The organism is Janibacter sp. HTCC2649 (assembly GCF_000152705.1).
GTDB lineage: Bacteria > Actinomycetota > Actinomycetes > Actinomycetales > Dermatophilaceae > Knoellia.
Genome location: NZ_CH672413.1, coordinates 1 through 230,686 on the forward strand (window position 1 = coordinate 1; position 230,686 = coordinate 230,686).

Below are 230,686 nucleotides of genomic sequence, written 5' to 3' on the forward strand. Positions count from 1 at the left end.
CTGGTTGGTAATCAGGTTTCGAGTGTAAGTGCACAAGGGAGCTTGACTGCGAGACCGGCAGGTCGAGCAGGGACGAAAGTCGGAACTAGTGACCCGGCGCTGGCTTGTGGAAGCGGCGTCGCTCAACGGATAAAAGGTACCCCGGGGATAACAGGCTGATCTTGCCCAAGAGTCCATATCGACGGCATGGTTTGGCACCTCGATGTCGGCTCGTCGCATCCTGGGGGTGGAGTCTCTCCCAAGGGTTGGGCTGTTCGCCCATTAAAGCGGTACGCGAGCTGGGTTTAGAACGTCGTGAGACAGTTCGGTCCCTATCCGCTGTGCGCGTAGGAAATTTGAGAAGGGCTGTCCCTAGTACGAGAGGACCGGGATGGACGAACCTCTGGTGTGTCAGTTGTTCTGCCAAGAGCACCGCTGATTAGCTACGTTCGGAAGTGATAACCGCTGAAAGCATCTAAGCGGGAAGCACGCTTCAAGATGAGATTTCCATGGACTTTAATGTCCGAGAGGCTCCCAGCTAGACTACTGGGTTGATAGGCCAGACGTGGAAGTGCAGTAATGCATGTAGCTGACTGGTACTAATAAGCCGATAACTTGATACACACTAAAAAAGTTGCGTTCGCGTCCACTGTGCAGTTCCCGAGATACGGTCGGGAAACCCCCAACACACCACAACCCGACGGGTTGATGCGTGTGAACGAGGGAAGTACAACCACATCTCCATAGAGTTTCGGCTGTCATAGCGAAGGGGAAACGCCCAGCTCCATTCCGAACCTGGAAGCTAAGCCCTTCAGCGCCGATGGTACTGCACTGGTGACGGTGTGGGAGAGTAGGACGCAGCCGGACAATCATTCAGAAATGGCCCTCACTTTGGTGGGGGCCATTTCGCATTTGGGGCCATCTGGACGGCTGCGATACCCTGTGCTCATGGCCAGGCTGCAGCAGCTTCTTCCGCAGCCGCGCTGACGCTCCACTTGGACGTCACCGCGGCGAACCCCTCCTGTGTGAGGGGCTTTTTTGTGGGCAGCCACCCGAGCAGGCAGGAATGACATGAGCGAGACGGCGCACCGTTACACGGCCGAACTGGCCGACCAGATCGAGTTGGCCTGGCAGGACCGCTGGGAGGCCAGCGGCACCTTCAATGCGCCCAACCCGGACGGTCCCTTCGCGGACCCCACCGAGGTCTCAAAGCGCGAAGGTGGACACCTGCTCGTCCTCGACATGTTCCCGTACCCCAGTGGAGCCGGCCTGCACGTCGGTCACCCCTTGGGCTACATCGCGACGGACGTGTTCTCTCGCTATCACCGCATGCTCGGCAAGAATGTCCTGCACTGCCTGGGTTATGACGCCTTCGGGCTCCCCGCAGAGCAGTACGCGGTGCAGACCGGTCAGCACCCGCGGGTCACCACTGAGGCGAACATCGTCATCATGGCCCGCCAGCTGCGCCGGCTCGGACTCGGACTGGACCAGCGCCGGTCGATCCAGACGATGGACCCGGACTACTACCGCTGGACACAGTGGATCTTCCTGCAGATCTTCAACTCCTGGTACGACCGTGATGCTGAGCGGCCTGAGGGCAGCCTCGGCCGTGCCCGCCCCATTGCCGAACTCGTCGCCGAGTTCGAGGCGGGCACCCGTGGGCTGCCCGAGGGACAAGTGTGGGCCGACCTCGAGCCAGCCCAGCGTGAAGCAGTGCTCAGCGAGTACCGCCTGGCCTACGCCTCCGAAGCCCCCGTCAACTGGTGCCCGGGCCTGGGCACGGTGCTCTCCAACGAGGAAGTCACCAACGACGGCCGCTCCGAGCGTGGAAACTTCCCCGTCTTCAAGCGCAACCTGCGCCAGTGGATGATGCGCATCACCGACTACTCCGACCGCCTGGCCGATGACCTCGACCGTGTGCAGTGGCCCGACAAGGTCAAGGCCATGCAGCGGAACTGGATCGGCCGGAGTCACGGCGCCCGCGTCGCCTTCTCTGTCGTGGGCGCTCCTGCCGACAGCCAGCCGATCGAGGTCTTCACGACCCGACCCGACACCCTGTTCGGCGCGACCTTCATGGTCCTGGCGCCCGAGCACCCGCTCGTCGACACCTTGGTCGCACAGGGGGAGTGGGCAGCGGGCACCAACCCGGCGTGGACCGGTGGTGAGTCGACTCCGGAAGCTGCGGTCACGGCATACCGGCGTGCGGCTTCTCGCAAGAGCGAGGTCGAGCGTCAGATCGAAGGCAAGGACAAGACCGGTGTCTTCACCGGTGCCTACGCGGTCAATCCAGCGACCGGCACGGAGCTGCCGATCTTCATTGCCGACTACGTCCTCATGGGCTACGGCACCGGCGCGATCATGGCCGTGCCCGGTCAGGACGAGCGTGACTGGCACTTCGCCGACGTCTTCGACCTGCCCAGGATCCGCACGGTGCAGCCGACCGAGGGCCACCCTGAGGACGAGGCGTTCACTGGTGAGGGGCCGGCGATCAACTCGGCCAACGACACCATCGACCTCAACGGCCAACCGATCACCGAGGCGAAGGCCGCGATGATCGAGTGGCTCGTTGAGCAGGGTCATGGTGAGTCGACGGTCAGCTACAAGTTGCGTGACTGGCTGTTCAGCCGTCAGCGCTACTGGGGCGAGCCGTTCCCCATCGTCTTCGACGCCGACGGCACGGCTCATGGTGTGCCCGAGTCGATGCTGCCCGTCGAGCTGCCGGACGTCCCCGACTACAGCCCGCGCACGTTCGACGCCGAGGACGCGCAGAGCTCCCCGGAGCCGCCGTTGGGACGCGTGGCCGAGTGGGTCAATATCGAGCTGGACCTCGGCGACGGACGTGGCGTCCAGCCCTACCGTCGCGAGACCAACACGATGCCCAACTGGGCGGGTTCGTGCTGGTACTACCTGCGCTACCTCGACCCCGAGAACCGCGAGGAGCTCGTCTCCGCCGCGACCGAGGAGTACTGGATCGGCCCTCGCGACACCGCCGTTGACGGCGCGCCGGCGGGCACCCGCGACCCCGGTGGCGTGGACCTCTACATCGGTGGCGTCGAGCACGCCGTCCTGCACCTGCTCTATGCACGCTTCTGGCACAAGGTGCTCTTCGACCTCGGGCACGTCTCGAGTGAGGAGCCGTTCCGGACCTACTTCGCTCAGGGCTACATCCAGGCTGCGGCGTTCCGTGACGACCGCGGCCAGCCGGTCGAGGCGACCGAGGTCAAGGAAGTCCAGGGACCTGACGGCGACGTCACCTGGGTCTGGCAGGGCCAGCCGGTGACGCGTGAGTTCGGCAAGATCGGCAAGTCGCTCAAGAACATGGTGTCCCCGGACGACATGTATGCCGCGTACGGCGCCGACACCCTGCGGCTCTACGAGATGGGTCTGGGCCCGCTCGACCAGAGCAAGCCCTGGGACACGCGGGCCATCGTCGGATCCCAGCGCTTCCTGCAGCGTCTGTGGCGCAACGTTGTCGACGAGGAGACCGGTGAGGTGCGGGTCAGCGACGCACCGATGGACGACGCGACGGCGCGGGTGCTGCACCGGACGATCGACGCGGTGAAGCGTGACTACGACGAGCTCGGCTTCAACACGGCGATCGCGCGGCTCATCGAGCTCAACAACGCGTTGACCAAGCTCGACGCCGTCCCGCGCGACGCTGCCGAGCAGATCGTGCTCATGGTCGCGCCACTCGCTCCGCACATCGCGGAGGAGCTGTGGTCGCGCCTGGGTCACCCGGAGTCGCTGACGCACGAGGACTTCCCCGTGGCGGACCCCGCCAAGCTCGTCGAGGACTCGGTCACCTGCGTCATCCAGATCAAGGGCAAGGTGCGCGACCGCATCGAGGTCGCGGCCGACATCAGTGAGGACGAGCTGCGCGAGAAGGCGCTCGCCCTGCCCAAGGTCCTCGAGGCGACGGCCGGGGGAGTTCGCACGGTCATCGTGCGGGCCCCCAAGCTCGTCAACGTCGTCCCCCTCTGACAGCCACCCTCTTTCGCTTGCGTCCGCGCGGATGGTCAGGGTCTCGACCATCCGCGCGGACGCAGGGCATCGTTGGGGTATGAGCCCTCAGGTGTGGATCCTCGCGGCGACAGCGCTGGCCGCTGCGGTGTTCGGCGGGGCGATGTTCTCGTTCTCGACGTTCGTCATGCCAGCCCTGCGGGAGCTCGCGCCGCGCGACGGCATCCTTGCGATGCAGTCGATCAACCGGTGGGCGCCCAAGAGCCTGCTCCTGCTCCCGATGGGTGTCCTTGCCCTCGGCGGTGTCGTCGTGATCGGCATGGGGCTACTCGAAGGGGGCGACGACCGAGCCCTGAAGATCGTGGGCGCGCTCCTCGCAATCGCGTCCCTCGTCATCACCGGAGCCGCCAACGTCCCGATCAACAACAAGGTCGACGCGCTCACCGCAGGGTCGGAAGCGGAAGGCGAGTGGGCGGCATACGCCGCGGTGTGGTGCCGATGGAACCACCTCCGCACCGTGACGAGTCTCGCCTCAGCCGTGCTCCTCGCGGTGGCCGCCGCGCGGACCTGACCGTCTCGGGTGGTGGACGGGGGGTCCCCTGCACGTGCGACCGAGCCATAGACTCCACAACCAAGGTCACGAGTACCAGTGTTCAGCCCCGGCTTGCTGGTCGGCAACCCTCCTCCGCGGTGGGGTGCTCCGGGTGACGACCTGGTCGGCTGCAGCAACGCAGTTGGCAAGCGCGGACTCCCGAGCACCTTCGAGGGTCCAACGACTCTCCAGGGAGCACCGGATGTCCATCGCCAGCTCGATTCCTCACACCTTCACCCGTGAACGTCGCCAGCCGTGGCTGCGCTCCGTCCCCGCACCGGCCGGGCCCGCCACCCCGAGCGCGCCCAGCGACGACAACGTCTCGCATGCGGACGGCATACCCACCGACGTTGTGGACACCAAGGTGCCGGCGGTCGTTGCCGCACCCAAGGTCCCGACGTGTCACGGCACCTTCGTCGAGTACGCGAACCTCGACCACGGCGCCTCGACCCCGGCACTGGCCAGCGTGGTCGCGGCCGTTGACAAGGCGACCCAGACCTACTCGAGCGTCCACCGCGGCCAGGGGTGGACGAGTCAGGTGTCGAGTCACTACTACGAGGCCGCGCGTGACGAGGTCGCCCGCTTCGTCGGGGCGCGTGAGGGCGACGAGGTCGTCTTCACCCGCAACACGACCGACTCGTTCAACCTTCTCGCCCGCTCACTGCCGCGTCGCACCCAGGTCATCGTCTTCGCCACCGAGCACCACGCGACGCTGCTGCCGTGGGAGGCCCGCAAGACTACTCGCCTCCCCGTGCCGCTGACGCACAAGGATGCCGAGGCCCTGCTCACCGACGCCCTCAAGCGCGCCACCTCCTCGAGCGTCCTCGTCGTCCTCAGCGGCGCCTCGAACGTGACGGGCGAGTACTGGCCGATCGAGCGCCTCGCCGCCATCGCCCGCAAGCGCGGCGCCCGCGTCGCCCTCGATGCCGCCCAGCTCGCCGGTCACCGTCGGATCGACCTCGACACGCTCGGCGTCGACTACGTCGCGTTCAGCGGTCACAAGATCTACGCGCCCTACGGCGCCGGCGTGCTCGTCGGTCGCGCCGACTGGCTCGACGCGGCCCCGCCCTACCTCGCCGGTGGCGGCGCCACCGCCGTCGTCGGCCCGCTCAGCACGACCTGGCAGACCGGTCCGGCTCGTCACGAGGGCGGCAGCCCCAACGTCCTTGGTGCCGTCGCGGTTGCCGCCGCCTGTGCCGCCATCCGCGAGAACCGTGGCGCCGTCGAGGCCCACGAGTCCCGCTTGGTGGCGCGCCTCGTCGAGGGGCTGCGCGCCATCGACGGGGTCGAGACCTTCAGCATCTTCGGAGACGACGCGGACCGCGCTCCGGTCGTGGCGTTCACCGTCGAGGACGTCGAGTCCTCGCTGGTCTCAGCCGCGCTGTCGGCCGAGTACGGCATCGGCGTGCGCGACGGGAAGTTCTGCGCGCACCTTCTCGTCGACGCCCTGCTCGCCGACGAGAACGCCGACGTCACCACCGCGGTGCGTGTGAGCGCCGGGTTGGCCACGACCACCGAGCACGTCGACCGGCTCCTCGCAGCTGTGGCATCGCTCGCCTCGCAGGGGCCCGGCGTCGAGTACCAGCAGGTCGAGGGCCGCGGTTGGGTTCCCGTCGACGACCAGCGCGAAACTCTCGTCGACCTGCCCTGGTGACCACGCGGCATACCCTGCGCTTCACCACATCCGTCGGGATCAGTGCGCGGGTGCTGACCACGGCGACGCGGTCTGAGCACTAGCCTCAGACCGTGGCCACCGCTCTCGTCACCGACTCCACGGCATACCTGTCTGCAGACCTCATCGAGGCGCACGGCATCGGCGTCGTGCCCCTCCACGTCGTCGTCGGCGGGCAGGAACGGCGTGAAGGCGTCGATGTCGCGGCCGGTGAGGTGGCCGACGCACTGCGCCACTTCCGGCCCGTGTCGACCTCACGCCCGGCGCCGCAGGCCTTCCTGGACCTCTATCGCGAGCTCGCGGACAAGGGCGCCGACTCGATCGTCTCGGTTCACATCTCCTCCGACCTGTCGAGCACGCTCGGCTCGGCGCAACTCGCTGCGCAGCAGTCGCCGGTCCCCGTGACCGTCATCGACAGTCGCTCGATGGGCATGGCGATGGGGTATGCCGTCCTTGCCGGTGCCGCTCTCGCCGAACATGGCGTGACGGCCGAGGAAGTCGCGGACCACGTGCGTGCCCGCTGCAGCAACGCGACCGTCGTGTTCTACGTCGACACTCTCGAGCACCTGCGCCGCGGTGGCCGGATCGGCAAGGCGAACGCCCTTGTGGGTTCGGCGCTGGCGATCAAGCCCATCCTTGGCCTGCAGGACGGGGCGATCGTGCCGCTCGAACGGGTGCGCACGTCCTCGCGCGCCATCGCCCGACTTGAGGAGCTCGCGGTCGAGGCGGCTGGGTCGCAGCGCGTCGACGTCGCCGTCCACCACCTCGACTCGGCCGAGCGGGCCGAGAAGCTCGCCGAGCGGCTGCAGTCCCGGATCGAAGGGATCGAGGACTTCCAGCTTCTCGAACTCGGCGCGGTCGTGGGTGCGCACGTGGGGCCGGGCACCCTGGCCATCGCGATCAGCCCGCGGATCTGACTCAAGGTCTCGCCGTGAACTTCTCGACCACTGGCACGGTTCTCGTGGCATTGGTGGTCGCGACCGTCTGCTACGCGATCGGTGGCATCAACCCGGCCACGATCATCGGTCGGGCCCGCGGGGTCGACGTGTCACAGGTGGGCTCCGGGAACCCCGGCGCGACGAACATCGGTCGCGCGGTCGGCAGGAAATGGGGGATTGTCGTCGGGCTCCTCGACGTGCTCAAGGGGTTCGTGCCGACGTTCGTCGTGCTGCGGACGATGGGTACGTGGGTCGCGCTGGCCGCCGGGGTGGCGTGCGTGCTCGGCCACATCTACAGCCCCTACCTCGGCGGGCGTGGAGGCAAGGGAGTGGCGACGTCACTGGGGGCGATGTTGGCGCTCGTGCCGTGGGTGGCGCTTGCTGCGTTGGTCGTGTTCGCGGTCTGCCTCCCGTTCGTCAGACGACTCGGCAATGCGTCGGTGATCGCGTGCACGTTCCTTCTGGGGGCAGGGGTCTGGCTCGTGGTGCGTGCCGACACGACGGTGGACCGGGGCATCGCGGTCTGGCTCGTGGTCGTCTCGCTCATCGTGCTCGCCCGACACCACCGCAACATCGCGACCTGGATGGGGCGCCTGAGCGGCTGAGCTTGTCCACAGGGCGCCGTGGGTCGGCTGCTCGTCCACAGATGGGCGTTCTGGGGTTGGGTGTCGCGTCCGTCGTTCCTAACGTCGGCGTATGCCGTTCCGCCGCGAACCCGACACCGTGTCACCTCGCGCCCTGGCCAGGGTGCGAGAGGGCGGTGGTCCGGGTGATCGTGGCGGACTGGGTGATCGTGGTGGTCCGGGTGATCGGGTCGATCGCGGGGACGTCGAGGAGCGTGGGCGGCACCGACCCCTCGAGGTGCCGCGCGGTCCGGTCTTCGAGCTGCCGCTGAGCCTGCGCGGTGCACGGTGGGTGCCGAGTCGGTCCGCCGTGGTCGGGGTGCTGGCCGTCGTGGCGGTGGTTGCCGTCGTCTTCGGTGTGCGCATCTGGTTGGCGGGCCGCGGGGAGGGCGGAGCCCTCGGACCGCGAGCGGCGGCGGGCGCCGAACCGAGTGGGGTGAGCCGAGGGACCTCCACACTGTCTCGGGCGTCGCCCAGCGGGTCGCCCACGACTGAGAAGTCCACTGCGGGTCCAAGCCCCGGAGCAGCCACAGGTGGTCCGGTGGTCGTGCACGTCGTGGGTCAGGTCGTGAAGCCCGGTGTCTACCGGATGGCTGCGGGCGCGCGCGTCGGCGATGCCGTCACCGCTGCGGGTGGGGCGACTCGCACTGCTGACCTCGGTGCGGTCAACCTCGCCCGGGTCCTCGTCGACGGTGAGCAGATCATCGTTCCGAAGCCGGGCGAGGTCGTGACGCCACCCGGAGCGGCGGGGCCGGGCGCGGGTGCTGGGTCTGCCACCGGAAGTGGACGTGCCGGAGGCAGTTCGGGGGCCGGATCGGCCGGCGGCACGGTCTCACTGAATTCGGCTGACCTGTCTGCCCTGGACACCCTTCCAGGAGTGGGACCCGTTCTCGCACAGCGGATTCTCGACTGGCGTACCGAGCACGGACGCTTCACGAGCGTCGAGGAACTCGGTGAGGTGAGCGGCATCGGCGAGAAGCTCCTGGCTCAATTGACTCCCAAGGTGACGCTGTGACGGTTGCCGAGTCGGCCGAACTGCGTGCTCGCCGGGACGAGTGGACGCGTGAGGTGGTGCGCTTCACCGACATCCGGCTGCTCGTGCCCTCGCTCGTGGCGTGGGCCCTGCTCGCCCTGACCCTGACCTGGTCGGCGGGGCCGCGATGGGTCGTCACGGGGGTGCTGGTCGCCGTGCTCCTGGGCGCGCGGCTCCTGCGACGGAGCGCCCGTCGCCTGACGCTCGTCGTCGGGGTCGCGCTGCTCGTCCAGGTGGCTGGCAACGGCCAGCACGCCCTGCGCGGTGTCGGCGATCTCGACGACCTCACCTCGGCCCGGGCCGTGGTCACGCTCGAGGCGACGGTGACCTCCGATCCGGTGACCCTCGCGGCGCGGGGCAGCGGGGAGCCGGTCGTCATGGCCAAGGCCACGGCGCACCGGGTCGACGGGCGCGGACGGAGCACACCGGCATACGCGCCGATTTCGCTGCGCGGAGACGAGTCGCTGCTCAAGGTGAAGTGGCACGACGAGGTGAGGCTGCGAGGACGGTTGGCTCCGCCGTTGCCGGGCTATCCGGAGCTGGCCGTGCTGCGGGTCTCGAGTCACGAGGTCACGAAGCCGGCGGGTGCGATCGCGCGGGTTGCCGAGCACCTGCGGTCCGGGTTGCGAAGGGCGGTGGACCCCACCCCGGCCGACGCGCGCGGACTGCTGCCCGGGCTCGTCATCGGTGACACGAGTCGGACTCCGCCCGATCTCACAGAGGCGATGCAGGCGACGGGGATGACGCACCTGACGGCCGTCAGCGGTTCGAACATCGCGGTAGTCGGTGGGATGGTGCTCGGGCTGTGCGTTCTCGTCGGGGTTCCTCGACGCTGGCGACCGTACGTCGTGGCGCTCGCCATCCTCGGGTTCGTCGTGCTTGCCCGACCCGAGCCGAGTGTCGTGCGGGCGGCGGCCATGGGACTGATCGGCCTCATCGGGATGAGTCGCTCGCGCCGCGCGGCCGGCTTGCCCGTCCTCGCTGGAGCGATTGTCGTCGTGCTCGTGGTCGACCCGTGGATGTCGCGATCGTTCGGCTTCGCCCTGTCGGCTCTGGCCACGCTCGGCCTGCTGCTCTTCACCCGACCGTGGGGTGATGCGATTGCGCAGCGCTTGCCACCGAGGTTGGCATTCATGGGGCCGGCGATCGCCATTCCCGTTGCGGCACAGGCGATGTGTGCCCCGCTCATCGTCGTGCTCCAGGGCTCGGTGAGCATTGTCGGCATCGCCGCCAACCTCGTTGCGGCCCCGCTGGTGGCGCCCGCCACGATCGCGGGGGTGGTGGCCGCACTGGTGTCGGTGGTGGCCGATGCGCCGGCCCGACTCGTGGGTTGGCTGGGCGCAGTTCCCACGTTGGGCATCGCGCGGACCGCACGCGTGATGGCGGATGTCCCGGGTGGGACGCTGCCGTGGCCCGATGGGGCGCCGGGTGCCGTGTTGCTTGCGGGGCTCACCGTCCTGCTGCTGCTCATGGGGCGATGGCTCGGACGGTTCGCCCTGGTCAAGCCGCTCGTCGCCGTGCTCATCGTGGCGCTGACCGCAGCGATGACGATCCCGACGAGGGTGGTGACCTGGCCACCGGAGGGCTGGCGGATCGCCTTCTGCGACGTCGGCCAGGGTGATGCCGCAGTCGTGCGCACGGGACCGGGGCGGGCGCTCGTCGTCGATGCCGGGCCCGAGCCGTCGGCCGTGGACGGGTGCCTTGATTCCCTCGGTGTCGAGGTGGTCGACGCGGTGGTGTTGACGCACTTCCACGCCGACCACGTCGAGGGTCTGCCCGGAGTCATCGGCGGGCGCGAGGTCGCTCAGGTGCTCGTGTCACCGATCGCCGAGCCGGGCTACCAGGTCGGTGAGGTGACCCGATGGGCGAGAGCACACGGCATACCCGTCTCTGCGGTCGCGGCGGGTGACCGGCTCGCGTTCGGGGACGTCACCGCAGAGGTGTGGGCGCCGGTGCGGCGCATCGCGGCCGGGTCGGTGCCCAACAACGCAAGCATCGTGCTGGCCGTCCATGTGGGCGAGGTCGACGCCCTGCTGCTGGGAGACGTCGAGCGGGAGGCGGCCCACGACCTCGTCCTGAGGATGCGACGAGATCCCCAGATGTCCTCTGCTGCAGCGGAATTCGATGTGGTCAAGACGCCTCACCACGGCAGTGCGAACCTTGACCCGGCCCTGATGGCCGCCGTGCGTGCACCCGTCGCGGTGATCAGCGTGGGGAAGGACAACGACTACGGGCACCCGACGGCCGCGCACCTGGCCATGCTCCGGAGCAACGGGTATGCCGCCTATCGCACTGACCAGCGTGGGCACATCGCCGTCGTCGAGCGCGACGGTCGGCTTGAGGTCGTCACGGCGAAGTGACGCCACGTGGGTCGATCAGTGGGCAAGGGCCTTCTTGCGGGTCTTGGCCTGCGACGCCTTGGCGCTCTCGACGAGGGCGTCGAGGGTGGCCTTGACGGCGGGAACGCGCTGGAGGTCGGGCGTCGTGACGGCGACGATGTGGCGGCGAGAGGCCGGGGTCATCGGGAGGGCGGCGACGTCCTCGTGGTGGACCGTCTTGAGGATGAGGTCGGGGATGACCGCGACACCGAGGCCCTCGGCGATGAGGCCCATGACCGCGACGTAGTCCTCGGTCTCGTAGGCGATGTTGGGGACGTAGCCAGCGGTGCTCGCGAGCTGGAGGAGGTGGCCGCGACAGCGCGGGCAACCGGCGATCCAGGTCTCGTCCTTGAGCGCGGCCATGTCGACGTTCTTGGCGTGGGCCAGCTCGTGAGTGAGGGGAACGGCGAGCAGGACCTCGTCGTCGAGGAGGGGAGTGGTGACGAAGGCTTCGAGGTCCTCTTCGCCGCGGCCGAGGTCGGTGCCCTCGTAGACAAACGCGACCGCGAGATCGCACTCCCCGGCGCGCAGGGCGGCGAGCGACTCGCGCGGCTCGGCCTCGCTGAAGGTGATCGTGACGCCGGGGTGGTCGGCCTTGACCTTGGCCAGGGCCTTGGGGACGAGGGTCGCCGAGGCGCTGGGGAAGGCCATGAGGCGGACGCGGCCAGAGCGCAGACCGGCGATGGCGGCGACTTCTTCCTCGGCGGCGTCGAGCGCGGACAGGACCGGGCCCGCGTGGCGGGCGAGCACTGCTCCGGCCTCGGTGAGGCGGACGCTGCGGCCGATGCGCTCGACGAGCGTCGTGCCCGTGCGCGTCTCGAGGCGGCGCACCATCTGCGAGATGGCGGGCTGGGAGTAGCCCAGTGAGAGCGCCGCCGCGGTGAAGCTGCCCTCATCGGCAATGGCGCGCATGACCCGGAGGCCGGCTGCATCAATCATGGATGCATTCTATAACGCTCAGTTATCAAACTTCCAGTCCTTCGCACAGGGTGTGATGCAGCGTCCCGTGGTGGCGCGGTATGGGTGCGGTGTATCTGCAGGGAGAGCGTCGCCTCCTTCCCTACATGAAGACCACGTTCCGCCGGCGGACAGCCCGCCGCAGCCACCACCCGGACGTCAGCTGTGACGCCCTCGGGCGCTGGCACTGGAAGTGCCAGTGCGGCGCCGGAGCCCACGCGGGTGGGTCGGCCACGGACTGGCGCTGGATGGTGACGGGGGCACTGGTCCACCAGAACGCCTGCCCCGGCGAGTGACAGCCCCGGCTTCACCCCTGGCGTCTGCGTCAAGGGTCGCTGGAGCCGCCACATCCGCAGACGCAGAGGGGGCGGTGTGGCGGAAAGGTTGCGGAGGATGTCTTTGATGCCACTAGGCCGACGGGGGTTCCGCGGGGTGAGGTGGTGAGATGACCTCCGCGCCCGCACCTGTTCTCGCCCTTGCTGACAACGCAGCCCTGGTGTTGATCGACATCCAGAGCGGGTTCGACGATGCAGTCTGGGGACGTCCCAGTCCTGACGCGGAAGCGGCTCAGGGGCGTATGTCCGCGCTCGCGGTGAGGTGGTCCGAGACCGGCCGACCCATCGTCGTCGTGCGGCACGACAGCGTGGGAGCGGAGTCGCCGTTGCGTCCGGGCCAGCCGGGCAACAACCTCGTGGGCTGGGTCGCCGAGCTGGAGGCAGCGGTCCTCGTCACCAAGACCGTCAATTCGGCCTTCATTGGTGAGCCGGACCTGAACATGTGGCTGCGCGAGCGTGGCATCGGACAGATCGTCGTGACGGGCATCCAGGCCAACATGTGTGTGGAGACCACGGCACGGATGGGAGGCAACCTCGGCTACGACGTCATCGTGCCGATCGACGCCACGAGCACCTTCGACCTGGCCGGACCCGAGGGCGCAGTGATGTCGGCCGAGGACCTCACCCGGGCCACGGCGACCAACCTTCACGGAGGTGGATTCGCGACCGTCACTTCTGCCGCGGCCCTCCTGGCCTGCGCGTGATGCACTGGGGCGCATGACTGCATCTCAGGATCCGACTGTCGCCGAGAGCCAGACTGTCCCCGCTGATGGGGCCGTCCCCGTCGATTCGCTCTCTGCTCGTCGCTTCATCCCCGCTCTGCCGGCCGAGATCTTCGCTGTCCTGGCCGATCCGCTCGGCCACGTCGACATTGATGCCAGCGGCATGCTGCAGGACGCTGAGGGCGACACGGTCACGAGCATCGGGGATCGCTTCGTCGTGCACATGGATCGCGAGGCGCTGGGCGATGTCCCCATGGGCCGCTACGACGTCACGGTGGTCATCGATCGCTTCGAGAGGGATCGCGAGATCGCGTGGTGGATCGACGGCACCATTCAGCCTCCGATCGGGCACCGCTACGGGTATGCCCTCGACGCCGGCGAACACGACGGTGTCCAGGGAACGTGGGTGACCTCGAGCTACGACTGGTCGCAGGTGTCCGACAAGTGGCGCAGGATCTTCCCCGTCCTCACCGAGGCGAACCTGCGGGCGACGCTGGGCATCCTCGAGCGGGTCACGCGGCGGCGCTGACGCCCTCATCAGGGGGACCTGCCAGTGTTCTCCAGCCGACCTACGATGGCGGGGTGAGTCGTGAGGTGTCGGTCGCGGAGGTGTCGGAGTTGCTGGGCCAGCGCGGCCCCGCTCTCGTGCTGACTGGCGCCGGGATCTCCACGGAGAGCGGGATCCCGGACTACCGCGGCCCCGACGGCAACCGACGGGTCACGCCGATGTCGCAGCAGGAGTTCGTTGCGACGAGTGGTGCGCGACAGCGCTATTGGGCACGCAGCTTCATCGGCTGGCAGCGCTTCACGGTCGCCGAACCCAACGCGGGGCATCGCGCCGTCACCGGGCTCCAGCGTGCCGGGGCGTTCGGCACGGTCATCACCCAGAACGTCGACGGCCTCCACCAGGACGCCGGCACCCGCGATGTCATCGAGCTCCACGGGAGCCTTGCCGAGGTCGAATGCCTCACCTGCGGGGAGCGCGTCGACCGCGACCTCGTGCAGGCCTTCATGGACGACGCCAACCCCGGATTCGCCTCTCTCGCACTGGGACTCGTCGGTGACGGCTCACAGATCAGCAGCCAGATCCGACCCGACGGCGACATCGTCCTTGCCGATTCGGCCGTCGAGACCTTCATCGCTCCGCGCTGTCTCGTATGCCGTGCCGACACCCTCAAACCCGACGTCGTCTTCTTCGGTGGTTCCGTCCCGAAGCAGCGAGTCGAGCAGTGCTTCGCGCTCACCGAGGCGGCGCCGGCCCTCGTGGTGCTCGGGTCGTCGCTCAAGGTGATGAGCGGATACCGGTTCGTCCGACGGGCGGCCGCACACGGCATACCCGTGGTCGTCGTCACGAAAGGCCCCACGCGCGCAGACGCCGAGACAACGCATCGTATTGATGCGCCGCTCGGCGTCACGTTGTCCGCGTTGGCGGACGAGTTCGCGGTGCGGGTGAACTGAGTTCGGGAAGGCTCAGATCCGGCGGAGGACGGCGGTGACCTTGCCCAGGATCGTGGCGTGGTCGCCGTCGATCGGGTCGAAGGCCGGGTTGTGCGGCATGAGCCAGACCTTGCCGTCCTTGCGCTTGAACGTCTTGACCGTCGCCTCGTTGTCGAGCATCGCGGCCACGATGTCGCCGTTGTCAGCGGTGGGCTGCTGGCGCACGACCACCCAGTCACCGTCGCAGATCGCGGCATCGATCATCGAGTCACCCACGACCTTGAGCAGGAAGAGCGTGCCCTCACCGACGATCTGCTTGGGCAGCGGGAAGACCTCGTCGACGGACTCCTCGGCCATGATCGGCACACCGGCGGCGATCCGACCCAGCACGGGGACGTAGGTCGCCTCGGGCCGCGCGTCACCCGAACCGGTCGGATCCAGGTCGGCGTCGATGTCGTCGGGCGCTGCGCCACCGCGATATCCGCGGATGTCGCTCGGCGTGTCGGGGGAGATGACCTCGAGGGCGCGGGGGCGGTTGGGGTCGCGCCGCAGGTAGCCCTTCTTCTCCAGCGCGTGCAGCTGGTGCGACACGGAGCTGGGGGAGGTGAGGCCGACGGCCTGGCCGATCTCACGCATGCTCGGCGGGTAGCCGCGCCGGTCCACGGAGTTGCGGATGACGTCGAGGACCTTGCGCTGACGCACCGTGAGCGTGCCGTCGCCGGGATCGCGGTCGGGCAGCTGCTGCACAACACTGTCATCGGCGTCGTGGCGAGGCTTGTCGCTCATGGGTGTCGTCTCCTCAGAGGGGCGTTGTCAGTGGTGCCTGATTGGCTTCCTGACATGAGCACAGACTACGGAGTTCGAGCACATGTTTCAAACATCTGTTCGACGCGTGTCTTGAACTCCTCGAACATCCGTGCTACAAATCGTACAAGCGTTCGTTCGAACACCGTTTCGATCGTGACATCGACCCAGGAGGACACCATGAGTGCAGTTGCTGTTCTGGACGGCACCACCAATGGGTATGCCGTGCCCCTTCCCGTTCCGCGTCGCTCGCCGCAGCCGCGGCTCGTGTCCGTTCCCACGGGCGAGTCGGTGCGCGAGGTCGCGCAGCCCGCGCTGCGGCTGACCCGGGCCGGTCGTCTCGTGCTCACGAGCGCCGTCGTGCTCGTTGCCCTGCTCGTAGCGTTCGTCGCCCTCACCGGTGGGGCTGCCGCGTCGGCGCCCGCCGAGACGGTGACCGTCCAGCAGGGTCAGACGCTTTCCGAGATCGCCGCCGAGCACCTGACCGGAGTGTCCATCGCCACTGGTGTCTCGATGCTGCAGGACGCCAACGACCTGGCGAGCGCGCAGGTCCAGGCCGGCCAGACAATCGTCATCCCACTGGCTGACTGATGGAGCGCTGGTTGCACCGCTGACGCACCACCACGAACTCCGAGCCGCTTCGACCCCGGTTCGGTCCTGAGTCCTTGGTTGAGCTTCGACCCCTCACCGACTCAGCACGGAGGGCGCCCCGCCACTGTTGGCGCGGGGCGCCCTTTGCTGTGTCCGCTCGTGCAATAAGACGAGGTGGCTTGGGCTTGGACCTCTCATGGCGAACGAGAAGATCACGAAGGTCAGGCAGCTGAGGGTCGTTGTCGAGGCCCAGGACTACGACGAGGCCGTTCGGTTCTATCGTGACGTGTTGGGCATGGACGAGATCGCAGCGTTCTCCGAGGGCGGCGACGACCGCGTCGCCATCCTCGAGGCCGGGCGGGCAACGTTCGAGATTGCGAGCCCGGCCCACAAGGTCGAGATCGATCGCGTCGAGGCGGGCGGGGCTCCGAGCCCGAAGATCCGGATCGCCTTCGAGGTGGACGACGCCGAGGCGGCAACGCGCGACGCGGAGGAGGTCGGGGCGACGGTCGTGGCCGAGCCGGTCCTCACCCCGTGGATGTCGCTCAACTCGAGGCTCGAGGCACCCGCCGGCCTGACGATCACGTTCTTCCAGGAGACCGAGGACTCGCACGAACGCGCCGAACGTGAAGGCTTCGGCACCAACGAGACCTGACCTCTGGCTCAGTGGATCCGGACGGTGAGTGGGCAAGGCCCCACTGGACGTGGTCGCTGAACTCCTCGTGGTCGGGACTGGGGACCTCGACGAGGTCCGTCGTTGGCTCATCCGCGACAGTGCATCCTGTTGGTCTTCCGGCGGAAGTGGCTTGCTTCGGTGGCTACGCGACCGAGTTGGCGCGGAGCAGTTTTGGGTTCGCGACTCGTGCCACGCCGAGCTGGGATGGATCGACGGCTGCACCTCCGAACCTTCTCTGGGAAGAGTGGGACGGCACACGCGCCCCCTGACCGGCACTGTGATGTCCGTGCGGGGCACGAAGTCGTGTCCGTGCGGGGCACGAAGTCGGATGCGGCTGGGAAGTGGGGTTAGGCGAACACGAGGTTGAGGGGCGGACCGTGGAAGGCGGCAAGGAACTCGGCGGCCTCCACGACACCGCCGCGCTCGGCTGAGGTGAGGTCGTCGTCGGGCCGGATCGTCACCGTGGTCTGCTTCGCTTCGGCCTTGCGCTTGAACGTCCCGATGTCGTGGCCGTCGACCACGACGATCCCACCGCCCGCCTCGGAGACGAGTCGGGTCCGGTTGGCGTCGTGGTTGCGTCGGGAGAAGCCGGTGCTCGGATAGGTCAGCGCGGCTTCGTCGAACGTCGACAGCAGGTATGCCGTGTGCGCGCGTGAAGTGCGTGCCGTCACCGACGGGTCGAACCAGAGCGTCTCGCCCTGGCACTCGACGGACTCCAGTGGGTGAGTCGACTGGAGTGTGGTGGACGTCGTGAGTTCGGCTGTGGCAGAACGGATCTCGGTGAGCGTGAGTCCACTCCAACGCTGGAGGTCGCGCTCGGAAGCTGGCCCGTGCCCGGCGTAGAACCGATGGGTGAGTTCGACGAGTGATCGCTCACGCGACCAGGTGTCCGACTCAGCAGCCGGGATCACGTCGTCGACCAGGACGTAGGTGTGCTCGGTTCCGCGCGGTGGCCCCGAGCAGATGACGGCGCGCACCTCCGCGACGATCAGCTGGTGGGCCATCGGCTCTCCCGGCCCGGGCAGACCCGCGGCGGCGAACTCCGGGCCGATCTCCTTGCGCGTCATGGCCTTGCCGCCAGCCAGCAGCTCACGCAACAGCTCGGGCCCTCGCTCCTTGAACTCGGGCGTGATGCCGAGCATCTGGTGTCGTGCGGGCATGGCGCCCTCGACCTTGGGGCCCGTGAGGCCCTGGATCCAGCGCAGATCCTCGGGTGCGACGTGGTGCCAGGTGGGTCGCAGGATGTGGGTGCGCACCCAACCGCCGGCCGACTGCTCGGCCAGCACACCGGCATACCCAATGTTTCGTGTCCGCATCGCGAGGGAGTGCGCCGCAAGCGGTGCGTCCTGGGACTGGACGCAGGTGAGCAGGCGCACCGCATCGGCGGCGTGGGGGAGTGGCGCGGAGGACAGGCGTTGGGTGGCAAGGCGTCGGCGGATGACCCAGTCGCGGGTGACGGTTCGCGTCATGCCGGCATCATCTCGCGCGATGATGGAGACATGGAGCAGCACGTCACCGTGGACATCGCCGCGACGCCTGAGCGGGTCTGGGAAGTCATGACCGACGTCGAGCGCTGGCCCGAGTGGACCGACACGGTGACGTCGGTGACGCGCCTCGATGAGGGGCCGCTCGCGGTCGGGTCGAAGGCGCGCGTGGAGCAGCCGAAGCTGCCGCCGACGGAGTACACCGTGACGGAGGTCGAACCGGGGCGCTCATTCACCTGGGTGGCCAAGGGTCCGGGAGTGTTGACGATGGCGCGGCACAGTGTCGAGGCCCAGTCAGGTGGTGGGACCCGGGCGCTGCTCTCCGTCGAGCAAACCGGACTGCTCGGCGTCGTCATGGGGCGGCTGTTCTTCAAGGGCCTCACCGACCGCTACCTCGCCCTTGAGGCCGCGGGCCTGAAGGCTCGGAGTGAGGGTTCCCGCTAGGGCCAGCTCCCCGGCCTGCGCCTTGGCGTGGGCCCCGGCCTTCGCCCGAGAGCGCGCCCGACGCCGTCCCAGTCCACGCAGAGCGAAGAAGAGACCGGCCAGCAGCGCCGGGAAGCCGAAGAGCATCCCGGCCCCCACGGGGGTGGCCAGACTGGCTGCCGAGTCGGCTCCCTCGAGCGCCTTGCCGGCTGCCGTGGTGTCGCCCGTGGCCAGTGCCGTCTGCGCCTGATCGAGGTCGGCAGTGGGCCGCAGGACGAGGGCACCGAGGGCGGCCAGTGGGTTGGCATCCTCCACGTCGGTGCGCAGCTCGCCATAGGTCTTGGCCTGCGCCGTGAAGGCGCGCAGCTGGGCCGCCACCGTGTCGTAGCCAGACGTGTCCTTTGCCTGCTCGTATGCCGCCCGCACACCCTTGGTGTCCACGCTGGCCTTCGTGCCGGCTGACTGGGCCGCGGCCGCCTGCGTTGACAGGGCGGCAGTCTGGGTGAGCCCGGCCCTGGCCACGGGAAAGTTCCAGCTGGCCATGGCCTGGCGCACGCCGCGAGGCAGGGCCCAGTCGCCGTCGAGCCTGTCGTTTGCGGCATACGCCTTGCGGGTGGCGTCGCGCGCGGTGAACTGGGCGGTGGCCCCGGAGCCGGTGACCCACGCGGTCATGATCGCGCGGGTCTGCGCATTGCCGCCGGTGACCTCGAACAGGTCGTAGGCCTGCTGCCACCCCGTGCCCTGGGCGGCGAGGGTGCCATCGCCGGGGGCGTCATAGATGGTGCGCTTGGTCGTGAGCGCGCGGAAGAGTTGGGGTTTGGCGGCCGGGGTGCTGCCGGCGACGAGGGCGTGGACGGCGTTCCAGGATGCGGGGTAGGCGTAGTCCTCGGCCGCGCCGGCGGTGTCGGACTCGTCGGTCCACTCGGCGAGCGGGAAGGCGCCCTTCTGGGTGGGCCTGACCTTGTCGTGCTCATCGTCCTTGCCCTGGGTCGCGGCCATGACCTGGGTGGCCAGTTCCTGCGCTAGGCCTTCGGTGAGCCAACGCTGGTCGAGGTTGTCGTAGTTCGACCAGGCGTGCGCCAGTTCGTGGGCGAGGAGGGCGGGGTCCAGGGCTTCGGAGATGTTGATGCTGCCGAGCTTGTAGGTGCCGTCCCAGCCGTAGACCTGGCGGCTGAAGTCCTCCGAGATGCTCGTGGTGGGTGTCGGCCACTTCTGCCCGGTGAGCTTCTCGAGCTCCTGCAGCGTGGGCGGGAGGTTCTTGGTGATGTGAGCGACCCAGGCGGTGTCACCGGGGAAGGCCGCAAGGTTGAAGGTCCGGTTGCCGACCTTGAGCTCCTTCTTCAGGGTCTGGGAGGAGTCGCGCAGTGACAGGAGGGACCAGAGTCCGTCGGCGCCACCGCCGCTCAGGGTGGAGACCCGGTTGTCGCCGCTGTTGGTCTCGGAGTACTTCTCCGAGAGGTCGATGGTCATCGCGCGCGGCGCCACGATCTCGATGGTGGCCTCGCCTGCATCTCCTGGGGAGAAGACGTCGATCGCAGCGAATCCCTTGCCCACGCGTCCCGGACTGGCTGATCGCGGTGGAGCGCCGGGAAGGCTGTAGGTCACCGTGAACGTTCGGGTTTGGCCGTATTGCAACCGCTTCGGGAACGTGACGTCGGCGTACTTCTGGCCATCGATGGTCGTCAGCTTCACCGGGATGGCTGAGCCGCCGGAGGTCGCCTTGAGGTTGGTGCCGCCGTTGGGCAGCCACAGCGGGTAGCCGGCCCAGAAGAAGTACTTCGTGGCCGTCGACGGGCTCTGGTTGGTGATCGTCATGGTCTGGGTGACCGTGATGGGTTTGCCGTCACCGGGAACGACGAAGGTCGCCTTGCCCTTCTCGGCGAGCCCGCCCTCAGCGTTCGCGACATCGGCCGTGGCCACCAGCCCCACGGCGGCGACGGCGACGGCGGCGAGTGCGGCCCCGGCCGCACGAATCGATAGCCCCCAGGTCATGGAGAAAGTATGACTTCTCAGGCCGACAGCGTCCGACGCATCGTCAAGCGCGGCAGTTGGCTCGCCGTGGCCGAGGTGGTGCCGACGACCTCGAAGCCGGACCGCTCGAACATCGCCTTTGTGCCGACGAAAGCCATGGTGAGATCCATGCGTCCGGGCGGGTCGACGGGGTGCGCCTCGACGGCAGGTGCTCCGTTGGCTGCCGCGTAGTCCACGGCCCCATCGATGAGGTGCTGGGTCACGCCGCGTTTGCGAAAGCCGCTGCGCACGACGACACAGACGATGCTCCACACCGGCACGTCATCGGTGGGCAGCATCAGCTTGGAACGGTTGAGACGGGTGATCTCCGAGCGGGGCCCGATGTTGCACCAGCCGACCGGTTCGCCGTCGAGATACGTGACGACACCTGGCGGGCGCTCGCGCTCGCAGAGGGTGCGCATGGCCTGCTCGCGCTGATCCTTCCCCGAGCCGCCAAGTTCGGTGACCTCTGCAGCGGTGAGTCGGTGGGACACGCACCAGCAGTGGGTCTGTCGCCGGTTCTTGTTGACGACGTCGGCGAAGTCCTCGAACCGGTCTGGCGTGACTGGATGTGTCTGCCAACTGTGCTCGCTGGTCGTGGCGGTCATGGGTCCATCCTGTCGCGCGCGGCCGACACTGCCGCGGACCTCGCCGGAGTGGGCACTGGCGATCCGCCGATCGGACCGGGCAGGATGGCACTTGCCCCCTCGCTTGAGGGGGTCCGTCCGTGTCACGGACGGCTGACCCTCACAACGGAGTGAGCATGACTCGTTTCAGTCCGCGCCGGCGGATGACCTTCGCCGTCGCAGCGACGGCGGCAGCAGCCGTCGCCCTGCTCGGCGGTGCCCCCACAGTGGCGTCCGCTTCCACCACCGAAACCTCGACCCCCGTGCCGATTGCAGCCCCTGACGGCACGACCATGAGCTACATCCTCAACGCGAAGGTCGCGAACCCGGGCCAGACCCGCCTCGTTGAGAAGGCCGTCGCCGCGGCGGGCGGCGTCGTCGTCCAGAGCTGGCCCCAGATTGGTGTTGTCGTGGCCCACTCCCAGAGGTCGGCCTTCCGCGCTGACGTCCGGGCAGCCGGTGGCAACGCACTCGACTCGGTCGGTGCGAGCCGCACCGCCGAGGTCCTCGAGGGCACCCCGGCGGACGCACAGGCGCCGTGGGGTCCCGGTGCGAGTGGCTACAAGCAGGGCGCCAAGAAGTCCGCGAACGGCGATGTCGAGGCGCCCACCACGCCGGCCGAGACCATCGACGCCCGCGAGGGTGAGCAGTGGGACATGCAGATGATCAAGGCTGACAAGGCCCACGAGATCACTGACGGTTCCCGCAACGTGCTCGTCGGCGTCCTCGACAGTGGGATCGACCCCGACCACCCGGACCTCCAGGCCAACATCGACGTGGCCGACTCAGTGAACTGCACTGACGCGGGTCGCCCGGACACGTCCGCCACGGGTTGGTACCCCACCACGAGTGACCACGGCACCCACGTCGCGGGCACCATCGCTGCTGCTCGCAACGGAGTCGGCATCGTCGGTGTGGCGCCGAACGTGCGGATGGCTGCGGTCAAGGTCGTCAGCGACGAGGGGTTCATCTACCCGGAGTACGCCGTGTGTGGCTTCATCTGGGCCGGTGAGAAGCACATGGACGTCACCAACAACAGCTACTACATCGACCCGTTCGAGTTCTGGTGCAGCGACCAGCCCGACCAGGCTGCAGCCAAGGAGGCCGTGAGCCGTGCGGTTGCATGGTCGACCAAGCAGGGTGTCGTGCACGCCGCCGCTGCCGGCAACTCGGCCTACGACCTGTCCGACAAGTCGAAGTTCAAGGACCCGACCAGCCCGAACGACACCACGCCGGTCCTGCGCACCATCAACGACCAGTGCCAGGACATCCCGGCCGAGCTGCCCGGCGTTGCCACCGTGTCCTCGGCGACCCGCACGGGTGGACTGTCGTCGTTCTCGAACCGCGGTCTCGGCGTCATTGACGTCGCTGCCCCCGGAAGCTCGATCCTGTCGACGATCGTGCGCAACAACGGCTACGGCACCAAGAGCGGCACCTCGATGGCGTCCCCGCACGTCGCGGGTGTCCTCGCCCTCATGAAGTCCGCCCACCCGGAGCTCACGCCAGCCCAGATGGTGGCCAAGCTGCGCGCGGACGCCACCGACACGGCTTGCACGACCACGAGTGGTGCTGCCTGTGTGGGCACGGCCGCGGACAACAGCTACTACGGCGATGGCATGGTTGACGCCCTCAAGGCTGTCAGCTGACGCACCAGCCGTTCCAGAAGTACTGAGGTATCCCCGACTGCCGGGGGTGGGCACCGCGCCCACCCCCGGCAGTCGTGTCTGTGGGGGAGCCGCCCGGCGCTCGCGGAACAATTCTCTTGCGTCTGCAGTTGTGTAATCATGTAAGCACTGCAAGAAGATGCAGGCACCACAGGAAGGGAGACCCCCATGAGGTCCCACCACACACACTTCAGTCCCGAAGACTCCGAGCCCACGTCCCGCGGCGAACGCGGCGAGCGTGGACCCCGCGGCGAACGTCGCGGACCCCGAGGCGGAGGCCGCGGCCGAGGTCCCGGAATGGGCCGCCCCGGCGGCTGGCAGCAGGCCGACGTCCCCAACGCCGACGACGCGCAGGACTGGTTCAACGGGCGCCTGCCCGATGACTGGTTCACCGCAGTCGACGTCAACGTCGACCGTGACGAGATCACCGTCATCGGCACCCTCGCCGAAGGCAACACAGACGGCGGCGCCGAAAACAGTGCCGTTCTTGAAGGCCGCGTGAGCCGTTGGCGCAGCGACACCAAGGAACGACGCATCGAGATCGCCCGCGAGGCCGAGGCCCGCTACCAGCGCAAGGTGTCCTGGGGGGTACGCCTCGCAGACGGGACCGCGCTCTTCACCCACCTCGCCGCACCGGTCATGACGCGCCTGCGTCAGCCCGAGCGCCAGGTCCTCGACACCCTCGTCGACGCCGGCGTCGCCCGCTCCCGCAGCGACGCGCTCGCGTGGTCGGTCCGCCTCGTCGGACAGCACGCGGACGAGTGGCTCGGCCAGCTCCGCGAAGCCATGAGTGAGGTCGACAAGCTCCGCTCCCAGGGGCCCACGATCTGACCCGGCAACAACCCTTGCGTATGCCGTCCGCTCGTCTCGAGCGGGCGGCATACGCAGGTCTTCGGGGTGTTACCAAGCAGTCTCGCCGAAGACGACGAAGCCCGCCCAGTCGCGGATCTCGGCTCCGGCCCTCAGGCGTTGGACGGCTGCGTCCTGCAGGGCCAGGGCCGGGCCGTGACTCAGCAGGGTGCCGTAGAACGCGGTGACGAGGAGCCGAGCCTCGGTATCGTCGATCGCCCACAGCGGAGCGAGGACCGTGCTGGCACCAGCCGCGAGCAGGGCCGAGAGCAGGCCATAGGGCTCATCGCCCGGCCCGAAGCGGTACACGCCACCGTCGCAGATGCTGAGCACGACCAGCTGTGCCGCACTCAGGTCCATGGCCCGCAGCTCTTCGGCGTTGACATGGCCGTCGTGGTCACTGGTCGGGGTCAGCAGGATCCGATGCATGTTGACAACGTCTTCCTCAGGGAACTCCCCGTGCGTCGCGAAGTGGACGATGCTGGTACCGGCGACGTCCCGACGCAGTGCTGACTCAGTGGCGTCCTTCCCGACGAGCACCCTCGTGTCCATCCCGGCCAATGTCGCCGTGGCGTCTTCGAGTTCCAGCTCCGTGTCCGGCAAGGGCTCGAAATCTGCCAGCACCGGGTTGGCAAATCCCCGAAAGCTCGAGGGCCTGCTGCGGGGTCGGCGGCGCAGCTCCTCCCAGACCGACACGCTGGGGACGACAACGGTCGCTACCTCCTCGGCCAGGAACCTCCCGTCAGGGGTCCGCAGTGCAGCGAACGGCACCCCGTGCAGGATCCCGTGGGGGACGACGTAGAGCGTCCTGTAGTTCCTGACTGGGACCCCGCGGTCCTCGAGGGGGGTCAGCAGGATCCGGTAGAGCTCTGCCAGCCGGGCCTTGGCGTCGTCCTCCTCCGCATTGAGGATCGACAGGCGCGTGTTGACGATGAGCTCACCGAGCGGACTGGCGTCGACGGGCTGCCTTCCGTCGGCCTGGATGCGCATCGTGAGACTGCTGGCGCCTTCGGCCTGGAGCAGGGGCAGGTGGATGGGCATGGCTCCCTCCGCAGTGATGCCCAGGATGAGGAGCTCGCCGGCTGGGTCGAGCGGGTCGTAGGGAAGGTAGTAGCTCACGATGGCTTCGTCCGGGCCCAAGGCCTCGATGACGGTGTCGATGGTGCCGAGCGGGGTCGTCCCGACGAAGCCTGCGTCGTGTGCGGCATACAGCTCCTCGAGCTCGCTCAAGGACCGCAGAATGGCCGGCGACGTCGACAGCCCGCCGATCGGCAGGCGGCTGGCAAGTCTGATCTGGTCGCCGACCAGGTCGCTCAGAGTGGGTTGTGACTCCAGATGCATGACCGTGGCTTCGAGCGCCGCAGCCTGGGCCAGCTGCGGTGCCTCGAGGTGCCGGGTGCGGCCGTTCATCTCGTCCAGCAGGGTGCGGGCACGGCACCGCTCGACCGCACGGTACGCCCGGGCGACATCACAACCGTTCAGCCGTGAGAACTCATCGGACACCGTCGCGCCGATCATCTCGTCAAGCTGCTGGGCCATCCACAGCCGCCCCGCACGGGACCGGGCACGGGCCCGGAAGGAGTCGACGGCGCCCGCGAATCGATCCTGAACCGCTGTGAGCTCGTCAGGTGTCCGGTAAGACGTGCGTTCACCGGCATACAGCGTGGCCGCTGCGGTCATGAAGGTGTCGAGGTCACCCTGCTCCTGCGTCAGCTCAAGGACGCGCAGCAACCTTTCGCGTGCGGAGTTGGGGCTGCCCGAGTGGTAGGAGAGGCTGGCCAGCTCCATCTCGAGCCCGATCAGATCAGCGTCCTCTCCGGTGAGGCTCCGTGCCCCTGGCGCGACCAACGACTCCGTCGCGAGGGCGATGGACCTCAACAACCGGTCCACCTCGGAACCTTGCTCGTTGAACCAGTGTTGCCGTCGCACTTCGTGGACCGTCGTGCCCACGAGCGAAGCCAAGGTCCGGACACAGTTGCTGCCAGGGTTTGCCTCGACCAGGGCGAGTGACTCGACGCAGTCGGTGAGCGCCACGAGCAACCACCGGCGGTGGCCGTCCTGGTCGCGCAGCCCTCGGCAGGCGAGGCCCGCGCGATAGGCGCTGGCGACCGCGACAACACTGGCCTCGAGCATCATGGCTGGCAGCCCCACAAGTCTGGCCAGGGCCACCATGCCCCGTGCGCGCTCGCGGGCGAGCTCGTGGTCCTCCTCCGTCACGGCGAGGGCCTTGGACAGGTCCGCGTGGAGGATTCCGCAGTCCACGGCACGCGGCCAGTCCTCGAGCCGGCTGAACGTCACCATGGCCGCGCCGAAGGCTGCCTTGGAGCGGGGCAGGTCCTGCGAATCGAGCGCCGCGAACCCCGACCGGGCAAGTTCGAGACCGAGTTCGAGACCGAGTTCGGGAACGAGTGGCTCCAGCGCTCCAAGCCGGTCAGGGATGGTTTCGGGTGCGCTCATGGCGACCTCCAGCAACTCGTGCGCGAGGTTCGTCGTGGCTTCGGCAGCTTCGTCCGCCATGCGCGCAACCTATCGATCTGGATGTGCCCTGCCGATAGCCCAGACGAACCCCCGGACACGCGGGATGGATCTGAGTAGCGTGCGATGGGTGAAGCGCGCCTACGTGCTTGTCGGAGTGAGCCGCACCGGTCGACTGCGGCCGCTTCCGGCGGTCATGGGGGGCTTGAGCGCGATGCGCGGCTGGATCCGTGCCCAGGGTGTGCCCGACGAGCTCATCACCTGTCTCGACGACTCCGACGGCGGGATCGTCGACGCCGCCAGTGTCTTCGGGGCCGTCAGGGCGTTTGCGGACAGCCGAACCATCGAGCAGCTCACCGTCTACTTCTGTGGGCATGGTGTGGTCAACGACGGCAGTGAGTTGTGGTTGCTCTCTGGCGCGCCCGACGATCCGAGCGAGGCCGTCAATGTGGCCAAGTCGGTGCGTCTGGCGGAGCGCGGAGTCATTCCCCACGTCGTGTTGCTCTCCGATGCGTGCCGCAGCCCCGCAGCCTCGCTGCAGTTCGGCGAGGTGACTGGATCCTCCGTCTTCCCCAACCCGGTCACGGCTGGTTCGCGCAAAGTGGATGTGTTCTATGCGACGCGCGTGGGTGAGAACGCGCATCAGGTGAGTGAGAAGGAAGCCACCGCCGCGGTGGGGCAGGCCGCCAGGACGTTCCGCGCGGTGTGGTCCGAAGTCGTTGCCGAGGCACTCAGCGGCGCTCACCCCGGGCTGCTCGAACCACTGAGTGCCAGCGAGAGCGAGATCGACGTCGTGCGTCCCTGGGCGTTGCACCGTGCGCTGCCAGACCTCCTCTCACTCAGACTCAGAGAGCTGGGGGCCGCCGGTCAAGTGACGCAGTCGCCCGAGAGTCGCATCACGTCGGACCCCCAGGGCGTCTGGTTGTCACAGGTGCCGCACGCTCGCGCTGGGCAGCCCCCGTGGCGTGGCGAAGGCCCCTCTGGCGGGGACGACCTCGGGCCAGGTGGAGGTGGGCAGCCAGCGGGCGACGGAGACATCACGCCCACGCGACCACGACGCAATCGCGGACGCAATCGCAGATGGCAACCCGGACAGAAGGGCGAGCTCGACGGACTGGCCACGTTGGATCCCGCCGAGGGCCTCGCCCGGAGTGCCGCGGCTCAGCTGGTGACGGCGGCGGCCCACAGCGGCGATGCGGACGTCACGTGCGTGCGATTGCGGGAGGACACCGAACCGGAACTGGTCCCACTGACAGTGGTTCTGCGCACCGAGAGCGCAATGGTTGTGACGACGGGTGGGCTCTCGCTGCTCCTGCCGATGACGAGCGACCATCGCTGCACCGTGACCATGGACGGTGACGCGGTGGTCGACGTCCGGTGGCACTCACCGCGGCCGTCGGACCCGGCGACGCGACAGGACGACCTCAGGTGGCGATCCATGGTCGCGAGCCGCACTCGGTTCGGCCTGCACTGGCTGACCGACCCCGAGGACGCGATAGCTGCGGCGGTGTCGTGCTGGGACGGCGACCTGTCCATCCCGATCTACGTCGCCTACGGACTCGTCCAGGAGGGCCACCGGTCGTGGGTTCCCACCCTGCTCGAGAGGTTGCGGGAGCAGGGCTTGCCGGTTCCCTACGACGTGGCGCTGCTGGCCGAAGACTTCTCACACCACGACGGCCCAGCGGTTCCTGCGCTCGCCCAGGGGTGGTCGCTCCTGGGCGCTGACGGCATCGCGCCGGCGCCCGCAGTCCCGAGTCGGCGCCCGTCGCTCTGGACGGCTTTCCGCACACCTTCGGGCGATCCACTCGGGCAACTGCTCGCCCACCTGAAACCCGATCCACAGGAGAAGACCATGCGCACGCTAGTCCTCATCCACGGTCGTTCACAGCAGGGCAAGGACAGCAAGGCACTGAAGGGGGAGTGGCTCGATGCCCTGCACGAGGGTCTGCGCGCTGCCGGCTCGGACGCCACTGTGCCGGCCGACAAGGTGCGCTTCCCCTACTACGGCGACACCCTGGATGACCTGGTCAGGGACGGCGGTGACGAGGCCGCAGAGGTGATCATCCAGTCGGCGGGTGAACCGAACGCCGTGGAGCAGGAGTTCATCGCGGCCGTCATCAGTGAGGTCGTCGAAACGATCGGGCTGGGCGAGGACGACATTCGCGCTCACGCCGTTCACGGTGATGTCGTCGAGCAGGGCGTGCAGAACTGGCCCTGGGTGCTGGCCGCGTTGAGGGCACTGGAGAGCGTGCCCGGCCTGGGCGGCGCGAGCCTCGCGCTGGCCACGCGTGACGTCTACGCCTACCTGCGCAATCCGGGAATCCAGACCGTGATCGAGAGCGGCGTGCGGCAGGCCTTCGACCAGGAGACGGAGTGTGTCGTCGTCGGGCACTCGCTCGGTTCGGTCGTGGCCTATGACGTGCTCAAGCGGCGGGCCCAGTCGGAGGGGTGGATCGTCCCCACGTTCATCACCCTGGGAAGCCCGCTGGCGGTGCGGACCATCGTCGATGCACTGGCGCCGATATCAACGCCGCCGGGTGTCAAGCAGTGGTTCAACGCCCATGACTCACGAGATGTGGTGGCCCTTCATCCCCTGGACGCCCGACACTTCCCGGTGACTCCGGACATCGAGAACGTCGAGGTCACCAACCCCACCCCGAACCGCCACGGAATCTCGGGCTACCTCAGCGACCCGACGGTCGCGCTGCGGATCCTTCGAGCGCTGACCGAGCCCACGACCTGAGCCGTTCAAGGCCATCCGGTATGCCGTTCGCTCACCGTGCGCGGGCGGGTACGCGCGCGTTGTGGGGCCTGAAACAGGGGCGACACGCCGACGGCACGCACGGACACGCGGAAGTTGCCGGATGGGCTTGCGGCGTGTGTCACAGCGGCGCATACTGGCTACTACATCTAGTGGTTACACGGATGTAGTTCATCCACATGTGGTTCACAGGGGCGGGGCACTTCTCCACACGTTGTCCCCAGTTCGTCCCCAGAGTTGTCCCCATTTCACGTCAATCCAGGCGCAAAGGAGTCGGTTTCATGCACTGCCCGTTCTGCCGCCACACCGACTCCCGCGTCATGGACTCGCGCGCCACCGACGACGGCTCCAGCATTCGCCGCCGCCGCCAGTGCCCCGAGTGCGGCAAGCGCTTCACCACTGTCGAGACCGCGGCGCTGTCCGTCGTCAAGCGGTCCGGAGCGGCCGAGCCGTTCAGTCGCGCCAAGGTCCTCGTCGGCGTCCGCAAGGCCTGTCAGGGCCGCCCGGTCACCGAGGACCAGCTCGCCCTCCTCGCCCACCAGGTCGAGGAGAGCATCCGGGGGGCCGGACAGGCCGAGATCGACGCCCACGAGGTCGGCCTCGCCGTCCTCGAACCGCTGCGCCACCTCGACGAGGTCGCCTACCTGCGGTTCGCCAGCGTCTACCAGGCCTTCGACAACCTCGAGGACTTCGAGCAGGCGATCACCCTGCTGCGGGTCGAGCGCGATGAAGGCATGGGCGAGGAACCACGAAGGGGTATGCCGGCCGGCGGCCAGGGCGCTTCTGTCGCCCCGCCGGACTGACAGGGCCTACCGCGTCACCGCAGCACACGGCATACCCAGAAAACACAGCACTTCTGTCGCTCACAGCGACCACCTCGCACCACCCGACCACTGTCAGTGGTCACCGCAAGAATTGATGCAGTTCATACGAACGCCCGGGATGAGCCGGGCAGAAGAGGGAGTCAGGCAATGACGGAGACCGCCGGCCGTACAGGGGCACGTAAGGCCACGAAGGGCAAGGGTGTCGTTGTCGAGCGCATCTTCACCACGCCCGGTGTGCACCCCTATGACGCGGTGACCTGGGAGAAGCGCGACGTCGTCCAGCAGAACTGGAAGACCGGCGAGACGATCTTCGAGCAGCGCGGGGTCGAGTTCCCCGACTTCTGGAGTGTCAACGCCTCCACGATCGTCACGACGAAGTACTTCCGTGGCGCCGTCGGTACCGAGGCGCGCGAGACCGGGCTCAAGCAACTCATCGACCGCGTCGTCCTCACCTACGTCAAGGCGGGCAAGGAGCACGACTACTTCTCCTCCGACGAGGACGCCGAGCTGTTCGAGCACGAGCTGACCTACGCCCTGCTCCACCAGGTCTTCAGCTTCAACTCCCCGGTCTGGTTCAACGTCGGCACGGCCTCGCCGCAGCAGGTTTCGGCCTGCTTCATCCTCGCCGTCGACGACTCGATGGACTCCATCCTCAACTGGTACAAGGAGGAGGGCTTCATCTTCAAGGGCGGCTCGGGCGCAGGTCTCAACCTGTCGCGCATCCGCTCCTCCAAGGAGCTCCTCTCCTCCGGTGGCACGGCCTCGGGCCCGGTGTCGTTCATGCGTGGCGCCGACGCGTCCGCGGGAACGATCAAGTCCGGTGGCGCGACCCGTCGTGCGGCCAAGATGGTCGTCCTCGACGTGGACCACCCCGACATCGTCGAGTTCGTCGAGACCAAGGCGCGTGAGGAAGACAAGATTCGCGCGCTGCGTGACGCCGGCTTCGACATGGACCTGGGCGGCAAGGACATCGTGTCCGTGCAGTACCAGAACGCCAACAACTCGGTGCGCGTCAACGACGAGTTCATGCGCGCCGTCGAGGAGGGCACCGAGTTCGGTCTGAAGTCGCGTGGCGATGGTTCGGTCATCGAGACCATCGACGCCCGCGAGCTCATGGGCAAGATCGCCAAGGCCGCGTGGGAGTGCGCCGACCCGGGCATCCAGTACGACGACACCATCAACGACTGGCACACCAACCCGGAGACCGGCCGCATCACCGCGTCCAACCCCTGCTCCGAGTACATGTCGCTCGACAACTCCTCGTGCAACCTGGCCTCGCTCAACCTGCTCAAGTTCCTCAAGGACGACGACACGTTCGACGTCGTGAAGTTCCAGCAGGTCGCCGAGCTCGTCATCACAGCCATGGACATCTCGATCTGCTTCGCGGACTTCCCGACCGAGCCAATCGCCAAGACCACGCGTGACTACCGCCAGCTCGGCATCGGCTACGCCAACCTCGGTGCGCTGCTCATGGCGACCGGCCACGGCTACGACTCCGACGGTGGCCGCGCGCTGGCCGCGTCGATCACCTCGCTGCTCACGGGTGCTGCCTACAAGCGTTCCGCCGAGATCGCCGGTGTCGTCGGCCCGTATGCCGGGTATGCCCGCAACGCGGACGCGCACAAGCGGGTCATGCGCAAGCACGCCTCGGCCAACGACTCGATCCGCACCATGCAGACGATGGACAAGGACATCCACCGCGCGGCGACGAAGGCGTGGGACGCCGTCGTCAAGGTGGGGGAGAAGAACGGCTACCGCAACGCCCAGGCGTCGGTGCTCGCCCCGACCGGCACCATCGGCTTCATGATGGACTGCGACACGACCGGCATCGAGCCGGACTTCTCGCTCGTCAAGTTCAAGAAGCTCGTCGGTGGCGGCTCGATGCAGATCGTCAACCTCACCATCCCGCGTGCCCTGCGCAAGCTCGGCTACACGGAGGAGACGGTCGAGGCAATCGTCGAGTTCATCGCCGACAAGGGGCACGTCATTGACGCGCCCGGACTCAAGACCGAGCACTACGAGATCTTCGACACCGCCATGGGCGCGCGCTCCATCTCGGCCATGGGTCACGTCCGGATGATGGCGGCCACGCAGCCGTTCCTCTCCGGCGCGATCTCCAAGACGGTCAACCTGCCCGAGGACGCCTCGGTCGAGGAGATCCAGGACGTCTACATGCAGGGCTGGAAGATGGGCCTCAAGGCGCTCGCGGTCTACCGCGACTCCTGCAAGGTCGGTCAGCCGCTCTCCGACGGTGGCTCCACCGCGAAGGACGCTGCCACCGACAAGGCTGCTGGCGTTGCCGCTGCGGCTGCCGGTCCGGCGCAGGTCGTCGAGAAGGTCGTCTACCGCCCGACGCGTGAGCGTCTGCCGAAGCGTCGCTGCTCGCAGACGACGTCGTTCGCCATCGGTGGCGCCGAGGGTTACCTGACCGCTGGCACGTACGCCGATGGTCGCCTCGGTGAGGTCTTCCTCAAGTTCGGCAAGCAGGGTTCGACGCTCGCCGGTGTCATGGACGCGTTCTCCATCGCGGTGTCCGTCGGTCTGCAGTACGGCGTGCCGCTCGAGACCTTCGTCGAGAAGTACTCGAACATGCGCTTCGAACCGGCCGGCATGACCGACGACCAGGACATCCGGATGGGCCAGTCGCTCGTCGACTACGTCTTCCGCCGCCTGGCGCTGGACCACCTCGACTTCGAGACCCGTTCGTTCATGGGCATCCACACCGCCGAAGAGCGTCAGCGTCAGCTCGAGACGGGCTCCTACGCCCCGTCGACGGTCGAGGGTGACGACACCGAGGCACTCGAGGACGAGATCGAGTCGTACTCGCAAGGTGTCGGTGCGACCTCGCCGAAGAAGACGGCAGAGGTGGCACCCAAGGGTGACTCGCCGGCTGTCGACACGGAGGACCACTCGATCGAGGACAAGTCCGGTGCCGGTGCGGCTTCGGCTCGCGAGGTCTCGGGTGACATCCACTCGTCGGCCGAGCTCATGGAGAAGTTCCAGGGTGTGTCTGCGGACGCGCCGATGTGCATGACCTGCGGCACGAAGATGCGCCCGGCTGGTTCGTGCTACGTCTGCGAAGGCTGCGGAAGCACCAGCGGCTGCAGCTGATCTGAGCAGTAGCTCGTAAGAACGGCCCCGAGGATTTCCTCGGGGCCGTTCTTCTTGCGCGCGTCGACGCTCGACGCTCGACGCTCGGCGCAAGGAGCCAGCGGCGGGGCGGGGGAGAAGAGGAGTGCGGGACAAGCCTGAGGGACGCGGAGAACTAAGGTGGCGGGGTGCATCCATCAGCCGAAAGCGCGCTAGACCTCATCTCCACGCCGCGACCCCCGGCCAAGTTGCTCGACGCCAGTCGCGAGGCGTGGGATGAGCATGGCTACCCCCTGACGTACGCGTGCTTCATGGCGCTCGTGGCTTTCGCCGACAAGTACGGCGACCAGGGGGCCGATGACGAGGCCGGCGTGGCCGTGATCCCGAGGCCACCGTCCGAGGTGATTATCTTGGCTGGTCGACGCCGCGGCGAAGAGGCGCTCGACATGCTCAACAGCCTGTTCACACGCGTCCGCGAGGCCGACCGCGCGCGCACCCAGGAACTGGCTCCAGGCCCCTCGTTGGAGGACTTGGACAAGAACTACAAGGGGAACGCCTCGTACCTGATGGCCTACATCGTGGGATCGGGAGTGGAGGCCCTGGTGGAAGAAGGCCAGGATGCCGAGCGAGTTCTCGAGTCGGTGGCGCAATTCCTCGAGGAGCTTTCGGGCTAACCAGCCGTCGATCTACCGTTCGGCGCGAATCCGTGCAAGCGCCCCAAGCACATTGTGCGATCGAAAGCCAAGACGGGTCTGCCGGCCGCAGCCGAGGTGCTGATCTCCCGGAAGCATCCCCCGGCTGCAGTTGATCAAGCGCAAACGCGAAGCGGTAGCCCGGAAGTGCGGGCCACCGCTTCACGTTTTGAGGCGTTCCCCTTTTCCGGGGATGAGTCAGTCTCTCGTTTCAGCTTCCAGACGATCGAGCCCGACGTGCTTACATAGGGTCCGCATGTGAGGGCCTCGTTGCAGAATCAACCACACGCGCACGTCAGCTTGGGTATGTTGAGGTATCAAGAGCCATCCTGAGCCATCACATGACGCAATCTCTGATTTCGACTCAGCGTCGCTGAGGAGCTCTTCTCGACTCAAGGGGCAGCGTTGAACGCGGAGTACATCAAGACCACGATCATCAACGACCAGAGGCAACGAAATGTCTCGCTAGATGTAGCTGCCGCGGAATTGATACGAGGCCTCGGGCTGGCGGATCGGTCGCCGGTAGACGCCGTGGTGCAAGCAATGCGCGAGGAGAGTCAGCGGCTTCAGTCGCTCGACATTCCGCAGGGGGTACATGCGGACGCCTACCGCGAGGTAATGACCGATGATGCCAAGGAAACTCAGTGGTACGTAGGTTCGCGAGATTCGGATCGCTACTGGGGGTATCTCCGGAGCCAAATCGAGGGCACTGGTCTTGCTACTGTCTTGCCAGACATCGACGTAGCGTCAAACAAGGTCGTGGCACATTTCGCTGACCCTGGAATCCGAAGGCTGAAGAAGAAGGGGCTCGTCCTCGGCTACGTGCAGTCCGGGAAGACAGCGAACTACGCGGCGGTGATGGCGAAGGCCGCAGATGCCGGCTATCGGCTGTGCATCGTCATGAGCGGAATGCACAACAATCTGAGGCGACAAACACAGGTCCGACTTAACCGGGACCTCGGTGTGGGCAACTGGAATGCTTTGACAACGGAGGACCGCGATTTCGGGGAAGTTCTGCACGGACAGGCTCTCCTCCAGAACCCACAGGCGCGGACGATCGCCGTAGTCAAGAAGAATCCGATGCGACTGCGCCGACTCCGTGACTGGCTTCAAGAAATCGACCCTGCAGTTCGGGCGCAAGCACCCATTCTGCTTCTCGACGATGAGGCGGACCAAGCCACGCCCAACTCGCTGGCGGCAAAGCAGGAGATGTCGAAGATCAACAAGTTGATTCGAGAAATATGGGCCGAGATACCCACGGGTTCGTACGTGGGGTACACGGCGACTCCATTCGCGAATATCTTCATGGATCCCAATGATGAGACGGAGATGTACCCGTCTGACTTTATCTTGGACCTGCCGCGCTCCGACGAATACTTTGGCGCTGAGCGGATCTTTGGCCGGCAGAGCGTAGAGGACGCCGACGATCCTGAGCCCGGCCTAGACATGGTCAGGATGATTTCGGTCGCCGAGGCAACAAGTCTCCGCCCCCCAAGCTCCAGTCAGGACAGGGCCTCATTCGACCCAGACATGCCATCTTCTTTGGGTGACGCAGTCGTTTGGTTCGTGGTCGCAACCTGCATCCGCAGGTTGCGAGGACAGATGGACCACAGTTCCATGTTGGTCCACACGACGTCCTACGTCGCGCCACACTTCGCGATGCAAGGACGGATCGAGAGCATGATCTTTAAGCTTCGCCGCCAACTGGAGGACGGGGACCTCTCAACGTTTCGTAAGTCCTTCGACGATGAGTCCGAGCGCGTGCCCGGCGTCACTCAACTCGGAATGCCTGCTTGGGACGACGTGACTTCCGTGCTAGTCGACGTCTTGGACGAAATCCGAGTTGTTGTCGACAACGGCCGATCCACAGATCGTCTTGACTACGGACGGCTTAGTGACAGTGGTCGACCGATTACGGAGACCGTGATAGCCGTTGGAGGTGGGACCTTGTCGCGTGGCTTGACGCTCGAAGGGCTCACGGTCTCGTACTTCACAAGGACGTCCAACACCTATGACACTCTCCTCCAGATGGGCCGGTGGTTTGGATACCGTCCCGGCTACGAGGATCTCCCGCGGATTTGGATGACGAATGACCTGTCAGAGGACTTCCAGTTCCTCGCGACGGTCGAGGAGGAGATCAGGATTGAGATCCGTCGGCTCACGGCGATGGGCGGAATCACCCCCAGCCAGATGGGCGTTCGTGTCCGGGCACACCCGGGTCGACTATCCATCACAGACCCGAAGAAGATGCACCACGCACGATTGGTTCAAGTGTCCTTCTCAGGTCAGCGGCATCAGACTTTCCTGCTCCACGAGAACGACTCCAGCGCTCTCTCCGCCAACATCGCTGCTGCTCGGGGCCTAGCAGCCTCGTGCCTATCCGCCTCGTTGCCAAGTGTGCAGGATCGGGCACGTCGGCAGTTCAACGACGTCCCGGTTGGCGCCATTCTGGACTTCGTCCGGACGTACAAATTCCACCCGGACCAAGGTTTGCGGGCGGGCCACATCACGGATTGGATCGATCGTCACGCGCGAGCATCGAAGTGGAACGTCGTCTTCCTTGGCACGGAGAAGGAACATAGGGTCGATGGTCAAGTGGTGGATCTGGGCGACGTCGATCTTGGGTTCGAGGCGAACCTGCCCTTGGTAAATCGTGCCCCACTGCGCGACCCATCTGCTTCACGAGCCAATATCAAGGCGCTCCTGTCGATCCAGGACTGGGTAGCGGACCAAGATCGTGCCGAGGTCAGTCGAAGGAGAGCGACCGGCGAAAACTTCCCTGAGATCCGGCGGGCGATGGCCAAGGACGTCGGCCTATTGATCATTTACGGTGTCTCGCACCGCTCCACCCCCTTGCGGGGGGTCTCGCGGCGTCCGATGAATGCCGAGGTCCCACTCATCGGTGTCGGCATTGTGTTCCCCGAACTCGGAGAGGACGACCACGGGTCAGAAGGTGACTTCATCTCCGTTCAGCCCAGTTGGACTGCGCGAGTCGACGAGGAGGTCGAGGAGCTGCTCGATGACGACGAGAAATCAAACACCGTGGACGCCGTCGACCTCATGAGGGGTGGGTCATGATCGACCTCGCGCAGGAGTTTGTCTATGTACAGAACGACTTGGTCGAGCTGGACGAGACCAAGCTGATCTCGCGCCTCACGGACTTCCACCTGCCCGCCGGCGCGTTTCGTGTGGCCGTGGACTCGGAACACCACAAGCATGCACTTTTTCCCGTCGGCCTCGCGGTCCCCGAGATCGAAGAGAAGACTGCGGCGGTGTCGTGCAGGACGAGGGAGCTTGTTCTCGATGGTCGGACCATGCGCTTCGTCGACCTTGAGTGCACTGACAGCTCGCTGGAGCTGGTTTTCGAGCACTTGGTCGCCGACGTCATCGAGCGGGTGGATGTTGATCCCTCGAACCCCGGACGCTCTTGTCTTGAGGCCCTAACTGAATGGCGCGAATTGATGCGCGTGGCCAAAGGGTCTCTGCCAAGGGAGACCACTTTGGGCCTGATCGGCGAGCTGCAGGCGCTAGGTATTTTAGGAACCAAAGACCCCGAAAACGCTCTCATGTCATGGTCTGGTCCTTCACGCTCGACTCATGATTTCGTCCACGTGGGCCGCCACCTGGAGGTCAAGGCGACAGCCACGGTCGACGGGCAAACGATCCGGGTGAGCAATGTCGATCAATTAGACCCTGAGACGTCACCAGAGGCCCTCCATCTCCTGGTAGTTCACTGCGCCCTCGACCCGGTCGCTCCCGACCTAGACCAACGAATCCGCGAACTCATTGCTCAGGGCTTCCCGAAAACCCGCTTGATCAAGGCTGTCGCCGATTACGGTTATGTCTTCGAGTCTGGCCAGGACGCTCCTCGGTTCGCAGTTCGTTCACTGCGCCTTTGGGAGGTGGATCATGACTTCCCGGGCCTGAGAGCGACCGACATTCCATTGAGTCGTCGCCCTGCCGTCACGAGACTGAGCTACGACCTCTCCTTGGCTGCTGCGCCTGAGCCCATTGTCGACGAAGTGATGTTGGGGGTGCTGGGCGGATGGCTAGACACCTGACTGAGGCGGAGCTGGAGCGGGCGCTCTCTCCCGTGCGCGAGCACTTCTTCGGCGCGAGTGTCACCGTGAACACTGTGCTGTCCGCGCACCTCCGTGCCGCTGGATTGCACCCAAGCGGTCAGACGTGGCAGATGGCGAAGTATGCGATCGACCAAGACGGCTCGTTCGAAAATGCCGTCGCGATGGCAGGCGGAACCTCACCGACCACGACTCATGCCGATCCCCTGACGGAGCCCGTCGACGAAGTTGATCTGACGGATCCGGCAGACGTCCAGATCGAGCATGTCGACGTGTATCAGGAGATCCCGAGAGCTGCCCTGCAGACGTCTGCTCGCGAGCGGATGCCCACACCGCCTTTGGGTTCGGACGCCAGGCTCCAGTGGTTCCCAAAGCAATTCTCTGTAGGAGATATCGACGGTGACGGCGCGTCCCGCCTCCTCGGGACACCCGATCTCGCCCCGGTGTCGGTTCTTGTTCGGGAGACTGCCCAGAACAGTTGGGATGCACGCGAACGCGGCCAGCGACTCGAGTTCACGATGAACCTTCGTCAGCTGACTGACTCCGAGCTAGATGTCCTGCGCGAACGTGTGTTCCTCGAGGACGCGGGACCCCTGCCGGTAGCGAGCTCACTCGATGGGTCGCCCGTGTGGGCCCTGGAAGTCTCTGACCGTGGTGCCAAGGGTCTGGGTGGGCCGGTCCGAAATGACCTGACGCCTCCGCCTGGCGAACCCACCAACTTCAGGGATCTCATCCTCACGATCGGAACCCCCCGTGACGTTCACCTCGGTGGTGGCACTTACGGGTTCGGCAAGACGATCTCCTATACAACGAGTGAGCTTGGCACCGTCTTGTTCTGGTCTCGAACAAGAACAGAGGGTGGCCTGCAACACCGCATCATCGGCTCAGCGTTCGGATCGAGCTACGACATGGATGGGCTTCGTTACACAGGCCGGCACTGGTGGGGGGTGATCCCAGACGACGGCATTCGCGTGGAGCCGCTCGTGGGTGAGTCCGCCCGCGTCCTTGGTGAGAACCTGTTCGAGCGGCACTTCGAGGCCGAGGAGACCGGCACGAGCCTGCTCATCCTCGCCCCTGTCCTTGGTGGAGACGACCGTGAGGAAGACGCCCATGCTCTCGTTGAATCCTGTCTCTGGCACTTGTGGCCCAAGCTGGTCAAGCCAACCAGTACTCGCGAGCACATGGAGATATCGGTGCAACTGAACGGTGTCCCGATTCCGCTACCCGACATTGGGACGCACCCGATTCTCTCCGCCTTCGCTGACGCACTGTCAGCGGTCAGGCGCAGTCAGGGAGAAGATGCCCCTGAGCCTGATCTGCACACTGAAGTCGTGCCGGTCGAGATGCAACGGCCGAGGTTGACACTGGGTCATCTCGCCATCACGCGTTTCCCCAAGGTCGAATGGGACGCCGGCGCGCGAGAGGTGGTTCCTCTCAATGAGCCCGTTTCGAACGTTGCTCTAATGCGGCACGACGCGGAGCTCTTGGTGAAGTTCCTCTCGCTGCCGAAGCTCGACTCACCCACGCTTCAGTGGTGCGCTGTGTTCAAGCCGCTCGAGGGTACTGACGACGCCTTCGCCATGTCGGAACCGCCGTCCCACGATGACTGGGTCGCAGAGGCTGTAAAGGACAAGGCGCAACGCCAAATCGTGAACGTGGCCATGCGTCGTATCCGTGAGTTAGTGGAGCAGGCGCTGGCTCCCGCGGTGACGGAGGGACCGGAGCCCACCTCTGGTAGCTCTGTCGTCGCGTTGGCGGACTCGCTTGGGCCATTGATGGGACCCGTCGGCGGGAGCGCGCCCGGCCGTCGTGGAACTACACCTCGAGGTCCGGGCGCACCTCGGCAAGCAAAGGTTCGCGTGTCCGAGTATTTGCTAGGTGCGCTGAAGGACGGGCGACGGCGCGTCGCGGTCCGCTGCCACTTGGAGGCTCCAGGGGCGACCACGCTGGAGGCAGAGGTCAGGGTGGGCGTTGAAGGCGGGGCAGCCGAAATCGATGATGCTGCCCGTCCGATCGGCTGGGTGCGCGGTCGCCCCGATCTCGACTCGGACACCCTTGCAATCTCCAAGGAAGGGCCGCGGTTGGAGCCTGGTGACGAGATCTGGTTCCTAGCTGAAGTCGAAAGCGAACTTCTCGCGGTCGTTGATGTGCGTCCTGCCCGGGAGGAGAAATGACTAAGGCTCGGGTCTTTCCGCATCTGCGCGCCTCGGATACCGCCATTGAGTGGGGGGACTGGGTTGTGGTTAGAGAAGATGGTTCATCTGGGCCGGTGGAAGAGCGGCTCACGTCTTGGGACTACCACTCATCGGTCGCATTCGGCATAGTTCTTCGCGTTTCGGAGGACGAGCTTCTTAGCTCCGCCGGTTTCTCATCCCTTGCTGAATGTGACCTCACGGTGCTTGTCGACTGCCCCTCGACGGGCCAACGAATTCACCGGCGAATATCTTTGCACGAGCTGGGAGAGGGTGAATCGACAGTCACGGTTGCAACGCCCCCTGGGGTCCTTGCGGACCGGGTGCGCCTGTCTGCCCACGTGGTGCTTAACCGCGCTCTATTGGCCTCGGGGAATAGGGCATTTCGTCCATCCTCGCGGCTCGCTGAATCTCCCAGCAAGACGGTTGTTCTTGAGGGGGAGCTCCATCGATTCCCCACGGAGACCATTAGCTTCTCGGCGATTCATATGGAGCCGGCGGCTTGGGCCGTCAGGCTGGACTACGGCAGTCTGTCTGACAGTTTCGTCGGGAGCGTACGGCTGCTGCTGAACGCTGACCATCCCGCGGCAGAGGCCCTCCTCGAAACGAGTGGTGACCGCGCCGCAATTTTGCATTCGGTGTTGAGGATTGATGTTGCCCGGCAACTGATTGGAACCGTCGCCGCCGATGAGTTTCTCGATCTCGACGACGCCGACCCAATCGCTCTGGACGACGGAAGTTTGCGTGCCGGTCTAGAGTCAATAGCGGCGACATTCCTTTCCATGGACTTGGCGTCGGCAATAGAAATGGCAAGACAGGATCCCTCGCGATTTGAACGCAACCTTCAAGTCGGATTTGAATTCTTGATGGAGGCAACCCAATGACAGGTTACCTGTATCCCCGACTGGCTGATGGGCACGCACTCGCTAGGTTCGTGGAGCTCCAGGAGATAGCTTATCAATCGATAGCCGGGCTCAGGGAACAAGCCAGGTTTGAGCACAACCAGGCCGCGCCAGTCCCCACCGGGGGAACGGTGGCCTCCGGGACGAAAATTTCCCAAGTTCGCACCGAGGTCATGACTCAAATGGCCCCGCTGATTAGTGAGAATGGGCACGTGGCTGGTCCTCATCGAATATTCGACTGGATGCTGGGGAGGGCCTTGTTCCACGGATTGCAGATCGTGGTGAGTGATGCCGCACACAAGTCGACGTGGAACTTTCTATCCACGTCAGTCTTCCCCGATCTGGTGTGGGCTCGGTTCCCGGACCCAAGTGAAGACCGTGTGCTCGGCGGGTCGAGGAACGTGCTGCGCCGAGCGTGGATGCGTTACGACTTGCTGAATGAACTGGAGGGCCATGGGGCCGAAGATCTGAACGAGGACGAGCTCGTCCAAATTACCGAGCGCACCGCTCTTGCTCGCAACCGGGGCCTAGCAGTGGCAGTCGCCCGTTCGGTCATCCGGCACGAGGGTCCCCGGCGGATGGAATACACGCGCGTCTTATGCAAGCGGGTCGTGTTCCTGACCGGCCCCCTCCTGCTTGACACTTTGTTGCCAGCGCAGCTCGACGAATTGGTGTCTGCTGTTGCGAAGGGGGAGCGATGGGAGCCCGGGGCCGATGGCCGACGTCAAGCGGGTGGGGGGTAAGCAACACCCATGGTGCTAGGCATGGCGGGCATCCCGGGATTCAGGCGCCACCCAATCATGAGCCGTAGTCGCGCAAGGCCTCGGTCACCTTGCAAACAGCGTGTTCGAGAGGTTCGTGCTCCCAGATGCGGACAACCGTCCAACCCAGTTCTGCCAGTTTGATGTTCGTGTCGGCGTCCCTCGAACTATTTGTCGAAAACTTCCAGAGCCACCACTCACGGTTCGCCTTGGGAACGACGCAGTGGAGTGGGCATGCGTGCCAAAAGCATCCGTCGACGAAGACCGCCACCTTTTGACGGGTGAAGGCAAGGTCGGCTCGCCGCCGAGGCAGGCCCGGTATCAAGTACTGAACCCTGAACCTGAGGCCGTGACGGTGCAGTTCGCGGCGCAGGCTCAGCTCGGGCTTCGTGGCGTCGCGGGCTTGGCTAGAGAACCGTGCGCTTAGGCGCGCTGAAGGAGGGACCCGACTCGGCTCCATGCTGCCATTGAGAGGTTCCTTGGCCCCACCGTCAGTGCCGCCATTCACACTGTTAGCCTGGCACCCGTCCATCTAGTTGAGGAGCGCCGTGAGCCCGGTTCCAGTGGTTGACCTGTTTGCCGGTCCGGGCGGGTTGAACGAGGGGTTCTCCAGCCTTCTGCGCCCCGACGGCGATCAAGTTTTCCGTGCGGTGTCGTCGTTCGAGATGGATGCGCGCGCGTGCGACACGCTCAGGCTCCGGTCCGCGGTCCGGTCGCTTCGTGGTTCGACTGAGGGCCTGTCCTTCTACTCTGGATTCCTCAATGGCGAGATTTCGTGGAGTCAGCTGATCGAACAGCGTGAGGTCGCAGCTGGACTGCGTGACGCCGAACGACACGTCCAGCAGGTGGAGCTTGGACCCGCGAGCCGCGACGCGAGTAGTGATGTCATCCGAGACGCTCTGTCCAGTGCTGGCGGGGGGCCGTGGGTGCTGATAGGTGGGCCACCGTGCCAGGCCTATTCACTGGTGGGGAGGGCGCGGCGCACGAATGACGCCACGTTCGGGGACGACGTCAAGCATTTTCTCTATCGCGAGTATTTGGACATCATCGAGCGGCATCGCCCCCCCGTTTTTGTGATGGAGAACGTCAAAGGTTTGTTGTCACACACCCACGGTGGAGCGCACCTCTTCAGTCGCATCATAGAGGACCTGTCCACCGCGGGTGATGGCTACGAGATCCGTTCGTTTGTCGTGGACCCCCACGCCAGTCTGCAACCGACCAAGGCGCTTGCACCGAAGGACTATGTGATTCGCTCTGAGGAGTACGGGGTCCCGCAGAAGCGGCATCGGGTGATCTTGTTGGGCGTGCAATCGGGACTAACCGGGCGGTCATCCCGAATCCTCACGTCGGCGGCTGGGCTGAGCGTTGAGGCTGTGCTGGCGGACTTGCCGTCTGTGCGCTCCCAGATCAGCCCAAAGCGGGAGGACACCGTCGGCCTCTGGCGTTCCATCCGTTCGGAGGCCCTGCAACTCGCGGGGGAAAGAAGACACAACCTTCCAGTACCTGCTTCGACGGGCTTTGCCCGAGGCGGGAAGTCTGCAGGTATGGCCGACGGCATTTTGCAGGCCTGGCTCACGAACCGAAGTGGTGGGGCAGTGACCCAGCATGAGGCGCGATCTCACATGCCCACCGACCTCATGCGGTACGCGTATCTCGCAGCCAGGGCGAAGCAGGGGCACATCGTGAAGGTCGATCAGTTGCCCGAGGCGTTGCGCCCCAACCACGCCAACATCGGTGGCCCAAATACTCCATTTTCAGATCGATTCCGTGTGCAGCGACTGAATGATCCCAGCACCACGATCACTTCGCACATCTCGAAAGACGGTCACTATTACATTCACCCTGACCCGAGTCAGATGCGAAGCCTAACCGTACGAGAAGCAGCCCGGCTACAGACATTCCCGGACGACTACTTCTTCTGTGGTAACCGGACTCAGCAGTACCATCAGGTCGGAAACGCCGTGCCACCATTTCTTGCCCGGCAATTGGCCGAAGTCGTAGCCGACTTCTTGGGAGTGGGTGCTGACGGCGGACGGGGGCTGGCCAAGGGTGATCAGTAGGCAAACACGGCGATTCCATCGAGCTCGAGGTGAACGCCCGACCATTGGCTCAGATTTTCGAGGAACTCACTGATTTTCGGGGCGGCTGCGGAGCCCTTGTAGTGAGCTGGCACGACCACGGCGGCGGTGCGGACACTGCTGGCCGCAGCCATCTTAAGGACGCCAACGAGGGCCTCGTTGTTGTTCCATGCACGTCCAGCGTGAACCGAAACACCCAAGCCTGAGATCGAGTGCAGGGCGTCAATCGACACTGATCCGGGTCCCAGACGCATTGCGGCGGTGACGAGCAGGTCGCCGTTGACTGGGATGCGGAACCCCTTGTCGGCGAGCCGGTCCGCGACTGCGGCAGCGACGACCGGCTTCCTCAACCCTCCATCCGCGGCCTCCACCCTCCCGCGTATCCCGTCGACCACCGCGTCCAGAGCCGACAAGGCGCTAAGGACGGGGGGTGCGGCGCTGATCCCCCCTCCGAGGTGGATGTACGTGTACACAGTTGCTAGCTTGCCAGCTAGGCATTAGACGTAGGCGATGAAATCGCCTATTTGCTTGTGAGCGCCAGCGCGAACAACGTCGTCGCGAGGGCAATGTGGGACTCTTCACGCGTCATCCACCCAAGTCGTAAAAACCTCGTTCGGCAGCCTGTGAACCCCCACTGATGTCATTATGACGCGATGAACCCCCTGTTTGCTTGGATAGTGTCTCTGATTTTGACCATCTTCCTTCTGGCTGCCGTGGGCGTTGGCCTTATCGGCTGGCTACTAGGCCTTATTTTCCTGCCGATTATCGGGGCCGTCGTAATCATGACGGTCACCAGCTGAAGATTTCGGCCCTCCGACCGTGCGGAGAGCCGTCGCGAAATTGCGCGGTTTAGGTCGGCTCAGGTGTGCTCACGACGCAAGTCTCGGCTTCTGTGACCAGTTCTCGTGACCTTCTGGCGTAGCTACCAGCCGGGAGAAGCTGGTCGGTCGCTGAACGATTGGGGGACATACCGAAGAGGCAGGAGGGCGGCCAGCGGGCGCCCAGCGCGGACGACTGTGATCTCATCGTCGAGATCCTCCAGGGGCGCCGGCTTCCGCAACGCAGCCTGCTCGCGGAAGCCGACGAGCGAGAGGCGCGCGCCGATCGACTGATGGTCGAGCAGTCGACGATCCTCAAGGTGACCCGACTCATCCACCGGGTGGAAGTGCGTGGGGGAGCGGGCAGTGGGAAGACGGTTCTGACTGTGACTCAGTTCTATGAGATCGGGTGGATAAGGGCATTGAGGTCCGGTTGGGGCTTCGTCGCTGCCACGATGCGAGGGTGAGCGTGCGCGACATACCAAGTCCATCAGCCCCCAAGCCCGTCGCTAGTTTGAACGACCCACTCGTTGGGCCCGATTCCCCCCTCGAGGGTGGGCATCTCTTCATGGTCCACGGCAGGATCGAAGACTTGACGCACGACGCGGCCATCGTTCCGGTGGATGAGTTCCTGTCGTTCAACCGGATCTGGGGCCCCCTCCTCGGAGAGACCTGGCCCTCGGCACCCGCGACGTGGGCACAGGGATGGGGACGAGTCGAGGACGGCTCCTACTGGCTTGTCCAGGTCGGAGACGGTAACTACGCAAAGGTGCTGCAGCGCGTCACGTGTGCTGTCGACGACGTCTGCGAGCAGATTCGGAAACCGATCGGCGGACGGCAACGCCCTTTGCTCGCACTTCCCGTCCTCGGAGTCGGCAGGGGAGGGCATCATCACGAGCCGGGGCGTGTGCTGAAGCTTTTGGTGGAGCACTTGGAGAGCCTCGCCCTGTCGCATGAAATCGACATTGTTCTGGTCACGCCCGAACCCTCGGTCTACGCTGCCGCCCAGTTTGTGCGTCGCGGAACATCGGCCCTGCCTCCACGGATGGAGCAGCTGGCAAGAGCGATCGGAGACCGTGCGACGAGGGACGAGCTCGCGTTGTTCATCGGAGCTGGCGCGAGCATGGCAGCAGGGTTGCCGTCCTGGACGGAGCTCATCCGCCGATTGGCCGTGGGCGTGGAAGGGGCCGACACGGAGGCGTTTGCGGCGCTGGGTGCCACGGATCAGGCCGAACTCATCCAGTCATATGACGTTGAGGGCTTCCAATCCCGAGTTGCCGATATCGTTGGGACGGCCGAAAGGCCTGCGCTGGTCCATGGCCTTCTCGCCGGTTTGGGCGTTCGGAACGCAGTGACCACGAACTACGACACCTTCTATGAGCAAGCCGTTGAAGCATCAGGCCGCGAGATGAAGAGCGTGCTGCCCTGGCAGTCGGCTGTCGGAGCCCAGCGCTGGGTGCTCAAACTCCACGGTGACGTCAGCAAGCCGGAGAGCATCGTCCTGACTCGGCGTCACATGGTTCGCTTCGATGCCGCGAATCGACCGTCCGCGTCGTTGCTCCAATCGGTGCTCCTGACCAAGCATCTGCTCGTCGTGGGGACCTCGCTGACAGACGACAACGTGTTGCGGCTGGCCCACGAGGTGCAGGAGTACAGAGAGAAGTACCGGCCCGGTGTTGAGGAGCCGTTTGGGACACAACTCGATGCGACCGACGGTGTGGGGAGACTGCGTGCGCGGCTCTGGGCTGGTCAGCTGGACTGGGTTCACTTGCAGGACTTTGGTACTGAGACTCCGCCTCGTGCGCTCGAACTTCTCCTTGACCGCGCCGGAGCACATGCGAGTGGCGACGCACCTTGGCTTCTGGACGATCGGTTCTCTGGCCTGTTCAACGACCAGGCCGACAAGGATCTGGCGGACCGGGCCCGGGGCCTCCTCAGTGAAGCGAAGGCGCGTGATTCCGCGATGTGGGAACCGTTGGTTGCCGCTCTCAACAGGCTCGGCGGTGTGTGAGGCGGGAACGCCACTCCTACCAACCGGGGTACCGCGACCACCAATGACGGTCGCGGCGCGGTGAATACTCACTGCCACCTGGGGAGTCCGTGAGTTCGCGAACCGAGTCACGCGCAAGTGTGTCGAGCACCCACGCGAGTTCGTGCCGACTGATGAGGTCGAGCGGGAGTTGTGACGCGCCGTGGTTGGCGCCCAGAAGTGCCCTGCGACGGCACCGACGGAGTCTCCATGTGGGAGACCGTTCTCAAGCAGGGTGAGCCTGACTGGACGGCGCTCGCCAACGTTCGGCTCACGGACGAGGCGAAGGACCATGAGACGGACCTCATCGTGCTGATGCCCGATGCCGGCATCGTGGTGGTCGAGGTCAAGGGTGGAAGCGTGGCGGTCGATCCGGTGACGGGGGAGTGGCGGATTGCGAGCGGTGGCCGGCCGCGCGTCGTGCATCCGGTCGATCAGGTGCGGGGGACGAAGTACGCACTGAGGAAGTATGTCGAGCTCGACCCGCGGTGGCGAAACTCGATTCGCACGCGCGTGCGGTTCAGTCATGCGGTTGTCGTGCCGTTCATGAGCTCGGGGAGAACTTCGCGACGCTGGACTGTTCGCGCTGGATGGCTTCGCCGACACGCAGAGGCCCGGTCGGCGAGAAAGAGCCGTGACCGGCGAGTCAGCAGCGCGGCGGTGGATTGTCGCCCTTCAGGCACTCGACGCCACCTCCCAGAGGAGTCCGCTGCCACGTGTGGAGGGCATCGTTGCTATTGCCTGCACTGCATCCTCGCGGTTGACTCCCCGGCGCGCGGAATACCGAACGGCAACTGACGGCGTGCGCTGCTCCGCGGCGGCGCAGTGGACCAGGACTCGCTCGCCCTCGGCTCGCAGTGCCTCGATGGCGTCAGCCGTGTCGTCGAGGACGAAGTCGAGGTAGGCGTTGGCTGTTGGGTCGTCGCTGTCGACGAGCCACACAGTGATGTGATCCTCGGGCGCGATGCCCGGAGCAGGGACGTCCCGAATGCCAACGCGACAGAGGCTCACGACGGCGTCGACACCCAGTTCCTCGGCACGTCGGAAGTCGCGCCAAGTACCAAGAAGGACACCGTCGTCGTAGGGGTGGGGGACCGCCATGGGGGTCCAGGCCCCGGCATCTCGGTACTCCATGTGCGGGATCGCGGGCCACGCATCGTTGTCCACGCAGCCTCTGGCTGTCGTCACGGCAACTCCCACGAGGTCGGAACTCCGGAGTCCGGGCCAGCCGTGCACACGCCGGCGCCATCGCGCGGGGAGACCGGAGGCCCCATAGCGAGCACCGAGGAGGGCACCGGCAATCGCTGCAACGGTGTCTGTGTCGTTGCCGGCCTGGATGGCTGCGCTCAGCGCCCGCTGCACGTGGAGCGGCGAACCGGAACCGTCGTCCGTCGAGGTGGTCGCAGCCCAGGCGCACTGGAGTGCGGCCACGGTGAATCCGTTGGGGGAGAACCGACTTGGGTTTGCGCCCGCGGCCGCCTCGATCCATCCGGCCCATTGTTCCTGTCGGTCAGCTTCCAAGAGGTGCAGCCCCTGGCCGAGGTCGAAGCGACCCTCGAGGACGGCAATGCGCACGGCCTCCGACCAGAGGACGCACGAGTCGACCGCGAGCGGGTCGGGGTGCGTGAGCTCAGCGACGGATCGGGCAGCCGCTGATGTAGCCCCCGGGTCGTCGATCCGGGTCAGGCCGACGATGCCGGTGCGCATGAGGGCGCCGTTCCCCGCGGAGTGGCTCGTCGACGACGCGTGGGCCCGGCTGGCTGCATGGAGCCGCTCGGACGGTGAGCCGGTCAGCCCTCTTGCAGCGGTCAGCACCGCGCGAGTCTGGTTGCCCACGTCACCCGGCCCAGCGGCATACCACTCCTCGAAGCCAGCTGCGATCTCGTCGAGCGCGGTGGTGCTGGTGAGGTCGGCGCCCCACCCAGAGACGCGTGCGATGCACGCCGCCATTTGCGTGTCGTCGCTCCACTCGCCGGGCGCGTAGTTGCCCAGCCCACCGCCAAGCATCTCGGGCTCCCCGATCGGAGGAGTGCTGAACTCGTACGGCACGCCGAGTGCGTCCCCAATCGCCTGACCGAGCAGCACCCCGGCCCCACGGTCCTCCTGCTGTGGTGTCAGTTTCATGACCCTCCCTTATCGTCCCGCTGAGACTAGGACTCGGGAGTGACAGGTCCACTGGTCACACCTCGGTGTCGGAGACGGCTTGACCGTCCATGCCCCCAGGTCGACCGAGGCGCCATCCGATCATGTCCAGAGCGCGAAGAGGAGTGATGGTGGGGTGCTCGGCCAGCCCAGCCAGCTCACGCCACTCATCGTGGTGGACGCGGAGGTCCGCCTGAACCGCGCGGAGCCAGAGAATCGTGAACTCCGTCCAGTTGCGTGTGCCCTTCTTGGCCGTTGGGATCACGGGTTGCCCCAGCTCCATGTAGCACCGGCGAATGTGGTCGTCGTAGAGCGGGATCAGCTCCGGTGCCATGCGGTGCAGCACTTTGGAGAAGGTCGTGAGGAGTACGCCCGGAATCTGGCGGGTCTCATGCAACGCGAGCAGATCCGCCAGCTTGCTCAAGGTTTCGTCATCGGCCTCCAGCAACGTCATGCCTGCGAGCTCGGACAACTGGCTGTTGATCTCGGGTAGGAGCGCCTGCATGGCGTAGTACGCATCCAGGCTCAGGTTCCGGACGTTCAGGAGCAGCGGAGCCAGCAGGTCGGCGTCACCCACGGTCGTCCCGCCCGAACCCTCGTACGCGTCGTATGCCGGGTACGCCCACCCGCCGCTCTTGCTGACGTACTCAGCCACGAGCGCCTTGGCCTCATCGACCTCGATCTCGGCCCCACCAACCTTGAGGATCGTCATGGCCCGAGCGTCGCATGGGCTCTGGCCCGGCGACGGTCATTCAGCCACTTTTGCCCGGTCTGCCTGTGCCTGTCGGTAACGCCTGCCACGATGCGAAGGTGACTGCGCGCGGCATACCGGAATTTCCCTCTTTCGCGACTGAGTCGGAACGGCAGGTGTGGGAGACCGTCCTCAAGCAGGGGGACCCTGACTGGACGGTGCTCGCCAACGTTCGGCTCACGGACGAGGCGAAGGACCATGAGGCGGACCTCATCGTGTTGATGCCCAATGTCGGCATCGTGGTGGTCGAGGTCAAGGGTGGAAGCGTCGCGGTCGATCCGGTGACGGGGGAGTGGCGGATCGCCAGCGGTGGCCGGCCGCGCGTCGTGCATCCGGTCGATCAGGTGCGGGGGACGAAGTACGCGCTGAGGAAGTACGTCGAGCTGGATCCGCGGTGGCGGAACTCGAGCCGCACGCGGGTGCGGTTCGGTCACGCGGTCGTCGTGCACTTCACCGCGCTCGGGGAGGACTTCGCGACGCCGGACTGTCCGCGCTGGATGATCCACGATCGCGGGGACCAGGCCGTTCTCGCTGAGCGGTTGGGGGACATCCCGAAGAGGCAGGAGAGCGGCCAGCGTGCACCCAGCGAGGACGACTGTGACCTCATCGTCGAGATCCTCCAGGGGCGCGGTCTGCCGCAACGCAGCCTCCTCGCGGAGGCCGACGAGCGAGAGGCGCGCGCCGACCGACTGACCGTCGAGCAGTCGACGGTCCTCAAGGTGACCCGACTCATCCACCGAGTGGACGTGCGTGGGGGAGCGGGCAGTGGGAAGACGGTCCTCGCGGTGACCCAGGCGAAGGACCTCGCTCACGGACGGCAGGGTGAACGGCCACAGCGCGTTGCGCTGCTCTGCTATTCGATCGGGTTGGCGGCCTGGTTCAAGCGGCTGCTGGCGTCTGCGGATCGCAAGCACACGCCGGCGTTCGTGGGCACCTTCCAGGAGTTCGCGGCATACCTGGGGGTGTCGGACTTTGGCGGGCGGGATGACCGGGAGTTCTGGGAGACCGGGCTGCCGCAGCGCATGTCGGAACTGGTCGACGAACTTCCACCGGAGAAGCGGTTCGACGCGTTCGTCGTCGACGAGGCGCAGGACTTCGCCGACCTGTGGTGGACGCCGATCGTGCGCGCCATGAGGGATGAGGAGCAGAGCGGCCTGTATGTGTATTCGGATGAGAACCAGCGGGTGTTCGCCCGGTTCGGTCGGCCACCGCTGCCGCTCGTGCCGCTGATCCTCGACCACAACCTGCGCAATACGAAGCAGATCGCCGAGACCTTCAGTTCGCTGACGCCGATGCGGATGTATGCGCGCGGTGGCGACGGTCCCGAAGCCGAGTTCATCGCGAGCTCGCGCGAGGACGCGCTGGACGTGGCGAGCGATCAGATCGATCGGTTGCTCGATGAAGGCTGGCGGCCAGAGGACATCTGCCTGCTGACGACCGGTACGCGGCACGAGGAGCAGACGAACCTGCAGGACCTGCTGGGGCAGGACGGCTACTGGGACACGTTCTGGGACAAGGACTCTGTGTTCTATGGGCACGTGCTCGGATGCAAGGGACTCGAGCGGCGGGTGGTCGTGTTGTGCGTCAACGACAAGTCCGTGATCGAGCGTGGGCGGGAGCGGCTGTACGTCGGGCTGTCGCGGGCGACGGACAAGTTGGTCGTTGTCGGTGACCCAGACCTGATCCGCGAGATGGGTGGCGCCGAGGTCGCGAAGCGCCTTGGCATTGCGCCGTGACGGATCAACTGGTCGACCTGCCACACGAATTTGAGCCACCGCCAGACTGGGGTCGTCCTGCCGCCCCTATTGAGCTTGTTTCGCGATTTTCCATATTGGGATGAGCCAACTGAGGAGGATACGGATGATGTCAACTGCGTTGGAAGGGCAGGCATGCCAGGGGCGGCTCAGGGAGTTTTTCCATTCGGAGCTCCGGTGCGCCCGCGTGGTCTCGCGATCCCCGCGACGCCCAAGCCTGTGTTTGTCCTTGGCGCATACCCGAGTGCATTCCACGTGCGCTGGGTTCCGCCGGAGCCATGGAGGCCGGTGCCCGCGATCCCTGTCGACAACGAGCCAGCAGTCTTTTGGGATGGAGAGGCTCCGGACCCAGCGGAACTCTTCGAGAGATGGGCCACGACGTACTTCAATGACTCGTGGGGCCAAGTCACTCCGTCGCGTCTCAACGGGTCGTCGGGTGCCAAGCTCGCAGAGCGTTGGCTGGCGCCAGTGAGCTTCAGTCGAGCGGACGCCTTCATCACCGACTGTCTCCCGCTGTCACGAGCAAGCGTGGGCGTCGCGAAGCGGCTCGCAGACGCATACGCGCCGTTCGCGGTGGCCACCAGTGCACCAAAAGCAAGTCTGCTGGCTCACCCGAGCGAGAACGAGATTGTCCATGAAGCGCTCGACCAGCATGCCGAACGGATTAGAGCCCAAATCGACGCCGCACAGCCGCAAGCCATCATCACGCTGGGCAACGCAGCAGCGCGCGTGCTTGCGGCCCTCAACGGTGCGTCGGGCCGCTCCGGCGTCCTCAACGCTGAAACGTATGGGCAACCACGCCCACTCGCGGGAGTTGCGCCTGGCGCAAGGTGGCATGCCCTGATCCATCCCGCAGCCCCCGCGTTCTGGCAGTCACGACATGACGAGTTCTTGAGTGCCCGGGGACCTCGATCATCCTCGAGGTCGTCTCAGTGACAAGGAGCACGTCATGCGAAGAGGTCGTGCGCAGCCCAGTAGTGCTGGAGCCTGACCATGCATTCTGAGCATCGACCGGTGCTTAGGGTGCAAGAGTTCTGGGTTTACGCGATCGAGTTCGATGCTGACTGGATTGCCGCCAAGGGCAGGGGAACCGTGTACGTCGGCTACACGGCACGGACGCCAGAACAGCGGCTGGAGACCCATCGAGCTGGTGGTCGCACCGCTGCTGCGATCTTCAAGGTGGGGAGGAGGCGGAGAGCAACCAATCTGCAGCTACGGATGGACTTGGCCGTGTCCGAACCCAACCATGCCGGCCCTTGGGTGATTGAGAAAGAGGCCATGAAACACGAGCGTAAGCTCGCGAACCGACTGAAGGCTCGCGGTTACTTCGTCGAAGTCGGGCTGGGCAAGCCGTTCGGAGCGACAGCTCCCAAGCCGAAGAGACAACGGGCTGATCCTGCGTCCAGCGAGGCGCCCAAGCGAACGCCGCGCAGTCGGGGCACGGAGAAGGGAATGCAGGCCGAATCTTGAACGGCGTCACGAGGCACGCGAGCGCGGTTCAATCAGTTGGTGCCGACCTCTTCGGGCATCGTGAAGTCGGCGTCCGGCGCTCCGACTCGATAGGTCATGAGCGACGTTGACATTGCCTGGTACACCGCGGTCTTGCCGGCCGCGTTGTTGGAGAACCGCGTCGTCTTCACACCGAGTTCCGAGCCTTGCCACACGGCGTCGTCCGCACCGAGGAACTGAACCTCCCAGCCGAACTGGCTCTTCTGCACTGCAAGGAGGTCGCGCACCTGGGCGAGCGTGTACTCGTGTGACGAGTTCTCGTGCCCGTCGGTTACGACAACGAGCAAGACGCGGCCCGGCCGTTCGGCCTCCGGCAGTTCCGCGAGGTCGTCGCCCGTGCGGACGATCTCCATTCCCACCGCGTCGAGGAGTGCGGTCATGCCACGGGGCTCGAGCTCGTAGGTGAAAGCGCTGTCCCGCATCCGCTCGACCGTCTCGAAGGCGTTGTCGAACTGCGACAGAGTCACCGTGAACTTGCCATCGAGTGCGAACTGCTCGCCGATGAATGTGTTGATGCCTGCCTGCGATTCCTCACGGTCCTCCGCCATGCTTCCGGACCTGTCGACCACAAGGGTCAGGTGCGTGTAGTCGGGGTTGGTCATGTCGGCCTCCTGTGTGAAAAGCATTGGGAGAGATGGCAACCGGAGGCGACGCCGAGCCGGTCGAGATTCATTGTGTCGGTGACCACTGACAGTCACCGTTCCTCACTGGCCTGACAGACGTGCCGCATGGGCGGCTGCGCTCCTGCACGCAGCCAGCCAAGCCAGCCACACGGCATACCCGCCGATTGAACGGGTGAAGCCCGGATCAGAATGTGTCGTTGATGGCGATCCGGTCGTAGCCCTTGGGCTTCGGCTCGGTCCCGAAGCAGTTCAGGGGGTTGCCATCTGGCCGGGAAGGACTGGTCCGACGAGCAGTCGATCGTCGCGAGGACTTCGTTGCCGTTCATGAACTTGACCTGGCCGAAGGGGTCGTCGCGGTCGTCGCGGTCGTCGCGGTAGTTCGTCACCTTGAGGTTCTTCAGCTCCATGCCGAAGTCGCTGCTCGTGATCCTCCAGCCGGAGGGCGTAAACCAGCTTGCGCACGTCAAACGCCTTGCCCTCGAGGTGAGGCGGTGCCGCTGTTCAACCGATCGTGATGGGCAAGAAGGTGGTTCTTGCGAGGCTGGACACGTACATCGTCGTGTCCACCGAATCACTGAGGTCCACAGACGAGGAGGCCCGAAGGATGGCCCCGGCTGTGCGGCCGCTTCTCCCGAACACGGCCACGCGGCCCTGCGCGCTCCTATGCTCAACAGGTGGTGGTGCTGGGCACGAAGATCCATCGGCCGGTCCCACGTCGAGACCTGGTCCATCGGCCGCGCCTCACCGACCTCCTCGGCCGGCCGCAACACCCGCGCCTCGTGCTCGTCGCCGCCCCTGCCGGCTTCGGCAAGACCACGCTGCTCACCCAGTGGCTCGGTTCGACAACCACAGGAACAGCTGTCGCCTGGCTGTCCCTCGACGAGGGCGACAACGACCCGCGCCGGTTTCTCGAACACCTCCTCGCCGCCATCAGCGTGATCGGAGGCTTCACCGAGGCGACTGACCTCCTCGCCAGTGCGAACCACGGCCCACCGGGACATGCCCTCACCGACCTTGTGCTCACGAGCATCGTCAACGACCTCGACACCCACCCCGCCGACACGGTCATCGCACTGGATGACTACCACGTCATCACCGACCCGGACGTCCAGCGATCGGTGGCCTTCCTCCTCGAGCACGTCCCGCGGCACGCCACCCTCGCCATCGCCACGCGCGCTGACCCGAACCTCCCACTGCCCAGGCTCCGTGCCCGCCGGGAGCTCGTCGAGATCCGCGCGGCCGAACTGCGGTTCACGCCTGACGAAGCCACCGCGTTCCTCGCCGATGCCATGCAGCTCGACCTCACCGACGACCAGGCCACCGCGCTCGCCACCCGGACCGAGGGCTGGCCCGCAGGCCTCCAACTCGCCGGCCTCTCGCTGCGCGGGACGAGCGACACCGTCCGGTTCGTCGCGGACTTCGCCGGCACCCACCGGTTCGTCCTTGACTACCTCGTCGAGGAGGTCCTCGGCCACCAACCCGAAGCCGTCCGCCGCTTCCTCCTCGACACCTCCGTCCTGGACGAGCTCACCGGAGACCTCTGCGACGCCGTCACCGGCCGCGACGACTCGGCCGCGGTGCTGGAGTCACTCGAGCGCGACAACCTCTTCGTCGTCCCCCTCGACGACCAACGACAGTGGTATCGCTACCACCACCTCTTCGCCGACGCCCTTCGCGCTCGCCTCGCCGCACAGGACCCGGCTCGCGTCCCAGCCCTCCACCGTTCTGCAAGCGACTGGTATGCCGCCCGCTCCCGTTCCGAGGACGCCGTGCGTCACGCTCTGGCCGGCAACGATCCCGGCCACGCGGCCTACCTCGTCGAGCAAGCGTTGCCCGACGTGAGGCGAGAGCGACGCGATGTACTCCTGCGGCAGTGGTCAGCAGCCTTGCCGGACAACGTGATTCGTGACAGTGCGTTGCTCTCCATCTGCCGGGCCTGGACCCGCCTCATCGCGGGTGACCCCGATGGAGTCGAGGCGTGGCTCGAGGACGCCGAGCGCGCGATGGTGACCCATCCGCCTACCCCGGAACCGGGTGCCTCGGTCGCCACGCTCGAGGAACTCCGCACCCTTCCCGCGACCATCGCGATCTATCGGGCGTCGGCCGCCCAGGCTCGAGGGGACGCCGCCGCGACGACCCGTCACGCCCGCACCGCACTGGACCTCACCGGGCCCGAGGACCACATGGCCAGGGGTGGGGCCCTCGGCTTCCTCGGCCTTGGAGCGTGGGCTCGCGGCGACCTCGCCGAAGCCGTCACGACGTTCTCCCAGGCTCTGCAGAGCCTGGCAGCGGCCGGCGACGTGTCCGACGCCCTGGGTGGCACCGTCGGCCTCGGCTCGATGTGGCAGGCACGGGGGAGGCCGGACGAGGCGCGACGGCTCTTCGAGCGGGCACTCGACACCGCTGGTCAGGGCCGGGGCGCGGCCCTTGCGACCCTCGGCGACCTCCACGTCGGGCTCGCCTCCGTGCTGGTCGAGCAGGGTGAGCTCGATGCCGCAGCCGAACACCTCACAACGGCAACGTCCCTTGGGGAGTCAGCATCCCTGCCCGAGAACCGCTTCCGCTGGTGCGCCGTCTCCTCCGATGTGCACCGGGCGCACGGCGAGCTCGATGCAGCCGTCGACCTCCTGGACCGGGCCGAGGAGCTGCGCCTGCCCGGCTACTACCCCGATGTGCGGCCCATCCCCGCCGCCCGGGCCCGGCTGCACCTCGAGCAGGGTCGCCTCGACGACGCCCGGGCCTGGGCGCGAGACGTCGCAGTGGCCGAGGTGGAGCATCCCGGCCATCTCGACGAGTACGCCCAGCTCACCCTTGTCCGACTGCTTCTGGCCGAGCACGAGTCCGACGGCAACCCGACCCACATGGCCGAGGCCCTGCGCCGACTCGACGCCCTCGAACCCGACGCCACCCGCGGAGGTCGCGACGCCACCCTGACCGACATCGCACGTCTGCGGGAAGCGGCACGGGGGCGGACGGCATACGCGACCGCAGGAACTGCCGGGGCGCCCACGGCGAGCGACGCTCTGAGCGGGCGAGAGCTCGACGTGCTCCGGCTCCTCGCCACGGCACTCAGCGGACCGGAGATCGCCCGCGAATTGTTCGTCTCCGTGAACACGCTGCGCACCCACACCAAGCACATCTTCACCAAGCTCGACGTCACGACTCGACGGACCGCGGTCGAGCGCGGGCAGGAGCTCGGGCTGCTCTGACCGGCAATCACCACCTCAATCACATCATGTGGTGATGCGGGCACACCCCTGCAGTTCCTACGTTCGACCTGACCCCGAAAACCGTTGGGGCACAGGCGCACTCGAACGCAAAGGAACCCACCATGATCATCCCCACCACTCGCCTCGGCCAAGCCGCGGGCATCGCTCTCGCTGTCGCCGGCGCGATCTTCGTCGCCGTGCAGATCAAACACCCGCCGATGGACCTTGCCAGCCTGAACACGACCGACTGGTTCGTCCGGAACACCGCCAAGACCGTCATGTCGGCTCTCGCGCTGGCTGGCATCACCGGTGTCTATCTGCGCCAGCGCAGCCGCGTCGGTGTGTGGGGGCTGGTCGGCTACCTCACCCTCACGATCGGCTACTTCATGTTGTTCGCGACCACGGCCATTGCGGCATTCGTGCTGCCCTCCATCGCGACGACCTCACCGGACTACGCCATCGACGTCGTCAACGTCGCCTTCGGTGGGAAGGCTGTGGGCGACATTGGAGCGATGGGCCCGTGGCTCAACGCGATCGGGGTGTTCTACATCCTCGGCGGACTCGTCTTCGGACTCACCACCTACCGGGCCGGGGTGCTGGCGAAGTGGGCGGCTGCGCTGCTGGCGATCGGCAACACCGCCACCATCGCGCTGGCCGTGCTGCCCGACTCCTACAACCGTCCGTTCGCCGTGCCGACCGGGATTGCACTCATCGGACTTGGCGTCTCCCTGTTCCGCGACCAGAGCGCACGCGGCGGTGAGCGGGCCGACGAAGCCGCAGACCCGGCACACCTGGTTGCGGCGAGATGAGCACTGCCTCAGTGAGGCGGCCAGAGGGGCGTGCCCGCAGCGGATGGCGCGCCCCTCTGGCCCTCGTCGCGCTCGCCCTCATCCCTCTGCTCGCGGGCACCGCCAGGCTTGTGGAGCTCGCCGGAGGGCCAGGCCTCATCCCGAGCGACACCCGGTTCACCGCGTCGCCGTGGGCGGTCGCGATGCACATCGTCTCTGCCGCCGTGTATGCCGTCCTCGGCTCGATGCAGTTCGCCGTCGGTTTCCGTCTTCGGCACCCCGGATGGCACCGACGCTCGGGTCGGGTGCTCGTCGTCGCGGGGCTCGGGGTGGCGCTGTCGGCGCTGTGGCTGACGCTGTTCTTCCCGCCACAGCCGGACTCCGGGCTGCTGCTCTTCGTCCTGCGGATCGGGTTCGGCTCGGCGATGATCGCCTGCCTGGGGTTGGGCGTGGCCGCGATCCGACATGGGGACGTCGCAAGGCACCGGGCGTGGATGACGCGCGCCTATGCCATTGCGCTCGCGGCCGGGACGCAGGCGTTTACCGAAGGCATCGGGAGTGCCCTGTTGGGGGACAGTCCACTGGCCCTCGATGCGTCTCGCGGTGCGGCGTGGGTCATCAACCTGGCCGTGGCCGAATGGGTCATCCGGCGTGCGTCGGTGCCTGAGCTCAGGTCCGAGGGGCGAGGGGCGACGGGGTCAGGGGAGCGAGCTGGGCGCGGTGGTGTGGGCGCGGCCACGACCTACGAGTTCCGCGTCGAGGGGCACCTCGACGCGCATTGGTCTGCCGTCCTCGGTGGGCTCGCCCTGCGGCACGACGGTGACGGCACTTCGACGTTGACGGGCGAGCTCGCGGACCAGTCACAACTGCACGGGGTGCTGGCGGGGTTACGCGATGTGGGGGCGCCACTGATCTCGGTGCGCGAACTTGCCGGGTCGAGCCGCCGGGTCGAGCATCGCCAGCATCCGGCGCCCCAGCGGGGAGTTCGCGAGTGACACTGACACCGAGGCGCAGAGCGGGCTGAGTGGCTACGCCCTGCACGCAACCACCCAAGCCAGCCACACGGCATACCCGTCGCTTGATCGGGCGAAGCCCGGATCCGAACGTGTCGTTGATGGTGATCCGGTCGTAGCCCTTGGGCTTCGGCTCGGTCCCCAAGCCGTTCAGGGTCGCGGTCTGGCCGGGGAGTATCTGGTCCGACGAGCAGTCGATCGTCGCGAGGACTTCGCTGCCCTTCATGAACTTGACCTTGGACGAAGGGGCCATCGTGGTCGACGCGGTCAGGCGTAACGGCAGCCTGGTGGTAGTAACCACGGACTACGAGGCCGGATGTGGGGCCTGGGGAAGTCGTGAGGAAGGCCCTGGCACCGGGTCACGCTGTCGGCGCGCTCAGGCAGGATGCGGTGGAACGACTTTCGGGAAGGGGCGTCATGGAGGAGCAAGAGCTCGTCAAGGTCCGGTTGAAGTTCAAGGAAGGGGCCGACCTACCGGCGGCGGAGACGATGTGGGCCGAACCGGTCGAGGCACATGACGGTGGAGGCACGTATCGGCTCATGAACACGTCGTTCATGGTGCCCCTCGCATCAGGCGACGTCGTCAGGGCTGAGATCGATGGGTGGGGAGGACTTCAGGTGGTGAACGTGGTGTCGCCCTGCGATCGCGTCATGACGGTGGTCGAATACCCGGAATCCGACGACGCCAAGGTCCAAGCCATCGCCGACTCGTGGACGAAGGGGACGGACGGATGGACCGAAGGCGGCAATCGGATGCTCTTCACCATCTGGGCCGAAGGTTTGCCGCTGGACACGATCAGCTCGATCCTCACCACCACACTCGGATCCCTCGAGGGCTGGGAATGGCACACCGCAGCAGGCCCCGAACATCGCACCCAAGCTGAACTCGGCGAGGTCGATTTCGAGTTGGATCGCGAGGGTCCGACGCCCTTCGAGACTGACTACTGGGCGCCCGACGATCCGGAATGGGCCGCGCGAGGAGTGACAGATCCCGACATGCTGGCCTTCATTCAGCGGTTGGCTTCGGAAGATGAGCGGGTCGCTCGGACCCTCAAGAATGGCAAGCACGACAACGTCATGATCTACATCGAGCGCATCACCTCGGACGACCCGCGCAGCTTGCCCCCGCTCGACGGTCCACTCCTCGACGAGCCCTGACCCGCGTGCCGCTTGGGTGGCTGCGCCCCTGCACGCAGCACCCAAGCCAGCCACACGGCATACCCGCCGCTTGATCGGGCGAAGCCCGGCTCAGAACGTGTCGTTGATGGTGATCCGGTCGTAGCCCTTGGGCTTGGGCTCGGTCCCGAAGCAGTTCAGGGTCGCGGTCTGGCCGGGGAGGATCTGGTCCGACGTGCAGTCGATGGACGCCAGCACTTCGCTGCCCTTCATGAACTTGATCTCGACGAAGGGGCCATCGCGGTCGTCGCGGTTGTTCGTCACCTTGAGGTTCTTCAGCTCCATGCCAAAGTCGCTGCTGGTGACCTTCCAGCCGGCGGCGTACGCCAGCTTGCGGATGTCGAACGCCTTGCCCTCGACGATCGTCACCGGGTTCGCCTCGTTGCCGACGTCGTCCGGGTCCACCTTCGGCTCTGGAGCGACGGCCGGCTTGGCAGGCGTCGTCGCACCGGCAGCGGCGGCGGGTGAGGAGGTCGTCGTCGGTGCCGCCGTGGTCGCGTCGTCACCACCGCCGTTGAGTGCGGCCTGGAAGCCGAACATGCTGATGAGCCCGATGCCGACGGCCAGGATCGGGTGCCGTAGGACCCATCCCTTCTTCTTCACCGGCGGGGCCGGCGGGTTCGTGGGCTGCCACTGGCCCGGCTGCGGGGTGTGGGTGGGCTGTTCGCTCATGTCGTTCTCCTTGGCTGGCGGCCGCTGTTCGGCCGGGTTGGCGTGATGAGCCGAGTTCATCGCGTATGCCGGGTTGCGGTCTGCCACAGGGCGGCTCACCTTCATCGGCCGTTTGGGGGAGGTCCGGTATGCCGTGTCCAGCCCTTCGGTGGACCCTCGCGTCAGGTGGCGGGTCGGGGAGAAGGACAACTCATCTGCAACCAAGGGTTGCGCTGCGGGCCGGAGGCGTCTAGATTAATGCGCAACATCAGGTTGCACATCAGGAGGTAGGTCATGGAGTTTGGAACGCTGGAGCGATCGGTCCACGTCGAGGCATCGCCAGAGGTGGTCTTCGAGGTGGTGAGCCAGCCGGAGCACATCCGCGAGTGGTGGTCCGACGACGCCAGCCTCGACGACCTGGCGCCGGGCGCGGTCGGTGAGCTGGTCTGGGGCGACCGTGCCCAGGTCGAGTCCTTCACGGTCGTGGAGGTGGACCCGCCGCGCCGGTTCTCGTTCCGCTGGGTCACTTCCGCAGGAGAAGCGGCCACGGAGGGCAACTCGCTCCTCGTGACCTTTGACCTCGAACCCTCCGCCACCGGCACGACCCTGCGGCTGACCGAGACCGGATTCCGCGAGAGGGGTTGGGAGGTCGCCGTCCTCGAACAGGCCTACCGCGACCACGAGAACGGCTGGGACGCCTTCCTTCCGCGACTGGTTGCCCACGCCGGCACGGTGGCGGCGGCGTGAGCCCCGGGCCAGAGGCTCAGCGAGGGCCTCCCGGTCGCACGCCGGGCCGTGGCCGCCCCATCAGCACTGACTGGGACGCCCGACTCCAGCGCATCACCCGGCTCGCCGAAACCATCGAGCGCGCCAACACCACACAAGGCACGACAACACAGAAGGGACAGAACAATGGTTGACATCCTGCACCAGGTGGGAGTCCAAGCGACTCCCGACAAGGTCTACGAAGCCCTCGCCACGATCGACGGACTCAGAGGGTGGTGGACCGAGGAGACGGCCGGTTCGACGGACGTCGGCGGAGTGATCCAATTCCGTTTCCCCGCAGCCGGATTCGACATGTTGGTGCGCGAGAGCGTCCCCGGCGAACGCGTCCTCTGGGAGGTCGTCGACGGCCCCGAAGAATGGATCGGGACGACCACCGACTGGGCGCTGGTCAACGAGGGCGACTGGACGACGGTGAACTTCGCCCATCGCGACTGGCGCGAGCCGGTCCTGTTCATGCACCACTGCAGCACCAAGTGGGCGACCTACCTCGTGAGCCTCAAGCACCTCATCGAGCAGGGCACTGGAGCCCCGAGCCCGCGCGACCTCAAGATCATCAACTGGGAAGTCGAGGCCGCGGCGAGCTGACGCGGAGCCGGGCCCGGCCTGCACGGCCGGCCGCCCGGCATACGCGCCGTTCTTCAGTGGCCCACGGGGCAAAGCCAGTGCCAGGTGCCGATCGGGCCGGGATGCGTGCTCTCGTTCATGTGGATCTCCTTCATGGGCGGCCGCTGTCCGGCCAGTGGTTGGATGGGCCGAGTTCATCGCGTATGCCGGGTTGCGCTCTGCCACAGGGCGGCTCGCGTTCCGTGACCGTTTGGGGGAGATCCGGTATGCCGTGTCCAGCCATTTGGTGGACGTGCCTGTCCGTGCCGGGCTTTACTTTGAGCACATGACAGCCACCCCCCTCCCGCCCCGCCCTTCAGGGGTGGCGTTGTGGCGATCCCGGCTGGCTCGGCCGAAGTGGCGCATGTGGTTCGTCTACTTCCCCCTCTGCTTCGTCAGCTCGGTCCTCGCGATTTCCACCTGGGACGTGCGCAAGCACGGGCAGGCGATGCCGACCGCCTCGGATCTGGCCATGGGCGTGTGGCTCATCGGGATACTCGCCGCAGTGAGCCTGAACTGGCGGCGCCGGTTCCCGCTGCAGATCGCCCTCGCAACCGCGGTCGTCCCATTCGTCGTGCCGCTCGATCCGGTGCCCGCTCTCATCGCCTTCGGGTCACTGCTTGTGCGCCGCGTCGACAGAGTGTCGGTGGCGCTCGGGGCGCTGGTCACCGCCAGCACCTTCGTCTCCACATGGCGCGACTCGAGAGGTACGAGTTCGGCGAGCTCGTTCTGGCAGATGTTCAGGAGCGGGGAGATCGGGAGCGTGCACGACCCGCTGTCTCTGCCCGCTGTCATCGTGCTCACGATCCTGTTGGTTGCGATGACCGTGGGGGTGGCGATGCTCCTGCGCTATCGCGATCGCTTCGCGAAGGCGCAGATCGTGGTGGAGAAGCAGCAGGCCCAGGTCGACCACCTCAGCGACGAGGTCTCACGACAGGCCGACCGCGAGCGGATTGCCCAAGAAGTGCATGACGCTCTGGGACACCGGCTGTCGCTCCTTTCGCTGCACGCAGGGGCGCTCGAAGTCACTGCCGGTGAGAACCAGAAGGTGGCCGAGTCGGCGGCACTTGTGCGGGCGAACGCGCAGCAGTCGATGGCGGATTTGCGGTCGTTGCTCGCGATGCTGCGGCAGCCGGATTCCCCCGACGTGGCTGCTGCCGTGCCGACATTGCGTGACGTGCCAGCGCTCATCGATGAGACCGTGGCAACAGGGGTGAACCTCGTGTCCACGGCGCAGCTCGAAGGAATTGGGCGTCTCGATGAAACCACGAGCAGGAGCGCCTTCCGCATCACCCAGGAGCTTCTCACCAACGCTCGCCGGCACGCGCCCGGGATCGGGGTGCGGGTGTTGGTCAGGGCCGCGCCGGAGTCCGGCGTAGAGATCGAGGTGGCCAACCACCTCCCGGTTGAAGCGGCACTGGAGTTCCGCCCGGGAAGCGGACTGGACGGCATACGCCATCGGGTTTTGACACTCGGCGGAGACTTCCGATGCTTCGTCGACGACCGACGGGTATTCCGTGTTGCTGCGCGACTGCCGTGGGTGTGGGCCGCCGAGATTGGCTCGACCTGGACACCCGGCGAAGGAGAACCCCGATGACGCGCGTGCTGCTCGTGGACGACGACCCGCTGGTCTGCGGTGCCCTCGCGACGATGCTCGGGTCGGCCGACGACCTCAACGTGGTTGGCAGCGTCAACGACGGGGACCAGGTGGTCGAGGCGATCCACCGTCACCGACCCGACATCATCCTCATGGACGTGCGTATGGCTCGGCAGGACGGCATCACGACGACCGCTTCACTGTCGGGCCTTGGGCTGGAGACTCCGCCGAAGGTCATCATGCTGACGACGTTCGACCACGACGACGTGATGCTGCGAGCCGTGCACGCCGGCGCGGCCGGCTTCTTGCTCAAGACGGCGAGCCCGCTCGACATCATCGCGGCGGTGCAGTCGGTGGCTGCGGGCGAAGGCGCTCTGTCGGCGCGCAGTGCGCGGCAGGTCGTCGAACACCTGCAATCAGATCCGGCACGCGACCTGCGGCGCGCCGCTGAGGCGTTGGTCGCGACGTTGACCGAGCGCGAGCGAGACGTTGTGCGCTGCGTCGCCGAGGAGATGACGACCGCCCAGATCGCGCAGGAGCTGTTCCTCGGGGAAGCCACCGTGAAGTCGCATCTTGCGCGGGCGCAGGACAAGCTCGGGGCGCAGAACAGGGTGGGAGTCGGCATCATCGCCGACCGCGCTGGTCTCACGTGACCGGGATGTCCCCACCACGGCAAACCGCCCTCTGACTTGGCCGACGCAACGAGGCCGAAGGCGAGAGACTGAGTACATGACGAGCAGCGTTGCCGTTCCGGTCACGTCGGGCCTCCCCTCGCGACATCGAGAAGCGGAGGCTCGAGGCGCCCGGCTGGCCAGGCCCTTGCGACTCATGACTCGCCAGTTCGGCGCGGTCGACGAGGCGCTCATGAACAGGCTCGGTGCGGCACTCCTGGAGCGCGACGAGGTCGCTGCTCGACTCGTCGCTGCGATGCGCCTTCCCGCGGCTGACCCGGCGAAGGTCACGCACGCTCAGCTGCGGACCGCGCTGGCCTCCGGTGCAGAAGCAGTGACGGATGCGCCACCTGCACTCGTCGAGTTCTTTGCCGCGGTCAACGCCACGCCTGAGTGGGTCGACTGGGACCTCGTCGAGCGTGGAGCACTGGTCTTCGACCGCCTGGGCCCCAACTCAGGGGACATCCTGCTCGAGCTGTCACTCATCGGCGGCTACCGCTTTGGAGGGCCGACCGAGTTGCTCGCCGCGACCGGCGCGCTCACCGGCGACAACTCACAGCGTCGGCTCGCCGAGACACAGTCCTGGGTGCTCGGGCTGATGCAGCCGGGGGCTCTCCGGCCAGGCGCCGAGGGGTGGCGGCAGACCGTGCACGTGCGAGTGATGCACGCTCTCGTGAATGCGAACTTCGAGGACGGTTGGGACGTCGAGCGCATCGGGCTGCCGATCAACCAGTCCGACCAAGCCGGAACGCTCGGCCTCTTCGACGGAGCGCTGCTCGTGGGGTGTCGCTCGCTCGGGGTGCCGATCCCGCGCGCGGACGCGCACGCGGTCACGCACCTGTGGAAGTTCGCCGGATGGCTCATGGGCGTGGACTCGGACTTCCTGACCGACGATGAGAATGTGCGGCACCGCATCAATCTGCACATCCTCGTCTCGGCACCGGACCAGACGCAGGCCGGTCGCGACCTGGCTCGCGCGACCGTGGCCACGCAGCGCACCCGGAACTACGGGCATCGCAGCGAACGGCTCAACCGGTGGCGTGGTGAGTACGAGCACGAACGGCTTCTGTCCATGCTCATTGTGCTGCTGGGTCCACGCAGCATGCGAGACCTCGGGCTGCCGATGCGACCGCCGTGGGCGTATGCCGCCCGCCTTGCCACGAACACGTGGCGCTATCGAGTGACCGGCAGGGGAGTCCGCGGACGGAACTGGCTCGAACGCCAAGGCAAGGCGACGCAGTGGCGGGACCACGCGACATACCTGGCTGTTGGCGTCGAAGACGGCGTCGCCGACCTGCCGGACGTTCCGGCTCGAAAGGTCTCGCAGTGACGACGCGGACGCGGTCGTGGTGGGGGTGGGGCAACGTCGAGGACGCGCTGTCAGCGGGGGAGAACGAAGCGCTCACCGCGCGGGTGTCGGCCGTGCTGCCGGGCGCTGATCTCAGCAACCACGTGGCGCCGGATCCTCGGAACCTGCCCGTGGCTGCGTCGCGGGTGGCCCTGCCCGATGCGCTCGCTGGCTTGGCCAGTGATGACTCCGTGGATCGGTTGGCGCACAGCCATGGTCAGGCGTTCCGGGACGTGGTGCGGGCGCTTCGTGGTGAGCTCACGGATGTGCCGGACCTCGTGGTGCGGCCGGGATGCGAGGCTGATGTCGTCGCGGTGCTCGAGTGGGCGAGCGATGCTGGCGTGGCCGTCCTGCCGTTCGGTGGCGGCAGCTCGGTTGTCGGCGGAGTGGAGCCGCGAGGGTGTGGCGACTACCCGGGGGTTGTGAGTCTCGACCTTGGTCACCTGGACCTAGTGTTGGAGGTGGACGACATCAGCCGGGCTGCGCGGGTGCAGGCCGGAGTCTTCGGTCCGGACCTCGAAGAGCAGCTCAGGCCAACGGAATTGACGCTGCGTCACTTCCCGCAGTCGTTCGAGTTCTCGACTGTCGGCGGCTGGTTGGCGACGCGGGCTGGTGGTCACTTCGCCTCTGGCTACACGCACATTGACGACCTCACGGAGTCGTTGCGAGTCGTGACACCTGCGGGAGTGTCGGAGTCTCGACGGCTTCCGGGGTCGGGCGCGGGTCCGTCATCGGACCGTCTGTTCTTGGGTTCGGAGGGGGCGCTCGGCGTCATCACCGAGGCGTGGCTGCGATTGCAGGCGCGACCGCGATGGCGGGCAGCGGCGTCAGTCTCGTTCGCGGACTATGACGCCGGTGTCGCCGCGACTCGGGCGATCGCGCAGTCTGGGCTGTTCCCGTCGAACTGTCGACTGCTCGATCCGGTAGAGGCTTTCCTCAACGCGGGTGGTGTGCCGGCGACGGTGTTGGTACTGGGCTTCGAGTCGGCTGATCACCCGGTCGAGCCGTGGATGTCGCGGGCGCTGGAACTGTGTCGTGATTTTGGTGGTGATGCACCAGAAGGGCTGCGCTACACCGATGCTGAGGCGGGCGCTGTTGGTGGCTCGCCGATCGCTGCCGGTGACACGTGGCGTTCGTCGTTCTTGCGTATGCCGTACCAGCGGGATGCGCTCGCAGCTCGCTCGATGATCGTGGAGACGTTCGAGACGGCGTGCACGTGGTCCGGGTTCGAGCAGTTGAGGTCTGGCGTCGTGGCTGCTGCCGAGGATGCGCTGCGTCAGCTCGGCCTGGTGGGCGTGGTGTCGTGCCGCTTCTCGCACGTCTATCCGGACGGACCGGCACCGTACTTCGGTGTGTACGCCGCCGGCACCTGGGGCAAGACCGTTCAGCAGTGGGACGAGATCAAGGCAGCAGTGTCCGATGCCCTCATCGCGAACGGGGGCACAATCACCCACCACCACGCGATCGGACGCGACCACCGCCCCTGGTACGACCAGCAGCGACCCGAGCTGTTCGCTCAGACGCTGCGAGCGTCAAAGCGAGTCCTGGACCCAGCCAGAATCCTCAACCCAGGTGTTCTGGTCGACTGACTGGTCCGGCAACCCCGTCAGTTGTTGTAGAGGCGAGCCTTGGCTTCACGGACCTGAAGCGTCACGACGGGCTCGTTCTGGAGGTCGGCGACGGTGTCAATGGGCTCCCATACCCCACCGTTCACCCGGAACCAGCCGGTGAGTTCGGCATCGACCTTCACCTGGGCAGCGGAGTTCATCTGCGTGTAAGTGTGCCGGATCTTGCCCTCGGGATACGGTCCGCCAGTGTCTTTGGTAGCTCCCGAGCGAGTGTCATCGCCGAAGTCGTAGTTGTACGTGCCGGGAGCGATCTTGAACTCGATCGACCACGACAGCAACTGAACCTTCTCGCTAATCTCTCCGGGCTCAAGTCCAACAGTCGGCCACATTGCCTCGAAGTACGTCGGAAGGTTGACCAACGTGACGTCGCCTTCGGGTTGGATGTTCACCGTCGGCTGCGCGAAGGGTAGCGCCCTGAAGGCAGTCTGAATCTGACCGAATGTGGGGACGGGCGGCGGAGCTGGCGCAGCGGCAGGCAGGTTGGCGGTGCCGCAGGTATCACCCATGAGGATCCAGCCAGTCCGTCCGGGAAGCATGCGCCAGACGTAATACATGACTTCGTTGGATGGCGGTGTTCGGCGCAGACAGGCAGTCAGGGCATCGGTACAGCGACGATCATCCTCAGATTCTGAGTTGGATGCCCGGCGCACTCCACAGGCAAGGGTGACGCGGTACTCGTAGGGATCTGAATCTGCCACTGCTGCAGGCTCATCGTGGGCCGCTGCGCTGGGCGCGGTGCCGCTGGGGCTCTTCGTCTTTCGTTGCTCAGCGATCCGCTTGGCCCGGGCGATAGCCGCAGCATTGGACAGGGTGGTCGTACTTCCGGATTTCTTCGGCTTGGTCTTTGTCTCAGCTGGGTGGGAGCTGGCGGCCGCAACATCGATGGCGTTGGCTGGGGCGACGAGCGCTTGGCACGGTATCGAGAGCAGCGTGGCCATGGTCGCCGCTCGAGCGAATCTTGCGGCGTTCACAGAGCTTCCACCGCCGACACAATCCAACCAGCGGCGGCCCACCCCACGGTGACCCGCCAAGTCGGCTTTCCGGCCGTGGTCGTTGAGACGACTTCTCCCGTTGGGTTCTTTACCTCCACCTCACGTACGACCATCGCCACATCTACGTAATAGAGGTCGGGGTTCGGCTCTGGGGGAACAGCGGCAACGGCGCGTTCCACCTGGACGGCTGGAGACACTTGCCTGGATCCGCCCGCGCTCTGATCCTTCACTCCCTCTTCCAGGGCGATACAGCCGACGCAGTCGTCAGTTCCGGCTTTGTTGAGTTGGTCGGTATCGCCAGACACGTAGGCGGCATCAGCCAGCAACGCGTAGTACTTGGCGAACTCTTCGGCACCATTCTCGGTGTGCGCTCGCGCCGCCTGAGGCAAAGGCAGGTTCGTGCCCGCTGACGAAGACCCAGAAGATGAGCTAGGTCCTGTTGCCGTAGGGCTGGCGGAGCCTGTCGGAGTTGGCGAACCGCTGGTTGAGATTTTCCCTGTCGGTGTGGCCGTGGGGTCTTTGTCGCCCCCGTTGCAGCCAGCCAAGAGCAGCGTGGCCGCGGTCCCTGCTGCGACGGCATACGTCATCGTCCTGCGCTTGTTCATCGTTCGGAACCCCTCCGTCGTCCGGTGCCAGGCACCCACTCGAGAGAGCGCGAGGCATCGTGTCTTGCCATCCAGAGTAGAGAAATCGGCGAGTTTCGCCACTTGAGAGCACGGGTGAACCGGGTCACGATCCCGCCACCACCTTGAGCTGCGCGGCGATGGCCTGCGCGCTCCTGGGCGACGTGCCGGTCATCTCGACGACGTAGGCGCCCACGCTGAAGATGTACTCGTTGACGACCTCTGGCTTCTTCTGACCCGGAAAGAGTGAGGTGCTCGTGATCGTGAACCCACCGTCGCCCACAGGTGACCGGGCGACGCCGGTGATCTTGCCGGTCGACACGTACGGCTCGGCACCTCGAGTGAAACTTCCCTTGCACCCCCCAAAAGTCTTGCGCGCGGCAGCCACCTTGGCCCTGGCGGCGGCCACATCCGCGACGCGTTCGGACATGAGCACCCCGAGGATCTGAGGGAACTCGGCTTTGGCCGGATCGTCGACCTCTGGAGGGACCGTCTCCAGGAGGGCGAACGCAGATCCCGCGGGCAGGAAAGTGCTCTTCGAGGTCTCACACGGCGTTGTGGCACCCGTGGTCCTCACGGTGACCGTCTGACTCTTCGCTGCGGCACGTGCGAGGAGCATCTTGGCGGCGACCACTCGATTGGCCTTGGTCAAGGCGACATCGCGTCCGGCGGCGAACGGGACAGCCTGAGCCATCTCAGTCAGGCAGGACGTTGTCATGGCAAGGGCCAGCTTGGCCGTGCGGGCGTTGATGGTGCACGACACCAACGCATTCTCGACTCGAGCCACACCCGACGCTGCGTGGGCGTTCCACGCGGAGACACCCCTCACCTCTTGTGTTCGCACGACTGACGCCGCAGCACCCGCGACAGTCACCTTCTGCGTCGTGAGTGGGGTGTCGTCCTTCGGCTGGCAGGTCGACCACTCGCGTATGCGTTCGTCCACCAGATGAGCCGCTGACGGTGACTCGTCCAGGAGCGTGGTGGCCGTGAAGGTCCAGCCAATCTGCGTGGACTCATTGCCGGCCAATTCAGCTGGCAGGCCCTCGGAAGGCTCCGACACTTCGTCGGTCGCGAACCACGACCGGCCCTTCGCCCCGTTGTAGGAGTCATCGCAAAAGCCCACCATCACCGCGTCGTCCTTCGTCGTGACCGACGGTGACGTTTCGATGAGGCGAGCGCCCACCACTGCGACTGCCCGCAACTGTTCGTGCGTCACCTCGTATGCAGGCTGCGTGTATGCCGGCGTGCTGGCTCTGGGCTTGGCCTCGCCTTCTGCCGACCCCGCTTGCGAACAGGCGCTCAGCGGAAGGGAAGCCGAAAGGGCAAGGGCGGCAACGGCATACGCGCGCTTCGAAGTCATGCACGGAGTCTCGCGAAAATCGCGAAACCGACCGCAGAGTTATCCCCAGGTGTGAGTCAGCGAAGCCGGACCGTCCACTGTCCGCTGTCCTTGGACTTGATCTCCGCGACGTCGCCGCGCGCCTCGATGAAGGCCTTGAACGTGGAGTACCCCAGCGACTTCTCCTTGAACGTCGAGTCCATCCGCTGCATCTGTTGCTTCACCGACGAGGCCTGCAACCAACCGTCATCGCTCTTCTCGGCGCCAACCCGAATCGCCCGGACCAGCAGCTCGGTCGCACGCTCAGCAGCCTTCTCTGCTTTGGTCAGTGTCTTGACCACGGGCGGAGCAGCCTTCTTCGCAGCGGCAGCCTTCTTGGCGGGAGCCTTCTTCGTCGCCACTGCCTGCGCTGGCGCGGCAACCACCTCAACCTTCTTGGGCGGAACCACGGTCCTCACACCTGGGAGATCGCCATAGTCACTGAACTCGTCACACGCCGCGACCAGTGCCCGACTCGTCGAGCCGGTCACCCCGATCCCGACGACGAACCGCCCCATCCGCCGGCAGCGTTGCGCCAGCGCGATGTAGTCGGAGTCCCCAGCGACGATGACAACGTGCGTCAGGTCCTTGTGATCCACCAGGTCGTTGACTGCGTCGATCGACAGTCGGATGTCCGCGCCGTTCTTCGTCCCCGATGTGGCGAAGAGCTGGACCAGGTCGACGGCGCGGTCGATGAGCTGGTGCTTGTAGGCCGCGTTGGCCGGCACCGACCAGTCGGCGTACGCCCTGGTCAGCGCCACCGTCCCGAACGACGACGCGTAGTCGATGATCGCGCCGAGGTCGACCTCCGCCTGTGCGAGGCGCGTGTCCGTGGCATCGCCCCCACCGGGGCGATGGTCCCGTGCGTTGTCATTGCGCCACGAGTTGTTGCCGTGCAGGTTGTCGTAGCGGGAGATGACCATGTTGTCGAAGTCGAGGTAGACCGCAACCCGGGAACTGTCTGGCATGTCCTGACCCTACGGCCGGTCAGGCGCTGAGGAGCGGAGGCGAGTCAGCGCGCAGCGCTTGCGATCGCTTCCGCGATGATCTCGCCCTGGCCCGCCTGCCACTGGTCGACCTGAACGACGAAAGGCCCGATGCTGAAGATGGCCGTGTAGCCCTGCTCGGGCTTCTGGCCGGAGAAGCGGATCTCGTCGGTGATGGCGAAGCCGCCGTCTCCGATAGCGATCGCCTTGACGCCGAGAACCTGTGCTGGAACCTTCTTCGGCCCGTGCTTGTACTCATAAGAGCCAGAGCACTTCCCGAAGGTCTGCTGTGCCTGAGCGACTTTTGCCTTGGCAGCAGCTGCGTCCGTCATGGCGAGCACGCCCGCCGATGCCGTCGCACGCTCATACAGGTCCGTGCCTGCGGGTCTGAACGTTGCGTCGACGGCACCCGAGCCGGAGCCCATGAACTCGCCAGGCATCGCCCCGCAAGGACGCTGCACCTTGAGGGTGTCGTCGAACGTCACCTCACTCGCGGCATCGGGTTGCGCCACGACGCTCGCCAACAACGTCTTGGCCCCCGACAGATTCGGCGCCGAGCGTAGGTCTGTGATCGCGTTGGCACCGCCGACCATGTCCTTCATGCACGTGGCCGCAGCAGCGTTCGCTGTCGCCGCGTCCTTGCCTTCGAGCCAGCAAATGATCTGGGCGTTGCCTATGCGCGCCATGGCGATGGACAGGTACTTGTTGGGCGCGCTGGCCTTGGGCTTGGACTGCCCGAAGGCCATGATCGAGTCGGCGTCATCGACCTTGAGGGCAACCGGATCGACCGGGCCGTCCTTGTCCGGACAGGCGGTCGACCAGGCCTTGAGGTTGGCGTCCAGGGCGGCTTGGGCGGCAGTGTCCGGGAGCAGTGCGACCGATGAGAAGGCGCCACCCACGTCAACCTTCGCGAGTTCCTCGGCCGGAATGTCGTGGCCCTCGGGTTCCGCGGTCACATAGGAAAGCCACGTGGACGCGGCCGGTGTCTTCAACTGCTTACCACACACCTTCCAATCAATCGGCTCCTTACGGGGAGCATTCGGATACACAGAACCAGTGGCACGTTGGCCCAAGAGGGCCACCGCCTTGGCCTCCTCCACGGACAGGCGGATGGCGCGCGGGGTTGCCGAGGCGGACGACCGCGTCGCTGAGGCCGGCGAACCTGATCCATCGTTCGAGGGGTCCGGTGAACAGGCGCCCAGCGGCAGGGCAGTGGAAAGCACGAGGGCGGCAACGGCATACAGGCGCTTCGAAGTCATGACAGGGGAGTCTGGCGAAAATCGCGCAATCGATCGCAGAGTTATCCCCAGCTGGGCCGCTTGCTCACGTAGTAGCGGAAGAGCAGCCACGCAGCCAGCGCATCAAGCAGGTGCCACGCCGCATGCGGCTGGAGCAGCGAGTGCGGTTCGCAGAGCGGTCCGCCGTCCTTGCCGGTGTTCCAGATCGCGAATGCCACGAGAAGCGTTGCGACAGAGGCGATTCCCCATCTCAGGTCGAGACGGGTGCCACCGCGCATCCGCAGCACGACCTCCATCACGAGCCCCGCGAGCAGCAACGCAGCAAAGAGCGCGTTGCCCATGGTCATGACCACCGGCACATCCGCCGACGTGAACTCCGCGACGGTGCACACCCCGAGCGACGCGACGAAGAGCACAGCAAATCCGGCGGCCGGGAGTGCAAGGAGGCGCGCGGCGGCATACGCCATGACGAACGACGCGAGCAGATACATGCTGTAGACGTCGAGGTGGCCGCCCAGCGCGCTTTGCGATGCGTGCATCGCCGCGCTTCCGGGACCAAGGAGCACAACCAAGACGGCGTATGCCGTCCCCAGGCTTGCGCTCATCGTGCCGCTTCCGCGGCGGGAGACGTGCCAGGCGGCGGCGAGCCCGGCGACGACGAAGCCGAGGTTGCTGAACGTGTTGGCCGGCTGCTTGACGAGTGCGTCGCGGGCTGCCTCGCAGAAGCTGCCGCCCCGGCCAGCGTCGGGGCCGAGCCAGCCGAAGGCAAGGGCTGCAGTGAAGAGGACGACGGAGATGAGCGCGACTGCCGAGGTGATGACCAGGGGCCGAGGGTTGGTTCTCGGGCTCGTGGAGGGTTCGGCGGATCGCATGGGATCCAACGTGGCACAGGTCGATGGATCGCGTCGTGAGTTGGCTGTCAGTGGTCACGTCTAGGTTGGCTGGTGAGCGTTCTTCAGTGGCTCGAGGCCGGGTGGGTTGGTCGTGAGTTCGGCTGGGGGAGTGCGGGATTCGCTCGGTGGTGGCTTTGACAGCGGCACTGTCAGTGGCTGCCGATAGGTTTGAGATCAGTCGTTGGAGGAGGGATCGATGGACGAGCAGCAGCAGGCTCCCGTCACGCCATTGCGTGGGGTGCTGAACGCTGCTCGTGACGGGCTGGCGGGCGTGGGCGATGTCCTCTCCTCGCTCAGTGCCACTGATCTCGCCGAGCTGATGACTCTGGCCGACGAGGTGAAGTCGCAGGCCGCGGCGGCGCAGGTGCGCGTCACGGCAGAGGCGTGCCATCGGGGCGAGTTCGCATCGGCTCGGCGAGGAGTTGGTTCGGTGCACTCGTGGGTGCGTGAGCACGCCCCGTCCTTGCGTCAGGGTGGCGCGGGGCAGGTGGCCCAGCTCGCTCAGGAGGCGGCGGCGTCGACCCCGGTCGGGTTGTGGTCGCGGGGTGGCCCGCGAGGCGGTGCCTTTGCGGACGAGAACGCGCCGGAGGGGATCGTGTGGGACCGCGTGGTCTCGGGTGAGGTGAGTGCGGGGCTGGCTCTCACGGCGCTGCGGGAAGTGGCCCGGATGAAGGACCTGCTCACGGAGGAGGCCGTGCCGACCGTGGCCAAGGCGATCCTCGACCACGGAGTCGAGTGGGGCCCGGCCGAGGCGCGCAAGATCCGTCCGAGACTGCTGGCGAAGTACGGCGTGGAGGGCGAGTTCGACGACAAGCAGAAGCGACTGCGCCCAGGAGCGTTCCTGTCCAGCCCGATCGTTGCGGACGGGGACGTGACCGAATACCGAATGGCGATGACTCCAGCCCAGGCGACGCGGCTCGAGGCTGCGATCGGGCCGCTGTCGAAGCCGGCACCCAACCCCGACACCGGCGAGGCCGATCTGCGCTGCGCGGGCCAGCGGCGGGTGGAAGCCCTCGATGCTGTGCTGACGGGTGCCGCTTCTGTGGAGGGTGCCCACAAGGATCCGGGTGCCGCCGCCACCGTCGTGCACGTGACCGTCACGCTTGCGGACCTGTTGGCAGGGCTGGCGGGTGTCGAGGGCGGCCAGGGGAGTGGTGCCGTGATCGGTTCGCGGGCGAGGCAGACCATGCTCGCCCCGTCGGTCGTGCGCCAGCTGGCCTGCGACGCGGACGTCATCCCCGTGGTGCTCGGCGCGGACGGCGAAGTCGCCGATCTGGGCCGCGTGACGCGCCTGTTCACCTTGGGGCAGCGCCGGTTCCTCTGGCACCGGGATGGTCAGTGCACCTTCCCGGGATGCACCGCGCCAGCGGCCTGGACGCAGGCGCACCACGTCGTGCACTGGGTGGATGGCGGCCCTTCGGACCTCAGCAACGCGGCGCTGCTCTGCCAGCGTCACCACACCCAGGTCCACGACAGTCGCCTCATCGCGAGCGTGCATCCGCCCGACGAACACGGTCGATCCGTCACCTGGGACCTGAGCCCGGGCAGCTATGACCGACATCTGCCCGAGCGACAGGCCGAATGGGCCCGAGCTCGGGAGCGGGACGCTGCGAAACAGCGTCGTCGCCGACTCGATACCGCCCCGTCCGAGGGATGGGAGCATGCCATCCCTGAGTCCGAGCTGCTCGATCTTGCCGACGAACTCGAAGCCGAACACCTCGCGAGCGTGGCTGACGATGCCCGGTGGGACGAAGACGCTGCCCTGTGGGACGAGGTCGCCTGACCCATCTGTCGGATGGTGACGTCCGGCCGTGATGTCTGAGGGGGTCAGCGGTGGGCAGCCTCGAGGCGAGCACGCATCCAGTCGCACCACTCGACGGCGGCGCGCCGTGTGCGCACGCCCCCCTCAAGGGTCAACGCGCTGGCGAAGTTCGGGTGGCTCGGATCAACGGCCCCCGGATCGCCGGCCAGCTCGGCCAACTCGACCTCGTAGGCCGCCAGGCGTTCTGCGTGGCCCGCCCGTGCCTCGGCAACCAGGTCCAATGCAGCATCTCGGTCCAGCAGCCACATGTTCCAGAGTCGCAAGGTCTCGAGGTCCCGGACGGGCTGGGGTTCGAGTTCGCCAACCACCCACTCACGCAACGCTGTTCGACCACGTGCGCTCACGGCATACCTCTTGGTCGGTCGTGGGCCGGCGCCCTCGATGACGGTGTGGCGCACGAAGCCTCGCGCCTCCAGTCGCGCCAGTTCGGGATAGATCTGGCCGTGGTGGGCACTCCAGAAGTATCCGACCGGCCGCTCCATCCGGCGCGCCAGGTCGTAGCCCGTGCTCGGCGATCGGGCGAGAAGACCGAGCAGAGCAAATCCGAGGTTTCCCGTGGACTCCTCGCGCTTCATATGTCAATGTTGACATATGAAGCGATGGGGCTGGGTGATGGTGGCGACGGTGCTCGCCGTGTCGGGGTGTGGGGCGGGCAGCACGCCTGGCGGCGACGCTCCATCGAGCGCGCAACTCACGGCTGCTCCGTCGCCGTCGCGGTCCATCCCCAAGACGGTCGAGGCGCGCTGCAAGATCCCGGCCAAGGGTGACGTCGTCCAGATTCCGGCACCGGGTGGGACGCTCAGCGCGGGCGTCCTGGGGGAGGGAAGTGTGGGTGTCGTGCTGCTGCACCAGACGTCTGGCGCGGGGTTCTGTGGGTGGGCGACCTACGGTCAGTGGCTCGCTGGGCAGGGCATCAATGTCGTCATGCTCGACGTCTGCAACTACGGCCAATCCACCTGTGACGAGGCGCTCCTCAAGGACTGGACGGCGCAGGTCAAGGCCGGGGTGGATTTCGCACGCAGCCGTGGCGCCACCAAGGTCACCGTCGTCGGTGCGTCGCTGGGGGGCGTGCTGGCGATGGGCGTCGGCGAGAAGGCCGGCGCGGACGCGATCGTCAATCTCTCCGGACCGTCGGAGTGGGAGGGCGTGCCCGATGCGGTGACGGCCGCCAAGGCGACGACGGTGCCACTGCTCGTCTCAGCCGCTGATGCGGACACCGGGATCGAGGCGACGGTGCTCAAGGCGGCGGTCGCGGCGAGCCCGGCGGCGCACAAGCGCTACGTCGCGATGCCCGGGGAGGAACACGGGTGGTCGGGCATCAGCAACGGGATGAGCGTCGACACGGTCTTCTCGCCGCTCGCGACGACAGTGCTGAAGTGGATCCAGGGCGACTACCGGACCTAGGGCGTGTGTTGGGCGGCTGTCATCCCGCTCGATCGGCGATCGCTACGGTGCGCACGTCCTGTGGATCGGTCATCGCCCACCTCACTGCTGACGTGGCGGCCCCGCCCAGCGGCTGGCCGAGCAGTCGCTCGGTCACGGGCAGCCAAGGCAGGCGCAGCGGCCACCGCGCCCAGCGAGGGAGCAATGACACGGCGCCCGCGGCGAGGGCGGAATACCCCGGGCGGGCGAGAGCAGGCAGTGGCGGGTGCAGCAGGAGGAACCGAGCAGCCTCCCGGGCTTCGGGAGTGGATTGGAGCTCTGGGCGGTACGCATCGATGGTCGCCGCAAGGGCTTCCGTCGTCAGCGGCGGGTCGATGACACCCAGGCGCCGCGCCACGATCGCACTCTGCTCGACGTAGAGGTCGGCCTCGGTGTCACTCAGCGGCTGTGCGGCATACCGCTGGAACGAGGTGAGGAAGCTGTCCACCTCGGTGACGTGGACCCACCTGAGCAGGTGCGGGTCGCTCGCTGCATACGGTCGACCGTCGGCTGCCTTGCCGCGCACCCTTTCGTGGATCCTGCGCACTCGGTCGATCAGGACGTCGGCATGCTCGATCGTGCCGAACGTCGTCGTCGCGAGGAACTCACTCGTCCGTTGCAGCCGTCCCCATGGGTCGCCCTTGAAGCCCGAGTGTCCCGCGACGCCGGCCATGGCCAGCGGGTGGAGGGACTGCAGCAGGAGGGCACGGATGCCGCCGGGAAACATCGCGGCGTCGGCATGGACTCGCCAGATCGGATCGTCGGGGGTGAACCAGCGCTCACCCTCCGTGCCCCAGATGACCGCGGCCTTGGCGGCTGCATCGTCACCGGCAACCCGCGACCGCAGAGCGTGGGCGAGCGTGCGCCGTGCGCGCCCGTCCCAGCGGTCGGTCTTCACGTGCGTGTCGTCGCGGGTCGCCATCGCCATCTCCTCGATACAGGGTTGCACAAACCTTATACGCCACTGCTGAGAACGGGCTGGGAGAGCGTCGAGGGGGCTGTCAGTGGTGGCTGGTTTCCTTGGGACATGGAGATCACACCGGCACTCGCACTCGGGCGCCGCCTGCTGCGGGAGCACGGGCTGGAGCACTGGAGCATCACGACCGACCGCGCCAAGACCAGAGCCGGCGTATGCCGCTTTGCCGGCCGCACGATCTCCCTCAGCGCTCCGCTGACTCGCCTTCACGACGAGGTCGAGGTGCGCGACACGATCCTGCACGAGATCGCACACGCCCTCGTCGGACCCTCCCACGGGCACGACGACGTGTGGCGTGCCAAGGCGATGGCCATCGGCTGCTCCGGAGAGCGCACCCTGTCGACGAGCGCCCCGAGCGTCGAGGGACCGTGGCGTGGCGAGTGCCCCCAGGGTCATGCGTACTCGCGGCATCGCCGACCCGGGCGGGTGATGAGCTGCCTGACGTGCAGCCCCGAGTTCGACGCCACGGCCCTGCTGACCTGGACCTACCAGGGGCGGCGGGTCGACATGGGTGAGGCTTACCGCGAGGAGCTCGACCGCGTCATCGCGGCGCGCGGTGAGGTCCCTGCTCGTCCGGTCCCTCGGGCGGTGCCAGCACGGGTGTCGAACTTCCCGATCGGCTCGTACGTGCGGATCGTGGCCGCTGGGCCGATGAACGGTGCCATCGGCGAGGTCGAGGCGGCGTTCCTGACCCGCAGCCAGGTCAGGGTCGGCGACGAGTTGTATGCCGTGCCCAACGAGGCTCTGGCCAGTGCCGAGCTCGTGGCCAGTTGACCGGCGAACCGGGCTGAACGGCATACGCCGTGGTTCGTCGGGGCGACCGCTCAGGACGTCGGGACGATGCCGCGACGACCTTCCCACTCACCGTGTTCGGACACGGGGCGGAAGCGCAGCGTCGTGAATTCGGTGTGGAAGTCTTCACGCTCGCGTTCGGCCATCGCGGTGGCATGGCGCTGCGGTGCGTGACTCGTGCCGTGGCCCTCGACCATGGCGCGCATCTCGCGCACCGAGTTCCAGACGCTGAACGTGGAGAACGTGCGCGGCGGACGGATCGCGGCGAGGGCGAGGGTCGTGCCGGGGGAGTCGCGGACGAGCTGCTCGACGGGACGACCCCAGTGGAAGAAGCGACGGACCTGGGGCAGCTTGAGGTGCGCGAGCGTGACGGCGACGACGGGTTCATCGGGGTCCATCGCACTGGCGTTGAGGGGGAGTCGGTGCAGCCCCGTGACGGCGCCCCACCGGCGGACGAACTCCAGGCGGACGTGCCAACCGTCGGCCAGGTGCCGGCCGAGCGGGTGCGTGCCCAGGTAGTCGTCGAGCGCTTGCTCGGACTCCCACTGGGCAAAGACTGCGAGACGTCTCAGTCGGAGGCGCTCGAGGGAGATCGCCGGGGCGCCGAGTCGCATCAGGGAGAGGTGCTCGATGTGGGTGAGTCCGGGGACCCCGCCGTCAGAGGGGCCGTTGGGCTCACGGAAAAGGGCTCGGGCCGCTGTCATCGGCGGGACGGTCGCGAGGTGGAAGCTGTGGATCGGCATGGTGTCGGCGACGCTACCCGGGAGTTGGCCTGGCTCGGAGGATTGCTGAGGTCCCTGCGGCGTGGTTGTCGGCAGGGATCGGTAGCGTCGCAACTGCCAGTCCATCGTCCACGGAAGGTGCACCATGAACGCCCAGCCCGACGCCGGCACACTCCTCGAGCGCGCTCTCGACCAGACCGCGGGTCTGATCTCCGAGGTCTCGCCGGAGCACTACGACTCGCCGTCGACCTGCGAGGACTGGAAGGTCGCTGACCTCGTCCGCCACGTCGTGGCTTCACCCCAGAACTTCGTCTCGATGTTCGCTGGCAAGGACGTCGACTGGGCCAACCCGCCCGAGCTCGGCGACGACCCAGCAGGGGACTTCCGCGCCGGAGCCGAGACGTTGCTTGAGCAGGTCCGCGCCGACCAGTCCGGTGGGTCGTCCGATGCCGCGATCCCCGAGTTCGCCGTGCACGGCTGGGACATCGCGACCTCGATCGGGAGCGACACGGCCCTCGACGACGACGTGGCCGAGCACGCGCTCTCGTTCATGAGCGCGAACCTCACGCCAGACAACCGCAAGGGTGCGTTTGGACCCGAGGTGGAGGCGACGTCCGACGCATCGGTCCACGACCGCCTCGCCGCCTTCGCCGGTCGAACCGTCCCTGCAACGACCTGACGGCGCGGGCCGCCCGCTGGCTTGTCCGGCAGCCCTCGTCAGGCCGTCGGGAAGTACGTCCCGGTCAGCCGCTCCGAGACCTCCCAGTTGCGCTGAGCATCAGCGGTGCTCACCAGGCGGGAGTACATCGACTGCTCGGCGGGCGCACCGCCCAAGTGGCCGAGACCGCGAGGCCCGTAGAGCACGCCCGACGTGGCTTGGGGGTCGGTCGCAGCCATGAGGGCCGGGAGCGCGGCGCTGTCCACGGTCCCCAGGAGCACGCCCTTCTCGGACAGGGCCCGGACGATTCGGCGACCCACGGTGTCCTTGGCGCGGCCCAGCTCCGGGCGAGCGGCGAGGAGGTTCGTCGGAGCGACGCCCGGGTGCGAGAGGTTGCTGCTGATGCCCCAACCCTGGGCCTTGCTGCGTCGATCCAGTTCGAGGCCGAACAACCCGAAGGCGATCTTGGACTGGCTGTAGGCCTTCATGCCGTCGTAGGACTTCTCCCAGTTCAGGTCGTCCCAGTTCATGGCGCCACGGTTGGCCGCGATGCTGATCTGTGAGGTCACCCGGGCCTGACCTTCGCGAAGAAGGGGCAGGAGGTGGGCCACGAGCGCGAAGTGGCCGAGGTGGTTGGACCCGAACTGGAGCTCAAAGCCGTCGGCGGTTGTCTGGCGCTCCGGCGGTGTCATCACGCCGGCGTTGTTGATGAGGAGGTGGATCGGTCGCCCCTCCTCGCCCAGGGTCTCGCCGAGAGCGGCCACCGAGGCCAACGAGGAGAGGTCGAGGTCGCGCAGCGACAGGTTCGCGCTTGGATTCGCCTGCGTGATCTGCGTGATCGCTGCGTCGCCCTTGCTCCTGTTGCGGACCGGCATGATCACCTCGGCGCCTGCCGCTGCCAGTCGCGCGGCGATCCTCAGGCCCATCCCGTCGCTGGCGCCCGTGACGACGGCGCGCTTGCCGGACAGGTCGGGGAGGGTGATGTCGATCGTGGTGCGTGGCATGTGGTCACTCCTGGTCGGGGACGTCGTTCCACCAGAGTGGCCGAAGTCGGCCTCGTTATTCAGGGACCGTGGATCCCCCTCTACGGAGCGCAGTTTCTGGACGACGGTGGTCCAGAGCGGATCGGCCCAGAGGGGGATCGGCGGGCCGTGGCTGCCCGTCCGCGAAGCCGGTAGAAAGGGAGCGCACCCACGAAGGAGTCAGATGATCATCGACCGCACCGGCATGGCGGAGTTCCTGCGCCGACGCCGCGAGTCGTTGCAGCCCGAGGACGTCGGCCTCCCGCGTGGGCAGCGCCGCCGGACCAGCGGTCTGCGACGCGAGGAGGTCGCGTTGCTCGCCCACATGTCGACCGACTACTACTCGCGCATCGAACGAGAACGCGGTCCACAGCCCTCCGAGCAGATGATCGCCTCCATTGCCCAGGGCCTGCACCTCTCGCTCGACGAGCGCGACCACCTGTTCCGGCTCGCCGGCCACACCCCGCCGGTGCGCGGCCCCGCCAGCGAGCACATCAGCCCCGGACTGCTCCGCATCTTCGACCGCTTGCACGACACCCCTGCCGAGATCGTCACCGAGCTCGGCGAGACCCTGCGACAGACGGAACTGGGCGTCGCCCTCACCGGTGACCTGACGGCATACACGGGTCCGGAGCGAGCCATCGGCTACCGCTGGTTCACGGACCCCACCACCCGGCTGCTCTATGCCGAAGAGGACCGCGCGTTCCTCACCCGCATGTGGGCTTCGGGTCTGCGCGAGATGGCGACGCTGCGTGGCCCGGGGTCGCGGGCGGCCGAGCTCGCCGAGCTCCTCCTTGCCCGGAGCGAGGAGTTCCGGCAGGTGTGGAACGAGCACGAGGTCGGCCTGCGGCCGCGCCAGGTGAAGCATTTCGTCCACCCCGAACTCGGGGTCCTGGAACTGACCTGCCAGACCCTGCTCGATCCGAACCAGTCGCACATGCTGCTCGTCTACACCGCGGCCCCTGGCAGCGAGAGCTACGAGAAGCTCCAGCTCCTCTCCGTCATCGGGACCCAGACGCTGCGCTGATGGGACCGCGCCCTCGACAGCTCGTCCGACCGGCCTAGGGTCAAGGACATGAACGACGTGACGCGCATCGACTACACCGGCACCGGGCTCTCCGAAGAGGAGGTCGCCGCGACCCCGTGGCAGCAGGCCACGCTCTGGGTCGACGAAGCCGTTGAGCGCTCCCGCGCCCAGGCCGATGTGCCCGAGCCGCACGCGCTCTCGGTGGCCACGGTCGACGCCCACGGCATACCCAACGTTCGCACAGTGCTCATGCGGTTCTTCGACGAGCGTGGCCCGGGCTTCCTCACAAACACGTTGTCCGCCAAGGGGATTGAGCTCTCAGGCAACTCTGGCATCGCGGCTTCGCTCACGTGGCCCTCGATGTTTCGCGCCATCCGCTTCCGGGGCAGCGCCGTGCTGCTGGAGCGCGAAGAGGTCACCGACTACTTCGGGTCGCGACCGTGGGGCTCACGGATCTCGGCGTGGGCATCACGCCAGTCGGAGCCGGCCACCTCGAGAGCCGAGCTTGAAACGGCATACGCAACGTATGCCGCCCGGTGGCCCGACCGGGGCAACGTCGACGACGTCCCCGTTCCCGACTTCTGGGGCGGCTACCGGATCGCGTGCGACGAGGTCGAGTTCTGGGGCGGACGCACCAACCGTCTGCACGACCGGCTCGTCTTCACGCGCGTCGCCGAGGGGTCGCTCGACGAGGCCCCGGCGTGGTCACTGGGGCGTCGTCAGCCCTGACCTGGACCCTGACTTGGACCCTCCCGCCGGCGGATACAGTGATCGCGACCACACGACGAAGGAGTGAGCCAAGAATGACGCCCGAGCAGACCACCGCACCGGTGAGCACCGAGCAGCACATCGAGACGACCGAGCGCTATGCGGCGCACAACTACCACCCGCTGCCGGTGGTCATCGCGAGTGGTGAGGGCGCCTGGGTCACGGACGTCGACGGCAAGCGCTACCTCGACTGTCTCGCCGGCTACTCGGCCCTCAACTTCGGTCACTCGCACCCGCAGCTGGTCGAGCGCGCGCGCCAGCAGCTCGGCACCCTGACGCTCACGAGCCGCGCGTTCTTCAACGACCAGCTCGGACCGTTCTCGCAGGCCCTCGCCGAGCTCACCCACAAGGACATGGTCCTGCCGATGAACTCCGGCGCCGAGGCCGTCGAGACCGCGCTCAAGGTCAGCCGCAAGTGGGGCTACGAGGTCAAGAACGTCCCCGAGGACCAGGCCAACATCATCGTCATGGAGGGCAACTTCCACGGCCGCACCACGACGATCATCAGCTTCTCCGACGACAAGATCGCGCACGACAACTACGGCCCCTACACGCCGGGATTCCGTGCGGTGCGCTACGGCGACATCGACTCCGTGCGCGCTGCGATGGACGAGTTCACGGTGGCCGTGCTCTTCGAGCCGATCCAGGGTGAGGGTGGCGTCGTCGTCCCGCCCGAGGGCTTCCTGCGCGACCTGCGTGCCCTGTGCACCGAGGAGAACGTCCTCATGGTCGCCGACGAGATCCAGTCGGGTCTGGCCCGCACCGGCACGACGTTCGCGTGCGACCTCGAGGAGGTCGTGCCCGACATGTACATCCTGGGCAAGGCCCTCGGTGGTGGCCTCTATCCGGTCTCTGCCGTTGCGGCCGACAAGGACGTCCTCGGCGTCATCTCGCCCGGGTCGCACGGCTCCACCTTCGGTGGAAACCCGCTCGCTGCCGCGATCGGACACGAGGTATGCCGTCTGCTCGCCACCGGTGAGTTCCAGGAGCGTGCGCGCCGGCTGGGTGCACGCCTGCTGGCCGGGCTCGAGCCGCTCGTCGGCAACGGGCTCGACGCCGTGCGCGTGCGCGGGCTGTGGGCCGGACTCGACGTCACGCCCGGTGGCCCCAGCGGCCGAGAGCTGTGTGAGCGACTCATGGACCGCGGGATCCTTGCCAAGGACACCCACGGCATGACGATCCGCCTCGCGCCGCCGCTCGTCATCACCGAGGACGAGGTCGACCAGCTCGTCGCTGCCGTGACGGATTCCCTCACCAGCGCCTGAGTTCTGGAAGAGCGGACCCGAGACCACAAGGTCCTGCCGAACGTGTCAGATCTGACGCGTTCGGCAGGACCTTCGCGGTTCAGGTGTCCGTGCGGGTCAGCTGAATGACCGGGATGACCCGGTCGGTGCTCTTCTCGTAGTCGCCGAAGTTCGGCGCATCTCGCACGATTCGGGTCCACGCGACCGCTCGCTCCTCGGGCCCGAGGGTTCGCGCCGAGACCTTGTGGGTCGATCCGTCGACCTCGAAGGTCACTCGGTCGGGGTGCGCGCGCAGGTTGTGCAGCCACGCGGGGTTGCCGGCCGAGCCGCCCAGGCTCGCGACGACGAGCCACTGGGCGTCGCCCTCGACGAAGACCCGGAGCGGGACGCGGCGCTCGACGCCACTCTTGGCACCGATCGTGGTGAGGTAGCCGAGCGGCGCGCCCTTGGCCTTCATCTGGCGTTCGAAGAGCCAGAGAGCTGCGGGCTTGATCCACTTGGGGAGCGGAGGGAGCTTGGCGCCACGCTTGCCGCGTGCGGGTATCTCGACTGCCATGCCGCCAGTGTCCTCCCCTCGAGACGTCTCGTCACGGCCTCGCGTGCCCGGATCGCGAGTTCAGCGTTGGAGGGGGAGCATCCTCGTCGGTCCAAGGCTGGGAACTCCCCTGTGGGAGAACGTTGTTTGCGGCGCCGCTTCCGCGAAGCACGGCTCACTGATGGCCGCCGGTGCTGCAGGACTGTAGCCCGGCGTCGACACGACCACCTTCGCCTCGACCGGTGAGGCGCCGGCCGTCGCTGGGACCTGTGACAGGCGAAGCACTGCCGTGCGCTTGCCTGCGGGACGGGACAACTCGGCAAGGTTCGGGGCACCGGGACCGATGCACCCGGCATACGTCAGGGTCCATCCCTGCGACGTGAGGGAGGCAACGGTCTGAGTGAGATCGGTGGGTGCCGTGATGGGCTTCTCCGGGCTTTGGACGGAGATGTGTGGTCCTGAGTCTTCGGGATCACCAACGTCTTGCAAGGTCACCCCGAGTGCACCGAGAGCCGTGTCGTCGCGAAGGTTCTCCATGGCATCGCGCAGATCATCAGGAAAGGGATCCCCGGGCCATTCCGGCTCTGGGACCTGTTCTCCGGGGAGGTCGGGCCTGGCCCACGAGGGTGAGGCGGAGGGCGACTCCGAAGGTTGCGTCGGCGAGGGGGACGGCAATGGGGGCAATGCGGTGGAAAGGAGGCAACTGCCCTCCAGCCCGATGGCTTGTCGTTCAGATGCTGGCCACGACGTGTCCAGGTGGTGAGCCACGTAGGCGGCAAGCCCGACCTGGGTAGGACGCCCCGCCGCGGCCTCGGGGAGCGGTGGGAATGCCTGGACCACGACATATCGACCGTCATCCACGGTGCTCCCACGAGTCAGTTCGGCTGTGATGGTCCCGGCGGACTCCTGGGTGTCCGGTTCGCACTCGACGCCGACCAGGTTCCAGCCTGAGGCGAGCGCGGCTCGGACTTCGGTGGCGACGGCCGAGCGAGTTGACGCGGCAGTGAGGTAGCCCCGGCGCGCGACGTCGCGACGCACATCTGAGCCTGCCTTCGGTTCAACCGTCTGCGTGTCTCCAGGTGCCAACCACGGGTCGCCCCAGACCTGTTGGGCGCGGGTGACGTCGGTGGCATTGGGGAACGTGCGGCCGTCCCTGGGGACGCATCCACTGAGGAGTCCAATCCCAAGACCCCCGAGCGCGATCGTCGTTGTCAGTCGGCGTGCGCTCATGAAGTCAGCCTGCCACGTCGTCATTCGGGGGGCAGGATGGCGACGAGTGGCTTGTCCCAACCCATCGATTCATGGAGCTGGCGCGAGTCGAAGTCCTCGCGGGTCGCGACCCCGGTGACGCCTGTCTCGGGGTCGTAGACACGGAGGTTGCCGTTCTCAGTACCTGTGACAAGGACGATGTGTGACCCGCTGCCCTCGTCGTTGTCGTCATACGTGTACACCGGGACGGCCTGCCCGGTGTCGGCCGCGCGCGCGATCCGGTCGTAGGTCTCACCGGCGTTGTCGGGGTCGACATAGCGAGTTTCGTAGCCGCCTCCCGTCCCTGAACCACCGTCGCCAGACATCTGCCGCGCGGCGGATCCGGGGCTCGTTCCGGCAGCCTCGGGCCACCACCCGTTGAAATTGCCGTCATGGGTGGTCAACCCGTTGGTCTGGTGATGCATCTCGATCGCGGCCTGTTGGAACCGGTTGTGCATCGCTGTGTACTTGTTGATGAATTCGTCGCTCCCGTCAAGTGGGTTGCGATCGATCTTGACGGCGCCGGGATCGCCCTCGTCCTGACCTGTCCGTGGGTCGTACCCCGTCATGATCTGCATGGCAAAGAGAGGGTCGTTGAGCATCTTTGCCAGAAGCAGACTCGACGAACCACACGTCGTCCCGTCGGGTTGGGTGAACACGCCCGGGTGCGCGGTGGGGTCGAGAGCCTTCCGCTCCTTGTCGCTCATCTGGCCGAGCCTCGTCGAGTAGTTGAGCAGTGCCGCGCCTGTGGCACCGGCCGCGATCGCGGCGAGCAGCCAGCCGCGAGCGGTTTCATCTGGTGCGTTCGCGAGAAGACGTTGGGCTTCCGCGCGTTCCTCGGGGGTCATCGCGTCCATGGCCCTGTTGGCCCGCTCGACCACGTTGCCGCGCAACGGTCCTGAGTCGTTCCCGTCACCACCACCGATGAAGAGGTTCACGCCGCTGACCGGACTCACTCCATCGGGGAGCTCGTGCGGGAGCTCGAGCTCATCGATGGCGTTGCGGATGTCCCGCGCCGCCGTGCTGATGGCCGAGTGGGCGTCCTGGTAGGCGCCGAGGAGTTCCTGGGCGCCATGGACGACGGCGCGCAGGATGCCGGCGATGTAGTCCTTGAGCTCCCACGGCCACAGGTCGCCCCACGAGATCGACGTGTGTTTGTTGAGCTCGTCCCAGGCGTCGCCGTGCCGCTTGCGGGCGTCGGTCATCTTGGTGCTCAGGGTCCCCAGCGCGCTGTCGATCTTCCCCGTGGCCGGCTCGACCGAGTCCATGCGGTCCACCAGGGCCGTGAGGGAGGAGCGGTACCCGGTGCCGGCGTCGCCCTCCCAGATGTCGATCGTCGTCTTGGTGTTCGTGCGTCCCACGTCGGTGCAGGCGCCGCTCCATGTCCGGCCGAGGCGACGCCATGCGGCAGCCGCGTCGTCGACGTCGGTCGGTGCCGGATCCGGTGCCTCCGTGGCGATCTCGACCATCGTGCCGATGAGGTCGACGATCGTCTGGGCCGCATCCCACGGGGGCCACAGGTCAATGTGCTGCAGGTCGGCGAGGACGCCCTGCAGCTTGTCGATGATGTCGGTGACGGTGCTCATCTCTTCTTCACACCCGGCTCATGGCTGCGGTGGCATGAGGGCGGCAAAGCTTCCTGCGGAGGCCTGGTCGGTCGTCGCGTAGGTCGTGAGGCACGAGTCGACGTTCGTCCTGAACGAGTCGATGACCCGGTTCGTCGTCGTCGTGACCCCACGCAGCCGACCCACGGCGTACGTCAGATCGTCAGCGAGGTCACCCATGGACGTCCCCTGCGCGTCCGTGAGGTCGGTGCTCGTGTTCCCCAGGTCGGTGCGCGCTTCCTTGGCCCCGAGATCCCACGCAGCGCGCACCTCTCCGGCCTTGATCCGGATCGTCATGCGTCCAACCTAGGGCGAGCCCAGACTTCGTGGAATGGGGAGAACTCCCCGTTCCGTCAGTCTTCGGCGGGCGGCTCGTCGTCCCAGGCAGCCGCGGCGATGAGCCACGTGCCGGCCGAGCGGACGAACTGGATGGACTTCCCGCCACGTCCCTCAAAGGGCTCGTCCCGCTGGACTCCCTGCTTTGCGTAGTGACCGAACCAGTGGGCGACGTCACCGAAGATCTCGACGTGACCTGAGGTCGGCCATTCGCTGAAGTCGCGCAGAGTGCCGTCGGAGAGGATCGCGCGCCGCGGCTCGATGAACTCCTCGACGCTGTATGCCGTCAGGGCCGGGCCTGCGGCCGACACGATGCGGGCGCCGGGCAGGAACATCGCCCGCAGCCGGTCCATCCGCCGGTCGAGGTCGGGGGACGTGGTGAAAGCGGCGAAGAACTCGGCGACCAGTGACTCGATCACCACGGCATCCTCGGCTGCGTCGGTGGGTTCGGGTGCATTGCTCACGGACGCAGCATAAGTTCGTGTCCATGTTGTCCACGGATCGCACGCGCCAGATCGGCGTCACCCTCGCCGAGATCTTCTGCATCTTGGGCACGCTCGTCGGGGTCGGGGTGATTGGCACGCGGGTCGAGGAGTCTGCCGGTGGCTCCCTCGCGGCCGACGCGACCTTGCTCGCCCCCGCAGGTCCGGCCTTCTCCATCTGGTCGGTCATCTACGTCGGCCTGGCCGCCTACACGGTGTGGCAGTGGCTCCCCCGGGGCGGCAGCAGTGAGCTGGCCCAGCGCACCGGGTGGTGGGTTGCGGCATCGATGGTGCTCAATGCGATGTGGTTGCTCGTGACCCAGCAGGGCTGGGTGTGGTTCAGCGTCGTCGTCATCCTCCTGCTGTTGCTCGTCCTCATGCGGCTGGCTCTGGAACTGGCGGCCATGGGTGACGATGCGGGCGACGTGGTGGGTACGTGGATCGTCCGAGGAACTGTGGGGCTCTACCTCGGCTGGGTCGCCGTGGCCACATTCGCCAACATCGCTGCGGCTGTGGCCGGTAGCGGCTTCGACTTCACCCGGGGCGGGGCAGCGGTGGGCGCCGCCGTGATGGCGCTCGTCGTCGTGACGGCGCTGGCCGTGGGGTTGATGCGCGCCGAGCCGACCCGGTGGGGAGTCGCGGCGGCGACCGTGTGGGGGCTGTCGTGGCTGGCAGTCGGGCGGTTCACCGACGAGCCGCGTTCGAGCGTCGTCGGGGCGACGGCCCTTGTTGCCGCAGTCGTGATCGCTGCGGCAGCCGTCTCCCTCACCCTGCGTGCGAAGAGCGAGCTGCGTTCTGCGCGATCGCGTCAGTGATCTCGACACGACGTCCACGGGGGAGGTCATGCCCCATCTCGGGGAACATCAGCAGCCTCGATCCGGGGATGGCGCGGGCCGTGGCCACCCCGCCGCTGGGCAGGACCAAGAGGTCCTTGAGCCCGTGGATCACGAGGGTGGGCACCGTGATCCGGTGCAGTCGTGAGGTGCGGTCCGCGGAGGCGTTGATGGCGTTGAGCTGACGATCGCGACTCGTGGCCGTGACGGCACCGCGCGCGACGTGTGCCTCGGCCATGACCCGCATCTCGGCATCGTCGAAGTCGCTGCCCGCGATGACCCTGAACGCATCGACACTGCGCTCCAATGCCTCGTCGCGGGTCGTGGGCGGAACCGCGCGGATCTGGCGGACGAGGGCGGGCAGCAGGCGTGCCGAGGTGCGGCCGAAGCGACGGTGCCCCGTGTTCGACATGATCGAGCACAGAGAGAGCACCCGGTCGGGGTGGTTGAGAGCGAGCTCCTGAGCAATCATCCCGCCCATCGATGCACCCACGACGTGGGCCGAGTCGATGCCAAGGTGGGTCAGGAGACCGGCGGCGTCGCCCGCGAGGTCGACGAGCGTGTAGTCCGCCTTGGCGAACCGGCGCGCCGCCAGGCCCTTGGCGACATCGCCACGCCTGGGTGGCGGGCCGTCCGTGAACGACGACAGCCCCTGATCGCGGTTGTCATAGCGGATGACCCGGAAGCCGTGAGCCACGAGCAGCTCGACGAAGTCCGGCGGCCACGCGACGAGCTGCGCCCCCATTCCCATGATGAGCAGGATGGGTTCGCCGTCGTCAGGGCCGTCGATGACGTACTCGATGCGCTGGTCACCGATCTCTGCAGATGTCATGTCCGCATCCAACCAAAGGTTGCTGACCGTGACTCGGGGAGGTGACGGGAGACCACATCCTTGCGACGTAGGCTGTCCGCCGTGCTCCTCCCGCTCACCCAAGTGCTCGTCGCGGCAGCCTTCCTGCTCACCGTGGTCGCTGCCGGCTATGCCCTGTTCGACCGGCTCATCGGCAACGTCGTCCTCGGTCTGGCCGCCATCGTCGAGGTCGGCGTCCTCGTCCAGCTCGTCCGTGGCCTCTTCGGCATCGCGTCGCTGGAGGGCACGGAGCCGAAGGCGACGTTCACGGCATACCTCGTCACGTTGCCTTTTGTCCTTGCCATCACCGTGTGGAGCGCCATCAAGGACAAGACGCGGTGGGCCATGGCCTCGATCGCCGTCGGTGCCTTCGCCGTCGCGGTGATGAGCCTTCGTCTGCAGCAGATCTGGGGTCTTCATGCCTGACACGCCCTCCGCAACCGAGACGCATTCAGCCCGCGGCCCCGGGCGCATCCTCGTCGCCGTCTATGGCGTCCTGGCGCTGGCCGCGACCGGTCGCTCGATCCTCCAGATCGTCGAGTACTTCGACCGGGCGCGGCTGGCCTACGTGCTGTCGGCGCTCGCGGCCGTCATCTACATCGTGGCGACCATCGGGATGGCTCGCGGCGATCGTCGAAGCACCCGCATCGCCCTTCTCGCGTGCACCGTCGAGCTCGTCGGTGTCCTTGTCGTCGGAGCCTTGTCGTATGCCGTGCCGAGCGCCTTCCCGGACAAGACGGTCTGGTCGCACTTTGGTTCCGGCTACGGCTACGTGCCGCTGTTCCTGCCGATGCTCGGCATCTGGTGGCTCAATCGCGTTCGAACATCAGCCGCGTGAGGACTTCGCCCAGAGGTTGATGCCCGCGTCGACCGCGTGCTTGTCGATGGCCTTGAGCTCGGCATCACTGAACGTGATGTTCTTGACCGCGAGCAGGTTGTCGTCGAGCTGTTCGACACTCGAGGCGCCGACGAGGACCGACGTCACACGGGAGTCCTTGAGCAGCCAGGCCAAGGCCATCTGCGCGAGGGTCTGACCGCGCTTCTTGGCCATCGCGTTGAGGGCGCGCACGTGCTTGAGCGAGTCCTCGGTGAGGAGCTCCGGGCTGAGGCTCTTGCCTTGCGACGCACGAGATCCCTCGGGGATTCCCTTGAGGTACTTGCTCGTCAGCATGCCCTGGGCCAGGGGTGAGAACGCGATGCAGCCGACGCCGGTCTCACCGAGGACGTCGAGCAGGTCCTCCTCGACCCAGCGGTTGAGCATCGAGTACGCAGGCTGGTGGATGAGCAGGGGAGTGCCGAGCTCACGCAGGATCTCGATGGCCTCACGGGTGCGAGGGCCGGAGTAGGACGAGATGCCGATGTAGAGCGCCTTGCCCTGTCGCACAAGGGAATCGAGTGCGCCCATCGTCTCCTCGAGCGGAGTGGTCTCGTCAAAGCGGTGGCTGTAGAAGATGTCGACGTAGTCCAGGCCCATGCGCTGGAGTGACTGGTCCGCGCTGGCGAGGACGTATTTGCGGCCGCCGCCGCCCTGGCCATAGGGGCCCGGCCACATGTCGTAGCCAGCCTTGCTGCTGATGATGAGCTCGTCGCGGTAGGGCTTGAAGTCACGGGCGAAGTGCGAGCCGAAGTTGCGTTCGGCCGAACCGTAGGGCGGTCCGTAGTTGTTGGCCAGGTCGAAGTGGGTGATGCCCCTGTCGAACGCGCGGCGCAGGATCGCCTGCTGACGGTCGAGGGGCACGTCGTCACCGAAGTTGTGCCACAGGCCGAGAGAGATTGCAGGGAGGTCGAGACCGGACCGCCCGGCCCGGCGATACGGCATACCCGCGCGGTAGCGGCCAGGGGCCGCCTTGTACTCATCGACGTGGAAAGTCATGTGACTCATCATGCCTGCCTATGGCGGTCCACGATCAGAGACACCGCTCCCGCGGGCAGGGGCGGCGGCGTTAACGTTTCAACCACAGGTCATGAGTGCCAGCGACAAGCCCCGGCTCGCTGGCCGGCAACCCTCCAACCGCGGTGGGGTGCCCCGGGTGAAGACCAGGCGGAGCGTCGACCGGCGCCCGCAAGCACGGCATACAAGGAGCTTTTGCGATGGCTGACGACGCAACTTCTGGCACCCCGAACTGGTCGTTCGAGACCCGGCAGATCCACGCCGGACAGGTGCCCGACCCGACGACCGGCGCCCGCGCGCTACCGATCTACCAGACGACCTCCTACGTCTTCAAGGACACCGAGCAGGCGGCCAACCTGTTCGCGCTCAAGGAGTTCGGCAACATCTACACGCGCATCATGAACCCGACCCAGGACGTCGTGGAGCAACGCATCGCCTCGCTGGAAGGCGGCGTCGGCGCTTTGCTCGTGGCCTCGGGTCAGGCCGCGGAGACCATCGCGATCCTCAACATCGCCGAGGCCGGCGACCACATCGTCGCGTCCCCGTCGCTCTACGGCGGCACGTTCAACCTGCTCAAGCACACGCTGCCGAAGTTCGGCATCGAGGTGACGTTCGTCGAGGACTCGACCGATCCCGAGTCGTGGCGAGCAGCGGTGCGCCCCAACACGAAGCTCTTCTTCGGCGAGACGATCTCGAACCCCAAGATCGAGATCCTGGACATTGAAGCGGTAGCGGCGGTGGCACATGGTGTGGGTGTTCCGCTCGTCGTCGACAACACCGTCGCGACGCCGTATGTGTTGCGGCCGCTCGAGCACGGCGCGGACATCGTCGTGCACTCGGCGACGAAGTACCTCGGTGGGCACGGGACGACGATTGCCGGAGTCATCGTCGACGGCGGGACGTTCGACTTCGGCGCCGACCCGGAGAAGTTCCCGAACTTCAACACGCCCGAGGAGAGTTATCACGGGCTCGTGTTCGCGCGTGATCTCGGCGTCGGCTCGGCCCTGGGTGCCAACCTCGCCTACATCCTCAAGGCGCGGGTGCAGCTGCTGCGTGACCTCGGGCCGGCCGTCGCGCCCTTCAATGCGTTCCTCATCTCCCAGGGCATCGAGACCCTGAGCCTGCGGATCGACCGCCACCTCGAGAACACCAGGGCCGTGGCCGACTTCCTGCGGGGGCACGACCAGGTGGAGTCGGTGCGGTGGGCGTCGCTGCCCGGTGACGCCTTCTACGACCTGGCTCAGAAGTACACCCCCAAGGGGTCGGGTGCGGTGCTCGCGTTCGAGATTGCTGGTGGGGCGGAGGCCGGGCGGGCGTTCGTCGAGGCGCTGCGGCTCCATTCGCACGTGGCGAACCTCGGCGATGTGCGCTCGCTCGTCATCCACCCGGCGTCGACGACGCACTCGCAGGGGCCGGACGAGGATCGTCTCGCTGCGGGCGTGACGCCCGGGCTGGTGCGGCTCGCGGTCGGCATCGAGCACATCGACGACATCCTCGCCGACCTCGAGCTCGGCTTCGTCGCAGCCAAGGGCGCCTGACCCAACCCCCAGATCACCTCACCTTTTCCGCCTCATCACGGAACGTGGCCCTTCCCCCCGGATCCTTTCCGGGGGGAAGGGTGGGTTTCCGTGATGAGGCGCAAATGGTGCCCACCGTGGGCGAGCGAAGGCTCACTGTGGATAACTCTGCGGTGAGTTTCGCGGTTCGATCTAGCGTCTGAGCCATGACACGGATGCAGATCGGTGCCGAGGTGATCGCAGCCCTCGGTGTGTCCTTGGGGGACGTCGCGAGCGATCTTGAGTCGACCAAGGACGGGGAGGTCGATCGGTGGGCCATGGGCGGGGGCCAATCCTCAGAGGCGTTCGATGAGCTCCTCTACGGGTGGCGTCGCAACCGGTTGCTCCTGGCCAAAGTCCTGCGTGACCTCAGTGACAAAGCCCAGAACGCGGGCCAGGGGTATGTCGAAACCGAAGTCGAAGCTCGGCGCATGTTCGGTGGTGAAACGCGGTGATCGGCCAAACCCTCGCGCCCATCGAAGGCAATGCGGAGGCGGTGCGCGCGCTCTCCCGCACCTTGCGAGCGGCAGCAGTCAAACTCACCTCGATGAACGCTGTCCTCGTCGGCATCAAGGCTGGCGCCTCGTGGGACAGCCCTGCCGGAGACCTGTTCGAGGCAGCGGTGCGGCAGTCACCACCGATCCTGGATGCACTGATTGACCGGTATGCGGGCACTGCTTCCGCGCTCATGACGTTCTCGGACGAGCTCGAGCCCGCGCAGGCACGTGCCAACGCGGCCGCCTCACGCCACGAGGCGTCCACACGTGAGTACTTCCGCCTTGAGGACCTCCTCGCCTCGGTGATGGGTACGCCGGACCAAGTGAACGTTGAAGACCGTCAGAGGCACGCCCTCCAAGCGATGCAGTCGGCCGAGGACGACCATGCGGCCGCTTGGAGATCCTTCACCGCAGCTGACCGGGGCCTGGCTCGGCAGCTGCGCCATCTGGCGCACGACCTTCTCGATGACAGCGCCTTCTACAGCGTGCTGGCGAAGATGGATGAGTTTTCTGAGGAGATGTCCTACATCCCTCCCGCGACGCGCAGGTTCCCCATCCTGAACGCCTTGGGTACGGCCGGGGACATCGCCGGCGGCGTCAGCGGGGTAGGCCTTCGCCTGTTCTATGGGGAAGGGAGCTGGAAGCAAGTGGGTGTCAACGTCGCCGCGAGCGGCACGCTGATGGGCGCCAAGGGCCTGAAGTCCGGTGCACTCGCAGGCTCCCGTTCGATGTCGCGTCTTGCCGATGGCAAGCGCGCCTACGCCGGTGAGCAGCTCTCGACCAAGGAGCGGCTTTTCATAGGGACCCGAGAAGAACTGCACAAGAAGTACCCAAAGCTGGGCACGGCCGTGGAAGGACGTTTCCCGGAGAGCCGGATGGTCATTCCCCTCCCGAAGATTCCGTCGATGCTCCCGACCAAGGGCATGCCTTTGGGGGAGAAGGCGAAGATCTGGCGTAGTCAGGCCAAGGCCGTGACCCAGAGGCAGGTCGACAAGGTCTTCCTCGACGACCTTCGTGCAGCATCGGCGGGAGGGCCGAACGCACAGAGGATGTTCGTCGCTGGTTCGACGTTGGAGCGTGCCGTGCCGAAGCTCAAGGAAGGGGCCGCCAACGCCCTGGGCGAAAAGCCGGAGGAGAAGGTGTCGGCGCCGACCTATCCTTGAGCGCGTGCCGCAGCCAGAGCAAAACACGGGGAGCAGCGTCGTCGACTCCGCCCCCACGCAGGGCGGACCCATCGACCCCGCGCAGCTGAGGTACCCCGAACAGCTCCCTGTCGTCGAACGCCGTGACGACATCCTCGCCGCCCTGCGCGACCACCAGGTCGTCGTCATCGCGGGAGAGACCGGCTCTGGCAAGACCACCCAGCTCCCCAAGATGTGCCTCGAGCTCGGCCTCGGCAGCAGCGGCCAGATCGGGCACACGCAGCCCCGCCGCATCGCCGCCCGCTCCGTCGCCGAACGCATCGCCGAGGAGATGGAGGTCGAGCTCGGCGACCTCGTCGGCTACCAGGTCCGCTTCACCGACCACAGCAGCGACCGGACCCGGCTCAAGGTCATGACCGACGGCATCCTCCTCGCGGAGATGCAGCGCGACCGGGACCTGCGCCGCTACGACACGATCATCATCGACGAGGCCCACGAGCGGTCGCTCAACATCGACTTCATCCTCGGCTACCTCAAGTCGCTGCTCCCGCGCCGACCCGACCTCAAGGTCGTCATCACCTCGGCCACCATCGACCCGGCCCGCTTCGCCGAGCACTTCTCCACCGATGCCCGCGGGGACGTCGTGCGCGAGGTTCCGATCATCGAGGTCTCCGGGCGCACCTTCCCCGTCGAGGTCCGCTACCGACCTCTCGTGGAACGCACCGACGCTGGCGCGATCATCGAGGAACGCGACCAGGTCACTGCGGTCTGCGACGCCGTCACGGAGCTCTGGACCGAGACCCCGCCCGGCCACAGCGCGACCGACATCCTCGTGTTCTTCTCGGGTGAGCGAGAGATTCGCGATGCCGCCGACGCACTCAACGGCCTCAACCTGCCGAGCACCGAGGTCCTCCCGCTCTACGCCCGCCTGTCCGCCAACGAGCAACACCGCGTCTTCACTCGGGGCAAGGGCCGCCGCATCATCCTCGCCACCAACGTCGCGGAGACCTCGCTGACGGTCCCGGGCATCGGCTACGTCATCGACACCGGCACCGCCCGCATCTCCCGCTACTCCCAGCGCACCAAGGTCCAGCGCCTGCCCATCGAGCCGATCTCGCAGGCCAGCGCCTCGCAGAGGTCCGGGCGATGTGGCCGGGTCGCGGATGGCATTGCGGTCAGGCTCTATTCGGAGGAGGACTTCGAGTCACGCGCAGAGTTCACCGAGCCCGAGATCCTGCGCACCTCACTGGCTGCCGTCATCCTGCAGATGACCGCCCTGGGCCTCGGTGACATCGCCCGCTTCCCGTTCGTCGACGCCCCCGACCCGAAGCAGATCGTCGATGGGGTCCGTCTCCTCGACGAGCTCAACGCCCTCCAGGACGGCAAGGGGAGGCGCGGCGAAAGGCGACTCACGGCATACGGGAAGACTCTCGCAAGGCTGCCGCTCGATCCGCGCATGGGCCGCATGATCATCGAGGCCAACCGCCTCGGCTGCACCCGCGAGGTCCTTGTCATCGTCGCGGCGCTCACCATCCAGGACCCCCGCGAGCGCCCGGTCGACAAGGAGGCGCAGGCACAGCAGCAGCACGCGCGCTTCAAGAGCGAGACCTCCGACTTCGCCGGCTTCCACTCACTGTGGCGCTACCTCAAGGAACAGCAGAAGGCCCTGTCCGGCAGCGCATTTCGCCGCATGTGCAAGGCGGAGTTCCTGCACTATCTGCGCATCCGCGAGTGGCAGGACCTGCACCAGCAGCTCCGCAGTGCCTGCAAGGCAGCCCGGATCGACCCCGACCAGAGCACGACCACACCCGACGGCGAACCCGACTGGGACGTCGTCCACAGGGCACTGCTCGCTGGTCTCCTGTCCCACATCGGCGTCCGCGACGAGCAAAAACGTGAGTATGCCGGCGCGCGGGGTTCGCGTTTCGGCATCAATCCCGGTTCGGGCCTGTTCAAGAAGCAGCCCGACGTGGTCATGGCCGCGGAGCTCGTCGAGACGACGCGCCTGTGGGCCCGGGTGAACGCCGCGATCGACCCCGAGTGGGCGGAGGAGGTCGGCGCGCACGTCATCAAGCGCACCTTCAGTGAGCCGCGCTGGTCCAAGTCCAAGGGCAGCGTCATCGCCTCCGAGCGTGTGACCCTCTACGGCGTGCCCCTCATCGTCGACCGGACGGTGCTCTACGGCCGGATCAACCCGGAGGAAGCGCGCGACCTCTTCATCCGCAACGCTCTCGTCGAAGGCGACTGGGACACGCACCACAAGTTCTGGAAGGCCAATACCGAACTCCTGCAGCGCCTTTCGGAGCTGGAGGAGCGCGCCCGCCGTCGTGATCTCATCGTCGATGACGAGGTGGTGTTCGCGTTCTACGACGCGCGCGTCCCCCCGGAGGTCACCTCTGTGCGGCACTTCGATCGCTGGTGGAAGGGCGAGCAGCGCAGCCGTCCCGACCTGCTGACCTTCACCGAGGAGCTCCTCACCCGCGAGGACGTCGACACCGTGTCGGCGAACGACTACCCGCGCACGTGGCGGCAGGGCGAGCTCGACCTCGACGTGACCTATCAGTTCTCGCCGGGCGCGGACGCTGACGGAGTGACCGTCCACGTCCCGACGGCGATCCTCAACCAGGTGGTGCCGACAGGCTTCGACTGGCAGGTGCCGGGCCTGCGCGAGGACCTGGCCGTTGCCCTCCTCAAGTCGCTGCCCAAGGCGACGCGTCGTCACTTCGTCCCCACACCCGACCACGCCCGCGCGGCCCTGGCAGGCGCCGATCCGTCGTCCGGTGAGGCCTTCACCGACGAGCTGGCCCGGGTGCTGCGCAGCCGCGTTGGCGTCACCATCCCCACAGCCGAGTGGGATTGGGAGCGGGTGGCGGACCATCTGCGCATCACCTTCTCGGTCGAGGGCCCGGGCGGCCGGGTCATCGCCCGCGGCAAGGACCTCGACGAGCTGCGCCCCAAGTCACAGGGCGCTGTCCGGCAGGGCATGGCCAAGGCGGGCGCGTCCATCGAACGCAGCGGCCTCACCGAGTGGAGCGTCGAGGAGGTGCCGAGCACGTTCGAAGGGCGATCCGGCGGCCACACCATCCAGGGCCACCCCGCCCTCGTCGATGAAGGCTCCAGCGTGTCGCTCCGGGTCCTCGATCACGCAGGTTCGGCGCTGGCAGCCCATCGCGCCGGTGTGCGACGGCTTCTGCTCCTCAACACCACGGCTCCGTGGAAGCGTGTCCTCGCCCGCCTCAGCAACGCCCAGAAGCTCGCTCTCGGCCAGAACCCGCACGGCTCGGTGCCCGCCCTCCTCGAGGACTGCCTCGCAGCGGCGGTCGACTCGATCGTCGCGGAACTGGGAGACGGGCAGGGCCACGGGGGAGTGGTGCGCACCAAGGCCGAGTTCGAGACCGCTCACGCGGCAGTGCGAGCCCATGTCGTCACCCGGGTGCTCCTGGTCATCGAGGCAGTCGAGCCGGTCCTGGCTCTCGCGACGGACGTCCGGCGACGGCTCGACTCCCTCGGGGCGAGCGCCGTCCGGAACAGCCTCGCCGTCACCCTTGCCGACGTCCGGGCACAGCTCGACGGCCTGATCCGGCCCGGCTTCGTCGCCGACAGTGGACTCGATCGGCTGCCGCACCTCCAGCGCTACCTGCGCGCGATGCTCCAACGCCTCGAGAAGGCCGCGACCAACCCTCGCGAAGCGCAACTGCAGACACAGATCGACGCGATCGAGACGGCATACGCCGACTTGTTGGACGCCCTCCCGCCAACGGGACGGCGGGCACCCGCGGTGACCGACATCGCCTGGATGATCGAGGAGCTGCGCGTCAGCCTCTTCGCGCAGGCGCTCGGCACCGCCCACCCGGTGAGCGAGAAGCGCGTCCGGGCCGCCATCGCGGCGGTGTCACCGTGAGCGGCAGACCGGGGTTCGCGAGTCGCGCCCTCGACGGGGTGCCCGAGCCCGATTTCGCCGACGTCCAGCTCGTGCCCCTGCGTGGCGCGACCGGGATCGCTCCCGACGACTGGGTCCGGGCCATCTTCGACCGGCGCAGCCTCCCGATCGCGGTCAAGGCGCTCTTCGGTCTGCGGGCTGTCCTCGTCCCGTTCATCGGGCTCAATCAAGCGCGCGAACGAGCCTCGAATCCCTTCGAGGTCGAGGACGTCGCCGACGGGGAGGCCCTGGTCACCCATGACGAGCCGCACCTGCTCTTCCGGCTGGGCGTCGCTGTCGACGATGAGGCCGGGCTGCTTCGGGCCACCACCGTGGTCGTCCACCACAACTGGCGCGGACGGCTCTACTTCGTCCCTGTGGGCGTGTTGCACGGGCCGGTGCTGCGGTCGATGATGCTCCGAGCGGTGGAACGAGCCCGTTGAGGGAATCTCAGCGGGGCTCGACACGTTCCAACCAACACGTGACCCCCCTGAGAGGTAAGTCCCCGTGCAGAACCCGTCTGATCTCTACCGTTTCGAATTTGATGGACCCGCGCCCACCCGCGAACCGGGCGCACTCATCGTGCTGCTCGGCGCCTTCATCGACGCCGGCAACATCCAGCGCATCCTCGGAACCCACCTCGTCGACACGAGTGAGGCCGAGGTCGTCGCGACCTTCGACGTGGACGCCCTCCTCGACTACCGCGGCCGTCGTCCGGCGATGGTCTTCGACACCAACCGGTGGGAGAGCTATGCCGACCCGTCGATGGTGCTCTACCGCATGAGCGACCGGGACGGGCAGACCTACTACCTCCTCACGGGTCCCGAGCCGGACTTCCAGTGGGAGCGCACGATCGAGGCGATCCGTCAGCTCATCCAGCTGCTCGGCATCTCTCTCGTCGTCACCAGCCACGGCATCCCCATGGGCGTTCCGCACACGCGTCCCGTCGGCATGACCGCTCACGCCACCGACCCGCGCCTTGTCGGTGGCAAGGAGTCACCGTTCGGCCAGATCCAGGTTCCTGCGTCGTTCCCGGCGCTCCTCGAGCTGCGCCTCGGCGAGGCCGGGCGCGACGCCCTGGGCTTCGCGATCCATGTCCCGCAGTACCTCGCGCAGGCCGAGTGGGCCGAGGGTGCACTCGCTGCGCTCAATGCCATCACCGATGCGACCGGGCTCAACCTGCCCAACGACGACCTCATCGCCAAGGCTGGCATCAACAACCGCGAGATCGCCTCCGAGCTCAACGACAACGCCGACGCCGGACAGATCGTCAGCGCGTTGGAGCAGCAGTACGACGCGTTCGTCGAGGGTCAGGAGCGGCCGAGCCTGCTCGCCACCGAGGCCGAGGACCTCCCGTCGGCCGACGAGCTCGGCGCGGACATCGAGGAGTTCCTCCGCAACGTCAGCGACGACTGACTGCCCCACGCCGACCTCGTGCCCGACACGGACGGCGAGCTCCAGCGAGTTTGTCCGTATCGGGCACGAAGTCGCGAACGGCGTAGGGGCGGGGCGGGTCAGTCCTTGGCGTCGGACCAGCGCGCGATGATTGACGTGTCCGCGACGAACCGCACCGGCGCACCAGCCGCCCAACGTCGCGACGCATCGGCCAGCGACTGGTCCACCAGCGCCGCCACCTCGGCAGCCCGTGACTCCGGCGCGTGCACGAGGAGCTCGTCGTGCAGGCACAGCACGATCTGCGCGCCCATCGGCGTCCCCAGCGCCCGCACGGTCGCCGCCCACGCCTTGAAGAGCTCGGCCGCTGCCCCCTGAATGATCGCGTTGCGTGCGAACCGCCCGCGCGCCGCATCGAGCGCCGGGTTCGTCCCCACCGGGGACTGGGCCAGGAACCGTCCCGTCGGGATGAGGCGCCCGCCAAAGGTCCGCAGCGGTTCACCGCGCACCCCCGTGTCGTAGGCCCGGTCGAGCAGTCCCATCGCCACGGGATACGCCCGCTCCAGCCCCTTGAGCGCCTCACCGGCCGCCCCAGAGCGTTGCCCATACATCGCCGCCAACACCGCGATCTTGGCGACCGGCCGATCCACGCCGAGGCGCGATGCCACCGGCGCGTAGAGGTCATCGGCCCGCGTCGCCTCGGCGAACGCCGGGTCGCCCGACACCACCGCCAGCACGCGCGGCTCGATCTGTCCGAGGTCGGCGCGGACGAAGACATGGCCCGGATGCGCAGCCACACCGGAGCGCAGCGCCGCCGGCAGGTTGTGCAGGCCGTTCTCGGCCGTCATCCGACCCGCCGCCCCGTCGCATGCCGTCCACCCGCCACGCAGTCGATCGTCCGGACCGACGCACTGGTCGAGCCACCGGTAGCCATATGTCGTGGCAATGCGCTCGGCCTTGCGCCAGGCCAACAACGCGTCGACGACGGGGTGCACGTGGCGATAGGCGTCCAGCACCCACTTGCGCGTGTTGGGCACGTCGACCCCGACCCCGGCGAGCATGTCGCGCACCTGCAGCGGGTTGCGCAGGTCGGTCGACTCGCGCCCGGGCACGTGCCGCAGCACCTCGGCGTCGCGCTCGCGCCGGGCCACCGCTGCGGCCTCCTCCGATGCCGCCCGCGGTCCCGCGAACTCCCCGATGAGCCGTTCCATCACGGCTCGGTCGACGGGCAGCCCACCCTCCTCGAGCTCAAGGCACATGAGCGCCGCCGCCGACTCGGAGTGAATGGTGCCCACGATGCGAGCACCCAAGGATTCGGCTCGATCCCGTTGTCGCACAGCGCATTCGAGTGCAGCCTCGGCCCAGCGCAGCAACCGCTCGTCGGTCTCGAGCCAGCCAGAGGCCGCGTCGGCACGCAGGTGCCCGTCACCCCGGACGAGCTCCTCGGGACCGATGCCGTCGGAGCCGGTGAAGTCGAAGAGGTCACCTCCCGACGGGGTCGGCATGGTCGCCACGGGTATGCCGTGTGCTCCCGCCCAGACGCGGCCGGGCTCGGCCTTCCATCCGCCGTGCACGATGCGATGGGCCTCGGCGAGGTCCCAGACCCGAGCGAGAGGGGAGCCGGCAGCGGCAACCAGCTCACCGGCATACGCAGCAGACCACCAGACCCATCGCGGTCGGGACGTCGACTCGGAGGTGACCATCGCGGAAGCAACCTCGCCGACCGATCCGACGACGCGAAGGCCCGCCCCCACGAGCGCGGCACGCCCCCGGTGGACGACGACGGCGACGAGGTCGACGCCTGTCGCTGGGGTTGCCATGGGCGGCAGCCTAGGTGAGGTCGGTGACACCCCGTGACGACCGGCATACCCGCTCTGACGTGGCAGGATCGATCGAGACACACACTTCGCTACGGCGGCCCGGTCGGACCGGGCGCGCCACAGGAGGCCACGATGGGACTCTTCGGATTCGGCAAGGACGACGCCAAGGACGCCAAGGACCAGGTCGCACAGACCAAGTCGGCGCTCGAGCAGGCGCAGGAAGCCCCCAAGGACCAGGGATTCGTCGGCAACCACGCCGCCAAGCTCGTCGAGAACCTCCTCGACACGGGGATTGACGGCAAGGGGCCGTTCGACTCAGCCGCCAAGGTCGCCGCCGCCGCGCTCAAGAAGCACAACGGCAACGTCGACGAGGCCGTTGGCAGCGTCGTCAAGAGCCACCTGAAGCTCGCTGCAGCAGGCGGCTTCGTCACCAGCATCGGCGGGTTCATCACCCTGCCGATCTCGCTGCCCGCCAACGTCCTCGGCTTCTACCTGCTGGCCACGCGCATGACCGGCGCCGTCGCCTCACTGCGCGGCCACGACATCAGCCAGCCGCAGATCCGCACGGCCGTGCTCCTCACCCTCGTGGGCGCGGACGCAGACGACCTGCTCAAGAAGGCGGGCATGGTCGCGCCGACGGGGCGCCTCACCAACCTCGCGGCCCAGCGCCTGCCCGGCCCGGCCCTCATGGTGGTCAACAAGGCGATCGGCTTCCGGCTCCTGTCGACCGCGGGCAAGAAGACGTTCAGCCGCTTCGGTCGCAACGTGCCGCTCGTCGGTGGCGTCGTCGGGGCCGGACTGGACGGCTGGCTGCTCAACCGCATCGCTGACAATGCCCGCCGCGAGTTCCCGCCGGCGACGGCGCAGATCACGGGAGCCTGATCATGGCCATGGCGTCCAAGGTGTCCACGTTCAAGAGCCTCGCGACGGCGGTGCGCATCGCGACCCGTCCCGGTGGGCCGTCCATGGTCGAACGCGCCCAGGCGGTGCCGCGTCTGGTCAAGGCCGTGCGGTCGGGTGAGTACAAGGGGACGTCCGTCGGGCGACTCCTCATGATCCTGGGAGCGGCCGGCTACCTCGTCTCGCCGGTCGACCTGCTGCCCGAGGGCATCCTCGGCGCGCTCGGTCTGGCCGACGACGCGATGGTCGGCTCGTGGCTGGCGGCGCAGCTCGTCACGGAGACCGAGGAGTTCCTCGCGTGGGAGCGCTCCACGGGTCGCGGTTCGGGTCACGGCGCGTCGGTGCCGGGAGAAGTGGTGGACGACGGACGTGGCGATTCTTCGTCACCTCGTGCGTGAGCGCTGTCCACAGGCCCATGGCGTATGCCGTGTTGTCCACAATCGCGTGAACTGGGGCTTCCGCGGGCGGTGAGGTTCTTCCGACGCTGAGGTCATGACCTCACTGAAGATCTCCACCACCGAAGAGCTGCTCGCCGTCCTGCCGTACCAGCTCGGCTATCAGCTCGCCGACTGCGTCGCCATCATGATGGTGACCGACAACGTCATCGGCCCCATCGCGCGCACCGACCTCACCGACGAACGCGACGTGAAGGATGCGGCGGCCACCGTCCTCGAGAGCCTGCTTCGCGTCGAGCCGCAACTGGCCATGCTCGTGGGCTTCGAGTCGGTGCCGGGGGAGTCACGCTCGTTGATGAGTGCGCTCCACGCCGGGCTCCTCCGCGCCGGCGTCGGCATCATCGACCACGTCACCGTCCGTGACGGCCGGTGGTGGGGCGCCTGCTGCCGACCGGAAGAGTCCCTCGACGGCCTGCGGCCAGAGCACGTCAGGGGCCATCCCATCGCCGACGCCGCGGCTGTGCCAGCGGTGGCCGAGTACATCGCGAAGGGGAGTGCGCCGCTGGCCGACCGCGCCGCCGCAGGTGCACTCGTGCAGGAGGACCCGGCGCTGAGCGGAGGCGTCGCCGACGAGCTGGCGACCCTGTGGGACGAGTTCTGCCGACAGATTGACCCGGACAACCTCCTTGACGCGGGCGACGGCGTCGATGAGTGGGAGGAGTCCGATGACGATGACGATGACGATGACGATGACCTGGACGAGGCGGAGTCGTACGCGCGGCTTGCCCTCCTGGGGAGGGTGATCGCGAGCATCAGCGACCAGTCACAGCAGGTGCAACGGGTGCCCGAGCTCTGGGCCCGGGTCCTGGCGCCGCCCGGTGAGCGGGGCGATGCCTTCGAGATGTCCGATGGGGAGCTGGCCCACCTGGTGCGCTCACTCGTCAACAAGTCCTGGCGCGACGCGCTGGTCGCGTGGCTGTCGCCCGTGATGTTCCCGCTCGACAAGGTCGACGACGAGTCGAACGCGCTGCTGCTGAGCCATGTGCCGACGGGACCCGCGACGACCCAGGAGGCATCACAGGTCGCCCTGCGCCGGTTGCTCGTGCTTGCCCGACGGGTTCCCGACGTGTGGTCGCACGAGGCGGCAGCGATCTGCACGATCGCCGCGTGCGTCGCCTGGGGCATCGGCAACGGCTCCACGGCGGGTGATGCGGTGACCCGTGCGCTGCGCGTCGACCCGGACTATCGCCTTGCGAGGTACCTCGGCCGGATGATCGACCACCAGATGCGCCCTCGCCACGCCTGGGCCGATGTCGCCGCCTGAGCGCGTGGCTGGAGGTCCCTCTCGGCTGTCGCACTCTCACGCTGCGGACAGGGTGCCGTGGAAGGGGTCACCGGTTCTAGACTCGTGCCCAGGTCATGAGTCCCAGCGACAAGCCCCGGCTTGCTGGGCGGCAACCCTCCTCGCGGTGGGGTGCCCCGGGTGAAGACACGGCCCTTCCGGTATCGGTGGGGCAAGCGCGATCCGAGGAGCACTCCGATGACCATCACCGACCTCCCGACAGCGTCGTTCTGGCGCCCGGGCGATCACCCGGGCGCGCGCCAGTTCGTCCAGGTCGGCCCCGTCGCGCTCGAGCGCGGTGAATCCCTGCCCGAGGTCACCGTGGCCTACGAGACGTGGGGGACGCTCAACGCCGCCCGCGACAACGCGGTGCTCGTCGAACACGCCCTCACCGGCGACGCCCACGTCGAGGGCCAGGCCGGTCCCGGCCACGCCACGCCCGGCTGGTGGGACGGACTGGTGGGCCCGGGACGCCCGCTCGACACCGACCGCTTCTTCGTCGTCGCGAGCAACGTCCTCGGCGGCTGCCAGGGGACGACGGGACCCTCGAGCGACGCTCCCGACGGCCACCCCTGGGGTGGGCGGTTCCCGGCCATCACCATCCGCGACCAGATCACGGTCGAGGTGCTCCTCGCCGACCGGCTCGGCATCGACCGCTGGGCGGGAGTCCTCGGCGGGTCCATGGGCGGGATGCGCGCCATCGAGTGGGCGACGTCCCACCCCGAGCGGGTCGCGACGTGCATCGTGCTCGCGTCCACGGCATACGCAACCGCCGACCAGATCGCCTGGTGCCAGCCGCAGCTGCTCGCCATCCGCAGTGACCCGCGGTTCCACGCAGGTGACTACTACGAACACGGGGTCGCGCCCCTCGACGGGCTGGGCATCGCCCGCCGGATCGCCCACGTCACCTACCGCCACGAGGGCGAGCTGTCCGAACGGTTCGGTCGTGATGCCCAACCGGGTGAGGAGCCACTCGGCCGGGGCGGACGGTTCGCGGTCGAGTCCTACCTCGACCACCACGCCGGCAAGCTCGGCGCTCGCTTCGATGCGAATTCCTACCTCGTCCTCAGTGAGGCCATGAACAGTCACGACGTCGGTCGCGACCGCGGTGGAGTCGCGGCGGCGCTCGCGGCCTTCACGGGTCGCCTCGTCGTGGCCGGCGTCGACACCGATCGCCTCTATCCGGCGCGTCTGTCCGACGAGATCGCGGCGCTTCGCCCGGGCACGACGTTGAAGCACATCACGTCGCGGTTCGGTCACGACGGTTTCCTCATCGAGATCGAGCGAGTCGGTCAGATCATCCGCGAGGCCCTCGACGATGGTGTGAGCAACGCCTGATCCGGGCGATCGCGAGGCCGCAGTCGTCTCAGCCTTCACGGCGCGCCGCCCGTGCCCCGTGTCAAGCGTCACAATCTCCGGTACGGTCCCAGCAAGAGCCCGAGTGGGCTGACCCGCTGTCAAGGAGGAACTCGTGGCCATCGTCGTGGGATACATCCCGACCAAGGAAGGCGCGGCCGCGCTGACGCGTGCCGGCGAGGAAGCACTCCTGCGCAAGACCGACCTCGTGGTGATCAACTCCAACCGCGACGGTTCAGGTGATGACTCCGAGGAGCTCGATCGTCTCGGCAGCGACCTCAAGAGCCAGGGCGTCACGGTCACGGTCCGACAGCTGATCCGAGGGAACGAGCCCGCGGAGGACCTCATCGCCGTCGCGGACGAAGTTGACGCCGAGCTCATCGTCATTGGTCTGCGCCGTCGCACGCCCGTGGGCAAGTTGATCCTGGGCTCCAACGCCCAGCGAATCCTGCTCGACGCCCCGTGTCCGGTGCTCGCCGTCAAGAGCTGATCCTTGCTTGCAGGAATCGCCGCGGCTCCCCCCAGGAATAGGGATGGGGGCCGCGGCGATTTATAATGTAAACGCACCCTCCAAGCAACGGCCGATCCTCACCCCTGTGGATCACGTCAGAGAGTGCACAAACTCGACCAGCCGGTCAGTGCTCCGCCCGCGCGTGAGCATCGCCGTGTGCTCCCCGTGACGAAAGGTTGTCGGTCGCCTGTGCCCACGAACGCCTCCGAGATGCCCCTCCCCACAGAGTTCAGCCACCCCGCCCTTCAGGACCTTGTCCGCGCCGGACACACGACCGGTCAGGTGACGGGTGAGCAGGTGGCCCAGGCCATCCACGCGGCAGGTGTCAAGGCCAGCCGCGGTCGGATCGTCCTCACGGCACTGGCCGCGCAGGGCATCGAGGTCAGCATGACCCTCCCCGACCGCGCCGTGGCTGCGACCAAGGCGACGGCCAAGAAGACCACCACCGCGACGACCAAGAAGGCCGCGGCCACGAAGGCTGCTCCGGCCAAGGCCGCTGCCGCCAAGGCGACGGCGACCAAGACGGCCGCGAGCAAGGCCGCCGACACGGACGACGAGGCTTCGGCCACGAAGGCTGCCCCGGCCAAGAAGTCCGCCGCGGCCAAGGCCACGAAGGCTGCTCCGGCCAAGAAGGCTGCACCCGCAGCCAAGGCAGCGCCTGCCGCGACGACCAAGCAGGCCGCCGCAGCTGCCGCCAGCCCCGCAGCCAAGGCCGCAGCGAAGAAGACCGCAGCCAAGAAGGCCGCCGCTGCCAAGGCTGACGCCGACGTCGCTGCGGTCGCAGCCGGGCCCGAGGACGAGGGCGACGACGCCGACGACAAGAAGGACGAGCCCGCGACCACCGCTGTCGCGGCTGGTGGCTTCGTCCTGCGCGACGACGACGACGACGATGCCCCCGTTCAGCAGGTCGTCACCGCTGGTGCCACGGCCGACCCGGTCAAGGACTACCTCAAGCAGATCGGCAAGGTCGCCCTCCTCAACGCCGAGCAGGAGGTCGAGCTCGCCAAGCGCATCGAGGCCGGCCTGTTCGGCGAGGAGCGTCTCAACTCCGGTGACAAGATCGACATGAAGCTCAAGCGCGAGCTGTGGTGGATCGCGCAGGACGGCAAGAACGCCAAGAACCACCTGCTCGAGGCCAACCTGCGTCTCGTCGTCTCGCTCGCCAAGCGCTACACCGGTCGCGGCATGCTCTTCCTCGACCTCATCCAGGAGGGCAACCTCGGCCTCATCCGTGCGGTCGAGAAGTTCGACTACACCAAGGGCTACAAGTTCTCGACCTACGCGACGTGGTGGATCCGTCAGGCCATCACCCGCGCCATGGCCGACCAGGCCCGCACCATCCGTATTCCGGTCCACATGGTCGAGGTCATCAACAAGCTGGCCCGCGTCCAGCGCCAGATGCTCCAGGACCTGGGCCGCGAGCCCACGCCCGAAGAGCTGGCGATCGAGCTGGACATGACGCCCGAGAAGGTCGTCGAGGTGCAGAAGTACGGCCGCGAGCCGATCTCCCTGCACACCCCCCTCGGCGAGGACGGCGACAGCGAGTTCGGTGACCTCATCGAGGACTCCGAGGCCGTGGTCCCGGCCGATGCAGTGAGCTTCACGCTCCTCCAGGAGCAGCTGCACTCGGTCCTCGACACGCTCTCCGAGCGCGAGGCCGGCGTCGTCTCGATGCGCTTCGGGCTCACCGACGGTCAGCCCAAGACCCTCGACGAGATCGGCAAGGTCTACGGCGTGACGCGTGAGCGCATCCGTCAGATCGAGTCCAAGACGATGAGCAAGCTGCGCCACCCGAGCCGCAGCCAGGCCCTGCGCGACTACCTCGACTGAGTCTCAACCACAACGCAAGGTATGCCGTCCGCTCACCAGAGCGGGCGGCATACCTGCGTCTTGGGGTCCCGTCCGCCCAGCGCTCAACAATCGTCCAATAGGGCACGAATGGCTCGCGACGGCCCGGCGCCAAACGCGTCCTATTGGACGATTGATGTTGCGGGTCAGTGGCGACGGAGGCGGGACCAGGCGTTGCGCGGCCACGCGACGACACTGTCCTTGGTCTCGCGCCACTGCCGCACGCCATCACCGGGCACCAGGTAGGCCCGGACCTGGTCGCTGCGCTGACGAGCGGACAGTGCGGCCTTCCACACGGTTCTGGCGTCTGCGTGGACGTCAGGGATCTCGGCCTGGGGCGGGGCATAGCGAGCCCGCTCGACCGTGGCGACGATGCGTCCGATGGCCTCCTTGGGCTCACCGGACAGGATCGCGTCGTGGGTGAGCCGCGCTCCGGCCTGGCGGGGCGTGCTGCCGTCCGGGGGAGCGATGCCGATGTCACCGAGCCGTGAGATCAGCGAGGCCCACTCGGCCTCGACCCGTTCGGCGTCGTCGCGTGCCGCGCTCCGCAGCCGCTGGCGCCGCAGCCGGGCCGCGACGGGGAGCAGGAGCAGGGACAGGACGACAGCGAGCAGGATGACGAGCACCAGCAGGTTGTCCACCGCCCAGGCGAGGGGACCACTGGAGGTCGACGTCGTGTTGTCGGCGGCACCGGAATCGCTGTCGGGACGCTCACTGGCCGAGGGTGACGGCGTCGCTCCCGTGGGTGTGGGCGTGGCCGTCGCCGACGGGTCGACCGACGTGGGGATGAGGCTGTAGGTCGGTGCGCCACCGGTGCGCACACCGGGTGTGGGTTCGAACCGGGTCCAGCCCAGGTCGGGGAACCACAGCTCCGGCCACGCGTGCGCGTCGGCGGCGCGCACCGTGTAGGAGCCCTTGCTGTAGGTGCCGGGCAGGAACCCGATCGCCATCCGTGACGGGATGCCCTTGAGCCGGGCCGCCAGGATGAACGCCGACGCGAACTGGACGCAGTAGCCGGTGCGCGACACGAGGAAGTTCGTCAGGGGGTCTGCCATCATCGTCCGGCCCGACACCGGATCGGTCGGGGTGGGCAGTTGCAGGGAGTAGGTGTATTGGGTGCTGCGGAAGTGCGCCTGCAGGAGGCGTGCGGTCTCCAGTGGTGAGGAGCCCTCTGGCACAACGGAGTCGACGAGCTCCTGGAGACGGTCCATGCCGTCAGCGTTGATCTCGCTGTAGATCCCCTCCTCCCAACCGCGCGGGCGTGGTCCCTCGAGCGAGAAGGCGCTGTCGGTGGGCGCGAGCTGGCTGTAGGTGGCGGTGTAGTCATCGATCTTCTTGTCGACCTCGTAATTGCCGACGAGGTTGCTGCGCAGCGGCACATTGCCGAGGTCGACGCCGACCAACGGTGTGGGGAGGGCGATCTGGGGTGCCTGCAGGCGGTTGTCCTTGACCTTGAGGTTGATGTTGGTCCGCTTGATGGCGGCGTCACCGGCTGGTGCGTCGGGTCCGCCGGTGAGGACCTCGTTGGCGTCGAGGGAGGTGCTCCACTGGCCCCGTCGGTAGTCGGTGAGGACACCCACGCGCAACGGGTCAGAAGCAGTCGCGGTCGTCGTGTAGTTGAAGACGGGCGACTGGGACTGGTCCTCGAGCGAGCGAAGCAGGTCGACGGTCGTGTTGAGGGTCACCGCGTCACCGCCGCCGCGGGCGTTGTCGGATCGGCCGAGTCCGTCGGCGATGAACGTCGTCGGCAGGTGCGGCACGACCATCGGCAGCACCACCGCGAGGGCAAGCGCACCCGCGCCGAGCAGTCGCGCCGTCCCGGCCACGCCGAGGACGGGGTCATGATCCTGACCGTCGACACCCCGCGGCACCGCTGTGCTCCAGCGGCGTACCGAGCCGATGCCCTGGGTGGCCAGGAGTGAGAGCCAGAAGGCGACCGGCAGGACGAAGTACCTCCAGGACAGGCCCTCACCGGAGTTCGTGGCCGAGACGAGGTAGGCCGTGAGCAGGGCGAGCCCGGCCAGGGCCGGTGAGCGCAGGGTCACCGCGATGGCGTCGACGACCAACGCGGTGACGCCCACGAGGATCGTGATGGCAACGACGACTCCACGTTCGGTGGGGGCCGGGGCGGAGTAGGCCATGACCGTGTCGCCGGCCTCGCGCAGGAGGATGCCCAGCGACGTGACGGTGTCGGGACCGGGCACGAAGCCGAAGTAGAGGTGCCCCTGGCCGTGCATCCACGCGATCGCGAGGAAACCTGCGACCGCCTGTCCGAGCAGCACCGGCCAGACCGACGCGGCAAGCGTGCGCAGGCCGAGGCCGACGAGGGCGATCGTCGCGATGATGACGAGGCTGGGACGCACCCAGGTGTTGGAGTCGAACAGGGTGAGCAGGGGGAACGCGACGGTGAAGCTCGCCAGCGCAGCGAGCAGCGTCTCGACCGGGCGGGTGCGGTTCATCGTGCACCCAGCAGGGTGCGGGAGCCTGCGACGGTCGCCCAGGCGTCAGCGACCCCGAGTCCGGGCTCGATGGACAGCACCGACCATCCCGCGCCCGCGAGCGATGCGGTCGTGGCTCGCGGGTCGAGGTCCTCGAGGGCATGGGTGCGACCGGCGCCGGCGAACGCGCCGGCATCGACGACGAAGGCCAGGCCGGGGCCGCCGGGCTGGCGCAGGGACGACAGGGCGCGGGCAGCGTCGTCGTCCACGGCACCGACGAGCGCGACGATGAGTCCGCCCTGTGCCGTGGCGGCGCTGGCCGCGTGGAGCAGACTGCCGATCCCGGCCTCGTCGGTGGGGACGACGCGAGCGAGGGTCTCGAGTGCCTGGTCACGGTCGGCGTCCTCGCGGACCCCTGACTCCTGCCCGGCGTCAGAGGTGAGAAGGTGCACGGCAAAACCCAGGTCGAGCAGGTGGGTCACGACGGAGGCTGCCATCGTCACGGCCCACTCGAGGGATCCGGTCGGGCCCTTGCCACCGTGGGCCCTGGCGCGGGTGTCGAGGAGGACGACGGCTCGACGTTTGGCCGGCCGGTCCTCCTGGCGGACCATGAGCTCGCCCGTGCGGGCGGTCGCCGGCCAGTGGATGCGGCGCAGGTCGTCACCATCGCGGTACTCGCGCACGGACTGGTCGTCCTCGCCGTGCAGGGCCACACGGTGGGGTACCGATCCCTCGGCACCGAGCCCACGGCCGAGGGCCCGCCCGTCGCTGAGGCTGAGGACGCGCGGCAGCACGAGGAGTTCGTCGTGGGTGCTGAGCGACGCGTGACGCAGGGTCAGACCGAAAGGGTCCTGGACGCGAACGCCGAGCGGCCCGAGACGGTGAGCGCCGCGCGCGTGGGCGCGGACGGCATACTCCACGTGCGTCGTGACACCAGGGGCCAGCGCAGGGATGACGAATCGCGGCCGGTCGCCCAGGGAGTAGTCGAGGTGCTCCTCCGCGAAGAGCACGGGTGAGCGCGTCAGCGACGGGTTGGAGATCGTCATCTGCACGACAGCGGGCTCGTCGATGGTCACTCGCGAGGGTCGGGCCTGGCGCTCCACGACGAGGGTGAGGTCATGGCGGCGACCCATCAGCCCGGCGAAGATCGGCAACGCCATGAGTGCCGTGCCGATGCGGCTGAGGTCGTCCTGACCCAGGAAGAATCCGGCGAGGACGAGGACGATCCCCGACGCGAGGAAGGCCGCACCTCGCGTCGTGAGGGAATCTCGGAACCGACGCATGACGCCGCGTCAGCGCGTCGGCGCAGGGACGCGAACGCGCTGGAGCAGGTCCGTGAGCACGTCGGCCGCGGACCGGTGCGCGAGCTGGCTCTCACCGGTGAGCATGAGCCGGTGGGCGAGGACCGGGATCGTCATCGACTGCACGTCGTCGGGCAGGACGTGGTCGCGACCGGCGAGGGCGGCGTGGGCACGGCTGGCGCGCAACAGGTGCAGGCTTGCGCGAGGTGAAGCGCCGAGGCGCAGGGCCGAGCTCGACCGAGTGGCCTGGGTGAGGTCGACGACGTACTGCTTGAGGGCCTGCGAGGCGTGGACACCGCGCACCGCCTCGATCATCTGGGTCACGGTGGCGGCGTCGGTGACCGGACGCAGCTCGTCGAGGGGGGAGCGGGCACTGTGCTGGTCGAGCATGTCGACCTCGCTGCGCGCCGACGGGTAGCCCATGGAGATGCGCGCCATGAAGCGGTCGCGCTGCGCCTCCGGGAGCGGATAGGTGCCTTCCATCTCGATCGGGTTCTGGGTCGCGAGGACCATGAACGGACGGGGGAGCGCATAGGTCGTGCCGTCGACGGTGACCTGGGCCTCCTCCATCGACTCGAGCAGCGCCGACTGGGTCTTGGGTGAGGCGCGGTTGATCTCGTCACCGACGACGACGTTGGCGAAGATCGCACCCGGGCGGAACTCGAAGTCGCGCACGTCCTGGTTGTAGACGCTCACGCCGGTGATGTCGCTCGGCAGGAGGTCGGGCGTGAACTGCACGCGTCGCACCGAGGCGTCGATGCAGCGGGCGAGCGTCTTGGCGAGCATCGTCTTGCCGACCCCGGGGACGTCCTCGATGAGGAGGTGTCCTTCGGCGAGGAGGGCGGTGACGGCGGTGCGCACGGCGGCCGGCTTGCCCTCGATGACGGTGTTCATCGCGCTCTGCAGCGAGCTCGCCACCTGGAGAACCTGATCGAGCGCGGCACCGGATCGCGGTGCACCCCCGTCAACCCGTCGCTGCTCTGGAGTGTGGCGGACCGGATGGACCTCGTCGTGTGTCGACACCGATGGCTCCTGGATGTGTGCTCCCGAAGCCCTGCGCAACGGGTTTTCGATCTTGCCCCACATTCCACCACTGGGGTAGGCGCTGGGGTCACAAATGCACGCCTTCACAGCGTCTGTGCAGGTTCAGCGGGGGTGAGCGGGCGGCATACCCGCGTATGCCGGGTGCCCCCGTGCGTGCGAATCTCCCGGAGCGCTGATCTCCCTCCACTTTGCACCACCGCCTCTGACCTGCGGAAAAAGGGTCGTTGAAGTCAAGTAACGACTTGATTTCGGTTGAAGGTGGAGTAAAGTGGAGGAATCCGGAGAGAAGTGTCGCCCCGGGGTCGAGACGAAGTTGGGGAGGTGAGCGCCGTGTTTCTCGGTACTCACACGCCCCGCCTCGACGACAAGGGCCGCCTGTTCCTCCCCGCCAAGTTCCGTGAGCGCCTGTCCACCGGCCTCGTCGTGACCCGCGGCCAGGAGCGCTGCCTCTACGTCTTCCCCATGGACGAGTTCGTCAAGGTGACCGAGCAGATGCAGGAAGCGCCGACGACCAACCGCGCCGTCCGTGACTACATCCGCGTCTTCCTCTCCGGCGCCAGTGACGAGATCCCCGACAAGCAGGGACGCGTGACCGTCCCGGCGCACCTGCGTCAGTACGCCGGCCTCACCCGGGAGTGCACCGTCATCGGCACCGGCTCCCGCGTCGAGGTCTGGGACACCGACGCCTGGAACGCCTACCTCGCCAGCACCGAGCAGGCCTACTCCGAGCAAGCCGAGGAGGTCATCCCCGGACTCATGTGATCCACCCCGGCTCCCGGCCTCCAGCCGACTGGGCTCCCGACACGACTTCCCCCGTGCCGGGCCCCGGACGGATGGGGACCAGGAGCCGGGGAACGGATCACCACCCCCAGGGACCGACTCTCAGCCTCACCGCACAGCACCAGTTGGACGTCACCCAGCCAGTCAGCACACGTCAGCACCAGCCACAACCAGTCACCAGCCAGAAGGAGTTCGAGATGGAGTCACGGGGAGCCGCCGCCGAGCGGCACGTTCCCGTGCTCCGCGACCGCATCGTCGAACTCCTGGCCCCGGCCCTCACTGAGCCGGGGTCCGTCCTTGTGGATGGGACGCTCGGGATGGGCGGCCATGCGGAGGCATTCCTCGAGGCCTGCCCCGAGGCGACCGTCATCGGCATCGACCGCGACGAAGAGGCCCTGGCGCTCGCAGGGGAGCGGCTCGCCCGCTTCGGCGATCGGTTCCGTGGCGTGCACGCGGTCTATGACGAGATCGGCGACGTCGTGAAGGACCTCGGACTGCGCGACGTCCAGGCCGTGCTCTTCGACCTCGGCGTCTCCTCGCTCCAGCTCGATGAGGCCGACCGTGGTTTCGCGTACGCCCAGGACGCGCCACTCGACATGCGCATGGACCAGGGGAGTGGCATCACGGCCGCCGAGGTCCTCAACACCTACGCGCCCGCCGACCTCCTGCGGATCCTGCGGGACTTCGGCGAGGAGCGGTTCGCCAAGCGCATCGTCTCCTCGGTGGTGCGCGAACGCGAGCTCGAACCCTTCACCCGCTCGGCCCGGCTCGTCGAGCTCCTGCGCGCGGCCGTGCCCGCGGCCTCGCAGCGCACCGGCGGTCACCCGGCGAAGCGCACCTTCCAGGCGTTGCGCATCGAGGTCAACGACGAGCTCGGCGCGTGGCAGCGTGCGGTCCTCGGCTCGATCGACGTGCTCGCCGTGGGTGGGCGGATCGCGGTCCTGTCCTATCACTCGCTCGAGGACCGCATCACCAAGCGCGCCCTCGTCGCTGGCGCGACCTCGAGCACTCCTCCCGGTATCCCCGTCGAGCTCCCCGAGCACGCGGCCTACCTCCGTCTGCTCACCCGTGGCGCCGAAGAGCCCTCGGAGTCCGAGCAGTCCACGAACCCCCGATCCGCGTCGGCACGACTGCGGGTCGCAGAACGCACACGTCCCACGAAGGGAGCCCGGCGATGACTCAGACCGCGGCCCGTCCACTCCACCGCTCCGCGCCACGGACTCTTCCGCGTACCGCGCGTCCGCGTCCCCTGCGGGTCGTGCGCGAGCAGCCGCAGCAGGGTCAGCCGGCGTTCGTCGCCGCCTGCCTCGCGCTGCTCATCGCCGGCCTGATCGGCGTGCTCATGCTCAACACCGCCATGGCCAAGGGTTCCTTCGTCCTCGGCGATCTCCAGGACACGTCCAACCAGTTGGCCGACGCCGAGGATGACCTCAACCACGCGATCGATGCGTCGAGCACCCCGGCCGAGCTGGCCAAGCGCGCCAAGGACATGGGCATGATGCCGTCGACGACCGCTGCGTTCCTCCGACTCAGCGATGGCAAGGTCCTCGGCGTGGCGGAGGTCCCGGATGAGAAGAAGGAATTTACTGTTGCCACACAAGGCAACTCGGCTGCTGCGGCTGCCCGCCCCGCCACGACTCCTCAGACGACGGTCAAGACGGTGGGCACCGTGACGACGACGACGGTGACGACGGTGAAGGGGGCCAACATCGAGGTCACGACCACGAGCGTCGACTCCCGCACGGGGATGACGAGCACGACGACCTCGACCAGCAAGCAGCCCCCCGCGCCAGCCGCCAGTGCAGGCAACGGACAGGCGGCCACTCCCTCGGCGAACAGTTCGGGTGCCAAGCCGGACGCCTCGGCGAAGCCCGACTCGTCCACCGCCCCGAGCCAGGCGGGCCGCCCCACCGCAACGGCGACACCGTGACGCCCCGAACGCCGCCGCCTCGTCCGGCCAAGAAGCGCCAACCGCCGGCCACCGGTGCAGCTCGCACGCAGAAGCCTGCCCCGGCAAAGCGACCTGCTCCGGCGAAGCGTCCGGCCGCTGCCGCCAAGCGCCCCGGTCCGGCGAAGCGTCCGGCTCCGGCGAGAGTCGCGTCGTCGTCCAGGGCCCAGGGAGCGTCGCGTCCCTCGACTCCGCGAACCGCCCGCAAGGGACCACCGCGTCGCCCCGTGGCCCGCCGCAAGGCCACCAAGCCTCCGGGCAACCCGCGCCGCCGCATGCGTGGCCTCACCGTCGCCACGATCTTCGTCTTCAGCATCTTCGCGGCCCAGCTGCTCCGGATCCAAGGCTTCGACTCGTCCGCCGTCGCCGCCGAGGCGCTGGAACAGCGGACCGAGAAGGTCACCATCCCCGCCCTGCGCGGCAAGATCAGCTCCTCCGACGGTGTCGTGCTGGCGTCCAGCCGGGCCCGCGAGACCGTCGTCGCCGACCCCACCGCCGTCTGCACCTACAAGCAGAAGGACAAGAAGAAGTGCGTCCCCGCCACGAGCGGTGTCGCCGTCGACCTCGCGGCCAAGGCACTTGCGCCCCTGCTCGGCAGCACCGCCGACGCCCTGCGCCCCAGGCTTGCCGGCAAGGGTCGCTACCAGGTCCTCGACCGCAAGGTGAGCCCCCTGACCTGGCGCAAGATCGCCGCCCTCGGCATTCCCGGCATCTACCGGGACTCCGCCGAGTCCGTCCCGGAGCGCGTCTACCCGCAGGGCCCCAACTTCGCCTCCCTGGTCGGGTTCGTCACTGACGACGGGGCCGCCGGTGGTGGCCTCGAGTCGATGATGGACAAGGCCCTCAAGGGCACCGCCGGCCACTCCGTGTTCGAGAAGGCGCCAGACGGCTCCAAGATCCCCGGCGGTCGCCAGGGTGGGGTCAGGGCCGTCGACGGCAAGGACATCACCCTCACGGTGAACTCCAACATCCAGTGGTACGCCCAGAACGCGATCGCCCAGCAGATGGCCAAGATGGGTGGGCAGTCCGGCACCGCAGTCGTCATGAACGCCAAGACGAGCGAGATCCTCGCGCTGGCGTCCTACCCGACCTACGACCCCAACGACATCGGCAGCGCCAAGGGCAGCCTCGTCAACAAGGCCCTCAACGACGTCTTCGAGCCCGGATCGACGGCCAAGGTCATGACGATTGCCGCAGCGATCGAGGACAAGAAGGTCACCCCGGACCAGCCGGTCGTCATCCCCAACCGGATGAAGCGCTACGACGCGCTGTTCAAGGACAGCCACGACCACCCGACCCTGAACCGCACCGTCGCCGGAACCCTCGCGGAGTCGAGCAACATCGGGACGATCCTCATCGGCGAGACGCTCGAGTCCAAGCGGCTCGAGGAGTACTTCCGCAAGTTCGGCCTCGGCTCGAAGTCCGGACTGGGCTTCCCCGGTGAGTCCGCGGGACTCCTCGCCCCGGCCGAGAAGTGGAGCGGGACCAAGCGCTCGACGGTCATGTTCGGTCAGGGCCTCTCCGTCACCGCGATCCAGGCGGCCTCGGTCTTCCAGACCATTGCCAACGGCGGAGTGCGCATGACGCCCAACCTCATCGAGGGCACCACCAACGCCAACGGCACCTTCACCAAGACCGCCTCGAAGCCCGGGACCCGCGTGGTCTCGCAGGACACGGCGAGCAAGGTCAACGCCATGCTCGAAGGTGTGGTCTCCAAGGAGGGCACCGCCCCCCAGGCCCAGATCCCCGGCTACCGCGTCGCAGGCAAGACGGGTACGGCCGACTTCTACGACGCCAACCTCGGCAAGTACAGCGGCAAGACGGCCAGCTTCATCGGCTACGCCCCCGCCGATGACCCCGAGATCGTTGTGGCCGTCATCATCCAACGACCCAGCGCGAGCATCTTCGGTGGCACGGTCGCCGGCCCGGTCTTCCACGACGTCATGACCTACGCCCTCCAGGAGCTCAAGGTTCCGCCGACGGGCACGACCAAGGCACCCATCAAGATCGCGGTCACGCCCGAGGAAGCCGCGTCCGACCCCACGACACTGCGGGACAAACCACGCGGCAGCGGCAAGTAGTCTGACTGGTCGTGTCTGCACCCCGACCCGCTTCCCTGACCAGTTCGAGCGTTCGTGACCTCGCGCTGCTCGTCTCTGCACCTGCCGACGTCATCGATGACCTCGATGACGTCGCGGTCACCGGCGTGACTCTCGACTCGCGTGCCGTCCGACCCGGAGACCTGTATGCCGCGTTGCCCGGTTCCCGGGCCCACGGCGCCGACTTCGCCGCGCAGGTTGCGGACGCTGGCGCCGCTGCCGTGCTCACCGACGCCGACGGTGTCGAACGCCTGCGTGCGGCCGGGGTCGACCTGCCCGTGATCGTGGTCGAGGCACCACGTTCCGTCCTCGGCACGATCGCCGCCAGGATCTACGGCACGACCGACCTGAGCCTCACCATGGTCGGAATCACCGGCACCAACGGCAAGACGACGACGGCCTACCTCGTCGCCAGTGCCCTTGACGCCCTCGGTCAGCGGACCGGCCTCATCGGCACCGTCGAGACCCGCATCGGTGACGAGCGCATCAAGAGCGTGCGCACGACGCCCGAGTCCACCGACCTCCACGCGATCCTCGCCGTCATGGACGAGCGCGACACCGACACCTGCGTCATGGAGGTCTCGAGCCACGCGCTGAGCCAGCACCGGGTCGACGGTGTCCTCTACGACCTCTCCCTCTTCACCAACCTGTCGCAGGACCACCTCGACTTCCACGCCGACATGGAGGACTACTTCTCCGCCAAGGCACAGCTCTTCACTCCCGAACGTTCGACACGTGGCCTCATCTGTGTCGATGACATCTGGGGTCGCAGGCTCGCGGAGGAATGCGGTATCCCGGTGACGACCCTGACGACGATCGAAGGCCAGACCGCCGACTGGGTCGTCACTGTCGACGCGACCGAACCGGCACGATTCGCGTTGCGCGGCACCGGAATCGAGCTCGACCTGCGCTCCGCCCTGCCCGGCGACTTCAACGTGGCCAACACGGCCATGGCCGCCGTGGCCCTGCTCCTCCTTGGTGAGGACACCGAGGCCGTCGGACGCGCGATCCTCACCGACCCGCACGTGCCGGGCCGCATGGAGAAGGTCACCCCCACCCAGTCCACCGACGTCGACAGCGGGCTGCTCGCCGTCGTCGACTACGCCCACACGCCCGACGCCGTCGAGGCAGCACTTGCAGCCCTGCGGCCGACGACCACCGGCCGACTCGTCGTCGTCCTCGGTGCCGGTGGTGACCGCGACCGCGGCAAGCGCCACGGCATGGGTCGCGCCGCGGCGGGACTCGCCGACGTCGTCGTCGTCACCGACGACAACCCCCGCAGCGAGGACCCGGCCCAGATCCGCACCGCCGTGGTCGAGGGCGCCCGGTCCATCGACACGACAGCCCTGCTCGTCGAGGTCGGCGACCGTCGCAAGGCCATCCGGGAAGGCGTCCGTCTCGCCCGTGAAGGCGGGTCGGGCTCTGTCCTCGCCGTGGTCGGCAAGGGCCACGAGACCGGCCAGGAGATCAATGAGGTCGTCCACCCCTTCGACGACCGTGACGAGCTGAGGGCCGCGCTCGACGAGGAGGTGTCGTCGTGATTGCGCTGTCCCTGGCCGAGATCGCCGTCGCGACCGGAGGCACCGTCCACGGTGCACCCACGTCCGGCGAGCTGCCCGTCGTCACCGGCGCAGTGGTCACCGACTCCCGTGAGGCCGAGCCCGGCAGCCTCTATGTCGCACGCATCGGTGAGTCCATGGATGGTCACCAGTTCGTCGGTGCCGCCCGCGACAAGGGCGCCGTCGCAGCCCTCACGAGCCGGCCCGTCGACGAGCTGCCGTGCGTCGTGGTCGACGACGTCCAGGCCGCCTTCGTCGCCATCTCCCGTGCTGTCCTCGAGAGGGCCACGGACCTCACCGTCATCGGCATCACGGGATCCTCCGGCAAGACCAGCACCAAGGACCTGCTGGGCGGCGTGCTCGGCGCCGCTGCGCCGACGATCGCGCCCGTCGGCTCCTACAACTCCGAGGTCGGCGTCCCGCTCACCGTCACCCGGGTCACCGCCGACACGCGCTTCCTCGTCGTCGAGATGGGCGCCCGCGGGATCGGCCACATCAACTACCTCACCAGGATCGCGCCGCCCCAGATCGGCGTCGTCCTCAACGTCGGCACGGCCCACGTCGGCGAATTCGGTTCTCGCGAGGCCATCGCTCGTGCCAAGGCCGAGCTGGTCGAGGCGCTGCCGAGCGATGGCGTGGCCGTCCTCAACGCCGACGACCCGGTCGTGCGCGCCATGGCCGATCGCACCAGCGCCCGTGTCGTCCTCGTGGGCGAGGCGGCCGAAGCAGCCGTCCGTGCCGAGGACGTCACCGTCGGCAGCGACGGCCGAGCGACCTTCCGCGTCACCACGCCAGCAGGCGGAGCCACGATCGCGCTCCGGCTCGTCGGACGTCACCATGTCGGAAACGCACTGGCCGTGCTCGCGGTCGCCCTGGAATGCGGCATACCCCTTGACACGGCGACCACGTCGATCGCCGAAGCCGGAATCGTCAGCCGTTGGCGCATGGAAGTCACCGAACGTCCCGACGGGGTGACCGTCGTCAACGACGCCTACAACGCCAACCCCGACTCGATGCGTGCGGCCCTCTCGGCGCTCGAGTCCATGGGGGAGGGGCGCCGCACGTGGGCCGTCCTGGGCTCGATGCTCGAGCTCGGCGACGAGTCCGACACCGACCACGCCGAGGTCGGCGCAGAGGCGCAGCAGCGAGGTGTCGACGAGCTCCTCGTCGTCGGTGAGACCGCGCGCCCGATGGCCGACATCCGGCCCGTCGACGGCACCCGGATCCGGTGGGTCGCCGACGCCGATGCAGCCGAGGCGCTGCTCCGCGCAGAAGTCGCACCGCCCGACGTCGTGTTGTTCAAGTCGAGCCGTGATGCGGGTCTACGGTGGCTCGGAGACAGACTCACCGCCGAACACTCCACGCCCGACCAGACCCCAGCCCGCACCACCCAGGAGGACCCCCAGTGAAGGCCGTGCTCGTTGCTGCGGTGGTCAGTTTGATGGTCGCGCTGCTCGGCACACCCATGTTCATCAAGTGGCTGGTCAAGCAGGGCTACGGCCAGTTCATCCGCGATGACGGTCCGACGTCGCACCACACCAAGCGCGGCACGCCGACCATGGGCGGGGCGGTCATCGTCGGTGCGACCCTGTTGGCCTACGCCATGGCACACATCGTGTTCTGGTCGGCCCCCAGCTGGAGTGGCGTCCTCGTCCTCTTCCTCATGGCCGGGCTCGGGCTCGTCGGCTTCCTCGACGACTACATCAAGATCAGCAAGCAGCGCAGCCTCGGGCTCCGGTCGAAGCAGAAGCTCGCCGGCCAGACGGCTGTCGCCGTGATCTTCGCGATCCTCGCCCTGCAGTTCCCCAACAGCTCCGGACGCACCCCCGCCTCGACGAAGATCTCGTTCGTCCGTGACACCAACCTCGACCTGGCGTTCGCCGGGACGATCGCCGGGGTTCTGCTCTTCATCCTCTTCGCCAACGTCATCATCGCCGGCACGAGCAACGGTGTGAACCTCACCGACGGCCTCGACGGCCTGGCCACGGGCGCCTCCGTGATGACGTTCGCTGCCTATGTCCTCATCGGGATCTGGCAGTTCAACCAGAACTGCCAGACCAACCCCGGCATCAAGTGCTACGAGGTGCGCGACCCGCTCGACCTCGCCATCGTCGCTGCCGCCGCCATGGGTGCCTGTTTCGGGTTCCTCTGGTGGAACGGATCGCCGGCCAAGATCTTCATGGGCGACACGGGTTCGCTGGCCCTCGGTGGTCTGCTCGCCGGTCTGGCCATCGTCACCCGCACCGAGTTCCTCGTCGTCATTCTCGGCGGCCTCTTCGTCACCATCACGCTCTCGGTGATCATCCAGGTCGCGTCCTTCAAGTCGACCGGCAAACGCGTGTTCCGGATGGCCCCGTTGCAGCACCACTTCGAACTCCTGGGCTGGCAAGAGGTGACCATCGTGATCCGCTTCTGGATCATCGCCGGTCTCTTCGTGGCCCTGGGGCTCGGCCTGTTCTATGCCGAATGGGTCGTGGGCGCAGCATGACCGCCGGCACCACCGATCGGCTGGAGCGGCTCACCCACCGCGAGGCCGACTGGGCAGGACTGCGTGTTCTCGTCGCCGGTCTCGGTGTCAGTGGCTTCGCCGCGGCAGATGCGTTGCTGGAGCGGGGCGCTCACGTCGTCGTCGTCGACGGCTCGTCGGCCGACTCGTCCCCGGCCATGGCCGAGAGGGCCCGCATCCTCGAGGTTCTTGATGCCGAGCTGCGCTTCGGTCCCGAACACGTCTCCGGTATGCCGTCCGAGCAGGTCGATCTCGTCGTCACCTCCCCCGGATGGGCGCCGACCCAGCCCCTGCTGGCCGCCGCCACGCAGGCCGGTGTGGCGATCTGGGGCGAGGTCGAACTGGCCTGGCGCATGCGTCCGCTCGAGGGCGCAGCGCCGTGGCTCACCGTGACCGGCACCAACGGCAAGACCACCACGGTGCAGATGCTGACCTCGATCCTGCGCGCCGCGGGGAAGCGGGCGATCAGTGCCGGCAACGTCGGCACCCCGATCCTCGAAGCGATCATGGATCCGGAACCGTTCGACGCGATCGCCGTAGAGCTCTCCAGCTTCCAGCTGCACTGGTCCGACTCGATCCGACCCCAGGCGTCGGTCTGCCTCAACGTTGCCCCCGACCACGTGGACTGGCACGGCAGCTACGAGGACTACCTCGCGGCCAAGGGCAAGGTCTACAACAACACGCAGGTCGCCTGCATCTACAACGTCGACGACCCCCAGACCGAACGCCTCGTCGAGGACGCCGAGGTCCAGGAAGGCTGCCGCGCCGTCGGTTTCACTCTCGGCACACCGGCCCCGTCGATGCTCGGCCTCGTCGGAGAGGTCCTCGCCGACCGGGCGTTCGTCGAACAACGTCGGCACGCCGCCGCCGAGCTCGCGACGATCGATGACCTGCGTGGCGACTCACCCGACGTCGCTCCGCACCTCGTCGCCAACGCGTTGGCTGCCGCGGCTCTGGCCCGCGCGCACGGTGTCGAGGCCGGGGCGGTCCGTGCAGGCCTCAAGGCGTTCCGTCCGGAGGCTCACCGCATTGCGCACGTCGCGACGCTCGAGGACGTGCGCTACGTCGACGACTCCAAGGCCACGAATCCGCATGCAGCGGCAGCCTCGCTCACGGCATACGAGCACGTCGTCTGGATCGCCGGTGGGCTCCTCAAGGGTGCCGACGTCGACGACCTCGTGCGCACGGCTGCTCCTTCGCTGCGCGGTGTCGTGCTCATCGGCCGCGACCGCGCGCAGATCGCCGACGCGCTTGCCCGACACGCGCCGGATGTCCCCGTGGTCGACGTTGCGGACACGGACACTGGAGTCATGGATCGCGTCGTCTCGCAGGCCGCCTCGCTCGCTCAGTCGGGCGATGTCGTGCTGCTCGCGCCGGCGGCCGCGTCCATGGACATGTTCGTCAACTACGGCGCACGCGGAGACGCCTTCGCCGAGGCGGTGCTCCGCCGCGCGGCTTCGGGGGAGTGAACCAGTGAGCAGCACAACGGGTTCGGTCAAGAGTTCGGTCAAGACGCCGGCCCAGAGCCAGACCAAGGACTCTCGCGGCGCGGGCATCGTGTCCGAGTGGCTCGAACGACTCAACCGGCCCGTCACCACCTACTACGTCCTGGTCGGTGTGACGACGGTGCTCATCGCCTTCGGGCTGATCATGGTGCTGTCGGCCTCGGCCGTGACCTCGCTCAGTGAGACCAACTCCGGCTCGGCCTACTCGATCTTCTTCAGCCAGCTGGTGTTCGCGACCGTGGGGATGGTGGCGCTCCTCATCGCGTCGCGACTGTCGGTGGCGAGCTGGAAGAAGTTGGCGCTGCCGGTTCTGGTGGCCGGGCTCGTCATGCAAGTTCTCGTCTTCACGCCACTGGGTGTGGGGGTCAAGGGCAACCGCAACTGGCTGAACTTCGGGTTCGTGACGATGCAGCCGTCCGAGCTGCTCAAGGTCGGCCTCGCGCTCAGCGGTGGACTCGTCCTGTCGGCCAAGCGCAAGCACCTCGCGCGAGTCGGTCATGCCCTCGTGCCCTACGTCTTCCCGATCGCCCTGATGGCCATCGGCCTCGTCCTCGTCGGTCACGACCTCGGCACCGTGCTCGTCATGGCGTCCATCGTCGGCGGTGTCCTGTTCACCGCTGGAGTTCCCGGTCGATGGTTCGCCCTGTCCGCCGCGACGTTCTCGGCCATGGCCGTGGCCTTCGTCGTCACCAGCCCCAACCGGCTCGGTCGCTTCGACGTCTGGCTCGGCCGCGACACCGACCAGTTCGGAGCGGCGCGCCAGTCCATCCACGGTCGCTACGCCCTCGCCGACGGCGGCTGGATCGGGGTCGGCCTCGGCCAGTCCCGAGAGAAGTGGAAGTGGCTCTCGGAGCCGCACAACGACTTCATCTTCGCGATCATCGGCGAGGAGCTCGGTCTGCCCGGGACGATCATGGTGCTCGTCCTCTTCATGGTCCTCGCCCTGGCGTGCTACCGCCTCGTGATGCGCAGCTCCGACTTCTTCGTGCGCATCGCCACGGCCGGGATCATGAGCTGGATCATCGTCCAGGCCATGATCAACGTCGGGGCCGTCATCGGCCTGCTCCCCGTCATCGGTGTGCCGCTGCCGTTCGTCTCTTCGGGTGGATCGTCCCTTGTGACAACGATGTTTGCTCTCGGGATCCTCCTGTCGTTCGCTCGGGCCGAGCCCGGCTGCGCGAAGGCACTCGCCGCACGTCCGTCGCTGCTGAAGCGCTCCTTCGCCGTTCTGCCCAAGCGGTCGCGGTCATGACCGGCACGACCGGACTCCTGAAGTCGGTCGTGCTGGCCGGTGGAGGCACAGCCGGGCACGTCTCGCCGCTGCTCGCCCTGGCCGACTGCCTGCGCCGTCGTGAACCCGACGTCCTCATCACCGCCCTCGGGACGGCAGAGGGCCTCGAGGCCCGGCTGGTTCCGGCCCGCGGCTACGACCTCGAGGTCGTTCCCAAGGTCCCCATGCCCCGCCGGCCCACGTCGGATCTGCTCCGCCTCCCTGGATCCATGCGCCGAGCTGTGCAGGCCGCGGACGACGCGATGAGCGCGGCCGACGCGAGAGTCGTCGTCGGCTTCGGCGGTTACGTCTCGACGCCCGCCTACCTCGCAGCCCGGCGCCGCGGCATACCCATCGTCGTCCACGAGCAGAATGCTCGCCCCGGCCTCGCCAACAAGGTCGGAGCGCGCTTCGCGAAGCACGTCGCGGTGACCTTCCCGGACACGCCGCTGCGCGGCGCGACGGTGACGGGTATGCCGTTGCGGCGCGAGATCGCGTTGTTGGACCGCAAGGCGCGCCGTGCGGAGGCGCTGGCGCACTTCGGCCTCGACCCGCAGTGGCCCACGGTCCTCGTCACCGGCGGTTCGCTCGGGGCACAACGCATCAACGAGGCGTTCCACGGGGCCGTCAGCTCGCTGAGCGCCGCGGGTGTCCAGGTGCTCCACGTGACCGGTGTCGGCAAGGAGTTCGACGTGCCCTCTGCGGGGGCCGGCGCTCCCTACGTCGTCGTGCCCTACGCGGACCGGATGGAGCTGGCGTATGCCGCGGCCGACATCGTCGTGGCTCGCTCCGGCGCCAACACGGTCTGTGAACTCACCGCCGTCGGGCTCCCGGCGGCCTACGTCCCACTGCCCATCGGCAACGGCGAGCAGAGCCTCAACGCGCGCACCGTCGTGGCCGCGGGTGGTGGCCTCCTCGTCGATGACGCCGATCTCACGACCGAGTGGGTCGAGCGGACTCTTGTCCCACTCCTGCGTGACGCTTCCGGCCTCGCCGAGATGGCGGCCGCGGCGGCGTCCGTGGGGGAGCGCGACGGTGACGAGCTGCTGGCTGACCTCGTCATCGATGCCGCAACGAGGAAGGTCTGATCGTGCAGGCACGCAACACCCGGTTCGACTTCACCACGGAGGTCCCCGGGCTCGACTCCCTGGGTCGCGTCCACTTCATCGCCATCGGTGGATCGGGCATGTCCGCGGTCGCCCGCATCATGCTCGCCCGCGGGGTCGCCGTGAGCGGCTCCGACGCCAAGGACAGTCCCGTGCTCGAGACGCTGCGCGGGCTCGGCGCCACGGTCTTTGTCGGACATGACGCCAGCCACGTGAGCGACGTCGACACGGTGGTGATCTCGTCGGCGATCCCCGAGAGCAATGTCGAGCTTGCTGCGGCGCGTGACGCCGGATGCGTTGTCCTCCACCGCTCCCAGGGCCTCGCGGCGACGATGCACGACTCCCGACCCGTGGCCGTGGCCGGCGCCAACGGCAAGACGACGACGACGTCGATGCTCACCGTTGCCCTGCAGGCTGCCGACCTCGACCCGTCGTTCGCCTCCGGTGGAGAGCTGACCGGTCAAGGAACCAACGCGGCCTGGACCGGCGGTGACGTCTTCGTCGTCGAGGCGGACGAGAGCGATGGCTCCTTCCTCGTCTATGGCCCCGAGGTCGCGATCGTCACCAACGTCCAGCCCGACCACCTCGACTTCTACGGCACCTTCGACAACGTCCAGCGGGCCTATGCCAGCTTCGCCGACTCGATCCGGAGCGACGGTCTGCTCGTTGCCTGCGCCGACGACTCCGGATCCCTGTTCCTCGCGTCGAATGCTGCCATCGGCGGCACTCGCGTCCTCACGTATGGCTTCGACGACACTGCGGACCTCACCCTTGCTGATCACCGGGCCGACGACGAGGGCATCGGCACGACGACGACCCTGCGCCTGCCCGACGGAAGCACTGCGACGATGCGGCTCGCAACGCCGGGGGCGCACAACGCCCTCAACGCGGCGGCGGCCTACCTGGCAGCGACCGAAGGTTTCGGCGCCGACGCCGCCCTCGTCCTCGAGGGCCTCGCCGGGTTCGACGGTGCCCGACGCAGGTTCGAGGTTCGCGGCGACGTCGCCGGAGTCACCGTCGTCGATGACTACGCCCACAACGCGGGCAAGGTTGCTGCAGTCGTGCGGACCGCCGCCGAGATCGCCGCCCGTCGTGGTGGTCGACTGCACGTCGCGTTCCAGCCGCACCTCTACTCACGCACTCGAGACTTCGCGCAGGGGTTCGCCACGGGTCTGGCTCCGGCGCACACGGTTGTCCTGCTCGACGTCTACGGCGCCCGCGAGCAGCCGATGGAAGGCATCACGAGCGAGCTCATCGCAGCGCCCCTGCGTGACCTGCCGGGGGAGCGGTCGGTGAGCGTCGGCGGCACGTTCGCGTCGGTGGCTGCGCACCTGGCGGAGATCGCCTCGGAAGGAGACATCGTCCTCACGGTAGGTGCCGGGGACGTCACCGAGCTCGCCGGGCACGTGCTTCGGGTGCTGCGCGACAGTGACCAGGAGGACCAGAAGTGAGTGGCGTGGGTGTGTCATCGCGAGGTCTGGCTTCGGCCGATCCGCGCTTTCGCGAACGCGCCCTCAAGCGCCGGCGTCAACCCTGGCGCCGGGTCCTGTGGTCCGTCGTCGCCCTGGCCGTCGTCGCTGCCCTTGTCTGGCTCGCGTTCTGGAGCCCCCTGCTCGCGGTCCGCAAGGTCGAGGTCACGGGAGCGAGCGGTGCCGACAAGACGGCCGTCGCCGGGCTGGTCGGCGTGGACACGGGCACGCCGTTGGCCCGCGTCGACCTGGGCGGTGTGGAGGAGCGGGTGCGTTCCCGCACGTCCATCGCCGAGGTGTCGGTGGAGCGCGGTTGGCCGAGCACCCTGAGGGTGCGGGTGGTCCCACGTCAGCCCGCCCTCGTGCTCAAGAACCCTGACGGTCAACTTGAGGTTGTGGATGCAACGGGCGTGTCGTACGCCGTGGTGAAGGCACCACCGGCGGGCGTCCCCGTGGTGACTGCCGCCTCGACCAAGGGCACGACGAAGGAGGCCCTCGAGGCCGCTCTGTCAGTGATCCACACCCTGCCCGTCGACCTGGCAAAGCAGGTGAGTGCCATGCAGGTGAGCACCGCCAACCTCGTCTCGTTCACGCTGGGTGCCGTCAAGGTCGTCTGGGGTGGCGCCGACGCCGCCGACCGCAAGCTCGAGATCCTGCGAGCCTTGCTGCCGACCGCACCGGAGGTCATCGACGTCAGTGCACCCGCCACCCCGGTCACCCGTGGTGGGCCGTCCCCGTCCCCCTCGGGCGACTGACCGACCTCCCCGCACGCACGGCATTCTCCGTGCGTCTGCGGAAGTGGTAGCCAGAACCACCACATGCGCAGACGCAACGCAGGCCCTTCCCGCAACGTCTGCGGAAGTGGTCGCCAGAACCACCACGTGCGCAGACGCAAGGGGAGGGTGGCCAGATAGGTGCGGCAGATGGGGGTGATGTGACGGATGTGACGTGGGTGAGGAAGAATCATCGGACTGGGCCACGACACGCCCACCCGCTCGTTGCATGACGCCGCGCCGACGCCTAGCGTCAGGTCAACGGTTCGTGATCAAACTGTGACCCTTGACTTGAGGTCGAGACTCTTCGAAGAACTCACAGCTCACGGCCCGCAGCGCAACGTCGAATCACCAGCTCGAGCACTCAGAAATCTCAGGAGAGGCCCCCACCGTGGCAACACCCCAGAACTACTTGGCCGTCATCAAGGTCGTCGGCATCGGTGGAGGTGGTGTGAACGCCATCAACCGGATGATCGAGGTCGGCCTCAAGGGCGTCGAGTTCATCGCGATCAACACCGATGCGCAGGCACTCCTCATGAGCGACGCCGACGTCAAGCTCGACGTCGGCCGTGAGCTGACCCGCGGGCTCGGCGCCGGCGCCGACCCCGAGGTCGGCAAGAAGGCCGCCGAGGACCACGCCGAAGAGATCGAGGAGGTCCTCAAGGGGGCCGACATGGTCTTCGTCACCGCTGGTGAAGGTGGTGGCACCGGCACCGGCGGCGCGCCCGTCGTCGCTCGCATCGCCCGGGGCCTCGGCGCGCTGACGATCGGTGTCGTGACCCGCCCGTTCACCTTCGAGGGGCGCCGCCGCGCCAACCAGGCCGAGTCGGGCATCGCCGGCCTGCGCGAAGAGGTCGACACCCTCATCGTCATCCCCAATGACCGGCTGCTCTCCATCAGCGACCGCGCCGTGTCGATGCTCGACGCGTTCCGCAGCGCGGACCAGGTGCTGCTGTCCGGTGTCCAGGGCATCACCGATCTCATCACGACCCCGGGCCTGATCAACCTCGACTTCGCCGACGTCAAGTCCGTCATGCAGGGTGCCGGTTCGGCCCTCATGGGTATCGGCTCGGCTCGCGGTGAGGACCGTGCGGTCCAGGCCGCCGAGCTCGCCATCTCCAGCCCGTTGCTCGAGGCGAGCATCGACGGCGCTCACGGTGTGCTGCTCTCGATCCAGGGTGGAAGCGACCTCGGTCTGTTCGAGATCAACGAGGCCGCCCGCCTCGTCCAGGAGGCCGCCCACCCCGAGGCCAACATCATCTTCGGTGCGGTCATCGACGACGCCCTCGGCGACGAGGTGCGGGTCACCGTCATCGCGGCCGGCTTCGACGGCGGCACGCCGGTCAAGCGGCCCGATGAGCGCCACATCGGCAGCATCCAGGGCCCGAGCAAGACGCAGCAGGCGGCCAGCCAGCAGGCTCCCTCGACTCCGGCTGGTCAGTCGGTCCCGCAGGCTCAGCCCGCGCAGCGTCCGGCCCAGCAGGGTGAGCCCGCTCAGGCCCCGGCCGTTCCGCAGGTGTCCCCGACGGGTGAGCCGGTCCGACCGGCAGAGTCCGCTCCGGCGCAGCGCAGCCAGGAGTCAGAACAGCGCCCGACGCCGCCGCGCACCGTCACCTTCGACGACGGCGACGACCTGGACGTGCCTGACTTCTTGAAGTAGGCGACAACCGCACAGCAACACTCTCGATGAGGGCGACCGGTCACACCGGTCGCCCTCATCGCGTCTACGGTGGTCCCGTGTTCTTCTGGCGTGACGACGTGGCCGGCATCCGCCGTGCGTTCACCGACCGCTCGGGCGGGGTGAGCAGCGGCGAGTATGCCGGTCTCAACCTGGGTGGTCACGTCGGCGATGCGTCAGATGCGGTGCGGGAGAACAGATTTCGTGTCGCTGGTGAGGTGGGCGTTCCGACAGACCGCCTCGTGTTCATGGACCAGTGTCACGGTGCCGACGTCGCGGTCATCACCGAGAAGCCCGACGGCCCCCTCGTCGTCGATGGCGTCGTCACGGCCGAGCCCGGGCTGGCGCTGGCCGTGCTCGTGGCGGACTGCACTCCCGTTCTGTTGTCGGATGCGCGGGCTGGCGTCGTTGGTGCTGTCCATGCAGGGCGTCCGGGGATGACCAAAGGCGTTGTCCCACAGGCGATCTCGGCGATGCGCGATCTCGGCGCCACGCAGATCTCCGCCGCAGTTGGGCCCAGCGTGTGTGGCCGTTGCTATGAGGTTCCCCTCGAGATGCGCGAGGAGGCCGCTGCGGTCAGCCCGGAGTCGCGAGCCGTGACCTGGACCGGAACCCCTGCCATCGATGTCGCCGCCGGAGTCGTCGCCCAGCTGCGCGGCGTCGGCGTGGACGACATCACCTGGGTCCCGGGCTGTGCCCGTGAGGACGAGTCACTCTTCTCCTATCGGCGTGACGGCACGACCGGTCGTTTTGCTGGCGTCATCGTGCGGAGCGCCCCATGACGGCGCGTCGCGAGGACCTGGCGGCCAACCTCGCCAGGGTCCACGAACGCATCGATGGCGCCGCAATGGCCGCCGGGCGCGATGCCGGCGACATCGACCTCGTCGTGGTGACGAAGTACTTCCCGGCGAGTGACGTCGACCTGCTCGCCGATCTCGGTGTCCGGCACATCGGTGAGAACAAGGACCAGGAGGCCAGCGCCAAGGTCGCTGACCTGACTCGCCGTGACGAACTCACCGTTCACTTCATCGGGCAGCTCCAGTCCAACAAGGTCGCGCATGTCGCGGCCTACGCCGACGTCGTCCAGTCCGTCGACCGAGCCAAGATCGTCACCGGGTTGGACCGGGCCGCCGAACGCCACGGTCGCCACCTCGATGTCCTCCTCCAAGTGGCCCTCGACGGCAGCGGCAGTCGCGGGGGAGTCGCACCCGAGGAAGCCCGGGCGCTGGCCGACCTCGTGGCCGAATCCGCTTGTCTCTCCTTGCGAGGCGTCATGGCGGTGGCCCCTCTCGAAGGTGACCCACGACGGGCCTTCGCCCGACTGCGCGAGCTGGCGGACGGCATACGCGCAGGTCATTCGGATGCGACGTGGATCTCGGCCGGCATGAGTGGAGATCTCGAGGAAGCCGTCCTCGAGGGTGCGACACACCTGCGTGTCGGGAGCGCAATACTCGGTTCTCGCCCGTCACTTGGGTAACTTCAATACCGAAGGATCGACCACTCGGGTCGCCGATTCGTACTAGGAGTTCTCATGGCTGGCGCGCTGCGCAAGACGATGGTCTACCTCGGCCTGGCCGAGGACGAAGGCCGTTACTACGACGAGGCCTACGACGAGTACGACACCGACGAGGCGACCTACGACGAGCAGGAGACCCGCGAGCCGCGCGAACGTGCCGCCGAGGTCACCCCGCTGGCCAACCGACGCAGCGTCGCCCAGGTGGTGCGCACCCCGGAGGCGTCTGGCATGTCCCGCATCACGACGATTCACCCGCGCACCTACAACGAGGCCAAGACCATTGGTGAGAACTTCCGTGACGGCACTCCCGTCATCATGAACCTCACCGACATGGACGACGCCGACGCCAAGCGTCTCGTCGACTTCGCAGCTGGCCTCGTCTTCGGTCTGCACGGCGCCATCGAGCGCGTCACGGCCAAGGTCTTCCTGCTCTCGCCGTCGACCGTCGAGGTCCACGCGGAGGAGTCGGCTGCCGTCCCCGGCCGCACGCTCTTCAACCAGAGCTGACCCCGGCCCCCTGTTGCCACAGCCTGTTCCCGCACACTGGTCGACATGAACACTGTGCGTGACCTGCTCGGACTCATCGTCTGGCTGTATCTGATGGTGGTTTTCGGGCGGCTCATCCTGGACTGGATCCGTGTTTTCGCCCGTGACTGGCGACCGCGCGGAGTGATGCTTGTCATCGCCGAAGCCGTCTACACCCTCACCGATCCGCCACTCAATGCCCTGCGCAAGGTGATTCCGCCCCTGCGTCTTGGTGGCGCCTCGATCGATCTCGGCTTCCTCGTTCTGGTCCTCGCGCTCTATCTCCTCATCGCCATCCTCTAGGCTGGATGGCTGAACCGTGTTGTCCTCGTGACGCAAGGTGCCCCTGACCGATCGATACAGAGGAGTTGACATGGCGTTGTCGCCCGAGGACGTCCTCAACAAGACGTTCACGACCACCCAGTTCCGTCGCGGTTATGACGAGCGCGAGGTGGATGACTTCCTCGATGACATCGTCGCCGAGATGCGTCGCATGACGAAGACGGACGACGAGGTGCGCAAGCAGCTCAACGACTGCCGCCAGGGTCGCGGCCTCGAGCCGGTGACCGCAGCTCTTCCCGTTGCGGCAGCCGTGTCGCCCGACCGTTCCGCCGAGATCAGCAAGCTCGAGGGTCGCAACTCCGAGCTCGAGGCCCGCGTCCGCGAGCTCGAGGAGCTCGAGGGCAAGAGCCAGCTCGGCCAGGACCAGGGCGAGGTCGACGGTCTCTCCCAGCGCAACAACGAGCTCGAGAAGCGCGTCAAGGACCTCGAGCGCCAGCTCGCCGAGTCCGAGCAGCAGATCGCGAAGCTGAGCAGCGACCACCAGGCCGCCGCGGGCGAGCGTGACTCCCTTCGTGGCGAGCGCGACAGCCTCGTCGGCGAGCGCGATGGCCTCGTCGGTGAGCGCGACAGCCTCGTGGGTGAGCGTGACTCACTGCGCGGCGAGCGCGACTCCATCGCCTCCGAGCGTGACCGTGAGCGCTCCGAGCGCGAGGCGGCCTCGGCCAAGAACGAGCAGGAGCGCCAGGCGGTCTACGCCAAGGCCAACAGCAACGCCGACGACCAGCTCTCCATCCTGCGCACCCGCGTCGAAGAGGCCGAGGCTGACTCCCAGCGTCGCATCCAGAAGGCCAAGGCTGCGGCAGAGCAGGCCGAGTCCGAGGCGCAGGAGCGTCTCGCCGCGTCTCAGGCCCAGGGCCAGGCTCCCGCCGCCCAGGACGCCGAAGGTTCCGACGTGGCTGCACTTGCCGGTGCAGGCGCACTGGGTGCTGGTTCAGCAGCCGGTGTCCTTGCTCTCGCGCAGCGTCTCCACGACGAGCACGTCTCCGCAGGCGAGAGCCGTCGCGACGAGCTGCTGCGTGAGGCGCAGGCCAAGCACGACGAGCTGCTGAGCGCCGGTGAGAGCAAGCACCACGACCTGCTCAACCGCGGTCAGTCCAAGCACGACGAGCTCATCAGCACGGCCCAGGCCAAGCACGACGAGCTGCTGTCGAGTGCGCAGTCGCAGCACGACGAACTCGTGACGACGGCCCAGTCGCAGCACGACGAGCTCGTGACGTCGGCTCAGTCGCAGCACGACGAACTCGTCTCGACGGCGAAGTCGCAGCACGACACGATGCTCGCCGAGGCCAACAGCAAGCGTGAAGAGCTCATCACCGAGGCGCGTGAGCGTTCCACGGGCATGGTCCACGAGGCGCAGCAGCGCAAGGCGGCCATCCTCGAGGAGCTCAACGAGCAGCGGACGGTGCTCGAGCGCAAGATCGAGCAGCTGCGCGGCTTCGAGCGTGACTACCGTGGTCGCCTCAAGACCTACATCCAGGGTCAGCTCCAGGAGCTCGACCACACTGCGGTGGACGTCGAGGTCGAGGAAGCAGCCAAGCAGGACAAGTGATCCGTCGCTGACATCAGCGCAATCCACAGGGCACCCGGTCTCCGGGTGCCCTGTGGCATGTCACGAGCAGGTATGCCGTGAGCGAACTTCGCAGGTCGTGTGGCGTTTTGCGTTGTGATGCGGATCATGAGGGCTTATCCTCGCGGCACGTGGTCGAGCCCCTTTGGGCCCGACCTTTGTTGACGAGTGAGGACAGGCAATGGCTGCCAAGCGCGCTCCCTCGGGAGCCACCAAGGCTGGATCCGGCAAGACGTCAACCGCGAAGGCGGTGGCGAAGAAGGTGGGGGCCAAGGCTTCTGCCGCAGTGAAGTCGGCGACGTCGAGGGCGTCAGCAACGGCCAAGGCGCCCGCAAAGAAGGTTTCCACGGCGAAGGCTCCCGCGACGAAGACACCAGCCAAGACCGCGAAGAAGGCTCCGGCCAAGAGCGTGGCGAAGGGGGCGCCCGCAGCAAAGAAGGCTCCCGCCACGAAGGCGCCCGCTGCGAAGGCGCCCGCGAAGAAGGCCCCAGCAGCCAAGGCTCCTGCCAAGGCTCCTGCCAAGGCTGCGCCGGTCGTCGCCAAGAAGGCTGCGGCCAGGAAGGCACCTGCCGCGAAGGGGTCCAAGAACGTGTCGCTCGTCGTGCGCGAGGACGAGTCGCCCTGGACCGCCAAGGAGCTCAAGGCCGTCCGGGCCGAGATCGAGGCCGACATCGCGCAGCTCTCCGCCGAGCTCAAGGTGGCCGAGGCCGAGCTGTCCGATCTGCTGCGTGACTCCGGCGACGGTGCGGGCGACGACCAGGCCGATGCCGGCGCCAAGACCTACGACCGCGAGCAGGAGATCGCGCTGGCCGACAATGCCCGCGAGATGCTTCGGCAGAACGAGCACGCGGTCGAGCGACTGGACGACGGCACCTACGGAGTGTGTGAGTCCTGTGGCCAGCCGATCGGCAAACTTCGTCTCCAGGCCGCACCTCGTGCGACCCTATGCATGCCATGCAAGACGAAACAGGAACGCCGCTGACGCCCAGCCACCCGTCCACCTCTGCGCCGGCCCCGGATGACGTCCAGGGCCGGTCGCGGCTGTTGGCCCTCCTCGTGGGGGTCGGGCTGCTCACCCTGGCCCTCGACCAAGGGTCCAAGATCTGGGCGCTGGCCGCCCTGACCCCCGGTGAGCCGCGCGACCTGCTCGGGCCGATCCTGCGCCTCAACCTCATCCGCAACCCCGGAGCGGCGTTCTCGCTCGGGGACAGCGCGACCTGGTTGCTGACACTCGTCGCGCTCGGCATCGTCGTGTGGGTCGGGAGGGCGGCGCGCCAGGTCGGCGACCGCCGGTGGGCCATCACCCTCGGCCTGCTCCTCGGCGGTGCGATCGGCAACCTGGTCGACCGCATCCTGCGTGAGCCGGGCTTCGGCCGCGGTCACGTCGTCGACTTCATCGACTACTTCGGCCTCTTCATCGGCAACATCGCCGACATCGCCATCGTCGGCGCGGCCCTGTTCGGCGCGACCCTGGCGCTGCGCGGCATACCTCTCGACGGGGTGACGCATGGTCGGCACGAAGTCGACGCAGCTCATCCGGACGAGAGCCACCCCACTCCTGAGAACCGCACCGACACGACGGATGGCGAACATGTCTGACAGCCGCACCATGCTCGTCCCCGAGGGGCTGCAGGGCGAGCGCGTCGACGCCGCCATCTCGCGCCTCTTCGGCCTCTCCCGCACCCGGGCCGCCGACCTTGCCGCCGATGGTGGCGTGGCGGTCAACGGCGCCAGCGTCGGCAAGTCCCACCGCGTCCATGGTGGTGACCTGCTCGAGCTCACCCTGCCCAGCAACGATGCGAGCCCCACGCTCGAGGTCATCGCCGAGCCGGTCCCGGGCATGAGCATCATTCACGACGACGACGACATCGTCGTGGTGGACAAGCCCGTCGGGGTCGCTGCTCACCCCAGCGTCGGCTGGACCGGGCCGACCGTCCTCGGCGGCCTGGCCGCTGCGGGCTACCGCATCTCCACCAGTGGCGCCAGCGAGCGGCAGGGCATCGTCTCGCGACTCGACGTCGGCACGTCCGGCCTCATGGTCGTCTGCAAGAGCGAGCGTGGCTACTCCGTGCTCAAGCGCGCCTTCAAGGAGCGCACGGTCGAGAAGACCTATCACACGCTCGTCCAGGGGCTTCCGGATCCGCTCGTGGGCACGATCGACGCGCCCATCGCCCGCCACCCGGGCCATGACTACAAGTTCGCGGTCATGGAGTCGGGCAAGCACGCGGTGACGCACTACGAGCTGATCGAGGCGTTCCGCTACGCGAGCCTGCTCGACATCCGCCTCGAGACGGGTCGAACGCACCAGATCCGCGTGCACTTCTCGGCGCTGCGCCACCCCTGTGTCGGTGACCTGACCTACGGCGCGGACCCGACGCTGGCCAAGAAGCTGGGGCTCGAGCGCCAGTGGCTGCACGCCGTGGGACTCGGCTTCGAGCACCCCGGATCCGGTGAGTGGGTCACTTTCGAGAGCCAGTACCCCGCGGACCTGCAGGCGGCTCTCGACCGCCTCGCTGCCATGAGCGAAGGGCCGTCCAACCGCGGCTGACGGCGCCACACTGTAGTCCCAGGCGCCACATCTTTCACACACTGGCGCGGCGCTCATGGGTGTCAGCGCAGCGACTTAGGATGGTCCACGATGTCGTCGACCACCGCCTCCCCAGTCCCGGACCGCAAGGACAATTTCGTCCACCTGCACGTCCACACCGAGTACTCCATGCTCGACGGGGCGGCCCGCATCGGGGACCTGTTCAATCGCGCCGGCGAGCTGGGTATGCCGGCCCTCGCCATGACGGACCACGGTTACCTCTACGGCGCGCACGAGTTCTGGCGCAAGGCGCAGGGGACCGGCGTGAAGCCGATCATCGGGCTCGAGGCCTACATCACGCCCGGCACGCACCGCACCGACAAGACCCGCGTCAAGTGGGGCGACGAGCGCACCCGTCAGGGTGACGACGTCTCGGGTTCGGGTGCTTACACCCACATGACGCTGCTGGCCAAGAACAACGACGGCCTGCGCAACCTCTTCCGGATGGACAGCCAGGCCTCGCTCGATCAGGTCTACGCCAAGTGGCCGCGCATCGACCGAGAGCTGCTCGACGCGCACGGCAAGGGGCTCATCGCCACCACCGGGTGCCCGTCGAGTGAGATCCAGACGAGGCTGCGGCTCGGTCAGTACGACCTGGCCAAGCAGGCCGCCAGCGACTACCGCGACCTCTTCGGCGCCGAGAACTACTTCTGCGAGGTCATGGACCACCAGAACGAGATCGAGCGCCGCACGATCAAGGACCTGTTGCGGCTGGCCAAGGAGCTCAACCTCCCGCTCCTCGCCACCAACGACAGCCACTACACCTACCCCGAGGACGCAACCGCCCACGGCGCCCTGCTGTGCGTCCAGTCCGGCTCGACGCTCATGGACCCCAACCGGTTCAAGTTCGATGGAGACGGCTACTACCTCAAGTCCGCCGCAGAGATGCGCCACACCTGGCGTGAGTTCCCGCAGGCGTGCGACAACACCCTCCTCGTCGCCGACATGTGCGAGGTCTCGTTCACCGAGGGTGAGGGCCGCTACATGCCGCGGTTCGACTGCCCCCCGGGCGAGAGTGAGGAGTCGTGGTTCGTCAAGGAAGTGCAGCGCGGACTGAGCGCACGCTTCGAAGGCGAGATTCCGGCATACGCGCAGAAGCAGGCCGACTACGAGGTCGACATCATCTCGTCCAAGGGCTACGCGTCCTACTTCCTCGTCGTCGCCGACTTCATCAACTGGGCCAAGGAGAACGGCATCCGCGTCGGACCCGGTCGTGGCTCGGGTGCCGGTTCCATGTGCGCCTACGCGATGCGGATCACCGACCTCGACCCGATCCCACACGGGCTGATCTTCGAGCGCTTCCTCAACCCTGAGCGCATGTCGATGCCTGACTTCGACATCGACTTCGACGAGCGCCGACGCGGCGAGGTCATCCGCTACGTCACCGAGAAGTACGGCTCGGACCGCGTGGCCCAGATCGTCACCTACGGCACGATCAAGGCCAAGCAGGCGGTCAAGGACTCGGCCCGCGTCATGGGCCACCCGTTCAACGTCGGCGACCAGCTCACCAAGGCGATGCCGGCCGACGTCATGGGCAAGGGCGTGCCGCTGTCGGGCATCTATGACCCCGAGCACCCGCGCTACGCCGAGGGCAACGAGTTCCGCGCCCTCGTCGAGACCGAGCCGCACTTCAAGGAGGTCGTCGAGACCGCCAAGGGGCTCGAGGGCCTGAAGCGCCAGTGGGGCGTGCACGCGGCCGGCGTCATCATGAGCAGCGAGCCGCTCATCGACGTCATCCCGATCATGAAGCGCCTGCAGGACGGGCAGATCCTCACGCAGTTCGACTACCCGACGTGCGAGACGCTCGGGCTGGTCAAGATGGACTTCCTCGGCCTGCGCAACCTCACGATCCTCGACGACGCCATCGAGAACGTGAAGACCAACCGCAACGAGGACCTCGACCTCGACGCCCTGTCCAAGGACATGACCGACAAGGCGACCTACCGCCTCCTCGCCAGCGGTGACACGCTCGGCGTCTTCCAGCTCGACGGCGGCGGCATGCGCACGCTGCTCAAGCTGATGCAGCCCGACAACTTCGAGGACATCTCGGCGGCCCTCGCGCTCTACCGACCCGGGCCGATGGGTGTCAACGCGCACACCAACTTCGCCCTGCGCAAGAACGGCAAGCAGGAGCTCACGCCGCTCGACCCTCAGCTCAAGGGCAAGCTCCAGCAGGAGATGATCGACGCCCTCGGGCCGATCCTCGGCACGACCTACGGCCTGGTGATCTACCAGGAGCAGGTCATGGAGATCGCCCAGCAGCTCGCCGGCTACACGCTCGGCAACGCTGACCTCCTCCGTCGCGCCATGGGCAAGAAGAAGAAGGAAGTCCTCGACAAGGAGTACGTCCCCTTCTCCACCGGCATGAAGGCCAAGGGCTTCAACGAGGCCTCGATCGCGGCTCTGTGGGGCGTCCTCGTCCCCTTCTCGGACTACGCGTTCAACAAGGCCCACACCGCGGCATACGGACTTGTCTCGTACTGGACGGCCTATCTCAAGGCCAACTACCCGGCCGAGTACATGGCCGGTCTGCTCACGAGCGTCGGTGACGACAAGGACAAGTCGGCGCTCTACCTCGGTGAGTGCCGACGCATGGGCATCAAGGTGCTCCCGCCCGACGTCAACGACTCCGTCGCGCGGTTCGCCGCTGTCGGCACCGACATCCGCTTCGGCATGGCTGCGATCCGCAACGTCGGGCACAACGTCGTCGAGGCGATCATCGGGGCCCGCGAGGAGAAGGGCGCGTTCACCTCGTTCCGTGACTTCCTCTCCAAGTGCCCTGCCGTGGTCTGCAACAAGCGCACGATCGAGTCGCTCATCAAGGGTGGCGCCTTCGACGGGCTGGGGGAGTCGCGCGCCGGACTGCTCCGCATCCATGAGGAGTACGTCGACGCGTTCGTGTCGATCAAGCGCCAGGAGGCCATCGGCCAGGACTCGCTCTTCGGCGCCTTCGGTGACGAGGGCGGCGACGGCGCCGGTGGGGACGCCACGATGATGGGCCTCACCTCCGTGCCGACGGTCGAGTGGGACAAGTCGACGCTGCTGACCTTCGAGCGCGAGATGCTCGGCCTCTACGTCTCCGACCACCCCCTGTTCGGCGTCGAGCACATCCTCCAGCAGCACGCCGACACCGCGATCGCGACGTTGAGCGCGGAGGACGGCAAGCCCGAGGGCACCATGGTCACCGTCGCCGGTCTCATCACTGGCCTGCAGATCAAACGCACCAAGAAGGGTGACCTCTGGGCGATCGCGACCGTGGAGGACCTCGAAGGTGCCGTTGAGTGCCTGTTCTTCCCCAGCTCCTATCTCACCGTGTCGACGATGCTCCAGCAGGACGTCGTCGCCGTGGTGCGTGGCAAGGTCAACCGGCGCGACGACTCGGTGTCGATCTACGCTCAGGAACTGACGCTTCCCGAGATCACCGAGGGCCCGCGCGGTCCGGTGGTCGTCACCCTCGACACGATGCGGGCCACGACCGGCCGTATGGAGGAGCTCAAGGGCGTGCTCGCCAACCACCCCGGCACGACCGAGGTGCACCTCAAGCTGACCAAGCCCGGACGCGCGACCCTCATCAGGCTCGATGACGGTCTGCGGGTCAACGCGAGCGAGTCGCTCTTCGGCGACCTCAAGGTCCTCCTCGGACCGAGGTGTCTGACGGGTGGCTGAGTCGACCATGCCCATCGCGGCGACCCCGCCGGCCCCTCTGCCGATCCCGCCCCTGGCGGCCATCCGCGAGCACGTCCGTGAGCACCACGGCGACCGTGTCGTCGACCCCTACGAGTGGTTGCGCGACGGTGAGGACCCCGAGGTCCGCGCCTACCTCGACGCCGAGAACGCGTATTCCGACGCCCGCACTTCAGGGCTGCAACCGTTGCGGGACAGCATCTTTGGCGAGATCAAGTCGCGTGTCCTCGAGACCGACCTCTCCGTCCCGGTGCGCTCCGGCCCGTGGTGGTACTACTCGCGCACGGTCGAGGGGCAGCAGTACTCCATCCAGGCCCGCGTGCCGGTGACCGACCCCGCGGTGCGCCCCGTCGTCGCCTCGGACCGGACGCCTGACGGTGAGCAGATCCTGCTCGACGGCAACGTCGAGGCCGGCGATTCGGAGTTCTTCTCGATCGGAGCGCTCTCGGTGAGCGTCGACCACACGCGGCTCGCCTTCGCGACGGACACGAGCGGCGACGAGCGCTTCGACCTCGTCGTCCGCGACCTCACGACGGGGGAGACGCTTGACGATGCCCTCACCGGCATCGGCTACGGCGTCGAGTTCTCCCACGACGGCGGCACGCTCTTCTACACCCGCGTCGACGAGGCGTGGCGACCTCACGAGCTGTGGCGCCACGTCGTGGGTGCCGACCCGGCCACCGACGTCCTTGTCCACGAGGAGTCGGACGAGCGGTTCTGGATGGGCATCGGCTCGAGCCGTGACGACCGCTGGATCATCCTCGCGCTGGGGTCCAAGACCACGTCCGAGGTGCGACTCCTCGACTCGAGGACGCCCGAGGCCGACTTCCGGATCGTCGCCGCCCGGCGCGACGGCATCGAGTACGACGTCGAGCCCGCCGCCGACCGACTCCTCATCGTCCACAACACCGACAACCCCGACTCAGACCTCGCCTGGGCGCCCCTCGACGCGACGAGCCACGAGCAGTGGCGGCCACTCCTCGCGGCCGGTGAGGGCGAGCGGTTCCTCGGAGTCGACACCTTCGACGAGGTCGCCGTCCTGTCGTTGCGGCGCGAGGGGCTGGCGTCCCTGTCCTTGCTTCCGGTCGACCCGACAAGCGAATCCGGTTATGCCGCACCGGTTCCGGTCGCGTTCGACGAACCGATCTACTCGGCTGGGTTGGGTGACAATCCCGAGCCGAGCCAGTCCGTGCTGCAGGTCGTCCTCGAGTCGTTCGTGACGCCGCGCACCGTTCTCGACCTCGATCTGGCGACGGGGGAGCGCACGGTACTCAAGCAGCAGCCCGTCCTCGGCGACGTCGACCTCTCGGACTACGTCCAGCGTCGCGAGTGGGCGACCGCGACCGACGGCACGCTGGTCCCGATCTCCGTCGTCCACCGGGTCGACCTCGAACCCGACGGAACGCACCCGGGTCTCCTCACGGCATACGGGGCCTATGAGCATTCGAGCGATCCCTATTTCTCGGTGGCCCGGCTCTCGCTCCTCGACCGGGGTGTGGTCCATGCCACGGCGCACGTGCGCGGGGGTGGCGAGATGGGTCGCCACTGGTACGACCAGGGCAAGCTGCTCGCCAAGCCCAACACCTTCAGCGACACCGTCGCCTGTGCCGACCGACTCATCGAGCTCGGGTGGGTCGCGCCCGATCGTCTCGGTCTCGAGGGTGGTTCAGCGGGCGGTCTGCTGGTCGGCGCTGTGCTCAACCTCGCACCTGACCGCTTCCGCGTGGCGCACGGTGCAGTGCCGTTCGTCGACGCCTTGACGACCATCCTGCGACCGGACCTGCCGCTGACGGTGGGGGAGTGGGAGGAGTGGGGGAACCCGCTCGAGGACCCCGAGGTCTATGCAGTCATGAAGGCCTACACGCCGTACGAAAACGTTGCGGCACAGGGCTATCCCGCGATCCTTGCGACGACGAGCCTCAATGACACCCGCGTCTTCTTCACCGAGGCGGCCAAGTGGGTGGCGCGCCTTCGCGCGACCGTGACCAACGATCAGGCCACCCGACCGATCCTGCTGCGAACCGAGATGGCGGCCGGGCACGGTGGTCGCAGCGGACGGTACGCCGCGTGGGAGCAGGTCGCGTGGGAGTGGGCCTTCGTGCTCGATCAGCTCGGTGCGACCTCACGCCTCCCGCGAGTGGACCACGACGAGCGGGCAGGCCGTGCGGCCCAGGAGCCGGTTCGAGACTGATCCGAGATGGAGGCCGGGGAAGCCTCCGACGCCACGCGCACCGACCACGACGAGGTCGGCCGTGTCGGCTGCCTGGATGAGTGCCGCGACGGGAGCGCTGCGGACGACCGAGTGACGCACCTTGACCGCCGGGTGTTCCGCGCTCTGCGTGGCGATCGCGCGGGTGACGGCCTGCTCGAGGTGACTCTCGTATGCCGGCCAGCTCGAGTCCGACTGAAGGGTCGGGTCCTCGGGGCCCTTGGCTTCCCAGGAGTGCACGACGACGAGCTCGGCCTCACGGGTTGCGGCATGACCAAAAGCGGTGTGCAGGGCGGCCATGGACGAGGGTGAGCCATCGACACCGACGACGACCCGATGATGGTTGGCCTCGCTGTGGTCCTCGTGTCCGACGATGACGACAGGACAGTGGGCATGTGCGGCGACCTGTTGCGCGACGGCTCCGATGGTTGCCCGGCTGAGCAGTCCATGACCGACCGCGCCAAGGACGATCATGGTCGCGTCGTGGGAGACGCCCACCAGTGCGCGCGAGGCGAATCCCGGTGGCAGCGAGGTGGTGACCACCAGCGTCGAGTCGACAGCGTGGGCCCGAGCGGTGGCAGTGGCAAGGAGGCGCTTGCCCTCCGCCTGGATCGAGGTCTGGTCGGTGCTGCCGAAGCCGAGCATCGGGATGTCTGGAGCGAAGGCATGGATGAGGTGCAGGGAGATTCCGAGGGCGCTGGCCTGCTCCGCCGCCCAGGTGAGCGCGGCCCAGCCGTGGGCGGACCCGTCGATGCCCGCGACGATCCGTGCGGTGGGGGTGGGTGAGGTGATGCCGCTCATGATGCCTCCAGTGGAAGGTGATCAGGCGGCGGGAACCTCGCGGGCCCGGGACCTGGGGGCCCCGTCGTCACGAACCGGTGTGGGCTCGTTCCTCCATCATGAACCTGTTGTGGCGGGTTGCATGCGAAGACGCGCAAGCAGAACTGCGATGTGGACAGTTCAGTGCACTGCTTCACCATCCGGAAATAAAGTAATGACCTTGATCTGTTGGAGATGAAGGTATGATCTGGATATGTCCCAGATTCAGCCCTCGCCTGTCGTCCTCATCGGCGACATCGTGGCGTCGCGACAGAGCAAGGACCGTCGAGCCCTCCATCGCGCGGTCGAGCGGGCACTCGCCGACACCAACGAGCGGGTCGAACACGTCGAGCCACTCGAGATCACCGTCGGTGACGAGTTCCAGGGCGTCTACCCCCACCTCGGTGCCGCCCTGGACGCTGCCCTGCGAACCCGGGTCGCGCTGCGACCCGCCGCCGAGAGCCGCTACGGCCTGGGGCGGGGAGCGACGACCACGCTCGACAAGGCGCGAGGAATCAAGGACGGGCCCGCGTGGTGGGCCGCTCGCGAGGCCATCGTTGACGTGGAGAAGCTCGCAACGCGAGCCGCGCTGGAACACGTGCACACGGCATACCGGCTGGCCGAAGGGGAATCCGATGATCCCGGAACGGCACTCGCCGTCGACGCAGCGCTGCTGTGTCAGGACCACATGGTTGGCTCGTTGTCAGAGCGGTCAGGGCGACTGCTGAAGGGACTTCTGGACGGCATGACACAACGCGACCTGGCCACGGCCGAGGGCATCACGCCCTCGGCGGTCTCGCAACGCGTGCGAGCCGACGGGCTTGCCGTCATCGTGCGCTGCCACGACCTGCTCAAGGACCTGCGATGACGTGGCTGGCCGTCTGGCTGTTCGGGGTGGGGTTGACTGACCTCCTCCGTGCAGGCAGTCACCCCCTCGTGCGGCGACTGGCCGTGCCGGCAGGCGGCGTCGCGCTCGTCGCCGTTGGCCTGTTGGCGGGTCTCACGGGAGTCGCCGACGTCGTCGCCCTCGTCGCGTCACTCGTGCCGCTGGCCGGATGGGTGGCCCTGTCCGAGCGATCGCTCAGCCGCGGCGGCGGTCACGTCGAGGCACTGCTGCTGCTCGGGGGAACGGCGCTCTCGTTGGTGGCGCTGTCGGGCCTGGCGTCCACTCCCGGCGGTCTCCTCGGTGACTGGCTCGCCTGGGCCGACCTGCCCTTCTCCGACCATCTGACCGTCGAGCGGCTGCTGCTCGTGGCTGGCTTCTTCGTCGCCAACCTTGCGACCGGCAACGTCATCGTGCGACTGGTTCTGGTCAGCGTCGGCGCCCTGCGGCCTTCCGCGAACGCCGGACGGGCGAACCAGACCCAGCCGTCAGAGAAGCTCAAGGGCGGCCGTCTGCTCGGACCCATGGAGCGTGTGTTCATCCTCGGCCTCGGACTCGCCGGACAGATCACCGCGGCCAGCATCGTCATTGCGGCCAAGGGGCTCATCCGCTTCCCCGAGCTGCAGTCGGCCAAGGACGACACGACCAGCGTCAAGGGCGATGGGATCGACGAGGTCACTGAGTACTTCCTCGTGGGCAGCTTCGTCAGCTGGCTCGTCGCACTGGGGTCGTTGGCCCTGACCCGCTGAGGCCCGCGTGAGGCATGCTGGGAACAGGTCGCGGCAACGGCCCGACCCGATCTGAGGAGGACCCGTGGGATTTCTCGACAAACTGCTCGGTCGTGCGCCGCAGCAACAGGCGCCCGCTCCCGGTGCCGGTGGCGGATCGTGGTCCACGCCGACTCCGCAGCCCGGACAGGGGAGTGCGCAGCCGTTCGGCCAGTCCGGGGCAGGAAGCGTGGGTAGCGAGGAGGATCGGGCCGTCGCCCGCTATCGCTACCTCCTTCGGACCGCGCCGCCCGAGACCCTCGAGCAGGTGCACGCCGAGGCCTTCGCGAAGCTCACACCCGAGCAGCGGCAGGAGGTTCTGACCGGGTTGTCGGAGTCGGCGCCCCGGGGTGAGGCGCCTCGCAGCGCCGACCCCCAGGACCTGGCGCGCGCGGCGACTCGCGCCGAGGTGCGCCAGCCGGGCACTCTCGAACGGACCTTCGGCCGTGGGTCGGTCGGTGGCGGTATGGGTATGGGCGGCTCGGTCATGGGCTCGATGATGGGCACCGTCGCCGGTGTCGTCATCGGTTCGGCGATCGCCAACACGCTCTTCGACGGTTACGGCTCGTCACCCGAAGCAGCCGAGGCCGGCGACTCCGGCGCAGACGCCGGGTCGGACTCAGGCTCCGATGCAGGCGGCACTGACACGGGAGACTCTGGCGACGCAGGAGCAGCCGACACCAGCGGTGGCGACTCCGGCGGTGACTTTGGAGGAGGCAGCGACTTGGGCGGGGGCGGTGACTTCGGTGGTGGCGACTTCGGCGGAGGCGGCGACTTCGGTGGTGGCGACTTCGGCGGCGGCTTCTGACCGCTCGACCCCACGAGGGGGTCTGTTGCAGGTGTGGAGTCGGAGACTGACCGCCTCATGGTCTAGATTCCGTGCGTGAGTGCACAGGCCCCTTCCGCTGTCATCCTGATCCGTGCCGAACGGTTCATGCCCAATCCCGCCACGGCGGCCGACAACGCGTTCCAGCGTGACGTGCCCTCAGGGCAGGCTGGCGAGTCCGTCTCGATCACCGCCCTGGCGGAGATGGACGCCCTCGCCGATGCCCTGCGCGCGGCCGGTGTGACCGTCCACGTCTTCGCCGATGAGGACCACACCCGACCCGACAGCGTCTTCCCCAACAACTGGCTCTCCACCCATGCCGGCGGCTACGTCGCGGTCTATCCGATGTACGCCTCCAACCGCCGCCACGAGCGCCGCGCGGACGTCCTCGAGATGCTCAAGTCCGACTACCGGGTCCAGGCGATCGTCGACTACTCCGGCCTCGAGCCCGACGGAATCTTCCTCGAGGGCACTGGCGCGATGGTCCTCGACCACGTGTCGCGAGTGGCCTACACGGCACGCAGTCACCGGGCCGACATCGCTGTCCTGGAACGGTTCTGCACCGACTTCGGCTACGAGCCCATGGCCTTCGACGCCATCGACTCAGGAGGCGTGCCGGTCTATCACACCAACGTCATCGCCTGCATCGGCACCGACGTCGCCATGATCGCCCTCGAGATGATCCCTGACCCGCAGCGTCGCGAGCAGGTTCGCGAACGCCTGTCCGTCACCGGCCGCACCATTGTCGAGCTCACCGAGGAGCAGATCCGCGAGTTCGCCGGCAACGCCGTCGAGCTGTGCGGCCGCACGCCCGAGGGCAAGCGTCGCTACATCATGGCCATGTCGGCCCGGGCTCGTCGCAGCCTGCGCCCCGACCAGATCGCCGTCATCGAGGAGTCCTGCGAGATTGTCGCGGTCGAGATCCCCACGATCGAGCTCGCCGGCGGATCGGTGCGCTGCATGATTGCTGGAGTGCACCTCGACCACCGCCCCGTCGCGGACGTCGAACCCACCGCCGCAGTCGAAGCCATCGACGAGAACCCTGCCACCGCCGACGGCCAGGACCTGTTCGTCGAGGGCTGAGACCGGGGCGTGCTTAGGGTGGGGGCATGACCCTTCGCGCCATCGAGTGGGACCACACTGCCGGCCGTGACCGGACCGGTGCCGTGCGTCTGCTCGACCAGACCCTGCTCCCGCTGCGCACCGAGTTCCGCACAGTGGAGCGCACCGACGACCTCGTGACCGCGATCCGCGAGCTGGCCGTGCGCGGGGCCCCGGCGCTGGGTGTCGCCGGTGCGCTGGGCGTGGTGGTCGCCATGGACGAGGCGGCCCGAGAGGGCTGGGACGACCAGGCCCTTCGGGCGGCCGTTGACCGGGTGCGGCACGCTCGCCCGACGGCGGTCAACCTGGCCTGGGGTGTCGACGAAGTGCTGCCCCTGATGGCCGCCGGGCGTGGGGCCGTTCTGGAGGCGGCACTGAGGTTGGCGCATGAGGACGAGGCCGCCAACAGGCAACTCTCCAGGCTCGCCGCGGACTGGCTGCTCGAGCGGATCGATCGACCCCGGCTGCGGGTGCTGACCCACTGCAATGCCGGCATCCTTGCGACCTCGGGCTGGGGCACCGCGGTCGGGGTGATCAAGGAGTTGCATGCGCGCGACCGTGTCGAACTCGTCTACGCCGACGAGACCAGGCCGCTGCTCCAGGGCGCGAGGCTGACTGCGTACGAGCTGGCGAACGAGGGCATCCCGCACGTCGTGCAGACCGACTCCGCAGCCGCTTCGACCATTCTGCGAGGGCTGGTCGACTTCGCGGTCGTCGGCGCCGACCGGATCGCCGCGAATGGAGACACCGCCAACAAGATCGGCACCCTGGGTGTGGCCCTCGCGTGCCGGGACGCCGGCATCCCGTTCATGGTGGCGGCGCCGTGGTCGACCGTAGACCTCTCGATGAGCGACGGCTCGAAGATCGAGATCGAGGAGAGGGACGGCGACGAGGTGACCCGCTGGGCGGGCATACCGGTGGTCCCAGAGGGGACACACGGCTTCAACCCCGCCTTCGACGTGACCCCGGCCCGGCTTGTCGATGCGGTGAGCACGGAGCGAGGGGTCGCCGAGCCTCGCTCAGGGAGTGACCTCGCCATGTTGGCACGAGCCACTTCGGGGCTCAAGCAGTGAGGATGTTGTCCTTCCACTCGGGGGGAAAGGTGGTCGTGGTGTCACCGGCCAGGAGCAGTCGGTACGTCATGGCGGCCGCTTCCTCGAGATTGAGGGCGCGGCGCAGGGCCATGGCCACTGAGTCGCCCAGGGTGGAGCACCCATGATGTGCAAGCACGACAGCGTCGTGTTCAAGTGCGGCCTGCGCAGCGGCGTCGGCTATGGCGTCCGACCCTGAGGGCAGGAACGGCACCCGACCCGCGCTGCCGAGGTAGTACTGGTGGTCCAACGTGGTGAAGCGGATGGGTGCGCCGAGCATGTCGACCAGCAGGACGTGCTGAGGGTGAAGGTGCACGATCGCGGCGACGTCAGGGCGGGCGGCATACGTTCGCTGGTGCAGTTTCCACTCCACCGAGGCCTGCTCGGCACCGTCGACCCACTCTCCGGCCAGGGTCATCACTGCGAAGTCCTCCGGCACGAGCCGGTCCAGCCAGGTGCCGGTGCCGGTGACGATGAACCTGTCCGTTCCGGGCAGTCTGGCCGAGAGGTTGCCACCGCTGGCCTGGACCAGTCCGCGTGAGACCACGTGTGCCCCCGCCGCGGAGAGCTCGTCGATGAGGGTGTCGCGCTGCGTCGTCGCCATGCCGCCATTGTGGTCGATGTTGATGCTGCGAGATCGTCGCCCTCGAGATCCCCACGATTGGGCTCGCGAGCGCGTCGGTGCGCTGCATGATGGATGGAGTGCACCTCGACCACCGCCCCGCCAGCCGGAACCCGAAACGAGGGATCCCGATGAAGCTGTACATCTGCTGGAGCACCAACGGCAGCGACCACCACGACTGCCACAAAGCGCATCAGGCGTTGACCGACGCCGGGCACAGCCCTGACGTCGTCAGGGCCAGAGGGCAGGAGCACCTGCCGAGGTTCCTGCAGTTCAAGGTGCGCCGCGAGGTGCAGGCCCTGACCGGTTCGTTCTTCGTCCCTGTGCTGGTGCTCGACGACGGCACCGCGATCAACAAACCCGACGACATCGTCGCCTGGGCGCAGTCCCACCCCGCCACGTAGCGGAGGTCTGTTGCTGAGAACAGTTTGCCGGTCGAGAGTAGAGAACACGCCGTTCGCGAATCATCGCGGACGGCGTGTTCTCTACTCTCGACCCGCGGGTACGGGCACGGGGGTTGACAGCGGTGGGCCGTAGGCGTTCCCGACGCGTTGCCCCTGCTGCGCGCACATCACCACAGCCGCGATCCAGCCCACAAGCGGGATCAGCCACATCAGGGTCCACCATCCCGACCGACCCGTGTCATGGAATCGGCGCGCACTGACGGCGAGCGACGGCACGATGGTGATGAGCGAAAAGATCACGGTCAGGGGGCCGCCCGAGACGGCAAACCCTGTGTCCGGGTTCGACATCAGGGTCGGGAACAGGGTCGAGTCGAGCGCGTCCGCGGCCACCGACACCACGGCGGAGAACAGGACGAACCACCAGAACTCGGGACGGCCAGACCGACCGGAGAACACGGCATACCGGCGAAAGACCGTGGCAACGGCGGTGGGAAAGTTCACGGCAGTCACTCTCACACACGGACAGCGAACAGGGGGCCAGACGCGCAACATGTTGCGCGTCTGGCCCCCTGTTCTTCGCTTCGATCAGATGTCACTGTGTCTTCGTTCGACATCTGATCTGCGCTCGTTCCTCGCTTCGATCAGATGTCGAAGTACATCTCGAAGTCGTGCCCCTTAGATGGACGTTGATGGCAGTGGATGGCAAACATGCTCTGACCTGCGGATACGTGTTGAGCAACGTGCGCGCCGGTGTGCGCTCGCTGAATCTGCCAAGGACTCCCCAAGGACTGCGCGAGGGCGGTGCAGCCGCTTCGGAAGCCGTCAGAAGCCGGCCCTAAGGGCCGTCTGAGCACTAGCAGGCTCGCCGCGTGTCACCGTGGCTGCCCGACTTATCCACAAGTGGCCAAACCTCTGGCGGATGCGTTCTGTCCGTGTGATCGTAGAAACCATGCTCGTGCGGTCACCGATTGTGATCGGCACGAACGTTGCGCCCGGGATCTGGGACAACTTCTGGGGAAGGTGTCCACAACGAGTGGTCGACAGGCTTTCGGTATAGACCGAAGGGGAGAGATGCGACAGAGGATCTTCGCAACCATTGCCCTGTTCGCATGCGTCGTGACCGTCGCGGGGTGTAACTCTGCCGAGATCCCACCCACCGCCACCCCGACCAGTTCCAGCCCGCGATCATCGCCCGAGACTGCGGTGAACGGCTCGACGCCCACGCCGTCCAAGTCACTGACTCCCGATGAGCAGGACCTGCGTTCGGCGGAGGAGGCGATCACCGAGTACTGGAAGGTCATCGATGACGCCGCATCGAACCCTAACCAGAACCTGAATGTCTTAGCCACCGTCGCGCGCTCTCAAGCCTTGGCCCAATGGCAAACCACACTGGCCGACTACCGCAGCAAGTCGTGGGTGCAGCACGGCTCATCGACCTTGGAAAGCGCAGTGGCGACCACCGAGGACGGCAGGGACTTCACGGTCGTCGCCTGCCGGGACGTCACTTCCGTAGACGTGACTGACAGTTCGGGCAAGTCTGTGGTGCAGCGAGATCGGCCCGTCCGGCAGCAGTTCACCTACTCCATCACCAAGGCGCCCGAGGGATTCTTCGTGACTCAAGACCTACTCAAGGGTGCGCCATGCGCCGAGTAGTCCGAGTCATGGCGCTCTTGATTGGTCTTGCCCTCGCGTGCGCGCATGTTGCCGCGGCCGCGGCACCACCTGTTACATGCCCTCCCGGACAGGTGCCCGACCCGAACACGGGCTCGTGCATCATCGTGGTCATTCCAACGCCGGACCCCGAACTACCTGGCCACCCTGGCGGTCCTGCCAATCCGGGCGGCGGTACTGCAGTTCCTGTTGTTAAGCCGGTGTGCCGTTTCGAGCTTGGGACCCCACCGAGGGAGGTTCCTTGCTCAAGCGATTCGGGGTGGTGGGTACCGTCGCGGCAGTGTTACGCGAGGGCGGTCTCGCCGCAGCCGCCCCCGTCGGATCCGGCGTGGCAGGGCCAAGCTGAGGGTGCGATCTACGAGTGCCGGCGCCCGATCCTTGGGCTTGGCGGTTTCATCGTCGTCTGGTTCTGGTCGGCCTCGCCCCCTGGGGTGGGGGCGCCACCGGACCCCCGGGATCTGGCGCAGCAGGCGGTCGCAGTGATGAACCTGAGGGCGGTGCGGATCGGCATCGTTCCCGAGCCCCGGCCCGGAATGGTAGGGCTTGTCGGGATGCCGGTGTGGATGTGGGCGCAGCAGCCGGATCCGACGACGTGGGGGCCGGTGACGCGCACGGCCAGCGCCGCTGGTTTCAGCGTCACGGCGACGGCGAAGGTCACCAAGGTCGTGTGGGCGATGGGGGACGGGGAGACGGTCGTGTGCCGCACCCCCGGCACCCCGTATCAGGACCGGTACGGGAAGAAGTCCAGCCCCGACTGCGGCCACACCTACGTCCGCCAGGGAAAGCGCCAGGTGCGGGCGACGTCGTACTGGCGGGTCGACTGGTCCGGTATGGGGCAGAGCGGGTCAATCCCGTTGTCGTTCTCGGACAGCGCGTTGGTCACCATCGGCGAGGCGCAGGTCCTCACCCAGTAACTCACCCGGCAACAGAGCAGAGGGGCTTTGGCATGAGCGTCGACACCGATCGGCCCGTGGACCGACCGAAGGGCCATAGCCACCTGCCAGCGGGGTCGAAGGATCGCCGGGTCGCGCCACCGCCGAAGCTCCGGCGCCGTCCGGTCCTGGTGGCCGCGTCCATCGCGGCGGTGTGCGTGGGTGGGCTGCTGGGGGCGTTCGCGTGGACGGCTTCGAGTGACACCCGGAGCGTGGTCGCGGTGCGTTCGGCGGTCGAGCGCGGCGCGGTTATCGGGCGCGAGGACCTCATGGCCGTGCAGGTTGGGGTCGACCCGGCCCTGACCCCGGTTCCCGCCGGACAAGTCGAGACGCTGGTGGGGCAGCGGGCGGCTGTGGACATGGCCGCCGGCACCCTGGTCACCCGGGACCAGGTCTCGGCGACGGTGCTGCCGCCTCGGGGATTCTCGGTTGTCGGGGTGGCGTTGCCGGCGTCGCTGCTTCCGGGGGAGCCGCTGGTCACGGGCGACCAGGTCAGGGTGGTCGCCACCCCCGGCGCCGGGGGCGAGGTCGTCGACGGACCGCCGGTGACGATTCCGGCGACCGTCGTCGGTCAGCACCCCGACCCCGACACGGGCGCGACCGTGGTCAGCGTCCAGGTGCCCGAGTCGCGGGCGGCGGAGCTGGCGGCACGGGCCGCCACCGGCAACGTCGCGATCGTGCTGGACTCCCGGGAGCGGTGACCTGATGGCGCTGATCACGTTGACGTCCGCATCGGGTTCGCCGGGGGTGACCACCACCGCGATCGGATTGGCGTTGTGCTGGCCGCGGCCGGTGCTGCTGGTCGAGGCCGACCCCACCGGCGGCTCCGGGATCGCCGCCGGGTACCTGCGCGGCGGCGCGGCCCCGAGCGACTCGCTAATCGACCTGGCGTTCGCGCACCGCGACAGGGAACTAGTTGAGGCGATCCCCACGGTGACCACGACCATCCCCGACACGACCGTCACCCTGATCCTAGGAACCCGCGCCCACGGGCAAGCCCGGTCCCTGACCGGGTTGTGGGAGCCGCTGGCCAGCGCCTTGCGTGGCCTAGATGCCTTGGGGCAGGACGTCATCGTCGACGCCGGCCGGCTCGGGCTGGTCGGGTCCTCGGAGCCGCTGATCCACGGCGCGGACCTGACACTGCTGGTCACCCGCTCCGACCTGGTCGCCCTGTCCGGGGCCAGGTCCTGGGCGCAGACCTTGCGATCCCAGTTCGAGGAGCAGGGCGCACCGGACGCCATCGAGCTGCTGATGGTGGGGGAGGGCAGGCCGTACAGCACCCGGGAGGTGTCCGCGGTGCTGTCCCTGCCGGTGACCGCAGCACTGGCGTGGGACGAGGCCGCCGCGGCTGTCTTCTCCCACGGAGAAAGCGCACCCCGCAGGTTCCAGGCGTCGGCGCTGCTGCGCAGCATGCGCTCCGCGACCACTGCCATCCAAAGCCGGCTCGCCGCGAACCGCGCCCAGCTCACCGCAGCCACACCGGGGGGCGGCTCATGAACGGCGATCACACACCTGGCCGCTCCGACCCGACGGCGCTGCCACTGTTCGCGTCACCACCGGCCGAACGACCCGGGAGGGTACGCGGCGGTTTCACGATGACCCCCACCACGCTCGACCGGAACGAGCCGGTCGTTGCGCCTCGGGTGTTGCCCCGTCCCTATGCGGGCGACCTGGACTGGGGTTTGGTCGCCGCGTTCCGGCAGCAGGCCTCGGACCGGCTCAGCGCCGCCCTGGGCGAGGACCGTGGGCACCTCACCGTTGCAGCGCAACGCGAACGAGGCCGCTCAATCATCGTCGAGCTGCTCGAAGGCGAGGCGGCCGAACGGATCGACGTGGGTGCCCCCTCCTGGTCGGCGGCGGAGGAGGCCGCGATGGCCGCCGCGGTCGACAACGCCCTGTTCGGGCTGGGCCGTCTCCAGCCGTTGGTCGACGACGACACGGTGGAGAACATCATCATCACCGGCCACGACCAGGTCATGCTCGAGCTTGTTAACGGGAGCATGGTCCCCGGCCCGGCGGTGGCCGACTCCGACGCCGAGCTCATCGACTTCCTCGTCTTCCTCGCCTCCCGCAGCGAGGTCAACGCCCGCCCGTTCTCCCAGGCGCAACCTCGGCTGCACCTACGCCTGGACGGCGGCGCCCGCCTCGCCGCTGCCGCGTGGGTGACCCCGCGCCCATCGGTGGTGATCCGCCGGCACCGGCTCCGCCGAGTCACCCTGGGCGACCTCGTGCAGCGCGGGGCGATGTCCGAGCTGGCAGCCTCGTTTCTGGCCGCCGCCGTCCGAGCCCGGCGCAGCATCGTCGTGGCTGGCGCGCAGGGCGCCGGCAAGACCACCCTGGTACGGGCCTTGTGTGCAGAGATCCCCAAGCATGAGGCGATCGGCACCTTCGAGACCGAGTACGAGCTGCACCTGCACGAGCTGAAGGACCAGCACCCGATCGTGTTTGCGTGGGAGGCCCGCCCCGGCTCCGGCGAACGAGGCCCGGACGGCAGGCAGGCGGGCGAGTTCACCTTGTCCGAGGCCTTGTTCGACTCGTTCCGGTTCAACCTGTCCCGGCAGATCGTCGGGGAGGTCCGCGGCCACGAGATCCTGGCGATGCTCAAGGCAATGGAGTCCGGGGCGGGGTCGATCTCCACCACGCACGCACCGTCCGCGGAAGGTGCGATCGGAAAGCTCGTCACCTGCGCGATGGAAGCCGGCCCGCACGTCACCCACGACTACGCGGTGCGCGCCATCGCGTCCGCGATCGACGTCGTGGTCCACGTCCACCTTGAGACCACCCCCATGGCGGATGGGACCCCGCAGAGGCACCGGTGGGTCGCCGAGATCATCACCGTCACCGGCGGGGAGCGGGAGAAGGGGTACGCCGTCCAACACGTGTTCCGCACCGCCCCGGGCGAGCGTGAAGCCACCCCGCACGTCCTGGATGACGCGTACCGGGACTTGGCCCGGTGGGGATTTGACCTGGACGGGTTCTACGCCACCGCTCGGGGGGCCGCGTCATGACCGCCCTCCTGCCGGCGCTGGCCGGGGCGCTGATCGTCGCCGGCGTCATCGGCGTGGCCGTCGGGCTGCGCCCGGTCCCGCCGCGGGCGACCGCGCCCTCCACACCCAGGCCGGGCGTCAGGCGAGTGACGTCGATGTCGCGGCGGACCCGGATGCTGCTCCTCGCCGGCACCGCCACGGGGCTTCTGGTCGCTGTGGCGACCGGATGGCTGGTGGCGGTCCTGGTCGTCCCGGCCGCGGCCGCCGGGCTTCCGGTGCTGCTGTCTGCGCCGCCCGCTTCGGCGAGGATCGACCGGCTCGAGGCGATGGAGGAGTGGACCCGCTCCCTGTCCGGGGTCCTGACCGCCGGCGTCGGCCTCGAGCAGGCCCTCATCGCAACCCTGCGTTCCACACCGGACCCGATCCGCCCCGAGGTGACCAGGCTGGCGTCCCGGTTGCGGGCCCGCTGGACTACCGAGGACGCGCTGCGGGCGTTCGCCGACGACCTGGACGACGCCACCGGCGACGTCGTCGCCGCCAACCTCATCCTCGGCGCCCGGCGCCGCGGCGCCGGCCTGGCCAGCGTCCTGGACGCGCTGGCCGAGTCCGTCGCGGCCGATGTGCGCGCCCGCCGTGAGATCGAGGCCGACCGGGCCAAACCGCGCGCCACCGCCCGCTGGGTCACCCTCATCACCATCAGCGTCCTGGCCTTTCTCGCCCTGACCGGCCAGTACGTCGCCCCGTTCGGCACCCCGCTCGGGCAGGTCCTGCTCGTGCTGCTGCTGTCGCTGTACGTGGCGACCCTGGTGTGGATGCGGCGCATGACCACCGGCACACCGCTGCCGCGATTCGTCGGCGCGGCTGCACGAGCGGCGGCGAGCTGATGGCAACCGGGCTGCAGGTCGCCACCATCGCCGGGGCACTGCTCGGCCTCGGCGTCGTCCTGCTCGTTTGGCATCTGGTCCCCGCGCACCCCGACCTTCGCGACGCCCTGGAGCGGCTCTCCCCAAACCACGCCCGCCGCCGCACCCAAACCGTCGGTGCCGCGACCGACTCCACCCAACGGCTCGGTCTGTGGGGCATGAAGGTCCTGCCCGCGTCGGTGTGGGGCCGCACCCCGACCAGAGAGCTGGCGATCCTGCGCAAACCGGTGTCCCGGTTCTACGGGGAGAAGATCCTGTTCGCCATGGTCGGGCTGGCCATCCCCCCACTGCTGACCGCGGTCTTCACCCTAGGCGGGGCCAACCTGCCGTTCGTCATCCCGGTCGTGGCCACGATCGGGTTCGCGGCGGCGATGTTCTTCCTGCCCGACTACAACGTCCGCGACGACGCCAAACGCGCCCGCGCCGAGTTCTCCCGCTCCCTGGGCGCCTACATCGACCTCGTCGCCCTCGAACGCAACAACGGCGCCGGCCCCCGCCAGGCGATGGAGGCCGCCGCCGCGGGCGGCGACTCATGGGTGTTCCGCCGCCTGAGCGAGGAGCTGGCCCGCACCCGTTGGTCCGGCCTGACCCCGTGGGAGGCGCTGCGTGCCCTCGGCGACGAGCTCGGCCTGCCCGAACTGGACGACCTGGCCGACATCATGCGCCTGTCCGGAGAGGAAGGCGCCCAGGTGTACGCCCAGCTGCGGGCCCGCTCCGCCGGGATGCGCACCGCCATGCTCAACACCGAGAAGGCCAAGGCCAACGAGATCGGCGAACGGATGTCCATCCCGATGAGCCTGCTCGGCGTCATCTTCCTGGCCATCCTCGTCGCCCCCGCCCTGCTGCGCGTCATGGGCGGCGCCCCGTGATGCCCCCGCCCGCTCCAGACCCGCCAGCGCTCGCCCCAGTCACCACCTCGCCAGTCAGCACCTCGCGTCCGCGCCACCCGGCCGGGAGCAGCACACCGAAAGGAACACCGTCATGCACCACCTCGCCGCAGCCCTGCACACCCTCGGCATCCGCCTGCGCCACCGAGCCTCGACTCGCCCCGAACGGGGGTCGGTGACCATGGAGCAGGTCCTGTGGGCCGTGGCCGTCATCGCCATCGTCGGGATCGTCGTGCTCGCGATCACGAGCTACGTCACCCGCGAAGCCGCCAAGATCACCTGAGCCTGATCCCCGTGACCCGTCCGCACCCCTACCACCTGCCCCCGCGCCAATGTGCGCGCCGGCCATGGTGGCGTGAGCGGGGGTCGGCGTCGATCCAGATGGTGCTGCTCATGCCAGCCCTGTTCTCGGTGATGTTCCTGGGGATGCAGGCCGCCCTGCACTACCACGCCCGCACCATCGCCATCGCCGCCGCGCAAGAAGGCGCCCGCACCGCCGGCGCGCAGGACGGCACCACCGGCGCCGGGGTCGCCGCCGCGGCTGGCTACGTCACCGACACCGGCGGCGACTCCCTCACCCACCCCACCGTCACCGGCACCCGCAGTGCCACGACGGCGTCTGTGACCGTGCGCGGGGTCGCGCTCAGCGTCATCCCCGGGTGGCAGCCGACGATCACCCAGTCCGCCACCGTGCCGGTGGAGAGGATCACCGGATGAGGCGCCGCCCCGAGACCGGGTCCGCCGCGATCGAGGCCGCGGTGGGTCTGCCCGCGTTCATGCTGCTCGTCGCCCTCGTCCTGCTCGGCGGGCGCCTGGCCATCGCCACGCAGGCCGTTCAGGCGTCCGCGTCCGAGGCCGCCCGGGTCGCCTCCATCGCCCGCACGCAGATCTCCGCCAACGGGGACGCCACCACGGCCGCCACCGCCAGCTTGGCCAACCAGAACGTGCGCTGCGTGCAGTCCACCGTCACCCTGAACACCACCGGCTTCAACGCCCCCGTCGGCGCCCCCGCGCAGGCCACCGCCACCGTGCGGTGCGTCGTGAACCTCGCCGACCTGTCCCTGCCCGGCGTGCCCGGCACCAGGACCGTGACCGCCACCGCCAGCTCACCGATCGACACCTACCGGGAGCGCTGACATGACCCACCACCCCCACCCCACGACACCAAAGCGGGAACGCGGCTCGGTGACCATCTGGCTGGCCACGTCCGGGTTCGCCATGATTGTGCTCGTCGGGCTGGCGGTCGACCTCGGCGGGCAGGTCCACGCCCAACAACGTGCCCGCACCCTTGCCGCGCAGGCCGCCCGCACCGGCGGGCAGCAGCTGCAGCCCGGGCCCGCGATCCGCGGCGAAGCGGCCAGTGCGGACCGGGCGCGCGCAGTCCAGGCGGCTCGCGCCTACCTGGCCGCTGCCGACGTGACTGGCAGCGTCGTTGTCTCCGGCGGCGACACCGTCACGGTGACCACCACCGACACCTACGCCACCACGTTCCTCGGGATCATCGGCATCAGCACCCTGACCGTCACCGGCAACGCCCAAGCCCGCATCACCCGGTCCGTGGAAGGAGCCGAACAGTGACCGCCCGCCGCCGCCTCACAGGACTTGTCGCCACCGCGACCATGCTCGCGATCGTGGCCGGGATCCCCGCCCTCCTGGTCGCCATCGGCGCCACCCCGGCCCCCACCACGGTCCCCACCTGGGACGCGGTCGTCGACGCCCTCACCCGACCCGACGACGGCACCCTCGCGGTGAAGGCTCTGAGCGTGCTCGCGTGGGGGGCATGGCTGTTCCTGACCGGCACCATCCTCCTGGAGATCAGCGCCCGCCTACGCGGGCTGAGCGCGCCCCCCCTTCCGGGTCTGGCGCTCCCACAGGCCGCCGCCCGCGGTCTGGTCGGTGCCGCTGTCCTGCTGTTCGTCGCCGGACCCACCATCACCAGCGCACCGACCGCGGCCGACGGCACCGCGCCCGTGTCGGCCACCGTGACGCACGGCAACCACGTCACTGCCGCAACTTTTCCGCTCGTCGCTCAGTCGGCGGCCGCAGCGGGAGCAGTACCGGCAACGGTGGAGCACACCGTCAGCCGAGGGGAGTCCCTGTGGTCCATCGCACAGGACCACCTCGGCGACGGGGCCCGCTACCCCGAGATCGCCGCCCTCAACACCGGCGCCCTGGCCGGTCGGCCCCCGTTCCTCCTGCCCGGCACAGTCCTCACCCTGCCCACCCCCCACGGGGCGAATGCAGCCGAAGGGGAAGAGGGGACGTACACGGTGAGAAAGGGGGACACCCTCTCCGGTATCGCCCACGAGCAGCTCGGCGAAGCCGGCCGCTACCCCGAGATCTTCGACGCCTCCCGGCACATCACCCAGCCCGGCGGGCAACACCTAAGCGACCCGGACGTCATCGACATTGGGTGGACTCTGGCCATCCCCGGGCAGCCCAGCGGTGCGGCGACCGCGCCGACCGCGAAGGCCCCCAAGCCGCCCGGGACGGGGGCGGACCCCCTCCCCCCGCCGTCTCGGGCCCCCGCAACTGGACCCACGGCACAACCCGACCCTGGCGCCGCCCGCGCCGACGTACCCCCGGCAGCATCCGTGCCACGGTCGTCGGCCGCACCCGAGTCCACGCCGAGGTCGGACCAGCGGAGCGTCCCTGCGTTGGAGACGAGCGAAACGCCTCCGCCGTGGCTGCTCGCCGGCCTTGCGGGCGGACCAGTCCTCGCCGGGTCCCTGTGGGTCCTGTTGCGGCAACGCCGCGTTGCGCAGGTGCGGCACCGCCGCCCGGGTCGCACCATCGCCACACCACCCCCGTCCCTCGCACCCGTGGAGAAGTCCGTGGCCACCGTGGGCACCGAGACCGCCCCGACCGTCGAGTTCATGGACGACGCGGTGCGCCGCCTCGCATCCGCTAGGGCCCGCGACGGTCAGCCCATGCCCCAGCTTGCCGCTGTCGAGCTCACGGCCACCGACATCACCCTCCACCTCAGCTCTGCCGCGTCGCTGCCTTCTCCGTGGAAGGACTTGGGCGACGGGCGCCGCTGGGCCCTGCCGGCGAGCACCGACCCGCAGACCCTCGGTGAGCTCGACCCGGACCAGCCCGCCCCGTACCCGCTGCTGGCCACCATCGGCACCACCGACATTGGCGACCCGTGGCTGCTCAACTGCGAGGAGCACACCCTCACCCTCACCGGCGATCCCACCTACGCCGCCGACCTCGCCCGGTACATCGCCGCCGAGGTCGCCTGCAACCCCTGGTCGGCTGGAGCCACGATCGACTGCGTCGGGATCGCCGGCGAGGTCGCCCCGCTGAACCCCGACCGGGTCCGCACCCACACCCCCAGGACCGACCCCGCCGCGGAAGTCCTCGCCGACGCCGTCAACACCATCGACCGCGCCGCAGACCACGACCACGACGCCACCACCGCCCGTGCCAACATCGCCGGCCCCGACTCTTGGTCCGCCCGAATGCTCATCATCGACCAGGCACACACCCACACCCCGTCCGTCCAGCAGCTCCTGGAACTGCTGGAATCCCATCCCGGCGCTACCGGCACCAGTGTCGTCATCAACGGAGCCCGGGCCCACACCCCAGGCCTTGTCGTCGAACTCACGGCCAGTGGTCGGGTCCGGCTGCCACACGTCAGCCTCGACCTCGTGGCCGTCGGCCTCACCACCGACGAAGCACAAGGATGCGCCGCCCTGCTCGCCGCCACCCACCATCTGGCGGACGTGCCCGTCCCTGTCGACGAGGACGCCACCGACGGATGGCGCGCCTTCACCGACCAGGCCGGGGCGCTGCGCGACGAGCACACCCTCCCGCGAGCCACCCCCGCCACCGATCTGGGTGAATCCTCCGAGTCGCTACTCGACGCAGCCGATGAGGAGTACCTGCAAGCCGCGGCCACCACCAGAGCAGATCTGGCCACGCTCGCCCCTAAGGTCACCCACGCAGTCCGCGACGCCGTGCGCGGCGCCGACCCCACCCTCGACAACGACGTCGCAGCCTGGTTCGCCGACGACTGCCCCCTGCCACGGCTCACCCTCCTCGGCCCGGTGAGAGCCCGCACCCGCGGCAAGGCCCTGGCCGAACGCAAGCCCTATATGACCGAGGTCCTGACCTACATCGCCACACGGCCCTATGGCGCCACCCCCGAGGAGGTCGCCGAGGCCATGGGCATCACCGTCAACAAGGCCCGAGAGTACGTACGCATTGTGCGTGACTGGCTCGGCACCAACCCCCGCACCGGCGCAGCTCACCTCCCCGACGCCCGGCAGTCCCCAGCTGCGAAGACCAGGGGCTTGGGCGTGTACCAGGTGCTCGATCTTCTCATCGACGCAGACCTGTTCCGACGCCTGCGCGCCCGAGGCCAGACGCGCGGCCCCGACGGCATCCACGACCTCACCACCGCCCTGCGCCTGGTCCAAGGACGACCCTTCGACCAGCTCAGGAACCCCGGCTGGGCCTGGCTGCATGAAGGCGACCGTCTCGATCACCACCTCACCACCGCCATCGTCGACGTCGCCCACACCGTCACCACCCACGCCCTGCACGCGGGCGACCTCCCGCAGGCCCGACTCGCAACCAAAACCGCCCTTCTCGCAGCACCCGAAGAAGAGATCCCCCGCCTCGACCTCGCCCGCATCAGCAAAGCCGAGGGACTGCACGCGGCAGCCGAGCACATTCTGCTCAAAAAGGTCAGCAACCGCAGCCACGACGACGGGCCACCCCCGGACCTCTCCGACCGGACCAAAGAGGTTCTCGAGTCACACGATTGGGCGCACAACAAGCGCTCCGCATCATGACCTCGCGCACCGCCGCCTGAGGCCGCGATGGCTGGCAGTGTCGCCCCAAGGTGCCTCCTTTGGCCCACTGTGGGCACCCAAATCCGCCCAGATAGGGCGCGCCCGCGACCCGCCGCCAACCGCCCACAGTGCCCTGCGCTGGCCGCGCCGCGGCCCGGCGACCACGGCGTCTGGTGGCCAGAATGGGAAGGGTCATCCGGCTTACCGATGCTCCGGTGGGCGGCTCAAGGGACTGGCGAGAAGTCGGCCCTTGGGGAATGTAATCGGGGCAGGTCCAGTCACGGCGTAGACGGTGAGGTGGCGGCATCAATCTCTAGGATGAGATCCCGGCAAGCCTTGGCCGCTGCCAATAGGTCGCGCTCCTCAAGGACAATCTGGTCGTTTGTCACGGCAATTCCAGTGCGATTGATTTTTGTCATGGTGGACGATCGGCCCTTCTGCTGCCGTCGAGTAAGAGTCCCCAGACCATGTGCGACTGCATTCCTGGCTTCAGCTAAGCCCTCTAGCTGCAGCCAATTGGGCGAGATCGTGTGCCACTTTTTGAAGGCGTCCTTCTGCGCCTCCCAAGTCCTGGTCACGTCGATCGCTACTTGTTCCCAAACTTTGCCCCGCACGGGGTCAGCCATAGGGTCGACGGCACGTTCGGTGTGGTCAATCAAGCGATCCGCGCAGTATGCCTCCGTGATAGAAAGCAGTCGCAGTAGCGTTGCCTGACGCTGGACCTGCCGGGGATCCGGCCCCCCAACAGCGAGACGGCGGCTGACCCGAATTGCAGGTCGGTAGCTGGCTAGCGCCTTTTGATGCATCCCGAGGGTCTGAAACAAGAGGCGTGTCGCGTCCTCAGCCCGCGCGCTTAGGACTGCTGGAACCACGATCGTGCCACCTCAATCACCATCTGGTCCAAGCGATCTTCCCTATTGGCCTCGGCCTGTGACTCGTCCATCAGTGCGAGGCCCCACAACATGAGTGGCCGCCACGATGGACCAACTCGATCTAGCGCGCCGACGACCACGAGCTCCTCGGACAGCCCCAGCCTGCCAAGGGCAGCAGCCGCTGTGGCTGCGAGCGCGGGAGCGCCTTCCCGAACGCTCTCGACGAGCCAGGCATAGTGCTCATGCTGGGTTGTAGATCGTCGGATGCTGCCTGCCGCGTCGACGAGCCACATCTTCTGCCAAGTGCTGAAGTTCTCTTCGCGCGAGAGGGCGTCCAGTTGTACGCGGATGGCTGTACGTGCCGCCTTCCCCGTGGCCCCCAGGGCCACGAGGTACTTGGCCGCCTGGGGCGTTAATGCAGGCTCAAATCGCAGAACCGCCGACATGTACTCAAGAGGCTGGGTATTTCCAGCCGTGCCCAAGATTGGCAGAGATCGGCTGAGGAGCGATTCCGTTATTGCCGCGTCTTGGCTGGATTGAACTTCGTCGGATTCATCCTCTTCGAGCCACAACTCCCAAGCGCGAGTTGCAGCACGCACTTGCGCCTCGTCGACGGCATCATCTGTCCGATCCTTGGTATGCGACTCTTGGATCGCGTCGGTGTCTGCTACTCCCTCGATCTCGGAGCCGGACAAACCCAGTGGAGGTTCGACGCTCTCGTCCTCGTCGCTGTAGTCGCTTTCAAAAAAGAGGCGCAAGCCATCGAGTTCCGTGTCCTCGTCAAACAGTCGCCCTTCGGCATCCGAGAATGCCGTGAGCGAGGCTCGGTAGTTGCGCTTCCCATAGGTGTACGTCTTGCTCTCGTTGAGAACCAGGCCCAAGGTCCGCACTTCCGCGGCGCAAGCTTCGAGTGCGTTGCGGGCTGCTCCGAGCGAAGCCGTAGCAATTCGGAAGTCGTCCGAAAACGTGTAGACGTCATAGCCTGCCCGTCGCAGTCGGCGAGTGGCTGGGGCTATATAGGTGTCACCAAGAATATCGCTTGCTTTGTGTACCTGCGGAAGTCCAACTCGTCGCCCCATTATACGCTCAAGAAGGACCATTAAAGCCTCTATTGCTAGAGCCTCTCCTGTCTGCGCGAGTAGTTCATCGTGGAGCAACTCGTGGTCGAGGAATTCGTAATATGCCGAGACGTCGGTTTTGCTTATATAGCGCGCATTTGGAGAAGCTAGGGGGGACTCACGGAAGGTGGCAATGGGTGGCCTGTTGACAAGCTCCTGGGGAAGGGATTCTGCAATGAGTGTGACCAAGGCGCGATAGAGCACTCGATCCTCGAGCGATATCTCGCTAATGGGGCGCATGCCCTTTCGGTTCTTGTCGACGAAGACAATTGAGGCGGGGGGTCCCGGCCTTTCGCGCCGGTAGCGACCCTTCAGCCAGCCGGCGATTGCCGGGCCGCGGTCGACCAGGGCCAAGCGATCCCATCGTCTCGGCATCAACCGGTTCGTTGTAGAGAGCTCAGCAGCCGCCGCCGCATCGAGATCCAAGCGTTGCAGCAGAGCGTTCGCGAGCACCATGCCACGGGATCTTGCCATTCAAAAGGCCCAAATTGCCTCGGCTCAAGAATCTTGGCTGCGATTTGGCCGCCGAGCTGCGGCGCGGGACCGGGTCTTGCCGAAGAGCTGGCCCATTCGCAAGCGGGCTCAGGCGCCGCGCGGCTGGTCGCGTCCATGCCCAGACATCCCATCCAGCTCCGACGCCGATCGACAGCTGGCCGCCAGCCTCGAGGGATACAAGGCTTCGCGTCTGCGGCGCCGGCTGATGGGCCGCTCACGCGTCATACAACCGGGGGTGTGGCCGTAGCTGCGTCACACCGCCGCCTTAGCACCTCCGAAACCGGCCAAGTGAGGGTCGGAGTCGACCGGGGATCGCCACGTCGTTACGAGGCAAGCAGGGGACCGGCCGTGGACAGCAGCGGGTGCGCCGACCCAACGCAGTGCCTTGGCGCTAGCCGACGACCGAGACAGAAAGTGAGTGCGTTGGGGCGTCTTGCACAGCCCCTGCGGACGGTCCTACTCCTGGGCCAACGCGCGCGTTGGCCCACCGCTAGGCCCTCGGTAGTACAGCCATTCGACGGCTACGGTTGCGTGATGGCCTACCCCGGGCGCCCCGTTCTCGAGCCCTTGGCTCAGTTCCAGGGCACGAACACGGTCCGGCAGACCCCGGTGCAGCGACGCGTTCTGGTCGAGTTCGTGAGCCGGGAGTACGCGGCCGGCCGCTCGTTGAGGCAGATCGCCGAGCTGACCGATCGGACGCAGTCGGCGGTCCGGCGCGCCTTGGACCAGGCCGGTGTGCCGCGTCGTGGGGCTGGCGCCCCTCCCCTGTCCGCGCGCCCTGCGGGTGCACCAGGGGACTGACCAACGCAAAGGCGTCGCCCAGCGTCAAGCACCGTGCGCCTCGTTCGGAGCACTGCAGGCGCCCACAACCGCGGCGGAGAGCACAACTGCGAGCATTCGATTTCACTTTCCCAGGGACGTGCGCTGACCTGCGCGAATGCAAAAGTCCCTAGCCCAGAGTCCGTCATTATCGCGACGTCCCGGGATGAATCCGGGGACGTTGTAGCGCCACCTTCGCGTCGTGACCCCACGACGGAAGGACTTGGAGATGAGCGTCGCGACACAGCTTGAACTGGATGACCCCGGCAGTGGTCTGCTCGCAGCGGCCCACGACTCGTGGCCCAGCTGGGTCGACCGGCAGGAGGCGCTCGGTGTGGTCGCTCAGCTGGGTGACCTGCCGACCTGGTTGGGCACGCACCCGCAGGAATGCAACGCCGTCCTTGGGGCTTTGTCGGGCCTGGCGGCACAACACGACGGCGACGACGTCCCGGCGGCGGCCGCGCTAGCGTGGCTGCTTGTCCCGGGCGCGAGCCTGCTCGCGAACCGGCTGACCACACTCTCCCCGGCCATCGACCAGCTGGTCGCCGCGCAACTGTGGATCGAGGTTCGCACCTTCGGACCCGGCGGGGGGCGGCGCGTCGCCGCGAGCATCCTTCGCAACACCCGGAAAGGGGTGCTGCGCGACCTCGGCGTGGGGGAGCACGCCGAGCTGGCCTGGAGGCGACGTCTGATCCTGGAACCGGACAACCTGCTGTGGCAACGGACGTTGCCTCTGACCATGTCGGAGGATGGCGGTGCAGGGGAGTTGTCTGAGCTGCTCGAGGCAGCCTGCGCGCAAAGCGTGATCAGTGACGAAGACCTTCACCTGCTCTTGGGTCTGGCGCAGGCCGCCGACGCCGCAGCCCAGAGCCACTTTGGCCGGGGGTGCGCGGGACTGATGACCCCGGTGGCCTCCATGGAGGTGGCGCAACGGTGGGGGGTCTCCGCGCGCACGGTGCGTCGCCGGGCCAGGCGCAGCCTCGACGCGCTGAGCCGGTACGCCGTCACGCAGATGTCGGCCTGAGGTGACCACAACAGCGACCGCGTCGGCCTTCGGGCATGGAGGTGAGGTCATGAAGAGCATCAGGAACGTCCTGCTGCCACGCACCGTGGCCGTGCTAGCGACCGCCAGGTTCGGGGACGATCGCGCGGTGGGCAGAGCAACGCCGGCCTGCCTCCGACGCGCCCGGCCCGGACGGGGGCTGCCGTGACCACGGTGACGCGGCCGGTCGGTGTCGACGAGCTGCTACGCGCTCACCGGTCCCTGATGGTCGGCGACTTCCGCCGTCACCCACCCCGACCTCGCAGCCCAGCTGGGTGGGCCCCGGTCGAGCCGGTCCTGCCGGTGGTGGGCGCCGCCGGCGGAACCGGTGCGTCGACTTTCGCTCTGGCGTTGGCCACGGCGGCCGGCGGCCGGGTCGTCGAGTGCGCCACCCTGACCGACTCCGGGCTGGTGGCCGCGCCGACCGCCGAGCTCGGCCGGCACGACAGCGGCTGGCTGCGCGGCACCCGCGGAACGGTGATGATCGAACGGCCGGCAACTACCCTGACCGCCCTGGGAGATCTGCAGGCACCCACGACGCCGGAAGCCATTCCGCCAATGACCGTCGTCGATGTGGCGTGGGAACTCGGGCAGGTCCTGACCACCGAGTCCTGGGTCGCGGACCTGCTTCGCCAGTCACCGCTGGTGGTGGTGACCGCGACCGCAACGATTCCCGGTCTGCGGCGGCTGGAGGCGGCGTTGGGCATGCTCGCGAGTACCCCGTGCGTGGCTGCGGTGCTGGGGCCGCGACGCAAGAAGTGGGCCCGTGCCGTGGCGCACAGCGCCGGGCCGCTGACCACCGCACTGATCCGCGCGGAGCGACTGGTCGTGGTCCCCACCGATGCACGGCTCTCAGCCCGCGGGTTGGACTCCGCGCCACTTCCGGATGCGTTGCTGCACGCCGCCACCCACCTGCTCCACCTCACCCAAGACGTTCCCGCCCGGAAGGAACCCCTGACATGACCACCGCTCTCGAATCCAACGCCGGCGTGGTTGCCGCGGTGACTACCCGGGTCTGCCCGGTCGCCCCACCGGGAGCGCAGCAGTACGCCGACCAGCTCATGGGCTACCTGCTGTGGGGGGTGGGGCTGCTGTTCATCCTCGGCGTGATCGTCGGCATCGCCGCCATTGTCGGCGGACGAGTCTTCGCCATGCCTCACGCCTCCAAGGCAGGCGTCGTCGGCGTGGTGCTGGTGTTCGTCGCGATCATCGCCTACCTCGTCCTTCCGGGGATCGTGCGAGCGATGACCGGGTCCGGGTGCGTCTGATGGCCACCACGACGATTGAGGACGCCAGCGGGGTGTGGGACCGGCGACGCCTTCTGCTCACTCTCGCGGGGGTCCTGTCCGCGGCGGTGCTGCTGGTGATGGGGCTGGTCTACGCGGTGGTCTGGGGGATCGGCTCTGCAACTGCGGGCCACGACCGTCCCGCCACCGGACCGGTGCGGGTGGGCGGTGACACCGCAGTGCAGCGGCGGGACGCGATCGCGGCCGTCCCGATGGCCGCTGTCGCCGCGTCAGCGGCGATGTCGGGCACCCCTGCCGCGGGGGCCAGTGCGAGCATCACCGTTCCGGCTGCCACCACGGTAGGCCTTGTGGAGGTGCCGACCGGTTTCCCCCGGACCCCGCTGGGTGCGGTCGGGCAGCTCGCCGCCATCGACACGACCGTCCTGACAGGGATGTCGATCCCGCACACCCGGGCCGTTCACGAGGCGTGGGCGCTGCCCGGTGCCCCACCTGTGGCGCAGTGGGTGATGACCGGCAACGTGCAGGCGTACCTTGCCGCCAGCGGATCCCAAAGCCTGGACGCGGCCAGTGTGGTGACTGCCACCCCCGCCGCTGGACAGGTCAAAGGCACCGACGGCGGCGACTGGACCTTGGCGTGCGTGCTGCTGGACGTGCGCGCGACGATCACCGCCTCTGCCCGGATCGGGTACGGCCATTGCGAACGGATGCAGTGGAGCGGCGGCGAGCAGGGAGGGCGGTGGATGATCGGGCCCGGGGCGCAGCCGGCCCGGGCCCCGTCGACCTGGCCGGGCTCCCAGGCCGCGATGGACGCCGGGTGGGCGACGTGGGTGGAAGCGGGTCAACCGTGACCATCCTGCCGGTGGAGGGGTGGTCGGACTACGTCAACCCGTTCAGTTACTTGGCCGGCGCCGCGGGGAAGGTCGCCGGTGACGCGTGGACGGTGGCGATGCTGTCCTTCTGGTCCGCGGGGTTGTGGCTGCTGCGGTTCGTCCTTGAGCTGGTGGACGCGTTCCTGACTCCGGACTTGTCCGAGAGCGGACCCGGCGCGAGCGTGTACCGGTTCACGTTCTGGGTCGCGGCCACTTTGGTGCTGTTCATGGCGATGGTCCAGTTCGGGGTCGCCGCGTTCCGCCGCGACGGGCAGTCCTTGGCGCGGGTCGCGGTCGGCACCGCCCAGTTCCTGATGGTCTGGGTGGCGTGGCTGACGTATGCGGTGGTGCTGCTGGCGGCGTGCGGGGGGCTGACCCGGGTGGTGATGAAGGCCACCATGGGGGTGGATGCCTGGTCGCAGTGGCAGCCGTGGGAGGCGTTCAGCACCCAGGACGTCACCGACGCCGCGGTCGCGACCGTGCTGGGAATCATGGGTCTGTTCCTGGTGCTGGCGGCGATCGGGCACCTGCTCGTCATGCTCGCCCGTGCCGGCGCGCTGCTGGTGTTGGCGGCGACCACCCCGATCGCCGCCGCCGGGCTGGTGTCCGACGCGGGCCGGTCGTGGTTCTGGAAGTCGCTGCGCTGGTTCCACGCCGCCGCGTTCACCCCCGTGCTGATGGCGTTGGTGATGGGGGTGGGGATCCAGCTGACCACTGGTGTCGTCACCAGCCAAGGCGACTCCGTCGCCGCCGCGGTCGGTACCGCGGTGCCCGGAGTGATGCTCATCCTGATCGGCTGCTTCGCCCCGCTGGCCCTGTTCAAGATGCTCGCGTTCGTCGACCCCGGCACCAGCTCCGGGGCTGCCATGCGCACCGGGATGGCCGCGCAGGGCGGCCTGCAAGGACTCCTGCCCGGCGGCAGCGCATCGGCGTCCTCGGGCACGTCGGGGGCGGCGTCGAGCACCGACGCGAACGGCCGCTCCGCCGGGGAGGACGCCAGCGCGGACGCCACCACCTCCCGCTTCGCCACCTCCGCCGGCGGGCTCCTGGGTGCGCTGGGCCCGGTCGGGCAGGCCGCCGCTACTGGTGTCGGCGTGGCCGGGTCGTTCGGGGCCCGCGCGGCCGCGGTCGGCGCGGACCTGTCCAACCAGATGGGCGTGGGCCACGGCGACTACGTCCCCGACTTCTCCGCCGACCGCCGCAGTAGTGGGCGGGACGCGGCCAGTCGCGGCGAGCTCGACCCCCCCGACACCACCCCAGACGCGTCGCCAGGCTCTGGTGCGGGTTCGGCTGGCAGCGCTGCGGCCCCCGGTGGGCCGTCGCCTGTCCCGCCCGCCCCCGCCGGAGCCAGCGGTGCCGGTGCTGGGGGTGGCGCCGCCGCGGCCGGTGGCGCGGCCGCTGTTGTCCCGATCGTCCCCGTCTGAACGTCGCGTCTGAAACCTAGGAGCCCGCCATGGTCCTCGTCTACTCCGACTACTCCCGCGCCCGGATCGGGCACTTCTTTGGCCTGTCCGGGTGGCAGCTGGCCGTGGTGGCCCTGTCCCTGATGCCGGTGTTCGTCTCCGTCAACGCCGCCGCCTGGGTGCCCGCCGCCGGGTTCGCCCTCGCCTGGGCCGTGGTCGTGGTTGTCACGGTGACCCCGGTGCGGGGACGTTCCGCGACGAACTGGGCCGCCACCAGCGTGTCGTTCGCGGTCGGCGCCCTGGCCGGGTGGACACGGTTCCGCTCCCGCGCGGCCGTCGGCGCCGCCGCCGAGCTGCACATGCCGGACCTGCCCGGGGTGCTGGCCGGGGTGGAGATCCACGACGGACCCCCGCAGGGCCCGGCCGGGACCCGGGTCGCGGTCGTGCAGAACCACACCACCCGCACGTGGGCCGTCACGGCGTCCGTGGTGCACCCGGGGATCGGGATGAGCGAGGCCGACGAACGAGCCCGGTTCGGCACCGGGCTGTCCGAGCTGCTCGACCTCGCCTCCCGCACCGAACTGGTCGACGAGATCCTGCTACTGGTGCGCACCGTGCCCGAGGACGGCGCCGAACGCGACCAGTGGCTCACCCGGCACCGCAGCCCTGTCGGCCCGACCGTGGCCCGGGTCGTCAACGACGAGCTGCAGGCCGCGTTGACCGGCGGCTCTGTGCGCACCGAGGCGTTCCTCACCCTGGTCGTGCCCGAGTCCCGTCTCGGCAAGGCGGCGAAGGAGGCCGGTGGCGGGGTCGAGGGACGCGCCCGGGTCCTGTACTCCCTGATGGGGGAGTGTGACGCCCAGCTGCGCGGGGCGGTCGGGATGACCGGAGTGGAGTGGCTGACCTCCCCCCAGTTGGCGGCCGCGTGCCGCACCGGGTTCGCCCCCGGCGACCGGGCCGGGATCATCGACGCGCTGACCGCCCACACCACCGACCCCGCGGTGAACGCGGACGTGCCGTGGGCCATGGCCGGCCCTTCGGGCGCGGACCCCGCCGCCAGGCACTACAGCCACGACGCGTGGAACTCGATCTCGGCCACCATCAAGCTCCCGGTCAAGGGCGCGGCCATGGGTGCCCTGGCGCCGATTCTTACCCCGACCGAGCCGGGGGAGCGGCGCTCCGTGCTCGTCGCGTTCCCGATCATCAGCGCCTCCGCGGCGGACCGGCAGTCCGCGAGCAGCGAGTGGGCCGCCGACATGGGCGAAGGGCTGCGCACCAAGGCCAAGGTCAAACCGCGCACCCGGGCGGTCGACGAGGCCGCGAAGGTCCGCGGCCTGGACCGCAAGCTCGCCCGCGGCTCCTCCCTGACCCGCCCCTACGCCGTGGCCACCGTCACCGTCCCCAAGACCGTGCGGGCCGCGGAGTTCGGGCGGCGCCTGGACGCCTCGGTTCGCCGGGCCGGGTTTGCACCCCTACGCCTGGACCTCAGCCAAGACGTCGCGTTCGCCGCGTCCACGATCCCGCTCGGGGTAAGCCTCACCCGCACCGGGGACGCCTGATGCGGCGCGCCGGCACCGGGCGTGACGTCACCCGCCTACTCGCCGACTTCGGTCATGACCTCCCCGCAGCCCCGAGCCTGTCACCGTCTGTCCGGGAGCCGCGGCTGTACCGCAACGCCCCCCGCCGCGGCCCCCGCTACCGCGGCAGCGGCTGGGCGGCCTCGACACGGGCACCGGTCTCCGTGTGGCGGATGACCTCGGACCAGGCGCCGGTGCTGTGGCCGTTCATCGCCGCCCCCGGCCTGCCACCCACCGGCGCCCAGATGGGCATCGACGTGCTGTCCGGGGGGTCGTTCTACCTCGACCCGTTCGGGTGGGTCCTGCGCGACGACGTCCCGGTCACCAACCCCAACGTCATCTGCTTCGGCAAACCCGGCCGCGGCAAGTCCGCCACCACCAAGGCGTTCATCCTGCGAATGATGGACTTCGGGTACCGCACCCTCATCCTCGGAGACCCCAAGGACGAGTACGAACCCCTTTGCACCGCGCTGGGGGTGGAGCCGTTCCGGATCGGGCCCGGCCTGCCCGCCCGGATCAACCCGCTGGCCTTCGGCCCCCTCGCCCAGGGTTGGGCGGACCTGGACGCCGCGCAGGCGCAGGTCCGCGCCGCAATCGTGTTCGGGCGGTGGCTCACCCTGCTGCGTGGGCTGGTCGGCTCCCAGCGCGTCGGGGAGGTCCCGGTCCCGTTCGGGCCCGTGGAGGAGAACGTCGTCAAGGCCGGCCTGCGGCTGCTCACCGGGTACACCCACGGCACCACCCACCTGGCCGAGACCACCATCCCCGCCCTGTGGCACCTGCTCAACACCCCCACCCCCGAGCTGGTCGAGCAGTGCCGGTACGCCTCCACCCGGCACTTCCTCGACGAGACCCGACTCCTGCGCGACGCCTTGGGCCAGCTCACCTCCGGCGCCCTGGCCGGAATCTTCGACGACCACACCAGCATCACCGTGGACTGGGCCGCGCCGATCCAGTCGCTGAGCCTGTCCCGGCTGGAACCGCTCGGGGATGAGGCCGTCGGCATCGCCCTGACCTGCCTGTCCTCCTGGGGGCGCGGGATGCGCGAGCTCGCCGACCCCGGCGACCTGCGGATCATGGTCCGCGACGAGGTGTGGAAGCAGATGCGCCTGGGCGTGGAAGCGGTCAAGTCCTTCGACGGGGACCTGCGCCTGTCCCGCTCCCACGGCGACGTGCAGTGGGCCAACGCGCACAAACCCTCCGACCTGCTCTCCGTCGGCAACGCCGGCTCCCAAGCCGTGGCCATCGCCAAGGACCTGCTCCACCTGGCCGACATCAAAATCCTGCACGGACAGGACCTCGGCGTCGCCCGGGACCTCGAACAGCTCATGGGATTGGGCCCGATCGCCCGCGACGTCGTCACCACCTGGGCCATGCATGGCAAGGGACGCGCCCTGTGGTGCGTCGGCGAACAGCAGTACAAGGTCCAGACCGTGCTGCATCCCGCCGAGGCCGCCCTGACGTTCACCAACGACGCCATCGCCGGCGCCGCCTGAACCCCAGGGGGAGACGCGCCGTGAAGAGGGCCCTGTGGGTGCTGACCCCGCTGCTCGCGGTCCTGTTTGTCATCCCGCTCGGGGCAGCGGTCACCCTGGCCGCGGTCATCACCCCCGTCGCCGCCGAACAGGCCCGCCTGAACGGGTGCGGGACCACCGTGGCAGCCAGCGGGTCCTGGCGGCCCCCGTTCCAGCAGGCCTACGTCAGAACCTCCCACTACGGCAACCGGTTTCACCCCATCGAGCACGTGTGGAGGCTGCACAGCGGCACCGACTTGGTCTCCCAGCCCGGACCCGGACCCGTCGTCGCGGTGTCGACGGGCACCGTGGTCACGGCCGCCTACCGCGGCGGCTACGGCAACGCCGTCGACGTCGACCACGGCGGCGGCATCACCTCCCGATACGCCCACCTCGCCCGCATCGACCCCACCATCACCGTCGGCGCAACCGTCACCGCCGGGCAGGTCCTGGGGGTCGAAGGCTCCACCGGCGCCTCCACCGGCAACCACCTCCACCTCGAGATCCTCAACAACGGCGACCCGGTCGACCCGGTGCCGTTCATGGCGGATCGCGGCGCACCCCTGGACGGGCGCGCCGTCGCACCCACCCCCACCACCAACACCCCCCGTGACGTGGAAGGGGGGATCGGGTTCGACCTCCCCCCCGCCGGCACCCCCCGCCTGGCCTCCCTGACCACCCCACCGGCCACCATCACCGCACCGGTCAAAGCCCTGTACGTCGCCGCCGCCCAGAAGTACCAGCTGCCGTGGACGCTGCTCGCCGCGATCGGCATGGAAGAGACCGCCCACGGACGCACCACCGCCACCTCCACCGCCGGGGCACAAGGGTTGATGCAGTTCATGCCCGCCACCTTCGCCGCGCACGGCGTCGACGGTGACAGCGACGGGGCCGCCAGCATCCGCAGCGACGCCGACTCGGTGTTCTCGGCGGCGAGCTACCTCACCCAGTCCGGGGTCACCAAGGGCCCCGACGGGGTCCGCAACGCCCTGTACGCGTACAACCACGCCACCTGGTACGTCAACGACGTCCTGCATTACGCGCATGCCTACGGCGGTGGGCTGGTTCTGGGCGACCCGGGCAGCTGCGCTGGGGGAGAGGGCAACCCGAACCTCACCCCGCTCCCTGCCGACCAAGTGGCGGCCCTGCTGGCCTGGGCCGAGCAGCAGACCGGCGACCAGTACGTGTTCGGCGCCAACGGCCCCGACGCGTGGGACTGCTCCAGCTTCACCCAGGCCGCCTACCGCCACATCGGCCTGACCCTGCCGCGCACCGCCGGCGCTCAACGCGACTGGCTCGCCGCCGGAGGCGGCGCCCGCATCCCACCCGGGAAGGAACGCCCCGGCGACCTCATCTTCTGGGACAGCTACCTCGGACCCAACGCCATCGGGCACGTCGTCATCGTTCAGAACCCCACCACGAGGACGACGTTCGAGGCCAAGAACCCGCACGCCGGGGTCGGCACCTTCAGCTACGCAGGAGTCGCGAAGGGCAAACACATCTACGAGATCTGGCGCCCCGGCGCCACGGAAGGCGCCCAATGACACCAACCCCCGACCCTGCGCCGGCCCCGCAGCGTGGCCCCAGCGTCGTCGGCCTGGTCAAACGCGACGTCGGCCGGGCCGTGCGCGATGTCGCTGCCCAGACGAGCTCGCCGTTCTTCGGGCACGCCCGCCTCCACCGCGACCTGGGCCGGCTCCGGGAGCGACTGACCCTGCTCGAGCAGCGCCGCCCCGACCTCCTCGCCGAGGTCGCCGACCATTTCGAGGTCGCACCCACCGCCCGGGACGTCGCCGCCGCCCAGGACCTCGCGGACCGGCTCCTCGACCGACTCTACGAATGAGCAGACCCAGACGCAGACGCGATCGCACGGGTCTCCAGGGCCGCGGATGCGCCAGCCGTGCCCCTGAGAGTCGGCACCGCTCAGCAGGTCTGGGCACCAGGCGGCAGCCCGGCGTCGCCGGGCGTGCAGGTGCGCCGCTGAACTCTGCGATCGAGCAGAGGTTCCGCGGGCGCGGGTGACCACAACGAGCACCCCCAACGGCCTTGGGACATAGCGACCCTGGAGGAGACCCCGATGCAGCAGTCACGACGCACCACCCCCTACCCGCACACTTGGGAGATCCCGCTGGGCGCGGCTCTCGCCGTGACACTGGTGCTCGTCGTGGCGGCCCACGCCGCCCGGAGTCTTGCCCTCGCTCTGGCCGGCGCAGGATGGGCGTGGACGTCGCAGGCGCAACTGTTCACCTCCCTGCCCGGCATCCTCGCGGGCGACAGCCGCGCCGGGCTCGGCCCCGGTCCCGCAGCCTCGCCCGCGCTGCTCTACACGTGCCTGGTCGTGGTCGAACTGGTTGCCGCCCTGCTCATCGGGTGGGCGGTCATGGCCGGGATGCGCCAGTGGGGCCCGGCACGGGTGCGAGGGATGGCCACCCGCGCCGAAGCCGACACCCTTCTCGGCGTGCGACGCCTGCGCAAGGTCGCGCCCCTGGTCCGCCCCGACCTGCACGGCAAGGAGCCCCGGCGATGACCCGCTTCGACCCCCGACAGGTCGGGTGGCGCCTCGGCCGCGCGCACGAACCCCGCGGCGGCGACCTGTGGGTCCCGTGGGACCGCACCGCCGGAGTCATCGGCCCCCAAGGCTCCGGCAAAACGTTGGACCTGCTCATCCCCGCCCTGCTCGCCGCACCCGGCGCAGCCCTGGTCACCCTCACCAAGGCCGACGACCTGCTCCTGTCCATCGGCCAACGCTCCACGAATGGTCGACCGTGCGTCGTGCTCGACCCATTCGGGCTCGCTCCCGGCCTGCCCGAGCTCGTCTGGGACCCCATCGCCGGATGCGTGGACCCCATGGTCGCCGAGAAGCGCGCCAAAGCCTTCACCGCCGGCACCGTCTCGGGCGCCGGTGCCCGCGGACAGGGCGACGACGCCGCCCGGTTCTACGCCGCCGAAGCTGCCAAAGTCATCCAGGGCTACCTCCACGCCGCCGCGCTGACCGGACGGAGCCTCGAGGACGTGCTGCGCTGGGTCGCCAACCCCGTCGCCGCCGTCGAACCCACCGAGATCCTGCGCGAGCACCCACATGCAGCCCCGTTCTGGCACGGACTGCTCCACGGGGCGCTGCGGGGGGACGACCGCACCGCCGGCAACACCATCACCACCGTCCAGCAAGCCCTCGCACTGTTCTTCCAGGAAGCGATCCGCCGCCGCTGCGTCCCCGGGCCAGGACGCCCGGCCACGAACATCGCCGACATCATCCACGCCGGCGGCACCATTTACCTGCTTGGCCGGGAGAGTCCATACGAGTCCGCGTCACCGCTCATGACCGCTGTCGCCGAACACGTCCTCGACACCGCGCTGGTCCTCGCCACCCGGTCCCCGTGGGGGCGGCTGTGCCCACCGATGCTCACCTGCCTGGACGAGCTGCCCTCCACCGCACCACTGCCCACCCTTCAAACCCGGATGGCCAACGAACGCGCCCTCGGGATCTCGTTCATCTGGGCCGCCCAAACCCGCGCCCAGCTCACCCAGATCTTCGGCGAGCACCAGGCCCGGGCCGTGCTCGGACTGACCAACACCCTGGTCCTGTTCGGAGGGTCCAAGGACGTCGCGTTCAACCAGGAAATCTCCGACCTCCTCGGACCCGTCCGGGTCGCCCGCACCACCTGGCAGTCCGGACGGTCCCACCGCTCCGTCACCGGGGAAGACATCCCCATCCTCACCGGCGCCGAAGTCCGCCAGCTCACCGACCGCCACGCCCTCGTCGTCACCGAGAACGGCAAACCCCTCATCGCCAGACTCACCCGCTGCATCGACGGCAAGCCCGGACTCGCTCTCCTCCGCGCCCAGGAGGGCACCCGGGCGCGGCTCGTCGCGGGCCGTTCACAACAGATCCCACTCGAGACCCGGGCGACTGCTGCCCTCGTCGAGGCCCACCGCCGCGGACTGGGCACCGACCTCGGAGGAGTTTCATGAGCGCCGACCAGGTCGCCGGCCCGTCGAGGTCGCCGCTCATCCTGCAGTTCCCCAGTCCCGGGCGCCTCGTCGAGCACGCCTACCGCGAGCTGTCCATCGCAGCGAACGGCACCCCCGAACAGCTCAGAACCCTTGGAGACACCCGATGCCTGCCCAGGCCCTGGGACCCGCCCAGCTGCACCCACCCCGACCTGCGGCTCGAGGTCTGGGCCTGGCTCGACGACGTCGTCACCTGGCTCAACCACGAGTACGTCTGGGACACCGACGGCTACATTCCCTCTTGTTGGCCCGATCACCCCCACCTCGTCCACGACCTCGCCGTCCTCGCCGATCAACGACGACGCGCTGGGCTGGCCCACACCAGCGACGCAATCGAAGACTGGCACCGCTACGCGCTCCCCGCATTCCTCGATCGGATGACCGCCCGCTTGAAGTCCCATTGTGAGAACGGCCATCAACCTTGGCCCTCCACGAGTCGCCACGCGCGCCACACAAGCGACCCCCATCGGAGGCGCCGGAATCGCGCATATGAGAAGGACAGCGACCTGCTCTCGCCTTCACCAGCGCCGCCGGAGCACCCCAGACGGTGCCTGACCATCGTCGACGGGGTAGTCGTCGATGGCGGCACCGGCGAGATTCTGCAGTAGGTCCCGGCAGCTCAGCAACAACCGGACAAGTTCCGCCCGTATCGCGGCGTAGAGACGCGGCTGGTGTACGACTTGTGTGCAAGTCCTTCTTCGGACGGTCGTTCGTCGGCGCGGACAGCGAGTTTGGGCGCCGGATCATTTGCGGTCACCGACCTAATGATCTACTGAAGCGCCGCACGACCGAACGCGAGGTGACCTGATGACGACACCGCAGGGCTGGTACCCCGACCCGAACGACTCCACGATCATCCGGTGGTGGGACGGCCAGCAGTGGACGAGCCACACCCACCCTCGCTCTCACGAGCCGTCGTCGCCGGCGGTGCAGAGCCCACCTGACGCTACAACTGGCGAGACCAAGCGGTCGAAGCCGAAGCTATTCGGCAGGGGACAAGCCCTGGACGATGCGCATGCCGAGATCGACCAGCTGCGCGCCGAGCTGAACCGACTTGAAGTCATGGACGTCGTCGAGCTGCAGTCAGAGCGGGACCACCTCCAAGTTGAGGTGGAATCGCTCCGAGAGGCGGCGGCAGCAGCACGGGCCGATGGTGAACGACAGGCGCGGGATATCTACGCGCAGTTGGCGGTTCTGCGTCAGTCCGTCGTCGAGACTGAGGAGGCAGCGATCCTCCAGGAGGTCGGCGTCTACCGGTACCGCCACCCTCTCGACGACTCCGTCGCCTATCGTGCCGAGCTTGCCCGCATCCAGGACCAAATCAAAGCCATGGTCAAGCAGGACGGCGGAGCAATCACGGCCTCCACCACCTGGCAGGTGAACGGTTCGGTAGCGCAGGGCCGGAAGATGGTCAACGACATCTCGAAGCTAATGCTCCGGGCCTACAACGCCGAGGCCGACAACTTGGTGCGCGGGATGAAGCCCTACAAGCTCGACACTGCCAAGGAGCGTCTAGACAAAGTGGCGACCACGATCGCCAAGCTGGGCGCGTCGATGAGCATCGCGGTCTCTGTCCCGTATCACCGGGTCCGGCTCCGTGAACTCGAGCTCACAGCTGACTACCTCGAGAAGGTCGCCGAGGAAAAGGAGCACGAGCGCGAGGAGCGAGAACGTCTGCGCGAGGAGCGAAAGGTCGAGCAGGAGATTGAGCGAGAGCGGCAGCGACTGCGGAAGGAGGAGCAGCACTTCCGTCAGGCCATCGCGCAGCTTTTGGCCAAGGGAGACGCGGATGGGGTCGCACGACTCCAGGTCCAGCTCGAAGGCGTCATCGGGGAGATCGAAGCCGTTGACTTCCGTGCCCGCACCTTGACGGCCGGGCACGTCTACGTCATCTCCAACATCGGATCGTTCGGCGAGGGCGTCCTCAAGATCGGCATGACTCGGCGGCTCGAGCCGATGGACCGCGTGCGCGAACTCGGCGACGCTTCTGTCCCGTTCATTTTCGACGTCCACGCGCTCTACTTCTCTGAGAACGCCGTCAAGATCGAACGCGAGATGCATCAGCGGTTCGCCGACCGACGGGTCAACCGCGTCAACAACCGCAAGGAGTTCTTCAAGGTCACCCCAGCGGAGGCGAGAGACTCACTCACCGAGCTCTCCGGCGAGCTCATGACGTTCGTCGAAGAACCCGAAGCCCTGGAGTATCGACAGGGGCTTGTCGGCGCAACCGATACCCCGTCATTCGTCTAGACATCGCACAGCCACTGAAGGGTCTGGACTTCAGGCAACGGGCGCAAAGGGCGCGGAAAGACGCACATCCCCGACTACGGCAAACTGGATGGTCAGCCGGAGGTGTGGCGCCCAGTAAAGCTCCGGGCGCGTTTGCCTATGCAGGAGCAGCTAAACAATCGGGAGCGGCTAGCCTCCGCGCGACATAGGAGGGCATCCCTCGGGTTGCCCTCGAACTCCGGCGCGAGGGCGCTCGGTGCGGCTAGCCACGTCCGACCCTGCGACGAGGTGACCGTCCCATCAGGAGGTGTGTTTGGTCCGTTTCCGTCGGTGGTGCCCCCTAGACTGCACTCACGGGATGGACGCGGCGGGAGGTGTGTGGTGGCGGGGAGTGCTGAGCACCTCAAGGCGCTCGTGCGCAGTCACGCTGCTGGTGACGATGCCGCTTTCTACTCGGTCGCTATGCAGGTCGCAGCACAAGAGGCGCGTAAGGGTCATCACAAGATCGCGGCCGACCTGAAGTCTGCGGTCGAGTCTTCCCGAACTCAGGGCCCGAAGGTGACATCGATCGCGCGGCCGCGCGGCGATCTCGCGGATCTGGTCATCGCCACGCATCCCGACGTCACGCTGAAGGAACTCGTGCTGCCGGCGGGCTTAGAGTCCCAAGTCCGACGGGTCCTGACCGAACAGCGCCAGCGCAAGAACCTCTTGAACCATGGCTTCGAGCCGGCGCACCGACTGCTATTCGAAGGCCCTCCAGGAACGGGCAAGACGATGACCGCAGCCGTGCTCGCCCATGAGCTTTCGATGCCCCTCCTGACGATTCGCTTGGACAGCTTGATGAGCAAGTTCATGGGCGAAACAGCCAGCAAACTACGGGTCATCTTCGAGGCGGCCGAGCAGCAGCGCGCGGTGTATCTGTTCGACGAGTTCGACGCGCTCGGCGGCGACCGGGCAGGCAACGACGTCGGTGAAGCACGCCGGATCTTGAACTCGTTCTTGGTGTTCTTAGAGAACAACAGGAGTGAGAGCCTGATCATCGCTGCAACCAATCACCGCCAGATCCTTGACAGGGCGCTGTTCCGGCGTTTCGACATGGTGTTGGACTACGCACTGCCAGACTCGAAGCAGGGGGCCGCGGTGATGCGCGGGCGCCTAGGGGCGCTGGCGAAGGGCGTGCGCTGGGCGAGCCTGGCGTCGGCGATGGAGGGGCTGTCGCACGCAGATCTCGTCCGTGCAGCCGAGTCAGCTGCAAAGAGCGTGATTCTGAGCGGCAGCACTCAGATCTCCGCGGAGGACTTGCGCGATGCGCTGAGGGCCCGGACGGCAGGCACCCTTGGCTGAACCTCGTCAGCACCTGAGCCATCTTCTGGTTGAGAACAGGTCCACAGACGAGGAGTTCCGACGCCGCGGCGGAGGCGACCCCAAGATTCGACCGGTCGAGAGCCGATCGGGACACGGTCGAGGGCGCCTCGTTGAGACTCGAGCGGCACTGGATGCTGCCGAGCAGGCGCGAGCCGAGCTGCTGACAGATGAGGAGCTACGCGCGCTCGGAACCGTGATCACCCTGGAAGGAACCAATGCCGAGTACCCGCTTGCGATCGAACGCCTGGAACGCATGTCCACGCACCGAAAGACGCCGAAGCGTCCGCAGTGGCTACTCCTCTCGGTACTACCAGCGCAGCCTGACCAAGAACTTCCGGAACGAGCGATGGTGTGGGTCAGTGACGAGTATCGAACACAGTTCCTGAAGCTCTTCGAGGACTACCTCGAGCGTTCCAGTGAGGCTGGGAATCCCAGGAACAACGAGCTGGTGGCGAACATCGCCCGGATCCGTCAGAGCGTGCTCGCCGACTTATGGCAGTCCGACGGCCAGCCCCCGCAGACCGGGAAGCACTGGTGGGAGGTCTGGCTTCGACCCACGGCTGACGGCCCGGACCTCCTACGTCGCTATGCCCAGTTCGCGGAACTTGTCGTCTCACCGCGCGTCCTGCGCTTGACCGACCGCAACGTGACGTGGGTGCAGGCAACCTGGTCTGAGCTCGAAGCACTTCCGTTCACGGCGGTCCCTGTAGCGGAAATCCGTCGCCCCGAGTTCGTTGACACCATCGATGACCTGACAGTGGGGGAGCAGGAGGAGTACCTCAACGATCTCCTCGAGCGCCTTGAACCTGCCCCCGAGACAGCGCCGGCTGTCTGCCACCTCGATACCGGGGTGGCGCGCACCCATGTGCTGCTTTCCGAATCGCTCGCCGAGCAGGATCTTCACTCCGTGCTCGGAGTGAGCGGCTTCGACCAGGACGGCCACGGCACCAAGATGGCCGGAATCGCCCTATTCGGCAACCTGGAAGCACAACTGATTGGATCCGCTCCGGTGTCACTCCGCCACTGCCTAGAGTCCGTGAGGATCATCCCGCAGAACGGTGAACCGCAGCACGACCCGATCACCTATGGCGACGTGACCGCCCAAGCGGTCGCTATGCCCGAGGCCGTCGCAACTCGGGGACGCGTGTTCTGCATGCCTGTGAGCGTCAAGTCCGACACCGCCGACTTGCCGGGTCAGCCCACCCTCTGGTCGGCAACCGTGGACGCCCTCGCGGTCGGAGCTGAGGTCGTACGTAACGGCGACGAACTTGAACTGCTCTCCGCGCCGGATCCTGAACGGGCACGGTTGCTGGTGGTCTCGGCCGGAAACACCGACCAGTACGTCGCCGACCACCTGGTCCAGTCTGATCTGTCAGCGGTCCTGGATCCTGGACAGGCGTGGAATGTACTGACTGTCGGCGCACATACGGAGCTCACCGATCCGCCGACGGATCCCGCGTACGGGGGGTGGGACGTAGTCGCCGAAGAAGGCGAGCTTTCCCCTTACAGCCGGACCTCGTTGCTGTTTGGGATCAAGCCATGGCCGATCAAGCCCGACATCGTGATGGAGGGTGGCAACATCCTCCACGACGGGGCTTCGTTGTTCGAACCCGGACTGCCGGTGCTGTCGACCAGAACCACGGGACATGCCAACGATCTCGCGCTGACGTCGGCGCACGCCACCAGTGCGGCAACCGCACAAGGTGCGCGTCTCGCCGCGCTGGCGATGGCCACCTACCCCGAGTACTGGCCTGAGACCATCCGCGCGCTTGTGGTGCACGGAGCAGAGTGGACCCCCGTGATGAAGTCTGCCGTGAAGGACGCGGGTAAGTCCGGCAAAAAGGACCAGCAGGCCATGCTGCGTCGATACGGCTGGGGAGTTCCGACCGAAGACCGCGTGCTCTATTCGACGAACCAGGCAGTGACCTTAGTCGTTCAAGACGAGTTCATTCCGTTCGAGGGCGACGAGTTCAAGATCCCCGCGTTCCGTCTCCACGACCTGCCCTGGCCGACACAAGTCCTCCAAGGCTTAGGCGATGCCCAGGTGGACCTTCGGGTCACACTCTCTTACTTCGTCGAGCCCACCGCGTCGCGCCGCGGATGGCGCCGCCGCTACAGTTACGCCTCCCACCACCTTCGCTTCGAGGTCCAGGATCCCTTGGAGACCGAAGCGCAGTTCGTGCAACGAGTTAACCATGACGCTCGGACGGAAGAGGCCGGTGGACGCCCCGGGGGCGGACAAGTCAAGTGGCTGGTCGGGGCCAACCAGCGCAACCTTGGTTCGCTACACCAGGACATCTGGCAGACCTCCGGTGTCGAGCTTGCGCAGTCAGGGAAGCTCGCAGTGTTCCCGGTCGGAGGCTGGTGGAAGAACAATGCCGCCAAAGCCCGCGTTGACCAGACGGTTCGGTACGCACTATTGGTCTCCCTCAAGACCGCCGAACAGGACGTCGACCTGTACACCCCTGTTGCCAACACACTCCAGATCCCAACCCCGATCGTGGTCAACTAAGACTGCGGCAGCGGGACATCCTTCTGAGGCATCGTTTTTTCGGGTGATCAACTGGTGTGTGCGACGGAACGGCCACCCATGGCGTGGCCGGGCTGAGTCATTGTGGAAGGGCTGATGCGGCGCTATGACGCAGGCAGAACGACGCGGATCTGGCCGAACTCCGCGCTGCTCGGCCTCACGGCAGGGCGGGGTCGCTCTGGTCCCGCAGGAACCCTTGGGCGGCGTCTTCGTCGATCAGCCCGTCGTCTGCCAGCCACTGCACGGCCCGAACCCGTGCCCTGGCATCCCGCAGCGTGTGCCAGGCCGAGATCAACTCAGGGTGTCCCTGGTACAGCGCATTCCTGAAGCGCCGGAAGGCGCCCTTGCCCTCCAGCGAGCGGCGCAGGCGCTCCCCTGCACCCCGGTCGCTGATGCCGTCGGAGAAGTCGACCATGTCCTGGTACCAGACGTAGGGCGGGAGGGGGTCGATCAGGATCAAGTCCAGCTCGTCGAGCTCGACCGGGTTCTCACCATCGATACCCAGGTCACTGGTCCAGAAAGCAACCTCGCCCGTTCTCGGGTCGATCAACCATCGATGCTCGTAGTCGGTCTGATGTGCGAGAGCGTTGGCGATCTCCTCAACGTCGATAGCGTCCAGGTCGAGCATCCAGCCAGCGTAGGACCGGAGTGCGTCACGTACACCAGTCAAAACGGCCAGCGGGTTGTGCGCGGTTCGCGGCGAAATGGGCGCACGCATGCGCTCAGAGCATCGAGCCGAGGTCTGATCCGACGGTCGGGTAGGCCGCAGTCATGGACTTGACCTGACGGGTGGTCAATCCGAGCTTCATCGCCAGGCCGAGGACGTTGATCAACTCGGCGTACTCGGGGCCGAGGAGGTGCGCGCCGACGATCCGGTCGCTGGTCCGGTCGATGAGGATCTTGGCCGCGGCGGTGGTCTCCCCTGTGCGGTAGTTCGAGTACCAGTTACTGGTGTCGTGGTAGCGGACCTCGAGGTCGAGGTCTTGGTCTCGGGCTTCTTGCTCGAGCATTCCCACTCTGGCGAGCTCGGGGATCGTGAACACTGCGGTTGGGATGGCGGCGTAGTCGGGCACGGTGACTCTGACAGGTTGGTTTGGCCCCACCGTGACGGTCTGATCTGGCCCCACTGGCGACGCGCCGGGGTGGTTGTGACGGTTTGATCTGGCCCCACCTCAGCCTTGCTCTCATCAGAGCACTCGAGGGATCGGGGTTGGGATGGGATCACGTGTGGAGTTGTTCGCTGCAATACGTCGGGACGCGCGGGTCGAGGAAGTCTCGATCCGCGAGCTCGCCCGTCGTCATGGGGTGCACCGGCGCACCGTCCGTCAAGCGCTGGCAGTAGCTGAGCCACCGCCTCGGAAAGCACCCACGAGGTCGTCGCCGCGGTTGGACCCGTTCAAGGACGTCATCGACGGGATGCTGCGCGCTGACTTGGACGCACCGCGGAAGCAGCGACACACCGCGACCCGGATCCGGGCCCGTCTGGTCGACGAGCACGACGCGACCGGGCTGTCGTATTCGACGGTGCGGGACTACGTGCGGGTGCGGCGGGCGCAGGTTGACCTTGAGGGCGGCCGCCGGGTGGAGGCGTTCATCGCGCAACACCACGGCCCGGGTGAGGAGGCCGAGGTCGACTTCGGCGAGGTTTGGGTTGTCCTGGGCGGGGTGAGGACCAAGTGCTACATGTTCGTGCTGTGGCTCTCTCACTCCGGGAAGGCGATCCACCGCGTGTACCCGACCCAGGCACAGGAAGCGTTCCTCCAAGGGCACATCGAGGCGTTCGACGCGATCGGTGGGATCCCCACGAAGCACATCAAGTACGACAACCTCACCTCCGCGGTTACTGCCGTCGTCCACGGCCCCGGCCGGGCCAGGGACGAGAACGACCGGTGGGTGCTGTTCCGGTCGCATTACGGCTTCGACGCGTTCTACTGCCAGTCCGGGATCGAGGGCGCCCACGAGAAGGGTGGCGTCGAAGGTGCGGTCGGGTGGTTCCGCCGCAACCACCTGGTCCCCATGCCCGAGGTCGACTCCCTCGACGAACTCAACGACCAGATCAAGGAATGGGAGGCTGCCGACGAGGGCCGCCGGATCAGCGGGCACGTCCACACGATCGGCCACGATCTCGCCGCCGAGCAACCCCTGCTGCGACCGCTGCCAGTGGAGGTGTTCGAACCCGGGCTGGTGCTCCATCCACGCGTCGACCGCTCCTCAATGATCACCGTGCGGATGGTGAAGTACTCCGTCCCGGCCCACCTGATCGGACGACGCGTGCGCGTCAGCCTGCGGGCGACCGAGGTGATCGTCTTCGAAGGCCGGACCGTGGTGGCGGTGCATCCACGGGTCGTGGCCCGCGGCACCAGCAGGGTTGTCCTGGATCACTACCTCGAGGTGCTGCGGTTCAAACCCGGCGCGCTGCCCGGGTCAACCGCTCTGGCGCAGGCCCGCGCCGCCGGGGTGTTCACCAGTGCGCATGAGGCGTTCTGGGCGGCCTCACGCAAGGTCAACGGCGACACCGACGGCACCCGCGAACTCGTCGACGTCCTCCTGCTCCACCGCTCCCTGACCCACGACCAAGTCACCGCTGGGATCACCGCGGCCCTGACCGTCGGCGCGGTGTCCGCGGACGTCGTCGCGGTCGAAGCCCGACGTCACACATCTGCCACCACCACGGCGACGGGTGGGGCCAGTCCTGACCGTCATCACGTTGCTCAAGGCGACGCGCGCGAGCAACGCGTTGTCAGCCTGACCCAGCGCCGCCTGACCGACCCCGCCGCGGTCATCGCTGGCCTGCCGCCGGACACCCGACCCATCCCGTCCGTAGCTGCTTACGACGAACTGCTGCCACGACGACGCACCACCACGCCCACCGCTGACGATGTGAAAGTGAGTACCAGCTGATGAGCCCGACACCCGTGGCCACCCCGGTCAGTCCCACACTGCGCCGCCGGCGCGGCATGACCGAAGAAGCCGCGGTCGCCGCGATCGACCAGGCCTGCCGGCGGCTCCGTCTGCCAACCATCCGGGCGTTGGTCGATGAAGCCCTGGCAGTGGCGAAGAAGGAGCAGCTGACCTACCAAGGGTTCCTGGCTGAGCTGTTGTTGGCCGAGGTCGACGACCGGGACCGCCGCTCGTCGGTGCGACGGGTCAAGGCTGCGGGGTTCCCGCGCGACAAGTGGCTCGGGGACTTCGACTTCGACGCCAACACCGCGATCAACCCCGCAACCGTGCACGACCTCGCCAAGAGTGACTGGATCCGGCGAGGTGACCCGCTGTGTCTGATCGGGGACTCCGGCACCGGCAAATCCCACCTCCTCATCGCGCTCGGGACCGCAGCCGCCGAACAGGGGTACCGCGTCCGGTACACGTTGGCCACCAAGCTCGTGAACGAGCTCGTCGAGGCCGCCGATGACAAGCAGCTCGCCAAGACCATCGCCCGCTACGGCCGCGTCGACCTGCTCATGATCGACGAGCTGGGCTACATGGAACTCGACCGCCGCGGCGCCGAACTCCTCTTCCAGGTCCTCACGGAACGCGAGGAGAAGAACTCGATCGCGATCGCGTCCAACCAGTCGTTCTCCGGGTGGACCGACACCTTCACCGACCCACGACTGTGTGCCGCGATCGTGGACCGTCTCACCTACAACGGCACCATCATCGAAACCGGCACCCACTCCTACCGGCTCGCCCATTCGCGTGCTGCTGCCCTCGCATGAGCGTCGCTTGTGACGGCGCGACCCCCAGAGTGGGCCTGTGATCCTGGTTCGTCCGCGGCGGATTTTTGGTGTCCACCGCAGAAAACGAGTGACCGTATCGAACTGCTGAACCACAAATCACGCGCTGGCGGCTGACGGGCCCTCACCGTGCGCCGGTGCCGACCCCAGCAGTTGAAGGGACGGCCAGGGTCATTTGCGACAATCGCCGTATGGACCCGGCTGCCTCTACCTCCCGATGGGCGCAGCTCTCCTTTGGAGCTGCGTCCCGTGCTGCCCTCACCCTCGTGCTGGCCGTGGTGGCGCTCGGTGCCTGCTCGTCGGACCCCAACTCGATCGCGCAGCAGGCCAAGCAGGGTGACCAGAAGGGCTACATCGCCGGCAACGGCGCCATCGAGCAGATCCCGGTCGCCCAGCGACTCAAGCCCATCACCCTCGAGGGCACCACGTTGGATGGCAAGGACTGGTCCAGCACGACCGCCCGCGGCAAGGACGTCGTCGTCGTCAACCTGTGGGGTTCGTGGTGCCCACCGTGCATCACCGAGATCCCCGACCTTGAAAAGGTCTGGACCGAGGTCCAGGGGGCCAAGAAGCCGGTGCAGTTCATGGGGATCGACTTCCGCGAATCCCCCCAGCGTGGGGCGGCCTTCGTCGCGACTCAGAAGATGACCTACCCGAGCCTGTCCGATGAGTCAGGCGTGCTCATCCTGGCGTTCGGACGTCAAGCTCCGACGAGCCCTCCCTCCACGTTGATACTCGACCGGGAGGGGCGGGTCGCCGCGCGCGTCAACGGTGTCGTGACGGCTTCCACGCTTCGGGGCCTCATCGACGACGTGTTGAAGTCCTGATCGTCGTGACCGACACCATTGCCTCCGGCGCCCTACCCCTGGCCGTCCTCGTGGCGGCACTGGCCGGACTGGTGTCGTTCGCGTCACCGTGCGTGCTGCCCCTGGTGCCCGGGTTCCTGGGCTACGTCACCGGGCTGAGCGAGACCGCGCTGGAGCAGCGCTCACGCGGCCGGATGGTGCTCGGGGCGGTGTTGTTCGTGCTCGGTTTCGCTGCGGTGTTCGTCCTTGGATCGATCTTCATTGCCAGCCTGGGACGGGTCCTGATTGAGCAGCGGGTCCTGCTCATGCGGGTCGGTGGTGTGTTCATCATCGTCATGGGTCTGGTCTTCCTCGGGGCGGGCGCGCGTGCCGGCTCCCAACGTCAGTTCGGTCCCACCTGGCGACCGCGCACTGGACTCCTCGGCGCACCCTTGGTCGGGGCCATCTTCGGACTGGGCTGGGCGCCATGCACCGGCCCCACCCTGGCCGCAGTGTTGACCCTGTCAGCCTCGACCACGAACCCGAGCACAGGACGGGCCGTCGCACTCGCTACGGCATACGCCCTCGGTCTGGGGCTGCCGTTCATCCTCGCGGCGGCCGGGATCGAACGCTTCGGACGGGTCACCGGCTGGGTGCGTGAGCACCACCGCCTCATTCAGTGCCTGGGCGGAGGGATGCTGATCGTGGTCGGGTTGCTGCTCCTGACCGGCGTCTGGGAAGACCTCACCCGTTGGCTGCAGGCCGAACTCGTGTCCGGCTTCACGACGCCGATCTGAAGGTCGTCGTTAGCGGTCATGGGTTCCTCCATGCCTGCGACTGGATGACTCAGTCGCCCCTGGAAGGGACCCCCACCATCGCGACCAACCGTCCATAAATGGCGCTGTCAGCGGATTTGGACGATCAATCCGAGCCCGCTATCATCGGGCTATGGCAATGACAACGACCTCAGCAGACCCGGCCCTTCGGCGTGGGGCGGCCTTGTTCCACGGTCTCGCGGATCGCAACCGGTTGGCGATCGTGCGGCAACTCGCACACGGCGAGCGGCGGGTGGTGGACCTCACCAAGGCCCTCGATCTGGCCCAAGGCACGGTGTCTGGGCACCTGGCCTGCCTGCGTGACTGCGGCCTCGTCGTCGGCCGCCCCGAGGGCCGACAGATGTTCTACTCGATCGCCCACCCCGAGCTGATGGATCTGCTCGGCGCGGCAGAGAAGCTGCTTGCCCTCACCGGCGAGGCAGTCGACCTGTGCCCCACGTACGGCCCCGTCGAAACCTCCCCCGCCACGACGCAGGACGGAGCGCTGTGACGGACGCGTGCGGTTGCGGCCCCGACGAACCCCGCAACGAGCACGGCGAACCGGAGGAACACGAGCCCGAACGGTTGTGGGAAGTCAGCGAACTGCGGTTTGCCGCCCTTGCCGGACTCTTCCTGATCGCCGGATACGCAGCTCATCTCACCGAGGCCCCGGGGCCCGTGGTGACTGGGCTGAACGCGATCGCTCTGGCGTTGGGTGCCTGGACCTTCGTGCCCGGCACGTTGAGGCGGCTGGCCAAGGGCAAGATTGGGGTGGGCACTCTCATGACGATCGCCGCCGTGGGCGCGGTCATCCTCGGTGAGGTTGCGGAGGCCGCCATGTTGGCCTTCCTCTACTCCATCAGCGAGGGCCTAGAGGAGTACGCGGTGGCACGCACCCGCCGCGGTCTGCGCGCGCTGCTGTCCCTGGTTCCGGCCGAGGCCACCATTCTGCGCGACGGATCCCAGGTCACCGTGGCCCCTGCAGACCTCATCGTGGGTGACCTGCTCCTGGTCCGACCAGGCGAACGAGTCGCCACTGACGGTGTGATCCGCACCGGCCGCACAGCCCTTGACGTCTCTGCTCTCACCGGCGAGTCAGTGCCTGTCGAGGCCACCGTTGGAGACTCCGTGTACGCGGGCTCCATCAACGGCAACGGTGTGCTCGAGGTCGAGGTCAGCACCACTGCTGAGGACAACTCCCTGGCCCGGATCGTCAACATTGTCGAGGCCGAGCAGTCCCGCAAGGGCAATGCCCAGCGACTGGCCGACCGCATCGCCAAGCCTCTAGTGCCCGGGATCATGGTCCTCGCAGCGCTCATCGCCCTTACCGGCAGCCTGCTCGGCGACCCTGCGACCTGGATCGAACGCGCTCTGGTCGTCCTGGTCGCCGCCTCACCGTGTGCGCTGGCGATCTCAGTGCCAGTCACCGTGGTCGCTGCCATTGGCGCGGCCAGCCGCATCGGCGCCCTGGTCAAGGGAGGCGCAGCCCTGGAGGCGCTGGGTCGGATCCGCACCGTCGCTCTCGACAAGACCGGCACACTGACCCGTAACCAACCCGCTGTGGTTGAGGTCGTCACCGCTCCCGGCCAGACCCGCGCGCAGGTCCTCAATGTCGCAGCCGCTCTGGAGTCGCGCAGCGAGCACCCGTTGGCCCGAGCCATCCTCGACGCCGTGCCCGAGCACCGCGACGCCGACGGCGTCGAGGCTGTTACCGGTGCGGGACTCACGGGCACCATCGACGGGCTGGCGGCCCGCCTGGGCCGACCCGGCTGGATCCCCGCAGGCGAGCTTGCCGAGCCTGTCGCCACCATGCAGCGGGCCGGAGCCACCGCGGTCCTCGTCGAGATCGACGCAGTCGTGATCGGCGCGGTGGCGGTGCGCGACGACCTACGCCCCGAAGCCGCCGAGGTCGTCGCTCGTCTCCAAGCCAGTGGCTACCGCGTGGCCATGCTCACCGGCGACAACGAGCGCACAGCTGCTGCCCTGGCCGCCCAGGCCGGCATCAGCGATGTCCATGCCGACCTCCGGCCCGAGGACAAGTCGGACATCATTCGTGGGCTCCGTGAGAACGCCCCCACCGCAATGGTTGGCGATGGCGTCAACGACGCCCCAGCCCTGGCCACAGCCGATGTCGGTATTGCCATGGGTGCGATGGGTAGCGACGTGGCCATTGAGACCGCCGACGTCGCCCTCATGGGTGAGGACCTGCGTCACTTGCCGCACACCCTGACCCACGCACGACGTGCCAGGTCGATCATGCTTCAGAACGTGGGCTTGTCCCTGGGCCTGATCGCCATCCTGATTCCGCTGGCAGCCTTCGGCGTGCTTGGGCTGGCAGCCGTGGTGTTGGTCCACGAGGTCGCCGAAATCTTCGTGATCGGCAACGGCGTGCGCGCCGGCCGCGTTCGACCGCTTCCCCCCGCGCCGGCGGCCACACCAAAAGCGGCCATCCCCTCGGTGGACGCCATAGGTAGATGAGCCGCGGGATGTCGGGGAGACATCGGGTACGGGTCGTATCGCAGTCTTGCTCGTAGCGGCGATCGTTGCCGCGATCGATCTGACTGCCAAGACGGTATCCGAAGTTCGGTCGGCCAACTCGCCGGTCGATCTCGGGCTGGTTCAACTGCGGCTGGCCCACGATGCGATGCCGCCCGTGTAGCACCAGCGGCTGCAAACCCTCTGAGATTCAACGCGACGAACAAACGTCGAAACCGAAGGAAGGCATGAACGTGATCACTTCCGCGGTCCAGGCCGTCGGCCTGTTCCTGGTCACCAACATCGACGACATCATCGTCTTGTCCCTGTTCTTCGCCCGCGGAGCAGGGCAGCCACGGACGACCTCCAAGATCGTCGCTGGGCAGTACCTCGGCTTCGGTGGCATCCTCCTCGCCTCCCTCGCCGTGACGTTCGGCGCCGGGCTGTTCCTTCCCGACGGCGCCATTCCCTACTTCGGCCTCATCCCGTTGGCGCTCGGTGGGCACGCTGCGTGGCAGGTCTGGAGCAACGGGGATGACGACAACGACGGTGTCGCGCAGAAGCCCATCAGCGCCCTCACCGTGGCCGCAGTGACCTTCGCCAACGGGGGTGACAACATCGGGGTCTACGTGCCGGTTTTCCTCGCGGTCGGCACGGGAGCCATCGTCGCCTACTGCGTCGTGTTCCTATGCCTGGTCCTCGTTCTCATCCTCGTGGCGAAGTTCGTCGCCACCCGCAAACCGATCGCCGAAGTGCTCGAGCGTTGGGAGCACATCCTGTTCCCTCTGGTCCTCATCGTGCTGGGACTGGTCATCTTGATCGAAGGCGGCGCGTTCGGTCTGTGACCATCGACCGGGCATGAACTCCACACCTCCGGAGCGCGTGATTGCGATACCTGGCACTGGGTCGGGCGCCCCGCACTTTACGGAGCCGAGGCATGAAACTGGCGACCCGGGCAGCCTTGAGGAAGGGCGTTGCGGGATCGGCAGGGGCCGGTCAGCTCGTCGGCGTCAGAACGCCAGCGCCAATGAGCACCAACAGGCCCACCCCAGCGACGATGCGGTACGCCACGAATGGGGTGAACCGGTGGGTGGCGATGTAGCGCAGGAACCAGGCGATCACCGCGTACCCGACAGCGAACGCGACCAGGGTGGCCAAGAGGGTCGGCCCCCACGGCGCCGTGGGGCCTTGCCCGATCCTGCGTAGCTCCAGCGCCCCGGACGCCAGCACGGCAGGGACGGCCAGCAGAAACGCATATCTGGCGGCCGCCGGCCGGGTGTAGCCCAGCATCAGGCCGGCGCTGATGGTGCCACCGGAGCGGGACACCCCAGGCACCAAGGCCATCGCTTGCGCGAACCCCAATGCCACTGCGTGGCGCGCGGTCAGGGCTTCCAGCGGGCGCCGGTTGGCGGCCACCCGATCGGCGATGCCGAGCACGACACCGAACACGATGAGGGTGACCGCGACCAGACGCAGGTCCCGAAGGGCAGTCTCAATCTGGCCCTGGAACACGAGCCCGAGCACCGCAATGGGCACCGTACCGACGATGACGTACCAGCCGAGCCGAGCCTCCGGGTGCGCGCGCAACTCTGGCGTCCGAAGTGACCGCGACCAGGCACGCACAATGCTGGCGATGTCGCGGCGGAAGTACAAAAGCACCGCCGCCTCGGTGCCCAGCTGGGTGACCGCCGTGAAGGCTGCCCCTGGGTCGGGCCACCCAACCAGTGCTGCCACCACCCGCAGATGCGCGGAGGAGGAGATGGGCAAGAACTCGGTGAGTCCCTGCACCAGACCCAGGACCAGGGCAGCCAGCCAGGTCATCGACCACCATCCGCACGGACCTTGAACCAACCAGGATCAACCTCGCGCGCTGTCATCGCCATAGCCGGATGATAGCCGCGAGGGACACAGTCGCTCAAACGGCACAGCCACCCACACGGAACTCCCGAGATTCCGACCCGAGCATGCTTGAGGCGAGGAACCAAGACCGCCGGTCGACGCCGCAATGCTGATTTCGGACCAGAGCCAAGGAGAGGGCACAAGACGCGCACTCCCCGTCATCGCACCGACCTGCGCCTTCACGACGCGCGACCAGCTCCAAGCGCAGGAGTTCCCTCAACGGCGACCGCCGCGACTTCTCGACTACTTGCTGGACGAAAGTTGCCACCCATGGATGCCAAGCCGTGGCTAAGGAAGTCACTCACAGCGGTCAACTCGTTCAGGAGACCAGCGTCTGCCAGTAGTCCCAGAACTGGATGGTGATGAGGGCAGCGATGGCCACGAGCCACACGGTGACCACGGTGGGACCGTAGTGCGCGACGTCGCGTAGCCCCTTGGGCAGTCGCAGACGCCCCGATCTGGCGTTGTGGGTGGTGGTGGCGACGAATGCGGTGATGACGACGACCCAGACGATCATGCAGTAGGGGCACAGGGCGCCGATGCGGTACAGGCTCTGAAAGATGAGCCAGTGGACGAACACGACCCCGAATGTCGTCCCTGCCTGGATGCCCCACCAGAACCATCCCGGCAACGCGGCCCGGGCCAGCAGGACCACACCAATGGTCAGCAGGGCCGTGAACCCGGCGACGCCCAGGATCGGGTTGGGGAACCCGAAGACCTCGGCCTGATCGGTGCTCATGATCGAGCCGCAGGACAGCACCGGGTTGATACTGCAGGACGGCACGTAGGTCGGGTCCGTCAGCAGGGCGATCTTCTCGACAAGCAGCACGAACGCCGCGACCAAGCCGATCAACCCGGTGATCGTCAGCGCCCAGGCCGTGCCCCGCCCAACGTTCGCTGACGGCTCGTCCGGGGCGTTACTTGGTGTGGTCTCAGCCATTGAGGGCTGCGTCGATCTGGTCGCGGAAGTCCTGGACCGAGGAGGGCTGGAGCTTCTTGCCGTTGAGGAAGAACGTCGGTGTCCCCTCGACGCCGAGGTCGATCCCGTCCTTCCGGTCCCGCTCGACCCGGTCTGTGGTGGCCTTGGCCGCCACGGCCTTGTCGTACGCCGCCATGTCCAGCCCCAGCTCCTGGGCGAAGCCCCGGAACAGGGACGCCTTGGAGTCCTGCTGCTCACCCCACGTTTCCTGGGTGTCGTACATGCGCTTGTACATGTCCTCGAACTTGCCTTGCTGGGCCGCTGCTTCGACCGCGACGGCGGCGTTCATCGCGTTTGCGTGGCTGGGGATCGGGAAGTAGCGCACGACGAAGTCGACCTTGCCGGCATACGTGGTGCGCAGCTCCTCCACGACGGGGTATGCCGCCAGGCAGGACTCGCATTCGAAGTCCAGGAACTCGACAAGCACGACTTTGCCCGTGCCGGCCGCACCGAGACGGTGGCTGTCGTCGCGGACGAGTTTGCCCGTCCCCGCCTCCTTGGTGGTGGCGGCGTCGGCGGGGTCAGCGTCCTTGGGTGTGATGGCGACAGCGAGAGCCACGATGGCCGCGAACAGGGCCACGACGACCGCCGAGACGATGGCGTTGCGCTTGACAGGCTTCACAGGTTTTCAACTCCAAGCAGATGGGGTGGCACAGGTGCAGGGATCGTTGGGGCGAACGGGTGAGGGTCCGGTCGGGTTCCGTGACCGTCGCAGCAGCCGTCAGTGCAGGTACTCGAGGAACGGCTCGGGTCATCGGCGGAGGCGCCGACTGCGGACAGTGCCGCGCGGGCGCAACAGTCCTCGCCCTGCCAGTTCTCCCAACCCTCGCGGGCGGCGACGGCAGCGATGATGAGGGCCGCCACGGGGTCGGCCCAGGACCAGCCGAGGGTGGCGTTGAGGACCAGTCCGACGAGTAGGACCGCGGACAGATAGGTGCACAACAGGGTCTGGGTGCCGTCACCTTCGACTGCGCCCGACCCGAGCTCTTTGCCGGTGCGGCGCTGCCACAGGCTCAGGAACGGCATCACGGCCAGTGAGGCGATCGCCAGTCCGATGCCGACAGGGCTGCCTTCGGGCTCGGCTCCGGTGAGAAGAGCGTGCCCGGCCTCGACGGTGAGGTAGGCGGCCAGGGCGAAGAACGAGATCGCGATGAGCCGCTGAGACGTGCGGTCCCTGCTCTCGGGCATGGGGTGGCGGAACTGCCACAGGATCACCAGCCCGGAGGACACCTCCACGAGGGAGTCCAGACCGAACCCGACCAGCGCGGAGGAGCCGGCGATGTTCCCGGCCGTGATCGCGATCACGGCTTCAACCGTGTTGTAGGTGACCGATACTGCGGCCAAGAGTTGGGCGCGGCGCATCAGGGTCGCTCGACGCTCGGGCGTGGCCAGGGTGGTCCAGGTGGTCACCAGGTGACCTCCTGGCAGCCGGTGTGGGTGTCGGGTTCGACCTGCAAGGTGGCGTGTTCGACGCCGAACTGGGTGCGCATGACCGTGCGGGCGGCGTCCAGGACGGCGTGGGCGTCCGCGTCCTCGCCGGTCATCAGGTGCGCGGTGGCCACGTTCATCCCGGAGGTCAGCGTCCACACGTGCAGGTCGTGAACGTTCGTGACGCCCGGGACCGCCGACAGGGCCTGCTCCACCTCGTCCGGCGCCATCCCAGCCGGGGCGTGCTGCCCCAGGACGGTGAGGACTTCGCGGCCCAGCATGATGGCGCGGACGGCGACGAAGACGGCGATCGCCAGCGCGATGCCGGTGTCCCACCACGCGTTGCCGGTGGCGCTCACCATGATCCCGGCCACGATCACACCGACGGATCCGACGGTGTCGGCCACGACCTCGAAGTAGGCACCCTTAACGTTGAGGCTGTCACTGGCACCACCGCGCAGCAGCAGCAGCGCGATGAGGTTGACCACCAGCCCAACGCCGCCGACGATCAGCATCGGACCAGATGAGACCTCGGCCTCCCCGCCGATGCGGCCGATCGCCTCCACTGCGATGTAGACCGAGACCCCGAGCATGAGCAACACGGCAAGCCCAGAGGCGAACACCTCAGCCCGGTAGGAACCGAACGTTCGACGTCCCGTGCTGTCCGGCCGCGTGGCGATGCGAGTCGCCACCAGGGCCGCGCCCAGGGCGACCACATCGGCCGCCATGTGGCCCGCGTCGGAAAGCAACGCCAACGAACCAGAGAGCAGGCCCGCGACCAACTCAACGACGAAGTACCCCGCGATCAGAACGAACGCCAACTGCAATCGCCACCGGTGAGCCCCACCAGCGCTTCCGTGGCTGTGCCCACCGCTCACCGGGACGCCTCCCCAACGTCGATCGTCCCTGCAGCGGCCGTGCCAGCCTCGTGGGCGATGTGCTCCCGGGTCAGGTCCAGCAGCATCCGCACATGCGCGTCCGCGAGCCGATAGAAAACCAGCCGGCCCTCCCTTCGTCCGGTCACCACGCCGGACGCGCGCAGCATCCGCAGGGACTGAGACACCGTCGCCTCCTGAGTGCCGGTCGCCGCGGCGAGATCGCAGACACACAACTCGCCGGCCTCGAGGAGTGCGAACAACAACCGGGACCGGGTCTGGTCACCCAGAAGTTTGAACATGCTTGCGGCCCGAGCCAAGTCCTCAGTTGGCAACGTGGCGTCGAGCACCAACTGAACCTTGGCCGGGTGGACGCATTGGACTGAGCAACCATCCAGACCAATTACCTTCTCATCTGATCGCATGCTCAGATGATATGACAGCCACGGAACGATGGAGAACTGCAAGTCGCCGGCAGGCGGTTACGCCTACGAGCCCGCCATGGTCGCCGCGCAAGTCTGGGTCGTGGTGCAGAACCCAACGATCCTCCACTCGCAAGAGGGAACATGCGGGGCCAGATCGGACCGTCACGGTGGGGCCAAATCACCTTGACATAGTCACACGGTCTTGGCGGCCTTGCCCATGTTGGACGCGGCGACCTTGCCCTCGATGACGGCGACCGGGGTCAGCGGCATCCCCGGGGTGTTGGCTGAGTCGCCGGCGGCGTACACGGCCGGGTTGGTGGTGCTCTGCAGGTGGGGGGCGACGCGTACGCCGTGCTCGTCCCAATCGACCCCGGCCGACTCCAGGTTCAGGCTGCTCAGATCGGGTGTCCGGCCGGCGCCGTGCACGATGAGGTCGAACTCCATGGTCTCGGTGTGGCCAGATCGTTCCACGGTGGCTTGGTAGCCGTTCTGGGACTTCTCGATTGCGGTGATGATGGTCGAGCGCAGCAGTTGGATCCCCGCCTCCGCGCCTCGGGCAATGAGGAGCTCGACGAGGTCCGGGTCGAACCCCTTGAGGGGGCGTGGGCCCCGGTCGATGACGGTCGGGGTGCTGCTCGCACGTGCCGCGATGTGGGCGAACTCGAAGGAGATGAAGCCGCCGCCGACGAACAAGATCCGCGGCGGGAGCGCCGTGAGGTCCAGGAAGTCGGTGCTTTCGACCATGAGCTGGTGGCCGGGGAAGTCCAGTGGGCGCGGGCGGGCTCCGGTCGCGATCAGGAAGTGGGTCGCCTGATAGTGGCTGCCGTCGATCTCGAGACTGTTCATGCCGGCGAATCGGGCGAGCCCGTGCAGGGTGTCGACGCCGTTGCCAGTGAGGCCGTCCTCCATGTTCTGCGGGACCGGGTCGGTGAAGCCGTGCTTGTGCTTCATCAGGTCGGCCCAGTTGATCACCAGGCCGTCGTCGTCGATGCCTTTGCCCCGCATCAGTCGGGCGCTGTCGATGATCTCGGCGCCGCGGCGCAGGATCTTCTTCGGGTCACACCCCCGGAGGGCGCACGTGCCGCCGTAAGGAAGTGCGTCGACGATGCCGACGCTCCAGCCCTGTGATGCGCACTTGTTGGCTGCAGCGACCCCGGCCATGCCGGCCCCGATCACAATGAGGTCGTAGGTGCGGCTCATCGCTTACCCTTCGGCGCCACGCCGAGCGCGGCCCGAAGCTGCTCCAGCGTGGGCGCCCCTGCCAAGCCGTCGGGAGTGCGGTAAACCCGGCACGAGATTCCGACCCCGGCGCCAGGTTCGGCGAAGGCATCCACTCCGTCGACCAAGATGCTGGGTGAGCCATGGAAGCCCAGCCGCTCGGCCTCCTCAAGAGTCTCGACACGGTGATGCCTCACGCTGACGTCGGCGTCGTCTGCGGCGATCGTGGCAAGGCGTTGATCGGCAATCTTCCAGTTCGGGCAGTCGTCGAAGTACAGCAACGTGATATCCATGAGCACGACCGTAAACGTTGTACCGTGGTGCAATGTCAAGCTTGAAGGTGGCGCAGTGCTGATTGGAGAACTTGCCGAGGCGGTTGCCCTACCCACCCAAACCATTCGGTTCTATGAGCGCAAGGGCCTGCTGCCCGATCCCGAGCGCGGCGCCAATGGTTACCGGAACTACGACGGGTCCACGCTCACCCGGCTGTACTTCATTGGGGCTGCGCAGGCAGCGGGGCTCACGCTGGCCGAGATCGGCAGCATCATCGAACTTCGAGACGACGGGACCGCGCCCTGCACGCACGTGGCAGGGCTCATCGAGAACAAGCTCTCCACCGTACGCGCACGGATCGCAACCCTCGTCGCCCTCGAAGCAGAGCTCGATGGGCTCGTCGAACGCAGTCATCGCCTCGATCCCGCTGACTGCTCGGACGGCGAGATCTGCCACATCCTCTCGGTGCCGCGCTAGCAGGTCGCCGAGGGCTCGCAACGCCTGCTCCTGTGCCGACGCTGCCCGTGAGCCGCGTCTTTGTGGGTGCTGTGACGCGTAGCGAATGGCTGATTCTCAGCTTGGAACCGGGGAACGCAGGGACCCGCGAGATGCATGCTGGTCCGCCGAGCTCATCGGTTCGCGCGGCGACTCGGTTGCATGGGGCGGTGCATGCTGGGTGGTTGTCTGCGACTCGGCAGGTCAGGCGCGGTCGGGCTGTCGTGAACCGGGTTGTCATGTGCAGGGGGCGGCAGGAGCCCAATGAGTCGATACCGCAGGTCTTGTGCGGGCTGATCGGAGAGGGGACGGCGATCCGCGGCGGCCCGGGTCACATGTGCCACGTCATGGTTATTGTCGGCCAGCGACTGGAGGACGTATGCGAGTGCCGGCCAATCACTCTGGCTGCTGAGGCCGTGGTGGACCTCGTCGGCGAGGGAGGCCCAACGCCTCACGGGGTCTTGGGCGTGTGCTTGGAGGCGGGCTTGAATCGCCACGGATTCAGCTAGGCGTTCGCTCGCTACCTCCGCTGGGGCGCTGTTCCAACGGGTCGCGGCGGTCCGCAGGTCACCTGTGATGGTCTCGAGGGGGGTCATGGTGCGGCCGCAAACGGTGTTGGCCTGAGCGGCCCAGGATGTCGCTGGGCTAGCTGCGATGATGCTGGCTGCTGCCTGAACGGCGGCGTTGGCAGGCAGGTTGGCGAGCCGTTCGTCAATAAGCGTTGCGGCGAGGGGGCGGGCTCTGTCGAGTAGGTCGAGAAGGGCAGCCGGACCGTGGGTGTGGAACACGGACGCGGGGTCGGCCCCCTCGGGCATGTCGACGGCCAGCGGGTCTGCACCGTGTTGGGCGAGAAGCCAGAAGGCGCGTTCGGCGGCGATGCGACCAGCTAGGTCGGCGTCGGTGGCGACGACCGAGTGGGCGCTCAGCGTGGCGAGCTCTCGGGCCTGCTCATCGGTGAGGGCGGTTCCCAGTGGTGCGACGCCGACGTATCGGCCTTGACTGGTGAGGGTCACGGCGAGGGCGTCGAAAGGTCCTTCGACAAGCACTGGCACCGCACCCTTGTCGAGCAGCTCTGAGATGGCCCCGTACAGCTGCGCGCCTTTGTGGAAGACGACGGTGTCGGCGGTGTTGAGGTACTTCGGTCCGCACCGGTCGTCGTCGGTGAGCTTCGGGTGGCGGCGGGCGACAAACCCCAGGATCTGGTGCTCGTGAGTGATGGGGAGGATGGCGCGGTCGCGAAATCGGTCGATGATGGTTCCGGTGCGCGCGCGGATGGCGAGCCCGGTCTCGAGGAGCTCGTCGTTGGTGACGCCGCGTCCACCCAGATGATCCACCAAGGCAGTCCAGGATGCCGGGGCGTACCCCGCGGAGACGTGAGGACTCGTCCGCCACCCGGGAAGGCGGTCGTCTAGGTAGGCGCCGGCCCAACCGGTGTCCACGCGGGTGGCGTAGAAGTCCATGGCCATGGCGTTGACGAAGGCCAGACGTGCCGGGCCGGCGACGGCGTGGTCCCACGCCGCGGCCCGGTCGAGCATCCGCTGGATCTCCGCGTCGGTGGGTTCCAACACGCCCATGGACTGCCGGTACAGGGCGGCGGCGGCGAGGTCGGTGGCGACATCATCCGCGACTGTGTCCTGGTCCGGACGTGTTTCTTCTCCTTGACTACCGGAGTTGAGTTGGGCCCACTGGTCTGGGGTGGGGGCCTCGACGAGGTGACTTTGGTCGGCGGGCCACCATGGCTCGGCATCCGCGGGCATCTCAGCATCGATGTCCTCTGGTGGGGGCGGCGGGGTCTCGCCCTGGTCGAGGGACGTGGGCTGGTCGGTCAGGACGGACAGGCGCCACACCAGGGCTTGGCACTGGTCGACGTCGACGGCCGGATCAATGGCGCGGGCCATGCCGATGACGCTTGCAAGAGCCTGACCTCGGGCGAGGGCGTGCTCGATGACGGTGACCAGCGACGGCCACCACGGGCTGTCCTGTAGTTGTGCGGCGCGGTCGGGCCCGAGTGCGGTGCCGAGTCGGGCGGTCCAGGTGGGGGTGAGGTCGTGCCGGTCGTCGATCCGGGTGGCGACGGCGGGGGAGAGGTGGCGGCTGATCCGCCACCACAGTGCGGCGGCTACGTGGTCGTCGGGCAGGGCACTCTCGTGGGCGGCGGCTTGGAGGAGGTGGTGGGCGGCCAGGCCTGCGCGGGAGATCGCGGCGAGCCGCTCGGCCAGCACAGGGGTGAACGCGTCGCTGCGGACGGTGGGAGCGATCGCCTCGAGTAGCGGCCCCCACTCGGCCAGTGCGGGGGAGTGTCCGTCGGTAACGCGGGCGTCGAGGGTGTGCTGCCAGAGGGCAGCGGCCTTGGCCGGCTGCTTGGGGCCGGTGGGCCGGTGGTCCGTGCCGGGGACGCCGGTCGCGGCCCGCCAGACGGTGATGTCGGCCAAGGTGCGGGCGTCAAGGCGGCCGCGGCCTTGGCATGCCCAGACGGGGGGCGGCGCGGTGTGGGAACGGTCGTGGACCTGGGTAGCGAGGTCGGTGACGAGGTTCGCACGGGCGGCCAGGTAGGTGCCCCACGTTGGATGGGTGCGCAGGGCGGCGGGGATCCCGGGCAGCCAGGGCAGCGGTCCGGGGCCGGCGTTGCCTAGGCCGGTGTCATCGAGGCGCCAGTCCAGGACGGCGGCGCGGTCGCCGGCAGTGTCGAGCTCGCGGGATCCCACGGCGGTCTGGAGGTGGGTGAGGGGGTCGCCGCCGTGAGCGCCCAGCAGGATCAGGCGGGCGCGCAGGGTCGGCCACGCCGGGTCGTCGGTGATGCCGTCCACGACCCGGTCTGCGCCCGCGTCAAGGCCCGCAATGGTGGACCGTCCGAGGTGGTGCTCGGCGGCGACGTGGAGCGCGTCGACGTATCGTGCGGTGGCGTCGGCGAGCCGGGTGGCGGGGTCGGCCTGCTCCCGCAGCATCGTGGATGCGGAGATGGGGGAGTTGTCGCGGGCGAGGATCCCCTGCAGCAGGTCGATGGCGGTTTGCGGGTGGAGGTTCTCGGGGCGGATGACGGCGTGGGGGTCGCCGTCGCCGACGACCTGCAGGTGGAGATGGTTGGCGTGTCGACCGCGGGTGAGCATCGTGTAGAGCTGCTGTCGGGACTCGGTGCCGGTGGCCAGGCCGTGCATGGTGTCGGCGGAGACGCCTTGGGCGCCGTGGACGGTGGTGGCGTAGCCAAGCTCGGTGGCGCCGGTCACGTACGTGCGGGGGAGGGTGATGACACGCCCGTGACGCGCATGCCGCACCCTCAGCGATCCGTCGACTCCTGCGGCGAGGACGGTCCACCGGTCCCCGTTCTTGACCCAGTCGGTGGCGCTGACCCGCAGCCGGCGCTCGTTGGTGCGGGTGATGACCTGCTCCCCGACGTAGGCGGTGTTCCCGTCCGCCAACCGCACCCCAGCCCCCGAGTTGGTGTTGTTCAGGCGGTGGGCTTGGGCGCGCTGGTTCAGCTCGGAGACCAGCTCGCGGGTGGGGGCGAGCATGATCGAGTCAAGGCCGTTGCCACGGTCACGAGCCCAGGCGGTGAACACGTCGTGGGTGACCACGGCGAGGTCGCCGACGTGGATCCGGTCGCGGTCGAGGTAGAACCCGAGCGCCTCAGGGTGACCGTCGCGCAGCGCCAGGGAGGCGGCGCCTTCGGCGGGGTCGACGAACCGCATCAGCTCGCTCAGGTGCAGTGCTCCGTGGGTGGCGACGATGTCGCGCAGGACCCCGCCGGCGCCGATCGCGGCGAGCTGTTGGTCGTCCCCGATGAGCCGTACGGACCCGCCACGGCCGACCACGAAGTCGACCGCGGCGGCCAGGGACAGGGTGTCGGCCATGCCCGCTTCGTCAACCATCACCAGCGTTCCTGCGCCTATGTTCTCGGCCCAGTCGGGCAGGTCGTGGTCGGCGATGGACCAGGTCAGCTTGGCCAGGGTGTCGGTGCCGGCGCCCAGCTGCTCACGCAGCACCGCGGCCGCAGCAGCGGACGGGGCGAGACCGATGACAGTCCCACCGTCCTCAGCCCATGCGGCCGCAAGAGCCTGCATGGCGGTTGTCTTCCCGGTCCCGGCGGGGGCGATCGCCAGCTGCAGTCGGGCCCCGGAGGTCGCCATCCCACGGACCAGCGCGGTCTGTCCGGCGTTGAGGGTGACCCTGTTCGCGGCCTGCTCCAGCAACGCGATCGCGACCGCGTCCTCGCCTGCTCTGCGACCGTCACAGCGACCCGCCGTCTCGACGAGGCGCTGCTCGGCGGCCAGGATCGCGGCGGCGGTGAACAGGGCCGACCCGGCCGCCTCATAGACGCTGGAGCCGTCGCGGCGGCGCAGCTCCTCGGGTTCGACGACATCGTCCTGGGGGCGGGTGATCCGCACTGAGCGGGCGGTGAGGACCTCCCCGACGAGCAGGTCCACCACCGCCTCCACCTGCTCGGGTGGAAGGTCCACTGCCCGGACCTCACGCTGCGCCTCGGCGCGCACATGCCACACCTGCCACGTCGAACGCCCTCCCTGCAGGGTGTCGAGGATGGTGCTGGCGGTTGAGCGCACCCATGCCGCATCCACCCCCGGGGTGGCAGGTGTGGTCGTGGAGGACAGGGCCGCGGTCACCATCGCGGTCACCGCGTCGGGGCCGCCGAGGACCACTTGGGCCTCTCGTGCCCAAGTGGTGCGTTGCTCGGTCAGGGTGCGCGGTTCGTGCTTGGCGTCACGGGTCTCCAGGGTGGCCTGCTGGGCCAGGTGGATGGACTCGATCACGGTCGGGGGGCGCCCGTGGTCGGACTGGAACGCGGTGGCGAGCTCGCTGCGGCGGGCCTGGATGGAGGCGCGCCGGGTGGACCAGCGCTCGTTCAGGCGCGGGTCGACACCGACGACCTCGCGGATAGGGCGCTTGCTGCGGTCGGTGCATGCCCGCTCGGTGAAAGTGAGCCCGAGCCGGGTCCGCAGGTGCTTCTCGATGGCGGTGTTGTAGGTCTCGGAGGCGGTGACGTTGGCCTTGAACAGCACCCGCCCGTCGATGGCCAGCCACTTCCCGGCCAGGGTTTGCACCTTGTTGGCGACGGCGACGTGGGTGTGTAGGTCGGGATCCCCGGAGCGGGAGTCGCGATGGGTGAACGCGGTAGCGACAAAACCGGTGACGTCGACCTGCCGCACCCCGCGCGCGCCCTCGCGGGTGTAGAGGGCGTGCTTCTCGATGAACGCCAGCGCGTCGCCGACCGCCTCGTGGTGGGCCAGCTCGATCTGGGCGGCGACCTCGCGGGGGGCGACCGCCCACAGGGTGCTGATGCTCTTCACCGGGGAGAAGGTCAGGTCGTAGCCGGCTACCGCGGTGGTGCGCTGGCGGGAACGCTTGGCGATGGTCGCCGCCACCTCGCGGGCGTCGGCTGGGGGGCGGTTGTGCTCGGCAGTGAAGAACTCCACGGCGACCTGGGTGCGGATCTGGGCCCGTTCGTCCACGGTGAGCGGGTAGTCGCGGGGGTGGCCTTGGCTTGCGGCGAGCTCCTCCAGACGTTGGGCGACCTCGAGCCGGAACACGCTGACGTCGCCGGCGTGCACCCGGTACGGCGCGCCCAGCCGGGCAACGCCCTGGTAGTCCTTCTCGGTCAGACCGGGGCCTGCCAGGCGGGCTTGCCGCTTCGCGGCCAGCGGGTGGTGACCGGACCCGAACAGCAGCTGCATCTGCTCCGCGGTGACCTCGTCCCCGACCGCGAGGCCATCGATCCCGACCAGCCCCGACCCGACCCACCGCCCCGGCGCTTCGCCCTTCTCCGCGTAGTAGGTGGCCAAGCCAGGACGGGCGCCCTCGGTGCGGTCATGGGCAGCCACCTGACGGGTCAGGTAGTCATACCCCGACCCCGCCGTCAGCTTGTGAAGGCTCATCGTCACACCCACCAAAGCCACCGACCGCCCTGTAGTGGACAGGTAGCTGAAACTGAAACGACCGGGGGTGCATGAGGTGTGTAGGACATGAGATTGACGGTTTTGGGGGAGGGACGTGACGGCTGGGGGCGTCACGGGGGTAGTTCGCGGTCGGTGGGGTGGGACGGTACTTCGACGTGACAGGTGATGGGTGTCCACAAGTGGGCGGGTCGGTGGCTTTGGGAGGTGCCGGCGATCAGCAAAGGGGAGCAGGGCAGTGAACTCGAACCAGGGGAAGCAGGCCAGGCGGCAGGCGGCGCGTCGCGCGGCGGCAGAGGCTCAGGCGGGCTTGATGCGCCAGCGGCTCGAGCGCGACCGAAGGTGCGCCGCCTTGGGCGTGCAGGTGCTGTCCGCGTTGCGGGAACGCGACGACGTCGTGGCGCGGTTCGAGCGCCAGGCCGGCAATGCCCTGCGTGCGTTGGTCGTGGACGAGGGGGTGGGCGCGGCTGAGGCGGCGCAATGGTGCGCCGGGTCGGTGACCACCCGGGAGGCCGCCCGACTGCGCCGCCTCGCGCAGGCCGCCACCGATGCCGGCGAGCAGTGATCGACGTGCAGGTGGGCGCAGTTCGTGCACAACCACGTGCCGGGGCGTGCGCCGTCCACACATCGACGCAGCCCCTGCGATTCCGTGCGCAGCCGCGCGCATCGTGAAGGAAACGAACCCGTGAAGGAGAGGCCATGAACCCCACACGCCCCACCGCAGGCCCCGACGGCGTGGAGACGCTTCAGCGCGTCGCCCGGTCCCTGATCACCGCAGAGGTCCGCGCCGTCGACCTGCCCGGGACCGACGCTGACCAGTGCGACTTCGCGGTGTGTGCGGCGTTGCTGACCTCGCAGGCGCTGCGGCTGCTGCCAGCGGGGGTCAGCGTCGACGACGTCCCCGCGCCGGCCGAGCGCGACCCGCTGGCACTGCTGCGCAGCGCGGAGCAGCTGATCCGCGCGCACCCGATCGAGGACCTGCCGCCCGGAACCACGGCCCTGGTGACCGACCTACGTGACCTGATCGTCCGGTCCACGCCATGACCGGCCGCGACCACCGCAGCGTCGGAGAGCTCCTCCTGGACGCCGAGCACACCGCCCGCGACGTCCTCATCGACCTCAGCGACCTGAACGCCGCCGCGATGCTGCGCACCTGGCCCGAGGTCGTGCAAACGGCGGCGTCCCTGTGGTCAGTCCTACCCACACCGTCAGTGACCCTGACCGCGAGCTCCTCAGCCACCGACCCGATGGCGCGGGTGGCGGCAATGACCGCGGTCCTGCACCGCGGCAGTCGCAGCGGCCGGTGGCCCGGCCCCGGACCCACTGAGCCCCGGCTGCAAAGCATCGCGGACAGCTTCGCCCGGGCAGCTGAGCTCGTCGACCGACACGGTGCACCCCACTCGGGCAACCCCGCCGTGCGCGCCGACGCCGATGCCGCCCGCACCCGAATCATCCACACCCTGTACCTCACCGCACACGGTGTGCGGCTCGCAGTCCTCGAGTACGTGCGCTCAATTGAGGCCACCCTGAGCCCCCGAAGCAGGATCACCGCGCCAGGCGGCCTCAGCGTCCCCCGATCCTTCCTGAATCGCCTGGACGCGGTGGAGCAGGTCGCAGGCGCCTACGTCACCCGCACGTACCCCGTCGCCCTGGCCGGTGAACACCGCCAGGCCCCGCTCGGCTCACGGGTCGCGACCGCCCTGGCCGCGTGGGACGTGCACGCCCACCGTGCCATCGCCGCGCACCCCACCGCAGGCCACCTGCGCCTGGTCGCCCGAACCCAGGAGCTGGTCCTAGGGCACGCCGCGGTGCTCCTGTCCGCCGCCGCGCACACCGGTGCCATCGACAAGTTCCAGTACGCCACCCGGCTCGAGCAGCCCCTGGATTCGGCTCGGGCCGCATGGGCGGCCAGCGGCCGATCCTGGGCCCAGCTCGCCGCCCACGGCGCCCGCCCTGACCTGCCCGCCCTGACCGGGGCGGCCGCCGAGGCCCGGGCCGCCCTGCGTGAGATCACCGTTGACGGCTCAAGCACGGCCGCCCGTGACGTGATCGTCGCCCGCATCGACCTGACCGCCGCAGCGCGAACCTTGGCGACGGTGCTGTCCTCGTCCACCGACTTGGCCCACCTGATCCACGATGTCGCCACCGACCCGGCCGTGACCTTCCCTGCCCGGGCCGTCAACGCCGCCGCGATCGCTGCGAGCACCACCCCCAGAGGTGGCGTTGTTCCAGGCAGCGGCGACGCCGCCCATGTCGGGATCAAGGACCTGACCTCGAACCGGGAGATCCCTCTCACCCCGGTGGTTCGCGACCGAGAGGCCCACCGCGCCGAACAGTTGATCACCGCCAACCAGGCCGCCGCGCACGCCGGGGTATGGCTGCCGAGGCCGACCATGTCCACGTCATCGCCCAAGGTCAGGATCCCTGCGTCTGGATTGAGGCTCCCGCAGCCGGTGCGTGCACGGTCACGATGAGACGGACCGGCATGGCCTCCGGTCATCCCGGCCGCGGCCTGAACGCGGTGGGAATCCCCGATCGCGGGACGGGGCATTCGGGCCGGCACGACCATGCGGCCGAGCCACCGGTAGACGGTCCACGGAGCGCCCGTCCGATCACCTGCGCAGCGTGACCCAATAGTCCCAGAACTGGACCAGGATGAGTCCGGCGATGAGCACGAGCCATACGGTGACCACGCTGGGGGCATAGGACCCGATGTCTTTGGTTGGCGGTGGAAGTGGGAGCCGGCCGCTCGTGGCGTTCTGGGCGGTTGCCGCGACGAACGCGGCGATGACTGCGATCCACACGACCATGCAGTAGGGGCACAGCGCCTCGATGCGGTAGAGGCTTTGGAAGATGAGCCAATGCACGAACACGACCCCGAAGGTCGTCCCGGCTTGAATGCCCCACCAGAACCACCCTGGCAACGTCGCCCGGGTTAGTAGGACCACGCCGATGGTCAGGAGGGCGGTGAACCCTGCGACGCCGAGGATGGGGTTGGGGAAGCCGAAGGCTGCGGCTTGTTCGGTGTTCATGACCGAGCCGCAGGACAGTACCGGGTTGATGCTGCACGAGGGCACGTAGGCCGGGTCCTTGAGCAGAGCGATCTTCTCCACCAGCAGGGTGAACGCTGCGGCCAGTCCGACGAGCCCGGTGATCGTGAACGCCCATGCTGTGCCCCGTCCCGCTTGGCTTACTGCCTCTGCCCGAACGGGCGGTGGGGCCTGCATGGTCTCAGCCATTAAGGGCGGCTTCGATCTTGTCGCGGAAGTCCTGCGTCGACGTCGGTTCGAGTTTCTTGCCGTTCAGGAAGAAGGTGGGTGTTCCCTGCACGCCGAGGTCGAGACCGTCCTGCCGGTCCCGCTCCACCCTCTCCAGAGTCGCCTTGTCGGCAACGGCCTTGTCGTAGGCAGCCATGTCGAGACCCAGTTCCTGCGCGAAGCCGCGGAACACCGAGGCCTTGGACTCCCGCTGCTCACCCCAGGCGGCCTGAGTTTCGTACATGCGCTTGTACATCTCCTCGAACTTGTCTTGCTGGGCTGCGGCTTCGACGGCGACAGCGGAGTTGACCGCGTTGGCGTGGCTGTCAATGGGGAAGTAGCGCACGACGAAGTCGACCTTGCCTGCGTACGTGGCCCGCAGCTCCTCCACGACGGGGAACGCGGCACGGCACGACTCGCACTCGAAGTCCAGGAACTCGACGAGGACGACTTCGCCTGTTCCTGCAGCTCCGAGACGGTGGCTGTCGTCGCGGACGAGTTTCCCGGTCGCCGTCCCGGTCGCGGCATCGGCAGGGTCGGCGGGGTCGGCGGTTTTGGCGCCCAGAGTCAGCGCAGCAGTGACGAGCGCGACGAAGGTCGCGACGACGAGTGACGAGACGATGACATTGCGTTTCACGGCGTTGGTCTTCGGGGCTTGCATGGGTCACATCTCCAAGGCAGGGGAAGGGCTCGCTCGGCGAACGGGTGAGGGCTAGGTCAGGTTCCGGTTGAAGTCACGGCGGCTTGGTTCAGCGGTCAGCGAGGATCTCAGCGAGGTCCGTGGGGAGGGGCATCGGCGCCATCAGTGGAACGGTCGCACGGCCGGTGTTGCCCTCGGGGTAGCGCCCGAGGGCCGATCCAGGAGCGGCGACCAGGAGCCGGACGAACTGACCGATCGTTTCTCGCCGGTCACGGTCCCTCCACGCCGCGCGAAGCATGACGCCGTGCGCCTGCGTGTGCGGCCAGGGCCATGGCTGGGAGAGGATGTGGGCCCGCTCCAGCGCCGCCCAACGCTGCTCGCTCGTCGCCGACCTCCGCGCCTTGCGTAGTTCCGCCTCGAACGCCGTCCGCACGGCGGCGGGCATCCGGCGGCTCATTGCCGATCCTCGCCCCGGGAGAGCGTCACCGGCGCAGGTTCGCGCTCCGCTTTGGTCCGTTCGCCGCCTTCAGACGGTGCCGAGGCGCAACACGCGTCGTCGGCGCAACCGGTGGCACCGGCGGAGCCCTCCCTCACGGCGGAGAGGGCCGCGGGGGTGCAGCAGTCGTCCCCCTGCCAGTTCTCCCAACCCTCGCGGGCGGCGACTGCGGCGATGATCAAGGCTGCTACCGGGTCGGCCCAGGTCCAGCCGAGGGACGCGTTGAGCACCAGACCGATCAGGAGCACTGCGGACAGGTAGGTGCACAGCAGGGTCTGGGTGCCGTCACCTTCGACGGCTCCGGAGCCGAGCTCGCGACCGGTCCGTCGCTGCCACACGCTCAGAAACGGCATGACGGCGAGAGAGGCGATCGCCAAGCCGATGCCGATGGGGCTGCTGTCCGGCTGGGCTCCGGTGAGCAAGGCGTGCCCGGCCTCGACGGTGAGGTAGGCGGCCAGGGCGAAGAACGAGATCGCGATGAGGCGTTGAGAGGTGCGTTCTCTGCTTTCGGGCATGGGGTGCCGGAACTGCCACAGGATCACCAGCCCGGAGGACACCTCGACGAGGGAGTCCAGGCCGAACCCGACGAGTGCGGAGGATCCGGCAATGTTCCCGGCCGTGATCGCGATGACGGCCTCGACCGTGTTGTAGGCGACGGATGCGCCAGCGAGTAGTTGCGCGCGGCGCATCAGAGTCGTCCGGCGGGCGGGCGTTGCCAGGGTGGTCCATGTGGTCACCAGGTGACCTCCTTGCATCCGGTGTGAGTGTCGGGTTCAACCTGGAGGGTGGCGTGCTCGACGGCGAACCTGGTCCGCATGACCGTCCGGGCGCTGTCCAGGACGGCGTGTGCGTCGGCGTTGGTGTCGGTCATGAGGTGTGCTGTGGCGACGTTCATTCCGGATGTGAGGGTCCACACGTGGAGGTCGTGGACGTTGGTGACCCCAGGAACGGCCGCAAGCGCGTGCTCGACATCATCCGGGGCCATGTCTGCTGGGGCGTGTTGGCCGAGCACATTCAGGACTTCGCGGCCCAACATGACGGCACGCACAGCGACGAAGACCGCGATGGCCAGGGCGATGCCGGTGTCCCACCACGCGTTACCGGTGGCAGCCACCATGACCCCGGCGACAATGACGCCGATCGAGCCGACGGTGTCAGCGACCACCTCCAGGTAGGCGCCCTTGACGTTGAGGCTCTCGCTGGCTCCTCCGCGAAGCAAGAAGAGCGCGATGAGGTTGACCACCAGTCCGATGGCGCCCACGATCAGCATTGGTCCGGAGGCGATCTCGGCGTCGTCGCCGATGCGTCCGATGGCCTCGACGGTGATGTAGACCCAAACGCCGAGCATCAGCAGGACGGCCAGCCCGGACGCGAAAACTTCGGCGCGGTACGAGCCAAACGTTCTCCGGCCGGTGCTGTCCGGGCGCGTCGCGATGCGAGTCGCCACCAAGGCTGCACCCAAGGCTACGACATCAGCGGCCATGTGCCCGGCGTCGGACAGCAACGCCAAGGAGCCCGAGATCAACCCTGCAGCGAGCTCGACGACGAAGTAGCCCGCGACGAGGACGAACGCCAGGCGCAACCGCCACCTGTGCGCTCCAGCTGCGTGCCCGTGACCGCCACTCATGTGCGCACGTCGGCCGGGACGGCGGCAAGGCCGCGGGCGCCGTCGACGTCATGGGCGATGTGCTCACGGGTCAGGTCGAGCAACATCCGCACATGGGCGTCCGCGAGCCGGTAGAAGACGAGGCGTCCCTGCCTGCGGCCTGTGACGACACCGGACGCGCGCAGCATCCGAAGGGACTGGGACACCGTTGCCTCTTGGGTGCCTGTCGCGGCGGCCAGATCGCACACGCACAGTTCGCCCGCCTCCAGAAGGGCGAACAACAGTCGCGCGCGAGTCGGGTCACCGAGCAGCTTGAACATGGCAGCCGCGCGGTTCAAGTCGTCCATCAGCAGCGTGGCGTCCAGCACGAGTTGCACCTTCTCCGGGTGGACGCACTGCACCGAACAGCCATCCAGTCCAATTATGGGGTCATCTGAGCGCATGATCAGATGTTAGACCCGATCTCCCCCCGCGCCAAAATGGCGTCAGATCGGCATCTGGAACCCCGACACGAGCTCTGCTTGGAGCCATCGTGTGAGCGCCTCCCACAGTCCCGTGAGCAAGAGAAGGCCAACGAGAATGAGCTGGGGTTCATGGTCGAGGCCGAGAGGGTCATGACCGCAGCAAGCGTCGGGCCGGTGCACGGCGCCCAGTCGAGCCCGAAAACAGAGACGCGCATCTTCAGCGAACCTTCACGGGAAATGCGACTGTGCAACGCGGGTCCGGCGAGGAGGGTTGTGTCATCGAACCCGACACCAAGCGTCACCCATTGTGGGTACGACGAACCTTGTATCAAGGGTCAGCGCTTCCGGACCTCTCCGGAAACGCGGTGGCAACCAGCCACGAAACATCCACGACAAGAAGGAACGTCACATGACGCGCTTCGCACTGAGACTTGCTTCCGCAACAGCATCCGTTGCCCTCGGGGTGGTTCTGGCATCCACCTCGGCATCGGCCGCACCTTCTGACGCCGCCACGTACGGCCAGCATGTTCGAGAATGCGCCCAGTCCATGGGCTTCGACCAGACCCACAACCCCGGCATGCACCGTGGCAGCTCGATGTGGGACCCCTCCCACACCTGCTGACGCCCAGACACCACGAGCCGACGGTGCCGTCGCACCGTCGGCTCATGGTCGGCGCCCGCTCCCCGAAGGCGGCGGGCGATGAACGCGGTCGGGTCGCCCGAAGATCCAGGCCGCGACGACCTGATCGTGCTCCGTCGGCCAGCACGCGTAGGAACGGCCAGACCAGGTAGCCAAGCAGGAGGTGCTGGAGCTGTTCGTCCAGTCCTAGCGTGTGGGACTGAAGCGGCGCAGTCGCAGGCTGTTGCTGACCACGAACACGGAGCTGAACGCCATGGCAGCGCCGGCGATCAGCGGGTTGAGCAGGCCCAACGCCGCGAGAGGCAAGGCGGCCACGTTGTAGGCGAAGGCCCAGAACAGGTTGCCCTTGATCGTGCGCAGGGTGGCGCGTGCGAGCCTGATGGCGTCAGGCGCGGCCCGTAGGTCACCGCTGACCAAGGTGAGGTCCGAGGCCTCGATGGCGACGTCAGTGCCGGTCCCCATCGCGAGTCCGAGGTCGGCTTGGGCGAGCGCGGCGGCGTCGTTCACCCCGTCGCCGACCATGGCGACCACGGCGCCTGCGTCCTGTAGGCGCTTGACGACGTCGACCTTGTCGGCAGGGAGAACTTCGGCGATCACGTCGTCGTGATCGATGCCGACCTGCGTCGCAACTGCTCGCGCCGCCTTGGCGTTGTCACCGGTCACGAGGATGGGGCGCAGTCCGAGGTGGCGGAGCTCGGCGATCGCCTGGGCGGAGGTGTCCTTGATGGTGTCGGAGACGACGATGACGGCGCGTACGCGGCCGTCCCAGGCGACCCACACCGGGGTGCGACCTTCATTCTCCGCTGTCTCAGCGAACGCCTCCAGCTCGCCCGGAACGTGCAGCGACCACTCGTCAGCCAGCCATGACCGTCGGCCCACCATGGCCGCGTGAGCACTGACGGTGCCGGAGACTCCGTTGCCCCCATGGTTGGTGAAGTCCTCCACCGGAGCGAAGTCGATCCCGGCGTCACTGGCGTGCCTGGCGATGGCGCGAGCGATGGGGTGCTCGGAAGCGTCCTCCAACGGACCGGCGATCGACAGGACCGTCGCGAGGTCCTCGTCGGCGGCTGGGTGAACTGCGGCGACGCCCATGTGCCCGGTGGTGACCGTGCCCGTCTTGTCGAGGACGATCGTGTCGACACGACGGGTCGACTCGAGGATCTGGGGCCCCTTGATGAGGATGCCGAGCTGGGCGCCGCGACCGGTTCCGACGAGGAGTGCCGTAGGGGTTGCGAGGCCGAGGGCGCATGGGCAAGCAATGATGAGCACCGCTACTGCCGCGGTGAAGGCTGCCGTGGCTGAGCTGCCCGTGATGAGCCACGCCGCGAGGGTGAGCAGCGACAGCCCGATGACGATCGGCACGAACACGGCAGACACGCGGTCAGCGAGGCGTTGGACCTCGGCCTTGCCGTTCTGGGCGTCCTCCACGAGCCGTGCCATCTGGGCCAGCTGGGTGTCCGAGCCGACGCGTGTGGCGCGTACGACGAGTCGGCCGCCGGCGTTCACGGTGGCGCCGACCACGGGATCTCCCGGGCCTGCCTCGACGGGAACGGACTCACCGGTCAGCATGGAGGCGTCGACGGCGGACCTGCCGGACTCGACCTTGCCGTCGGTGGCGATCTTCTCGCCCGGGCGGACGACGAAACGGTCGCCAACGCTCAGCTGCGCGACCGGCATACGGACTTCGGTGGGTCCGGAGGGACCGTCGCGCAATACGGCGACGTCCTTGGCGCCCATGTCGAGCAGTGCGCGAAGTGCGGCGCCGGAGGTGCGCTTCGCACGGGCCTCGAAGTAGCGGCCGGCCACGATGAAGGTGGTGACCGCCGCCGCGACCTCGAGGTAGATGTGCGGCTCGGTTGCACCGTCGGACCGGCTGGGCAGTAGGTCGAAGGGCATTCGCATGCCGGTCATCCCTGCGTGGGTGAAGAACAGTGCCCACAGGGACCACAGCCATGCGGCGCCGACGCCGACGGAAATCAGCGTGTCCATGGTCGCGGCGCGGTGGCGGAGGTTCGTCCAGGCTGCCCGGTGGAACGGCAGCGCGCCCCAGACGACGACGGGGGATGCGAGTGTCAGGGAGAGCCACTGCCAGTTGTCGAACTGCAGGGCCGGGATCATCGACATCAGTAGCACGGGGATAGTCAGGACCGCCGAGACGGTGAGGCGCTGTCGCCACGCGGCGGCCTCCTCGTCCTTGGTGCGCTGTGCGGCGTCCTCGACGGGTTGGCCCTGAACCGGCGGGGTGGGGAGGGCAGCGGTGTATCCGGTGGCCTGGACGGTCGCGACCAGATCGTCAGGCTCCACGTCGGTCGTGAAGTGGACCTTCGCCTTCTCTGTCGCATAGTTCACGCTGGCGTTGACGCCCGGCATCTTGTTGAGCTTCTTCTCGATGCGGGCCGCGCACGAGGCACAGGTCATGCCGCCGATCACGAGCTCGACCTGCCGGTCGTGCTGCTGAACGTCGTGCGTGCTCATGGTGCTGTCCTTCCCCGGGCCCGGCTGGGCCACACTGTGTCGTTACTCGCGGGCGAGGTGGTAGTCGCCGGCCTCGTCGAGGGCCGCAGCGACCTGCTCGTCCGTGAGAGGGGTCGTGGCGTCCACCGTCACGGTGGAGGAGCCACCGGCGACGAGGTCGACATCGACGTCGGTGACGCCGGGGAGGTCCTTCAGCTCGCTGGTGACCGCGGACACGCAGTGGCCGCAGGTCATGCCGGTGACGGCAAAGGTCTGGGTGTTCATGGTGGTCTCCCTGCTTGAAGGGGCGTTGTCGGGTGCGGACGACGTCCCGCCGCAGCACGCGCAGCCGTTCGACTGCGCCAGCGGCAGGGACATGTCAGGAGTGTTTTGCGACATCGGGTTTCGCTTTCTGTATGGGCGTTGGGCTACGAGCGGACGAGTCGCGCTATCGCGGCAGAGGCCTCGTCGATCTGGCGGTCGAGGTCTGACGTGGTCCCTGCCGCTGCATGGGATATGCAGTGGCGAAGGTGGTCGTCCAGAAGGCCGAGGGCTACTGCTTTAAGCGCTTTGGTGGCCGCGGAGACCTGGGTGAGGATGTCGATACAGTAGGTATCGGACTCCACCATCTTCTGCAGGCCGCGGACCTGACCCTCGATCCGCCGCAGCCGCCGCAACTGGTCGTCCTTGCTGTCGATGTAGCCCGGCACGACCCGGGCTGGACTCTTCTCGCTCATACGCTCCTCCACCATGTCGACAGGTCCAACATACCCTCCAGGGGTAATATTCCGAGAGGTGCTGTGGGTGGGATTTCGCTCTTGCGTCGCGGTCGCGGGATAGCGGCCCGCATCACCGTCGTTGCTTCAAGGTCGGCGGAGCAGGGCGTGCATGTGCGGATCTTGCCCCAGTGGTGCGCCGAGCTGCTGAGACAGCTGCGGTCGGCGATCGGCGTGCTTTGGTCACGTGGCTCCTCGCCGTGTCGTGTAGCGCTCAGTCTGGTGAGGGCAACCGAGGAGTTCGTCGGAGGTCCTATGAAGTTTCAGTGAAGCCCACACAGGTGTGCCGCGGCCGGCCCACCTGGCTACGCCCGGTCGAGGGGAAGTCGGAGTGTGAACTCGGCTCCGCCGCCGGGGCCAGGGCTGGAGGCGGACAGGCCTCCACCATGGGCTTCGACGAGCGCCTTGCTGATGGTCAGGCCGATACCGCTACCACCGCGCACGCGGCTGCGGGCCGGGTCGGCGCGGTAGAACCGTTCGAAGACGTGGACCAGATGGTGGGCGTCGATGCCTTCGCCGTTGTCGGTCACGGTGATCTCGACCCAGTCGGGGTCGGGCTTGCGTACCGCGACTCGAACCCGTCCGCCGGGAGGCGTGTGCTGGAGCGCGTTATCGAGCAAGTTGGCGAGCACCTGGGCCATACGGTCCGGGTCGACCAGGACGGTGCCCGTAGGCCGGGTGTCCACGTCGAGGGCGATCTGTTTTACGTCGTACGCGTTGTGTGCAGCCGCTGTTGCCGACTCGACCAGGGTGGTCGTGTCCGTGGGCACCGGTCGGAGGTCGAGCCCGCCTTCCTCCGCACGGGCGACGGCCGTGATGTCCTCGGCCAGTCGCTGGAGGCGTGTCGTGTTGCCGTGCAACACCTCAAGAGTGGCGTGGTCGAGACTGCGTATGCCGTCCTCGATCGCCTCCAAGTGGGCCTCGATGCTCCCCAGCGGGGTGCGCATCTCGTGCGCGAGGTCGGCCAGCAGGCGACGACGGGTGGTTTCTACGTCTCCGAGGCGCTGTGCGAGGTCGTTGATGGTGGTGGCGAGCTGGTCGAACTCAGCGCCTAGACCGGGGCTCGGGACCTGTGACTGGTAGTTCCCGCCAGCGATCCTGGAGGCGGAGTGGGCGACGGCGGCCGTGGAGCGCTGCACGCGCCGGGTGAAGAATGCCGTCACCCCGAGGGCGAGGAGAACGGAGGCGGTCAGTGCGACGCCCAGCGAGATGAGCAGGGCAGACCCGAACGCCTCCTCAACGTGGGCGGCCTCGCTGGGGGAGTGACCGACTCCGGCCTGTTGCAGGTGGTCATGGAAGATGCTTGGCCCGACGACGGATGCGACAAGCCACGAGGTCACGGCGCAGGCGACCAGCACGAGGGTCTGCGCGATGAGCAAGCGCGGCGCCAAGCCGGCCCGGCCGAACCCCCGTGCCTCCCTCCGAGTTCGTGTCATTCTCCCGTCCCCATTCGGTACCCAATGCCACGCACCGTCCGGATGAAGCGGGCGGCTCCAGCGTCGTCGCCGAGCTTGCGCCGCAGATGGCCGATGTGAACGTCAACCAAATGGTCGTCGCCCACCCACGTCCCGCCCCACACCTGGTCGATGAGCTGTCGTCGGCTGAAGGCCATCCCAGGTCGCTCTGACAGGACGGCGAGCACGTCGAACTCGGTCCGGGTCAACGACACCGGCTGATCGTCGAGCCAGACGTCGCGTCCGATGGGATCGATGGCCAGTGTCCCGAACCTGCGCAAGGTAGGGCCGTGATTCGCGCCGTCGATGGGGCGAGGACGGCGCTGCATCGCTCGAAGTCGTGCCACGAGCTCGCGCGGGCTGAACGGCTTGGTCATGTAGTCGTCTGCGCCGACTGACAGCCCGATCAGGGTGTCGAGCTCGTCCGCCCGTGCGGTCAGCATGACCACGTAGGCGTCGGAGAAGGTGCGCAGCTGACGGCACACCTCGATCCCGTCCTGACCCGGCAGTCCGAGGTCGAGCACCACCACGTCGGGGTCGAACCCGCGAGCCGCCTGCACGGCTGCCACGCCGTCATGGCTCAGGCGGACCTCGTAACCCTCGTGTTCCAGGTAGTTGCCGATGAGGGTCGCCATGGGCAGGTCATCCTCGACGACCAGCGCCCGGACGCCGCGCGACGGTGTTCGGGGGCCAAGTTTCCCGCTTGCCGTGTCGTGGACCATCAGCCCATCGTGCAGGACGCGATCGCCCGGACCCGACCGGACTCCTCAGCCTGAGCGCTTCTTCAGCGAACCTTCACAGAACCGCAGCCGCGTGAACCGGGTCGCTGTTCGACAGTGGGGCATCGAGAACGAAGGAGCTGAGGACAATGATGTGGAACGACGGCATGGGTTGGACGGGATGGCTGTTGATGAGCCTGACGGCCATCGCCTTCTGGGCACTGGTGGTTGTTGCTGTCGTGGCCCTTTTCAGGGGTACCCGCAGTGATCCCCAACAGGTCCGGGACGGGAGCGACGAAGCCCGTCGCATCCTCGACCAGCGCTTCGCGCGCGGTGAGATCGACACCGACGAGTACCGCGCCCGCCAGGTCGTGCTGCGCTCGACGCACTGAGACCACCGTCCGACGAAGCCACCCCTGAGGAGGCGCGGAGCATGCCCGCCATCAGCAGACGTACCGTCCTGCTCGGCTCCGCTGGCGGACTGCTGACTGTCGGTGGCCTGGCAGCGTGCAGCACGTCCTCCGGGACAGCGGTCACCTCCTCGTCCAGGGCCGTCGAGACAGCCGAGCGGGGGCGGCGGGCGGCGGGCCAGCGCACCGTCACTGCGCGTCTGGCCCCGCGCCAGGCAACGTTGGACCTGGGCGGTCCCGTGGTGCGCAGCTGGGCCTATGGGGACGGTGTGCCCGGTCCGCTGCTGCGGGCCACGGCGGGGGACAGGGTGGTGGTCACGGTCGACAACGCCCTTCCCGAATCGACCAGCGTGCACTGGCATGGCGTGGCGCTGCGTAACGACATGGATGGTGTACCCGGGATGACCCAGAACCCCATAGGGGCCAACAAGCAGTTCACCTATGACTTCACCGTTCCTGACCCGGGCACGTACTTCTACCACCCGCACTCGGGAGTGCAGCTCGACCGAGGGTTGTACGGCGTACTGGTGGTGGATGACCCGGCCGAGCCCGGCGCCTATGACGCGGAATGGATCGTCGTCCTCGACGACTGGGTGGACGGCACCGGACAGACACCCGACGACGTGCTCGCCGCACTGCGGAAGGGCGGCGCGGGCGCGGGCGGTATGGACCACGGCTCCATGGGCGGGATGCCGATGGGAGGCCTGGGCGGGGACATGCAGTCACCGCTTATCGGTGGCGCCGGTGATGTCGCCTACCCCCACTACCTCATCAACGGACGGGTACCTGCCTCTCCCGTCACCTTGAGTGCGAAGCCCGGCCAGCGCGTGCGGATCCGCATGATCAACGCGGCGTCGGACACTGCCTTCCGGGTCGCGGTCGGTGGACATCGCCTGACAGTGACGCACAGCGACGGCTTCCCTGTGGCCACGACCGAGACGGACGCGTTGCTGGTCGGGATGGGCGAGCGCTTCGACGTCCTCGTGACTCTGGGCGATGGGACCTTTCCGCTGGTCGCATCCGCCGAGGGAAAATCCGGCCAAGGGATGGCCCTGGTTCGCACAGCGGGCGGTGAAGCCCCCTCTCCCAACGTGAAGCCCACCGAGCTGCGCAAGCACGTCGTTCTCGGCACTCAACTGCGCGCCGCACCCCAGGTCGCCCTGCGCTCCCGACAGGTCGATCGCAAGCACGACCTGGTCCTGGGCGGGTCAATGAGGAACTACCGGTGGACCATCAACGGAAAGACCTTCGACGACGCAGACCCGCTCGGGGTCCGGCAAGGCGAGCGGGTCAGGCTGCGGTTGCGAAACATGTCGATGATGTTTCACCCCATGCATGTCCACGGCCACACCTTCGGACTCCGCGAGACAGGGGCACGCAAGGACACCGTGATCGTCCGGCCCATGGCGGCCGTCGAGGTCGACCTCGACGCTGACAACCCCGGGCAGTGGGCGACCCACTGCCACAACATCTACCACGCCGAGGCCGGCATGATGACGACCCTGTCCTACCGTGGCTGACCGGAAGCCCAGCCGCCTGGCAGCCGTCCGGGATGCCACCGGCACCGTCATCGGTTCCGTTCTCGGGCTCATCCCTCACGTCCTGCACCACGTCGGTCTGATCGCGGGTACCGCGTTCCTGACCGGAGCGGGCGGTAACGCGGCGCTCTACCTCGTAGGCCTGCTCCTGTCGATCCCGATGCTCAGGCGCATCCACCGCAGGTTCGGGTCGTGGCGTGCACCGGCGATCGCGATCGCCGTCTTCACAGCCATGTTCCTCGTCTCGGCTCTTGTTGTAGGGCCCGCCATCAGCGCCGACAGCGCCCCGACCGATGCGCCGAGCCCTGGCCCAACGCCAACGGTGCAGCACACCGAGCACCACACGTAAAGCCTTCAGCAAACCTTCACCAAGGGCCCGCGGCTACCTCTACTTCGGTGGACCACGGTGGAGATGGAAGAAGGGAAGGACAACATGGGCATCGAAAGACCCTCCGTGAACATCACCCCCGCTGAACGCATCGCCAGAATCGTCGTTGGCGCAGCAGCCGTACTTGCGGCTGTCTTGCTCCTCCAGGACGCCGGCTCCGGCCTCGCGGTGATCCTTAAGGCCCTGCTGGGCCTCGCCGGGCTCGACCTCGTGGTTACCGGCGCGACTGGCCACTGCCCGCTGTACAAGAAGCTGGGGCACGTCCCAGCATCACTGAAAGGACGACCGTCATGAGCACCACACCGAACGGCGACCGCCCGCTGGTTCACTGGCATGACGAGACGTCCACGGCGGCAAGGACAACTGAGCAGATGCCTGACCATCCCGAGGACCGACGCTCGGAAGAACCTCACGGTCATGGTCGCGGTCACGGTCTCATGATGCTGCTGTGCTGCGTTCCCATGCTGCTGATCGTCTTTGCGCTCGTGGCTACCGGCGCTGCGGGCACGGGCGCCATCGCCTACGCACTCCTGTGCACGGCCATGATGGCCGCGATGATGTTCTTGATGCCAGGCCATCGGCACTGATCGGAACAGATACCCCCAGGGGGCAGGCTGCCTCCCTGCCGACAACGCGCATCTGAACACCCCTAAGCGCCTGCAGCCCCTACCTGGAGGTTTCAGCGCGGCTGGACAGTCGGGTAGTAAGTGACCCAGTTCCGTGGGGTAGTGGTTTTCGTCCGAACCCTGATCCAACGTTGAGGAAATCGACGTCGTTCATCTGAGGCTCGTGGCGCAGGGTGCGGAGATAGCGGATCACGGTGCGCCCGCGAGCCGCCGCCCAGACTATGTCAACCTCAGTTGGCCCCGCTGTGACGTCCCCATTTGGCCCCACTGATGGCCGGGCTCGTCGCCCGCTCACGGGGAGCCGTGGGGTTGTGAGGTCACGCAGAAAGTGCGTAGCTGCTCAGACGTGAAGAAAACTCTCTCCTCCTTGCTTTAGAATCTGCGTATGAGTGCAGATGCGCGAGTGGCTTCCCTGCCGAGCGAGCAGGTGGAGTTGGCCGTCGAGGTCTTCCGAATGCTCTCCGACGGCACGCGGATCAGGGTGCTATGGGCTCTGCTTGAGGCTGAGTTGTCGGTCAACGAGCTCGCTGAGGCTGCGGGCAAGCCTGCACCGGCGGTCTCCCAGCATCTGGCGAAGCTGCGCATGGCACGGCTGGTGAGGACGCGACGCGACGGCAACCAGGTCTTCTACCGTTTGGAGAACGACCACGTGGCCAACCTCGTGCGGGACGCGGTCCACAACGCCGAACACGCGAGCGACGGTGTGCCCAGCCACCATCGGGGAGCGGCAACCGAGATGCGCGAGGCCGCCCGATGACTGCCTCGCACGACCACGACCACGACCACAACCACGACCACGATGCCGGGTGGTGGGGTCGGATCCGGCATGCTGCGGCCCCGCACTCACACGATGCCGCGGACTCCATCGATTCCGCGCTGGCTTCGAGTGAGCGTGGGATCCGGGCCGTGAAGATCAGCCTCGTCGGGCTGATGGTGACGGCTGTCCTCCAGGTGGTTGTGGTGACCTTCACCGGTTCGGTTGCGCTGCTTGCCGACACGATCCACAACTTCTCGGATGCACTGACCGCGCTCCCGCTCTGGTTCGCGTTCGTCCTTGGTCGTCGCGCCGCCACAAAGCGGTACACCTACGGGTACGGACGAGCCGAGGACTTGGCCGGTCTGTTCGTCGTCGCGATGATCGCCCTGTCGGCGGTCCTCGCTGGTTGGCAGGCGATCAGCAGGCTCGCGGACCCGTCACCGATCAGCCATCTCGGTTGGGTCGCGGTCGCGGGCTTCATCGGCTTCTTGGGGAACGAAGCAGTCGCCCTATACCGCATTCGCGAAGGCAAGGCCATCGGCTCGGCCGCCCTCGTGGCCGACGGACATCACGCCCGCACCGACGGCCTCACCTCACTCGCGGTACTCGTGGGTGCAGGTGGTGTCGCGATCGGCTGGGACTGGGCGGATCCCGTCATCGGCTTGGTCATCACGGCGGCGATCTTGCTGGTCCTGCGCACCGCCGCCCGGGACGTGTTCCGCCGACTCATGGACGGTGTCGAACCCGAACTCGTCGACGCCGCCGAGCAGGCGTTGTCCCAAGTCGAGGGCGTGCGAGGGGTTCGTCGTGTCCGGATGCGGTGGATCGGTCACGAGATCCACGCCGACGCCGACCTCGCGGTGGACCCGCACGCCAGCCTCGGGCAGGCCCACGACATCGCCCACCGCGCCGAAGACGATCTCGTGCGCGCCGTTCCCAAGCTCGCCGCTGCGGTCGTCCATGCCTATCCCGAACACGCGAAGGCGACCCACGTGGAGGCCGCTGACTGAGGTCGGGCCAAGGAGTGTGTTAGCGACCTCTTGAGCACCTCCTCGATCAAGGAACTCAGTTGGAGACGGCCACCCCTGCGGAGCGTCGGGTGTCGGCGACTCCGGTAACCGCTCGCGCTTCCCAGTCGATGGCCAGGGCCTGCACCGATCCCCAGGAGGCCCGGTAGGACTTCGGCATGACCTTGGTGCGGTAGCCCAGTTTCTGCAAGGCGGCGACATGCCGGTTGGACTCGAGCCGCATGAGCCCGTTGTCGAGTTTGAACCTGGGTGCCGGGACAGCCTGGTCGAGGTTTTGGCCCAGCAGCACCCACTGCAGGACCACGGACGCGGTGGTGTTGGGGATCTGGCTGCCTCCGGGTGCCCCGATGACCAGGGCCGGCCGGCCGGTGCTGTCCAGGACCATGGAGGGGGAGCTCCAAGTGACGGACCGTCGACCGGGCTGCGGACGGTTGGCTGTCGTGTTGCCGATGAGGTCGAAGCGGCCCAGCTGGTCGTTGAGGAAGAAGCCGCCTGTGTAGGTCTGCGATCCCCAGTAACTGGTGATGGTGTTGGTCATCGAGACGGCCATGCCTTCGGCGTCGATGACCGAGATGTGTGTGGTGTTGGGGTCACCGGTGTTGTCGGGCCCGGTCCGGGCGCGCGGTTCACGTTTCAGGCTCGCCGCCAGGGCTGCGTTGCGGGCGCGGTCCGTGATGTCCTCGAGGGGGACGTCGACGAAGTCGGGATCCCCGAACCAGCGGTGGACCGAGCGCTCCGCCACCTGCCAGCCGCGCGACTGCATATCGATGAACTCGGCAGAGTCCGGGGCCACCTTCCCGACTCCGAGGGCTTCGGCAATCTGTGCCATCTGGATGATCGCCCCACCCGGTAGCGCCGGCGCACCGGAGAGGAACGTGTAGTCGCCCAAGGCGCCGCTGGCGGGCGTGGAGTGCTGGATCTCGTAGGCCTTGAGCGACGCGGCATCAAGGCCCGGCACCTTGGCGAGCTGGGCAGTGAGCGGCCCGCTGTAGAACGCTTGTGCGCCCTCGGCGGCCAGGAGGCGCATCGTCTTTGCCAGCTCTTTCTGGATGAGGATGTCGCCACGGCGCAGGACGGTGCCGTCCTTGCGGTGGAAGTGCTCCAGATCGCGAACGACCCGTCGCCCGAGCGCCGTGGCCAAGGTGTCGGCGAAGTACCCCGAGACCGGTCCACCCTCCTCAGCGATGGCGATCGCCGGTTCCAGTAGGTCGGCCCATTTCTGAGTGCCGTAGCGGGAGTGCAGGTCGGCCATGCCTGCCACGAATCCCGGTGTCCCGACGCCACTTGCCGGCACCTTCCCGGAGCGTGCCACGACCTCGCGGTAGTCGTGGTTGGCGCGCTGGTCACCACGCACGACGATGCTGACCCCTCCGCCGCCTATTCCTGAGGAGGCGGGTTGCATGACGGCGTCGGCGAACGCGGCGGCGATCGCGGCATCGACGGCGTTCCCACCGTTTGTGAGGACGGCCATGGCCGCGTCGGTGGCCAACGGGTGACCGGTGTTTGCCCCGAAGGCCCCAAGGGCTGGAGGGCGCGGTGAGGGCGGCGCAGATGTAGTCGTTGTTGAGGCGGTGGGTGTCGCGTTGGGTTCGCCGCCGGAGCATCCCGCGGCGAGCAGGGTCGTTCCGAGCAGGCCGCTGAGGGCTTGGCGGCGGGTCGGTGGGCGGGTGTTGCTGTTCTTGTTCACGATGTTCCTCGAGAGATCTTGGTGAGCCACGAGGCGCGCAGCACTCGTTCCAGCGGGCCCACACCCCAGCGGCGCACCCAAAGGGTCGCTGCCGCAGTGAACGCCAGGACCAGCGCAACGGTGACGGGCACTCCTACGACGCGGGATTCGATGCGGCCGCCCATGGCGGCGATGACGAAGAAGTGGGTGACGTACAGGGTGAAGGCGAGCTGGCCGGCATATGCCAAAGGAAGAACCCACCGGCGGATCGTGGGCCAGAACCACAAGGTGGCGCCGATGACGAAGGCGGCGCTGCCGATGCTGCTCACCAACCAGAGCGGCATCTGGCCGTGAGCGGCGCCAGTCAAGAGGCGATGCCAGCCGTAGTCCGCCTCCGACCCCAGGAGGAGGGTTGAGACTTGGCTGGCCACGAAGCCCAGGGCTGCAGCGGTCGCCCCGGTCAGCATGAGCCGCTTCTGGACGTGCCGGTCCCGCAGGTCGTGGCGGCCCAACCACATGCCGGCCAGGAAGGGAACGACCCAGACGAGGAGGGGGTAGGCGCCGGAGAGGAACAGTGAATGGATCACGGTGCTCGGGGATTCCCCTAGCGTGGGCATCCGCGTCTTGTGCTCGCCCGGGATCTGGTGGCCCTGCACCACCACCGGACCCACGATCAGCATCAGCACTGTCACCGCAGCCAGCGCGCGGTCGGAGAACCGGCGCCACCACAGCGCCCCGAGGAACAGCAGCCCGTACGTGGGCAGGATGACGCTGACCGCTGGAGTCAGGATCTGTAGGGCGAGACCGCCGACCAAGAAGATCAGCGCACGCCAGATCAGCACGGGCCAGCGGCGGGTGTGCTCGCGTCGGGAACCGAAGAACAAGGTCATGCCAAGGCCGGCAAGAAGGACGAACAAGATGGAGGCGCGCCCGAAGGGCAACGTCCACAGCTTGTTGAACCAGCCGTCGGAGCGGACCGTCCCGAGGTTGATCATCATCATGCCGATGAGCGCCACGCCTCGAGCAGCGTCGATGGCTTCCAGACGCCCGGCACGCGGGGGGCGGGTGACCGGAGGGTGGGGCGAGGGGTGCGTGTCAGTCATGAGGGTGCTCCGATGACGTGGTGTGTTCGTTGGGCGTTAGCCGCGAACGCTGTCGAGCCAGGTGGTTGTGAAGGAGGTGAGCGCCTTGGTGTCGACGGCGCCGCAGGTGAGGGTCTTCTCTTCGGTCACGGCCATCACGGCGCTCTTCTGGTTCGACACCGGGCCTGCGACGGTGACGCCGCCGGGAACCTCGGTGATCACCGCGCGCAGTGCGTCCAGGTCGGCGGCAGAGATGTCCGGGCGGTAGAGAAACGCGACGTGACCATCGGCCAGACCGTGCCCCATGTCCGCCAAGGGCGCCTTCTCTCCGGGCTCGAAGAACTGCTTCTGGGCGTGGTCAAGCCATCGAGACGCGCAGGTCCGCGCAGAAATGGCAGGCCGGCGCAGGTAGCGACGAGATCCGCGGGGCAGCGGACTCAGGTGCAAGGGAGGTGTCTACGTCCTATGGACGGATAATTGCTCCGGTGAACCGGCAAGCCGAAGGCGACCCAGCCACAGATATGGAGTCAGGACGGGCGGGGCAAGGCGACGCACCAGCGACCGCAGACCCGCCCACGCCGCGAGGACGGGTTCCAACATCTTGCGAACAGCGCCGACCGCGACACGGCGCGTGGTGCGGACCTGCGTGCTCTCGTCCATCGCCTGAGGCGTGGGCGCGCTCGGCGAGTGATGGTGACCCGGGGTGGCTGCCCCCGCCACCGAGTGAGTCGTGGCGTGTGCACCGGCGGCGAACCCCAATGTCGCGCCGGTGGCGCACACGAGGACGATGAGCAGGCGCACCACGCGCCTGTACAGATCCTCGGCTACAACCATGCAGCGAATCTTAGGCGAACCTGCGCGGAGCTCTGTGGGGGCTTGCCGCCGCCGGGCACCCCAAGGGGCGTCCGTTGACGAGCCAAGGTCACGTCAGCACGGGGTCCGCGTCGTCAAAAGGTCAAAGTCGTAGAGCTGCGCTGCCCAGGTGCCCAGAGTTTCCCCGTCCGGACAAGCCAGGCGCGAGGGCCGTAGCCTTCAGCTCCCGGCTTGGGCTCGGCTGTGGGCGAGGCGGTAGGAGTGGGTGCCGCTTTCGATGATGGTTCCGTTGTAGGTGAGCCGATCAACGATCGCGGCGCACAGGCGTGGGTCGGTGAAGGTGTCGGTCCACCCGGAGAACGACTGGTTGGAGGCGATCGCGATGGAGTTCTTTTCCTCGCGTTCGGTGAGGACCTGGAAGAGGAGCTCGGCGCCGCGGCGGTCGAGTTCCATGTAGCCGAGCTCGTCGATCATCAGAAGGTCGACGCGGCCGTAGCGGGCGATGGTCTTGGCGAGCTGTTTGTCGTCGGCGGCCTCGACGAGTTCGTTCACGAGCTTGGTGGCCAGGGGGTGTAGCGGACCCGGTACCCCTGTTCGGCTGCCGCCGTGCCGAGGGCGATGAGTAGGTGGGACTTGCCGGTGCCGGAGTCCCCGATCAGACACAACGGGTCGCCGCGCCGGATCCAGTCACCCTTGGCGAGGTCGTGCACAGTCGCGGGGTTGACGGCGGTGTTGGCGTCGAAGTCGAAGTCCCCGAGCCACTTGTCCCTGGGGAACCCGGCCGCCTTGACGCGGCGCACGGAGGAGCGGCGGTCGCGGTCATCGACCTCAGCCAGGAGCAGCTCGGCCAGGAACCCTTGGTAGGTCAACTGCTCCTTCTTCGCTACTGCCAAGGCCTCGTCGACCAGTGCCCGGATCGTGGGCAGGCGAAGCCGACGGCAGGCTTGATCGACCGCAGCGATCGCGGCTTCTTCGGTCATGCCGCGCCGACGACGCAACGTCGGACTGACCGGGGTGGCCACTGGTGTCGGGTTCATCAACTGGTACTCGCTTTCACATCATCGACTCGTGGGGTGGTGGCGCCTCGTCGTGGGAGCAGCTCGTCATAGGCCGCCACGGACGGGACCGGGCGAGTGTCGGTCGGCGGGCCGGCGATCACTGCGGCCGGGTCGGTCAGGCGGCGTTGAGTGAGACTTACAACGCGTTGCTCGCGCGCATCACCTCGAGCAACGTGATGACGGTCAGAAATGGCTCCACCCACGGATGTGGTGTCGTGGGTGTGACGGCGGGCTTCGACCGCGACGACGTCCGCTGACACCGCACCGACGGTCAAAGCAGCGGTGATCCCGGCGATGACTTGTTCGTGCGTGAGGGAGCGGTGGAGCAGTAGGACGTCGACGAGCTCGCGGGTGCCATCGACGTCGCCGTTGACCTTGCGCGAGGCCGCCCAGAACGCTTCATGTGCCGCGGTGAAGACACCGGCTGCACGGGCCTGCACCAAGGCGGTCGACCCGGGCAAGGCTCCGGGTTTGAACCGCAATACCTCTAGGTAGTGATCCAGGACGACCCGGCTCGTGCCCCGCGTCACGCAGCGTGAGTGCACCGCCACCACGGCCCGGCCTTCGAAGACGATCACCTCGGTCGCGCGGAGGGAGACGCGGACGCGGCGGCCGATCAGGTGCGCTGGGACGGAGTACTTCACCATCCGCACGCTGATCATCGAGGACCTGTCGACGCGCGGGTTGAGCACCAGTCCGGGTTCGAACACCTCGGTCGGCAGCAGTCGCAGGAGTGGTTGTTCGGCGGTGAAGTCGTGCCTGATCGTGTGGAGGTGTCCGCTGATGCGCCGGTCCTCGTCGTCGGCTTCCCACGTTTTGATCTGCTCGTTGAGCTGATCGAGGGAGTCGACCTCGGGCATGGGGACCAGGTGGTTGCGGCGGAACCAACCGACCGCACCTTCGACGCCACCCTTCTCGTGGGCGCCCCTCGATCCCGGACTGGCAGTAGAACGCGTCGAAGCCGTAATGCGACCGGAACAGCACCCACCGGTCGTTCTCGTCCCTGGCCCGGCCGGGGCCGTGGACGACGGCAGTAACCGCGGAGGTGAGGTTGTCGTACTTGATGTGCTTCGTGGGGATCCCACCGATCGCGTCGAACGCCTCGATGTGCCCCTGGAGGAACGCTTCCTGCGCCTGGGTCGGGTACACCCGGTGGATCGCCTTCCCCGAGTGAGAGAGCCACAGCACGAACATGTAGCACTTGGTCCTCACCCCGCCCAAGGACAACCCAAACCTCACCGAAGTCGACCTCGGCCTCCTCACCCGGGCCGTGCTGCTGGGCGATGAACGCCTCAACCCGACGGCCACCCTCAAGGTCAACCTGCGCCCGCCGCACCCGCACGTAGTCCCGCACCATCGAATACGACAGCCCGGTCGCGCCGTGTTCGTCGACCAGACGGGCCCGGATCCGGGTCGCGGTGTGTCGCTGCTTCCGCGGTGCGTCCAAGTCAGCGCGCAGCATCCCGTCGATGACGTCCTTGAACGGGTCCAACCGCGGCGACGACCTCGTGGGTGCTTTCCGAGGCGGTGGCTCAGCTACTGCCAGCGCTTGACGGACGGTGCGCCGGTGCACCCCATGACGGCGTGCCAACTCGCGGATCGAGACCTCCTCGACCCGCGCGTCCCGACGTATCGCAGCGAACAACTCCACACGTGATCCCATCCCAACCCCGATCCCTCGAGTGCTCTGATGAGAGCAAGGCTGAGGTGGGGCCAGATCAAACCGTCACAACCACCCCGGCGCGTCGCCAGTGGGGCCTGATCAGACCGTCACGGTGGGGCCAAAACAACCTGTCAGAGTCACCGCCCATCGAAAGCGACCCGGAGCCCCTCATGAGCAACGCAGCGTTCACGGCACATGGCACATGGCACACCGGCGGGCCGTATCGCGCGAAGTTATTGGAGCTGGCGCCTTGTCGTTCCTCTGGTGGCAGCGGCCGGAATGGCTGTGGGCGTGCTTGTCGTCTTCGTTGGGAGCGGAGACCGCGAGCCGATGGCGGGGTCCTCCGGAGTCAGCGGCGTTGCGTCGGCCCACCTGGGGATGGTCGCGGGGACGGTGTGGGTCGCGAACGAGGACGGTGCGAGCCTGAGCGCCATTGACACGGCCAGCAACACAGTGGCTACGACGGTCGAAGGCGTGAAGGGGCCGCATAACGTGCAGGTTTCGCCGAACGGCAAGAGTCTCTGGGCGGTCAGTGGTCATGATTCGCTTGCGGTGATGTTCGACGCATCGTCCCTGCAACTTCATGGTGTTGCGGCAACCGGCGGGGCGCCCGCGCACGTCGTCCTCACCCCCGACGGCCGAACGACCTACACGACCAACGGCGCCGACAGCACCGTGACAGCAATCGACTCCGTGACGATGGCCCCTATGGCGGAGATTCCGGTGGGGGCCGGGCCGCACGGGTTGCGTCCCAGCCGTGTGGTCGTCGCGAACGTCGCAGGGAGCACCCTCACTTTCATGGACACCGCGAGCAACACCAAGGTCGCGGACGTCGAGGTCGGAAAGGCGCCGGTCCAGGTGGCCTTCTCGCCGGATGGCGCTTTCGTTTATACGTCGGTCAGCGGCGAGGGCGCCGTGGTGAAGGTCGATGTCGCGACCCTCAGGGTGCTGGGCCGGGTGGCTGTGGGGGATGGGCCGATCCAGACCTTCGCGACTGCGGATGACCGGTACCTCTTGGTTGCCAATCAAGGGCGAGAGGACCGGCCAGGCACGACGGTGTCGGTCATCGACACCAAGACGTTTACGGTGGTCCGAACGGTGGAGACCGGTCAAGGCGCCCACGGGATCGTCGTGGACCCCACGAGCCGGCACGCCTACATCACGAACCTGTACGGCGACGATGTCGCCGTCATCGACCTCGGGGAACTGCGCGTGGTGGCTCGCATCCCTATGGGGGATAAGCCGAACGGAATCAGCTTCTCGTCGGTCACCGTGCCCGCCCAGGAGGCAGTCATGCGCGACGTGCCTGCCCCACATGGCGGAGCCGAGCCGAACGCGCACATGGCTCACTAATTGAGCGGAGTGGATGAGCATGAGGGTCTCACTTGTCTCCAATGTTCTTTCTCGGCGCCAGGAGCTCCGGCGGCGCGAGTCATGGATCCGCCGCGGGCTGCTGGTCCACCATCAGCGATCGCCGGGTCCGCTCCGAGCTTCCCTTCCAAGCCGTCGCCGTAGGTTTCCGGGAGTGGGGTGCACCGGCCATCGCGATAGCCGTCTTCACAAACATCTTCCGCAATTCGGCTCTTGTCATGGGGCCAGCCGTCAGGGCAGACGGCGCCCCGACAGATGCGCCGAGCCCTGGCGCAACCTCAACGGTGCAGCACGCCGAGCACCACGCGTAGAGCCTTCAGCAAACCTTCATGGTGGCCCTCCTGCTACCTCCACTTCGGTGGATCACGGTGGACATGGAAAGAAGGGAAGGACGATATGGACATTGAAGGACCTTCTGGGAACCCCACCCCAGACCGCGCCCGGGCCAGTGGCAGGACGACACACCTACGAAGACGACATCCAATTTTCTGATTGGCGGTCCTGACGGCCAGCCGGCAGGCAAGTCCCACAGTGATGACGAGGGCCACGCTCAGATGCTTCTGGCTTGCTCCATGCTGATGCTGTTCATCGCGTTTGCGCTCGTGGGAACAGGTGTGTGGAGCTCGGCTGCCATCGCGTATGCGCTCTTGGGCGTGGGTTTGATGGCCGCGGTGCTGCTGCCCGTGCCCTGGCGCCGGTACTAACCTGAGAAATACCCTGTGGGGGTATGCTGTTGTCGTGCATGACGTTAGTTCGAGCCGACCTACGGAGATGCGTTGTCATGAGTCAGAGGACCGTCCTACAGCTGGGGGGCCTGCACTGGGCCACCTCCGCTCGCGCCATCGAGTCCACGCTGACTCGTCGGCACGGCGTTGAGGCCGTCGAGGCCAACGCCGCGAACCAGACCGCCACCGTGACCTACGACCCCGGGGTCACGTCAGTGTCGGAGCTCGCGGGGTGGGTTCGCGACTGCGGCTATCACTGCTCGGGTCGGTCGGTGCCGGACCACCTTTGCGAGCCGATGGGGGAGCCTGCAACGGGCCACGCGGCCCTCCGGAACGGTCATGGCTCCACGGCGCTCCACGAAGACGCTGCGGTGGTCGACAGCCACGAGGCTCACGCCCGGCATGCCCTGCCCGCAGATGGTGGGCCCAGCACTCACTCGTCGCACGAGATGATGGGCCACGGTGGGCACGCCGGGATGTCGATGGCTGACATGGCCCGAGACATGCGCAACCGGTTCCTTGTCGCCCTGGTGCTCACCGCCGGGATCACGTTGTGGTCGCCCATGGGTCGGGACATGCTCGGCTTCGAGGCGCCGACTCCGTTCGGGCTGCGCGACGACGTGTTCGCCCTGCTCCTCAGCCTGCCGGTCGTCTTCTACTCCGCATGGATCTTCTTCGACGGTGCCTGGCGGGCGCTGCGCAACCGCACGCTCGACATGATGGTGCTGGTCGCCGTGGCCGTCAGCGCGGGCTGGCTCTACAGCGTCGGCGTCACCGTCACGGGCGGCGGCGAGGTCTTCTACGAGGCCGCCGCGATGCTGACCACGTTCGTGCTGCTCGGGCACTGGTTCGAGATGCGTGCGCGCGGGGGTGCCAACGACGCGATCCGCGCCCTCCTGGACCTGGCACCGCCCCGGGCCATCGTCCTTCGCGGCGGCGAGGAGGTGGAGATCCCCACCGCCGACGTGGTCGTGGGCGACCTCGTGCTCATCCGACCCGGCAGCAAGGTGCCCGTGGACGGCATCGTCGAGGACGGCATCTCCGAGATCGACGAGTCGATGGTCACCGGCGAGAGCATGCCCGTGGGCAAGACACCCGGCTCCGAGGTGATCGGCGCCTCGATCAACACCACGGGCACGCTCCGGGTCCGGGCCACCAAGGTCGGCTCCGACACGGCGCTCGCACAGATCGTCCACCTGGTGCAGGAGGCCCAGAACTCCAAGGCCCCCGGACAGCGGCTCGCCGACCGCGCCGCGTTGTGGCTCGTCCTCGTCGCGCTCATCGGCGGCGTCGGGACCTTCCTCGTGTGGCTGGCTGTCGGCGCCAGCGTGCAGGTCGCCCTTCTCTTCGCCATCACGGTCGTGGTCATCACCTGCCCCGACGCCCTCGGCCTGGCCACCCCGACCGCGATCATGGTCGGGACCGGGCTGGGCGCCCGACGCGGAGTGCTGTTCAAGACCGCCACCGCGCTGGAGTCCGCTGCCCGCATCGACACCGTCGTCCTCGACAAGACCGGCACCCTCACCAAGGGCGAGCCCGAGGTCACCGACGTCGTGGTCGCCGACGGCACGGACGAGGACGAGCTGCTGCGCCTGGTCAGCGCCGTCGAGCGCGAGTCCGAGCACCCCCTCGCCGGCGCCATCGTCGCGTATGCCGTGCAGCGCGGCATCTCTCCGCCCGTCACCTCGGGCTTCCGCAACGTCCCCGGACACGGGGCCGTGGCAGACGTCGACGGTCACCGCGTCGTCGTGGGCAACCGCAAGCTCATGGTGCAGGAGGGCATCGACGTCGGCCCACTGCTCGCTCGTCGCGAGGAGCTCGCGGCCAGTGGGCGCACCGCGGTGCTCGTCGGCGTGGACGGGCGCGGAGCCGGAGTCATCGCCCTGGCCGACGCGGTCCGCGAGACCTCCGAGCAGGCCATCCGTGAGCTGCACGAGCTCGGCACCGAGGTCGTCATGCTCAGTGGCGACAACCAGGCCACGGCCGAACGCATCGCCCGCCAGCTCGGGATCGACACGGTGATCGCCGAGGTGCTCCCGGGTGACAAGGCCGCGAAGGTCGCCGAGCTGCAGGCACAGGGCAGGAGGGTCGCGATGGTGGGCGACGGCGTCAACGACGCACCTGCCCTGGCCCAGGCGGACCTCGGCATCGCGATCGGGGCCGGCACGGACGTCGCCATCGAGACGGCCGACCTCGTGCTCATGCGTTCGGACCCGCTGGACGTGCCGATCGCGCTGCGAGTCGGCCGGGGGACGCTGCGCAAGATGCGCCAGAACCTCGGGTGGGCCGTCGGCTACAACGTTATCGCGCTGCCCATCG

The 230,686-nt window shown here is 67.7% G+C and carries 202 protein-coding genes, 2 rRNA genes, 3 pseudogenes and 3 riboswitches (1 of these 210 cut by a window edge); of the genes and pseudogenes, 143 read left to right on the plus strand and 64 right to left on the minus strand.

Features of this window, described 5'->3' with window-relative positions; genetic code table 11:
- From JNB_RS00100 to JNB_RS00140, 9 genes are all read left to right on the plus strand, one after another.
- Positions 1–602, plus strand: a 23S ribosomal RNA gene (locus JNB_RS00100); the annotation flags it as partial.
- A gap of 127 nt (positions 603–729) precedes the next feature.
- Positions 730–846 (plus strand): 5S ribosomal RNA (gene rrf / locus JNB_RS00105).
- A 204-nt stretch (positions 847–1,050) separates the two neighbouring features.
- On the plus strand, positions 1,051–3,960 hold the full coding sequence (gene leuS / locus JNB_RS00110) for a leucine--tRNA ligase (RefSeq protein WP_009774336.1): 2,910 nt from the start codon (positions 1,051–1,053) through the stop codon (positions 3,958–3,960).
- 79 nt (positions 3,961–4,039) lie between these two features.
- Positions 4,040–4,510 (plus strand): DUF1772 domain-containing protein, encoded by a 471-nt coding sequence (locus tag JNB_RS00115; protein ID WP_009774337.1) that lies wholly within the window; start codon positions 4,040–4,042, stop codon positions 4,508–4,510.
- 64 nt (positions 4,511–4,574) lie between these two features.
- Positions 4,575–4,689, plus strand: a riboswitch (SAM riboswitch).
- 44 nt (positions 4,690–4,733) lie between these two features.
- Positions 4,734–6,185 carry an aminotransferase class V-fold PLP-dependent enzyme gene (locus JNB_RS00120; protein WP_009774338.1) on the plus strand — a complete coding sequence of 484 codons (1,452 nt, stop codon included), beginning with the start codon at positions 4,734–4,736 and terminating at the stop codon, positions 6,183–6,185.
- A gap of 92 nt (positions 6,186–6,277) precedes the next feature.
- Positions 6,278–7,120, plus strand: coding sequence for a DegV family protein (locus JNB_RS00125; protein ID WP_009774339.1), 843 nt, complete (start codon positions 6,278–6,280; stop codon positions 7,118–7,120).
- A gap of 14 nt (positions 7,121–7,134) precedes the next feature.
- A complete protein-coding gene (locus tag JNB_RS00130; protein ID WP_009774340.1) occupies positions 7,135–7,746 on the plus strand; it encodes a glycerol-3-phosphate acyltransferase in 612 nt (203 codons plus the stop codon).
- A gap of 91 nt (positions 7,747–7,837) precedes the next feature.
- Complete coding sequence (locus JNB_RS21695) at positions 7,838–8,779, plus strand: helix-hairpin-helix domain-containing protein (protein WP_083784321.1); 942 nt, start codon at positions 7,838–7,840, stop codon at positions 8,777–8,779.
- Positions 8,776–11,157, plus strand: a complete 2,382-nt coding sequence (locus tag JNB_RS00140) for a ComEC/Rec2 family competence protein (RefSeq protein WP_009774343.1) — start codon at positions 8,776–8,778, stop codon at positions 11,155–11,157. Before JNB_RS21695 ends, JNB_RS00140 begins: the two co-directional genes overlap by 4 nt.
- Positions 11,158–11,172: 15 nt before the next feature.
- Here JNB_RS00140 and JNB_RS00145 read toward each other — a convergent pair whose 3' ends face one another.
- Positions 11,173–12,114, minus strand: a complete 942-nt coding sequence (locus JNB_RS00145; RefSeq protein ID WP_009774344.1) for a LysR family transcriptional regulator — start codon at positions 12,112–12,114, stop codon at positions 11,173–11,175.
- Positions 12,115–12,239: 125 nt separating this feature from the next.
- Here JNB_RS00145 and JNB_RS00150 point away from each other — a divergent pair, with 125 nt between their 5' ends.
- The 4 genes from JNB_RS00150 (at position 12,240) to JNB_RS00165 (ending at position 14,647) form a co-directional block, all read left to right on the plus strand.
- On the plus strand, positions 12,240–12,428 hold the full coding sequence (locus JNB_RS00150) for a hypothetical protein (protein ID WP_148232248.1): 189 nt from the start codon (positions 12,240–12,242) through the stop codon (positions 12,426–12,428).
- Positions 12,429–12,577: 149 nt separating this feature from the next.
- Positions 12,578–13,171 (plus strand): cysteine hydrolase family protein, encoded by a 594-nt coding sequence (locus tag JNB_RS00155; protein WP_009774346.1) that lies wholly within the window; start codon positions 12,578–12,580, stop codon positions 13,169–13,171.
- A 13-nt stretch (positions 13,172–13,184) separates the two neighbouring features.
- Complete coding sequence (locus JNB_RS00160; protein ID WP_009774347.1) at positions 13,185–13,718, plus strand: polyketide cyclase; 534 nt, start codon at positions 13,185–13,187, stop codon at positions 13,716–13,718.
- Between the two features lie 53 nt (positions 13,719–13,771).
- A complete protein-coding gene (locus tag JNB_RS00165) occupies positions 13,772–14,647 on the plus strand; it encodes a Sir2 family NAD-dependent protein deacetylase (RefSeq protein ID WP_009774348.1) in 876 nt (291 codons plus the stop codon).
- Positions 14,648–14,659: 12 nt separating this feature from the next.
- Here the strand turns inward: JNB_RS00165 and lexA are convergent, their stop codons facing one another.
- Positions 14,660–15,412: a transcriptional repressor LexA gene (gene lexA, locus JNB_RS00170; RefSeq protein ID WP_009774349.1), complete on the minus strand. Its 753-nt coding sequence runs from the start codon at positions 15,410–15,412 to the stop codon at positions 14,660–14,662.
- Positions 15,413–15,610: 198 nt separating this feature from the next.
- On the opposite strand from lexA, the gene JNB_RS00175 reads away from it, so the two are divergent.
- Together JNB_RS00175 and JNB_RS00180 are read left to right on the plus strand one after the other, a co-directional pair.
- Positions 15,611–16,021 carry a LysM peptidoglycan-binding domain-containing protein gene (locus JNB_RS00175; protein WP_040883379.1) on the plus strand — a complete coding sequence of 137 codons (411 nt, stop codon included), beginning with the start codon at positions 15,611–15,613 and terminating at the stop codon, positions 16,019–16,021.
- Positions 16,022–16,217: 196 nt separating this feature from the next.
- The gene (locus tag JNB_RS00180) at positions 16,218–16,676 is read left to right on the plus strand and encodes a VOC family protein (protein ID WP_009774351.1); all 459 of its coding nucleotides are present in this window, start codon (positions 16,218–16,220) and stop codon (positions 16,674–16,676) included.
- Between the two features lie 368 nt (positions 16,677–17,044).
- Here the strand turns inward: JNB_RS00180 and JNB_RS00185 are convergent, their stop codons facing one another.
- On the minus strand, positions 17,045–18,166 hold the full coding sequence (locus tag JNB_RS00185; RefSeq protein WP_009774352.1) for a winged helix DNA-binding domain-containing protein: 1,122 nt from the start codon (positions 18,164–18,166) through the stop codon (positions 17,045–17,047).
- Between the two features lie 30 nt (positions 18,167–18,196).
- On the opposite strand from JNB_RS00185, the gene JNB_RS20785 reads away from it, so the two are divergent.
- The gene (locus JNB_RS20785; protein ID WP_009774353.1) at positions 18,197–18,625 is read left to right on the plus strand and encodes an SRPBCC family protein; all 429 of its coding nucleotides are present in this window, start codon (positions 18,197–18,199) and stop codon (positions 18,623–18,625) included.
- A 1,988-nt stretch (positions 18,626–20,613) separates the two neighbouring features.
- On the opposite strand, the gene JNB_RS00200 is transcribed toward JNB_RS20785, so the two are convergent.
- Entirely contained in the window at positions 20,614–21,222 is a 609-nt protein-coding gene (locus JNB_RS00200) for a GNAT family N-acetyltransferase (protein WP_009774354.1), read from the minus strand.
- Between the two features lie 155 nt (positions 21,223–21,377).
- Between JNB_RS00200 and JNB_RS00205 the strand changes: the two genes are divergently transcribed.
- Both JNB_RS00205 and JNB_RS00210 read left to right on the plus strand, forming a co-directional pair.
- Complete coding sequence (locus JNB_RS00205; RefSeq protein ID WP_050766550.1) at positions 21,378–22,886, plus strand: S8 family serine peptidase; 1,509 nt, start codon at positions 21,378–21,380, stop codon at positions 22,884–22,886.
- Between the two features lie 315 nt (positions 22,887–23,201).
- Entirely contained in the window at positions 23,202–23,735 is a 534-nt protein-coding gene (locus JNB_RS00210; protein ID WP_009774356.1) for a hypothetical protein, read from the plus strand.
- A gap of 69 nt (positions 23,736–23,804) precedes the next feature.
- Here the strand turns inward: JNB_RS00210 and JNB_RS00215 are convergent, their stop codons facing one another.
- Positions 23,805–26,270: a CHAT domain-containing protein gene (locus JNB_RS00215; RefSeq protein ID WP_009774357.1), complete on the minus strand. Its 2,466-nt coding sequence runs from the start codon at positions 26,268–26,270 to the stop codon at positions 23,805–23,807.
- A gap of 88 nt (positions 26,271–26,358) precedes the next feature.
- Here JNB_RS00215 and JNB_RS20170 point away from each other — a divergent pair, with 88 nt between their 5' ends.
- The 8 genes from JNB_RS20170 to JNB_RS21190 all read left to right on the plus strand — a co-directional run bounded on the left by JNB_RS20170 (position 26,359) and on the right by JNB_RS21190 (position 40,750).
- Positions 26,359–28,971: a V8-like Glu-specific endopeptidase-like protein gene (locus JNB_RS20170; RefSeq protein ID WP_009774358.1), complete on the plus strand. Its 2,613-nt coding sequence runs from the start codon at positions 26,359–26,361 to the stop codon at positions 28,969–28,971.
- Between the two features lie 299 nt (positions 28,972–29,270).
- Positions 29,271–29,792, plus strand: coding sequence for a transcriptional regulator NrdR (nrdR, locus tag JNB_RS00225; protein ID WP_050766551.1), 522 nt, complete (start codon positions 29,271–29,273; stop codon positions 29,790–29,792).
- Between the two features lie 168 nt (positions 29,793–29,960).
- The gene (locus JNB_RS00230) at positions 29,961–32,924 is read left to right on the plus strand and encodes a vitamin B12-dependent ribonucleotide reductase (protein ID WP_009774360.1); all 2,964 of its coding nucleotides are present in this window, start codon (positions 29,961–29,963) and stop codon (positions 32,922–32,924) included.
- Positions 32,925–33,214: 290 nt separating this feature from the next.
- Positions 33,215–33,577 carry a hypothetical protein gene (locus tag JNB_RS00235; protein WP_158306103.1) on the plus strand — a complete coding sequence of 121 codons (363 nt, stop codon included), beginning with the start codon at positions 33,215–33,217 and terminating at the stop codon, positions 33,575–33,577.
- 423 nt (positions 33,578–34,000) lie between these two features.
- On the plus strand, positions 34,001–36,673 hold the full coding sequence (locus tag JNB_RS00240; protein ID WP_009774362.1) for a Z1 domain-containing protein: 2,673 nt from the start codon (positions 34,001–34,003) through the stop codon (positions 36,671–36,673).
- A complete protein-coding gene (locus JNB_RS00245) occupies positions 36,670–37,656 on the plus strand; it encodes a PD-(D/E)XK motif protein (RefSeq protein WP_009774363.1) in 987 nt (328 codons plus the stop codon). The genes JNB_RS00240 and JNB_RS00245 overlap by 4 nt, the downstream gene beginning before the upstream one ends.
- A complete protein-coding gene (locus JNB_RS00250; RefSeq protein ID WP_009774364.1) occupies positions 37,641–39,848 on the plus strand; it encodes a hypothetical protein in 2,208 nt (735 codons plus the stop codon). Before JNB_RS00245 ends, JNB_RS00250 begins: the two co-directional genes overlap by 16 nt.
- A complete protein-coding gene (locus JNB_RS21190) occupies positions 39,845–40,750 on the plus strand; it encodes a hypothetical protein (RefSeq protein WP_148232249.1) in 906 nt (301 codons plus the stop codon). Before JNB_RS00250 ends, JNB_RS21190 begins: the two co-directional genes overlap by 4 nt.
- Before the next feature lie 816 nt (positions 40,751–41,566).
- On the opposite strand, the gene JNB_RS20790 is transcribed toward JNB_RS21190, so the two are convergent.
- Positions 41,567–42,061: a very short patch repair endonuclease gene (locus JNB_RS20790; protein WP_371176609.1), complete on the minus strand. Its 495-nt coding sequence runs from the start codon at positions 42,059–42,061 to the stop codon at positions 41,567–41,569.
- Between the two features lie 16 nt (positions 42,062–42,077).
- On the opposite strand from JNB_RS20790, the gene JNB_RS00265 reads away from it, so the two are divergent.
- Positions 42,078–43,589 (plus strand): DNA cytosine methyltransferase, encoded by a 1,512-nt coding sequence (locus JNB_RS00265; RefSeq protein ID WP_040883386.1) that lies wholly within the window; start codon positions 42,078–42,080, stop codon positions 43,587–43,589.
- Here JNB_RS00265 and JNB_RS00270 read toward each other — a convergent pair.
- A complete protein-coding gene (locus JNB_RS00270) occupies positions 43,583–44,080 on the minus strand; it encodes a hypothetical protein (RefSeq protein ID WP_148232250.1) in 498 nt (165 codons plus the stop codon). The two genes, JNB_RS00265 and JNB_RS00270, sit on opposite strands and share 7 nt — an antisense overlap.
- 485 nt (positions 44,081–44,565) lie before the next feature.
- Between JNB_RS00270 and JNB_RS00275 the strand changes: the two genes are divergently transcribed.
- The 3 genes and pseudogenes from JNB_RS00275 to JNB_RS21795 all read left to right on the plus strand — a co-directional run.
- Positions 44,566–44,892, plus strand: coding sequence for a hypothetical protein (locus JNB_RS00275; protein ID WP_009774371.1), 327 nt, complete (start codon positions 44,566–44,568; stop codon positions 44,890–44,892).
- A gap of 125 nt (positions 44,893–45,017) precedes the next feature.
- Entirely contained in the window at positions 45,018–46,436 is a 1,419-nt protein-coding gene (locus JNB_RS00280; protein ID WP_158306104.1) for an SIR2 family protein, read from the plus strand.
- A gap of 228 nt (positions 46,437–46,664) precedes the next feature.
- Positions 46,665–46,892: pseudogene (locus tag JNB_RS21795) on the plus strand (nuclease-related domain-containing protein); the annotation flags it as partial.
- Between the two features lie 237 nt (positions 46,893–47,129).
- Here the strand turns inward: JNB_RS21795 and JNB_RS00285 are convergent.
- Positions 47,130–48,578 (minus strand): ADP-ribosylglycohydrolase family protein, encoded by a 1,449-nt coding sequence (locus tag JNB_RS00285; protein ID WP_009774373.1) that lies wholly within the window; start codon positions 48,576–48,578, stop codon positions 47,130–47,132.
- A 55-nt stretch (positions 48,579–48,633) separates the two neighbouring features.
- Positions 48,634–49,308: a DUF6308 family protein gene (locus JNB_RS00290; protein ID WP_009774374.1), complete on the minus strand. Its 675-nt coding sequence runs from the start codon at positions 49,306–49,308 to the stop codon at positions 48,634–48,636.
- Positions 49,309–49,406: 98 nt separating this feature from the next.
- Here JNB_RS00290 and JNB_RS00295 point away from each other — a divergent pair, with 98 nt between their 5' ends.
- From JNB_RS00295 to JNB_RS00300, 3 genes are all read left to right on the plus strand, one after another.
- Positions 49,407–51,083 carry a nuclease-related domain-containing DEAD/DEAH box helicase gene (locus JNB_RS00295; RefSeq protein WP_040883389.1) on the plus strand — a complete coding sequence of 559 codons (1,677 nt, stop codon included), beginning with the start codon at positions 49,407–49,409 and terminating at the stop codon, positions 51,081–51,083.
- A gap of 153 nt (positions 51,084–51,236) precedes the next feature.
- On the plus strand, positions 51,237–52,037 hold the full coding sequence (locus JNB_RS22260; protein ID WP_148232251.1) for a uracil-DNA glycosylase family protein: 801 nt from the start codon (positions 51,237–51,239) through the stop codon (positions 52,035–52,037).
- Between the two features lie 57 nt (positions 52,038–52,094).
- Positions 52,095–52,571: a GIY-YIG nuclease family protein gene (locus JNB_RS00300; RefSeq protein ID WP_148232252.1), complete on the plus strand. Its 477-nt coding sequence runs from the start codon at positions 52,095–52,097 to the stop codon at positions 52,569–52,571.
- Positions 52,572–52,603: 32 nt separating this feature from the next.
- Here JNB_RS00300 and JNB_RS00305 read toward each other — a convergent pair whose 3' ends face one another.
- Both JNB_RS00305 and JNB_RS00310 read right to left on the minus strand, forming a co-directional pair.
- Positions 52,604–53,212 carry a vWA domain-containing protein gene (locus JNB_RS00305; protein ID WP_050766552.1) on the minus strand — a complete coding sequence of 203 codons (609 nt, stop codon included), beginning with the start codon at positions 53,210–53,212 and terminating at the stop codon, positions 52,604–52,606.
- 92 nt (positions 53,213–53,304) lie between these two features.
- Positions 53,305–53,640 (minus strand): hypothetical protein, encoded by a 336-nt coding sequence (locus tag JNB_RS00310; RefSeq protein WP_009774378.1) that lies wholly within the window; start codon positions 53,638–53,640, stop codon positions 53,305–53,307.
- Positions 53,641–53,907: 267 nt separating this feature from the next.
- Between JNB_RS00310 and JNB_RS00315 the strand changes: the two genes are divergently transcribed.
- The 4 genes from JNB_RS00315 (at position 53,908) to JNB_RS00330 (ending at position 59,401) form a co-directional block, all read left to right on the plus strand.
- Positions 53,908–56,442: a LuxR C-terminal-related transcriptional regulator gene (locus tag JNB_RS00315; RefSeq protein ID WP_009774380.1), complete on the plus strand. Its 2,535-nt coding sequence runs from the start codon at positions 53,908–53,910 to the stop codon at positions 56,440–56,442.
- Positions 56,443–56,564: 122 nt separating this feature from the next.
- A complete protein-coding gene (locus JNB_RS00320) occupies positions 56,565–57,251 on the plus strand; it encodes a hypothetical protein (RefSeq protein WP_009774381.1) in 687 nt (228 codons plus the stop codon).
- On the plus strand, positions 57,248–58,225 hold the full coding sequence (locus JNB_RS00325; protein WP_009774382.1) for a DUF2306 domain-containing protein: 978 nt from the start codon (positions 57,248–57,250) through the stop codon (positions 58,223–58,225). The genes JNB_RS00320 and JNB_RS00325 overlap by 4 nt, the downstream gene beginning before the upstream one ends.
- A 558-nt stretch (positions 58,226–58,783) precedes the next feature.
- Complete coding sequence (locus JNB_RS00330; RefSeq protein ID WP_148232253.1) at positions 58,784–59,401, plus strand: hypothetical protein; 618 nt, start codon at positions 58,784–58,786, stop codon at positions 59,399–59,401.
- Positions 59,402–59,491: 90 nt separating this feature from the next.
- On the opposite strand, the gene JNB_RS00335 is transcribed toward JNB_RS00330, so the two are convergent.
- Positions 59,492–60,178: a hypothetical protein gene (locus tag JNB_RS00335; RefSeq protein WP_040883391.1), complete on the minus strand. Its 687-nt coding sequence runs from the start codon at positions 60,176–60,178 to the stop codon at positions 59,492–59,494.
- 186 nt (positions 60,179–60,364) lie between these two features.
- Between JNB_RS00335 and JNB_RS00340 the strand changes: the two genes are divergently transcribed.
- The 6 genes from JNB_RS00340 (at position 60,365) to JNB_RS00365 (ending at position 66,664) form a co-directional block, all read left to right on the plus strand.
- A complete protein-coding gene (locus JNB_RS00340; protein WP_009774385.1) occupies positions 60,365–60,817 on the plus strand; it encodes an SRPBCC family protein in 453 nt (150 codons plus the stop codon).
- Positions 60,818–60,982: 165 nt separating this feature from the next.
- Positions 60,983–61,441 (plus strand): SRPBCC domain-containing protein, encoded by a 459-nt coding sequence (locus JNB_RS00345; RefSeq protein WP_009774386.1) that lies wholly within the window; start codon positions 60,983–60,985, stop codon positions 61,439–61,441.
- A gap of 304 nt (positions 61,442–61,745) precedes the next feature.
- The gene (locus JNB_RS20175) at positions 61,746–63,056 is read left to right on the plus strand and encodes a sensor histidine kinase (RefSeq protein ID WP_148232254.1); all 1,311 of its coding nucleotides are present in this window, start codon (positions 61,746–61,748) and stop codon (positions 63,054–63,056) included.
- Positions 63,053–63,709, plus strand: a complete 657-nt coding sequence (locus JNB_RS00355; RefSeq protein WP_009774388.1) for a response regulator transcription factor — start codon at positions 63,053–63,055, stop codon at positions 63,707–63,709. Before JNB_RS20175 ends, JNB_RS00355 begins: the two co-directional genes overlap by 4 nt.
- 76 nt (positions 63,710–63,785) lie before the next feature.
- A complete protein-coding gene (locus JNB_RS00360; RefSeq protein ID WP_040883393.1) occupies positions 63,786–65,057 on the plus strand; it encodes an oxygenase MpaB family protein in 1,272 nt (423 codons plus the stop codon).
- A complete protein-coding gene (locus JNB_RS00365; RefSeq protein ID WP_009774390.1) occupies positions 65,054–66,664 on the plus strand; it encodes an FAD-binding oxidoreductase in 1,611 nt (536 codons plus the stop codon). Before JNB_RS00360 ends, JNB_RS00365 begins: the two co-directional genes overlap by 4 nt.
- A gap of 17 nt (positions 66,665–66,681) precedes the next feature.
- Here the strand turns inward: JNB_RS00365 and JNB_RS21205 are convergent, their stop codons facing one another.
- The 6 genes from JNB_RS21205 to JNB_RS00395 form a co-directional block, all read right to left on the minus strand.
- Positions 66,682–67,641 (minus strand): hypothetical protein, encoded by a 960-nt coding sequence (locus tag JNB_RS21205; RefSeq protein WP_148232255.1) that lies wholly within the window; start codon positions 67,639–67,641, stop codon positions 66,682–66,684.
- 29 nt (positions 67,642–67,670) lie between these two features.
- Entirely contained in the window at positions 67,671–68,084 is a 414-nt protein-coding gene (locus JNB_RS00375) for a DUF6318 family protein (RefSeq protein ID WP_040883397.1), read from the minus strand.
- A 340-nt stretch (positions 68,085–68,424) separates the two neighbouring features.
- A complete protein-coding gene (locus JNB_RS00380; protein ID WP_148232256.1) occupies positions 68,425–69,678 on the minus strand; it encodes a hypothetical protein in 1,254 nt (417 codons plus the stop codon).
- Positions 69,679–69,734: 56 nt separating this feature from the next.
- The gene (locus tag JNB_RS00385) at positions 69,735–70,664 is read right to left on the minus strand and encodes an NYN domain-containing protein (RefSeq protein ID WP_009774393.1); all 930 of its coding nucleotides are present in this window, start codon (positions 70,662–70,664) and stop codon (positions 69,735–69,737) included.
- A gap of 44 nt (positions 70,665–70,708) precedes the next feature.
- Entirely contained in the window at positions 70,709–71,941 is a 1,233-nt protein-coding gene (locus JNB_RS00390) for a hypothetical protein (RefSeq protein ID WP_158306106.1), read from the minus strand.
- Positions 71,942–71,982: 41 nt separating this feature from the next.
- Positions 71,983–72,792 (minus strand): ceramidase domain-containing protein, encoded by an 810-nt coding sequence (locus JNB_RS00395; RefSeq protein WP_009774395.1) that lies wholly within the window; start codon positions 72,790–72,792, stop codon positions 71,983–71,985.
- A 217-nt stretch (positions 72,793–73,009) separates the two neighbouring features.
- Here JNB_RS00395 and JNB_RS20180 point away from each other — a divergent pair, with 217 nt between their 5' ends.
- Positions 73,010–74,596: an HNH endonuclease signature motif containing protein gene (locus JNB_RS20180; protein ID WP_009774396.1), complete on the plus strand. Its 1,587-nt coding sequence runs from the start codon at positions 73,010–73,012 to the stop codon at positions 74,594–74,596.
- 44 nt (positions 74,597–74,640) lie between these two features.
- Here JNB_RS20180 and JNB_RS00405 read toward each other — a convergent pair whose 3' ends face one another.
- Entirely contained in the window at positions 74,641–75,210 is a 570-nt protein-coding gene (locus tag JNB_RS00405; protein WP_009774397.1) for a PadR family transcriptional regulator, read from the minus strand.
- Positions 75,211–75,226: 16 nt separating this feature from the next.
- On the opposite strand from JNB_RS00405, the gene JNB_RS00410 reads away from it, so the two are divergent.
- Positions 75,227–76,039 (plus strand): S9 family peptidase, encoded by an 813-nt coding sequence (locus tag JNB_RS00410; protein ID WP_009774398.1) that lies wholly within the window; start codon positions 75,227–75,229, stop codon positions 76,037–76,039.
- A gap of 19 nt (positions 76,040–76,058) precedes the next feature.
- Here JNB_RS00410 and JNB_RS00415 read toward each other — a convergent pair whose 3' ends face one another.
- Positions 76,059–76,985 (minus strand): oxygenase MpaB family protein, encoded by a 927-nt coding sequence (locus tag JNB_RS00415; RefSeq protein WP_009774399.1) that lies wholly within the window; start codon positions 76,983–76,985, stop codon positions 76,059–76,061.
- A 99-nt stretch (positions 76,986–77,084) separates the two neighbouring features.
- On the opposite strand from JNB_RS00415, the gene JNB_RS00420 reads away from it, so the two are divergent.
- Positions 77,085–77,807 carry a SprT-like domain-containing protein gene (locus tag JNB_RS00420; protein ID WP_009774400.1) on the plus strand — a complete coding sequence of 241 codons (723 nt, stop codon included), beginning with the start codon at positions 77,085–77,087 and terminating at the stop codon, positions 77,805–77,807.
- Between the two features lie 50 nt (positions 77,808–77,857).
- Here JNB_RS00420 and JNB_RS00425 read toward each other — a convergent pair whose 3' ends face one another.
- A complete protein-coding gene (locus JNB_RS00425; RefSeq protein WP_040884029.1) occupies positions 77,858–78,568 on the minus strand; it encodes a hypothetical protein in 711 nt (236 codons plus the stop codon).
- A gap of 124 nt (positions 78,569–78,692) precedes the next feature.
- Here JNB_RS00425 and JNB_RS00430 point away from each other — a divergent pair, with 124 nt between their 5' ends.
- Positions 78,693–79,226, plus strand: coding sequence for a TIGR03086 family metal-binding protein (locus JNB_RS00430; protein WP_009774402.1), 534 nt, complete (start codon positions 78,693–78,695; stop codon positions 79,224–79,226).
- Between the two features lie 38 nt (positions 79,227–79,264).
- On the opposite strand, the gene JNB_RS00435 is transcribed toward JNB_RS00430, so the two are convergent.
- Complete coding sequence (locus JNB_RS00435) at positions 79,265–80,209, minus strand: SDR family oxidoreductase (protein ID WP_009774403.1); 945 nt, start codon at positions 80,207–80,209, stop codon at positions 79,265–79,267.
- Between the two features lie 205 nt (positions 80,210–80,414).
- On the opposite strand from JNB_RS00435, the gene JNB_RS00440 reads away from it, so the two are divergent.
- From JNB_RS00440 to rocD, 3 genes are all read left to right on the plus strand, one after another.
- The gene (locus JNB_RS00440; RefSeq protein ID WP_040884030.1) at positions 80,415–81,254 is read left to right on the plus strand and encodes a helix-turn-helix transcriptional regulator; all 840 of its coding nucleotides are present in this window, start codon (positions 80,415–80,417) and stop codon (positions 81,252–81,254) included.
- 48 nt (positions 81,255–81,302) lie between these two features.
- On the plus strand, positions 81,303–81,983 hold the full coding sequence (gene pdxH, locus JNB_RS00445; RefSeq protein WP_009774405.1) for a pyridoxamine 5'-phosphate oxidase: 681 nt from the start codon (positions 81,303–81,305) through the stop codon (positions 81,981–81,983).
- 74 nt (positions 81,984–82,057) lie between these two features.
- Positions 82,058–83,287, plus strand: coding sequence for an ornithine--oxo-acid transaminase (rocD, locus tag JNB_RS00450; RefSeq protein ID WP_009774406.1), 1,230 nt, complete (start codon positions 82,058–82,060; stop codon positions 83,285–83,287).
- 79 nt (positions 83,288–83,366) lie between these two features.
- Here rocD and JNB_RS00455 read toward each other — a convergent pair whose 3' ends face one another.
- The 4 genes from JNB_RS00455 to JNB_RS00475 form a co-directional block, all read right to left on the minus strand.
- On the minus strand, positions 83,367–83,822 hold the full coding sequence (locus tag JNB_RS00455; protein ID WP_009774407.1) for a nitroreductase/quinone reductase family protein: 456 nt from the start codon (positions 83,820–83,822) through the stop codon (positions 83,367–83,369).
- A 1,229-nt stretch (positions 83,823–85,051) separates the two neighbouring features.
- Entirely contained in the window at positions 85,052–86,635 is a 1,584-nt protein-coding gene (locus tag JNB_RS00465; RefSeq protein ID WP_009774409.1) for a hypothetical protein, read from the minus strand.
- Positions 86,636–86,653: 18 nt separating this feature from the next.
- Complete coding sequence (locus tag JNB_RS00470; protein WP_009774410.1) at positions 86,654–86,950, minus strand: hypothetical protein; 297 nt, start codon at positions 86,948–86,950, stop codon at positions 86,654–86,656.
- Positions 86,951–87,006: 56 nt separating this feature from the next.
- Positions 87,007–87,453, minus strand: a complete 447-nt coding sequence (locus JNB_RS00475; protein ID WP_009774411.1) for a nuclear transport factor 2 family protein — start codon at positions 87,451–87,453, stop codon at positions 87,007–87,009.
- A 23-nt stretch (positions 87,454–87,476) separates the two neighbouring features.
- Here JNB_RS00475 and JNB_RS00480 point away from each other — a divergent pair, with 23 nt between their 5' ends.
- Positions 87,477–88,286 carry a tryptophan-rich sensory protein gene (locus JNB_RS00480; RefSeq protein WP_009774412.1) on the plus strand — a complete coding sequence of 270 codons (810 nt, stop codon included), beginning with the start codon at positions 87,477–87,479 and terminating at the stop codon, positions 88,284–88,286.
- Here the strand turns inward: JNB_RS00480 and JNB_RS00485 are convergent.
- Positions 88,237–89,136, minus strand: coding sequence for an alpha/beta fold hydrolase (locus JNB_RS00485; RefSeq protein ID WP_009774413.1), 900 nt, complete (start codon positions 89,134–89,136; stop codon positions 88,237–88,239). The genes JNB_RS00480 and JNB_RS00485 overlap by 50 nt on opposite strands.
- A gap of 81 nt (positions 89,137–89,217) precedes the next feature.
- Between JNB_RS00485 and JNB_RS00490 the strand changes: the two genes are divergently transcribed.
- On the plus strand, positions 89,218–89,580 hold the full coding sequence (locus JNB_RS00490) for a hypothetical protein (protein ID WP_009774414.1): 363 nt from the start codon (positions 89,218–89,220) through the stop codon (positions 89,578–89,580).
- Positions 89,573–89,992, plus strand: coding sequence for a hypothetical protein (locus tag JNB_RS00495; RefSeq protein WP_009774415.1), 420 nt, complete (start codon positions 89,573–89,575; stop codon positions 89,990–89,992). Before JNB_RS00490 ends, JNB_RS00495 begins: the two co-directional genes overlap by 8 nt.
- On the opposite strand, the gene mgrA is transcribed toward JNB_RS00495, so the two are convergent.
- Positions 89,981–91,027, minus strand: a complete 1,047-nt coding sequence (gene mgrA, locus JNB_RS00500) for an L-glyceraldehyde 3-phosphate reductase (protein WP_040883402.1) — start codon at positions 91,025–91,027, stop codon at positions 89,981–89,983. The two genes, JNB_RS00495 and mgrA, sit on opposite strands and share 12 nt — an antisense overlap.
- 87 nt (positions 91,028–91,114) lie before the next feature.
- Positions 91,115–91,229, plus strand: a riboswitch (SAM riboswitch).
- 16 nt (positions 91,230–91,245) lie between these two features.
- On the opposite strand from mgrA, the gene JNB_RS00505 reads away from it, so the two are divergent.
- From JNB_RS00505 to JNB_RS00530, 6 genes are all read left to right on the plus strand, one after another.
- Positions 91,246–92,583 (plus strand): bifunctional o-acetylhomoserine/o-acetylserine sulfhydrylase, encoded by a 1,338-nt coding sequence (locus tag JNB_RS00505; RefSeq protein ID WP_009774417.1) that lies wholly within the window; start codon positions 91,246–91,248, stop codon positions 92,581–92,583.
- 185 nt (positions 92,584–92,768) lie between these two features.
- Positions 92,769–93,056, plus strand: a complete 288-nt coding sequence (locus tag JNB_RS00510) for a WXG100 family type VII secretion target (protein WP_148232259.1) — start codon at positions 92,769–92,771, stop codon at positions 93,054–93,056.
- Complete coding sequence (locus tag JNB_RS00515) at positions 93,053–94,261, plus strand: hypothetical protein (RefSeq protein ID WP_009774419.1); 1,209 nt, start codon at positions 93,053–93,055, stop codon at positions 94,259–94,261. The genes JNB_RS00510 and JNB_RS00515 overlap by 4 nt, the downstream gene beginning before the upstream one ends.
- A 4-nt stretch (positions 94,262–94,265) precedes the next feature.
- Complete coding sequence (gene hrpA / locus JNB_RS00520) at positions 94,266–98,141, plus strand: ATP-dependent RNA helicase HrpA (RefSeq protein ID WP_009774420.1); 3,876 nt, start codon at positions 94,266–94,268, stop codon at positions 98,139–98,141.
- Entirely contained in the window at positions 98,138–98,602 is a 465-nt protein-coding gene (locus JNB_RS00525) for a DUF2867 domain-containing protein (RefSeq protein ID WP_009774421.1), read from the plus strand. Before hrpA ends, JNB_RS00525 begins: the two co-directional genes overlap by 4 nt.
- Positions 98,603–98,666: 64 nt before the next feature.
- A complete protein-coding gene (locus JNB_RS00530) occupies positions 98,667–99,575 on the plus strand; it encodes a PAC2 family protein (RefSeq protein WP_009774422.1) in 909 nt (302 codons plus the stop codon).
- Positions 99,576–99,673: 98 nt separating this feature from the next.
- Here the strand turns inward: JNB_RS00530 and JNB_RS00535 are convergent, their stop codons facing one another.
- Complete coding sequence (locus JNB_RS00535) at positions 99,674–101,371, minus strand: DNA polymerase (RefSeq protein WP_009774423.1); 1,698 nt, start codon at positions 101,369–101,371, stop codon at positions 99,674–99,676.
- Between the two features lie 132 nt (positions 101,372–101,503).
- Here JNB_RS00535 and JNB_RS00540 point away from each other — a divergent pair, with 132 nt between their 5' ends.
- The 6 genes from JNB_RS00540 to JNB_RS00565 all read left to right on the plus strand — a co-directional run bounded on the left by JNB_RS00540 (position 101,504) and on the right by JNB_RS00565 (position 107,705).
- Positions 101,504–102,253: an EcsC family protein gene (locus JNB_RS00540; protein WP_009774424.1), complete on the plus strand. Its 750-nt coding sequence runs from the start codon at positions 101,504–101,506 to the stop codon at positions 102,251–102,253.
- 2 nt (positions 102,254–102,255) lie between these two features.
- The gene (locus JNB_RS00545) at positions 102,256–102,669 is read left to right on the plus strand and encodes a YkvA family protein (RefSeq protein WP_009774425.1); all 414 of its coding nucleotides are present in this window, start codon (positions 102,256–102,258) and stop codon (positions 102,667–102,669) included.
- A 94-nt stretch (positions 102,670–102,763) separates the two neighbouring features.
- Positions 102,764–103,990: a DUF4192 family protein gene (locus JNB_RS00550; protein WP_009774426.1), complete on the plus strand. Its 1,227-nt coding sequence runs from the start codon at positions 102,764–102,766 to the stop codon at positions 103,988–103,990.
- 91 nt (positions 103,991–104,081) lie between these two features.
- A riboswitch (SAM riboswitch) is annotated at positions 104,082–104,193 on the plus strand.
- A 13-nt stretch (positions 104,194–104,206) separates the two neighbouring features.
- Positions 104,207–105,346 carry a homoserine O-acetyltransferase gene (locus JNB_RS00555; protein ID WP_009774427.1) on the plus strand — a complete coding sequence of 380 codons (1,140 nt, stop codon included), beginning with the start codon at positions 104,207–104,209 and terminating at the stop codon, positions 105,344–105,346.
- A gap of 133 nt (positions 105,347–105,479) precedes the next feature.
- Positions 105,480–105,854 (plus strand): universal stress protein, encoded by a 375-nt coding sequence (locus JNB_RS00560; RefSeq protein ID WP_009774428.1) that lies wholly within the window; start codon positions 105,480–105,482, stop codon positions 105,852–105,854.
- A 231-nt stretch (positions 105,855–106,085) separates the two neighbouring features.
- Positions 106,086–107,705, plus strand: coding sequence for an RNA polymerase sigma factor (locus JNB_RS00565; RefSeq protein WP_040884033.1), 1,620 nt, complete (start codon positions 106,086–106,088; stop codon positions 107,703–107,705).
- Positions 107,706–107,869: 164 nt separating this feature from the next.
- Here the strand turns inward: JNB_RS00565 and JNB_RS00570 are convergent, their stop codons facing one another.
- Genes JNB_RS00570 through JNB_RS00580 form a run of 3 tightly spaced genes read right to left on the minus strand, consistent with a single transcriptional unit; the run spans position 107,870 to position 112,548 of the window.
- Positions 107,870–110,182, minus strand: a complete 2,313-nt coding sequence (locus tag JNB_RS00570) for a DUF3488 and transglutaminase-like domain-containing protein (RefSeq protein WP_009774430.1) — start codon at positions 110,180–110,182, stop codon at positions 107,870–107,872.
- Positions 110,179–111,444: a DUF58 domain-containing protein gene (locus tag JNB_RS00575; RefSeq protein WP_009774431.1), complete on the minus strand. Its 1,266-nt coding sequence runs from the start codon at positions 111,442–111,444 to the stop codon at positions 110,179–110,181. The genes JNB_RS00570 and JNB_RS00575 overlap by 4 nt, the downstream gene beginning before the upstream one ends.
- Positions 111,445–111,453: 9 nt before the next feature.
- Complete coding sequence (locus tag JNB_RS00580) at positions 111,454–112,548, minus strand: MoxR family ATPase (protein ID WP_009774432.1); 1,095 nt, start codon at positions 112,546–112,548, stop codon at positions 111,454–111,456.
- Positions 112,549–112,836: 288 nt separating this feature from the next.
- On the opposite strand from JNB_RS00580, the gene mraZ reads away from it, so the two are divergent.
- The 23 genes from mraZ (at position 112,837) to JNB_RS00695 (ending at position 141,611) form a co-directional block, all read left to right on the plus strand.
- Positions 112,837–113,268 carry a division/cell wall cluster transcriptional repressor MraZ gene (gene mraZ / locus JNB_RS00585; RefSeq protein ID WP_040883405.1) on the plus strand — a complete coding sequence of 144 codons (432 nt, stop codon included), beginning with the start codon at positions 112,837–112,839 and terminating at the stop codon, positions 113,266–113,268.
- A 215-nt stretch (positions 113,269–113,483) separates the two neighbouring features.
- On the plus strand, positions 113,484–114,464 hold the full coding sequence (gene rsmH, locus JNB_RS00590; RefSeq protein WP_040883406.1) for a 16S rRNA (cytosine(1402)-N(4))-methyltransferase RsmH: 981 nt from the start codon (positions 113,484–113,486) through the stop codon (positions 114,462–114,464).
- 80 nt (positions 114,465–114,544) lie between these two features.
- Positions 114,545–115,216 carry a hypothetical protein gene (locus JNB_RS20185; protein ID WP_009774435.1) on the plus strand — a complete coding sequence of 224 codons (672 nt, stop codon included), beginning with the start codon at positions 114,545–114,547 and terminating at the stop codon, positions 115,214–115,216.
- A 245-nt stretch (positions 115,217–115,461) separates the two neighbouring features.
- A complete protein-coding gene (locus tag JNB_RS00600) occupies positions 115,462–117,315 on the plus strand; it encodes a penicillin-binding protein 2 (RefSeq protein WP_009774436.1) in 1,854 nt (617 codons plus the stop codon).
- A gap of 11 nt (positions 117,316–117,326) precedes the next feature.
- Positions 117,327–118,874 (plus strand): UDP-N-acetylmuramoyl-L-alanyl-D-glutamate--2,6-diaminopimelate ligase, encoded by a 1,548-nt coding sequence (locus JNB_RS00605; protein WP_009774437.1) that lies wholly within the window; start codon positions 117,327–117,329, stop codon positions 118,872–118,874.
- Positions 118,871–120,301 (plus strand): UDP-N-acetylmuramoyl-tripeptide--D-alanyl-D-alanine ligase, encoded by a 1,431-nt coding sequence (gene murF / locus JNB_RS00610; RefSeq protein ID WP_009774438.1) that lies wholly within the window; start codon positions 118,871–118,873, stop codon positions 120,299–120,301. The genes JNB_RS00605 and murF overlap by 4 nt, the downstream gene beginning before the upstream one ends.
- Positions 120,298–121,380 (plus strand): phospho-N-acetylmuramoyl-pentapeptide-transferase, encoded by a 1,083-nt coding sequence (gene mraY / locus JNB_RS00615; protein ID WP_009774439.1) that lies wholly within the window; start codon positions 120,298–120,300, stop codon positions 121,378–121,380. Before murF ends, mraY begins: the two co-directional genes overlap by 4 nt.
- Positions 121,359–122,867 (plus strand): UDP-N-acetylmuramoyl-L-alanine--D-glutamate ligase, encoded by a 1,509-nt coding sequence (gene murD / locus JNB_RS00620; protein WP_009774440.1) that lies wholly within the window; start codon positions 121,359–121,361, stop codon positions 122,865–122,867. Before mraY ends, murD begins: the two co-directional genes overlap by 22 nt.
- A gap of 4 nt (positions 122,868–122,871) precedes the next feature.
- On the plus strand, positions 122,872–124,155 hold the full coding sequence (ftsW, locus tag JNB_RS00625) for a putative lipid II flippase FtsW (protein ID WP_009774441.1): 1,284 nt from the start codon (positions 122,872–122,874) through the stop codon (positions 124,153–124,155).
- Positions 124,152–125,261, plus strand: a complete 1,110-nt coding sequence (gene murG / locus JNB_RS00630; protein WP_009774442.1) for an undecaprenyldiphospho-muramoylpentapeptide beta-N-acetylglucosaminyltransferase — start codon at positions 124,152–124,154, stop codon at positions 125,259–125,261. The genes ftsW and murG overlap by 4 nt, the downstream gene beginning before the upstream one ends.
- Before the next feature lie 2 nt (positions 125,262–125,263).
- Entirely contained in the window at positions 125,264–126,730 is a 1,467-nt protein-coding gene (murC, locus tag JNB_RS00635) for a UDP-N-acetylmuramate--L-alanine ligase (RefSeq protein ID WP_009774443.1), read from the plus strand.
- A 5-nt stretch (positions 126,731–126,735) separates the two neighbouring features.
- Positions 126,736–127,503, plus strand: a complete 768-nt coding sequence (locus JNB_RS00640; protein ID WP_158306107.1) for a cell division protein FtsQ/DivIB — start codon at positions 126,736–126,738, stop codon at positions 127,501–127,503.
- Between the two features lie 409 nt (positions 127,504–127,912).
- Positions 127,913–129,181, plus strand: coding sequence for a cell division protein FtsZ (gene ftsZ, locus JNB_RS00645; RefSeq protein ID WP_009774445.1), 1,269 nt, complete (start codon positions 127,913–127,915; stop codon positions 129,179–129,181).
- 77 nt (positions 129,182–129,258) lie between these two features.
- Positions 129,259–129,981, plus strand: a complete 723-nt coding sequence (gene pgeF / locus JNB_RS00650) for a peptidoglycan editing factor PgeF (RefSeq protein ID WP_040883411.1) — start codon at positions 129,259–129,261, stop codon at positions 129,979–129,981.
- Positions 129,978–130,676 (plus strand): YggS family pyridoxal phosphate-dependent enzyme, encoded by a 699-nt coding sequence (locus JNB_RS00655; RefSeq protein WP_009774447.1) that lies wholly within the window; start codon positions 129,978–129,980, stop codon positions 130,674–130,676. The genes pgeF and JNB_RS00655 overlap by 4 nt, the downstream gene beginning before the upstream one ends.
- A 54-nt stretch (positions 130,677–130,730) precedes the next feature.
- Positions 130,731–131,222 carry a cell division protein SepF gene (locus JNB_RS00660; RefSeq protein WP_009774448.1) on the plus strand — a complete coding sequence of 164 codons (492 nt, stop codon included), beginning with the start codon at positions 130,731–130,733 and terminating at the stop codon, positions 131,220–131,222.
- A 45-nt stretch (positions 131,223–131,267) separates the two neighbouring features.
- Positions 131,268–131,543: a YggT family protein gene (locus JNB_RS00665; RefSeq protein ID WP_009774449.1), complete on the plus strand. Its 276-nt coding sequence runs from the start codon at positions 131,268–131,270 to the stop codon at positions 131,541–131,543.
- Positions 131,544–131,613: 70 nt separating this feature from the next.
- On the plus strand, positions 131,614–133,131 hold the full coding sequence (locus JNB_RS00670) for a DivIVA domain-containing protein (protein ID WP_009774450.1): 1,518 nt from the start codon (positions 131,614–131,616) through the stop codon (positions 133,129–133,131).
- Between the two features lie 199 nt (positions 133,132–133,330).
- Complete coding sequence (locus JNB_RS00675; protein ID WP_009774451.1) at positions 133,331–134,131, plus strand: TraR/DksA C4-type zinc finger protein; 801 nt, start codon at positions 133,331–133,333, stop codon at positions 134,129–134,131.
- Entirely contained in the window at positions 134,104–134,748 is a 645-nt protein-coding gene (locus JNB_RS00680; protein WP_083784327.1) for a signal peptidase II, read from the plus strand. Before JNB_RS00675 ends, JNB_RS00680 begins: the two co-directional genes overlap by 28 nt.
- Positions 134,741–135,697, plus strand: coding sequence for an RluA family pseudouridine synthase (locus JNB_RS00685; RefSeq protein WP_202795208.1), 957 nt, complete (start codon positions 134,741–134,743; stop codon positions 135,695–135,697). The genes JNB_RS00680 and JNB_RS00685 overlap by 8 nt, the downstream gene beginning before the upstream one ends.
- 90 nt (positions 135,698–135,787) lie before the next feature.
- Positions 135,788–139,402 carry a DNA polymerase III subunit alpha gene (dnaE, locus tag JNB_RS00690; RefSeq protein WP_009774454.1) on the plus strand — a complete coding sequence of 1,205 codons (3,615 nt, stop codon included), beginning with the start codon at positions 135,788–135,790 and terminating at the stop codon, positions 139,400–139,402.
- A gap of 7 nt (positions 139,403–139,409) precedes the next feature.
- Positions 139,410–141,611 (plus strand): S9 family peptidase, encoded by a 2,202-nt coding sequence (locus JNB_RS00695; RefSeq protein ID WP_148232536.1) that lies wholly within the window; start codon positions 139,410–139,412, stop codon positions 141,609–141,611.
- Here JNB_RS00695 and JNB_RS00700 read toward each other — a convergent pair.
- Positions 141,543–142,430, minus strand: a complete 888-nt coding sequence (locus JNB_RS00700) for a universal stress protein (protein ID WP_009774456.1) — start codon at positions 142,428–142,430, stop codon at positions 141,543–141,545. The genes JNB_RS00695 and JNB_RS00700 overlap by 69 nt on opposite strands.
- 232 nt (positions 142,431–142,662) lie before the next feature.
- On the opposite strand from JNB_RS00700, the gene JNB_RS00705 reads away from it, so the two are divergent.
- The 5 genes from JNB_RS00705 to mtnA all read left to right on the plus strand — a co-directional run bounded on the left by JNB_RS00705 (position 142,663) and on the right by mtnA (position 147,098).
- The gene (locus JNB_RS00705) at positions 142,663–143,316 is read left to right on the plus strand and encodes a SatD family protein (protein ID WP_009774457.1); all 654 of its coding nucleotides are present in this window, start codon (positions 142,663–142,665) and stop codon (positions 143,314–143,316) included.
- A complete protein-coding gene (locus JNB_RS00710) occupies positions 143,313–144,080 on the plus strand; it encodes a hypothetical protein (RefSeq protein WP_009774458.1) in 768 nt (255 codons plus the stop codon). Before JNB_RS00705 ends, JNB_RS00710 begins: the two co-directional genes overlap by 4 nt.
- Before the next feature lie 64 nt (positions 144,081–144,144).
- Positions 144,145–144,906 carry a hypothetical protein gene (locus JNB_RS00715; protein WP_040883414.1) on the plus strand — a complete coding sequence of 254 codons (762 nt, stop codon included), beginning with the start codon at positions 144,145–144,147 and terminating at the stop codon, positions 144,904–144,906.
- A gap of 75 nt (positions 144,907–144,981) precedes the next feature.
- Positions 144,982–146,007 carry a citrulline utilization hydrolase CtlX gene (gene ctlX, locus JNB_RS00720; protein ID WP_009774460.1) on the plus strand — a complete coding sequence of 342 codons (1,026 nt, stop codon included), beginning with the start codon at positions 144,982–144,984 and terminating at the stop codon, positions 146,005–146,007.
- A gap of 26 nt (positions 146,008–146,033) precedes the next feature.
- Entirely contained in the window at positions 146,034–147,098 is a 1,065-nt protein-coding gene (gene mtnA / locus JNB_RS00725) for an S-methyl-5-thioribose-1-phosphate isomerase (RefSeq protein ID WP_009774461.1), read from the plus strand.
- On the opposite strand, the gene JNB_RS00730 is transcribed toward mtnA, so the two are convergent.
- On the minus strand, positions 147,088–147,720 hold the full coding sequence (locus JNB_RS00730; protein WP_009774462.1) for a class II aldolase/adducin family protein: 633 nt from the start codon (positions 147,718–147,720) through the stop codon (positions 147,088–147,090). The genes mtnA and JNB_RS00730 overlap by 11 nt on opposite strands.
- A 149-nt stretch (positions 147,721–147,869) precedes the next feature.
- Between JNB_RS00730 and JNB_RS00735 the strand changes: the two genes are divergently transcribed.
- On the plus strand, positions 147,870–148,142 hold the full coding sequence (locus JNB_RS00735; protein ID WP_009774463.1) for a hypothetical protein: 273 nt from the start codon (positions 147,870–147,872) through the stop codon (positions 148,140–148,142).
- A gap of 81 nt (positions 148,143–148,223) precedes the next feature.
- Here the strand turns inward: JNB_RS00735 and JNB_RS00740 are convergent, their stop codons facing one another.
- Positions 148,224–148,643: a DUF805 domain-containing protein gene (locus tag JNB_RS00740; protein ID WP_040883415.1), complete on the minus strand. Its 420-nt coding sequence runs from the start codon at positions 148,641–148,643 to the stop codon at positions 148,224–148,226.
- 702 nt (positions 148,644–149,345) lie between these two features.
- Between JNB_RS00740 and JNB_RS00745 the strand changes: the two genes are divergently transcribed.
- The 12 genes from JNB_RS00745 (at position 149,346) to JNB_RS00800 (ending at position 160,344) form a co-directional block, all read left to right on the plus strand.
- Complete coding sequence (locus tag JNB_RS00745; protein WP_009774465.1) at positions 149,346–149,795, plus strand: hypothetical protein; 450 nt, start codon at positions 149,346–149,348, stop codon at positions 149,793–149,795.
- Positions 149,796–150,364: 569 nt separating this feature from the next.
- On the plus strand, positions 150,365–150,727 hold the full coding sequence (locus JNB_RS20190) for an ATP/GTP-binding protein (RefSeq protein WP_158306108.1): 363 nt from the start codon (positions 150,365–150,367) through the stop codon (positions 150,725–150,727).
- A 32-nt stretch (positions 150,728–150,759) separates the two neighbouring features.
- Positions 150,760–151,446: an SAF domain-containing protein gene (locus JNB_RS00755; protein WP_148232262.1), complete on the plus strand. Its 687-nt coding sequence runs from the start codon at positions 150,760–150,762 to the stop codon at positions 151,444–151,446.
- 4 nt (positions 151,447–151,450) lie between these two features.
- A complete protein-coding gene (locus tag JNB_RS00760) occupies positions 151,451–152,242 on the plus strand; it encodes a hypothetical protein (protein WP_009774468.1) in 792 nt (263 codons plus the stop codon).
- Positions 152,243–152,340: 98 nt separating this feature from the next.
- Entirely contained in the window at positions 152,341–153,753 is a 1,413-nt protein-coding gene (locus JNB_RS00765) for a CpaF family protein (RefSeq protein WP_009774469.1), read from the plus strand.
- Positions 153,750–154,616 carry a type II secretion system F family protein gene (locus tag JNB_RS00770; protein ID WP_009774470.1) on the plus strand — a complete coding sequence of 289 codons (867 nt, stop codon included), beginning with the start codon at positions 153,750–153,752 and terminating at the stop codon, positions 154,614–154,616. The genes JNB_RS00765 and JNB_RS00770 overlap by 4 nt, the downstream gene beginning before the upstream one ends.
- On the plus strand, positions 154,616–155,524 hold the full coding sequence (locus JNB_RS00775; protein WP_009774471.1) for a type II secretion system F family protein: 909 nt from the start codon (positions 154,616–154,618) through the stop codon (positions 155,522–155,524). The genes JNB_RS00770 and JNB_RS00775 overlap by 1 nt, the downstream gene beginning before the upstream one ends.
- Positions 155,525–155,636: 112 nt before the next feature.
- Positions 155,637–155,825 carry a hypothetical protein gene (locus JNB_RS00780; protein WP_009774472.1) on the plus strand — a complete coding sequence of 63 codons (189 nt, stop codon included), beginning with the start codon at positions 155,637–155,639 and terminating at the stop codon, positions 155,823–155,825.
- A gap of 11 nt (positions 155,826–155,836) precedes the next feature.
- A complete protein-coding gene (locus JNB_RS00785) occupies positions 155,837–156,259 on the plus strand; it encodes a TadE/TadG family type IV pilus assembly protein (protein ID WP_237700572.1) in 423 nt (140 codons plus the stop codon).
- Positions 156,256–156,678 carry a TadE/TadG family type IV pilus assembly protein gene (locus tag JNB_RS22205; RefSeq protein ID WP_009774474.1) on the plus strand — a complete coding sequence of 141 codons (423 nt, stop codon included), beginning with the start codon at positions 156,256–156,258 and terminating at the stop codon, positions 156,676–156,678. The genes JNB_RS00785 and JNB_RS22205 overlap by 4 nt, the downstream gene beginning before the upstream one ends.
- A gap of 1 nt (position 156,679) precedes the next feature.
- Positions 156,680–157,120 carry a TadE family protein gene (locus JNB_RS00795; RefSeq protein ID WP_050766553.1) on the plus strand — a complete coding sequence of 147 codons (441 nt, stop codon included), beginning with the start codon at positions 156,680–156,682 and terminating at the stop codon, positions 157,118–157,120.
- Positions 157,117–160,344, plus strand: a complete 3,228-nt coding sequence (locus tag JNB_RS00800; RefSeq protein WP_009774476.1) for a LysM peptidoglycan-binding domain-containing protein — start codon at positions 157,117–157,119, stop codon at positions 160,342–160,344. The genes JNB_RS00795 and JNB_RS00800 overlap by 4 nt, the downstream gene beginning before the upstream one ends.
- 278 nt (positions 160,345–160,622) lie before the next feature.
- Here the strand turns inward: JNB_RS00800 and JNB_RS21210 are convergent, their stop codons facing one another.
- Positions 160,623–160,970, minus strand: coding sequence for a hypothetical protein (locus tag JNB_RS21210; protein ID WP_148232264.1), 348 nt, complete (start codon positions 160,968–160,970; stop codon positions 160,623–160,625).
- A gap of 227 nt (positions 160,971–161,197) precedes the next feature.
- The gene (locus tag JNB_RS20810; RefSeq protein ID WP_158306109.1) at positions 161,198–162,790 is read right to left on the minus strand and encodes a reverse transcriptase domain-containing protein; all 1,593 of its coding nucleotides are present in this window, start codon (positions 162,788–162,790) and stop codon (positions 161,198–161,200) included.
- Positions 162,791–163,363: 573 nt separating this feature from the next.
- Between JNB_RS20810 and JNB_RS00810 the strand changes: the two genes are divergently transcribed.
- The 16 genes from JNB_RS00810 (at position 163,364) to JNB_RS00885 (ending at position 181,414) form a co-directional block, all read left to right on the plus strand.
- Positions 163,364–163,630 carry a helix-turn-helix domain-containing protein gene (locus tag JNB_RS00810; RefSeq protein ID WP_009774478.1) on the plus strand — a complete coding sequence of 89 codons (267 nt, stop codon included), beginning with the start codon at positions 163,364–163,366 and terminating at the stop codon, positions 163,628–163,630.
- A gap of 247 nt (positions 163,631–163,877) precedes the next feature.
- Positions 163,878–164,672 carry a hypothetical protein gene (locus tag JNB_RS00815; RefSeq protein WP_009774479.1) on the plus strand — a complete coding sequence of 265 codons (795 nt, stop codon included), beginning with the start codon at positions 163,878–163,880 and terminating at the stop codon, positions 164,670–164,672.
- A gap of 183 nt (positions 164,673–164,855) precedes the next feature.
- The gene (locus JNB_RS20195) at positions 164,856–165,653 is read left to right on the plus strand and encodes a hypothetical protein (protein ID WP_009774480.1); all 798 of its coding nucleotides are present in this window, start codon (positions 164,856–164,858) and stop codon (positions 165,651–165,653) included.
- Positions 165,650–165,958 (plus strand): hypothetical protein, encoded by a 309-nt coding sequence (locus tag JNB_RS00825; protein ID WP_009774481.1) that lies wholly within the window; start codon positions 165,650–165,652, stop codon positions 165,956–165,958. The genes JNB_RS20195 and JNB_RS00825 overlap by 4 nt, the downstream gene beginning before the upstream one ends.
- On the plus strand, positions 165,958–166,785 hold the full coding sequence (locus tag JNB_RS00830) for a hypothetical protein (RefSeq protein ID WP_009774482.1): 828 nt from the start codon (positions 165,958–165,960) through the stop codon (positions 166,783–166,785). The genes JNB_RS00825 and JNB_RS00830 overlap by 1 nt, the downstream gene beginning before the upstream one ends.
- Positions 166,782–168,230, plus strand: coding sequence for a hypothetical protein (locus JNB_RS00835; RefSeq protein WP_009774483.1), 1,449 nt, complete (start codon positions 166,782–166,784; stop codon positions 168,228–168,230). The genes JNB_RS00830 and JNB_RS00835 overlap by 4 nt, the downstream gene beginning before the upstream one ends.
- Before the next feature lie 29 nt (positions 168,231–168,259).
- A complete protein-coding gene (locus JNB_RS00840; RefSeq protein ID WP_009774484.1) occupies positions 168,260–169,768 on the plus strand; it encodes an SCO6880 family protein in 1,509 nt (502 codons plus the stop codon).
- A complete protein-coding gene (locus JNB_RS00845; protein WP_009774485.1) occupies positions 169,768–171,279 on the plus strand; it encodes an ATP-binding protein in 1,512 nt (503 codons plus the stop codon). The genes JNB_RS00840 and JNB_RS00845 overlap by 1 nt, the downstream gene beginning before the upstream one ends.
- A 20-nt stretch (positions 171,280–171,299) precedes the next feature.
- Positions 171,300–172,841, plus strand: a complete 1,542-nt coding sequence (locus JNB_RS20200) for a peptidoglycan DD-metalloendopeptidase family protein (RefSeq protein ID WP_009774486.1) — start codon at positions 171,300–171,302, stop codon at positions 172,839–172,841.
- Positions 172,838–173,140, plus strand: a complete 303-nt coding sequence (locus tag JNB_RS00855; RefSeq protein ID WP_009774487.1) for a hypothetical protein — start codon at positions 172,838–172,840, stop codon at positions 173,138–173,140. The genes JNB_RS20200 and JNB_RS00855 overlap by 4 nt, the downstream gene beginning before the upstream one ends.
- Positions 173,141–173,374: 234 nt before the next feature.
- Entirely contained in the window at positions 173,375–173,824 is a 450-nt protein-coding gene (locus tag JNB_RS00860; RefSeq protein ID WP_009774488.1) for a hypothetical protein, read from the plus strand.
- A complete protein-coding gene (locus JNB_RS00865) occupies positions 173,821–175,269 on the plus strand; it encodes a type IV secretory system conjugative DNA transfer family protein (protein WP_009774489.1) in 1,449 nt (482 codons plus the stop codon). Before JNB_RS00860 ends, JNB_RS00865 begins: the two co-directional genes overlap by 4 nt.
- Complete coding sequence (locus JNB_RS00870) at positions 175,266–175,916, plus strand: hypothetical protein (RefSeq protein WP_009774490.1); 651 nt, start codon at positions 175,266–175,268, stop codon at positions 175,914–175,916. Before JNB_RS00865 ends, JNB_RS00870 begins: the two co-directional genes overlap by 4 nt.
- 199 nt (positions 175,917–176,115) lie before the next feature.
- The gene (locus JNB_RS00875; protein WP_009774491.1) at positions 176,116–177,558 is read left to right on the plus strand and encodes a DUF4041 domain-containing protein; all 1,443 of its coding nucleotides are present in this window, start codon (positions 176,116–176,118) and stop codon (positions 177,556–177,558) included.
- Positions 177,559–177,918: 360 nt separating this feature from the next.
- The gene (locus tag JNB_RS00880; RefSeq protein ID WP_009774492.1) at positions 177,919–178,881 is read left to right on the plus strand and encodes an AAA family ATPase; all 963 of its coding nucleotides are present in this window, start codon (positions 177,919–177,921) and stop codon (positions 178,879–178,881) included.
- A 214-nt stretch (positions 178,882–179,095) separates the two neighbouring features.
- Positions 179,096–181,414, plus strand: coding sequence for a S8 family peptidase (locus JNB_RS00885; RefSeq protein WP_237700573.1), 2,319 nt, complete (start codon positions 179,096–179,098; stop codon positions 181,412–181,414).
- 175 nt (positions 181,415–181,589) lie between these two features.
- Here JNB_RS00885 and JNB_RS00890 read toward each other — a convergent pair whose 3' ends face one another.
- Together JNB_RS00890 and JNB_RS00895 are read right to left on the minus strand one after the other, a co-directional pair.
- Complete coding sequence (locus JNB_RS00890) at positions 181,590–182,060, minus strand: UPF0158 family protein (RefSeq protein WP_009774494.1); 471 nt, start codon at positions 182,058–182,060, stop codon at positions 181,590–181,592.
- 94 nt (positions 182,061–182,154) lie between these two features.
- Positions 182,155–182,505, minus strand: coding sequence for an NAD(P)/FAD-dependent oxidoreductase (locus tag JNB_RS00895; RefSeq protein WP_009774495.1), 351 nt, complete (start codon positions 182,503–182,505; stop codon positions 182,155–182,157).
- A 142-nt stretch (positions 182,506–182,647) separates the two neighbouring features.
- Between JNB_RS00895 and istA (JNB_RS00900) the strand changes: the two genes are divergently transcribed.
- The 7 genes from istA (JNB_RS00900) (at position 182,648) to JNB_RS00930 (ending at position 190,086) form a co-directional block, all read left to right on the plus strand.
- A complete protein-coding gene (gene istA / locus JNB_RS00900) occupies positions 182,648–184,333 on the plus strand; it encodes an IS21 family transposase (RefSeq protein WP_050766554.1) in 1,686 nt (561 codons plus the stop codon).
- Positions 184,333–185,148, plus strand: coding sequence for an IS21-like element helper ATPase IstB (gene istB / locus JNB_RS00905; RefSeq protein ID WP_040883426.1), 816 nt, complete (start codon positions 184,333–184,335; stop codon positions 185,146–185,148). The genes istA (JNB_RS00900) and istB (JNB_RS00905) overlap by 1 nt, the downstream gene beginning before the upstream one ends.
- 209 nt (positions 185,149–185,357) lie before the next feature.
- Positions 185,358–185,993 (plus strand): TlpA disulfide reductase family protein, encoded by a 636-nt coding sequence (locus JNB_RS00910; protein ID WP_009774498.1) that lies wholly within the window; start codon positions 185,358–185,360, stop codon positions 185,991–185,993.
- A 5-nt stretch (positions 185,994–185,998) separates the two neighbouring features.
- Positions 185,999–186,748, plus strand: coding sequence for a cytochrome c biogenesis CcdA family protein (locus JNB_RS00915; RefSeq protein WP_009774499.1), 750 nt, complete (start codon positions 185,999–186,001; stop codon positions 186,746–186,748).
- A 157-nt stretch (positions 186,749–186,905) separates the two neighbouring features.
- A complete protein-coding gene (locus JNB_RS00920) occupies positions 186,906–187,277 on the plus strand; it encodes a helix-turn-helix transcriptional regulator (protein WP_009774500.1) in 372 nt (123 codons plus the stop codon).
- Complete coding sequence (locus JNB_RS00925; protein WP_009774501.1) at positions 187,274–189,244, plus strand: cation-translocating P-type ATPase; 1,971 nt, start codon at positions 187,274–187,276, stop codon at positions 189,242–189,244. The genes JNB_RS00920 and JNB_RS00925 overlap by 4 nt, the downstream gene beginning before the upstream one ends.
- 245 nt (positions 189,245–189,489) lie before the next feature.
- Positions 189,490–190,086 (plus strand): cadmium resistance transporter, encoded by a 597-nt coding sequence (locus JNB_RS00930; protein ID WP_009774502.1) that lies wholly within the window; start codon positions 189,490–189,492, stop codon positions 190,084–190,086.
- Between the two features lie 151 nt (positions 190,087–190,237).
- Here JNB_RS00930 and JNB_RS00935 read toward each other — a convergent pair whose 3' ends face one another.
- From JNB_RS00935 to JNB_RS00970, 8 genes are all read right to left on the minus strand, one after another.
- Positions 190,238–191,062: an undecaprenyl-diphosphate phosphatase gene (locus tag JNB_RS00935; protein ID WP_009774503.1), complete on the minus strand. Its 825-nt coding sequence runs from the start codon at positions 191,060–191,062 to the stop codon at positions 190,238–190,240.
- Positions 191,063–191,459: 397 nt separating this feature from the next.
- Complete coding sequence (locus tag JNB_RS00940; RefSeq protein WP_009774504.1) at positions 191,460–192,080, minus strand: vitamin K epoxide reductase family protein; 621 nt, start codon at positions 192,078–192,080, stop codon at positions 191,460–191,462.
- Entirely contained in the window at positions 192,073–192,741 is a 669-nt protein-coding gene (locus JNB_RS00945) for a thioredoxin domain-containing protein (RefSeq protein ID WP_009774505.1), read from the minus strand. The genes JNB_RS00940 and JNB_RS00945 overlap by 8 nt, the downstream gene beginning before the upstream one ends.
- Positions 192,738–193,529, minus strand: coding sequence for a cation diffusion facilitator family transporter (locus JNB_RS00950; RefSeq protein WP_009774506.1), 792 nt, complete (start codon positions 193,527–193,529; stop codon positions 192,738–192,740). The genes JNB_RS00945 and JNB_RS00950 overlap by 4 nt, the downstream gene beginning before the upstream one ends.
- Positions 193,526–194,425 carry a cation diffusion facilitator family transporter gene (locus JNB_RS00955; RefSeq protein WP_040883430.1) on the minus strand — a complete coding sequence of 300 codons (900 nt, stop codon included), beginning with the start codon at positions 194,423–194,425 and terminating at the stop codon, positions 193,526–193,528. The genes JNB_RS00950 and JNB_RS00955 overlap by 4 nt, the downstream gene beginning before the upstream one ends.
- The gene (locus JNB_RS00960; protein ID WP_050766555.1) at positions 194,422–194,847 is read right to left on the minus strand and encodes a helix-turn-helix transcriptional regulator; all 426 of its coding nucleotides are present in this window, start codon (positions 194,845–194,847) and stop codon (positions 194,422–194,424) included. The genes JNB_RS00955 and JNB_RS00960 overlap by 4 nt, the downstream gene beginning before the upstream one ends.
- 192 nt (positions 194,848–195,039) lie before the next feature.
- Positions 195,040–196,047: an NAD(P)/FAD-dependent oxidoreductase gene (locus tag JNB_RS00965; protein ID WP_009774509.1), complete on the minus strand. Its 1,008-nt coding sequence runs from the start codon at positions 196,045–196,047 to the stop codon at positions 195,040–195,042.
- Complete coding sequence (locus tag JNB_RS00970) at positions 196,044–196,358, minus strand: alkylmercury lyase (protein ID WP_040884048.1); 315 nt, start codon at positions 196,356–196,358, stop codon at positions 196,044–196,046. The genes JNB_RS00965 and JNB_RS00970 overlap by 4 nt, the downstream gene beginning before the upstream one ends.
- Between JNB_RS00970 and JNB_RS00975 the strand changes: the two genes are divergently transcribed.
- A complete protein-coding gene (locus JNB_RS00975) occupies positions 196,357–196,815 on the plus strand; it encodes a heavy metal-responsive transcriptional regulator (RefSeq protein WP_202795209.1) in 459 nt (152 codons plus the stop codon). The genes JNB_RS00970 and JNB_RS00975 overlap by 2 nt on opposite strands.
- A 152-nt stretch (positions 196,816–196,967) precedes the next feature.
- On the opposite strand, the gene mobF is transcribed toward JNB_RS00975, so the two are convergent.
- Complete coding sequence (gene mobF, locus JNB_RS00980) at positions 196,968–202,718, minus strand: MobF family relaxase (protein ID WP_040883432.1); 5,751 nt, start codon at positions 202,716–202,718, stop codon at positions 196,968–196,970.
- Positions 202,719–202,974: 256 nt separating this feature from the next.
- Here mobF and JNB_RS00985 point away from each other — a divergent pair, with 256 nt between their 5' ends.
- The 3 genes from JNB_RS00985 (at position 202,975) to JNB_RS00995 (ending at position 205,210) form a co-directional block, all read left to right on the plus strand.
- The gene (locus tag JNB_RS00985; RefSeq protein ID WP_009774513.1) at positions 202,975–203,301 is read left to right on the plus strand and encodes a hypothetical protein; all 327 of its coding nucleotides are present in this window, start codon (positions 202,975–202,977) and stop codon (positions 203,299–203,301) included.
- Positions 203,302–203,435: 134 nt separating this feature from the next.
- A complete protein-coding gene (locus tag JNB_RS00990) occupies positions 203,436–203,780 on the plus strand; it encodes a hypothetical protein (protein ID WP_009774514.1) in 345 nt (114 codons plus the stop codon).
- Positions 203,777–205,210, plus strand: coding sequence for a hypothetical protein (locus JNB_RS00995; RefSeq protein ID WP_009774515.1), 1,434 nt, complete (start codon positions 203,777–203,779; stop codon positions 205,208–205,210). Before JNB_RS00990 ends, JNB_RS00995 begins: the two co-directional genes overlap by 4 nt.
- Before the next feature lie 138 nt (positions 205,211–205,348).
- On the opposite strand, the gene JNB_RS01000 is transcribed toward JNB_RS00995, so the two are convergent.
- The 6 genes from JNB_RS01000 to JNB_RS01025 all read right to left on the minus strand — a co-directional run bounded on the left by JNB_RS01000 (position 205,349) and on the right by JNB_RS01025 (position 209,178).
- Complete coding sequence (locus JNB_RS01000; RefSeq protein WP_009774516.1) at positions 205,349–205,975, minus strand: vitamin K epoxide reductase family protein; 627 nt, start codon at positions 205,973–205,975, stop codon at positions 205,349–205,351.
- Positions 205,968–206,654, minus strand: a complete 687-nt coding sequence (locus tag JNB_RS01005; protein ID WP_009774517.1) for a thioredoxin domain-containing protein — start codon at positions 206,652–206,654, stop codon at positions 205,968–205,970. Before JNB_RS01005 ends, JNB_RS01000 begins: the two co-directional genes overlap by 8 nt.
- A gap of 88 nt (positions 206,655–206,742) precedes the next feature.
- Positions 206,743–207,090 (minus strand): DUF3703 domain-containing protein, encoded by a 348-nt coding sequence (locus JNB_RS01010; RefSeq protein ID WP_202795210.1) that lies wholly within the window; start codon positions 207,088–207,090, stop codon positions 206,743–206,745.
- Positions 207,087–207,866, minus strand: a complete 780-nt coding sequence (locus JNB_RS01015; RefSeq protein ID WP_237700575.1) for a cation diffusion facilitator family transporter — start codon at positions 207,864–207,866, stop codon at positions 207,087–207,089. Before JNB_RS01015 ends, JNB_RS01010 begins: the two co-directional genes overlap by 4 nt.
- Entirely contained in the window at positions 207,863–208,756 is an 894-nt protein-coding gene (locus JNB_RS01020) for a cation diffusion facilitator family transporter (protein WP_040883437.1), read from the minus strand. The genes JNB_RS01015 and JNB_RS01020 overlap by 4 nt, the downstream gene beginning before the upstream one ends.
- On the minus strand, positions 208,753–209,178 hold the full coding sequence (locus JNB_RS01025; RefSeq protein ID WP_050766557.1) for a metalloregulator ArsR/SmtB family transcription factor: 426 nt from the start codon (positions 209,176–209,178) through the stop codon (positions 208,753–208,755). The genes JNB_RS01020 and JNB_RS01025 overlap by 4 nt, the downstream gene beginning before the upstream one ends.
- A 430-nt stretch (positions 209,179–209,608) precedes the next feature.
- Here JNB_RS01025 and JNB_RS20820 point away from each other — a divergent pair, with 430 nt between their 5' ends.
- Complete coding sequence (locus tag JNB_RS20820) at positions 209,609–209,821, plus strand: hypothetical protein (RefSeq protein WP_083784332.1); 213 nt, start codon at positions 209,609–209,611, stop codon at positions 209,819–209,821.
- A gap of 204 nt (positions 209,822–210,025) precedes the next feature.
- Here JNB_RS20820 and JNB_RS01030 read toward each other — a convergent pair whose 3' ends face one another.
- The 5 genes from JNB_RS01030 to JNB_RS01050 all read right to left on the minus strand — a co-directional run bounded on the left by JNB_RS01030 (position 210,026) and on the right by JNB_RS01050 (position 215,245).
- The gene (locus JNB_RS01030; protein WP_009774524.1) at positions 210,026–212,314 is read right to left on the minus strand and encodes a cation-translocating P-type ATPase; all 2,289 of its coding nucleotides are present in this window, start codon (positions 212,312–212,314) and stop codon (positions 210,026–210,028) included.
- A gap of 42 nt (positions 212,315–212,356) precedes the next feature.
- On the minus strand, positions 212,357–212,578 hold the full coding sequence (locus tag JNB_RS01035) for a heavy-metal-associated domain-containing protein (RefSeq protein ID WP_009774525.1): 222 nt from the start codon (positions 212,576–212,578) through the stop codon (positions 212,357–212,359).
- 143 nt (positions 212,579–212,721) lie between these two features.
- Complete coding sequence (locus JNB_RS01040) at positions 212,722–213,030, minus strand: metal-sensitive transcriptional regulator (RefSeq protein WP_192807982.1); 309 nt, start codon at positions 213,028–213,030, stop codon at positions 212,722–212,724.
- Between the two features lie 344 nt (positions 213,031–213,374).
- A complete protein-coding gene (locus JNB_RS01045; protein ID WP_009774527.1) occupies positions 213,375–214,448 on the minus strand; it encodes a HAMP domain-containing sensor histidine kinase in 1,074 nt (357 codons plus the stop codon).
- A gap of 53 nt (positions 214,449–214,501) precedes the next feature.
- Positions 214,502–215,245 (minus strand): response regulator transcription factor, encoded by a 744-nt coding sequence (locus JNB_RS01050; protein ID WP_009774528.1) that lies wholly within the window; start codon positions 215,243–215,245, stop codon positions 214,502–214,504.
- A 146-nt stretch (positions 215,246–215,391) separates the two neighbouring features.
- On the opposite strand from JNB_RS01050, the gene JNB_RS01055 reads away from it, so the two are divergent.
- From JNB_RS01055 to JNB_RS01085, 7 genes are all read left to right on the plus strand, one after another.
- Positions 215,392–215,634 carry an SHOCT domain-containing protein gene (locus tag JNB_RS01055; RefSeq protein ID WP_009774529.1) on the plus strand — a complete coding sequence of 81 codons (243 nt, stop codon included), beginning with the start codon at positions 215,392–215,394 and terminating at the stop codon, positions 215,632–215,634.
- Between the two features lie 41 nt (positions 215,635–215,675).
- Positions 215,676–217,172: a multicopper oxidase family protein gene (locus JNB_RS01060; protein ID WP_009774530.1), complete on the plus strand. Its 1,497-nt coding sequence runs from the start codon at positions 215,676–215,678 to the stop codon at positions 217,170–217,172.
- A complete protein-coding gene (locus tag JNB_RS01065) occupies positions 217,165–217,539 on the plus strand; it encodes a hypothetical protein (protein ID WP_009774531.1) in 375 nt (124 codons plus the stop codon). Before JNB_RS01060 ends, JNB_RS01065 begins: the two co-directional genes overlap by 8 nt.
- Before the next feature lie 63 nt (positions 217,540–217,602).
- The gene (locus tag JNB_RS01070) at positions 217,603–217,872 is read left to right on the plus strand and encodes a YgaP-like transmembrane domain (RefSeq protein ID WP_009774532.1); all 270 of its coding nucleotides are present in this window, start codon (positions 217,603–217,605) and stop codon (positions 217,870–217,872) included.
- A complete protein-coding gene (locus tag JNB_RS21220) occupies positions 217,869–218,165 on the plus strand; it encodes a hypothetical protein (protein ID WP_148232267.1) in 297 nt (98 codons plus the stop codon). Before JNB_RS01070 ends, JNB_RS21220 begins: the two co-directional genes overlap by 4 nt.
- Positions 218,166–218,589: 424 nt before the next feature.
- Entirely contained in the window at positions 218,590–218,961 is a 372-nt protein-coding gene (locus JNB_RS01080) for a metalloregulator ArsR/SmtB family transcription factor (protein ID WP_040883441.1), read from the plus strand.
- Positions 218,958–219,971 (plus strand): cation diffusion facilitator family transporter, encoded by a 1,014-nt coding sequence (locus tag JNB_RS01085; protein WP_009774535.1) that lies wholly within the window; start codon positions 218,958–218,960, stop codon positions 219,969–219,971. The genes JNB_RS01080 and JNB_RS01085 overlap by 4 nt, the downstream gene beginning before the upstream one ends.
- 55 nt (positions 219,972–220,026) lie before the next feature.
- On the opposite strand, the gene JNB_RS01090 is transcribed toward JNB_RS01085, so the two are convergent.
- The 5 genes and pseudogenes from JNB_RS01090 to istA (JNB_RS01115) all read right to left on the minus strand — a co-directional run bounded on the left by JNB_RS01090 (position 220,027) and on the right by istA (JNB_RS01115) (position 226,271).
- Positions 220,027–221,676, minus strand: coding sequence for a gamma-glutamyltransferase (locus JNB_RS01090; RefSeq protein ID WP_148232268.1), 1,650 nt, complete (start codon positions 221,674–221,676; stop codon positions 220,027–220,029).
- Positions 221,673–222,758 carry a DUF418 domain-containing protein gene (locus JNB_RS01095; protein WP_009774537.1) on the minus strand — a complete coding sequence of 362 codons (1,086 nt, stop codon included), beginning with the start codon at positions 222,756–222,758 and terminating at the stop codon, positions 221,673–221,675. Before JNB_RS01095 ends, JNB_RS01090 begins: the two co-directional genes overlap by 4 nt.
- A gap of 36 nt (positions 222,759–222,794) precedes the next feature.
- A complete protein-coding gene (locus tag JNB_RS22135; protein WP_371176610.1) occupies positions 222,795–223,052 on the minus strand; it encodes a DUF3105 domain-containing protein in 258 nt (85 codons plus the stop codon).
- 717 nt (positions 223,053–223,769) lie between these two features.
- Positions 223,770–224,587: pseudogene (gene istB, locus JNB_RS01110) on the minus strand (IS21-like element helper ATPase IstB).
- A pseudogene (gene istA, locus JNB_RS01115) lies at positions 224,587–226,271 on the minus strand (IS21 family transposase). Before istA (JNB_RS01115) ends, istB (JNB_RS01110) begins: the two co-directional pseudogenes overlap by 1 nt.
- Before the next feature lie 291 nt (positions 226,272–226,562).
- Here istA (JNB_RS01115) and JNB_RS01120 point away from each other — a divergent pair.
- Positions 226,563–227,624, plus strand: coding sequence for a hypothetical protein (locus tag JNB_RS01120; protein WP_237700576.1), 1,062 nt, complete (start codon positions 226,563–226,565; stop codon positions 227,622–227,624).
- Positions 227,625–228,423: 799 nt separating this feature from the next.
- A protein-coding gene (locus JNB_RS01130; protein ID WP_009774547.1) for a cation-translocating P-type ATPase crosses the window boundary here: on the plus strand, positions 228,424–230,686 show its 5' portion. Its footprint extends 200 nt past the window's final position; 2,263 of the gene's 2,463 nt are visible here — the first part of the coding sequence; its start codon is at positions 228,424–228,426; its stop codon lies off the right edge, out of view.

Excerpts from the sequence above, each read along its gene's own strand:
- leuS (WP_009774336.1), top strand. The coding sequence starts at position 1,051 with ATGAGCGAGACGGCGCACCGTTACACGGCCGAACTGGCCGACCAGATC.
- JNB_RS00115 (WP_009774337.1), top strand. The coding sequence starts at position 4,040 with ATGAGCCCTCAGGTGTGGATCCTCGCGGCGACAGCGCTGGCCGCTGCG.
- JNB_RS00120 (WP_009774338.1), top strand. The coding sequence starts at position 4,734 with ATGTCCATCGCCAGCTCGATTCCTCACACCTTCACCCGTGAACGTCGC.
- JNB_RS21695 (WP_083784321.1), top strand. The coding sequence starts at position 7,838 with ATGCCGTTCCGCCGCGAACCCGACACCGTGTCACCTCGCGCCCTGGCC.
- JNB_RS00145 (WP_009774344.1), bottom strand. The coding sequence starts at position 12,114 with ATGATTGATGCAGCCGGCCTCCGGGTCATGCGCGCCATTGCCGATGAG.
- JNB_RS00150 (WP_148232248.1), top strand. The coding sequence starts at position 12,240 with ATGAAGACCACGTTCCGCCGGCGGACAGCCCGCCGCAGCCACCACCCG.
- JNB_RS00155 (WP_009774346.1), top strand. The coding sequence starts at position 12,578 with ATGACCTCCGCGCCCGCACCTGTTCTCGCCCTTGCTGACAACGCAGCC.
- JNB_RS00160 (WP_009774347.1), top strand. The coding sequence starts at position 13,185 with ATGACTGCATCTCAGGATCCGACTGTCGCCGAGAGCCAGACTGTCCCC.
- lexA (WP_009774349.1), bottom strand. The coding sequence starts at position 15,412 with ATGAGCGACAAGCCTCGCCACGACGCCGATGACAGTGTTGTGCAGCAG.
- JNB_RS00175 (WP_040883379.1), top strand. The coding sequence starts at position 15,611 with ATGAGTGCAGTTGCTGTTCTGGACGGCACCACCAATGGGTATGCCGTG.
- JNB_RS00180 (WP_009774351.1), top strand. The coding sequence starts at position 16,218 with ATGGCGAACGAGAAGATCACGAAGGTCAGGCAGCTGAGGGTCGTTGTC.
- JNB_RS00185 (WP_009774352.1), bottom strand. The coding sequence starts at position 18,166 with ATGACGCGAACCGTCACCCGCGACTGGGTCATCCGCCGACGCCTTGCC.
- JNB_RS20785 (WP_009774353.1), top strand. The coding sequence starts at position 18,197 with ATGGAGCAGCACGTCACCGTGGACATCGCCGCGACGCCTGAGCGGGTC.
- JNB_RS00200 (WP_009774354.1), bottom strand. The coding sequence starts at position 21,222 with ATGACCGCCACGACCAGCGAGCACAGTTGGCAGACACATCCAGTCACG.
- JNB_RS00205 (WP_050766550.1), top strand. The coding sequence starts at position 21,378 with ATGACTCGTTTCAGTCCGCGCCGGCGGATGACCTTCGCCGTCGCAGCG.
- JNB_RS00210 (WP_009774356.1), top strand. The coding sequence starts at position 23,202 with ATGGGCCGCCCCGGCGGCTGGCAGCAGGCCGACGTCCCCAACGCCGAC.
- JNB_RS00215 (WP_009774357.1), bottom strand. The coding sequence starts at position 26,270 with ATGGCGGACGAAGCTGCCGAAGCCACGACGAACCTCGCGCACGAGTTG.
- nrdR (WP_050766551.1), top strand. The coding sequence starts at position 29,271 with ATGCACTGCCCGTTCTGCCGCCACACCGACTCCCGCGTCATGGACTCG.
- JNB_RS00230 (WP_009774360.1), top strand. The coding sequence starts at position 29,961 with ATGACGGAGACCGCCGGCCGTACAGGGGCACGTAAGGCCACGAAGGGC.
- JNB_RS00235 (WP_158306103.1), top strand. The coding sequence starts at position 33,215 with ATGGCGCTCGTGGCTTTCGCCGACAAGTACGGCGACCAGGGGGCCGAT.
- JNB_RS00245 (WP_009774363.1), top strand. The coding sequence starts at position 36,670 with ATGATCGACCTCGCGCAGGAGTTTGTCTATGTACAGAACGACTTGGTC.
- JNB_RS00250 (WP_009774364.1), top strand. The coding sequence starts at position 37,641 with ATGGCTAGACACCTGACTGAGGCGGAGCTGGAGCGGGCGCTCTCTCCC.
- JNB_RS21190 (WP_148232249.1), top strand. The coding sequence starts at position 39,845 with ATGACTAAGGCTCGGGTCTTTCCGCATCTGCGCGCCTCGGATACCGCC.
- JNB_RS20790 (WP_371176609.1), bottom strand. The coding sequence starts at position 42,061 with ATGGACGGGTGCCAGGCTAACAGTGTGAATGGCGGCACTGACGGTGGG.
- JNB_RS00285 (WP_009774373.1), bottom strand. The coding sequence starts at position 48,578 with ATGAAACTGACACCACAGCAGGAGGACCGTGGGGCCGGGGTGCTGCTC.
- JNB_RS00290 (WP_009774374.1), bottom strand. The coding sequence starts at position 49,308 with ATGACGATCCTCAAGGTTGGTGGGGCCGAGATCGAGGTCGATGAGGCC.
- JNB_RS22260 (WP_148232251.1), top strand. The coding sequence starts at position 51,237 with ATGCCAGGGGCGGCTCAGGGAGTTTTTCCATTCGGAGCTCCGGTGCGC.
- JNB_RS00300 (WP_148232252.1), top strand. The coding sequence starts at position 52,095 with ATGCATTCTGAGCATCGACCGGTGCTTAGGGTGCAAGAGTTCTGGGTT.
- JNB_RS00305 (WP_050766552.1), bottom strand. The coding sequence starts at position 53,212 with ATGACCAACCCCGACTACACGCACCTGACCCTTGTGGTCGACAGGTCC.
- JNB_RS00310 (WP_009774378.1), bottom strand. The coding sequence starts at position 53,640 with ATGGAGCTGAAGAACCTCAAGGTGACGAACTACCGCGACGACCGCGAC.
- JNB_RS00320 (WP_009774381.1), top strand. The coding sequence starts at position 56,565 with ATGATCATCCCCACCACTCGCCTCGGCCAAGCCGCGGGCATCGCTCTC.
- JNB_RS00325 (WP_009774382.1), top strand. The coding sequence starts at position 57,248 with ATGAGCACTGCCTCAGTGAGGCGGCCAGAGGGGCGTGCCCGCAGCGGA.
- JNB_RS00330 (WP_148232253.1), top strand. The coding sequence starts at position 58,784 with ATGAACACGTCGTTCATGGTGCCCCTCGCATCAGGCGACGTCGTCAGG.
- JNB_RS00340 (WP_009774385.1), top strand. The coding sequence starts at position 60,365 with ATGGAGTTTGGAACGCTGGAGCGATCGGTCCACGTCGAGGCATCGCCA.
- JNB_RS00345 (WP_009774386.1), top strand. The coding sequence starts at position 60,983 with ATGGTTGACATCCTGCACCAGGTGGGAGTCCAAGCGACTCCCGACAAG.
- JNB_RS20175 (WP_148232254.1), top strand. The coding sequence starts at position 61,746 with ATGACAGCCACCCCCCTCCCGCCCCGCCCTTCAGGGGTGGCGTTGTGG.
- JNB_RS00355 (WP_009774388.1), top strand. The coding sequence starts at position 63,053 with ATGACGCGCGTGCTGCTCGTGGACGACGACCCGCTGGTCTGCGGTGCC.
- JNB_RS00360 (WP_040883393.1), top strand. The coding sequence starts at position 63,786 with ATGACGAGCAGCGTTGCCGTTCCGGTCACGTCGGGCCTCCCCTCGCGA.
- JNB_RS21205 (WP_148232255.1), bottom strand. The coding sequence starts at position 67,641 with ATGGCCACGCTGCTCTCGATACCGTGCCAAGCGCTCGTCGCCCCAGCC.
- JNB_RS00380 (WP_148232256.1), bottom strand. The coding sequence starts at position 69,678 with ATGACTTCGAAGCGCGCGTATGCCGTTGCCGCCCTTGCCCTTTCGGCT.
- JNB_RS00385 (WP_009774393.1), bottom strand. The coding sequence starts at position 70,664 with ATGCCAGACAGTTCCCGGGTTGCGGTCTACCTCGACTTCGACAACATG.
- JNB_RS00390 (WP_158306106.1), bottom strand. The coding sequence starts at position 71,941 with ATGACTTCGAAGCGCCTGTATGCCGTTGCCGCCCTCGTGCTTTCCACT.
- JNB_RS00395 (WP_009774395.1), bottom strand. The coding sequence starts at position 72,792 with ATGCGATCCGCCGAACCCTCCACGAGCCCGAGAACCAACCCTCGGCCC.
- JNB_RS20180 (WP_009774396.1), top strand. The coding sequence starts at position 73,010 with ATGGACGAGCAGCAGCAGGCTCCCGTCACGCCATTGCGTGGGGTGCTG.
- JNB_RS00405 (WP_009774397.1), bottom strand. The coding sequence starts at position 75,210 with ATGAAGCGCGAGGAGTCCACGGGAAACCTCGGATTTGCTCTGCTCGGT.
- JNB_RS00410 (WP_009774398.1), top strand. The coding sequence starts at position 75,227 with ATGAAGCGATGGGGCTGGGTGATGGTGGCGACGGTGCTCGCCGTGTCG.
- JNB_RS00415 (WP_009774399.1), bottom strand. The coding sequence starts at position 76,985 with ATGGCGATGGCGACCCGCGACGACACGCACGTGAAGACCGACCGCTGG.
- JNB_RS00420 (WP_009774400.1), top strand. The coding sequence starts at position 77,085 with ATGGAGATCACACCGGCACTCGCACTCGGGCGCCGCCTGCTGCGGGAG.
- JNB_RS00425 (WP_040884029.1), bottom strand. The coding sequence starts at position 78,568 with ATGCCGATCCACAGCTTCCACCTCGCGACCGTCCCGCCGATGACAGCG.
- JNB_RS00430 (WP_009774402.1), top strand. The coding sequence starts at position 78,693 with ATGAACGCCCAGCCCGACGCCGGCACACTCCTCGAGCGCGCTCTCGAC.
- JNB_RS00435 (WP_009774403.1), bottom strand. The coding sequence starts at position 80,209 with ATGCCACGCACCACGATCGACATCACCCTCCCCGACCTGTCCGGCAAG.
- pdxH (WP_009774405.1), top strand. The coding sequence starts at position 81,303 with ATGAACGACGTGACGCGCATCGACTACACCGGCACCGGGCTCTCCGAA.
- rocD (WP_009774406.1), top strand. The coding sequence starts at position 82,058 with ATGACGCCCGAGCAGACCACCGCACCGGTGAGCACCGAGCAGCACATC.
- JNB_RS00455 (WP_009774407.1), bottom strand. The coding sequence starts at position 83,822 with ATGGCAGTCGAGATACCCGCACGCGGCAAGCGTGGCGCCAAGCTCCCT.
- JNB_RS00465 (WP_009774409.1), bottom strand. The coding sequence starts at position 86,635 with ATGAGCACCGTCACCGACATCATCGACAAGCTGCAGGGCGTCCTCGCC.
- JNB_RS00470 (WP_009774410.1), bottom strand. The coding sequence starts at position 86,950 with ATGACGATCCGGATCAAGGCCGGAGAGGTGCGCGCTGCGTGGGATCTC.
- JNB_RS00480 (WP_009774412.1), top strand. The coding sequence starts at position 87,477 with ATGTTGTCCACGGATCGCACGCGCCAGATCGGCGTCACCCTCGCCGAG.
- JNB_RS00485 (WP_009774413.1), bottom strand. The coding sequence starts at position 89,136 with ATGACATCTGCAGAGATCGGTGACCAGCGCATCGAGTACGTCATCGAC.
- JNB_RS00495 (WP_009774415.1), top strand. The coding sequence starts at position 89,573 with ATGCCTGACACGCCCTCCGCAACCGAGACGCATTCAGCCCGCGGCCCC.
- mgrA (WP_040883402.1), bottom strand. The coding sequence starts at position 91,027 with ATGACTTTCCACGTCGATGAGTACAAGGCGGCCCCTGGCCGCTACCGC.
- JNB_RS00505 (WP_009774417.1), top strand. The coding sequence starts at position 91,246 with ATGGCTGACGACGCAACTTCTGGCACCCCGAACTGGTCGTTCGAGACC.
- JNB_RS00510 (WP_148232259.1), top strand. The coding sequence starts at position 92,769 with ATGACACGGATGCAGATCGGTGCCGAGGTGATCGCAGCCCTCGGTGTG.
- JNB_RS00535 (WP_009774423.1), bottom strand. The coding sequence starts at position 101,371 with ATGGCAACCCCAGCGACAGGCGTCGACCTCGTCGCCGTCGTCGTCCAC.
- JNB_RS00540 (WP_009774424.1), top strand. The coding sequence starts at position 101,504 with ATGGGACTCTTCGGATTCGGCAAGGACGACGCCAAGGACGCCAAGGAC.
- JNB_RS00545 (WP_009774425.1), top strand. The coding sequence starts at position 102,256 with ATGGCCATGGCGTCCAAGGTGTCCACGTTCAAGAGCCTCGCGACGGCG.
- JNB_RS00550 (WP_009774426.1), top strand. The coding sequence starts at position 102,764 with ATGACCTCACTGAAGATCTCCACCACCGAAGAGCTGCTCGCCGTCCTG.
- JNB_RS00555 (WP_009774427.1), top strand. The coding sequence starts at position 104,207 with ATGACCATCACCGACCTCCCGACAGCGTCGTTCTGGCGCCCGGGCGAT.
- JNB_RS00565 (WP_040884033.1), top strand. The coding sequence starts at position 106,086 with ATGCCCCTCCCCACAGAGTTCAGCCACCCCGCCCTTCAGGACCTTGTC.
- JNB_RS00570 (WP_009774430.1), bottom strand. The coding sequence starts at position 110,182 with ATGAACCGCACCCGCCCGGTCGAGACGCTGCTCGCTGCGCTGGCGAGC.
- JNB_RS00575 (WP_009774431.1), bottom strand. The coding sequence starts at position 111,444 with ATGCGTCGGTTCCGAGATTCCCTCACGACGCGAGGTGCGGCCTTCCTC.
- JNB_RS00580 (WP_009774432.1), bottom strand. The coding sequence starts at position 112,548 with ATGTGGGGCAAGATCGAAAACCCGTTGCGCAGGGCTTCGGGAGCACAC.
- rsmH (WP_040883406.1), top strand. The coding sequence starts at position 113,484 with ATGGAGTCACGGGGAGCCGCCGCCGAGCGGCACGTTCCCGTGCTCCGC.
- murD (WP_009774440.1), top strand. The coding sequence starts at position 121,359 with ATGGGTCGTGGGCGCAGCATGACCGCCGGCACCACCGATCGGCTGGAG.
- murG (WP_009774442.1), top strand. The coding sequence starts at position 124,152 with ATGACCGGCACGACCGGACTCCTGAAGTCGGTCGTGCTGGCCGGTGGA.
- JNB_RS00655 (WP_009774447.1), top strand. The coding sequence starts at position 129,978 with ATGACGGCGCGTCGCGAGGACCTGGCGGCCAACCTCGCCAGGGTCCAC.
- JNB_RS00660 (WP_009774448.1), top strand. The coding sequence starts at position 130,731 with ATGGCTGGCGCGCTGCGCAAGACGATGGTCTACCTCGGCCTGGCCGAG.
- JNB_RS00665 (WP_009774449.1), top strand. The coding sequence starts at position 131,268 with ATGAACACTGTGCGTGACCTGCTCGGACTCATCGTCTGGCTGTATCTG.
- JNB_RS00670 (WP_009774450.1), top strand. The coding sequence starts at position 131,614 with ATGGCGTTGTCGCCCGAGGACGTCCTCAACAAGACGTTCACGACCACC.
- JNB_RS00675 (WP_009774451.1), top strand. The coding sequence starts at position 133,331 with ATGGCTGCCAAGCGCGCTCCCTCGGGAGCCACCAAGGCTGGATCCGGC.
- JNB_RS00680 (WP_083784327.1), top strand. The coding sequence starts at position 134,104 with ATGCAAGACGAAACAGGAACGCCGCTGACGCCCAGCCACCCGTCCACC.
- JNB_RS00685 (WP_202795208.1), top strand. The coding sequence starts at position 134,741 with ATGTCTGACAGCCGCACCATGCTCGTCCCCGAGGGGCTGCAGGGCGAG.
- dnaE (WP_009774454.1), top strand. The coding sequence starts at position 135,788 with ATGTCGTCGACCACCGCCTCCCCAGTCCCGGACCGCAAGGACAATTTC.
- JNB_RS00695 (WP_148232536.1), top strand. The coding sequence starts at position 139,410 with ATGCCCATCGCGGCGACCCCGCCGGCCCCTCTGCCGATCCCGCCCCTG.
- JNB_RS00700 (WP_009774456.1), bottom strand. The coding sequence starts at position 142,430 with ATGAGCGGCATCACCTCACCCACCCCCACCGCACGGATCGTCGCGGGC.
- JNB_RS00705 (WP_009774457.1), top strand. The coding sequence starts at position 142,663 with ATGTCCCAGATTCAGCCCTCGCCTGTCGTCCTCATCGGCGACATCGTG.
- JNB_RS00710 (WP_009774458.1), top strand. The coding sequence starts at position 143,313 with ATGACGTGGCTGGCCGTCTGGCTGTTCGGGGTGGGGTTGACTGACCTC.
- mtnA (WP_009774461.1), top strand. The coding sequence starts at position 146,034 with ATGACCCTTCGCGCCATCGAGTGGGACCACACTGCCGGCCGTGACCGG.
- JNB_RS00730 (WP_009774462.1), bottom strand. The coding sequence starts at position 147,720 with ATGGCGACGACGCAGCGCGACACCCTCATCGACGAGCTCTCCGCGGCG.
- JNB_RS00735 (WP_009774463.1), top strand. The coding sequence starts at position 147,870 with ATGAAGCTGTACATCTGCTGGAGCACCAACGGCAGCGACCACCACGAC.
- JNB_RS20190 (WP_158306108.1), top strand. The coding sequence starts at position 150,365 with ATGCCGGTGTGGATGTGGGCGCAGCAGCCGGATCCGACGACGTGGGGG.
- JNB_RS00755 (WP_148232262.1), top strand. The coding sequence starts at position 150,760 with ATGAGCGTCGACACCGATCGGCCCGTGGACCGACCGAAGGGCCATAGC.
- JNB_RS00760 (WP_009774468.1), top strand. The coding sequence starts at position 151,451 with ATGGCGCTGATCACGTTGACGTCCGCATCGGGTTCGCCGGGGGTGACC.
- JNB_RS00765 (WP_009774469.1), top strand. The coding sequence starts at position 152,341 with ATGACCCCCACCACGCTCGACCGGAACGAGCCGGTCGTTGCGCCTCGG.
- JNB_RS00770 (WP_009774470.1), top strand. The coding sequence starts at position 153,750 with ATGACCGCCCTCCTGCCGGCGCTGGCCGGGGCGCTGATCGTCGCCGGC.
- JNB_RS00775 (WP_009774471.1), top strand. The coding sequence starts at position 154,616 with ATGGCAACCGGGCTGCAGGTCGCCACCATCGCCGGGGCACTGCTCGGC.
- JNB_RS00780 (WP_009774472.1), top strand. The coding sequence starts at position 155,637 with ATGCACCACCTCGCCGCAGCCCTGCACACCCTCGGCATCCGCCTGCGC.
- JNB_RS22205 (WP_009774474.1), top strand. The coding sequence starts at position 156,256 with ATGAGGCGCCGCCCCGAGACCGGGTCCGCCGCGATCGAGGCCGCGGTG.
- JNB_RS00795 (WP_050766553.1), top strand. The coding sequence starts at position 156,680 with ATGACCCACCACCCCCACCCCACGACACCAAAGCGGGAACGCGGCTCG.
- JNB_RS21210 (WP_148232264.1), bottom strand. The coding sequence starts at position 160,970 with ATGGCTGACCCCGTGCGGGGCAAAGTTTGGGAACAAGTAGCGATCGAC.
- JNB_RS20810 (WP_158306109.1), bottom strand. The coding sequence starts at position 162,790 with ATGGTGCTCGCGAACGCTCTGCTGCAACGCTTGGATCTCGATGCGGCG.
- JNB_RS00810 (WP_009774478.1), top strand. The coding sequence starts at position 163,364 with ATGGCCTACCCCGGGCGCCCCGTTCTCGAGCCCTTGGCTCAGTTCCAG.
- JNB_RS00815 (WP_009774479.1), top strand. The coding sequence starts at position 163,878 with ATGAGCGTCGCGACACAGCTTGAACTGGATGACCCCGGCAGTGGTCTG.
- JNB_RS00825 (WP_009774481.1), top strand. The coding sequence starts at position 165,650 with ATGACCACCGCTCTCGAATCCAACGCCGGCGTGGTTGCCGCGGTGACT.
- JNB_RS00830 (WP_009774482.1), top strand. The coding sequence starts at position 165,958 with ATGGCCACCACGACGATTGAGGACGCCAGCGGGGTGTGGGACCGGCGA.
- JNB_RS00840 (WP_009774484.1), top strand. The coding sequence starts at position 168,260 with ATGGTCCTCGTCTACTCCGACTACTCCCGCGCCCGGATCGGGCACTTC.
- JNB_RS00845 (WP_009774485.1), top strand. The coding sequence starts at position 169,768 with ATGCGGCGCGCCGGCACCGGGCGTGACGTCACCCGCCTACTCGCCGAC.
- JNB_RS00855 (WP_009774487.1), top strand. The coding sequence starts at position 172,838 with ATGACACCAACCCCCGACCCTGCGCCGGCCCCGCAGCGTGGCCCCAGC.
- JNB_RS00860 (WP_009774488.1), top strand. The coding sequence starts at position 173,375 with ATGCAGCAGTCACGACGCACCACCCCCTACCCGCACACTTGGGAGATC.
- JNB_RS00865 (WP_009774489.1), top strand. The coding sequence starts at position 173,821 with ATGACCCGCTTCGACCCCCGACAGGTCGGGTGGCGCCTCGGCCGCGCG.
- JNB_RS00870 (WP_009774490.1), top strand. The coding sequence starts at position 175,266 with ATGAGCGCCGACCAGGTCGCCGGCCCGTCGAGGTCGCCGCTCATCCTG.
- JNB_RS00875 (WP_009774491.1), top strand. The coding sequence starts at position 176,116 with ATGACGACACCGCAGGGCTGGTACCCCGACCCGAACGACTCCACGATC.
- JNB_RS00890 (WP_009774494.1), bottom strand. The coding sequence starts at position 182,060 with ATGCTCGACCTGGACGCTATCGACGTTGAGGAGATCGCCAACGCTCTC.
- istA (WP_050766554.1), top strand. The coding sequence starts at position 182,648 with ATGGGATCACGTGTGGAGTTGTTCGCTGCAATACGTCGGGACGCGCGG.
- istB (WP_040883426.1), top strand. The coding sequence starts at position 184,333 with ATGAGCCCGACACCCGTGGCCACCCCGGTCAGTCCCACACTGCGCCGC.
- JNB_RS00910 (WP_009774498.1), top strand. The coding sequence starts at position 185,358 with ATGGACCCGGCTGCCTCTACCTCCCGATGGGCGCAGCTCTCCTTTGGA.
- JNB_RS00920 (WP_009774500.1), top strand. The coding sequence starts at position 186,906 with ATGACAACGACCTCAGCAGACCCGGCCCTTCGGCGTGGGGCGGCCTTG.
- JNB_RS00930 (WP_009774502.1), top strand. The coding sequence starts at position 189,490 with ATGAACGTGATCACTTCCGCGGTCCAGGCCGTCGGCCTGTTCCTGGTC.
- JNB_RS00935 (WP_009774503.1), bottom strand. The coding sequence starts at position 191,062 with ATGACCTGGCTGGCTGCCCTGGTCCTGGGTCTGGTGCAGGGACTCACC.
- JNB_RS00940 (WP_009774504.1), bottom strand. The coding sequence starts at position 192,080 with ATGGCTGAGACCACACCAAGTAACGCCCCGGACGAGCCGTCAGCGAAC.
- JNB_RS00960 (WP_050766555.1), bottom strand. The coding sequence starts at position 194,847 with ATGCGATCAGATGAGAAGGTAATTGGTCTGGATGGTTGCTCAGTCCAA.
- JNB_RS00965 (WP_009774509.1), bottom strand. The coding sequence starts at position 196,047 with ATGAGCCGCACCTACGACCTCATTGTGATCGGGGCCGGCATGGCCGGG.
- JNB_RS00975 (WP_202795209.1), top strand. The coding sequence starts at position 196,357 with ATGAGCACGACCGTAAACGTTGTACCGTGGTGCAATGTCAAGCTTGAA.
- JNB_RS00970 (WP_040884048.1), bottom strand. The coding sequence starts at position 196,358 with ATGGATATCACGTTGCTGTACTTCGACGACTGCCCGAACTGGAAGATT.
- mobF (WP_040883432.1), bottom strand. The coding sequence starts at position 202,718 with ATGAGCCTTCACAAGCTGACGGCGGGGTCGGGGTATGACTACCTGACC.
- JNB_RS00990 (WP_009774514.1), top strand. The coding sequence starts at position 203,436 with ATGAACCCCACACGCCCCACCGCAGGCCCCGACGGCGTGGAGACGCTT.
- JNB_RS00995 (WP_009774515.1), top strand. The coding sequence starts at position 203,777 with ATGACCGGCCGCGACCACCGCAGCGTCGGAGAGCTCCTCCTGGACGCC.
- JNB_RS01000 (WP_009774516.1), bottom strand. The coding sequence starts at position 205,975 with ATGGCTGAGACCATGCAGGCCCCACCGCCCGTTCGGGCAGAGGCAGTA.
- JNB_RS01005 (WP_009774517.1), bottom strand. The coding sequence starts at position 206,654 with ATGCAAGCCCCGAAGACCAACGCCGTGAAACGCAATGTCATCGTCTCG.
- JNB_RS01010 (WP_202795210.1), bottom strand. The coding sequence starts at position 207,090 with ATGAGCCGCCGGATGCCCGCCGCCGTGCGGACGGCGTTCGAGGCGGAA.
- JNB_RS01020 (WP_040883437.1), bottom strand. The coding sequence starts at position 208,756 with ATGAGTGGCGGTCACGGGCACGCAGCTGGAGCGCACAGGTGGCGGTTG.
- JNB_RS01025 (WP_050766557.1), bottom strand. The coding sequence starts at position 209,178 with ATGCGCTCAGATGACCCCATAATTGGACTGGATGGCTGTTCGGTGCAG.
- JNB_RS20820 (WP_083784332.1), top strand. The coding sequence starts at position 209,609 with ATGACGCGCTTCGCACTGAGACTTGCTTCCGCAACAGCATCCGTTGCC.
- JNB_RS01030 (WP_009774524.1), bottom strand. The coding sequence starts at position 212,314 with ATGAGCACGCACGACGTTCAGCAGCACGACCGGCAGGTCGAGCTCGTG.
- JNB_RS01035 (WP_009774525.1), bottom strand. The coding sequence starts at position 212,578 with ATGAACACCCAGACCTTTGCCGTCACCGGCATGACCTGCGGCCACTGC.
- JNB_RS01040 (WP_192807982.1), bottom strand. The coding sequence starts at position 213,030 with ATGAGCGAGAAGAGTCCAGCCCGGGTCGTGCCGGGCTACATCGACAGC.
- JNB_RS01050 (WP_009774528.1), bottom strand. The coding sequence starts at position 215,245 with ATGGTCCACGACACGGCAAGCGGGAAACTTGGCCCCCGAACACCGTCG.
- JNB_RS01055 (WP_009774529.1), top strand. The coding sequence starts at position 215,392 with ATGATGTGGAACGACGGCATGGGTTGGACGGGATGGCTGTTGATGAGC.
- JNB_RS01060 (WP_009774530.1), top strand. The coding sequence starts at position 215,676 with ATGCCCGCCATCAGCAGACGTACCGTCCTGCTCGGCTCCGCTGGCGGA.
- JNB_RS01070 (WP_009774532.1), top strand. The coding sequence starts at position 217,603 with ATGGAAGAAGGGAAGGACAACATGGGCATCGAAAGACCCTCCGTGAAC.
- JNB_RS21220 (WP_148232267.1), top strand. The coding sequence starts at position 217,869 with ATGAGCACCACACCGAACGGCGACCGCCCGCTGGTTCACTGGCATGAC.
- JNB_RS01080 (WP_040883441.1), top strand. The coding sequence starts at position 218,590 with ATGAGTGCAGATGCGCGAGTGGCTTCCCTGCCGAGCGAGCAGGTGGAG.
- JNB_RS01085 (WP_009774535.1), top strand. The coding sequence starts at position 218,958 with ATGACTGCCTCGCACGACCACGACCACGACCACAACCACGACCACGAT.
- JNB_RS01095 (WP_009774537.1), bottom strand. The coding sequence starts at position 222,758 with ATGACTGACACGCACCCCTCGCCCCACCCTCCGGTCACCCGCCCCCCG.